A 230,686-nucleotide genomic window follows, 5' to 3' on the forward strand; every position below is an offset into this window, starting at 1 on the left:
CCGCCCACGCCGTGCCGGCGCCACCGGGCAGCAGCACCGGCACCGGCGCCGGGTCGAGTGCTGCGCGGCAGGCGTCGCACAGCGCGGTGTCGGGCTCCCCGCATCCTGCGCAGTCCACCGCGACGATGTACGCGAGCGCGTCGAAGAGGGTCTCGCGCACGATCGATGCCGCATCATCCATGACGCCACGGTGCCGCGTCGCGACGAGCCTGCACGCCGACGAGGCTGCCACAGGGGACGACGGCTCCGCGGCGCTGTCTGGGGAGGAGCGGCCGCTACTGTCCGGCGCCCTGCTCCGGAGAGCCCTGCTGCGTCGCGAGCGTGTCGACGTCCGTCGCGGTCTGCTCCCACGTCGTCGACCGCTTCACGAAGAGCACGCCGTCGTCGTCGAGCAGGCGCACCGAGGCCACCGAGGTCGACCCCGCGATCTGCACCATCACCCCGGCTGCGGCAGTCGTGCTCGACGGGCCTCCGACGACCTGCTCGAGTACGGTCGAGCCGTCCTCCGCGCGTGTGAGCGCGCCCACGGTTACGTCGTCGAGCCAGGCGAGCCCGACCGGCGCACCGCCGGCGACGCCGAGTTCGATCGGATCGCCCAGGCGCACCGGAACCCCCGCCTCGTCACGCTCGATCCCCGCGGCCCAGACGGCGACGCGTCCGGCGGTCGACACGAGAGCGGCGATCCGCGACCCGTCGCGCGAGACGGCCATCGCGACGACGGTGCCCGCACCGGGCCAGGCTCCTGCCACCTCGATGCGCTGACCCTCGAGCGTGAAGGCGACCACGTCGGACGGGTGGTCTCGCGGCACGCTCCACACCGTGCCGGCGGGGTCGATGGACGGGTCGATCAGGGCGGGTCGCTCGTCGAGGACCACTGCGCCACCGCTCTCGGCGTCGAGGCGCACCACGTGTCCGTCAGCGAGGAGCGCGGTCGCGTAGTCGCGCTCGGCACCGACCTGCACGGCCACGGCGTCGACCGCGCCGACCGCCTGCGAGAGCCCCGGGATCGGCTCGATCGTGTCGCCGGTGAGGAACCCGAAGCCCTCGGCGTTCTGCACGAGCGGAACGCCGGCGACGCGGGTCGAGCGGGTGTCGACGACGGAGGCCGCCACCGGTGCCGAGTCGACCTCCATCTCGACCGAGGTCACCCCGGTCGTGGCCAGGCTCGCCTCGAGCTGGGTGAGCATGCGGTCGAGCGTGTCGGCGTCGAGCGAGAGTGCGGCCCCACTGAGCTCCACCTCGGCGGTGGATCCGGCGGTCGTCGGCACCGCCGGCACTGCCGACACCGAGTCGGGGAAGAACGAGTAGACGGATGCCGCGAGCCAGTCGCTCGGCTCCTGGTTCACGAGGGCGTCGGTCACCCGGCTCGCCGCGTTCTCGACCGGGAACCAGCGCACGTCCGGCACGAGGTACTGCCACGACTGGTCGAAGTAGAACACCGCGTAGCGGTGGAACACACTGGGGAAGAAGTCGCGGCTGAGCACGATCCCGTCGGGCGCCTCGGTGATCCGCCACTCGCCGTCGGATTGCCGCGCGAGCTCGAACGAGAGCGTCCGGGTGCCGGCCTCGACACGCTGATAGGTCCCGCGCGCGTCGACCGTCGCTGTGGCGATCAGCGACATGTCGACGTGACCCTCCTGCGCGGCCGTGGTCACCCGATCGCCCGACATGTCGACGATGACGCCGGCCTGCGGGTTCCACTCCGTGTCGGGGGCGAGGAACTCGCGCGCACGGTCCCACTGTCCGTTGCCCCCCGGGCCGGTGCCGGCCCGGATGAACCCCTCCACGATCTGCTCGGGCGAGGCGCCGGGCTGCGGTCGGTCGGGGATGAAGACGTACTCCGGCTGCGACGACGTCTCGCCCGGGGCGAGGCCCGGGTTCACCGGGCTGCTCGAGGGGAGCCCGGCGCACGCGGCGAGGCAGGCTGCGGCCGCCGCGGCGAGAGCGAGGGCGGCGACGCGGCGCATCCGGATCACGATGTCTCTCCTCTGCGCGCGCGGTCGCCGTCGACGAGGCGGAGATCCTCGACGCCGTCGAGCTCGCCCACGTCGAGCACGTCGATCGGCTGGGTGAGGCCGAGGTCGTCCATCCCCGGCGTCGCCTCGTCGCCGGGATCGATCGCCAGCGGGCTGCGCCCGACGGGCGATCCCGGCTGACGCGGGAGCGTGAGCACGAAGTTGGTGCCACGACCGAGTTCCGACCACACCGCGAGCTCGCCGCCGTGCAGGCGCGCATCGCCGATCGCGATCGAGAGACCGAGGCCGGTGCCGCCGATCGTGCGCTTGCGCGACGGGTCGGCGCGCCAGAACCGGTCGAAGACGCGTCCGACGTCTTCGGCCCGCATCCCGAGCCCGTAGTCGCGCACGCCGAGGGCGACGGCGTCGTGATCCGAGTCGACCGTGACCACGATCGGCCGGGCCTCGCCGTGCTCGATCGCGTTGCCGATGAGGTTGCGCACGATGCGCCGCACCCGCCGAGGGTCCATGTCGACCGGCGAGTAGCCGCCGGGCGCGACGAGGCGCACGTCGCTCCCGTGCTGCTCGGCGAGCTGATGCATCGAGCCGATGACGTCTTCCGCGAGGTGCGCGAGGCTCGTGGGCTCGAGCTCCAGCTGAACCGAGCCCGCGTCGTACCGGCTGATCTCGAGCAGGTCGGTCAGCAGGGTCTCGAAGCGCTGCACCTGGGCGTTGAGGAGCTCGGCGGCCCGCGCGGTCGACGGGTCGAAGGCATCGCGCTGGTCGTTGATCATGTCGGCGGCGAGGCGGATCGTCGTCATGGGCGTGCGGAGCTCGTGCGACACGTCGCTGACGAATCGCTGCTGCACGAGCGAGAGGTCGGCGAGCTCCTTGATCTGCGATTCGATGCTGTCGGCCATGGCGTTGAACGACCGCCCCAGGGTGGCGAGCTCGTCCTCGCCGCGCACGTCGAGCCGCACCCCCAGCTCGCCCGCGGCGAGCTTCGCGCTGGTGTCGGCGGCCTCCGAGATCGGGCCCGTGACCGAACGCAGCACGAACCACGCGATCGCGCTGATGAGCAGCACGAGTCCGATGCCGGCGAACCAGAGCGTGCCCTGCACGAAGCGGAGGGTCTGCGAGGCGTCTGCGAGGTCGTACGCGAAGTACAGCTCGTACGGGCCGACCTCGGGCACGTCGAGCTGCTGGCCGACGATGATGCCCGGGATGTCGGATCCGTCGTCGGTGGGGAGCGCGACGGACTGCCACCACTGCTGATCGGCGCCGTCCTCGAGCTGCACGCGATCGCGCAGGCCGGCGCTGATGAGCGCCTCGGCGCGCGTGTCGCTCGCGAAGTTCTGTGGGGCGATCGGGGTCTGCGGCCCGATGCGGAACGCCGCGTACATGTCGGCGCCCGACTGGCGCGAGAGCGTGCCCTGCACGCTCGTCATGAGGTTCTGCAGCTGCACCGCGTCACCCTGCACCGTGGCGCTGTCGAGCGTCGCCTGCGCGGTCGTCGTCGCGCGCTGCGCATCGGCGAGCGCCTGCTGCAGGCGGGAGTCGAACAGGTCGTCGCGGATGAGCAGCGCCATGACCACGCAGGCGACCGTCACCGCGAGCGCGGTGAGCGCGAGGGTGACCAGGAGCGTGCGGAACCGCAGTGAGCGCCGCCACAGGCTCGACAGGGTCTCCGGCCACGAGCGCCAGTCCCGCCATCCGGCGGATCCGGATGCCGCGACCCGCGCAGTCGCGGTCGTCACCGCCACCTCACACCACGGCGCCGGCGCGGTATCCGACGCCGCGCACCGTCGTGACGATCTTCGGGTTGTCGGGGTCCTGCTCGATCTTCGCCCGCAGCCGCTGGACGTGCACGTTCACCAGGCGCGTGTCGGCCTTGTAGTGGTATCCCCACACCTGCTCGAGCAGCATCTCTCGCGAGAAAACCTGCTGCGGCTTCGACGCGAGGGCGACGAGCAGCTCGAACTCGAGCGGGGTGAGTGCGATCGGTCCGTCGCCGCGGCGCACCTCGTGCGCGGCGACGTCGACCGTGAGGTCGCCGATGCGCAGCGATTCGCCGGCCTGCTGACCGCCGGGGCGCAGACGGGTGCGGATGCGCGCGACGAGCTCCTTCGGGTTGAAGGGCTTGACGATGTAGTCATCGGCACCCGACTCGAGTCCCTTGACGACGTCGGCGGTGTCGGTGCGCGCGGTGAGCATGATGATCGGCACGCCCGACTCGGCGCGGACGCGGGTGCAGATCTCGATGCCGTCCATGCCCGGGAGCATGAGGTCGAGGAGGATGAGGTCGGGTCGCTCGGTGCGCCAGGCGTCGACGGCCTTGGCGCCGTCGGCGCAGAATGCGGTGTCGAACCCCTCCGTGCGCAGCACGATGCCGATCATCTCGGCGAGGGCGGTGTCATCGTCGACCACCAGGATGCGTGAAGTCATTTCGCGCGTTCGTCCTTCTGTCCGTCACGGCACGAGAACAGCGGGCGGTCCCCATGCGCTCCCCCAGAGTAGTCGACACGGCCTGTGGGACGGCCGAAGGCGCGGTGGGGATCCACCGAACGCGGGCGCGCGCCACTTCGCCGTTGTGACACGATGAGAGGACCCGCGCGAGGCCCGCTCGGGTTCGTCGCGACCCGGAGGGGGACGGCACGTGACCGCATACCCGGCGTGGACGCCGGCATCTCGCCCGGGCATCATCCCGCTGCATCCGCTGTCGTTCGGCACGATCCTCGGTCGGTCGTTCGCCGCGCTGCGGCAGAACCCGAAGGTGCTGCTCGGCTTCGCCATGGTCGTGCAGACCGTGGCCTACCTGGTCGTCATCGGCCTGGTCGCCGCGATCGCGGGCGTGTCGTTCTCACGACTCGACACGGTCGCGCCGGGCACCGAGGAGTTCGAGACGATCATGGCGGGGTCGATCGCGATCACCGCGATCGCCGGCCTCGTGCTCGGGCTCGCGGCGGGCGTGCTCGGCGTCATCGTGCAGGGCATCGTCGTCATCGAGGTGACCCATGCCGCGGTCGCCGAGAAGCTCGCCCTCGGCGCACTCTGGCGGCAGCTGCGCCCCGCGGTGTGGCGTCTGATCGGCTACACGGCCCTCCTGGTCGGCGCCCTGCTCGCCGCGATCGCGCTGCTGACCCTGGGGCTCGTCGCAATCGGCCTGGCCGCGCTCCCCGTCGCGATCGGGCTGACCGTGCTCGTCATCCTGGGCGCCATCCCGCTGGTGTGGTGGCTGACCATCAAGCTGCTCCTCGCGCCGGCGGCCATCATCATCGAGCGCGCGACGATCACCGGCGCCATCGCGCGGTCGTGGACCCTGACACGCGGGCGCTTCTGGCCGGCGCTCGGGGTGATCCTGCTGATCTCGCTGGTGTTCGGCGCGGTCGCACAGGTCGTCAGCCTTCCGATGTCGTTCCTGTCGGCCGGCCTCGGCACGATCATCGCGCCGACGGGTGAGCCCACGACCACCGAGATCATCGGACTCGTGGTCGGTCTCCTCGCGACACAGGCGATCACGCTGCTGCTGCAGGCCGTGCTCCTGGTCGTGCAGTCGTCGGCGACCGCCCTCATCTACATCGACGCGCGGATGCGCCGCGAAGGGCTCGATCTCGATCTGCTCGCGTACGTCGAGCGTCGCGATGCGGGCTCGACCGGGCTCGCCGACCCGTTCGTGCAGAACATCGGCCGCGTGGTCGCGCCCCGCGCCGCCGCCGTGTACGCCGCTCCCGGCTACACGCCCGCCGGCCCTCCTCCGCCCGGGTACCCCGCGGCGAGCTACGGGCCGCCCCCCGCGGGCTCCTCCGCGCCTCAGCCGGGTTACGGGGTTCCGGCGGGCTACGCCGTGCCGCCTCAGCCGGGCTACACGGCAGCGCCTCCTCCCGGGTACGCAGCAGCCCCTCCTCCCGGCTACGCACCTGCACCTCTGTCCGGCTACGCAGCTGCACCTGAGCACACCGCCGCGGCCCCCGTTCCTGCTGCCGACTCCGTCGAGCCCGCGCCGACGATCTGGGCGGCGCCCGGTTCCTCCGGCGCCGACAGCGCAGGCCCGACGGCGTGATCCCGACGATCGGCCGGCACCTCGTCGAGGCCGCTCCCCTCATCCCCGACCGCGACGAGGCGCGCGAGTGGGCCGAGCGCGAGCTCTCCGATCCCGTCTATCAAGCCGCCGAGCCGACGCCGGTCGATCGCATCGCCCGGGCCGTCGGCGAGTTCTTCGTCAACCTCTTCAACCCCGATCTCTCCGGCGGATGGGGGCCGGCGTTCGCCCTCGTCGCCGCCGTCGTCGTCGTCATCGTCGTCGTCGCGGCCTTCCTCGTCTGGGGCGTCCCCCGCGCGAGCGGGCGCGCCGCAGCGCGGACCGGCGAGCTGTTCGGAGAACCCGAGGGGCGCTCGGCCACCGAGCTGCGCCGAGCCGCCGAGGCCCACGCAGGACGGGGCGAATGGGAGCAGGCGATCATCGTGCGCGTCCGGGCGATCGCCCGCAGCTGCGTCGAACGCGGCGTCGTCGACACGCCTCCGGGCGCGACGGTGCACGCCTTCGCCCGCGCCGCCGGACGCGTGTTCCCCGACTCGGCCGACGAGCTCGAGCGCGCCGCGACGGCGTTCGACGATGTGCGCTATCTGCGGCGCCCGGGCTCGGCCGAGCTCTACCGTCGCGTCTCGACCGTCGACGACGCCGTGAGGGACGCCCGCCCCGCGCCGAAGGACGCGGTGCCCGCATGAGCTTCGCCGCGCCACCGACGAAGAGCCGCACCCGCGGCGTCGCCGCATGGATCGGCATCGCCGTGGTGCTCCTCGCGGTCGGCGCCGTCGGCGCGGTGATCACGCAGGCCGCGGAGTGGGCCGAGCGCGGTTCGCTCGATCCCGAATCCGCCGGACCGACCGGAACGCGCGCGCTCGTCGAGGTGCTGCGCGACCACGGCGTCGAGGTGGTCGTCGCGCGCGACCGCGCCGCGGCATCCGCAGCCCTCGCCGGGGGCACCGCGACGCTGGTGCTCCCCGACGCGCCCGCCCTCTCCGACGATGCGATCGAGGCCCTCGCCGCCGACGCCACCGATGTCGTGCTGATCGATCCGCGGGCGCGGACCCTCGACCTCTTCTTCCCGGGTGCCGAGCCCGCCGGGGTCGCCGGGGTCGCCGAGGTCGACCCGGCGTGCGCCGACGACACCGCCGTGCGCGCCGGCGCCGTCGCCCCGGGCGCCGTCTTCCGCCCAGCCGGTGGCGACATCGTGCGCTGCTACCCGTCGGGCGACGCATTCGGGATGCTGGCCGACGACTCCGTCGCCGCACTCGACGCGACTGTCGTCTTCACCAACGAGCATCTCGCGACGGGCGGCAACGCGGCCCTCGCGATCGGTCTGCTCGGCGAGCACCCGCGCGTGGTCTGGTACGTGCCCGGTCTTCTGGACACCGACCTCGAGAACGCCGATCCGTCGCTGGGCGAGCTGACGCCGCCCTGGGTGAGCCCCGTCATCGTGCTGCTCCTCGTCGCGGGCGTCGCGGCTGCGATCCACCGCGGCAGGCGATTCGGCCCGCTCGTCGCCGAGCGGCTCCCGGTCACCGTGCGCGCCGCAGAGACCACCGAGGGGCGTGCGCACCTCTACGCCCGCGCCCGCGATGCCGTGCACGCCGCCGACCAGCTGCGCCTGGGCTCGCTCACCCGCATCGGCGCACTCGTCGGCCTCGGCGCGACGGCGTCGGCCACGGAGATCGCCGACGCTGCCGCCGCCGTGACCGGCAGGGACCGGCGTGTCGTGCGCGGCATCCTCATCGACGACCTGCCCCGCGGCGACGGAGACCTCGTCGCCCTCGCACAGCGCATCCGCCAGCTCGAAGACGCCGTGCGCGCGGCGATCCGCCCGGAAGGACACCCACAGTGACAGAGACCACCCCCGCAGCCGCGGTTCCGTCGACCGCCGAGACCGCCGCGCCGGTGACCGCTGACGACGCGGCGCTGCGTGAGGCGATGAACCGCGTGCGGATCGAGGTCGGCAAGGCCGTCGTCGGGCAGGACGGCACCGTCACCGGCGTGCTCATCGCCCTCCTCGCGCGCGGCCACGTGCTGCTCGAGGGCGTGCCGGGCGTCGCCAAGACGCTGCTCGTGCGCGCGTTCTCCGCCGCGCTCGGGCTCGACACCCGCCGCATCCAGTTCACCCCCGACCTGATGCCCGGAGATGTGTCGGGGTCTCTCGTGTACGACGCCCGCGCGGGCGAGTTCGAGTTCCGCGAGGGTCCGATCTTCACCAACATCGTGCTCGCCGACGAGATCAACCGCACGCCGCCCAAGACGCAGGCAGCGCTCCTCGAGGCGATGGAGGAGCGGCAGGTCTCGACCGACGGTGTCACCCGGCCGCTCCCAGACCCCTTCCTCGTCGCGGCGACGCAGAACCCCGTCGAGCACGAAGGCACCTACACGCTCCCCGAGGCGCAGCTCGACCGCTTCCTCCTCAAGCTCGTCGTCGAGGTGCCCACACGCGACGCCGAGCTCGCCGTGCTCCGCCGCCACGCGAGCGGGTTCGATCCCCGCGATCTCGCAGCCGCAGGCCTGCGCGCCGCGGCCACCGCAGACGAGATCCGGGCGGCGCAGCGGGCCGCGGCATCCGTCGCCGTCTCCGACGACCTGCTCGGCTACGTCGTCGACCTCGCGCAGGCGACCCGCCGGAGCCCGTCCGTTCAGCTGGGCGTGAGCCCCCGCGCCGCGACCGCGCTCCTCGCCGCGGCGAAGGCGTGGGCCTGGCTCGGCGGCTACCCCGCGATCACGCCCGACCACGTGCAGACCATGCTCGTTCCCACGTGGCGCCACCGCATCCGGCTGCGCCCCGATGCGGAGCTCGAAGGCGTGTCGGTCGACGCCGTGCTCGGCTCGGTCGTGCAGCAGACCCCCGTCCCGCTCTGATGCACCTCACCGCCCGCGCAGCACTCCTCGTCGCCGTCGGCGCCGTGCCCGTCGTGCTGCTCGCCGCGGCGGGCGTCGATGCGTGGGCGGCCGCTGCGGGGTGGATCGTGCTGTGCCTGGTGCTCGTGCTCGCCGATGCGATCGCCGCCCCCGATCCGCGCCGTATCGAGGTGTCGCGCGATGTGCCGCGGCGCGCACTGCTCGGTCAGCAGGTGGTGGCCGAGGTGCGGCTGCGCAACACCGGGTCGCGCACCGTGCGCGGGCGCGTCCGCGACGCCTGGCAGCCGACCGCGGGGGCACCGGCGGACCGCATCCGCATCATCGTCCCGCCTGGCGAGAGCCGCAGTATCCGGGTGCCGCTCCTCCCCCGCCGCCGTGGCGAGCTCACCAGCCGGTTCGTCGTCGTCCGCTCCGACGGGCTGTTGCGCCTCGCCGGGCGCCAGGCCCGGCTCGAGAGCCTCGGCGCGCTGCCCGTGCTGCCGCCCTTCACTGCGCGCCGGCACCTTCCGTCGCGCCTCGCGCGCCTGCGCGAACTCGACGGCAGCACCAGCGTGCAGGTGCGCGGACAGGGCACCGAGTTCGACAGCCTCCGCGAGTACGTGCGCGGCGACGACGTGCGCTCCATCGACTGGCGCGCGACGGCCCGGTCGTCCACCACGATGCTGCGCACCTGGCGTCCGGAGCGCGACCGCCATGTCGTGATCGTCATCGACACCGGGCGCACCGCCGCCGCCCGCGTCGGCGACGGGGTGCGGATGGATGCCGCGATCGAGGCCGCGCTGCTGCTCGCCGCGCTCGCCCAGCGCGCCGGCGACCACGTGCACCTGGTGATGTTCGACCGTGCGGTGCGCGCGCGGGTGAGCCGCGTCGACGGACCCGGGCTCCTTCCGGCGCTCGTCGATGCGATGGCGCCGGTCGAGCCGCAGCTCATCGACACCGACTGGGATGCCGCGTTCGCGCAGGTGCGTTCGCTCACGAGCCGTCCGTCGCTCGTCGTGCTGCTCACCGCCCAGGATTCGCCCGACGCCGCCCGCGGGTTCCTCGGATCGCTCGGTGCGCTGACCGCCCGCACGCGGGTGCTCGTCGGCACGGTCACCGACGAGCCCGTCACCTCCCCCGAGCGGCCGGATGCGGCGGACGTGTACCGCCTCGCGGCGGTCGAGCGGGCGACCCGTGACGCGCGGGTGACCGCAGCGGCGATGGCGCGGGCGGGTGCCGAATCGCTGACCGGATCGCCCGACGACCTGCCGCCGCGCATCGCGGACCGCTACCTCGCCCTGAAGGCGGCCGGCCGACTCTGAGGTGGTTCGACGGCCTCCCGCCGTCGGAGTACGTCCGGTGACACTTGGGGCAACATCCGTCGAGCCTGCTGAGAAAGTGCTGAGAACCGCGCTACTCTCACGGCCGAGGAAAGGAGTCCGCCATGACGGATACCACCACCGAGCCCAAGACCTCGACCAAGCTCGTCGCCGAGGCGCTCGGAACGATGCTGCTCGTCTTCGGAGGCGTCGGCACTGCACTGATCGCATCCGCGTTCCCGTACGACGACCCCGCCAACCCGCTCGGTGTCGGCTTCGTGGGCGTCGCGCTCGCGTTCGGCCTCACCGTCGTGGTGGGCGCCTACGCGTGGGGCCCCGTGTCGGGCGGCCACTTCAACCCCGCGATCACGCTGGGCCTCGCCGCCTCCGGCCGGTTCCCCTGGAAGGACACGGTCGCCTACATCGTCGCCCAGCTGATCGGCGGTGTGGTCGCGACGAGCCTCATCGTGCTCATCGGCGTCTACGGTCCGGGCACCTGGCTCGCCGACGCGATGAACGGCGGGTTCGCCTCGAACGGCTTCGGCGACGCCTCGCCCGGCGGCTTCGGCCTGGGCGCCGCGATCGTGGTCGAGGTGCTTCTCACGGCGTTCTTCGTGCTGATCATCCTGGGCGTCACGCACCCCACGCGCGGCAATGCGCTGCTCGCGCCGCTCGCGATCGGCCTGACGCTGACGCTCATCCACCTCATCTCGATCCCGGTCGACAACACGTCGGTGAACCCGGCGCGCTCGATCGCCGCGGCGATCTACGGCGGAACCGAGGCACTGTCGCAGCTGTGGGTCTTCATCGTGTTCCCGATCGTCGGCGGCCTCATCGCCGGCTGGGTGCACCGTGCCCTGCTCGAGAAGACTCCGGCTCCTCCCGCTGAGGAGACGGCGCGCGTCGAGCTCTGAACCCGTCCCGCACGCGGAAGCGGCCCGCCCCCTCGGGGACGGGCCGCTTCTGCGTGCGGGATCTCTCGGATCAGACCAGGTCGAACCGGTCGAGCTCGGTGACCTTGCCCCACGCGCGGGCGAAGTCGCGCACGAACTTCTCGGTCGCGTCGTCGGAGGCGTAGACCTCGGCGACGGCGCGCAGCTCGGAGTTCGACGAGAACACCAGGTCGGTGCGCGTGCCGATGCCGACCTTCTCGCCCGAACCGTCCTTCGCGCCGGCGAACGCGTGCTTGCCCGGGTCGAGCGGACGCCAGGTGGTGCCGAGGTCGAGCAGGTTCACGAAGAAGTCGTTCGTGAGCACACCGGGGCGGTCGGTGAACACGCCGTACTCCGACCCGTCGTAGTTGGCGCCGAGCACCCGGAGGCCGCCGACGAGCACGGTGAGCTCGGGCGCCGACAGGGTGAGCAGGTTGGCCTTGTCGACGAGCAGGTACTCGGCGGGCAGCTCGGCGAGCGGGCCGTAGTAGTTGCGGAAGCCGTCGGCCGCGGGCTCGAGGTACTCGAACGACTCGACGTCGGTCTGCTCCTGCGAGGCGTCGGTGCGGCCCGGGTGGAACGTCACCTCGACCTCGACACCGGCATCCGCTGCCGCCTTCTCGACAGCCGCGTTGCCCGCCAGCACGATGAGATCGGCGAGCGAGACCTGCTTGCCGTCGGCACGGTCGGCGTTGAACTCCGCCTGCACGCCCTCGAGCGCGCCGAGCACCTTGGCGAGCTGGGCGGGGTTGTTGACCGCCCAGTCCTTCTGGGGTGCGAGACGGATGCGGGCGCCGTTGACGCCGCCGCGCTTGTCGCTGCCGCGGAACGACGAGGCCGCCGCCCACGTGGTCGACACGAGCTCGGAGACGGAGAGTCCCGACTCGAGGATCCGCGCCTTGAGCGCCGCAGCGTCGGCGGAGTCGATCAGCTCGTGGTCGACGGCCGGCACGCGGTCCTGCCAGATGAGCTCTTCAGCCGGCACCTCGGGGCCGAGGTAGCGCTCGATCGGGCCCATGTCGCGGTGGGTCAGCTTGAACCACGCGCGGGCGAACGCGTCGGAGAACGCGGCAGGGTCCTCGGCGAACCGCTTCGAGATCTCGCCGTAGGCGGGGTCGAAGCGCAGCGCGAGGTCGGTGGTGAGCATGCGGGGCTCGCGGCGACCGCCCGAGTGGGCGAGCGGCACCATGTCGGCTCCGCCGCCGTTCTTCGGACGCCACTGGTTCGCACCGGCGGGGCTCTGGAACAGCTCCCACTCGTACGCGAACAGGATGTGGAAGAACTCGTTGTCCCAGCGGGTCGGGTGGTAGGTCCAGGTGACCTCGAGTCCCGACGTGATCGAGTCGTCGCCCTTGCCGCTGGCGTACGAGTTCGCCCAGCCGAGACCCTGCTCCTCGATGCCGGCGGCCTCGGGGTTGTCGCCGACGTGCGAGTCGGATGCCGCACCGTGGGTCTTGCCGAAGGTGTGACCACCGGCGATCAGCGCGACAGTCTCCTCGTCGTTCATCGCCATGCGCGAGAACGTCTCGCGGATGTCGCGTGCCGCGAGAAGCGGGTCGGGGTTGCCGTTCGGGCCCTCGGGGTTGACGTAGATGAGACCCATCTGCACCGCGGCGAGCGGCTTCTCGAGGTCGCGGTCGCCCGAGTAGCGCTTGTCGTCGAGCCACGTCGTCTCGGGACCCCAGTACACGTCGTCGTCGGGCTCCCACACGTCGGGGCGGCCGCCCGCGTAGCCGAAGGTGTCGAAGCCCATCGACTCGAGCGCGACGTTGCCGGCGAGGATCATCAGGTCGGCCCACGAGATGGACTGGCCGTACTTCTTCTTCACGGGCCAGAGCAGGCGACGGGCCTTGTCGAGGTTGACGTTGTCGGGCCACGAGTTCAGCGGGGCGAAGCGCTGCTGGCCGGCGCCGCCGCCGCCACGGCCGTCGGTGACGCGGTAGGTGCCCGCCGAGTGCCACGCCATGCGGATCATGAGGGGTCCGTAGTTGCCGAAGTCAGCCGGCCACCAGTCCTGGCTCGTCGTGAGCGTCTCGGCGATGTCGGCCTTGACCGCGGCGAGATCGAGCGCCTCGAACGCCGCCGTGTAGTCGAACTCCTCGCCGAGCGGGTTGGCGACGGCGGGGTTCTTCGCGAGCACCTTGAGGTTCAGCTGGTTCGGCCACCACACCCGGTTCGCCGACCCGGCGGTGGGGTGCGGCTGCGAGGTGTGGACGACGGGGCACCCACCGGCAGGGTTCGGCTCGTCGGTCACCGTGACGGACTGATCGGTGGGGTTCTCTTCGCCGCCGATGCCTGCGGCGTCGTGATCGGTCATGATCTTCCTTCCTGAGGGGGTCTGATGGTCATCGGTCGCGTGCAGCCGAGGCGCACGCGGGGCACAGCCCCCAGAACGTCACCTCGGCCACCTGGACGGTGTAGCCGTGGCTGTCGGAGGGCGTGAGGCAGGGGGCGGGACCGACCGCGCAGTCGACGTCCTCGACGGCGCCGCATCCGGTGCACACCAGGTGGTGGTGGTTGTCGTCGACGCGCAGCTCGAACAGCCCCGGACGGCCCGCCGGCTCGATGCGGCGCACGAGACCGGCGTCGACGAAGTCGGTGAGGGCGTTGTAGACGGACTGCAGGCTCGACTGCGGCACATAGCGACGGGCGAGCTGGAACACCTCGTCGGCGCTCACGTGCGGCTTGGCCCGGAGCGCCTCGACGACCGCGCGTCGGGAGTCGGTGACGCGCAGGCCCGCACCGCGGAGCAGTTCGCTCGCGTCGAGGTGGGGAGGGGCTGTCGTCACCCCTTCAGCCTAGCCTTGTTTTGATCAATTCAAAACAATGGTGTGGCGGTCCAGCGCGCGAAATCTCGGTGAACGGATGCCGCGGTCTGACTCGTGCACCCCCTGCGGATCATCCGGCGACGAGCGTGGGCGTGCCCGCCTCGTACTCGGTGAGGTCGCCCGTCTCGCCGAGCCGCCGCGCTCGCCCTCCGACGACCAGCATGTAGGTCAGGAACAGGCCGAGCGCGACCGCCCCGATGCCGATCTTGATCCACCAGGGCCACGGCTGCGCGGTGACGAACCCCTCGATGAGCCCGGCGACCGCGAGCGCGAGCACGAGACCGATAGCCACCGTCGCCAGTGCCCTCCCCTCCGCGGCGAGCGACTCGCCGCGGCTGCGCGCGCCGGGCGCGACCCACGACCAGAAGATGCGCAGGCCGGCGGCGCCCGCGACGAAGATGCAGGTCAGTTCGAGCAGCCCGTGCGGGAGGATGTACAGCAGGAAGACGTCGCCGCGGTCGAAGGCCAGCATGATCGCAGCGGCCGTGCCGACCCCCACCGCGTTCTGCACGAGCACCATGATCGGCCAGACCCCGGTGATGCCGAACATCACGCACTGCGCGGCGATCCAGGCGTTATTGGTCCACACCGTCCCGGCGAACACGGCTGCCGGGTTCTCGCTGTAGTAGTCGGTGAAGTCGTTCTCGGCGTACTGCTCGAGTCCGGCGCTCGGACCGAGGCTCGCCACGAGCGCCGCGTCGCTCGAGACCCAGAGCGCGACGGTGGTCCCCACCACGATGAAGGCGCCCGCGATCACCAGGGTGATCCAGCGCAGCCGGTGCAGCGCCGCGGGCAGCTGCAGCACGAAGAACCGCGGGATCTGCCGCATCGGGTTCTCGGCGGTGCCCGTCAGCCGAAGTCGGGCCCGCGCGAGCATCGTCGACACATGGTCGCCCTGCGGCGTTCGGCCGGCCGACGTCTTGATGTCGGCGAGATCGGCGGATGCCGCCCGGTAGCGAGCCACGAGCTCGTCGACCTCGGCGCCGGTGAGGCGACGTGCGCGACTGAGCTCGTCGAGCCTCGCCCACTCCGCGCGCCGCGCGGCAGTGAGGGCGTCGAGGTCCATGTGCTTGACTCTACCCATGCCCACCGAAGGATCATCGATCGTCGAGATCCATCAGGACGAGGTGCTCACCGGCGAAGCCGTGGCACTCGACGTGCAGCCGCTGTCGTTCTTCTTGCGCGCGCTCGGTGTGCTCATCGACATGCTCCTCGGCGTCGCCGTGCTCGTGCTGTTCAGCTTCGCCCTGTCGTGGCTCGGCGGCGCGGGCCTCCTCGACGCCGCCGTCGCCCCGATCCTCACGATCGTGGTGGTGGTGACCGTCACCGTGATCCTCCCGACCGCGGTCGAGACCGCCAGCGGCGGCCGCAGCCTCGGCAAGCTCGCGGTCGGCGGGCGCATCGTGCGATCCGACGGCGGCGGCACCGGCTTCCGGCACGCCTTCATCCGCGCGCTGGTGGGCGTGTTCGAACTCTGGTTCACCCTCGGGGCGGTCGCCGCGCTGTGCGGCGCGTTCACCCCGCGCTCGCAGCGCCTCGGCGATCTGCTCGCCGGCACCTACTCCGAGCGCACCCGCACCCCGCGTCTGCCCGATCCGTCGTTCGAGGTGCCCCCGGGCCTCGAGAACTGGGCAGCCGTCGCCGACGTCGCCCGGCTTCCCGACCGCCTCGCCCGTCGCATCGCGCAGTTCCTGGTGTCTGCACCGCGACTCGACCCGGCGGCCCGCCTGCGCTCGGCGGCATCCCTCGCCGGCGAAGCCGCGCCCTTCGTCTCGCCCGCGCCGGCCGTCGACCCCGACACGTTCCTCCGCGGCGTGGCCGCCGTGCGCCGGCAGCGCGAACTCCGTGCGATCTCGCTCGAGACCGACCGTGCCGCGAAGCTGACCGCGCCGGTCGCCGCTCCCCCGCGAGGCTTCCCCACCCGCTGACCCAGCTTCGTCTCCGTGGAATCGACCTTCGGGCGGGCTTCCGACGTCTATTCGACGGAGACCACGTGACAGGAAAGCGTCACATATCAGTAGCGGTAGTGCTCGAGCTTGTACGGGCCCTCGACGGGCACGCCGATGTAGTCGGCCTGTTCGGGCGTCAGCGTGGTGAGCTTCACACCGAGGGCATCGAGGTGCAGGCGCGCGACCTTCTCGTCGAGGTGCTTCGGCAGCACGTACACGTCGGTCGGGTACTCGTCGCGCTTGGCGAACAGCTCGATCTGCGCGAGCACCTGATTGGTGAACGAGGCGCTCATCACGAACGACGGGTGGCCGGTGGCGTTGCCGAGGTTGAGCAGGCGCCCTTCGCTCAGCACGAGGATGCTGCGCCCCGTGGGCAGACGCCACTCGTGCACCTGCGGCTTGATCTCGATCTTCTCCACGCCCGCGAGGGCGCCCAGGCCCGCCATGTCGATCTCGTTGTCGAAGTGGCCGACGTTGCCGACGATGGCCAGGTGCTTGAGCGCGAGCAGGTCGGCGGTCGTGATGACGTCCTTGTTGCCCGTGCCCGAGATGAGGATGTCGACCTCGCCGGCGACGTCGGCCAGACGCGCCACCTGGTAGCCGTCCATCGCGGCCTGCAGGGCGCAGATCGGGTCGACCTCGCTGACGATCACGCGGGCGCCCTGCCCGCGCAGCGCCTCGGCGGCACCCTTGCCGACATCGCCGTAGCCGCAGACGAAGGCGACCTTGCCACCCATCAGCACGTCGGTCGCGCGGTTGATGCCGTCGGGGAGGGAGTGACGGATGCCGTACTTGTTGTCGAACTTCGACTTGGTGACCGAGTCGTTGACGTTGATCGCGGGGAAGAGCAGGTCGCCCGCCGCAGCGAGCTCGTACAGGCGGTGCACGCCTGTCGTGGTCTCCTCGGTGACGCCGAGGAGACCCGCCGCCATGCGCGTGAAGCGCTGCGGGTCGGCGGCGAGGCTCGCACGCAGGGTCGCGAGGACGATGCGGTACTCCTCCGAGTCGCCGTCGGCGTCATCGGGGACCGCGCCGGCCTTCTCGAACTCCACACCTTTGTGCACGAGCAGTGTGGCGTCTCCGCCGTCGTCGAGGATCATGTTCGGGCCGTCCGCACCCTCGGCCGTCCAGTCGAAGATGCGGTCGGCGAGGCGCCAGTACTCCTCGAGCGTCTCGCCCTTCCACGCGAACACCGGCACGCCGGCGGGGGCGTCGATCGTGCCCGTCGGGCCGACGACCACTGCTGCGGCCGCCTCGTCCTGCGTCGAGAAGATGTTGCAGCTCGCCCAGCGCACCTGCGCGCCCAGAGCGACGAGGGTCTCGATGAGCACGGCGGTCTGCACCGTCATGTGCAGCGAGCCCGCGATCCGCGCTCCGGCGAGCGGCTGCGACGGACCGTACTCCTCGCGGAGGGCCATGAGCCCCGGCATCTCGTTCTCGGCGAGACGGAGCTGGTGTCGTCCGGCCGTGGCGAGAGCGAGGTCCGCGACCTCGTACTCGAGCTCGGCGGCGGAACCGGTCGAGGAGCGAGCGGGGCGAGTCGAAACGTCAGTCGGCATCCCGCCATCATCCCACGGAGCGCGCGATCGCACCGTGCGCGGCCCCGCCGCACGGACGACGCGTCAGGCGCGCAGCGTCTCGTGCCGGACGACGACCCAGCCCTGCGGCACCGAGAGGCGATCGGTGTGGATGGCGCACAGGTCGTGCGCATGCGGGTCTGCGGCGATGCCGAGCGGACCGAGCGCCGCCATCTTGTCGCCGTAGTCGTACGTCAGCGTCGACACGGCCTCGCGGGCGCAGGCCACCTTGGAGCAGAGTCTCTCTCGCATCGCTTCGACCGTAGCCCGTCGTGGGGTCGGACCAGGGATGCCGCGCCGGGAGCGGGCCCGTCCGGGCGCCTAGGATGGGCGCATGGCCTGGCGTCGCACCCGTTCCGCCGCGCACCCCGCGCGGCGCCCCGCACGGCACGGACGCCACGGTCGCGAGGGTCGCAGCCCGGTCGTCCGTCCGCCGCTCCCCCCGCTCGACACCCGCGTCGAGCGCTTCGACCTCGCGGTGGGCAGTGCTGCCGAGTTCCTCCGCAGCGCCTGGGAGGAACTGCGCGAGGTGCGGTTCGAGGTGGCCGACATGCCCGCCATGACGGATGCCGACGGCATCCCGCGCTGGACCGTGCTGCGCGACGAGCGCCGCATCATCCTGTACCGCCTGCCCATCGAGCGACTCGCCCATCTGCATCGCGACGACGACCTCCACCGCCGCATGCTGATCGAGGGCAGCGTCTTCCGCGCCGCCGCGGAGTACCTCGAGCGCGACCCATGGGACCTCGGGCCGGAGCGGTTCCGCTACTTCTGAACGGATGCCCGCGCGGCGGCAGCGTCGGCTCGCGCCCGGCCCCGCAGCAGCGTCCGCTACGGATAGACCGTGATCGCGGGCGACGCCGCATCGGCAGGCCACACCGGGAACCCGGCGAGCGCCCCGTCGCCCGACAGCGTGAGACCCGCGCGGACGCCGGTACCGTCGGACTCGAGCAGATAGACCGTGCGCGCCGACAGCCGCGCGAGCGTCGAGCCCTGAGCGGGAACCGTCACCTCCAGCCGGAACGCTCCGTCGACCGAGGCGACGCTGACCACGGCCGGTTCGTCGTCGTCGTTCACCAGGCTGAGGGTCGGCAGCGGCCCGCGCGTCGTGGCGAACAGGCTCGGGGTCTCCACCAGGGGCGCGGGAGTGAACCACGCGAAGTCGTCGCCCTCGTCGAAGCCTGTGGCCTGCCACACCGCCGCGACCACCGGCTCCGCGGCAGCCACCTGCACGGTGTAGGTGCCCACGGCGAGCCCGCCGAGGTCGACTTCGGCGGGCTGCCCCGCGGTGAGCTCGACCGTCCGCGACTCGACCGCGCCGTTCGACGCGCCGATCGGGCTCACCCGCACTTCGGCGGTGGTGTCGGCCGACGGCGCGAGCACGCGCAGCAGCGTCGCAGAGTCGGATGCGCCGAGTTCGCCGGGCGATGCGGTGACGGCGACCCCGGCGATGATCTGCGTGGTCTCGGGCGCCCGGACCGGCCCGACCTGGTCCACACCGCCGGGCGTGAGCACGCGGGTGATGCTCGTCTGCAGGCCGGCGCTCACCGGCGCACCCGTCGACGACACCCGCACGACGGGACTCGCCTCGCCGAGCGCCAGGCCCGCGAGCGGCACGATCTGCTGGGTTCCCGGGGCGACGACGAGGTCGGCGCCGCCCGGCGGCGTCTGCGCGCCGTCGACGCCGTAGACGGTGAGCTGCACCGTCGCGGGCACGGTGCCGGGGTTGCTCAGCACCACGAGGTCGGCGGCCCCGGTGTCGGCGGATCCGCCGACCAGCCAGGACTCCATGAGCGGCGGGCGGCAGGCCGAGGCGGCGAACCCGGCGAGGGCCTCGGTGCGCACCGTCGACGCACCCGATGCCGCGACGTCGGTGCGCGTGCGATCGGCGGGCAGTGATGTGAACGAGGCGACCGAGTCGCCGGGGGCCTGCGGCACCGTGAGCTCCGTCTCGGTGGGCTCGGCGACGCCCTCCGCCACGCCGCTCACGACGGACTGCCGTGCGGCCAGGTCGAGCGCCGAGGCATCGGAGAACTGGCTGCCGATGGTGAGGACACCGCCCGAGCACGCGATGACGGATGCCGCGGGCGCGGGCACCGCCGACACCGACGCGGGCTCCTGCGCGATCGTCGGCCAGGGCACCGACACGGCGGTGACCACGGCCACCACGGCGAGCGTGGAGAGGAGCGTGCCGGCGAGCAGGCGCGCGCTGGTGCCGGCCCAGCGGAACGGCGGCTTGTCGCTCATCGGCCTTCCTTCCAGTGCGGCCCGACGATGCGGGGCGTGCGGCGGGCGGCGCGCCGCGACGCCGCGGTCGGCAGCGACAGGAGCAGCGCGACGGCGACGACGAGGAGCTGCGACGCCGCGATCGCCGCTGCGATCCCAGCCGTCCCGGCCGGCGCGGCGACGCGCCCGGCTACCTCGTCGGTCACCCGCCACAAGCCGCCCTTGACGGTGTCTCCCACGGAGTCGAGAGTCTCACGCTGGTCGAGCGAGGTCTGCGCGGTGAGGCGCATCGAGCGAGCGGCGTCGGACTCGGGCTGGTCGGCGGGGGCGAGGAGCACGAACTCGACGCCGTACCCCGCCAGCCGTCCGACCACGTCGTCGGCTGCCGCCGTGACGAGATCGACGGCGATCTCGGCGACCTCGACGTCGGACTCGGACGGCTCCGTGCGGGTGTTGACGATGGTGGACTGGCCGCCGAGCGTCTCGCTCCCGCCCCACACCACGCGGGCGGACAGGGCGCCGTCGGCCTGGGGCGTCAGCACGATCGTGCCGACGTCGGGGTCGTCGCGCCCCTCTGCGGCGACGAAGGCGGGCAGGGTGCTTGCCGTCCCGAGCTCCAGCATGCTCGTGCCGCGCACCGCCGAGGTGAGCGCTGGCATCGCCAGCACCGCGATCGCCAAGGTCGCGACCACCGCGACTGCACCGCGTACCGCGGCGAGCCGGGGAGCGAGGCCGGTGTCGAGTGCGACGAGCGCGCCGCCCGCGGCGCCGAGCCACGCAAGGCTCAGTCCGGCGCCCGGCCACAGCGCGACCGTCGTCGACTGCGCGAAGGCGACTGCCACGCCGACGGCGCCGAACGCCGTCGCGACGCCGAGTGCGGTCACGCCGAGCATCGCGAGCCCCGCGGCCCACCGCACCGTCAGCGGGGCGACGAGCGCCAGCAGCGCCAGCGGAGCCGACAGAAGCGGCACCCACCACGTCGGGCCGTCGGGCAGGATGCTCGTCCACCCGGCGAGGTCGGTCGTGGGGATCCCGGCCACGAGCAGCGCACGCCCTGCCGCGTCCGCCCCGACCTGAGGCCCCGACCACGTCACACCCGGATCGGCGAGCAGCCCCCACCCGGAGCCTGCCGCGACGGAGTGCCACACCAGGGGCGCCGCGATCACGAGGGTCGGCACGATCACCCAGATCACGCGCATGATGCCCTGTCCGGCGCGCAGCACGGCGGCCAGCACGATGATCACGAACCACAGCACGAGCAGGGCGGGTGCCAGCGTCGGCGCGGCGGCGATCACCGGCACGAGGAGCAGCGAGGCCGCCCCGGCCGCGGACCACGACCGGTGCGCGACCGATCCGGCGTAGAAGAGCCACGGCAGGAGCAGGTGCGCGATCACCGCGGCAGGACGCCCCTGGGTGAGCGCGACGACGAATGTGGGGGCGAGCGCCCACACCGCGCCGCCCATGATGCGCAGCACCGAGCGGTCGGTGACCCGCGTGGCCGCGAACCATCCGCCGAGAGCCGCGAGGGGCAGGGCGAGCACCCACAGCGCGACGACCGCGCGCGACGGCTCCCACGAAGCGAGCGAGCCGAGCAGCGCCACGATCGCCGCGAACGGGTCTGCGGGCCCCACGGTGTCGAGTCCGACGGCTCGCGCGCCGAAGGCGGCGTCCGCCCACAGCTGCGCGACGGTCGACTGCAGCGGCTGCAGGGCGCCCCCGCCGAGCACCGGCCACGCCAGGAGCGCGGTGAACGACGAGACCGACACGACCAGCGCACCGAGCACGAGCCACATTCCGCCCCCGGCGAAGAAGCGCAGCTCGCTGCGCACGTGGCCGCCGACCCCCGCGTCCGGATCCTCGTCGAGACGCTCCCGCTCCTGCGCCCGCGTCACCCGCAGCGGTGCGAGCTGCGACCACGACACCGCGCGCGTGCGGGCGATCCGTCGCCGTGCGCGCGCCAGAGACACCAGACGCACGGCGGTGACGACGGATGCCGCCCACTCGACCGCGATGAGGCCGGGATCCTTGCGGAAGATGTGCACGATGCTCGCCCACAGCGCGAGCGGCAGCAGGCTGAGCCAGTGCAGCGGCACGGTGATCAGCGGCGCGTAGGCGAGGCGCCGGTGCAGCTGCGCCGCTCGGCGGGCATAGGCACGGCGCCGCACACGCTGCGGACTCGACGGGTTCAGGGTGCCGGCGACACCGTCGCCGGCGGTGGCGACGAGCGCGGCGGGGACGAGGCTCACGCGTCCGCCCGCGAGACGTGCCCGAACCGCCAGATCGAGACCCTCATCGGCACCGTGCAGGGCGGGATCGAGTCCACCCAGCCGTTCCCAGGCATCACGGCGCACGAGCATGCCGCGCACGTCGGCGCCCATCGCGTCGTCGCGACCGTCGTGCTGGCCCTGGTCGAGCTCACCGTCGGCCGCCTCGACGGACCGGCCGAATCGCGTCATCCCGACCCCGAGCGACACGATCTCCGATCGGTCGTCCCACCGCACCAGCTTCGGCGCGACCAGGGCGACCGACGGCGACAGCTCGAGCGCTCCGGCGAGCGCTGTCAGCGCTTCGGGCTCGGGAGCGGTGTCCTGGGTGAGCAGCCAGAGGGCGTCGGCCTCGGCGATGGGCGCGCGCGCGACGGCGGCGCCGTACTTCGTCGACGCGGGGGCGACGACCACACCGGCCCCGGCATCGGCTGCGAGGCCGGTCAGTCGCTCGTCGCCGCCGCAGACGACGACGGTCACCGCATCGACGGCTCGCGACTGGGCGTCGAGGGCGGCCAGGGTGCGCTTCAGATGGAACGCCGCAGGCGTGGCACCGTCTGGTCGCACGACGATGACGGCGTGGATACGGGCGGGCATGACCAGGTCAGCCTAAGCGTGCGTGCGATGCCCGCACGGCGTACGCGCCGGGGCGGCCGGAACCGCCGCCGGACGCGTCAGCTCGCTCGCCGCTTGAGCTTGCGCCGTTCGCGCTCGCTGAGACCGCCCCAGATGCCGAACCGCTCATCGTTCTGCAGCGCGTACTCGAGGCACTCGCCGCGCACGTCGCACGACGTGCAGATGCGCTTGGCATCGCGGGTCGAGCCGCCCTTCTCGGGGAAGAACGCCTCGGGATCGGTCTGGGCGCAGAGCGCATCGGTCTGCCACCCGAGTGGATTGTCCTCCTCGGTCGGGGTCGCGCGGCGCACGCCCGGAACACCGAGATTGACAGGATCGACGAACCAGTCGCCGGGAACGCCTGATCGGAACTGCGCTGCCGTCATGTCGTTCTCACCCCCCGTGATTCCTGCTGCACGCTGGTGCGTACACAGGTAATTACACCCGTGTAGTTCGCGAAGGTCAAGTCGCAGATAGTAAAGGCTCAATCGGGCATTGAACGTTTGCGACGCGCCGACGGCGTGTCGCGCTGTGATAACGGATTGCTCGGAACCTGGCCTGCAAGCCCCGTCCCGCCGCACCGCGCGAGGGGCGGCCGGGTACCCTGAAGTCGATGGCCGTCCACTCCAAGCATCCGGTCTCGGCACCGCCCGCTCCCCCGCTGCGTGAGACGACGGGGCACCTGCTCATGCGCGCCTGGTGCATCTTCGTGCTCTTCCTCGCGCTGTCGGGCACCGCCTGGGTGCACGCCTTCGGCAACGTCGTGGCGGGTGCCGTCGCGATCGCCGGCGGCATCGTCACCGTCGTGCTCTGGTTCGTCGTCCGCCCTCCGGTGCAGTGGCGCCGCCTCCCCTGGTTCGTCGTCGGGTACCTCGGCTGGGCGACCGCGTCGATCCTGTGGTCGGCCTGGCCGGCGACGACCGCGCTCACCCTGCTCCTCCTGTGGATCACCACGATCCAGGCCCTCTTCATCGCCAGCGCGCTCACCTGGCGGGAACTCGTCGCCGCCGCGGCATCCGCCCTCAAATGGGTGATGGCGCTCTCGATCGCGTTCGAGCTGTGGGTGTCGACCTTCATCGGGGCGCCGATCCTGCCCGGCTTCGTCGTCGGGAAGGCCGACGACGCGATCGAGTACTGGTCGCGCGACAACCTGTTCGACGGCGGGCGCCTCCAGGGCATCATGGGCAACGCGAACCTGCTCGGTCCGGTCGCGCTCCTCGCCATCATCGTGTTCTCGATCCGTCTCGTGGCCGGCGCGCCCCGCCGCATCCCGCTCGCGATCTGGATCGGCCTGTCGGCGTACCTCTTCTATCGGGCGTCGTCGGCGACCGCGTACCTCGCCGCCGTCGCCGTGCTGGTCGTGCTGGGAACCGTGCTCCTGATGCGCACCGCGACACGCCCCGGGGCACGCACCAAGTACTACGTCATCTACGCCGCCATCGGTGTGGGCGGCGGCCTCACCCTCTGGTTGCTGCGCGACGAGATCTTCACCGCGCTCGGCCGCAGCGCCGACCTCACCGGCCGCGAGGCGATCTGGGCCGACGTCCTCGGTCGGGCCACCGAGCGCCCGTTCGCCGGCTGGGGCTACGCGACCCCCTGGGCACCTTGGGACCCCGCGTTCGACGGCTGGATCACCGACCACGGCCAGACGGTGATGCAGGCTCACAGCATGTGGATCGACACGTTCATGCAGCTGGGGATCATCGGTCTCGTGCTGCTCGGGCTCGTCTACCTCGCGTTCGTGTGGCGCTCGTGGTTCTTCGCCGTCGACCGCCCGCGGTGGGACCTGCGCGCCGACCGTCCCTACTCGCCGCTGACCCTGCTGCCGACGCTGTTCGGCGCGATCGTGCTCGTGCAGGGCTTCGCCGAGTCGAATCCGCTGATGCTGTGGGGCTGGGCGTTCCTCGTGATGCTGGGCGCGAAGATCAAGCAGTCGCCCCACATCGGCGTCGGCCCCGCTGAGCAGAGCGCGGCCATCGAGCGGGGCGAGCCCACGAAGCAGGGCGCGTGAGCGACGCGGCAGCGGAGTCCTCGCGCCGACCCCTCGTCCAGCTGCTCGGCTCCGCCGCCTTCGCGCGCGCGTTCACCCTCGCGGTGATGGGGGCGGTGTTCGCCTCGCACGCCATCGAGCGCACTGCCGGACGCGTGACGTATGCGACCATCATCGGCGGGCTGTGCGTCCTGGGGATGGGCGTCCTCGCGGCCCGGCGCCGGGAGATCTCGATGCTCCGCCTCGTGCCCACGACCCTCCTCCTGCTGTGCGGCTGGGCGGGGGCGAGCATCTTCTGGAGCTCGGATGCCGCGTCGTCGTTCGCCGGCTGGCTGTCGATGATCGCGATCGCGTTCCTCGCCGTCGTGATCGGACACGTCCGAGACACCCTCCAGACCGTGCGCGCACTCGGCGACGTGCTGCGGGTCATGCTGGCGGTCTCGTTGGGCGTCGAGATCCTCTCGGGCATCCTCATCGACACCCCGCTGCGGTTCCTCGGCGTCCAGGGCAACATCGCCGACCTCGGCCCGGTGCAGGGCATCTTCGGCACGCGCAACCTGCTCGGTTTCGTGTGCGTGCTCGCTCTCATCACCTTCCTGATCGAGTACCGCACGCAGTCGGTGCGGCCCGGGGTGTCGATCGCGTCGGTCGTGCTCGCGGGAGGTCTCGCCGTGCTGAGCGACTCCCCGACCGTGCTCGTACTCGCCGGCGGTGTGGGCGTCGCCGTCGGCGCGCTCGCGATCGTGCGGCACACGAGCCCCGAGCGGCGCGCGGCGGTGCAGTGGGCGCTCGGGTCCGTCGTGGTCCTCGCCGTGTTCGTGGGCTACGTCGCGCGGCATCCGATCATCCGACTCCTCGACGCCGGCACCGACATCTCGCTGCGCGTCGACCTCTGGAACCTGATGGTCGACTACCTGCGCTCGCGGCCGGTGCAGGGGTGGGGATGGTTCGGGCCGTGGAACCGCGGCGAACTGCCTTTCAACGCGATCAACTTCCTGCTCGGCGAGTCGCACGCGACCGGCCTGAACGCATACTTCGACGTGCTGCTGCAGCTGGGCTGGGTGGGGCTCCTCATGTTCGTCGCGTTCTGCGGCATCGCCCTGGTGCGCTCGTGGCTCGTCGCCAGCGCGCGCCGGTCGGTGATCTACGCGTGGACCCCGCTCATCCTCATCGCCCTGCTCATCGACTCGATGTTCGAGAGCTTCACCCTCGCGGGCCTCGGCTGGCTGATCCTCGTCCTGTGCGCCGTTCGCGCGGGTCAGTCGCGCTCGTGGCGGGAGCGGATCGAGCGCGACGGCGTCGAGGCGGGGCTCCCGCCCGCACAGCCCCCGGCAGGGCGTCCGGGGTAGGCTTGCGTGTCGGCCCGACGCCCCGACATCCGCCCCGTCCCCGGAGAATCGCACCCGTGACCACCGTGCCGCCCGCCGCCTCGTTCGACCCGGCCTCGGCGACCATCGCCGTCGTGACCTTCAACCGGTCCTCCCTCCTCACCCGACTGCTCGAGAGCATCGTCGCGATGGACCCCAAGCCCGGCCACGTCGTGATCATCGACAACGCGTCGACCGATGACACCGCTGAGGTCGTCGAGTCGTTCCGCCCCCGGGTGGGCACCGAGATCGTCTACCGGCGCATGGAGACGAACACCGGCGGCTCCGGCGGATTCAGCGAGGGGATGCGGGTCGCCTACGAGATCGGCTCCGAGTGGATCTGGCTCATGGACGACGACGTCGAGGTGATCGAGGACGGCCTCGCGAAGATGGGCGCCTGGGCGCCGCGGTTCAAGAGCATCCAGGGCCGCCGCTACGACTACGACGGCAGCGAGTTCTACTGGCAGTACCGCGTCGCCGAGCCCCTCGGCATCCCGATCCCGTTCGCGCCGGCGGCGTTCGACGCGTCGGGGTACAAGCCGATGAACTCCGGATGCTTCGAGGGCATGTTCATCCACCGCGACATCGTCGCGAAGATCGGCCTGCCCGACCCGCGCTTCTTCATCTACTGGGACGACCAGACCTACGGCTGGCTGGCGTCGCGTGAGACGGAGTCGGTCATCGTCGACGAGTTCGTGCTGCGGCGCACGCGCGAGATCCGCCAGTGGGACATGGGCGTGCGGCACATGAACGCCTCCAGCGACGCCTACCGGTACTACATCATGCGCAACCGCGCATACATCAAGCAGTACTACCGCGCCCTCGGGGTGCACCGCCCGCTGCCCTTCGCCGTCGGCACGGCCCTGACCTTCGGCAAGGAGCTCATCCGCCTCGCACTCGTCGAGCGGACGGTGCGCGGCACGAGCAACCTCTTCCGAGGCCTGCGCGACGGTCGGCGCATCGCGCGCGACCGCACGTGGCGGCCGATGCCGCCGCTGCTCGACCCCGCCCGCTGACGCGCGACGCGGTCAGCCGACGGGATAGTCGGCGTCGTAGCGGGCGAGCACGTCTTCGATCGGCGCATCCAGCGCGAGCCTGCCCTTGTCGAGATAGAGGCCGCGCGAGCAGAACCGCCGCAGGTCGCGCTCGTTGTGGCTGACGAAGAACAGCGTGCGCCCCTCGGAGAGCAGCTCGTCGATGCGGGCATAGCACTTCTCGCGGAACGCCTTGTCTCCGACTGCGAGCACCTCGTCGACGAGCAGCACCTGCTCCTCGAGCTGCGAGACGACGGCGAACGCGAGTCGCACCTTCATGCCGTTGGAGAGGTGCTTGTACGGGGTGTCCTGGAAATCGCCGAGCTCGGCGAAGTCGATGATGCCGTCGTACTTGCGCGCCACACCGGCGCGCGACATGCCGTGCAGTCCCGCCGTCAGCTTCACGTTCTCGCGCACCGTGAGGTCGCCGACGAATCCTCCGGTGATCTCGATGAGCGGCGCGACGCCGCCGTGCACCTGCACGTCGCCCTCGTCGGGGATCATCACGCCGGCGACGAGCTTGAGCAGCGTGCTCTTGCCCTGCCCGTTGCGTCCGACGACGCCGATGGCCTCGCCGGGCTGTACGTCGAACGCGACGTCGCGCAGCGCCCAGAACTCGCCCGGCTTGCTGCGACGCGACCGGTCGGAGAACAGGTCCATGATGCTGCGGCGGCCGCCGCGGTTGCGCCGGAAGCGCACGCCCAGCCCCTGCACGCGGATGGCGGGTGCGGATGCCGTCATCACAGCTCCTTCAACATGTGGCGCTCGAGGCGGCCGAAGACGAACACGCCCAATCCGAGGATCGCGAAGCTCATCACCGCGCCGACGACCATCACGAACGGGTCCCACTCACCGGGGAAGAAGCCGACGCGGTACATCGCGAAGATGCCGGCCAGGGGGTTGAAGGCGACGAGGGTGTCGAAGGGCGCCGGGATGTCGGACACCGAATAGATGACCGGCGAAGCATAGAAGAGCGCGCGGAGCACCAGCTTCGTGGTGCGCTCCAGGTCGTTCCAGAGCACGCAGAGCGGCGCCACGATGAGCCCGATGCCGACGAGGAGCACCGCCTGCACGAGCACCGCCACGGGGATCAGCAGAAGGCCCCAGTTGAGCTCGGCGGGGTGCATCGAGAACGCGGCGACCACGACGAAGAGGGCGAGCACCGGCAGCGAGCAGAGGAATTCGATCCCCTTCGACAGCACGATGCGGTTCACCCAGATCGTCCGCGGGATCGCCGTCGACCGAACCAGCCGGGCATCCTTCTTGAGCGCCCGCGTGAAGTCCGACACCGAGGTGTTGAACCACACCCACGGCAGGAGCGCGGTGATGAGGAACACGATGTACGGCTCGTGCCCGACCGTGCGCTGGAAGATCTGCGTGAAGACGAACCAGTAGATCGCGCTCATCACGAGCGGATCGAGCACCGACCAGAGGTACCCGAGTGCGCTCGTCGAGTAGCGCACCTTGAGGTCGCGTGCGGACAGGAGCCACAGCGAGTGGAGGTAGCGCCGGGGGGAACCTGGAGCGCCGACGGCGGCCGATGTCACGATTGCGAGTCTAGGGCCGGCAGCTCAGGCGAGCTGGTTGTTCCACATCGACAGCGCCGAGCCGATGGCCATGTGCATGTCGAGGTACTGGTAGGTGCCGAGCCTGCCGCCGAAGTGCACGTCGGCCTCGCCTGCGGCGAGATCGCGGTATGCCAGCAGGCGCGCACGGTCGTCGGGGGTGTTGACCGGGTAGTACGGCTCGTCGTCACGCGTCGCGAACCGCGAGAACTCGCGCATGATCACGGTCTTGTCGGCCGGGTAGCGGTCGGCGCGCTCGGGGTGGAAGTGCTTGAACTCGTGGATGCGGGTGTACGGCACATCCGCGTCGGCATAGTTCATCACGCTGGTGCCCTGGAAGTCGGCGGTCTCGAGCACCTCCTGCTCGAAGTCGAGGGTGCGCCACGACAGCGCGCCCTCGATGTAGTCGAAGTAGCGGTCGACCGGGCCGGTGTAGACGATCGGCACCTGACCGACGGTCGCCCGCTTGTTGAGCGGCTGCGCCTCGTCGAAGAAGTCGGTGTCGAGGCGCACCTCGATGTTCGGGTGGTCGGCCATCCGCTCGATCCACGCCGTGTACCCGTCGGTCGGGAGCCCCTCCCAGGTGTCGTTGAAGTAGCGGTTGTCGTACGTGTACCGCACCGGGAGCCGGCTGATGATCTCGGCCGGCAGGTCCTTCGGATCGGTCTGCCACTGCTTCGCGGTGTAGTCGCGGATGAACGCCTCGTAGAGCGGGCGCCCGATGAGGGCGATCCCCTTCTCCTCGAGGTTCGCGGCATCCTTCGCGTCGAACTCCCCCGCGAGCTCGTGCACGAGGGCGCGTGCCGCAGCCGGGCCGTGCGCCGCCCGGAAGAACTGGTTGATCGTGCCGAGGTTGATCGGGAGCGGGAAGACGACCCCGTCGTGGTTCGTGTACACGCGGTGCACGTAGTCGGTGAAGGTCGTGAAGCGGTTGGCGTACTCCCACACCGTCGGGTTCGACGTGTGGAACAGGTGCGCGCCGTAGCGGTGCACCTCGATGCCCGTGACCGGCTCGTCCTCGCTGTAGGCGTTGCCGCCGATGTGGTGTCGGCGATCGATGACGGTGACCCGGCGCCCGGCCGCAGCGGCGCGCTCGGCCACCGTGAGCCCGAAGAAACCCGAGCCGACGACGAGGAGATCCATCGTCAGGCGACCTCGGTCTTCTGCTCGACGGGCAGGTTCTCGAAGGCGAGGGTGGCGTGGGCCGCCTCGACCGCCGCCGGGCTGACCGGCAGCGACGGGTGGCGCGCGGCGTCCGCCGCCGACACGGCGTTCGGATCGAGCTGACGCTCGGGCGAGTACTGCACGAGCTTGATGCGCTCGAGTGCATCCTCCATGAGCGTGCGGTTCGTCCTCAGCATGTCGCTGATCACGAGCAGCGCCACGCTCAGGAGGCATCCCACCAGCATCGCGCTGCCGAAGATGAGCGATTGGATGTGGTCGCCGGCCGAGCCCATCCACGTGAGCACCAGGAAGCGCCCGAAGGGGATCGCCGCACCGACGAAGAACAGCGCCGCGAGGGTGAGGAACACCGCATGCGGCTTGAACATCACGTAACTGCGCATGATCGCCTGCCCCGAACGCCCCATGTGCTGGAAGATGTTCTTGAACAGCCGCGACTCGCGGGTCTTCGCGTTGGTCGTGATCGGCACGCTCGCGATGCGCAGCCGCTTGTTGCCCGCCTGGATGATCGTCTCCATGCAGTAGCTGAACTGCGTGACGACGTTGAGGCGGATGAGCGACTCGCGCGAGTACGCGCGGAACCCGCTCGCCGCATCGGGCAGGTCGGTCTCGGCGGCGAAGTTCACCACGCTCGAGCCGACGCTCTGCATCATCTTCTTGAACGGCGAGAAGTGCGCGATCGTCTTGGTCTGGCGGTCGCCGATGGCGATGTCGGCCTCGCCCCGCACGAGCGGCTGCACGAGGTCTGCGATGCGGGCCTGCGGGTACTGGTTGTCGCCGTCGGTATTCACGACGATGTCGGCACCGTGCTGCAGCGCGTAGTCCACGCCGTCGCGGAACGAGCGCGCGAGCCCCATGTTGCGGGTGTGGAAGACGAAGTGCTCGACGCCGAACGACCGCGCCACCTCCACCGTCCGATCGGTGGATCCGTCATCGATGATGAGGATGTGGATCTCGTCGATCCCGTCGATCTGCTTGGGGATGCTCTCGAGGACGAGGGGAAGCGTGGCCTCCTCGTTCAGGCAGGGGACCTGAATGAACAGGCGCATGCGATACCTCTCAGCCCTGGTCGACCAGGGGTGGACAGCGGGTGCGCACCGGGGCGCAGGGTCTCTGGATTCTAACTCAGCCGCCGCGCGTCACCCTGGGAGGCCGGGCCGTCGAAGGTCGACCGCCACGTCTCCAGCGACGTGAGGTCTGCCGCGCGGTACGCCCGCGCGAGCTCGTCCCACCGCGCGTCGAGTTCACGGTGCAGCCGCAGGCTCTCTCGGAGCAGCCGCCGATACGCGTCGCGTCGGCGCACGTACAGGTGGGGCGCGCCCGACGACGCCATCCGCACCAGAGCGCTGTCGTGGCGGGCCAGTCGCCACCAGCGCGCCTCCCCCGCAGCCGCCTCGACCTCGGCGTGCGCGCCGCCGCGCGGCTTGCGCACCCAGAGCGCGGCGATCCGCTCCACCATGAACAGCCGCAGCCGCATGCCGGTGGGGATCTCGGTGCGCTCGATCGGGCGGGCGGCGGTGATGCCGGCCGCGGCCGGAGCGGTCTCGGGGAACTCCGCGGCCAGCGTCCGCGCGGCCGGGAGAGCTGTGCGCAGGTCGGGGTGCAGGTGCTCCGGCCCCGACAGCACGGCGCGGAGCGCGCGATGGCGCAGCGTCACGGGGTAGTACTGCATCGCGAAGAGGTGCTTGAGGTCGACGCGACGGCTGTGGGTGAGCACATGACCGCCGTTCGGGCGCGTGGAGTGCAGGAGCGCCGTCACGAGCCGGTTGCGCGCGTGGAAATACGCCTGCCAGTCGATCTGGTCGTCCTTCGACACCCACGACACATGCCAGAGCGCCACCCCGGGCAGCGACACGGTGGGGATGCCGGCGGCGCCGGCGCGCAGGCTGTACTCGGCGTCGTCCCACTTCAGGAACACCGGAAGCGCAAGCCCCACCCGCTCGATCGCGGCACGCGGGATGAGACACATCCACCAGCCGTTGTAGTCGGCGTCCATCCGCTGATGCACGAGCGGGATGTGCTCGAGTGTGGTCGCGGCGAGGTCGATCGGCATCTCGTCGTCGTGGCGGGGCCGCCACATGAACGGCTCCTCGTCGACGACCTCGGCCCAGGCGTAGAGCTTCGCGGGGTCGTTCAGGTCGAGCATGTGCCCGCCGACGATCGTGGGCTCGGTGCAGTACGCACCGAACACGATCGCGCGGCGCACCGCCTCGGGCTCGACGCGCACGTCGTCGTCCATGAACTGGACGAACGTCGCGTCGGTGGTGAGCGTCTCGGCCATGGCGCGGGCGTACCCGCCCGATCCGCCCAGATTGGGCTGCCGCACGATGGCGAGCAGGTCGCCCAGCCCATCGGCCGCCGCGTCGAACCCCGTCTCGTCGGCCACGAGACGGGTTCCCTGGTCGATCACGAAGACGCGCTCGAGGTGCGGTCGAAGCTCCTCCTCCGCCGCGAGCGCCGTGAGCGTCGCGACGCAGTAGTCGGGCTTGTCCATCGTGGTGATGCCGATCGTGGCGCGCGCAGCGCGCCGGGGCGCCGCGGCGGTCGACCATGCGGCGTCGCGCACCGTCGCGCCGGCGGGCGCCGCGCTGACCTCGAACCAGATCCAGCCGCCGTCCGTGGATTCGCCGAGGTCGACGGGCTGCGCGAGGGCGGCATCGGTCACGTCGATCTCCGCTACGGTGCGCACGGTGGCGGCTGCATCCGACCTCCGCACCGACACGCGAGCCGAACCCTCGATCCGCATCTCGAGCACGACCTCCCGCACGTCGGTGAACCGGCGCCAGTACGCCGCAGGGAACGCGTTGAAGTAGGTCGCGAACGACGCGACTCCCCCGGGTCGCACCCGGGCGGCACGGCGGCCGGCGATCTCGGCGTCACCGGAGAGGTACAGGCCGCGGACGGCGGAGTCGTCGGCGGCGGGCAGCACCACGCGCGCGAGCGTGTGCGAGGCGGTGGGCTGGGTCATCTGCTCTTCCGGTCGGCGTGGGCGACGCGCGGACTGCACGCGGGCCGCGGCCCAGTCTGCCATCCGCTGCGGAGCCCCGCCCCGCGGAGCCGAGGCCGCGGTGCGCCCGCGCCGGATCGCCCCAGGTCGGTTCGATAGGATCGCGCGGGTGTCCGCGCCGTCGGGCAGCGGCGCGCGTGCGCCCGGGAAGGAGTCGTCCGTGGCCGAGCCATCGCATTCCGCGAGGACCGCACGAACGGCGAGTGGGCGATGATCGTCGCATTCGGCACGTACGACAAGGACCGCCACCCGCGTGTGGCCATCATCATCGACGGCCTGCGAGCCCACGGGCACGACGTCGTCGAGATCAACCACCCGCTGGGGCTGTCGACGGCCGAGCGCGTGCGGATGCTGCGTCAGCCGTGGCGACTCCCTGCCCTCGGAACCCGCATGATCTCGCGCTGGCGGGCGCTGCGACGCGACGCCAAGCGGCTGATCGCCTCGGGCGCCGATGTCTCGACCGTGGTGGTCGGCTACCTCGGCCACTTCGACGTGCTCCTCGCCCGACGCGTCTTCCGCCGGTCGACGATCGTGCTCGACCACCTGATCTTCGCGGGGGACACCGCCCAGGACCGCGGAGCGCAGGGGATCAAGGTGCGACTGCTGCAGGGACTCGACCGTCGCGCCATCGCGGCGGCCGACGTGGTGGTCGTCGACACCCCCGAGCACGCCGCGATGCTTCCGGCCTCGGCGCGCGGCGTCGTGGTTCCCGTCGGAGCGCGCGACGAATGGTTCGACGTCGCCCCGGCAGAGGGCTCGGACGTCGGTTCGCCCGCGGACGCGGCATCCGTCGTCTTCTTCGGCCTGTACACGCCGCTCCAGGGGGCGCCGGTGATCGCCCGCGCGCTCGCCACGGCCATCGACGGCGGTGCACCGCTCACCGCCACCCTCGTGGGCACGGGGCAGGACTGGCAGGAGGCGCGTGACGCGCTCGGCGACCGCGCCGGGGTGACCTGGATCGACTGGGTCGAGCCGGCCGCCCTCCCCGCGCTCGTCGCCCGCCACGACATCGCCCTCGGCATCTTCGGCGCATCGGGCAAGGCCCTGCGGGTCGTACCGAACAAGGTGTACGAATCGGCGGCGGCCGGATGCGCGGTGATCACGTCCGACACGCCGCCGCAGCGCGCCCTGCTGGACGGCGCCGTCGTGCTCATCCCGCCCGGCGACGCAGACGCGCTGGCGGCCGAGCTGACCCGCTTCGCGGCGGACGCCTCAGCCCTGGCCTCCGCGCGCCGCGCCGCGCGCGGCCGCGCCGCGGACTTCCGAGCCGACCGCATCGTGGAGCCTCTCCTGGCGGAACTCGAGGCGACCTCGTGAAGCGGCTCCTGGCGGTGCTGCGCAGCCCCGCGGTGCGCTGGACGTTCCTCGCGATCGCGGGGGCGTCCATCGTATGGTTCATCTACACGAACGCTGCCGACATCGGTGAGGCGCTCGGCCGGCTCTCTCCCTGGATGCTCGTGGCCGCCGGCCTCGCGAGCGTCGTCTACGTGCTGATGACGCTCGAGGCGTGGCGACACGTGCTGCGCGATCTCGGCGCCCGGCTGACGTTCCGCTCGGCGATCCCGCTGTTCGGCGTGAGCCAGCTCGGCAAGTACATCCCCGGGGGCGTCTGGAACATCGCCGCCGCCGCGGAGCTCGGCACCGCGCACGGCATTCCGCGACGACACTCGGTCGCGGCGATGTCGCTCGCCCTGCTGGTCTCGATCATCTCGGGCACCGCGGTGGGTGCGCTGGGCTTCCTGGTCTCGCCCGCGCCGCTGTTCGCCCAGTGGGGTTGGGTGCTGTGGGTCGGCATCCCCCTGCTCGTGCTCCTCGTGCCTCCGGTGATGAACCGGCTGATCGCGTTCGCCTGGCGCCTGGCGCGTCTCGAGCCGCTCGAGACGGCGGTGTCCACGCGGGGCGTGGCACTCGTCACCGGCTGGTCGGTGCTCGCCTGGATCGTCGCCGGCGGCTCGGTCGCGATCCTCGCGATCGGCATGGGGGCACCGGCGACCTGGCTGACCCTTGCCCAGTGCGTCGGCGGCTACGCGCTCGCCTGGGTCGCGGGATTCCTGTTCGTCATCGCTCCTGCGGGCGTCGGCGTGCGCGAGGTCGTGCTCGCCGCGTGCCTCGCGGGCACCGTCGATCAGGGCGCCGTCGCCGCGATCGTGCTCCTCAGCCGCCTGCTGCTCACCGCGGTCGATCTCGGGCTCGCGGGCATCGGCGCGATCGACACCCGCATCGTCGCCCGGCGCGAGGGCAGGGACGGCGCCGGGGCCTGACCGCCCCTGCGGGCGGCGGCACCGTTCGCGGTCAGCGCGGCGCCGCGCTCACCTCGGGGTGACGGCCTCGGGGCGTTCCGCGTCGCCCGCAGTGCCCGCGTCGTCGGCGCGCTCTGGGTCGTCGGTGCGCTCCGCGTCGCCCTCGGCGTCGGTGCGCTCCGCGTCGCCCTCGGCGTCGGTGCGCTCCGCGTCGCCGTGGTCATCCGCGCGGCGACGGCGCAGACCGGTGACGATCACCACCCCGGCGACGACGACCAGCGACAGTCCGCTGACCGCGGCACCGGCGACCACGCCGACCCCGGTGTAGGTGAACGCGACCTCGTGCGTTCCGGCCGGCACGTACACGGCGCTCATGGCGTGATCGGCCTCGACGATCTCGGCGGGTTCGCCGTCGACCGTCACCCGCCAGCCGCGATGCATCCAGTCGGCCACGACGAGGTGGCCGCCCGTCTCGGCATCCACCGTCACGTCGATCGCGTCTCCGGTGTCGGCCGTCACCTCGAGCTCAGCGTCTCCGCCGTCGCCGGCGCCCGCCCCGTCGGCGGAGAGGACCACGGTGTCTCGGTCGAGCGCGGGGTCGGCGAGCAGGGCCAGCCGGGCCTGCGCGTCCTCCTCCACGACACTCGAGCCGGCCCAGCGGATGCGGGGCAAGGCGCTCTCGCGCGTCCACACGGTGCCGTGCGAGTCGGCGTAGACCATCTGCAGGCCGTCGTCGGTCGGAACGGTGACGCCGACATCGACCGCACCCGAGGAATCCGCCGCGAGACCGACCGGCACCGAGGCGGTCAGGCGCAGCGTCAGGTCGCCGCTCGGCAGATCCTCTCCGGCGACGGCGAACGTCAGAGGTCCGGGGTTGAGGTGGCTGCGCGCAGCCTCGCCGGTCGCGACGACCGCGCCCGCGGCGTCGACGACCTCGGCGGTGACCGTGAGCCCCTCGGTCTGCGGCGGCACGGCGTCGACGACCGTGATGGTGACGGCACGGATGCCGGGCGCGCTGAGCGGCACCTCGATGGCGGTGCCGGCGGCGACCTGAACCGTCCCGCCACCGGCGGCCGGGGCGGCCCACGCACCGCCCGACGGGGTCTGGATCTCGCCGGGCACGATCGTGTCGAACGACGTCGTCCAGGCCGCCGCCCCGAGGCGGTCGAGCAGGGCGGTCTGCGCCGCTGTCTCTGTGCCCGGGAAGGTGAGCGTCGGGTTGGTCGGCGACTGACCCGCGCCGAACGCGCCGAGCTGGAGCGCTTCGAGGTACTCGCGCCAGGTGGTCGGCTGGAACGAGTGGGCGGTCGCGGAGCGCACGCCGTACGCGGCGGCGGTCGACCCCATGAACGAGCCCGACGTCAGCACGCGGTCGGCGCCGATCTCATCGTCGATCCGGTCGATGAGCGCGAGTTCGGGGTAGAAGTCGTCGACGTCATTGAGAGGCCAGTAGTTCGACACCGAAGTGCTCATCTGCAGCGCCGCGAGCAGCGCGACGCCGGCGAACGCCGCCGTCCGCACCGCGCGACGCCGGAACCAGACGACCGCCACGCCCGCGAGGGCGATGATCAGCAGCGCCGGCACGGCGTCGAGCGCGAGGGTGCGCGTGGAGAGGTCGGGGTAGAGCCACCAGATCAGCACGGTCAGCGCGCCGAACCCGAGGAGGGCGACCGCGGTGATGACCAGCAGACGCTTGCGTGTCGCCTCGGCCGCGGTGAAGATCCGCTCCACGCCGATCGCCGCGAGGGCGCACGCGAAGAGGCACACGATGTCGCGGAGACGCCCGGAGTTGTTGCCGCTGAAGACCGGCAGCCCCGAGAGCCAGGCGGTCCACCATCCCTGGTACCAGACGACCGCCGCGGCGAGGAGCGCTCCGACGGCGAGGAAGGGCACGACAGCCTTGGCCTGGTGAGCGAGTCGCGGGGTCAGCACCGCGACCGCCGCGAAGAACACGGCGCCCATGCCGAGGAAGGCGTAGGCCTCGATCGGGTTGGTGTCGGGCCCGTAACCCAGGTCGAACAGCGACCCGGGGAAGAACATCGACATGAACGAGCTCAGCGGCTGCTGCGAGAAGAACTGGCCGCTGCGCACCGAGAGGTCGGTGTCGGCGAGCCCGAACGCGAGCGGCAGCACCTGCACCGCCGAGAGCGCGACACCGAGGATCACCGCGCCCACGCCCGCGGCGAAGAGCTTGAATCCGGCGACGCCGGGGTGTGCGGCGCGATCGGCGATCAGACGCACGATGAAGTAGAGGCCACCGGCGTACAGCGCATGGCCCGCGGCCGCAGGGAAGCCGCCGAGGAGCAGCAATGCCACGACGACGGCGATCGGCAGAGCCGATCTGAGGGTCTTGCGGGCGATGAAGCGCTCGATCGCCCAGAACAGCGCCGGCATCATCGCGGCCACCGAGGCCTGCGCCGACCACGTCGCCCAGCCCACGAAGAAGCCCGAGCCGCAGTAGAAGACACCGGCGAGGAGGCTGGCGGGGCGACCCAGACCGATGCGCCGCATCCACAGGTACATGCCGCCCATGGCGAGCGCAATCTCGACGAGCTTGACGAACCCGGTCGCGTACACCGTGGGGAGCGCGAGGAACCAGATCGTCGACAGCGTCAGCGTCGGCGTGTTGGTGCTCGCGAGCAGCTCCGTGCCGGGACCGGCGAGACTCGACCACAGCGCCCAGTCGCCCTCCGCGAGACGCTCGCGGATCTGGATGTACGACGGGATCAGCGAGTCGATGCTGTCGCCGAGGAACGGGTTCATGACCGGCGCCTTCGGGCCGCCGTTCCACCACGGCGCCACCGACATCAGCCGGTCCATCGCCGAGAAGGTCTTCGCGCCCACGAGCGCCGGACCGAGGTGGACCGTCAGGACCGCGATCAGTCCGGCCAGCACCGCGGCGATGCCGATCGCCTCGGGGCGGCGCCACCAGCGGCGGCGCACGGCGGCGTCGGGACCGTCGGGCGGCACGCCCGGCGTCGACGGCTCGGTCGCGTCGGTCGCGCCGTCGGAGTCAGGGGTCGGATGCCCCGGCGCGGTCGCGCTCGATTTCTGCGTGGCCTGCGGCACGTCGTCCTCCCGCTCGGACCACGCGCGCAACGCCGTGGCTCACTACCGACCGCAAGTCTACCGAGGGCCTCCCCCGGCGCGACGCAGGAGCGGCAGAGACGCGGCGGGTAGGATCCTCGGGACCGACCGGCGGCCGTGAGCCGCCCCGTGAGAGATGCCGGGTGCACCTGTGACGACCGACTCCCCCGCTGCGCCGCGCGCCGGCGCGCGAACGCGCGTGCTGCTGATCACGGGCGACCTCATCGGCGTGCGGATGGCAGGCCCCGCCATCCGCGTCTGGAACTTCGCCGACCAGCTCGCCGACACCTGCAACGTGCGGATCGTGTCGTGGGCGAAGATCGAGCGCACCTCCGATCGGTTCGGGCTGCACTTCGTGCACGAGACCGATGACGCCGCGATGCAGGTGCACGAGCGGTGGGCCGACGTGATCGTGGTGCAGGGCATCGCGCTGCGCATCTTCCCGTGCGTCGCCGCGACGGACCGCATCGTCGTCGCCGACCTCTACGACCCGTTCCACCTCGAGCAGCTCGAGCAGAACAAGCACATGCCGCCCGTGGAGTGGGAGGAGGAGGTCAGCAAGGCCGTCTCGCTCCTGAACGAGCAGCTCGAGCGCGCCGACACGATGATCTGCGCCTCCGAGCGTCAGCAGACCCTGTGGCTCGGGGCGCTCTCCGCTCTCGGCCGCGTGAACCCCCTCACCTACACCGCCGACCCGACCTTCGACGCTTTCGTGCGCGTGGTGCCGTTCGGCCTCCCCGAGGACGAGCCGGTGCAGACCCGGCACGCGCTCAAGGGCACGGTGCCCGGGATCGGCGCCGACGACAAGGTGCTCATCTGGGGCGGCGGCATCTACGAGTGGTTCGACCCGGTGACGCTCGTCGAGGCGATGGCCCTCGTCGTCGACGACCATCCCGACGTGAAGCTGTTCTTCATGAGCGCGCGCCATTTCAACCCCGACGTGCCCGAGATGAAGGTGCTCGGCGACACCATCGCCGCCGCCGACGCCCACGGACTCACCGATCGGAACGTGTTCTTCAACGACACGTGGGTCGACTACGAGGACCGCGTCAACTTCCTGCTCGACTCCGACATCGGCGTCAGCACCCACCCGATCCACCTCGAGACGCGCTTCTCGTTCCGCACCCGCATCCTCGACTACCTCTGGGCGCGGCTGCCGATCATCACGACCGACGGCGACAGCTTCGCCGACCTCGTGCGCGCGAACCGTCTCGGCGCCGTGGTGCCCGCAGGCGACGCGCAGGCGCTCGCCGACGCGATCGTCTCGGTGCTCTACGACCCCGAGGTGATCGCCGCCGCAGCCACCGGTCTCGATCGCGTCCGCACCGAGTTCACGTGGGAGCGGGCCGTCGCGCCGCTGCGCGAGTTCTGCGAAGACCCGAAAGCGGCGCCCGACCGCGCCGCGGGCCGACGCGCGGCGGGCTCCGCGAGCGAGCGGTTCGCCCGCATCCTCGCGATGCCGAAGGGCCGGCGCCGCGACGCCGCACTGTTCGTGTACTACCTGCGCACCGGCGGGATCTCGCGGGTCACCGACCGTCTCGGCCACCGGCGCAGGCGTCAGCGCCGGCCCTGAGCCCGCGCCCAGGCCGGCAGTGTCGCGAGACTCGGCCGGATCACCCGGCCGAGTCGTCGGACCGCCCCGGCACCTGTTCGACCGACACGCCGGCAGCGACGGTCCCGAACGTGGTGTTGTCGGTGGTCACCGTGAACATCGCGCCCTGCATGAGCCCGTGGCTGCTCTCCTCGCTCACCCCTGCGGCATTCGCGTTCACGAAGTACTGCCCAGGTCCGAAGTGCGTCGCGTCGATCGTCAGATCCACCTGAGTCGGGCCCGAGATCGGGTCGAGCCGCACCCCGAGCACTTCGGTGTTGCTTGCGAGGGCCATGTGCCCGAGGGGCGTGTCGATACTGAAGCCGAGCTCCCAGCGCTCGATGGGGCGGAGGGCATCGACGTGCACGCGGACGGTCAGCGGATCTCCCTCGGCGACGACCTTCGTCGACTGTCCTGCAGCGTCGAGCAGCTCGATTCGCTTCACCTGGATCGGGTGCTGCGTCTGCTCCGGCGGTGCCTCGCCGACGCGGCGGCCCTCGAGCACGTCGCGCAGCGCCGAGATGGCCTGATTCGTCTCTCCGTCGAAGACCACCTCGCCATCCTTCAGGACGATACCGCGGTCGCACAGCTCGGCGACCTGCTGAGCGGAGTGACTGACGAGGATGATCGTGCGTCCCTCATCTCGGAATTGGCCGATCCGCTCCATGCACTTGCGCTGGAAGGCCTCGTCGCCGACCGCCAGCACCTCGTCGACCAGCAGGATGTCGGGATCGGTGTGCACGGCGACTGCGAACGCCAACCGCACGTACATGCCCGAGGAGTAGAACTTCACTGCGGTGTCGATGAAGTCGCCGATACCGCTGAAGGCGAGGATCGCATCGAAGCGATCATCGATCTCAGCGCGGCTGAGCCCGAGGATCGATGCGTTGAGGTAGACGTTCTCCCGACCGCTGAGGTCGGGATGGAACCCTGCCCCCAGCTCGAGGAGCGCGGCCATCCGCCCACGCGTCTCGACCGTGCCCGTCGTCGGGGCGACGATCCCGCCGATGAGCTTGAGGAGGGTGCTCTTTCCGGAGCCGTTCGCCCCGAGGAGACCGACCGTCGTTCCGGCCTCGATCGTGAGGGAGACGTCGTCGACCGCGACGAAGCGCTGCCGGTGAGCGCGGCCGAGCCTCCCCAGGTGCACGATGCGGTCCTTGAGGCTGTTGTCCTTGCGGACGACGAAGTGCTTCGTGGTGTGCGAGAGCCGAACGATGTCGGGACGCGTAGTTGAGTCTGCCATCACAGTTCCTGAGCGAAGTTGCCCTGCATGCGGATGAAGGACCGGTGCGAGAAGACGAGGAAGACGAGGCCGACGACCGTGGCGATCGCCATCCGCAGTCCCAGGTTCTCCGGGTAGTCGGCCGGTGTTCCCTCACCCCAGAAGGCCTTGTGGAATCCGAGCACTCCGATCGTGATCGGGTTGGCCGCGTAGATCTCGAGCACCCAGGACGGAAGGGAGAAGCGGGAGATCGCGTCCTGCACCATCTGCCACGAGTAGACGATGGGCGAACCCCACATCGCGAGCATCATGACCACTTCGGTGAGGTATTGGATGTCACGCAGGTAGACGTTCAGCGCCGACAGGAGGAGCCCGATCGCGAGGCCGTACACGAGGATGAGCACGACGGACGGGAAGAACCACAGCATCTGCACGGCATCCGGCAGTGCCTGCACAGCGATCGCGGCCGCGAGCAGGATCACCAGCTGCACGGTGAACATGAACCCGGCCGCTCCGATGCTCGCCAGTGGGAAGATCTCGCGGGGCAGGTAGATCTTCTTCACGAGACCGGCGTTGTTGAGGATCGATCCGGTGGCGCCGAAGACCATGTCGCTGAAGAACGCGAACAGGGTCAGGCCCGAGAACAGGTAGATCGCGAACTGGGGGATCCCCTCCGCGGCGCGGAGGAACTGGCCCAGGACGATGAAGTACATCAGGAACTGGATGAGGGGACGGATGACCGTCCACAGGAATCCGAGCACGCTGTCGCGATATCGGGCCTGCAGATCACGGCGGACCAGAAGGTTCAGCAGTTCGCCGCGGGAGAAGATCTCGCGCAGCTTCCCGCCCGGGCGCCCGGCATGCAGCCCATCGGAGTCGATGATCGCGAACGGCTCTGCCGCGAGTCGCTCATACCGTGCTGAGTTGTCCAAGGCCTATCCGTCTTTCTGGTCGCCCGCGGCGCCCGTATCGGGCGCTGGAGCAGTGGAGATGATCGGGTTCATCTGCGTTCGCCGCCTCATCAGGTTCGAGAGAGCGACGCGCGGGTGCCGGATCCGCCGCGCCCAGCGCCCGAGCGCTCGCTCCGGGGCCAGGGCGCTGCGCATCGACGCGCCCGCATTCGGGTGATTCAAACGAAGATACATTCCCACGAAGTCGCGCAGGCGCGCTTCACCCAGATAGCCGGCTCTTCGCAGGAAGTCGATCTGCTCGTAGGGGTAGCCCGGCACGGTGGGCGACAGTTCGTCGAAGTTGAACTCGAACGTCGTGTGGCTGATCGAGAGGTACTCAGCGGTGGACACGGTGCGTGTATGGAATCCACGCTCCCCCGCAGCGTACGACGGCATGCGCTCGAGGATGTGTGCGAGGCCGCCGTCCTGGTACGCCTCCGCACCGCCGAACTGCTCATATCTCCATTCGTGCTCGACGAGGACCGCCAGCGCCTCCGGACGAGCGATGTACATCGACCCGTACGGCGCGAGCGGCGAGATGTCATCGAGCGGGACACGGACGCCGAGTGCCCGCGCGAGTTCTTCGAAGCCCGGCTTGTTCGACCACCACCCGCGCCCCATCGTCGGATACCCGATGTGAATCGTGGGCGGATACACCAAGCCGAGACCCGGCTCCTTCTGGAACAGTGCGACGATGTTCGCCGCGTAGCCGGGGCTGTTGAGCAGGTTCTCGAACTGCTGGCCTTTGAAGTGCCGTCCGACGTTGAATCCGTCCTGGGGCGTCCGCTTCGAGTGGACCTTCACGACGAGGTCATAGTCACCGCCGAGCAGGACGTCACGACACTCGATCAGGAACGCGCTCTGATCCCGGCCATCGTTCGAGGGGAGCACTCGTACGTCGACCGCGCCTCGGCTGATCGGTCGCGCCTCGACGATCCGACGGATCGCCGCGGCCTTGCCCCTGTCGGGCGTCGTCACCACGAGGTCGTACCCGCCCGGGAGCATGTCGAGGTGGTCGAGGATCTCGTCGGTCATGTCGTCATAGAAGATGTGCGCGATGGCGACGATGCGCAACGGCCGCTCGGGGTCGTAGGAGACGTCGGTCTCGGGGAGCACCTCGAGCATCCCGGCGTCGGTGTTGAGCACCTTCGGTGGCACATTCCGTGCCAGGTGCTGCAGGATCAGGTCGACCGGGAATCCGTAGCCGGCGGCGGCGTCGAGGATTCGACGGCCGAACACGGCGTGACGGTCGAGGAACGGCGGGTAATCCTCGAAGGGACGCCTCCGCAGCGTCGGGAGGCCTTCGTCGAGGAGGATGTCGCTCTGCAGCACAGACGGATCGGTGACATCGCGCCCCGCGCTCCCGAAGGCGACGTCGACGGTGTGGCCGCGGTCGGTGAAGTACTCCGTGAACACGGCCTCATGCTTGAGGACCGCATCGAAATACGACGGCATCTCCGGCAGATCCCGCCAGTACTGCCCCCACGCCTCCGACAGGAACATCTCCCGCCGCACCGCGATCCAGAACGACTGCAGGTGGTACGGCAGCCGCCCCTCATTCGTGAACGGGTTCGGCACCTCCTCGGCATGATCGGTCATCCCCCAGAAATGAACCGCACGCCCCTGCATCCGCTCGAAAACCGGCCCATACGGACGCACCGGACCGAACCACGTATCGTTCGTCAGCACGACCTCATCGAACTCGGTCAGCCCCGCACCCACATGATCCAACGCCTCCTTGTGCGCCCAGATGTCGAAACCGACATTCTCACGCACCAGGATCTCGTCCGACACCGGCTCCAGCTTCGCGCGACCGGCATCGGTCAACGACCCGTTGACGACCACCAGCACCCGCGCAGCATGCTCACGCAACCCCGCCAACGCCACCGGGACATAGTCATCGACATCCCCACGCCGATCCCACACCACATACACGACCAACCGACGACCACCCACCGGGAACACACCCGGCACCACAGCCGACACCACAGGCCCGCGAGCGCTCATGAAGCCCCTCCCCTCAGCCGAGCCTTCATCCGGCGGACGAAGTAGATCGTGCGACGAGCCAGCATCAGCGGCGGGTTGAGGAACGGGAGCAGAGCCCGCGCCGTGCGCGGGTGGTTCATCCGCATGTACATGCGCGTGAGCGCGACTATCCCGCCACCACCGACCCAGCCCACGCGGTGGAGGAACTGGATCTGCTCGACGGGATATCCCGGAAGCGTCACGGACATCTCATCGACCTTGTACTCGAGCGCCAAGTGGCTGCTTGCCGCGTGCTCGGCATTGAGGACGGTCCGCGTGTGGAACCCGCGCTCACCCGCAGCGAGGGTGACGATCCGCTCCTGAACCCGGCCGAGCTCGGCCCGCGTGGATCGCGGCTGCTTGCCGTACTCGTCGTACGTCCACTCCCGCTCCGCGATCACACCGAGGGCGTCCACGCGGGAGATCCACATCCCGCCGAGCGGCGCGAGCGGCGACAGTCCGTCCAGCGGCACCCGGATGCCGAGCTCCTTGCACAGATCCACGCCCTCGCCGAGGTAGCCGTACCAACCGCGGCCCGCGGTGGCATAGCCGATGTGGACCATCGGCGGGAACACCAGGCCGAGGCCGGGCTCCTTCTGGAACAGGCCGAGCACGTTCGCGACATACCCGGGGCTGCTCAGCAGGTTCTCCACCTGGTAGCGCCGGAAGTATCGGCGGACGTTCTCCTTGCGACCGGACGGGACGCGGCCGTGCACCTTGATCACGAGGTCGTAGGAACCACCGGTGAGGATGTCGCGACAACCGACGAAGAATGCGCTCATGTCGCGCCCCCGCTTGTGCGCGATGACGCGCACCTCGCGCGCGCCCAGGTGCGCCGAGTCGAAGGAATCGACCATCGCCCGGAGCGCGTCGACGCCCCCCGCATCGCTCGTCGTGACCACCAGATCGAACGGCACCGGGATCGCCCGCAGGCGTTCGAGGATGCCCGTCGCCTCGTCGCCCGCCCGGAAGTGCGCGATGGCGACGATGCGCAACGGCCGCTCGGGGTCGTAGGAGACGTCGGTCTCGGGGAGCACCTCGAGCATCCCGGCGTCGGTGTTGAGCACCTTCGGCTGGACGTTGCGCGCCAGGTTCTGCCAGATGACGTCTACCGGGAATCCGTATGCGGCGACCGCCTGCAGAATCCGACGGCCGATGACGGCGTGCCGGTCGAGGAACGGCGGGTAGTGGAAGAAGGGGCGGCGCTTCAGCAGCGGGCAGCCGTCGGCCAGCAGCATGTCGGAGTTGAAGAGCGCCGGGTGGTCGGTGGGATACGCCGCCGACGGGTAGGCGACGTCGACGGTGTGGCCGCGGTCGGTGAAGTACTCCGTGAACACGGCCTCATGCTTGAGGACCGCATCGAAATACGACGGCATCTCCGGCAGATCCCGCCAGTACTGCCCCCACGCCTCCGACAGGAACATCTCCCGCCGCACCGCGATCCAGAACGACTGCAGGTGGTACGGCAGCCGCCCCTCATTCGTGAACGGGTTCGGCACCTCCTCGGCATGATCGGTCATCCCCCAGAAATGAACCGCACGCCCCTGCATCCGCTCGAAAACCGGCCCATACGGACGCACCGGACCGAACCACGTATCGTTCGTCAGCACGACCTCATCGAACTCGGTCAGCCCCGCACCCACATGATCCAACGCCTCCTTGTGCGCCCAGATGTCGAAACCGACATTCTCACGCACCAGGATCTCGTCCGACACCGGCTCCAGCTTCGCGCGACCGGCATCGGTCAACGACCCGTTGACGACCACCAGCACCCGCGCAGCATGCTCACGCAACCCCGCCAACGCCACCGGGACATAGTCATCGACATCCCCACGCCGATCCCACACCACATACACGACCAACCGACGACCACCCACCGGGAACACACCCGGCACCACAGCCGACACCACAGGCACACCTGTCATCGCCGAATCACTCACCACACCTCGTATCGCGCATCGCGGCCCGCGACGATGCGGGTGGCCCATCGAGCCGGATAGATCCTAGACCGGGCCCGCGGCGTGGCCCTGTGCGAGTGCCTTGAGCAGGTAGCGGCCGTAGCCGCTCTTGATCAGCGGTTCGGCACGCCGGCGCAGCTCATCGTCCGTGAGGAAGCCCATGCGCCACGCGACCTCTTCGGGGCAGCCGATCGACAGTCCTTGACGCTTCTCGACCGTTCGGATGAAGTCGGTCGCCTCGCTCAGCGAGTCGAACGTTCCGGTGTCGAGCCACGCAGTGCCGCGCGGCAGGAGTTCGACCTTGAGCCGGTCGCGCTGGAGATACTCCCGGTTGACATCGGTGATCTCGAGCTCCCCGCGCGGAGAGGGTTTGAGCGCCTTGGAGATCTCGACGACGTCGTTGTCGTAGAAGTACAGCCCAGGCACCGCATAGTTGCTCTTCGGCGCAGCGGGCTTCTCCTCGAGCGAGACGACGCGACCCGCTTCGTCGAACTCCACGACGCCGTACGCCGTGGCGTCGTCGACCCAGTAGCCGAAGACGACGCCACCGGTCAGATCGTTGTACTGCCGGAGGCGCGTCCCCATGCCTGGCCCGTAGAAGATGTTGTCGCCGAGCACGAGCGCGACCGTGTCGCCGCCGATGTGCTCCTCTCCGAGGATGAACGCCTGGGCGAGACCATCCGGGGATGGCTGCGTCTTATAGGTCAGATTGATCCCGAACTGCGAGCCGTCGCCGAGGAGTCGCTGGAACTGATCCGCATCGTGCGGGGTCGTGATGACGAGGATGTCGCGGATTCCCGCGAGGATCAGTGTCGACAGCGGGTAGTAGATCATCGGCTTGTCGTACACCGGCACGAGCTGTTTCGACGAGCCGAGGGTGATCGGGTGCAGACGCGAGCCCGTGCCGCCCGCAAGGATGATTCCACGCATGCCGACCAGTCTCCCATGGGGATCGGCGCTCCCCAACTGTGAGGGGACGACGATGGCGGATGCGGCAGGCTCGGCCCGATACCCTTGAACCCATGCGCAGACTCCTCGTCACCGGCGGAGCCGGCTTCATCGGTTCGAACTTCGTCCACCACGTCGTGGCGCACACCGACGACCACGTCACCGTGCTCGACAAGCTCACCTACGCGGGCAACCGCGCCTCGCTCGACGGTCTCCCCGAGGACCGCGTCTCGTTCGTCCAGGGCGACATCGCCGATGCCGGGCTGGTCGACGGTCTGTTCGCCGACGCCGATGCTGTGGTCCACTATGCGGCGGAGTCGCACAACGACAACTCGCTGCACGACCCGCGGCCGTTCCTCGACACGAACATCATCGGCACCTACACGCTGCTCGAGGCCGCGCGCCGCCACGACGTGCGCTTCCACCACATCTCGACCGACGAGGTCTACGGCGACCTCGAACTCGACGACCCGGCCCGGTTCACCGAGTCGACGCCGTACAACCCGTCGTCGCCCTACTCGTCGACCAAGGCCGGCTCCGACCTGCTGGTGCGCGCCTGGGTGCGCTCGTTCGGCGTGCAGGCGACGATCTCGAACTGCTCGAACAACTACGGCCCCTACCAGCACGTCGAGAAGTTCATCCCGCGCCAGATCACGAATGTGATCCGCGGCATCCGCCCGAAGCTCTACGGCGCCGGCGAGAACGTGCGCGACTGGATCCACGCCGACGACCACTCGTCCGCCGTCCTCACCATCCTCGACGCGGGCGTGATCGGCGAGACGTACCTCATCGGCGCCGACGGCGAGAAGAACAACAAGGACGTCGTGGAGCTGATCCTCGGCATCATGGGGCAGCCCACCGACGCCTACGACCACGTCACCGACCGCGCCGGCCACGACCTGCGCTACGCGATCGACTCGACGCGGCTGCGCACCGAGCTCGGCTGGCAGCCCCGCTACAGCGACTTCGAGGCGGGGCTGGCCGCCACGATCGACTGGTACCGCGCGAACGAGGCCTGGTGGGCCCCTGCCAAGGACGCCACCGAGGCCTTCTACGCCACGAAGGGGCAGTGACATGACGGATCCCGGTTCCCTGGGCTTCGGCAAGGTGCTGAGCACGACCCAGACGGCCATCCCGGGGCTGGTTCTGTGGGACCTCCCGGTGCACGGCGACAGCCGCGGCTGGTTCAAGGAGAACTGGCAGCGCGAGAAGATGACCGCGGCCGGCCTGCCGGACTTCGGCCCGGTGCAGAACAACATCTCGTTCAACGACGCCGTCGGCACGACGCGCGGCATCCACGCCGAGCCGTGGGACAAGTGGGTCTCGGTCGCGACGGGCCGCATCTTCGGCGCGTGGGTCGACCTCCGCGAGGGCCCGACGTTCGGCGCCGTATTCACGGCCGAGATCGATCCGTCGCGCGCGATCTTCGTCCCCCGCGGTGTGGGCAACTCGTATCAGACGCTCGCCCCCGACACCGCCTACTCGTACCTGGTGAACGACCACTGGTCGCCCGACGCCGAGTACACGTTCCTCAACCTCGCCGACGAGACGGCCGCGATCGACTGGCCGATCCCGCTCGCCGAGGTGGAGATCTCCGCGAAGGACAAGGCCCACCCGCGGCTGGCCGACGTCACGCCGATGTCGCCGAAGCACGTCCTGGTGCTCGGAGCGGGCGGCCAGCTCGGCCGCGCACTGCGCGCCGAGTGGGGCGACGCCGCGCACATCGAGTACGCGACGCGCGCCGACCTCGACCTCACCTCGCCCGATCTCGCCGACGCCCGCCGCTGGCGCGACTACGGACTCATCGTGAACGCCGCCGCGCACACCGCCGTCGACGCGGCCGAGACTCCCGAGGGCCGCACGCAGGCCTGGGCCGCCAACGTCACCGGCGTCGCAGCGCTCGCACGCGTCGCCGCGGCGAACGGCATCACGCTCGTCCACGTATCGAGCGACTACGTCTTCGACGGCAGCCTCGACCGCCCGTACACCGAAGACGACGCGATCGCGCCGCTGGGGGTCTACGGGCAGTCCAAGGCCGCCGGCGACGCGGTGGTGGCCACCGTGCCGCGCCACTACATCGTGCGCACCTCGTGGGTCATCGGCGACGGCAAGAACTTCATCCGCACGATGGCCTCGCTCGCCGAGCGCGGCGTCGACCCGTCGGTCGTCGACGACCAGGTCGGGCGGCTCACCTTCACGTCGGAGCTGGCGCGGGGCATCCGTCACCTCGTAGACACGGGCGCGCCGAGCGGCACGTACAACCTCACCGGGAGCGGCCCGTCGCTGTCGTGGGCGGAGATCGCACGCAACGTCTATGCGTACTCCGGTCACGACAGCGACCGTGTGACACCCGTCAGCACCGCCACGTACTTCGCTGCGGCGACAGGGCCAGTGGCGCCGCGCCCGAAGAACAGCTCGCTCGACCTCGGCAAGATCGAGTCGACCGGCTTCGTACCCGCACCGCACCTTGCGGATCTCGAACGCTACGTCGCAGCGATCGCCGCGGAGAATGGTGCTGCGCAGGCCTGAACCTGCGCAGCACGGTCGCTCAGCGCAGCGGCTCGCCCTGGGGGAGCGCGTCGACCGTCGCTGGGGCGATCCGGAGGATCCGCGGGTCCTTTCCGCCGACGAGGGCATCGAGCACTGCGCGTGAGGTGACGTGACGATATACGCCTCCGTCCGCGAGGTAGACCTCGTTCCTCCCGACACCCTGTACGAGTGCCTGCGCACGCAGCGTCTCGGAGGACCGCTCCAGATCACCGCACGTCGTCTGCGGGAGGTCGGCGACGACGAATCCGCTCGCCCCCGCCAGCTTGACACGGTGCAGCTTCCCCTGCGCCGCGATCGAGAGCTCCCCGTCGCATCTCACGAACAGCCCGAGTCGTCCGCCGTTGGCAGCGGACTCGATGGCGGCCTGCTTGACCGTCCGGTGGTTCCGGGCGATGCCGATCTCATCGACGATCGCCCAAGCCGGAACGTAGAGCATCGTTCCACCTTCGACCACCACGTAGAGGTTCGGCGACTGCGTCGATCGCACCAATTCGCCGGGTCGCGGGTCGGCGTTCGGCTCGAGGACCGGGTCCCCCTTCGGCAGCGCGGTCATCGTGGCCGCGTTGACGGTGAGGATGGTCGGCCAGACTCCGCCCGTGAGCGTCAGCAGCGCTGCACGTGACACCACGTGCCGGTACACGCCCCCCTGCGCCAGGTAGACCTCCGGCGCACCGGCAGCCTGGATGAAGACCTGGCCGAGGACGGTCGAGGACTTCGACAGTTCAGCGCAGACGCTCGCGTCCAGTGCGGGAGCAGGGAAGCCCGCCGCGGCCGTCGATTTCGCACGATGGAGTTCTCCCGCTGCGGCGGTGTACACGACGCCGCCGCAGGTGACGAAGAGGCCGAGGTCATCCGACCTGCGATAGCCCTCGAGAGCACTCGCGGGCACATCGGACCGGAACACCGCCCCCGGGAGGCCGAGTTCCTTCGAGTACGTCCACGCGCGCAGGCGCAGCAGGCGCCCGTCCTGCGTGGGCAGGTAGACCGCGTTGTCTGCGGCGGACCTGATGTACTCGCCGGAGGCGAAGCGGGTGATCCCGATCCGGTACTTGGCGACACCCGCTTCAGGCATCAGCGCCGCATACGGGGCCTTTCCGCCGTTGAGGCTCGCGAGCGTGACGCCGTCGTAGACCGGCCGAAGGTGATCGCCCTCGATGACCATCACCCTCGCGTCGCCGGAGACCCGGGCGAACGCCGTTATCGACGACCCTGCCTTCATCGTCTGATAGTCGGCGGATGTGATGCTGGTCTCGGATCCGCACGAACTCCCCCACGCCGCGACCATCGCGCACGTGGCAAATCGGTGGCGTGTGCCGTCCCGAAGCAGCGAGACGTCGCCGGTCGATGCATTGCGCAGGTAGAGGCTCGCGGGGCCGCCGTCGGCGAACGCCGCGACGTACGCGCTGTCGACGCGAGTGGGAGAGCCGAACGCTCGGGAGAATTCGGGGAAGTCCGCCTTCTGGACGTGGTACCGCTTGGTGCCGCTGACGAGATACACGGGATCGCCCTGCTGGATCAGGCGAGCGACCGCCGTCTGCGTCGAGCCGAACCAATCCGTGAAGTAGTTGTAGAAGTTGCGGTTGCCATAGGCCGAGCAGGAGTCCCCCGTGCCGTACCCCGCCTTGAGGGCGGCGGCATTGGGCTGGTACGGCGTGTAGTAGTACAGGTTCGCGGTCGCCTGGTTCTGGATGTAGGTCGCCTTGGAGCCGCACGAGGTGTTCGGGTGGTACCGCACGTTCCAGGTCTTCCCCGGCGCGTACCAGGTGAAGTACTGCGAGGTGCCCGGCGGGTTGGCGTAGCGCTTGAACTGCCACGCCGCCCCGTACACCTGGTTGAAGAAGCCGTAGTAGCGCGTGTCGCACGCGGCGGTGTCGGGGCAGCCCTGCCCCATGGCGATCCGGTACCGCGTCGCAGTCGGAGCCGTGGACAGCACCAGACTCTGCTCCTTCTGGAGGGTCACGAGGATCACCTGCGGGTTGATTCCGCACGCCTGCGCCACCTTGTAGATGATCCGCGACGCACGTTCGCGCGTGCCGCCCGAGTACGCCCCGCACATCGCGTCGGCCTTCGTGGTGCGCGAAGTGTCGTACCAGTCCTTGAGACAGGTGTACCCGCTCCTGCACGCGGGCACCTTGGCCTGCAGGAAGGCCTGGATCTGCGCCTCCGTCATCGTGCCCTTGGCGAAGAAGACCGCGTCGCTCATGAGGTTCCCGGCGGAGAATCCGGAGAGGCTGGTCGGCACGACCGCAGCGGGAGCGGCCACTGCCGCGGCCGGCGCGGAAGCCTGTGCAGGCGACGCGACGGCGACGCCGAGCACGAGGGCGATGGATGCGACGAACACGCCGACCGATCTCTTCATCGACACACGCGCACCACGACTCACAGCCCCCGCCATGTGCCCAGTGTGACTGAAGTGACGGATGATTACAACGTTCGCCGGCCGGATGACGTCAGGACACGCCAGTTCCCGGGACGTTCCGAGGCTGCCGGAGACCCTCAGAGCTCGGCGTGCAGCAGCCAGACCCGGTCGGCCGCGTCACGCCACGAGAATGCTCGCCCGCGGTCGGACGCCAGCACCGAGAGGCGCTCTGCGGCCTGTGTGGTGGCGAGCGCGCGGGCGAGCGCGTCGCCGAGCCCCGCAGCCACCTCATCGGCCGAAGATCCCGGAACGAGCTCTCCTCCGTCGACGACGACCTCTCGGCTCACCGCCGAGGCGGCCGCGATGACGGGAACGCCGAGCGTCAGCGCGTCGACGGTGCGCCACGGGAACGCCGACCGGCGCGACGGCGCCACGAACGCGACCGATCCCGCGTAGACAGCGGCCCGGTCGACGGCCTCGAGTGGTCCGCGGACATGCAGGCGGTGCTCGCCGATCCCGGATGCCGCGGCCATGTCGGCGATCCCCGGTTCCGCACCGTCGGGGGCGTCGATCACGACGATGGGCACGTCGACGCCGCTCGCCGCGATCGCCGAGAATCCGACGTCGAGCCCGTCCGACGCGCGGGAGCTCCCCGCCAGGAGCACGTAGCCCTCGGGGAGGCCGTGCGTGCGCCGACGCCCCACCTCGTCCGCGGGCACGTCGAACCGCTGCGGCGAGGCTCCCGCCACGACGCGCACGCGATCGCCGAGCGGCGCCACCTCCGCCAGCCGCACCGCCATGGAATGCGTGGGCACGACCACCGCGTCGGCGTACTTGACGGCGCGCTTGAGCATCGCGCGCTGCCACGCCACCGTCTGCTTGGGCAGCTCCTCCGGCGCCTCCCAGGGGCGCAGGTCCCATACCGTGACGACCGTCTGATCGTGTTCGTGCACCCGGTCGTGGCGCACCAGCGGGGCGAACAGCGACGGTGAGTGGATCATCCCGCCGGCGATCCCCGTGCCGATGCCGATCTGCAGCGCTGCGGCGAGTTCGCGTCGCGCGAGCGCCGAACGACGGAGCCCGGCGAGTCCCGCGACCGCCGGGTCGTCGCCGCCTGCCGGAGCGAGTCCTTCGACCTCGCATCCGTCGGGTGCCGCCACGACCAGCGCGCGGGCGAGCTCGAGGGTCGCCTCGGCGAGATCGGCGTCGATCGGAGACGTGAGCTGGTCGAGGACGACCCGGAGAGTCACGACCATGTCAGCCCTCGTCGGTCGGGGTGGGCGGATGGAGCGCCTGCTGCACCATCTCGTGCACCTGCTCGTAGTCGGGCTCGTACTCGTCGACGCCGCCGTCGGGGGTCAGCTCGATCGTGGTGACGGGCTGCTCCTTGGCCTTCAGCGCGATGTCGGCGAGCGACGGGAGGAACGACTGCGGCAGGTCGGTCTGCACGATGTCGGTGCCGGCGGCTGCGATCTCGCCGAACCGCGTCAACACGGTCTGCGGCGTGAACTGGTCGAGGATGGCCTCCTGCAGCTGGCGCTGGCGGCGCATCCGGTCGAAGTCGTTCGTCGTGTAGCGCGAGCGTGCGTACCACTGAGCCGTGTCGCCGTCCATGTGCTGCTCGCCCGCTTCGATCCAGCCGGTCGCCCATTCGTCGACGCTCTGCCCGTCGTACGACGGACCGCCGCCCTCGGGCAGACGCTCCGCGACGGTGATGTCGACGCCGCCGAGCGCATCGATGAGCGACGCGAAGCCGTGCATGTCGATGAAGACGTAGTACGGGATCTCGATCCCGAGGATTCCCTCTGCGGCGTCCTTGGTCGCCTCGACCCCGGGCGACGAACCGTTCGCCTCGGCGTCGGGGTAGAGCGCGGTGCCGTCCTGGCAGACCTCGACCTCGGTGCGCAGCTGGTTGACGCCGCTTCCCCAGCCGCAGGTGGGGTCGGCGTGGCCCTCGTGCCCGTTCGGGTACTTGTCCTGCATCGGCCCCTCGGCGAACGGGAAGTGGGGCATGTCACGCGGGATGCCCGTGATCGTCGTCGCTCCCGTCTCGGCGTTGACCGAGACCACCGAGATGCTGTCGAACCGCATCGAGTCGCGGCCTTCGCCGCTGTCGGCCCCGAGCAGCAGGATGTTGTAGTACCCGTCGGAGGGCGCCACGGTGGGTCCGGTCGCCTGGAAGATGCTGCTGATGGTGCTGCGCGCGGTGCCCACGGCATCCGCCGCGTACACCGCCGTGGTCCCGGCGACCACGGTCAGGACGACCGAGGCTGCGGCGATGCCGAAGCGCGCCCCGGTGCCGGTCTTGACCAGCCGGACGAGCCGCAGCGTGTCGATCGTCAGCACGACCCAGAGCACGCCGTACGCGATGAGGAGTCCCTGGGCGACGAGCAGCGGGATCGGCCGGAGCAGAGCGAGCCAGTCGGGGAGCCAGGCACCGGTGACGAGGCTGATTCCGGCCGCCGGCCAGAGGAGCGCGAACAGCCCGGCGACGACGATGAACGCCCAGAGCGCGAGCGTCGAGGCGATGCCGATGCGTCCGAGGCGACGGTTGCCGGCGAGCACCTGCGCCGACCCCGGCAGGAGGAAGTTGAGCACGACCAGCCACCAGCCGCGTCGCGTCATGACCGCACGTGAGCGGGAGTCGGGGTGACGGAGCGGACGCTCCTCCACCACCGCGCGCGCCGCCTGGCGCGGGGGGCTCGCCACGCTCACAGCGACTCCTTGAGCCGCCGGTTCTTCTCCTCGACCTGCGCCTCGAGGTCGCGGGCGTACGCTTCGACCTTCTCGGCGACCTCCGGGTCGCCCGCGCCGAGGATGCGCGCGGCGAGGAGGCCGGCGTTCTTCGCTCCGTTGATCGACACGGTCGCCACCGGGATGCCTGCGGGCATCTGCACGATGCTCAGGAGCGAGTCCATGCCGTCGAGTGTGGCGAGCTGCACGGGCACGCCGATGACGGGGAGCGCGGTCATCGACGCGAGCATGCCGGGGAGGTGCGCCGCGCCGCCCGCTCCGGCGATGATCACCCGGAGTCCGCGAGCACGCGCCTCACGCGCGTAGCGCATGAGCTTGTCGGGTGTGCGGTGCGCCGAGACGACCTCCACCTCGTGCGCGACGCCGAAGTCGGTCAGCGCCTGCGAGGCGTCGCTCATCACGCGCCAATCCGAATCGGAGCCCATGACGACGCCGACGAGCGGCGCCTCGGAAGAATGCAGCGGCCGGGTCACCCGTCAAGGCTAGGGCGACAGGCTGGAAGATCCCCGCAACGGCGCGGTCAGTCGAGGAAGTGTGCGGCGGCGGCACGCGCCTGGTAGGCGACGTCGTCGAGGTCGTCGCCCGAGACGGTGACGTGGCCGACCTTGCGGCCCGGACGCGGCGCCTTGCCGTAGGTGTGCACTTTGGCCGACGGATGCTCCGCCAGAGCGGTGGCGAAGCGCTCGGTGAGACCGCCCTCGGCCGGTCCGCCGAGGATGTTCACCATCACCGCCCACGGCGCGACCGGCTGAGGGTCACCCAAGGGCAGGTCGAGCACCGCGCGCAGGTGCTGCTCGAACTGGCCGGTGGTCGCTCCGTCCTGGCTCCAGTGACCGGAGTTGTGCGGACGCATCGCGAGCTCGTTGACGAGGACGCGCTCGTCGGTGGTCTCGAACAGCTCGACGGCGAGCATGCCGGTCACGTCGAGTCCCTCGGCGATCGAGACGCCGATCTGCGCGGTCACCTGCTGAAGGCGGTCGGCGGCGTGCGGCGCCGGGGCGATGACCTCGGCGCACACGCCGTCGCGCTGCACGGTCTCGACCACGGGGTACGCCCGCACCTCGCCCGAGGGGCGCCGCGCGACCTGCTGCGCGAGCTCGCGCGTGAAATCGACGAGCTCCTCCACGAGGAGTGCGCCGCCGTTCGCGTCCTCGGCGAGCGCTGCGAACCAGTCGTCGGCCTCGGTCGCGTCGGCGACGACGCGAACGCCCTTGCCGTCGTAGCCGCCGCGCGGGGTCTTCACGACCGCGCGCCCGCCGTGCGCGTCGAGGAACTCCTGCAGGGCGGCGGTGTCCTCCACCGCGGCCCAGTCCGGCTGCGGCATCCCGAGCTCCTGGAGGCGAGCGCGCATCACGAGCTTGTCCTGCGCGATGCGCAGCGCGTGCGGACCCGGATGCACGGCGACGCCCGCGTCGACGAGGGCGCCGAGCACGGTCTGGGGCACATGCTCATGGTCGAAGGTGATGACGTCGACGGACTGCGCGAACGCGAGCACCGTGTCGGCGTCGCGATAGTCGCCGACCGCGGTGGCGGCCAGAGCCGCCGACATCCCCTCGTCCTCGGCCAGCACGCTCAGCTCGATCCCGAGCTCGACCGCCGGGGCGATCATCATGCGCGCCAGCTGTCCTCCGCCGACCACTCCCACACGCAGCGCCATGCCGCTCCTTCCGACACCTCCATCTTCGCGCACCGCGGCGCGCGGTGCGGATCAGGCGTCGGGAAGCGGAGGCGGCACGGGCCCCGGAAGCGGCTGCGCGTCGCGGTGCGCGAGGATCTGGCTGACCTCGACCTGGTCGACGAGGGCCTCATGCACGACCGCCGCGCTCGGCACGTTGACGATGCGCAGCGGCTCGTCGATGCCGTTCGAGAGCGTGAGCGTACCGGCGCCCCAGATGCGCTGGAGAGGTCCGCGTCGCACCTGGATCGTGTATCCGCGCACGTGCTCGAGCTCCCGTCGTCTGACGGCGAGTACCCCGGTGCGCTGCATCACGCGGCGTGTGGTGATCGTGTAGACCCGCGACCACCACACGAGGAACGGCAGGAACACCAGCACGAAGATCACGACCCCGGCGGCGGTGAGCAGCATCCAGTCCTCGTACGGATCGGGGAGGTTCCCGTACAGGTACCCGCACGCCCCGGCGACGACGATCAGCACGAGTGCCGACCAGAACAGCCGCCGCGCGTGGCCGCGGAACCGTGCCACACGCAGCTCCGGCGTGGGCGCACCGGGGGCGGGCATCTGCGGCCGGCCGCCGAATCCGACGGGCTGGGTCATGCTCTCATTGTGCGGGTGGCGCCGACATCGGCGCGCGCCACACGCCACACCTCGTCACACTCACGCTCGACGCACGTGCACCACGTCGCCGGCCGACACGGTCGCCGTCGAGCCGTCGGTCGATGCGACGACGAGCCTGCCGTCGCCGTCGATCGCCTCTGCGCGACCCTCGAGGACACCGCCGCCGGGGAGCGTGACCCGCACCTGCGCGCCGAGCGTGGAGCACCGGTCCGACACCTCGGCCCGCACGCCGGCGGCCTCGGCGTCGCCGCCCGCGGCGGCGAGGGCGGCGAGCATGCGCTCGAGCCCCACGACGTAGTCGGCCAGCAGCGCGTCGTCGTCCGACTCCCTGCCGATGGCCGCGAACGAGGTCGCCGTCTCGACGGGGAGCTCGGCCCGCGGCATCCGGGTGTTCACGCCTGCGCCGATCACGATCGCATCGGGATCCATCGCGATCGCCTCGGCGAGGATGCCGCAGATCTTCCCGCCGTCGACGAGCACGTCGTTGGGCCATTTGAGCGCCGTGTCGTGTGCACCAGGGTCGAGCCGGCGCGCGATCGACTCCGCCATCGCAGCACCCGCGATCAGGGGGACCCATCCCCGCGCGGCGGCGGGGATGCCCGGGACGCGCACGACGACCGACACCGCGAGTGCGGTGCCCGGCGGGGCGGTCCAGACCCGATCGAGGCGCCCGCGCCCCCGCCGCTGATCCTCGGTGATCAGCATCGACAGGTGCGGCCACGACTGCGGGTCGCCCGCCGCCAGGCGCACGACGTCGGCGTTGGTCGAGTCGGTGGATTCGACCACCTGCACCCGGGGGCTCACTGCGGCGGTGCGGGGGTAGCCCTCACGAGGTGTCGACATGACGCCCAGGCTACGCGGTCACCGGTTGCGCAGCGCCGAGAGGTGGATGTACCGCTCGGACGAGCCCCACCGCACGAGATACCAGTCGCGCACGGCGTCGATGACCTCGATGGGAGTCCCACTCCTGGCCGTACTCACCGTCGCTCCCCCGGGCGACGAGCGTACGCTCGTGGACTTCGTCGTCACCATCTGCTGCACGGGATAGCTCGCCGCGGCTCCGAAGGAGCCGTTGAGCTTCTCGTACACGGTGCGGGAGATCGCCCGCAGCGCCGCGCGGGAGGGGCCGTCGAGCCCGATGATCGAGATCGCGTACGTCGACGTCGGCCCGTAGACGACGGCGGTGTCGGACTGGGTCAGCCCCGACGCGATCCACAGCGCGCCCGGCTTGCTCGCCTGGTTGACACCCGGCGGGATGCCCGAGGCGATGCGCGACCGCCAGATCTGCAGTTCCATGAGCCCGAGCAGTCGCTCGGTGGATGCGGCGCTCAGCAGCTGCCCCTTCTCGAGCATCCCCACGAACCGGCTGAGATCGTTCGTCGTGGCCCGGTTGCCGGCGTACAGGACGCTCGTGCCTTTGGGGACCGATCCGTACCTCGATCCGGTGAACCCGGCGGAGCGGATCATGGAGTTGAGAGTCGGAATGCCGATCCAGTGCACGAGGTCGGTGTGGCAGTAGTTGTCGGAGACGTGGATCATCACGTGGATGCACGTGCGCACCGTCATCCCCGACGCCAGCTTGGTGTCGAGCGATGCGCGCCCCTGGTCGACCCGCTTCAGGGCCGCCCACGCCGCGTAGAGCTTCATCATGCTGGCGGGCTCTCGCGCGGACGTGCCTCCGACACTCGCCACGAGGCTCAGTCCGCCGAGCTCGCGCACGGTGACCGTGAACGACCCCGCGTACTTCGACATCGTCGTGCTGATCGCGGCGCGCAGAGAACGCTCGCGGTTGGCCTTCTCAGTCGTGCACGAGGTGTTCGACAGGACCGAGCCGCCGATCGACGCCGTGCCCCCGACCGCGGTGACGGTCGCACCGGTGCGGGCGATGGCCGATCGCACGTCGTCCGGGACGCACGGCTGGATGCTGTAGAACAGCGGCTGCCGGTTGACCGCGGCGAGCGCAGCCGCCACCGCCGTGTCATTGGTGGCAACCGGATTCGTCACGATCGCGCGCTTGACCCCCTTCGTCTCAGCTGCCACCGCCGCAGACAGGGAGTGCGCGCTGCTCGCCCGTCGGCGCTCCACGGTGAATCCGGCCGACTTCAGCGAGGCCTCATAGCCGCTTGAGACGGTGCTGCCGCCGAGGATCACGATCCTCCGCGCCTCGACCTCGCGAAGCGCCCTCACCGTCGTGCTGTGAACTGCCGAGACCTTGCCGTCGACGATCAGTGCCCCGCTGCGGGTCCCCGCCGCAGCCGAGATCGCGATCGGGCCGTCTGCGGTTCCGGCGACACCGGCGAGATAGACGGTGTCGAACGTCGCTCCGTCCTCCACGAGGATGGTCTGCGAGATCGCCGTCGCGCTGCCACTCGGGTACCGCACGACCGAGGCGCCGGTCGAACGAAGATTCGCCAGCGCTGTCGTCGACACCGATCCCCCGGTGTCGACGACCAGGATCGTCGTCGGACCGAGTCGTTCGATCTCGGTGAGCGTGGCCGCCGTGACGCTCGACTGCTTCGTGTAGAGCACGGGCGCCGCCTTCCGCGCAGCGAGCGCGGCGGCGAGCACGCCATCGACTGCGGCGTACCCGGACGCGACCACGACGGTGTCCGCCCCCGACGGGAAGCCGCCGCGCGAGACCGCGATCGCTGTGCCGAAACGGTCACTGCCGGAGAGTCGTCCTGCTGCGGGCAGTGCCGGAGCGACCGCCAGCGCGCGTGCGCCTATGCCGGAATCTGCGTTCGTCTCCTCGTCGTCGCCATCGGGGATCGGCGCCTCGGTCGGGGTCGGGGTCGGGGTGGGGCTCGGCGTCACCGTGGGAGGGTGCGGTGTCGGCGTGGCGGACGCCGTCGGGCTGACGGATGGTGTCGGACTGACGGATGCTGTCGGACTGACAGCCGGCGATGGAACGACGCCCACTCCCTGCGTCGGCTCCGGTGTCGCACCCTCGTCCGGCGCGTCGGCCGTCTCGATCGGCGCGTCCGCCGTGGCACTCGGAGTGGGGTCGGGCACGGCGGCATCCGCTGCGGTGTCGGTCATCGAGACGAGCATCGCCACCGCGAGCAGGAGTGCACCCGCTCGCATCGCTCCCGGTCCGAACATCCGCGTACGTTGCGCCACAGTGCACCCGACGCTACCCCACCGCCCTCGCGCGGCGATGAGATGACCGTGAGAATCGCGCGCCGTCGGCTCCGCCCTCACCACAGCGGAAGCCGCCACCCCTTGTGCGAACCCTCCAACGCCTCCGCCGACACCGCCGATAGGGTGGAATCCGTGACCGATCAGCCCGACCTCTCGACGACCGCCGGCAAGATCGCCGACCTCCGCGCCCGCTACCAGGAGGCGGTGCTCGACGCCGAGGCCGTCGCCCAGCAGAAGCAGCACGCGAAGGGCAAGGGCACCGCCCGTGAGCGAGTGGAGCAGCTCGTCGACCCCGGCAGCTTCGTCGAGCTCGACGAATACGTGCGCCACCGCACCGCCGCCTTCGGCATGGACCGGTCGCGCCCGTACGGCGACTCGGTCGTGACCGGCATCGGCACGATCCACGGCCGCACCGTCGCGGTGTACTCGCAGGACTTCTCGACCTTCGGCGGCTCCCTCGGCGAGGTCGCCGGCGAGAAGATCATCAAGGTCATGGAGTTCGCGCTGCGCAGCGGCATCCCGATCGTCGGCATCCTCGACTCGGGCGGCGCGCGCATCCAGGAGGGCGTGGTCGCGCTCGGCAAGTACGGCGAGATCTTCCGCCTCAACACCCGGGCCTCCGGCGTCATCCCCCAGATCTCGATCATCATGGGACCTGCAGCGGGCGGCGCGGTCTACTCCCCCGCCCTCACCGACTTCGTGGTGATGGTCGACAAGACCAGCCAGATGTTCGTCACCGGACCCGACGTGATCAAGACGGTCACCGGCGAGGACGTCGGCATGGAGGAGCTCGGCGGCGCGCACACGCACAACACCCGGTCGGGTGTCGCCCACTACCTCGCCGAGGACGAGGAGGACGCGATCGACTACGTCCGCTCGATGCTCGGCTTCCTCCCCGACAACAACATGGCGGAGCTGCCGGTCTACGAAACCGGATTCGAGTTCGAGACGACGGACTCCGACCGCGCGCTGAACGCGATCATCCCCGACTCGCCGAACCAGCCGTACGACATCCACCAGGTCATCCGCGGCATCGTCGACGCCGAGGACTTCCTCGAGGTGCAGCCGCTGTTCGCCCCCAACATCGTCATCGGCTTCGGCCGCATCGAGGGCCGCTCGGTGGGCATCATCGCCAATCAGCCGTCGCAGATGGCCGGGACGCTGAACATCGAGGCCGGCGAGAAGGCCAGCCGCTTCGTGCGGTTCTGCGACGCCTTCTCGATCCCGATCGTCACGCTCGTCGACGTGCCCGGCTACCTCCCCGGCACCGACCAGGAGTGGACGGGCGTCATCCGCCGCGGCGCGAAGCTGCTCTACGCGTACGCCGAGGCGACCGTGCCGCTGGTCACCGTCATCCTGCGCAAGGCCTACGGCGGCGCGTACATCGTGATGGGCTCCAAGCAGCTGGGCGCTGACATCAACCTCGCGTGGCCCACCGCCGAGATCGCCGTCATGGGCGGCCAGGGCGCGGTGAACATCCTCTACCGGGGCGAGATCAAGAAGGCCGAAGAGGCGGGCGAGGATGTCGCGGCGGTGCGCACGCGCCTCGCGAACGAGTACACCTACAACGTCGCCTCCCCGTTCCTCGCCGCCGAGCGCGGCGAGCTCGACGGCATCATCGAGCCGGCGGCCACGCGCGTGTCGATCGCGAAGTCGCTCCGGGCACTGCGCGGCAAGCGCGCGAGCCTGCCGCCCAAGAAGCACGGGAACATCCCGCTGTGACGGGCGACGCAGGCGAGAGCGTCTCGATCGAGGTGCGCCGGGGCTCTCCCACCGAGGAGGAGCTCGCGGCGCTCATCGCCGTCGTCACCGACAGGTACTCCGGCGAGGCCGCCGAGGCCGTCGCCGAGGAGGATGCCGCGCGGTCGGCATGGAGCGTCTCGCAGCGCGGGCTGCGCGAGCCGCTCCGACGCGAGCTCGGCTGGGTCCGCGGGGCCTGAACGACGCGGTGCGGTGGCCCGAACGCGTCTGCGCGCGTGTCCCCCGAAATACCTACAGACGGATTCCTTGACGGGCCGGATACTTGATCTTGCTGGAACGCTTCTGCGTTCGGTCGACTCGCTCTCCCGCTCTGCGGCAGACCTCGAGTTCGGCCACGTGGACGGTTTTCGGGTAACCGTCCACTAGGCGAGGGGCGGGCGGCTTCGCCGCCCCTCGCCTCCTTCTCGCTCCGCTCCCCGCCCCGGTATCCCTCCCCCATCGGGTCGGGGGGCGCGATAGCCTCACCGGCCGTGCGCCGGAGCGCGAGACGGTCGTCGCGCCGGTACGGCGCCATCGCGGCGCGTGCAGGATGCAGCACGCGGTCGCCGAGCGCGGGAACGCGCCGCTGCGGCGCGGCCAGGATGCTGTCCCTCCGCGCCCGCGGGAGTGCGCCACGCGCTCGCGGAGGGCGCGGGAGCCCTGCGCCCGTGCGAACGGCGCGGCGAACGCTGCTACGCGGCGCCCGGGTGGGCGATCTCGCGCCAGAGGTCGACTTCGTCCTCGTCGGAGTGCCCGCCGCCGACGGCGGTCGAGCGCCCCACCACGGTGACGGCGACCCGAGCGTCGGGCGAGGTGCGGATGTAGAGCCGCTCCGAGGCCGCGGTGCGCAGCGTCTCGGCGAGCTGCCCGCGGATGACCGAGAGGTCGCTTTCGTCGATCCCCTCGAGGCCGCCCTCATCGAGCACGGTGACGTGCGCCCCGCGACGCCGTGCCCGCTCGAGCTCGCCGCGCACCTCGTCGTCGAGCAGGCGAGGGCCGCGCATCTCGTCGCGCAGGCGCCCCTCGGCGAGCCGCGCCTCGAGTCGGTCCTCCGCGGTGAGGGTGCCGCCCTGAGCGATCGCCCGCGAGAGCACGGGGCCGGCGGCGGTGAGCGCCTGCTGCACCCGCACGCGGCGCTCACGGCGCCGCGCGAGCTGCGACGCCTGCCAGGCCGACGCCGCCCTCTGCAGACCGGCGAGCCGGGCGGTGTCGCGCTCGGCGCGATCGAGCGACCACACCAGCAGCTGCGCGACCCCCACCCACACGATCGATCCGACGAGCCCGAGAGCGAGAGCCGCGGCCGGGCCGATCCACACCATCGACGCGATCGCGAGGAGCGCGGTGCCCACCCACGCCGTCCAGGGGCGGCGGCGCACCATCACGATGGTCATGAGGGCCCCGATGCCGCCGAGGTACCAGGTGGCGAAGGGCGCGGTCCGTGCGTCCGGACCCACCGCGTAGGCGACGGCACTCGGCACCAGGACGGCGCACACGAGCGCCAGCACCTGCGCGGCCATCGGGAGCGGGGCCGCGGCACGCGCCGGCTCGGTCGCGGTACCGGGTTCGGCGGTCTCGGCATCCGTGACCGCGGTTTCGGCGGGGACGCCGTCGGACTCGGCGTCATCGTCGTCGACACCGCGCGCGCGGCGCGGCTCCCACACGACGCACAGCAGCGTGGTGAGCAGATAGAGCCCGAGGGTGGCCACGATCACCAGCGGCGCGACGACCGGCTCGGTCCACCAGAGGCCGCGTGCAGCGAGGTACGCCGTGAATGCGACGGCGAGTGCGACGAGGACGTTCTTGACGCTGATCACGAGATCCTCCGCCTCCAACGGATCGTGACCACGGTCCCGTCCTGCCCCGAGGCGATGCTGGCCGTGGCGCCGACGGCCGCGACCCGGGCGAGGATCGAGGCGCGGATGCCCAGACGATCATCCTCCACGGAGTCGACGTCGAACCCCTCGCCGCGGTCGACCACCGAGATGTCCACGCCGGCGTGGTCTCCGGCGACGGTCAGGGTGAGTCCCGCACCGCCGGCGTGCTGAAGCGCGTTGGCGACCGCCTGCGTGGCGGCGAGCGCGAGCGCCGCGGCGATGCGTCCGGGCAGCGCCGGGGCCTCGTCGTCGATCGTGCGCACCGCGCGCAGGTCTGCGCCGAGCTCTCGCGCCGCCTGCTCGATCGCGTCGGCGATGTCGTCGGGTGTGCGCGGCTCGTCGGTGCCCTCACGCGAATCCTGCTCCGTGTTGGCCAGACGCGTCAGCGCCTCGCGCGCCATCGTCACCGCGAGGGCTCGCTCGCGGGGCGTCTCGGCCCGCTCGGCGGCGATGAGCGCAGCGAGCACGCTGTCGTGCATGAGTGCGGCGACTTCGACGCGCTCCTGCTCGAGGGCGTCGGCGGCGGCAGCCTCGGCGTAGGAGGCGACCGCCTGCGCGCGCGTCTGATCTACGCCCGCGGCGACCGAGCGGAACACCCACCCGAGCGTCAGCAGCATCGACCCCAGGATCAGGGCGAACGAGACGTCGAGCGCCACCCCGATGATGAACTCCTGCGAGAAGCCGACCTGGATGAGCCGCACGAGCCCGTACATGAGCGGCACCGCGGCGGTCCACACGATCTGCAGCGGCATCGGGAACGCGAGCACCGCGGCGAGCGTCGCGATGTTCACCAGGTACCAGATCCACGGCTGGGATGTCGCCTCGGGAGCCGACTGCACCGTCGCGATCGGCCACGCGATGAGGGCGAGCACGTAGGCGAGCGCGAAGACACCGGCGCTGACCCGCACCCCGCGGCCGACGAGGCACGCGAGGATCATCACGGCCAGCGGCCCGAAAACGCCGATCATGAGGGGCGTGTGCCACGCCGGCCGCTCGTCGTAGGGCCCGAGCGCAGTGAGGAACGCCTGCATCCCGAGCGCGAGCGAACCGAGACCCGCCACGAGCGAGATGATCCGCTCGACCCGGGTGCGGGTGAACGATCCGACGCCGCCGTGCACACCGCGTGCGGACGGGATGAGGCGCCAGGCGCTCTCGAGGAGGGTCGTCGGCGCCTCAGCTGCCACTGGCGATCCCGCCGATGTCCGTGGGTTCGACGAGGAGTCCGTCCTCCATCGCCCGACGGGCGAGGTCGACCTTGGTCGGTGCGGGGCGACCGACCTCGACGTACTTCACCCGGATGCGGGTGATGTTCTCCTTGGCGGTCGAATACGCGATGCCCAGTCGCTCGGCGACCATCTTGAGCGGGAGCCCGGCGGCGTACAGGCGGAGCACCTCGCGCTCGCGAGCCGACAGCTGGGCGTCGGCGAACTCGCGATCGCCTTCGACGGCGCTCGCCCACTCGACGTTGTTGAGGGGCTCCCCCCGGGCGACGGTGCGGATGGCGGCGATGACGTCGTCGATCGGCGACGCCTTGCTGACCACGCCGGTGGCGCCTGCCGACAGCGCCTCGCGCACGGCTGCCGGCCGGTCGGCGACGCTGTGGATGATGACGCTCGATCCGTCGGCGACCAGCGCGCGCACGTTCTCGGTCACCGTCGTGCCGTCGCCGAGCGTGAGGTCGAGCACGACCACGTCCGCCGGCGCGGCGGCGGCGAACGAACGCCAGTCGAGGTACTCGGTGACGTTGCTCCCCGAGAAGACGACCTGCTTGGTGCCGCTGCGCGCGCACGCGGCGGCGAGTCCGAGTCGCACCGACTCGTGGTCGTCGATCAGGGCCACGCGTGTCATGTCCGCCAGCCTATCCACCCCGCGCCGGGTCGTCGCCGCAGCACCGTCATGCCCGGCCGAGCACGGCGACGGCCTCGACGTGGTGCGACGCGGGGAACAGGTCGAGCGCGCGCACGCGCGATGCTTCGTAGCCCGATTCGCGGAAGGTGCGGAGGTCTCGTGCCAGCGCCACGGGATCACACGCGACGTAGACGACGGTCTCGGGGCCGAGGGCGGCGATCTGCTCGACGACCTCGCGTCCGGCACCCGCCCGGGGCGGGTCGAGCAGCACCACGCCGCGCGCGAGCCTGTCGCGTTCGGCGGCGGATGCCTCGGCCGCGAGCCGGGCGATCCATCGGTCGACGCGCCCGGTCTCGGCGCGGGCCCCGACCCAGTCGACGAGGTTCTCGCCGGCGTGGTCGGTCGCACGGGGGTCGGACTCGACGCTCGTCACGCGCGTCGCCGGGCCTCCCAGATCGCCGAGGGTCGCAGCGAACAGCCCGACGCCGCCGTAGAGGTCGAGGTGCCACGCGTCGGGGTCGATCGCGGGCCCATCGGGGCGCAGCGCCCGCAGCTCGGCGGCGACCGCTCGGGTCAGCGTCTGCGCCGCCAGCCGGTGCACCTGCCAGAAGCCGCCCACGTCGAGGCGGAACTCCCGCCCATCGACGCTCTCGCGGATCACCTCCGGAGTGGGCTCCTTCGGTCGCGGCTTCGGTGCGGGGGCGCCGCGGCCGCGCCGACGATCGCCACCGCGAGCGGGCGGACGCACGGCGTCGGGGCGGGGCAGCACCCGCACCCGGCCATCGGCGGGCTGCACGAGATCGATGCGGCCGAGCTCGCCGCCGCGCAGGCGCAGCGCAGCCTCGGCGACAGCCGGCGTCGCCAGGGGCAGGTCCTCCACGGGAACGACCCGGTGGCTGCGCGCCGCGAACGGGCCTATGCGGCCGTCGCCGTCGACGTGCAGGCTCACCCGGGTGCGCCAGCCGGTCCCGTCGGCGGAGTCGCCGTCGGGCGCCTCGATCGCCACGGGCGCCGAGTCGATGCCGCCGACGCGCTCGAACGCCTCACGCAGCACCTGCAGCTTCAGCCGCCGCTGCTCGCCGAGCTCGATGTGCCCGAAGTCGGCTCCGCCCGGTCGCGCCTCGGGGGCGACGTCGATGTCGGCCTGGCGCCAGACATGCGGCCGGCGGTGCGGCGACGCATCCAGCACCTCGAGGGCGTCACCGCGCCAGAACGACTTCTTCGACGTGTCGGTGAGTCGCACCCGCACCCGCTCGCCGGGGATCGCGTCGGGCACGAAGACGACGCGGCCTTCGTGACGGCCGACGAACACCCCGCCGTGGGCGACGCCCGTGATGTCGAGGTCGATGGTCTCTCCGGGTGCACTCACCCGTCGAGCCTACGGCGCGTGGGTACGGTGGTGCCATGCGCGTGTGCCTCGCCTCCACCTCGCCCGCCCGCCTGATGCTGCTGCGGCAGTTCGGCATCCGCCCCCTCACGGTCGCACCCGACGTCGACGAGGAGGCGGTGATCGCCGCCGTCGAAGCCGCCGAAGGGCGCACGCTCGCCCCCGACGAGCACGTGCTGCTGCTCGCACGGCGCAAGGCCGCCGACGTCGCGGCGCGACTCGCCGACGACATCCCCGACTTCGACGGCATCGTGATCGGCGGCGACTCGATGTTCGAACTCGACGGCCAGGTGCTCGGCAAACCGCACACGCCCGAGAACGCGCGGGCGCGGTGGCGCGCGATGCGCGGGCGCACCGGAGTGCTGCACTCCGGCCACGCCGTGGTGCGCCTCTCCCCCGGAACGGCTCCGCACGAGGTGCACGCCGTGGCCGAGGCATCCGTCACCTTCGCGGGCGACATCACCGACGCCGAGATCGACGCGTACGTCGCCACCGGCGAGCCGCTGCAGGTCGCGGGGGCATTCACCGTCGACAGCCTCGGCGGCGCGTTCATCACGCGGGTCGACGGAGACCCTTCGACGGTGGTGGGCATGTCGGTCTCGACTCTGCGCGCGCTCGCCCGCGAGGTGGGCGTGGAATGGACTGCGCTGTGGAACAGCGTCGATCCCGTCTGGGACGGGCTGGATGCCGCGGCCGTCGCCGAGCGCCCCTGATTGCGCCACGCCGATGTTGTAGTAGGAATCCCACGTTTTCGACCCGTTCTTGTGTGAACCGCTCAAAAGACCGGGCGAAGGCGTCGGTAGGCTGACATCCATGCCTCAGATCGCCAAGGTTCTCGTTGCCAACCGCGGCGAGATCGCCGTCCGCGTCATCCGCGCCGCCCGCGATGCGGGCAAGCTCTCGGTCGCCGTCTACGCCGACCAGGATCGCGACGCCATGCACGCCCGGCTCGCCGACGAGGCCTACGCCCTCGAGGGCTCGACGAGCGCCGAGACGTACCTCTCGATCGAGAAGATCCTGTCGGTCGCTCGCCGCTCCGGTGCCGACGCCGTGCACCCGGGATACGGGTTCCTCGCCGAGAACGCCGACTTCGCCCGCGCCGTGATCGGCGCCGGCCTCATCTGGATCGGCCCGTCGCCCGAGGCCATCGAGGCCCTCGGCGACAAGGTGACGGCGCGCGCCGTCGCCGAGAAGGTCGGCGCTCCGCTCGCCCCCGGCACCCCGGGTCCCGTCTCCGGCGCCGACGAGGTCGTCGCGTTCGCCGAGCAGGTGGGCCTCCCCATCGCCATCAAGGCCGCATACGGCGGCGGCGGGCGCGGCCTCAAGGTCGCTCGCGCCCTCGACGAGGTCGCCGAGCTCTTCGAGTCGGCGACGCGCGAGGCGATCACCGCGTTCGGCCGCGGCGAATGCTTCGTCGAGAAGTACCTCGACAAGCCGCGCCACGTCGAGACCCAGTGCCTCGCCGACGCCGCCGGCAACGTCGTCGTCGTCTCGACGCGCGACTGCTCGCTGCAGCGCCGCCACCAGAAGCTCGTCGAGGAGGCCCCTGCGCCGTTCCTCTCGGACGAGCAGAACGAGATCCTCTACACGTCGTCCAAGGCGATCCTGCGCGAGGTCGGCTACGTCGGCGCCGGGACGTGCGAGTTCCTCATCGGCGCCGACGGCACCATCTCGTTCCTCGAGGTGAACACCCGCCTGCAGGTGGAGCACCCCGTGTCGGAGGAGGTCACCGGCCTCGACCTCGTGCGCGAGCAGTTCCGCCTCGCCGAGGGCGAGGAGCTCGGCTACGACGACCCCGAGCCCGACGGCCACTCGATCGAGTTCCGCATCAACGGCGAAGACCCCGGCCGCGGCTTCCTGCCCCAGCCCGGTCCGATCCACGTCTTCAAGACGTTCGGCGGCCCCGGCATCCGTCTTGACTCCGGCGTTACCGCCGGCGACAGCGTGAGCGGCTCGTTCGACTCGCTGCTGGCGAAGATCATCGTCACCGGCCGTGACCGCGCCGAGGCGCTGGAGCGCTCGCGACGCGCCCTCGACGAGTTCGAGGTCGCCGGCCTGCCGACGGTCCTCCCGTTCCACCGCAAGGTGGTGCGCGACTCCGCGTTCACCGCCGTCGACGGCGAGTTCGGCGTGTTCACGCGCTGGATCGAGACCGAGTTCGACAACGACATCGCCCCGTGGGACGGCGAGCTCGAATCGCCCGCTCCCGCCGAGAACCGCCACACGGTGGTCGTCGAGGTCGCCGGCAAGCGCCTCGAGGTGAGCCTCCCCGACCGCATCGCAGCCGCGCCCGGCGTCGCCGGCCGCCCGGCCGCGGTGCCGCCGTCGCGGCGCTCGCACGCCACGACGGTCGTCGCCGGCGCGTCGGGCGACGCGGTGAAGGCGCCGATGCAGGCGACGATCGTCAAGGTCGCCGTCGAAGAGGGCCAGCAGGTCGTCAAGGGCGATCTCGTCGTGGTGCTCGAGGCGATGAAGATGGAGCAGCCGATCCAGGCGCACAAGGACGGCGTCATCGGCGCGATCAACGCCGCCGCAGGCACAACGGTCTCGGCCGGGCACCAGCTGCTCACGATCAGCTGACGCCGTTCACGGTTCCCGTCTCGCGACCGCGCTAGGGTGAGCCATGCCCGCTCGCCCCTGCGCCGTCGCCGGCGTCGTCGTCGTCGCCTCGGCCCTGCTTCTCAGCGGCTGCGCCGCGCCGCCCGAGGTCGACCAGGAAGCTGCCCAGGCGTGGATGGACGAGACGATCGCGCGGGCGGATGGCCGGTCGGACATCCTCGGGACGTTCGCCGGGTCGACGACCACCGCAGACGGCGGCACGACGCTGACTTTCGATGTGCCGGTCGACCTCACGGGCGTGGAGCTGTCGTGCTTCGGCGGCGGATCGGCGAGCTTCGGCATCACGACCACCGCAGTCGGGTCATCGACCGGCTGGCAGACCGAGGTGGACTGCACTGACGAGCCGCACCTCATCGAGGTCGGCCTGGACGGCGCCGACACGCTGACGGGCGTGACATCGACCACGGCCACGGCCACGCGCAGCGATCCCGCGACGACGTACGTCGTCACGATCCTCGGCACGCAGCCGTGATCTCCCCGCGGGGGCTCAGCCGCCGTAGACGTTGTGGTCGACGACGTGCATCGCGCGAGCGGCATCCGTGATGCTTCCCGACAGCGACGGGTAGACCGCGAACACGCGCGAGACCTGGTCGACCGTGAGGCGGCGCTCGACGGCGATCGCGATCGGGTAGATGAGCTCGGATGCGCGCGGGCCGACGATCACGCCGCCGATGACGGTGCCGCTGCCCTGACGGGCGATCAGCTTGACGAAGCCGTCCTTCATGCCCATCATCTTCGCGCGAGGGTTCGCCGCGAGCGGCAGCTTGTGCACGACGCCGTTGATGAGGCCGTCCTCGATGTCCTTCTGCTGCCACCCGATCGTGGCGATCTCGGGCGCGGTGAAGATGTTCGAGGTGATGCGGCGCCGCTCGAGCGGGATGACCACGTCGCCGAGCGCGTGGAACACGGCGGTTCGGCCCTGCATCGAGGCGACCGAGGCCAGCGGGACGAAGGTGGTGCAGTCGCCGGCGGCGTAGATGTTCGGCACCGAGGTGCGGGCGACCTTGTTCACCTGGATGTGCCCGGAGTCGGTCATCTGCACACCGGCCTCCTCGAGCCCGATGCCGGCGGTGTTGGGGATGGACCCGACCGCCATGAGGCAGTGGCTGCCCTCGACGACGCGGCCGTCCGAGAGGGTGACGATGACGCCGTCTCCGGTGTTCTCGACCTTGTCGGCCCGTGACTTCGACAGCAGCGTCATGCCGCCGCGCTTGAAGACCTTCTCGAGCACCGCGGCGGCATCGGAGTCCTCGCCGGGCAGCACCTGGTCGCGGCTGGAGACGAGCGTGACCTTCGCGCCGAGGTTCATGTAGGCACCGGCGAACTCCGCGCCGGTGACGCCCGAGCCCACCACGATCAGGTGCTCGGGGACGGCGGGCATGTCGTACAGCTGCGTCCAGGTCAGGATGCGCTTGCCGTCGGGCCGCGCGCTGTCGAGCTCGCGCGGCGACGCGCCGACCGACACGACGAGGGTGTCGGCCTCGATGCGGTCGAAGTCGGTACCCCCCGGCCCGGTCGAGACCACGACGGCGTTGTCGCCCTCGAGCCGCCCGTGCCCGGTGAGGATGCGCACGCCCGCCTCCGCGAGCGATGCCCGCATGTCGTCGGACTGCTGGCGGGCGAGGGTGAGCAGGCGCTTGTTGACCGCGCGCAGGTTGATGGCGATCTCGGGTTTGAGGGGCTTGCCCTCGGCGCTGTGCGCGAACAGCTGCACGCCCAGGTCGCTCGCCCCCGCGATCGCGACGGCCGCGTCGGCGGTGGCGATGAGGGTCTTCGAGGGCACGACGTCGGTGATCACCGCCGAGCCGCCGATGCCGGCGCGTTCGACGACCGTGACCTCCGCTCCGAGCTGGGCGGCGGCCAGAGCCGCCTCGTAGCCGCCGGGGCCGCCACCGATGATCGCGACGCTCTGGGTGCGCTCGAAGCTCACAGACATGGCATCCATTCTTCCCTGTCGCACGCACGCGCGACGACACCCCCGCGATATGCGTCTCTGGCTCTGCGGTTCTCCGCTCTCTAAGGTGGGGGCATGTCAGACAGCAGCACCAACCCGCTCGACGATCCCACCGCCGACCCCTTCGAGGTCGCGACGCAGGCGGCGAACGACATCGCACGCCTCACCGGCGTCGAGCGCCACGACGTCGCCCTCACCCTCGGCAGCGGGTGGGGCCGCTCGGCCGAGCTCATCGGCGACGAGATCGCGGCGTTCCCCGCGACCGAGGTGACCGGCTTCAGCGCTCCGGCGCTCGAAGGCCACGTCGGCACGATCCGCAGCATCCGCACGCCCAAGGGGCGCAGCGTGCTCATCATGGGCGCCCGCACGCACTACTACGAAGGCCACGGCGTGCGCCGCGTGGTGCACAGCGTGCGCACCGCCGCGGCCACCGGCGCCCGCATCATGGTGCTCACCAACGGCGCCGGCGGCATCAAGCCGACGTGGAAGCCCGGCCAGCCCGTGCTCATCAGCGACCACATCAACCTGACCGGCGACTCGCCCCTCGAAGGCGCGACGTTCATCGACCTCACCGACCTCTACTCGATGCGCCTGCGCGACCTCGCGCGGCAGATCGACCCCAGCCTCGACGAGGGCGTCTACTGCCAGTTCCAGGGGCCGCAGTACGAGACGCCGGCAGAGGTGCGCATGGCGAAGACGATCGGCGGGCACATCGTCGGAATGTCGACCGCCCTCGAGGCGATCGCCGCGCGCCAGGCCGGCATGGAGATCCTCGGATTCTCGCTGATCACGAACATGGCCGCCGGCATCCAGACCACTCCCCTCAGCCATCAGGAGGTGATCGAGGCGGGCCGCGAGGCCGAGCCGGTCATCTCATCGCTGCTGGCCCGCGTGATCGGGGCGCTGTGAACGACGAGGGCGGCACCGCTCCGACGGCCGACGACGACACCGCGGGCGCCGCCTCGGCCGGTGCGTCGACGGATGCCGCGACGCCGGAGGCCGCGCTCGTCGCCACCGCTCACGCCTGGCTCGCGCAGGACCCCGACGGCGAGACGCGCGCCCAGCTGCGCGCGGTCATCGAACGGGCCGAGGCCGGCGAAGACGACGCCGCAGCCGACCTCGCCGACCGCTTCGGCGGGCGGCTCGCCTTCGGCACCGCGGGCCTGCGCGGCGAACTGGGTGCCGGCAGCAACCGCATGAACCGCGTGCTCGTCGCCCAGGCGGCCGCCGGTCTGGCGGCGTACGTGCGCGAGCGGGCGGGCCTCGCCGCCGACGTCGGGGAGGACGAAGACCCCGACACCGCACCCGTGGTCGTCATCGGCTTCGACGGGCGCCGCAACTCCGACGTGTTCGCCCGCGACTCGGCCGAGATCTTCGCCGGCGCAGGCCTGCGGGCGATGCTCCTCCCCCGCCTCCTGCCGACACCGGTGCTCGCCTTCGCCGTGCGACACCTGGATGCCGCGGCCGGCGTCATGGTGACCGCGAGCCACAACCCACCGAACGACAACGGGTACAAGGTCTACCTCGGCGGCGAGGACGCCGGGTCGCAGATCGTGTCGCCGGCAGACGCCGAGATCGCGGCGCACATCGAGCGCGTGGCCGCCGAGGGCGACATCGCCGCGCTCCCCCGCTCGCTCGCGTTCGCGCACGCGCCGGAGTCGGTGGTCGAGGAGTACGTCGCCGCGACGGCGGCGGTCGCTCCGGCTCCGGAGGGCGCCGACGGGCTCCGCTGGGTCTACACCGCGATGCACGGCGTCGGGTGGGAGACGTTCTCGCGCATCCTCGAGGCAGCCGGCTACCCGCAGCCGGTGCCCGTTGCGGCGCAGCTGGAGCCCGACGGAGCCTTCCCCACTGTCGCGTTCCCGAACCCCGAGGAGCCCGGCGCGATGGACCTCGCGTTCGAGACCGCGCGCGAGGCGGGCGCCGAACTCGTCATCGCGAACGATCCCGATGCCGATCGTCTCGCCGTCGCGATCCCGGATGCCGGGGCCGACGGCGGCTGGCGACGGCTCACCGGCAACCAGATCGGCCTGCTGCTCGGCTGGCGCGCCGCGCGGCTGACGGCGGAGGCGGGGGCGCCGGACGGCGCCTCGCTCGCCTGCTCGCTCGTCTCGTCGCCGGGGCTCGCCGCGGTGGCGGAGCACTACGGCCTCGACGCGCACGCGACGCTCACCGGGTTCAAGTGGATCTCCCGCGCCCCGGGGATCGTGTTCGGCTTCGAGGAGGCGCTCGGGTACCTCGTGAACCCGGAGACGGTGCGCGACAAGGACGGCATCTCGGCGGCGATCGCGATGCTCGGCATGGCCGCCGAGGCGCGCGGCCGGGGCCTCGGCGTCGCAGACCTGCTCACCGAATTCGACGCGACCTTCGGCTCGTTCGCGAGCGACCAGATCTCGGTGCGCGTGGATGACGTCTCGACGATCGCGCGCATCATGGCGGCGCTGCGGGCGGAGCATCCGTCCGCCGTCGGCGGGGTCGCGGTCGACCGGGTCGACGACCTGCTCGAGGGCGTCGACGGTCTTCCGCCCGGCGACGTGCTGCGGCTGTGGCTCGCCGACGGATCGCGTGTCGTGGTGCGCCCGAGCGGCACCGAGCCGAAGCTGAAGCTGTACCTCGACGTGCGGGGCGACTCCCCCGACGACGCCGCGGCCCGTATCGGCGCGCTCACAGACGGAGCGCGCGCGCTGCTCGCCGGCATCGACTGACGCGGCGAGTGCCCGCTCCGCCGCCGTCGGCCCCGCGCGCCCGTCGGCGGCGCGAGGGTCGGCGTCGGCGGCGAGTCGGATGTCGCACCCTCGTGCTACAGTCGCACACGCGATATATCGCGAGGCGATTCGCATTCTCCTTTCCGCGCGACGCGCGTCCGCACGACCAGAGGGCACCCCGTGAACACCGACCAGCCGGATCCGCCGACCGACGACGCCGCGCCGTCCGACGCCGCCGATGCGGCCGACGCGACGACGGCTGCCGCCGACCCGCCCGGGTGGCTGCCCAAGGTCGTCCTGTTCCTGAGCGGCCAGACCGTGAGCCTGTTCGGCTCGATGCTCGTCCAGTACGCGGTGTTCTGGTACCTGACGATCACGTACCAGTCGGGCGTCATCATGACCCTCGCGGCGATCTTCGGGTTCCTGCCGCAGGCCGTCGTCTCGGTCTTCGGCGGCGTGTGGGCCGACCGGCACAACCGCAAGTACCTGATCATCGGCGCCGACGCCGCGATCGCCGCGTCGACCCTCGTGCTGGCTCTGCTGATGATCGGCGGCTTCGACGCCCCGTGGCTGATCTTCGCGGTGCTCGCGGTCCGCTCGGCCGGCGCCGGCATCCAGACCCCTGCGGTTGCCGCGCTCATCCCCCAGATCACGCCGACTCGTCACCTGATGCGCATCAACGGCATCAACGGCTCGATCCAGTCGGCGATGGCCCTGCTCGCCCCCGCGGTCGCCGGCGCGATCTACGCCTGGTCGTCGGCCGTCAACGACGGCTCGTCCGCCGCGCTCGTGCCGATCTTCTTCATCGACGTCGTCACCGCCGTGATCGGGATCGGCCTGCTCTCGTTCGTGTCGGTCAGCGCCGTGCGCCGCGCGCAGGACGCCCAGACCGGCTATTTCGCCGACCTCGTCGATGGGGTGCGCTACATCGCCCACCACGAGTTCGTCCGGTGGCTGCTCGTGCTGTTCGCCATCATCTTCGTGCTCACGGTGGCGCCGTCCAACCTCACCCCGCTCATGCTGGTGCGCTCGTTCCCGGCGGGCGAGGCGCAGGACGTCGTCAACCTCGCCGTGCTCGAGATCGCGTTCAGCGTGGGCATGATGCTCGGCGGCATCCTCATCGCCACGTTCTTCGCGGCGCGCAGCCGCGTCGGGCTCATCATCGTCGCCTCGCTGGTGTTCGGCGTGCTGTCGATCGGCCTCGGGCTCTCGCCGAACGTGTGGGTGTTCTTCGCCATCATGTTCCTCGTCGGTCTCGCCGTGCCGTTCTTCTCGACGCCGTCGATGACCCTGCTGCAGGAGACCGTCGAGCCCGAGCGCCAAGGACGCGTGTTCGGCTTCGTCGGCATCGTCATGGCGGTCGCCATGCCCCTCGGCATGGTGGTCTTCGGCCCGCTCGCCGACGTGATGCCGATCGAACTGCTCCTCGTCGCCGCCGGCATCCTGACGTTCGTCGTCGTGGGTCTCGCGGTGTGGCTCCCCTCCGGGCGTCGTGCGATCGCCGCCGCGCGGGCCGCCTCGACGGTGGCGAAGGGCGATCCGGTCGCCGGCGCGGCCGTCGTGGAACAGGCCATGCACCGCGACGCCGACTGAGGTTATCCGCCGCCCGCGTCGAACACGGCCGCGCGACAGCGACGCAGACCGTGCCGGATGAGCCGAGGAAGACCGTTCCGGATGCGCCGGAGGCAGGCCGTACGCTCAAGGGGTGCTGCTCACCGATCCCGTCGTGCTCGAGAACGCCCACGTCCGCCTCGAGCCGCTCACGCCCGACCACGCCGCAGACCTCTCCGAGGCATCCGCGGGCCTCGAACACGCCTGGTACACGTCCGTGCCGACGACGGACTCGGTCGACGACGACGTCGCCTCGCGACTCGCGCAGCGCGACGCGGGGGTTATGAACCCCTGGGCGATCCGCCGGCTCGACACCGGCCGCGTCGTGGGCTCGACGACGTTCTGCAGCATCGACCAGGCGAACCGACACGTCGAGATCGGCTACACCTGGCTCGGACTCGACGCGCAGCGCACTGCGGTGAACACCGCCGCGAAGCTGCTGCTGCTCGGCCACGCGTTCGACACCTGCGACGCGATCGCGGTCGAGTTCCGCACCCACTGGCACAACCGCCAGTCCCGCGCGGCGATCGCCCGGCTCGGCGCGAAGCAGGACGGCGTGCTGCGCAACCACCGGCTCGGCCCCGACGGGTCGCTCCGCGACACCGTGGTGTTCTCGATCCTGCCGGGTGAGTGGCCCGCCGTGCGTTTGGGGCTCGAGCACCGTCTGGCGCGGGGCTGACGCCCGGCAGCATCCGCCTACCTCGCGCCCGGCCGACGCACGCCGTCAGCCGTGCCGTGGACTCAGCCGTCGATGACGGCGACGAGCTCGTCCAGGAACCCGCCGAAATCGACGGCCCGGCGCACGATGCGCTGCACGCTGTCGCGCTCGCTGAACACCTCGACGAACTGCTCGAAGACCGTCTGGAACGCCTCGCGGTCGGTCTCGGAGAACGCGACCAGGGCGACGACCTGCACGCGACCGCCGCCCCACGCGATCGACGGGTCGGCGATGCCGATCGCGATGGCGGTGCGCGTGGCGGTCATGCCCATGGCGTGGGGCACGGCGAGCGCGTCGGTGAACGCCGTCGACGAGAGGCGCTCCCGCTCGATCGTGCGATCGACGTAGTCGGCGTCGATGACCCCCTGGGCGACGAGCAGTCCGCCGAGTCGGCGGATCACGCCCTCCTCGTCGTCGCCGTTCAGGCCGCGCACGAATGCCGAGGCGTCCACATACCGCTCGAGCTCGCCGCGGAGGCGCGCGAGCCGGCGTCCGCGACGCACCCGTGCGGCGGCGGACTGCACCCGCTCGACGTCGGCATCGGTGAGGAACGGCTGGATGCGCACCACGCGGTCGCCCGGCATCGGCGCATCGATCGTGGTGAGCACGAGGTCGGTGTCGATCGAGGCCCAGTCCGGGTCGACCCGCGTCTCGACGCCCACCACTTCGACCGCCTGACCGAGTGAGCGGTCGACGCTCGAGCGGAGCAGCTCGTGGAGCTCGTAGTAGCCCGGGCAGACGATCGTGGCCGTGAGCAGCTGGTCGGACCGGCGGCTGCGCTCGAGCCGCCCGCCCACGTGCATGGCGATGTACGCGATCTCGTCGTCGAGCAGCGGGATGCCCAGCCGCTCGTGCAGTCCGCTCGCGATGAAGACCGCGACCTCGAAGATCATCGGATACGTCGACTTGAGCGAGCGGGTGAGCGGATTGCGCGACCACGCCTGCTCCCGCGCCCGATGACGGAGGTTCTGCACGTGCAGCGCGAGGCGGGTGATGAAGTCGTCGTGGGCGATGTCGACGAGGAACTCGGATGCCGCGAGGCCGACGACCTCGCGCACGGCCGTCTCGACGTCGGGCTCGAGCCGCGACCGATCGGAGGTGGACGCGGCGCCCGGGGCGATGGCCCGCGTGAGCACGAGCGTCGCGAGATGCTGCAGGTCTCCCGTGCCCAGGCGCACGTCCAGGTGCTGCTCGGCGAGCTCGCCGACGATCGCCGCGACCTCGTCATGGGCGGCGTCGCCGGTGCCCATCGGCGCCTCGAGCGGACGCCCCTGGCCGACCCGATCGGCGGCGATGGCGATGTGCATGACGGCGTCGGCGATGCCGTACTCGTTGACGAACCAGCCGTGGGCGCTCAGCCGTGCGGCGAGGTCGGACTTGAGGGGCCCGAACGCCTCGGCGCCGGCCGACCCTTCGCCGAGGGTGCGGCGCAGCGCCGCGAGGTCGAACGACCCGGCGTCCATCTCGTCGTGCGCGAGGCGGCTGAGCAGTCGCCGCTGGGCGACCTCGGTGCCGGTGAGACGAGCCCGCGATGCGGAGCGCTCCAGCACGAGCTCGGTGCCGCCGAGCAGGCCCCGCACCCGCGAGAGGTCGGCGTCGAGGGTGGCGGAGCTCACGAACAGCGCATCGGCGGTCTCGAACACATCGATGCCGTCGGGAGCATCGAGCAGCGCGCGCACCAGCCGATGGAGCCGGTCGCGCGGGGTGGCGGCGTCACCGCCGGCGCGGAGCGCCAGCGCCGCATCGGGGGCGGCGCGATATCCCTGAGGCCCCGATTCGACGGCGAGAGACGGCGCGACCCGGGCGTTGAGCGCGGTGACGTACGACCGGATGCTGCGGGGCGTCACCCCGATCGCGTCGGCGAGGGTCGACGCCGTCGCCCAGTCGCCGTCGCGTGAGAGCAGGCCGAGCAGGCGGTCCTGTCTCGCGCGTGTCACATCGCCTCCTCCGGCGCTCGATCGTGCTGGCCAGTCAACCACGTCCGACCGGCACCGAGGCGACTCGGCGCACCCCTCCTTCCGCCCCTGCGGAAGGAGACCTGGTTGTCGCGGCGGCACAAGCTCACCACAATGGCAACAAGAGGAGGCGGGTCGATGAGGATCCTGGTGGTGTGCGCAGCGGGTGCCTCGAGCACCTTCGTCGCTCAGCGTGTGCGGCATGCCGCCCACGACCGGGGACTGTCCTACTCCGCCTTCGCCGGCACCGAGCGATCACTTCCGATCGATCTCGATGCCGCCGACGTCGTCCTCGTGGGACCGCATCTCTCTCATGCGCTGGAGCGCATCGAGCGGGAGGCGGCGCCGCGCGGGACGACGGTCGTGCTGCTGCCGCACGACATCTTCCAGGATCTCGACGGCACGCGCACGCTCGCCCTCGTGCGAGACGCGGTCGGAGGCTCCGGGGGGCTGCCTCCGGCCGCAGGCACGGCACCCCTCCCCTGAACCACGAACACCGCAGGACCGAGAAGTACAGACAGAGAGGTCATCCCATGGCACCCGTCACCCGCACCGTGCACATCGGCTCATCCCACGGACTCCACGCCCGCCCGGCGAAGCTGTTCGCGACGGCGGCGAAGGATGCCGGCATCCCGGTCACACTCCAGAAGGGGTCGGGCACGCCCGTCAACGCAGCCAGTATCCTCGGTGTCATCTCGCTCGGCGTCGAGCACGGCGACTACGTCACGATCACCGCCGACGGCGAGGGCGCCGAGGCCGTGCTCGACACGCTGTCGGAGCTGCTCACCACCGATCACGACGCGGAGTAGGTCATGGCAGAGATCCGCGGCGTGGGGATCGGACTCGGAGTCGCGCAGGGCCCGGTCGCCTGCATGGCCGAGCCCCTGCCCGCGCCCGACGACGCCCCCAGCGCACTCGGGCAGGACGAGGAGAAATCCCGCGTCGCCGAGGCCGTCGCCGCCGTCGCGCGCGAGCTCGAGGAGCGCGGCGCACAGGCGGGCGGCGCGGCGCAGGACGTGCTCGAGGCTCAGGCGATGATGGCGGAGGATCCCACCCTCGCCGACGAGATCGATGCGCGGCTCGCGCAGGGACGCACCGGCGAGTACGCCGTGTTCGACGCCTTCGCCTCGTTCCGCGACCAGCTGAGCGCCATGGGCGGGTACCTGGGCGAACGCGCCGCCGACCTCGACGACGTCGCCCAGCGCGTGATCGCGCGGCTGCGCGGCGTGCCCGCGCCGGGCGTCCCCGACCCGGGGCATCCGTTCGTCCTCGTCGCGAAAGACCTCGCACCCGCCGACACCGCCCTCCTCGACCTCGAGATGGTGCTCGCGCTCGTCACCACCGAGGGCGGACCCACTTCGCACACCGCGATCCTCGCCCGCGAGAAGGGCATCGTGGCCATCGTCGGCGCGATCTCGGCGACCGGCCTGACCGACGGCGAGACGGTGATCGTGGATGCCGCGGCCGGCGTCGTGACCACCGAGCCGACCGCCGACGAGCTCGATCGCGCATCGAACCGGGCCGCCGACCGCGCCAACGCGGCAGCCGCTCCGCTCACCGACGGCGCACTGGCCGACGGCACTCCGGTGCCGCTCCTGGCCAACCTCGGCAACGCGAAGGGCGCGGCCGAGGCTGTCGCACTCGGCGCCGAAGGGGTGGGGCTCTTCCGCACCGAGTTCCTCTTCCTCTCGTCGGCTCAGGCGCCGACGGTCGAGCAGCAGCGCGAGGCCTACACCGAGCTGCTGGCGGCGTTCCCCGGCCGCAAGGTCGTGGTGCGCGTGCTCGACGCCGGCGCCGACAAGCCGCTGGCCTTCCTCAACGACGCGCACGAAGACAACCCGGCGCTCGGGCTCCGCGGCATCCGGGCCCTGCGGGCGAGTGAAGACATCCTGCGCGAGCAGCTGACGGCGCTCGCGCAGGCGCAGGCGGCCACCGAGGCCGACCTCTGGGTCATGGCGCCGATGGTCGCGACGGTCGAGGAGACCGAGTACTTCACCGAGCTCGCGCGCGACTACGGCGTGAAGACCGCCGGTGTGATGGTCGAGGTGCCGTCGTCGGCGCTGCTGGCCGACCGCATCCTCGCCGTCGCCGACTTCGCCTCGATCGGCACGAACGACCTGACCCAGTACACGCTCGCGGCAGACCGGCTGCTCGGCTCGGTCGCCGCGTTCCAGGACCCGTGGCACCCGGCGGTGCTGCGGCTCATCCGCGAGGTCGGCGACGCCGGCCGCGTGAACGGCAAGCCCGTCGGCATCTGCGGCGAGGCCGCCGCCGATCCGCTGCTGGCCGTCGTGCTCGTCGGCCTCGGCGCGACGAGCCTGTCCATGGCGCCGACGGCTCTCGCCGACGTGCGCGCGACCCTCCTCCAGCACACCATCGACGACGCGCGGACGATCGCCGCAGCCGCCCTCGCCGCCACCGACGCGACCACCGCACGCGCTGCCGCCCAGCGGGCAGCCACCCGAGAACAAGGAGAAATGCAATGACAACGGCGTCAGCGCCCGCATCGGGCACCAGCAAGGCACGGGTCGGAGTACAGCGCTTCGGCACGTACCTCTCCGGCATGATCATGCCGAACATCCCCGCGCTCATCGCGTGGGGCATCTTCACCGCGTTCTTCATCGAGGTGGGGTGGACTCCCAACGCCGACCTCGCCACGATCGTCGGGCCGTTCATCCACTACCTGCTTCCGCTGATCATCGCCTACACCGGCGGCAGCATCGTCTACGGGGTTCGCGGGGGCGTGGTCGCGACCATCGGCACGATGGGTGCGATCGCCGGCTCCGACCTGCTGGTCGCGAACTTCAACGCCGGCCTCGCCGAGGGCGAAGCGGAGCTCGGCCAGGTGCACATGTTCATCGGCGCGATGATCATGGCCCCGCTCGCGGCGTACACGATGAAGTGGCTCGACAGCCTGTGGGAGGGCAAGGTCAAGGCCGGCTTCGAGATGCTGGTGAACATGTTCTCAGCCGGCATCTGGGGCTTCGTTCTCGCGATCGTCGGCTTCTACCCGATCGCCTGGCTCGTCAACGGCATCATGCAGACGCTCAGCACCGCCGTGAACTGGCTGGTCGAGTACAACCTGCTGCCGCTCACGAGCATCATCATCGAGCCGGCGAAGGTGTTCTTCCTGAACAACGCCATCAACCACGGCGTCCTCACCCCGCTCGGTGTCGCCGAGGCCGCCGATGAGGGATCGTCGATCCTGTTCCTGCTCGAGGCGAACCCCGGCCCCGGTGTCGGCCTCCTCCTGGCCTTCACGTTCTTCGGCCTCGGCGCGGCGCGCGCGTCGGCACCGGGAGCCGCGGTGATCCAATTCTTCGGCGGCATCCACGAGGTGTACTTCCCGTACGCCCTCATGAAGCCGATCCTGATCCTCGCCCTGATCGCCGGCGGAGCGACCGGCGTGACCACCAACATGCTCCTCGGCGGCGCCCTCCGCGCACCGGCGGCGCCCGGCAGCATCATCGCGGTGCTCGCCCAGACGGCGAGCGGGGCCTACTTCGCGGTCATCCTGTCGGTGATCCTGTCTGCGACGGTGACGTTCCTCATCGCCGGCGTCATCCTGCGGGCCTCGCGCAAGCGCGACCTGGCCGCCATGGCTGCGACCGACGACGCCTTCGGCGCGGCGATCACCCAGACCGAGGCCGCCAAGGGCAAGTCGAGCGACGCCCTGTCGGGCCTCCGCGGCGGAGCGGCCACCGAGGCCGACGGCGGCATCGAGCCGGCGACGATGACCGAGCGCGAGATCCACAACGTGGTGTTCGCCTGCGATGCCGGAATGGGCTCGTCGGCGATGGGCGCGAGCGTGCTGCGCAACAAGTTCAAGAAGGCGGGAGTCGAAGGCGTCACTGTCGTCAACAAGGCGATCGCGAACCTGGATGCCTCGGCCGACCTGGTGATCACCCAGAACCAGCTGACCGACCGGGCTCGCCAGCAGACGCCCGACGCGGTGCACATCTCGGTCGACAACTTCATGAACTCTCCCCGCTACGACGAGGTCGTCGACCTCGTGCGTTCGCAGCAGGGCGACGCGTAATCCGGACCGCGGTGGGGTCGGGCGGCGAGATGCCCCCGGCTCCACCGCCCCGGTACCCCTCGCCCCACCCGGCGAGGCCCCGACCGACAGCATCCGTGTGAACCGGAAGTTCAACACCTGAGAGAGAAGGTATCGACATGGCACGCGACGTATTGAGCATCGGACAGGTGCGGATCCACACCGGCGGGGCGACGCGCGAGGAGGCGATGAAGGAGGCCGCAGACATCCTCGAGGCGGTCGGTGCGGTCACCGGCGCCTACTTCGACGCGATGCAGCAGCGCGAGCAGACCGTGTCGACGTACATGGGCAACGAGCTCGCCATCCCGCACGGCACGAACGAGACGAAGGACGCGATCCTCGATTCGGCGCTCTCGGTGGTCCGCTACGACGGCGGCGTCGACTGGGGCGGCGAGCCCGTCACCTTCGTGATCGGCATCGCCGGGAAGGGCGACGAGCACCTCGAGATCCTGTCGCAGATCGCGATCCTGTTCTCGGACGAAGACGATGTGGCGCGCCTGAGGGCTGCCGCGAACGCCGAGGAGCTGTACGAGATCGTCTCCGCGGCGGGCGTATGATGAAGGCCGTCCACTTCGGCGCGGGCAACATCGGGCGCGGCTTCGTCGGCCTGCTGCTGCACCAGGGCGGGTACGAGGTCGTGTTCTCCGACGTCGCCGCTCCCCTCGTCGACGCGATCAACGCGGTGTCGGAGTACACCGTCCACGAAGTGGGCGAGGGTGGCGAAGACACCGTCGTGACCGGGTTCCGTGCGCTCAACAGCGCCGTCGACGCTCAAGCCGTCGCCGACGAGATCGCGACCGCCGACGTCGTGACCACGGCAGTCGGCCCGACGATCCTGAAGTTCGTCGCACCGCTCATCGTCGCCGGTATCGGGCTGCGCGAGCCGAGCCTTCCGCCCCTGCAGGTGATGGCATGCGAGAACGCGATCAACGCGACCGACCTGCTGCGCGACGAGATGATCACGGCCGCCGAGGGCGCGTGGGAGGCGGTGTCTGCCCACGCCGTGTTCGCGAACACGGCAGTCGACCGCATCGTGCCCGCCCAGCCCGAGGGATCGGGCGTCGACGTGACCGTCGAGCCGTTCTTCGAATGGGCCATCGAGCGGCCTCCGTTCGGCGACACGCCCCCGCACATCCCGGGCGCCCACTTCGTCGACGACCTCGCGCCGTACATCGAGCGCAAGCTGTTCACGGTGAACACCGGCCACGCGACCACCGCGTACTTCGGCGCCCAGGCGGGCATCGAGACGATCGCAGCGGCGCTCGAGCACCCCGAGATCGCCGCTCGGGTGAGCGCGGCCCTCGAGGAGACCTCGGCGCTGCTCACCGCCAAGCACGGCCTCGACGAGGGCGACCTCGCCGTCTACCGCGCGACGATCCTCTCCCGCTTCGCCAACGCCGCCCTCCCCGACACCGTGTGGCGCGTGGGTCGGCAGCCGCTGCGCAAGCTCTCGCGGCACGAGCGGTTCGTCGGGCCCGCCGCCGAAGCCGCCGAACGCGGTCTCCCCGTCGCCGGGCTCGTCGCCGCCATCGGCGCCGCACTGGCCTTCGACGACGCTGAGGACCCGCAGTCGGTGGACCTGCAGCGGATGCTGCGCGAGCAGGATGCCGCCTCGTTCACGGCATCCGTCACCGGACTCGAAGCGGAGCACCCGCTCTTCGCCCGGATCGCCGGCGCAGTCGCCGACCGACAGGACGACATCGGGGGCTGAGCCGGCGCGGTCGGGCGTTTCGTCTCGCTCCGCTCGCTCAACGACCGGGAGCCATGCGGCCCGGTCGTTGAGCGAGGAGCGCAGCGACGAGACGAAACGCCCCGCAGCCATTCGGCCCCGGTCGTTGAGCGAGGAGCGCAGCGACGAGACCAAACGCCCCGCAGCCATTCGGCCCCGGTCGTTGAGCGAGGAGCGCAGCGACGAGACCAAACGCCCCGCAGCCATACGGCCCCGGCCGTTGAGCGAGGAGCGCAGCGACGAGACGAAACGCCCTGCGCCCGGAAGTAGGCTGGTACCCCGTGACCCTCGTTCTGGCCGGCATCGCCGCCTTCGTCGCCGCGATCATCCAGCGCATCACGGGCCTCGGCTTCGTGCTCGTGCTCGTCGGCCCGATCGTGCTCCTCTACGGCCCCCTCGAGGGCGTGACCATCGCGGTGCTCCTCGCCCTCGTCGCCGCGTCGGCGGCGATCCCCCTCGTGTGGCGCGACATCGAATGGCGGCGCGCCTGGTGGCTCATCTGGCCCGGACTCCTCGCCGCCCCGGTCGGCGCGTTCGTGGTGCGCACGCTCCCCGAGGCCGCACTGCTGCTGCTCGTCGCACTGATGGCCTACTTCGCACTCGTCGCGGGGTGGATCCCGGCATTGTCGAAGGCCCTCGTGGGTCGCTCGGGGGCGATCACCGCGGGCGCGGCTGCGGGATTCATGCACGTCGCGAGCGGGCTGTCGGGCCCGCCGCTGGCCGCGCACGCCGTCGGCGACAAGTGGCCGCAGCGCAGCTTCGCGGCGAGCGTCCAGGTGATCTTCGCGGTGTTCAGCCTGGTCTCGGTCGCGCTGCGCGGCCTGCCGACCACGCCGGCATCCGACATCTGGGCCCTCGTCGGGGTCACCGCCGTCGGCATCCTGATCGGCTCGATGCTGGCCCGCACGGTGCCGCCCCGGATCGCCCGCTACGCGATGCTCGCGATCGCCTGGGCGGGGGCGACGGTGGTGCTGATACGAGGCCTGCTGGCAGTGTTGTCGTAGGGCCCACAAGCGATTTCGGTTAATGACGAGTAACGCTTAGGGTTCTTTGCTGGGGTCGGCCTGTGGGTGCCGACACGAAGACGTGTGGAGACCTATGCACGAGCACCGCTATGCCATCATCGGCGCCGGCCCGTCGGGGCTGTCCGCCGCGCGCGCCCTGCAGAAGGCCGGGCTCGCATTCGACGGCTACGAGGCCTCGAGCGGAGTCGGCGGCCTCTGGGACATCGAGAACCCCCGCTCCACGATGTACGAGTCGGCGCACCTCATCTCGTCGCGCACCACCACCGAGTTCGCCGAGTTCCCCATGGACACCACGGCCGACTACCCGAGCCATCGCACGCTCGTCCGCTACTTCCGCGACTTCGCCGCCCGCTTCGGCATCGACGAGCACTTCCGGTTCGACACGAAGGTGACCTCGCTCGCCCCGGCCGACGGCGGCGGCTGGATGCTGCGTGCCGAGGGCCCCTCGACAGGCTCGGGGGCCACGACGGGCTCGGGGATCGTCGAACGGCGGTACGACGGCGTCATCCTCGCCAACGGCACGCTCGCCGAGCCGAACCGGCCCGAGTTCCGCGGTTCGTTCGCCGGTGAGCTCCTGCACACCAGCGCGTACAAGTCCGCATCGCAGCTCACCGGCAAGCGCGTGCTCATCATCGGTGCGGGCAACTCCGGCTGCGACATCGCGGTGGATGCCGTGCACCACGCGGCATCCGTCGACATGTCGGTTCGCCGCGGGTACTACTTCGTGCCGCGCTACCTGTTCGGCAAGCCCTCCGACACCCTCAATCAGGGAAAGCCGCTGCCGGCGAAGATCAAGCAGTTCATCGACAAGCGCGTGCTGCAGGCGTTCACCGGAGACCCGGTGCGCTTCGGCTTCCCCCGGCCCGACTACAAGATCTACGAGTCGCACCCGATCGTGAACACCCTGATACTGAACCACCTGGGGCAGGGCGACCTGGCGATCCGCGCAGACGTCGACCGCTTCGACGGGAACACGGTGCACTTCCGCGACGGGTCGTCGGGCGAGTACGACACCGTGCTGCTGGCCACCGGCTACAAGCTCGACTACCCGTTCGTCGACCGCGCCGCGCTCAACTGGACCGGGATGTCGCCGAAGCTCTACCTCAACGTCTTCCCGCCGTCGTTCAACGGCCTGTATGTGATGGGCATGATCGAGGCGTCGGGCATCGGGTGGCAGGGCCGCTACGAGCAGGCCGAGCTCATCGCGGAGTACCTCACCGCCGTCGAAGCCGCTCCCGACCGGGCTGCCGCACTTCGGGCGCGGGTCGCAGACGAGTCGTGGCCCGACCTCACCGGCGGGTACGACTACCTCGGCCTCGAGCGCATGTCGTACTACGTGAACAAGGACGCCTACCGCCGCGCGGTACGCGAGACCGCCACGGCCCTGCGGACGAAGGCGAAGGCGTGAACCCCGACGACGTCGTGCTCAACTTCACCCCGGGCACGCTCGTGATCCTCAACGTGGTGCTCGGACTCATCATGCTCGGCATCGCGCTCGACACCAGGGTCGACGACTTCAGGGTCGTCGCGCGGAAGCCGAAGCCCTTCATCATCGCGATCCTCGCACAGCTGATCGTGCTGCCCGCGGTGACGACGGCGCTCACGCTGATCCTGCCGGTGTCGGCCTCGATGGCGCTCGGCATGATCCTGGTCGCGTGCTGCCCGCCGGGGAACATCTCGCAGGTTCTCACGCACCGCTCCGGCGGCAACGTCGCGCTGTCGGTGTCGATGACGGCTGTGGGCAACCTCATCTACATCTTCGTGCTTCCGTTCTCGATCGCATTCTGGGGATCGCTGCGCGCAGACACGCGCGCCCTGCTGCAGTCCGTATCGCTCAACGGCTGGCAGATGCTGCTCGAGATCCTCCTCATCATCGGGCTGCCCTTCATCGCCGGACTCGTGATCCGCGCCCGCGTCCCGGCGTTCGCGGCCAAGGTGCAGCCGTTCGTGAAGTGGTTCTCGCTCATCGCCCTGGTCGGGTTCATCGTCGCCGCGCTCGCGGGCAACTGGGCGTACTTCGTCGCCTTCCTCGGCGTCATCATCCTGGTGGTCACGATCCACGACGCCGTCGCCCTCGCGATCGGCTACGGCACTGCGGTGGTGGGCGGCCTCGGCACCCGCGAGCGCAAGGCGATGACGTTCGAGGTCGGCATCCGCAACGCCGGACTCGGCCTCGGCCTCGTCTTCACGTTCTTCGGCGGCCTCGGCGGCATGGCGATCGTCGCCGGCTGGTGGGGCATCTGGGACATCATCGCGGGGCTCGTCGTCGCCGCGCTGTGGGCGGCGCACACGCGCCGGCGCACCGGAGCCCCGACGGGCGACGCCTCGCGCCACGCGGTCAGGGCGGGCGGGGCGGGCGCCGACGGCGCCGGAGATGCCGGCCGGTCGACGGATGCCGCAGGCCACGCGGGAGACCTCACGTGAGCGGCACCGCCCAGAGCGCCGCGGCCCGCGCCGCCGCACGGTCGGCGGCGGCTCACGCGGCGACGGTCAGCAGCCTCGCCACGCAGCCGATCACGGTGGTGGCGGCGGAGGCGACAGACCGGGCCGGTCGAGGCGTGCGCGTGCTCATCACCGGCGGGGCCGGGTTCCTCGGCTCGCACGTGGCGGCGGCTCTGGCGGAGCATCCCGATGTCGCCCTCGTCGTCGCCGGCGACGTGCGCCGGCCCGAGCATCCGATCGACGGGGTCGTCTACGACGACTGCGACGTGACGCGTCCGAGCGGCATCGCCCCGCTGTTGCAGCGCCACGACATCGACGTCGTCATCCACCTCGCGGCCATCGTCAACCCGGGCCGCGACCACGACCTCGAGTACCTGGTCGACGTCGACGGCACCCGCCACGTGCTCGAGGCCTGCATCGAGACCGGCGTGCGCCGCATCGTCGTCTCGTCGTCGGGAGCCGCGTACGGCTACCACCCCGACAACCCCGAGTGGCTGCGCGAGACGGATCCGGTGCGCGGGAACGACGAGTTCCCGTACTCGAAGCACAAGCGCCTCGTCGAGCAGATGCTCGCCGGCTACCGCCTCGCCCACCCCGAGCTCGAACAGGTCGTGTTCCGCGTGGGGACCATCCTCGGCCCCACGGTGCACAACCAGATCACCGCGCTCTGGGGCGGGCGCCGGGTGCTCGCGATCGCGGGCTCGGACTCGCCGTTCGTCTTCGCCTGGGTCGACGACGTCGCCGCGGCGATGGCGCGCGCCGCCACAGACGGGCCGCCGGGGACCTACAACGTCGCCGGCGACGGCCGCCTGACCGTCGGCGAGATCGCGGCGCGCCTCGGCAAGCCGCTGCTCACCGTGCCCGCCGCGGTGCTCGCGGGCGCTCTGCGGGTGGGGCGCATGCTGCGCCTCACGGTGCACGGACCTGAGCAGGTCGGATTCCTCCGCTACCGCCCGGTGCTCGCCAACGACGCGCTCAAGCGCGACTTCGGCTACACCCCCGCGAAGTCCTCGGCCGAGGCGTTCGAGGCCTACCTCGACACACACCCCGGAGTCGCGCGGGTCTGAGCCGCCCGCTCCTCGTCCGTACGCGCCGTGCGGGCGTGAGCCGGCGGCATCTCGCTCGAAAGCGTGGAGTTCTGCACGCGGCAGCGCGTGGCGCGGCAGCGCGGCTCAGCGCCACCGCGGCAGCGCGGGGCGGCTCAGCGCCGCGCCGCGCCGCGCGCGGCGGCGCTGCTACCGCTCGAAGCCGTCGGCGATGAGCTCGATGAGCTCCTCTCGCTCCTCCACCGGCAGGAACGCGCCCGCCGCGGCGTTGAGCTGGAACGTCTCGAGGTCGTCTAGCCCGTACTCGAACACCTCGGCGAGCAGCGCCAGCTCGCGGGTGAGCGACGTGCGGCTCTGCAGGCGGTTGTCGACGTTCACGGTGACCGCGAAGCCGAGCTGGTACAGCAGGTCGAAGGGGTGGTCCTCCATGAGGGTGCCCCATGCCTCGATGGCGCCGGTCTGCAGGTTCGACGAGGGAGACAGCTCGAGCGGGATCTCGCGGTCGCGCACCCAGCGGGCGAGGTCGCCGAACTGCACGAGCACCTCTTCGCCCGCGCGCGAGACGACCTCGAGGTCCTGTGCGAGCCGCACGCCGTGCCCGAGGCGCAGCGCGCGCCCGTCGATCAGGGCGGAGCGGATGGAATCGAGTCCCGCCGCCTCTCCGGCGTGCACCGTCGTCGGGAAGAACTCCGACGCGAGGTAGTCGAACGCCGCACGGTGCTTCGACGGCGGGAATCCGTCCTCCGGGCCGGCGATGTCGAAGCCGACCGCGCCGCGCTCACGCCAGTCGACCGCGAGCCGGGCGATCTCGAGCGACCGCTCGGTGTGGCGCATCGCGGTGATGAGCTGTCCGACGCGGATGTCGCGGCCGCTGCTCTCGGCGGCATCCTCGCCCTCTTCGATGCCCTCCTGCACCGCTTCGACGACCTCGTCGAGCGACAGGCCGCCGGCCAGGTGCTGTTCGGGGGCCCAGCGCACCTCGCCGTAGATCACACCGTCGGCGGCGAGGTCTTCGACGAATTCGCGCGCGACGCGTGTCAGCCCCTCGCGGGTCTGCATGACGGCGGTCGTCAGATCGAACGTCTTCAGGTACTCGACGAGCGAGCCCGAGTCGCTCTTCTCGGCGAACCAGTCCGCGAGGTCGTCGGCGTCCGTCTCCGGCACGTCGATGCCCGCGGCATCGGCGAGCTCGATGATCGTCGCCGGGCGCAGCGCGCCGTCGAGGTGATCGTGCAGCGAGACCTTGGGCAGCGCCCGGATCGAGAGTCCGTCGAGAACGGCGTCGCCGTGCTGGTCGATGGGCATGTGGTCCTCCTCGGACGGACTGTTTTCGGACGGGATGCGGAAGAGCGGATGCCTCGGCGCGGCAGTCAGGCGGTGATGCGCTCGCGCACGATCGGAGCCGATGCGGGAGCATTCGATCCTACGTGCCAAGCGCCGTCCAGGGCCTCCAGCGCCCGGTCGAACCGGGTCGCATCCTGCCCGAGCAAGGTGAACAGCGGTTGACCGACGGTCACCGCGTCACCCGGCTTCACGTGCAGGTCGATGCCCGCCGCGTGCAGCACCGGATCCTGCGCGCGTGCACGGCCCGCGCCCAGGCGCCACGCCGCGATGCCGAAGGGCAGCGCCTCCAGGGAGGTGACGTAGCCAGACTCCGTCGCGGTGACGACGTGCGTCTCGTTCGGCTGCGGCATCGCCGCGTCGGGATCGCCGTCCTGAGCCCGGATCATCGAGCGCCAGGCATCCATCGCCCGCCCGTCCCGGAGCGCCGCCTCGACGTCTGCATCGGGCTGACCCGCGAGGGCCAGCATCTCGCGGGCGAGGGCGACGGTGAGCTCGACGACGTCGGCGGGGCCGCCGCCGGCGAGCACCTCGACCGACTCGCGCACCTCGTTGGCGTTGCCGATGGCGAAGCCGAGCGGGGTGTTCATGTCGGTGAGGAGCGCGGTGGTCGCGACCCCGGAGTCGGTGCCCAGCGCCACCATCGTGCGGGCGAGCTCGCGGGCACGATCGATGTCCTGCATGAACGCGCCGGAGCCGAACTTCACGTCGAGCACGAGCGAGTCGGTGCCCTCGGCGATCTTCTTCGACATGATGCTCGACGCGATCAGCGGGATCGCCTCGACCGTGCCGGTCACGTCGCGGAGGGCGTAGAGCCGCTTGTCAGCCGGTGCGAGGCCGGAGCCGGCGGCGCAGATGACCGCGCCGACGTCGCGCAGCTGCGCGACCATCTCGTCGTTCGACAGCGCGGCCCGCCAGCCGGGGATGGCCTCGAGCTTGTCGAGGGTTCCCCCCGTGTGGCCGAGGCCGCGGCCCGACAACTGCGGCACGGCCACCCCGAACGAGGCGACGAGCGGGGCCAGCGGCAGGGTGATCTTGTCTCCCACGCCCCCGGTGGAGTGCTTGTCGACGGTCGGCTTGCCGAGCCCGGCGAAGCTCATCCGCTCCCCCGACGCGATCATCGCGTCGGTCATCACGCGGATCTCGTCACGGGTCATGCCGTTGAGCAGAACGGCCATCGCGAACGCGGCCATCTGCGAGTCGGCGACGTATTCGCGCGTGTACGCGTCGATCATCCACCGGAGCGCGTCTTCGCCGACCGCCCCGCCGTCGCGCTTGGTGCGGATGACGTCGACCGCGTCGAAGGGCTCGACCGCAGCGGCATCCGTCATCGTCCTGCCTCCTCGAGGTCGCGCGGCCCGAACGCGTCGGGCAGCACCTCGTCGATCGTGCGGATGCCCGACACCGTCTCGAGCAGCATGCCCGGAAGGGCGAACTCGTACAGCAGCTGGCGGCAGCGTCCGCACGGCATGATCGTGTCGCCGTGGCCGTTCACGCACACGAACGCGACGAGCTGACCGCCGCCCGACATCTGCAGCTCGCTCACCAGCCCGCACTCGGCGCACAGTCCGACGCCGTACGAGGCGTTCTCGACGTTGCACCCCGTGACCACGCGGCCATCGGAGACGAGCGCCGCGGCGCCCACCTTGTAGCGCGAGTACGGCGCGTAAGCCCGCTTCATCGCCTCGGTCGCCGCAGCACGCAGCTCGTCCCAATCGATGTCTGTCACCGATGTCACCCCTTGATGTACGGTTTGCCGGCCGCCGCGGGGCCGCGTATCTGTCCCGCGAACCCGGCCACCGCGAGGATCGTCACGACGTACGGGAGCATCAGCATGAACTCGCTCGGGATCGGCGTCTTCAGCACGGTCAGCAGGTTCTGCAGGTTGGTCGCGAACCCGAACAGCAGCGCTGCGAGGCTCGCCCGGATCGGGTCCCACCGGCCGAAGATGACGGCGGCGAGCGCAATGAAGCCGAGGCCCGCGGTCATCTCCTTGCCGAACTGCGGCACCGAGACCAGCGTGAAGTACGCGCCGCCGATGCCCGCGATCGCACCGGCGAGCATGACGTTCCAGAATCGGGTGGGATTGACCCGGATGCCGACGGTGTCGGCCGCCTGCGGATGCTCGCCGACGGCCCGCACCCGCAGACCCCACTTGGTGCGGTACAGGGACCAGGCGACCACGCCGACCATCACGAACATGAGGTACACGATGAAGGTCTGGTTGAAGAGCACCGGGCCGACGATCGGGATGTCGCTGAGGAGCGGGATCTCCCAGCGATCGAAGCGCACCGGCCGGTTGAGGGTGTCTTCATTGGGGACGAGCATCGCGCTGTACAGGAAGCCGGTGAGTCCGGTCACGAGCACGTTGAGCACGACGCCGACGATCACCTGGTCGACGAGGTACTTGATCGCGAACGCGGCCAGGACGAACGCCACCAGCATTCCGCCGATCATCGCGCCGATGAGGCCCACGAAGGGGTTGTGGGTGAGGCTCGACAGGAGAGCCGCACTGAACGCACCGAGCAGCAGCTGCCCCTCGATCGCGACGTTCACCACGCCGGCACGCTCGCCGATCACGCCGCCCAGGGCGCCGAAGACCAGGGGAACCGACAGCGAGATCGCACCGTAGAGGAGGCTGGTGACGGGGACGAGGCCGTCGGCCGCCGCCCACACCAGGAACCCGAACACGGCGAGCACGCCGAACACGATCGTCAGCCACAGCGCGGGCTTGCGGTACATCCACGCGTCGAAGAACGACCACGCGGTGAGCAGCACCAGCAGTCCCACCACGATCCAGCTCGTGAGGGCCGTGGGCACCGCGATGTCGGCGAGCGCGCCGTCCAGGCGGAAGGTGCTCGTGCCGTCGCGCGGCACGAAGAGGAAGAGCGCGCCGAGCAGCACGGTGGCTGCGGCGAGCACGATCGGCACCTTGAAGTGCCGTTCGCGGACGGTTGCGAGCTGCACCGTTCCGTCGGCGGCCGTGGGAGCGAGCGCGGTCATGCGGTCACCGCCTTCTTCGCGGCCTTGGCTCTCGCCTTGGCGGCCTTCTCCTGCTCGGTCTTCGGGAGGAAGAACACCGCGCGCAGCAGCGGCGGCGCGGCGATGAACAGCACGATGAGCGACTGCACGACCAGCACGATGTCGACGGGGATGCCCTGCGCCTGCATGGAGAACGATCCCGCCTTCAGCGCGCCGAACAGGATGCCGGCGGCGAAGGTGCCCCAGGCGCGGCTGCGTCCGAGCAGGGCCACCGTGATCGCATCGAAGCCGATGCCGGCGTCGATGCTGGCGGTGAAACCGGTGGTGACCGAGCCCTGTACCTGGTTCATCGCGGCGAGGCCGGCGAGGCCGCCGGCGAACAGCATCGCGTAGATGTAGATGCGCTGCACGCTGATGCCGGCTGCGCGGGCCGCATGGGGGTTCTCACCGACGGCGCGCATCCGCAGTCCGAGTGCCGACTTCTCGACCAGCCACCACACGAACAGCGTGGCGACGATCACGATCACGAACCCCCAGTCGAGCTGCGGGAACCGCGGCCCGAGGAGATCGGGGAACTGCGCGGTCTCGGGCGTGGCCGCGGTGATCGGCTGGTTGGTGCCCTCGCGCTGCAGGAGACCCGGCGTGCGGATCATCCACAGCAGCAGGTAGTACGCCACGTAGTTCAGCATGATCGTGAGGATCACTTCGTGGGCGCCCGTGCGGGCCTTGAGAAGACCGACGAGGCCGCCCCACAGCGCTCCGCCGAGGATGCCGACGGCCAGGGTGAGCGGCAGGTGCAGCCACATCGGCAGCTGGATGTGGAAGGTGAACAGCGCCGCGAACATCGCGGCGATGAGCATCTGGCCACGGGCGCCGATGTTGAACAGGCCGACGCGGAACGCGAGCGCGACGCCGAGGCCGGCCGCGATGAGCGGCGCGGCGAACCCGAGCGCGTTGGTGAGCGGGCGGATCTGCGTCGCGAAGTCGGCGGCCGTGAAGTTGAACACGGCGCCGCGGAAGAGCGCGGTGTACCCACCGGCGACCGAGTTCCAGACCGCGACGAAGGTGTCGCCGGGTCGAGCGAAGAAGTACACCGATGCCGCCTGCACGTCTTCATCGGTGAACGCGATGAGGATGCCGCCCACGATCATGGCGAGCACGATCGCGAGGATCGTGGTGACGGTGCTCCCCCGCAGCAGCTCGCGCACGAAGATGCTCGTGCGCGGCGGGCCCTGCTCGTGACCGGTCAGCGGGCCGGAGACCGGCGGAAGCTGCTCGGGAGGGAGTCCGGCCGACGTGTCGCCGGCTCCGGGTGACGTCTGGCTCATGCGGCCACCTCCGGGTCGGCGGCGCCGGCCATCATGAGGCCGAGCGTCTCGCGTGATGTGTCGCCTGGCACGATCCCGACGATCGAGCCGCGGTACATGACCGCGATGCGGTCGGCAAGCGCGGTCACCTCGTCGAGCTCGGTGGAGACGACGACGACCGGGATGCCGGCGTCTCGGGTCTCGATGATGCGCTTGTGGATGAATTCGATGGAGCCGACGTCGACGCCGCGGGTGGGCTGGGCGGCGACGAGGAGGCGCAGCTCGCGGCTGAGCTCGCGGGCGATGACGACCTTCTGCTGGTTGCCGCCGGACAGCGTGCCGGCCGCGGTGTCGGGTCCTTGCGTGCGGATGTCGAACTCGGCGATGCGGTCGCGCGCGAACTCGGTGAGCGCGTCGCGGCGCAGTGTGCCGGCCCGGACGAACTGAGGATCGTCGGAGCGGTCGAGGATGAGGTTCTCGGCGACCGAGAACCCGCCGACCAGTCCGTCTTCGGTGCGGTCCTCGGGGACGAACCCGACACCCTCGTCGAGGATGGCGCGCACGCTCCGCCCGACGAGCTCGACGTCTCCGAGGCGGATCGACCCCTCGACGCGCGCGGCGATGCCGACCACGGCTTCGACGAGCTCGGTCTGTCCGTTGCCCTGCACACCCGCGATCGCGAGCACTTCGCCGGGGAGGACGTCGAAACTCACGTCGTCGACGACGATCGTGCCGTCGGGTGTGAGCACGCGCACGTCGCGGACCTGCAGTCCGCCCTCGCCGAGCTTGGGAGCATCCTTCTTCACGGTCAGCTCGACCGCGCGACCGACCATCAGCGACGCCAGTTCGGCGTTGGTGGCGGTGGGCTCGGCCTCGCCGACGACCTTGCCGAGACGGATCACGGTGATGCGGTCCGCGACCTCGCGCACCTCGCGCAGCTTGTGGGTGATGAACACGATCGCGGTGCCCTCGTCGCGCAGCTGCCGCATGATCGTCATCAGCTCATCGGTCTCCTGCGGGGTGAGCACCGCGGTGGGCTCGTCGAAGACGAGCACCTTGGCGTCGCGCGAGAGCGCCTTGATGATCTCGACGCGCTGCTGCACGCCGACGGGCAGATCGCCGACGAGCGCGTCGGGATCGATCTGGAATCCGAAGCGCGCGGCGACCGCGCGCACGTGCTCGCGGGCCTTCGCGAGGTCGAGGGCGCCGGGGCCCTTGGTCTCCTCATGGCCGAGCATCACGTTCTCGGCGACGGTGAAGACGGGGATGAGCATGAAGTGCTGATGCACCATGCCGATGCCGGCGGCCATGGCATCGCCCGGCCCCCGGAAGTGCTGGACCTCGTCGTCCAGCAGGATGTCGCCTTCGTCGGCCTGGTACAGGCCGTAGAGCACGTTCATGAGGGTGGATTTTCCGGCGCCGTTCTCACCCAGGAGCGCGTGGATCTCCCCCGGCTCGACCGTCAGGTCGATGTGGTCGTTGGCGACGAGGCTGCCGAATCTCTTGGTGATCCCGCGGAGCTCGAGCTTCATATGTGCACCTTATCCGGGACGTCCCTCGCAGGGGAGGGACGATCCGATGTGTTCTCAGACCGACCGGGGCGGACGGCGGAGATCCGCCGCCCGCCCCGGAAAGGACCTGCGTGGGTCACGGGGAGTTCGGCGACTCCACGGTGATGTCACCGGCGATGATGGCCTCCTGCAGAGCGGCCAGCTCGTCGACGAGACCCTCGGGCAGCTGCGACTCGAAGTCGTGGAAGCTCGAGAGCTTGACGCCCTCGTTCTCCAGCGTGCCGACGTACGGCGCGACGTCGAACTCGCCCGTGGCGGCCGAGACGACCGCGTCGTGCACGGCGACGTCGATCGCCTTCATGATCGAGACCAGCGTGATGGCGGCGACGCTGTCGTCGGCGACGGCGAGGTCGCTGTCGACGCCGAGCATGACGGTCTCCTCACCGCTGTCGGTGATGGCGGCAGCCGCGCTCTGGTAGATCGGACCGCCGACGGGAAGGATCACGTCGACACCCTGGTCGAGAACGCCCTGGGCGGTCTGCTTGGCGGTGTCGTTCGCGTCGAAGCCGCCCGTGAACGAGCCCTCCTGCGACTCGGTGTCCCAGCCGAAGACCTCGACTGCGGCGCCCTTGTCCTCGTTGTACTTCTCGACACCGAGCTGGTAGCCGTCCATGAAGACCGCGACCGACGGGATCTGCATGCCGCCGAAGGTGCCGACCTTGTTCACACCGCTCTGGGCCGACCATGCCGCCGCGGCGTAGCCGCCGAGGTAGGCAGCCTCCGCCGTGTTGAACACGAGGGGCTTGATGTTGTCGGCGTCGGTGGTGCCGTCGAAGTCGGTGTCGGCGTAGTCGTCGATGATCGCGTAGTTCACCTCGGGGTTCGCCGTGGCGGACTCGACGGTGGCGGCCGACAGGTTGAAGCCGACCGAGACGATGAGCGTGCAGCCCTCGGAGACGGCCGTCTCCATGTTGGGTGCGTAGTCGTTCTCGGAGGTCGATTCGAGCTCGAGGCCTTCGACGCCGAGCTCCTCCATCGCCGAATCGAGACCGGCCTTGGCCGACTGGTTGAACGACTTGTCGTTCCAGCCGCCCGCGTCGGAGATGAGGCACGGCTTGAAGCCCTCGACGATGTCCGACGCTGCGTCGGTCGTCTCGGTGCTGGCTTCGGGCGCGGATGCGCACCCGGCGAGCGCGACGAACATGCTCGCGGCGGCGAGCCCAACGAGCACTCGCTTCTTGGTAGAGATGGTCAACTCGGCCTCCACATGGATTGCCCCGCTTCCTTCACGGGGGACTGTACGAAGTTACCCACTGTGACGGCGAACTTGCATACGAGGAGGCCCCTCGGAGCGGAATGGTTACAAACCCGCAATCTGAGCGTGATCGGCGCGAAAGCCCCGCTCAGAGCACGTCGCCCCGCCCGGTGAGCTTGAGCGCGTCGACGACGCCCTTCACGCGCTGCGCATGCTCGCTGGTGGTCACCAGCAGCGCGTCGTCGGTGTCGACCACGACGATGTCGCGCACGCCGATGAGACTGATGACGCGCTTGGTCTGACTCACCACGATGCCGGTCGCCGCGTCGGAGAGCACCCGCGGGTTCTGGCCGAGGATGGCGAGGTTCTCCGACCGGCCGCCGGAATTGAGCTTGGCGAGGCTGGCGAAATCGCCCACGTCGTCCCAGTCGAAGTGGCCGGGGATGACGGCCAGGCGCCCCTTCGCAGCGGCGGGCTCCGCGACCGTGTAGTCGATGGCGATCTTCTTGAGGGTCGGCCAGATGCGGTCGACGGCGGGTCCGCGGAGCTCCCGGTCGTCCCACGCCTCGGCGAGCTCGAGGAGCCCGGCGTGCAGCTCGGGCTCCTGCGCGGCGATCTCGGCGAGCAGCACGTCGGCGCGGGCGATGAACATGCCCGCGTTCCACAGGTAGGAGCGGTCGGCGAAGTAGGCCTTCGCGGTCTCGAGGTCGGGCTTCTCCACGAAGCGCTCCACCACGGCCGCCTCGGGGGCGCCGTCGACGAGGAGCTCCCCCGCCTTCTTGATGTAGCCGAATCCGACGGATGCCTCGGACGGCTGGATGCCGATCGTGCAGATGTACCCCTCGCGGGCGACCGCCACCGCCTGGCGGACCGACCACTCGAACAGGTGGGGCACGCGGATCACGTGGTCGGCGGCGAACGAGCCGATCACCACGTCGGGTTCGCGGCGGTGCAGGATCGCCGCGGCGAGCCCGATGGCGGCGGTCGAGTCGCGCGGCTCCGACTCGAGGAAGACGTTCACGTCAGGGATGCCGGGAAGCTGGTCCTCGACGGCTGCGCGGTGCGCGCGCCCCGTGACGACGGCGATCCGCCCGGGGCCGGCGAGAGGTTCGAGGCGGTCCCAGGTGTCGCGCAGCAGCGAGTTGCCCGACCCCGTGAGGTCGTGGAGGAACTTCGGGGCATCGGCGCGGGACAGCGGCCACAGGCGGCTTCCGATACCTCCGGCAGGGATCACGGCGTAGAAATCGTCGATCGGCTCTGGCATGCGCCCAGGCTACAGAGCGCACGTGTCGGGCCCGTGACGGTTCGAAGAACGCCGATTCCTTCCGGCCGCGAAGATCCCTCCGGAATGAGGGGGGCTAAGGGTGGCCTTCGTCGCCGATCGCTCAGGGGCGGGAATAGGATGGATGCAGCGCCCGCGTGACGCCGACGGCCCGTGCAACCTCCGGGTCGCCTCAGGGGCTCCGATGCCCCCCTTCATGTTTCGATCCAGGGAGGACGCCCGTGTCTGCACCAGCACGCGTCACACCGTCGGTATCCGAAACCACATCCCGAGTCCCCCGCGGCACCCTGTACCGCGGGCACGAAGGCATGTGGTCGTGGGTGCTCCACCGCATCACCGGCGTCGCCATCTTCTTCTTCCTGCTCGTGCACATCCTCGACACGGCTCTGATCCGCGTCGCGCCGGATGCGTACGACGCGGTCATCGGCACCTACAAGAACCCGGTCATGGCGCTCGGCGAGGTCGTGCTGGTCGCCGCCATCGCGTACCACGCGTACAACGGCCTCCGCATCATCCTGGTCGACTTCTGGCCGTGGGCCACCCGCCACCAACGCCAGCTGTGGTGGGGCGTCATCGGCCTGTGGGCCGTGACGATGGCCGGCTTCGCGCCGCGCCACCTCATGCTCGCCTTCGCACCCGCAGCAGGAGGGGGTCACTGATGACCGCGATCGCAGACCCGCGCGCACCGCGCGCCGCCGTGCGCCGCTCCGGCCCCAACCTCGAGAAGTGGGGCTGGATCTACATGCGCGCCTCCGGCGTGCTGCTGGTGGTGCTCATCTTCGGCCACCTCTTCGTGAACCTCATGCTCGGCGAGGGCATCCACGGCATCGACTTCGGCTTCGTCGCGGGCAAGCTCGCCGACCCGCTGTGGCAGTGGTGGGACGTGCTGATGCTGTGGCTTGCGCTCATCCACGGCGCCAACGGCATGCGCACGATCGTGAACGACTACGTCTCGCACGAGGGCACCCGCAAGGTGCTCGTGTGGGCGCTGTGGCTGTCGGCGGGCTTCCTGATCCTGCTCGGCACCCTGGTGGTCTTCACCTTCGACCCCTGCATCCCGAACCTGACCGACGGCAGCGTCCTCACCGAGATCTGCAACGCGCAGTCCTGAGTCGCACACGACGAGCAAAGACAACCGAGGCATTCCACACGTGAGCACCCAGACCCCCTCCTCCGCCGAAAGCACCGCGAGCTACGTCAAGGACGGCGTCCACTACCACCAGTTCGACATCGTCATCGTGGGCGCCGGCGGCGCCGGCATGCGTGCCGCGATCGAAGCCGGACCCGGTGCGCGGACCGCCGTGATCAGCAAGCTCTACCCCACCCGCTCCCACACCGGTGCGGCGCAGGGCGGCATGGCGGCGGCTCTCGCCAACGTCGAAGAGGACTCGTGGGAGTGGCACACGTTCGACACCGTCAAGGGCGGCGACTACCTCGTCGACCAGGACGCGGCCGAGATCCTCGCGAAGGAGGCCATCGACGCGGTCATCGACCTCGAGAACATGGGCCTCCCGTTCAACCGCACGCCCGAGGGGAAGATCGACCAGCGCCGCTTCGGCGGCCACACCGCCGATCACGGCAAGACGCCGGTTCGCCGCGCCTGCTACGCGGCCGACCGCACCGGCCACATGATCCTGCAGACGCTCTTCCAGAACTGCGTCAAGCTCGGCATCAACTTCTTCAACGAGTTCTACGTGCTCGACCTGATCACGGTGAAGAACGACGACGGCTCGACCGGCACCGCCGGCGTGGTCGCCTACGAGCTCGCAACCGGCGAGCTGCACGTCTTCCACTCGAAGGCCGTCATCTTCGCGACGGGCGGCTTCGGCAAGATCTTCAAGACGACCTCGAACGCCCACACGCTCACGGGCGACGGCGTCGGCATCGTCTGGCGCAAGGGCCTCCCGCTCGAGGACATGGAGTTCTTCCAGTTCCACCCGACCGGCCTCGCCGGCCTCGGCATCCTGCTCACCGAAGGCGCCCGCGGCGAGGGCGCGATCCTCCGCAACGCCTCCGGCGAGCGCTTCATGGAGCGGTACGCGCCCACCATCAAGGACCTCGCTCCCCGCGACATCGTCAGCAGGTGCATGGTGCAGGAGGTCGCCGAGGGTCGCGGCGCCGGACCCCACCGCGACTACGTGCTGCTGGACTGCACGCACCTGGGCGCCGAGGTGCTCGAGACCAAGCTCCCAGACATCACCGAGTTCGCCCGCACCTACCTCGGCGTCGACCCGGTGGTCGAGCCTGTGCCGGTCATGCCGACCGCGCACTACGCGATGGGCGGCATCCCGACCAACAACAACGCCGAGGTGCTGAGCGACAACACCACCGTCGTCCCCGGCCTCTACGCCGCGGGCGAGTGCGCCTGCGTCTCGGTGCACGGCTCCAACCGTCTCGGCACGAACTCGCTGCTCGACATCAACGTGTTCGGCAAGCGCGCCGGCCGCAACGCGGTGGAGTACGTCAAGACCGCCGAGTTCGTGCCGATGCCCGAGGATCCCGCCGCCGAGGTGCGCGGGCTGATCGAGGGCCTCCGCAACAACCAGGGCACCGAGCGCATCGCCGTGCTCCGCAAGAAGCTGCAGGACGAGATGGACCGCAAGGCCCAGGTCTTCCGCACCGACGAGTCGCTGACTGAGGTGCTCGGCACGATCGAAGAGCTGCGCGAGCGCTTCAAGAACGTGCACGTCGACGACAAGGGCAAGCGGTTCAACACCGACCTGCTCGAGGCGGTCGAACTGGGCTTCCTCCTCGACATCGCCGAGGTCGTCGTCGTCACCGCACGCAACCGCAAGGAGAGCCGCGGCGGACACATGCGCGACGACTTCCCCACGCGCGACGACGAGCAGTACATGCAGCACACGATGGCGTACCTGTCGGGGGATGCCGGCTCCTCGAACTCCGAGGACCACATCCGCCTCGACTGGAAGCCCGTCGTCTTCACGAAGAACGAGGCGGGCGAATTGCGCTACCCGCCGCTGGAGAGGAAGTACTGATGGCGACCCTCGTCGCAGTTGACGCACCGGCCGAGGTCGACCAGACCCCGGCCGCCGAGAACGCGAACGACACCGGCATCCAGTCGTTCCTCGTCACCTTCATCATCCGCCGGTTCGACCCGGAGGTCGACGAGGAGCCGCGCTGGGTGGACTACGACGTCGAGCTGTACTCGACCGACCGCGTGCTCGACGCCCTCCACAAGATCAAGTGGGAGGTCGACGGCTCGCTCACCTTCCGCCGGTCGTGCGCGCACGGCATCTGCGGCTCCGACGCGATGCGCATCAACGGGCGCAACCGCCTCGCCTGCAAGACCCTCATCAAGGACCTCGACATCTCGCAGCCGATCTATGTCGAGGCGATCAAGGGTCTGCCGCTCGAGAAGGACCTCGTCGTCGACATGGAGCCGTTCTTCGCGTCGTTCCGCGAGGTGCAGCCGTTCCTGATCTCGAACTCCACGCCTGAGAAGGGCAAGGAGCGCGTGCAGTCGATCGTCGACCGCGAGGTGTTCGACGACACCACCAAGTGCATCCTGTGCGCCGCCTGCACCTCGTCGTGCCCCGTGTTCTGGACGGACGGCCAGTACTTCGGACCGGCAGCGATCGTGAACGCCCACCGCTTCATCTTCGACTCGCGCGACGATGCGGCCGATGTGCGCCTCGACATCCTCAACGACAAAGAGGGCGTGTGGCGCTGCCGCACCACCTTCAACTGCTCGGAGGCGTGCCCCCGCGGCATCGAGGTGACCAAGGCGATCGCCGAGGTCAAGCAGGCAGTGCTGCGCGGACGCCCGTAGCCGTCGGATGACACGACCCCTGCGCGACGACGCGCCCACCGCACCCGGCTCCATCCCCCGCGTCCGCGCTGCGGTGACCGCGGCCTACGCCGCGCAGGGACTCGGCTACGCCGTCATCGTGACGTCGCTGCCGGCGCTCAAGGAGCGCCAGGGCGTCGACGACACGATCGTCACGATCATCGTGCTCGGCGTCGCGATCGCCGCCGCGGCGGGCTCCGTCCTCGCGAACACGCTGGCGGTGCGCTTCGGCAGCCGGGTCGCACTCGTCGCAGGTCTGGCGCTGCAGGGCATCGCCCTTCCCCTCATCGCGCTGCCGACACCGTTCGCGCTCTTCATCGCGGCCTTCGCGCTGTTCGGCGTCGGCCTCGGCTGCGTCGACGCCGCGGTCGCGATGCAGGGCGTCGCCGTGCAGCGCCTGTGGGGCAAGCCGCTCCTGGGCGGGTTCTTCGCCGCACTCACCGCCGCGGCCATCGCCGGGGCGCTCCTCGTGTCGGCAGTCACGCTGACCGCCACGGCCGCGGGGATCGCGCTGGCAACGGCCGGGGTGATCGCGCTCGGCGTCGCCGGCGTCGGCATCCGTCTCTTCGCACGCGATCCGCTCGTCGACCCGACAGTGGAGGCATCGCCGCGCGGACCGCTCCCCCGCGCCGGCATCTGGGCCTTCGGGTTCGTGATCCTCGCCGTGTTCGTGGCGGACTCGGCGGTGAGCACGTGGAGCACGGTGTACCTCCACGACGACCTCGGCGCGCTCGCGTGGGTCGCACCGCTCGGCTACGCCGCCTACCAGGCGGCGGTGCTGCTGACCCGGCTCGCGACCGACCGCCTGCAGGTCGCGCTCGGGCGCGCGCGGCTGGTCGCGATCGCGGCGGTGATCTCGGCAGTCGGATGCGCCGTGGTCGCACTCCTCCCCGCTCCGGCCGCCGCCGTCGTCGGGTTCGCCCTCGCCGGCATCGCGACGGGCGTGCTGGTGCCGGTCACCTTCGGCGCCTCCGGCGACCTCGAGCCGGCGCGCAGCGACCAGGTGATCGCACGCGTCAACCTCTTCAACTACGCCGGCGCCATCCTCGGCGCGGTCGTGGTGGGGGTCCTCGCCGACGGTCCGGGCATCGGCCCCGCGTTCCTCCTGCCGGCCGTCGCGCTGCTGGCGGTGCTGTTCGTGGTGCCGCGGTTCCGCGTCACCGTCGCGTCGTCGGCGAAGGCGGCATCCGAGGCTCGCTAGTCTGGCTCCGTGAGCCGCACCGACCACCGAGACGCCCGCGTGTCGGCCGACGCCGCCCAGCGCGAAGAGGAGTCGCTGCGCGCCCGGTGGGAGGCCACCCAGGAATCGCTGCGCGAACGCTTCGACGAGCCGATCAGCCGCGCCACGCGCCTCACCCAGAAGACGCTCGCCTGGTTCCCCGTGCGCGTGTGGCGGCGGTTCCTGCAGCGCAACGGCTTCCTCCTCGCTGCCGGGGTGAGCTACCAGGCGCTGTTCGCCACGTTCGCCGCGATCTACGTGGCCTTCGCGATCGCCGGGCTGTGGCTCGGCGGCAGCGAGGAGGCGATCACCGGGCTCATCAACCTGATCAACAGCTACATCCCGGGCCTCATCGCCGCCGAAGGCGGGCTGTTCACGCCCGACCAGGTCACCGAGATCGCGACCTCGAGCGCGGGGGTGCTCGGGATCACGGGTGCGATCGCGCTCGGGACGCTCATCTGGACCGCCATCGGGTTCGTGACGTTCGCGCGCCGCGCGGTGCGCGACATCTTCGGCCTGCCGCCCGACCTGCGCAGCTACGTGTACCTGAAGGCCCGCGACTTCCTCGGCGCGATCTTCTTCGCCCTCGCCCTCGTGCTGGGTTTCGCCGCAACCTCGATCGGCACGTGGGCCCTCCACTTCATCTTCGGCCTGTTCGGCTGGAACGACGCCTCAGGCTGGTACGTCGGCGCGACCCGGGTGGGCACCATCGTGATCTCGCTGGCGATCTTCTCGGCTGCGCTCGGCGGGCTCATCCGCTTCCTGACCGGCACGAAGCTCCCCTGGCGACGCATCGTGCCGGGCGCGGTGCTCGGCGGTGCGGCGATCACCGTGCTGCAGCTGTTCACCGGCTGGCTGTTCGTCTACACGCCGACCAACGCCCTCCTCGCGACCTTCGCCATCTTCGTGGGGCTGCTGCTGTGGTTCCGCATCATCGGCATCATCATGCTCGTCGCCGCCGCGTGGGTGGCGGTCAGCGCCGACGACGAGGACATCCCGCTCCTGCCGCAGACCGAAGCCGAGCGACTGGCCGCCGAGCACGCGGCGCTGCTCGTCGCCGCCCAGGTGCGACTGCGCACCGCGCAGGAGGCGGCGACCAGTGCGCCGTGGCACCGGCAGTGGATGGCCGCACGCGCGGTGCGCGAGGCGGCGGCGGAGCTCTCCGAGGTCGAGGCCGCGACGCCCCCCGACCGGCCGAAGGGCTCGTCGCTGTTCGAGTGAGGCGGCGGCGGCGGTCGGCGCCGCGGCGGCCGGGCGCTCCGGTGTCGGCAGTCGCACGCTCCGGTGTCGGCGGTCGCACGCTCCGGTGTCCGCGGCCGGGCGCTCCGGTGTCCGCGGCCGGGCGCTCCGGTGTCGGCGGTCACACGCTCCGTGTCGGCGGTCGCAACTAGGCTGGCCGTCGTGTCTCGCAGCATCCGCATCGCCTCTGTCAACGTCAACGGCATCCGCGCCGCCGTCCGCAAGGGCATGATCGAGTGGCTCGATCATGCCGACGTCGACATCATGGCCTTGCAGGAGGTGCGAGCGACGCTCGACGAGCTGCGGATCGCGCTGCCCGGGTGGGAGATCGTCAACGACGAAGCCCTCGCCAAGGGCCGCGCCGGCGTCGCTATCGCGAGCCGGACGCCTGCCACCGCGGTGCGCCGCGTGATCGGGCCCGAGCCGGGCGACGACGTCGACCGCACCGAGTGGGCGGGGCGCTGGATCGAAGCCGACTTCGAGGTCGACGGCGAACGGGTCACTGTCGTGAGCGCGTACGTGCACACCGGCGAAGCGGCGACGCCGCGCCAGGATGCCAAGTGGGCGTTCCTCGACGCGCTCGAGGCGCGCCTCCCGGTGCTCGCCGCCGACGGGGCGCTGGCGCTGGTGATGGGCGACCTCAACGTCGGGCACCGCGAGCTCGACATCCGCAATTGGAAGGGCAACGTCAAGAAGTCCGGATTCCTCCCGCGCGAGCGGGCGTACTTCGACCGCTACTTCGGCGATGCGGGCACCGATGTCGTGGGCGTCGACGGCTCGTCGGGCCCCGGACTCGGGTGGGTCGACATCGGCCGCCGCTTCCACGGCGACGTCGACGGGCCGTACACCTGGTGGTCGATGCGCGGGCGCGCGTTCGACAACGACACCGGCTGGCGCATCGACTACCACCTCGCCTCGCCCGCGCTGGCCGCGCGCGTGACCGACTACTCCGTGCTGCGGGCCCCCTCGTGGGACACCCGGTGGAGCGACCACGCCCCCGTGATCGCCGACTACACGATCGGCGACTGACTCGGTCATCGACCGTCGTGGCGGCTGTCGCGACGAGACCGGGCGGGCGCGGCATCCGTCACCTCTAGAATCGATCGGGTGACCAGACCCCGCCTGTACTCCGGAATGCAGCCTTCCGCCGACTCCCTCCAGATCGGCAACTACATCGGGGCGCTCATGCAGTGGCGCGATCTGCAGCAGGCGTACGAGGCGTTCTTCTCCGTCGTCGACCTGCACGCGATCACCGTCGCACAGGACCCGGAGCACCTGCGCGAGAAGACCCGCCGCACTGCCGCGCAGTACATCGCCGCCGGCATCGAGCCGTCGAAGTCGACGCTGTACGTGCAGTCGCACGTTCCGGCTCACGCCGAGCTCGCATGGATCCTCTCGACCATCACCGGCTTCGGCGAGGCGGGGCGCATGACTCAGTTCAAAGACAAGTCGTCGCGCTACGGCGCGGAGTCGACGTCGGTGGGCCTGTTCACCTACCCCGTGCTCATGGCTGCCGACATCCTGCTCTACCAGACCGACATCGTGCCGGTCGGCGACGACCAGAAGCAGCACGTCGAGCTCACCCGCGACCTGGCGGAGCGGTTCAACTCGCGCTTCGGCGAGACGTTCCGCGTGCCGATGCCGGTCATCCAGCAGGAGACCGCCCGCATCTACGACCTGCAGGTGCCCACCGCGAAGATGTCGAAGTCGGCCGAGACGGATGCCGGGGTGCTCTGGCTCCTCGACGACCCGGCGAAGTCGGCGAAGAAGATCATGCGCGCGGTGACCGACTCGGACGGCACGGTCCGCTACGACCGTGAGAACAAGCCCGGAGTCTCCAACCTGCTCGTGATCTACGCCGCTCTCACCGGCCGGCAGATCCCCGCGATCGAGGACGAGTACGCCGGCCGCGGCTACGGCGACTTCAAGAAGGGCCTCGCCGAGGTCGTCGTGAACGAGTTCGGGCCCGTGCGCGAGCGCGCCCTCGAACTGCTCTCCGACCCGGCCGAGCTCGACCGCGTGCTCGCCGCGAACGCCGACCGCGCCGCCGAGGTCGCAGAAGCCACGCTCTCCGACGTCTACGACCGCGTCGGTCTCCTGCGCCGCGCCTGACCGTCGGGCCCGGGGCGGCGGCGCGCGCCGACGGCGCCCTCCCGCCTCCCGCCCCGCTCCCGCCCCCGCCTCCCGCTCCCGCCCCCGCCTCCCTCTCCCGCCTCCCGCCTCCCGCCTCCCGCTCCCGCTCCCTCTGACTACTACGCCCCGCGCAATCGTTCGCTCGTGTGCCTAATGCAGGATGGATAAGCCGATCCGCCCTCTGGCAGTCCCGCGGCTGCGATTCGACCTGCATTAGGCACGCAGAACTCAGCGGCCGTGGTTGTGCATGGTTCGACGCGCACCCGGAACGGCCGGGCCTGAAACCGGACGAGACTGCGTCTTGCGGTCGATCCGAGTACGTCAACGCTGCGTCTCTCCGTATCCGGCCCGCTGGGCAGAGCGACGGGGCATCTGCGCTCCGGCCTCGGAGGCTCCGCGACGCGGACGACTCAGCCGCGCCGACGCGACAGCACTCCTCGGAGAGCAGCAAGCACGTCCTCAGGGCGATAGAGGATGTCTTCGGCCACGAGGCGCAGCACGACACAGCCCTGCTTCGCCAGCGCCAGGTCCCGCCGATAGTCCTTCATCTGCTGCGCCCACTCGGAGTGGAACTTCTTGCTGTCGCACTCGATAACGAGCCACCCGTCGACGACCATGTCGACGAACCCCACCCCATCGAAGTGGACCTGCAGCTCGCAGGCGTGCCCGAGACTCCGCACCATGAGTCGCACGATCGTCTCTGAGCCCGCCTGCGCTCGACCGTCGATGAGCGGCACCAGCACTCGATACTTCGCCGGCAGCAGATCGAACACGCTCCCGATCTGGTCGAGCGTGATGAGTCCGAGATTGAGCGCGCTGTCGATCGACGCGACTGCCGCCCTTGCGTTCTGACAGAGCACCGCGTGCGCGAGCGCCACGACGATGTCGACGCACGTGCTCGCACCCGGATCATCGCCGAGAGACATCCAATGAAGGCGCGTGCTGCCGGAGCGCTTGGGCTGCAATCGCTTCCGCCGATCGCGCGGCGAGCGCATGCGACCGGCAGTCGGAGCCAGTTGCACGTGGAGACGCACATTGGTCAGCACGAACACACCGAGCAGCTCGAGGAGCGACAGACAGGTGAGGCGTCCGCCGACGCGAACCGCGCGGACAACGATCTCAGGAGCATCCGGGGGCAGATACCGATCGCGTCGCGCTCGCAGGACCAACCCGTCACGGACAGCATCCGCGATGCCGCGGCGTGTCATCCCCGACGCGAGGAGGTCTGCTCTCGTCTGATGGCACTCCCACATGACCGACAAAGATGCCGTGGGTAGCTCGACGCCCGACGACCGTGCATCACATCTGTGCACTACCGCAGCCCGCTACGCGATGTGGAGCAGCCGACGTGGACCTAACTCAGGACTGGTGGATGAAGGCCGTCGAAGAACCGCAGAATTCCGGGCTGGCCGCACGAGACGACCGCAACCATCCTGCATTGGGCACGGAGGGGCTGCAGGAGGGGTCGCCTGCGGAACGCTTGACCGTGGCCGATCGAACGCCGGCACGGGGAGAGGCGAGGGCCCGCGCGAGGTGGGATCCTGCACGATGAGGGAGACGGGACACAGACCGGCGCCGGGAGCCATAGGCTGGCGCCGTGCAACCGGTCACCCTGCGGACGAAGCGCCTGGTCCTGTCGATCCCGACGCCTGACGACGTCGACGCGATGTACGAGGCGTGCCAGGATGCCGACATCCAGCGCTACACGCCGGTGCCGGCGCCGTACGAGCGCGAGCATGCCGAGAACTTCGTCGCGCAGATCCCGAAGGACTGGAGCGCCGGGGTTCACCTCACATGGGGCATCCACGAGAACGGGCCGCTCGTCGGCACCATCGGCATCTACCGCATCGGCTCCCGGCAGGGCGAGCTCGGGTACTGGCTGGCGCCGGGTGCGCGCGGGCGCGGACTGCTCACCGAGGCCGCCGCGACCGTTCTCGAGTGGGGGTTCTCGCCCGACGCACTCGATCTCGAGCGGTTCGAATGGCGGGCGGTCGTCGGCAACGAGACCTCGGCGCGGATCGCGCAGCGCCTGGGCTTCCGCTACGAGGGCACGCTGCGTCAGGCGCTCGTGAGCCCCCGCGGCCGCGACGACGGCTGGATCGCCGGGCTGCTCCGCACCGACGACCGCGCCCCGCAGACCTGGCCGGTCAGCGGCTGACCGCGCCACGCGCTCGTCCACCCAGATCCCGACCGCCCAGATCCCGACCGCCCAGACGTCGGCGCCCCGTGGCAGGATGAGCGCATGCCCGAGATGCCGGAGGTGCAGGGGCTCGTCGACTTCCTCGGCGAGCGGGTCACGGGGGTGGGCATCACGCGCACGATGGTCGCGAACATCGCCGCGCTGAAGACCTACGATCCCCCGATCGAATCGCTGAAGGATGCCGTGATCACGGGCGCGTCGCGCCACGGCAAGTTCATCGACCTCGCCACCACCGGCCCCCACCTGGTCTTCCACCTGGCCAAGGCGGGCTGGCTGCGCTTCACCGAACAGCTCGCGCCCACCCTGATCAAGCCCGGCAAGACCCCGATCGCGCTGCGGGTGGCGCTCGCCGACGGGTCGGGGTTCGACCTCACCGAAGCCGGCACCAAGAAGTCCCTCGCGGTGTACGTGGTGCGCGATCCCGCCGATGTGCCGGGCATCGCCCGGCTCGGGCCCGATCCCCTCGATCCGTCGTTCACCCGCGATTCGCTCGCCGCGCTCCTCGGCGGGCGTCGCACCCAGATCAAGGGGGTGCTGCGCGACCAGTCGATCATCGCCGGGGTCGGCAACGCCTACTCCGACGAGATCCTCCACGCCGCCAAGATGTCGCCCTACGCGCTCGCGTCGAGCCTCGGCGACGACGACGTCGACCGCCTCTTCGCGGCGATGACGACGACGTTGACGGATGCTGTCGCCCAGGCATCGGGCAAGCCCCCGGCCGAGCTCAAAGACGCCAAGCGCCGCGGCATGCAGGTGCATGCCCGCCGCGGCGGGGCATGCCCGGTCTGCGGCGACGTGGTGCGCAGCGTCTTCTTCGCCGACAACTCGCTGGAGTACTGTCCGACGTGTCAGACCGGCGGCAAGATCCTCGCCGACCGCCGGCTGTCGCGTCTCCTCAAGTAGCCCGGCCCGCCGACGCACCCACGGTGGACGCGCCCACGGCCGGTGTCACGACCCGGTGGTGCCCATGAGCTCGCGCGCGTCGTCGTCGACCCAGTCGAGCGACTTCGACACCGCCTTTCGCCACATGCGGTACCGGCGGGCGCGCTCGTCGTCGCCCATGACGGGCTCGAAGCGCACGTCCTCCTGCCAGTGCGCGCGCAGCTCGTCGAGGTCGCGCCACACCCCGGTCGCGAGGCCGGCCGCATACGCCGCGCCGAGCGCCGTCGTCTCGATCACCTTCGGGCGGATCACCGGGATGCCGAGGATGTCGGCCTGGAACTGCATCAGCAGGTCGTCGCGGGTCATCCCGCCGTCGACGCGCAGCTCGTCGAGCGAGCGCCCGGTGTCGGCGACGACGGCGTCGATGACGTCGCGGGTCTGGAAGGCCGTCGATTCGAGCGCGGCACGGGCGATGTGCGCCTTGTTCACGTAGCGGGTGAGGCCGACGAGCGCTCCGCGCGCGTCGGGGCGCCAGTAGGGGGCGAACAGCCCGGAGAACGCGGGAACGAAGTAGGCGCCGCCGTTGTCGTCGACGGTGGCGGCGAGGGTCTCGACGTCTTCGGAGCGCTGGATGATGCCGAGGTTGTCGCGCAGCCACTGCACGAGCGACCCGGTGACGGCGATCGAACCCTCGAGCGCGTAGCGCGCCGGCTCGCCCTCGCGCCGGTAGGCGACGGTGGTGATGAGCCCTGCCCCCGAGCGCACGATCTCGGTGCCGGTGTTCACCAGGAGGAAGTTGCCGGTGCCGTAGGTGTTCTTCGACTCCCCCGCGTCGAACGCCGCCTGTCCGAAGGCCGCCGCCTGCTGGTCGCCCAGGATCCCGGCGACCTTCACTCCGTGCAGGACCTCGGGGATCTGCGAGACCCCGACCACCTCGGACGACGAGCGGATCGCCGGCATCATCGACCGCGGGATCCCCCACACCTCGAGGAGGTCGTCGGACCAGTCGAGGGTGACGAGGTCCATCAGCAGGGTGCGCGACGCGTTCGTCACGTCGGTGACGTGGATGCCGCCGCGCGCGCCGCCCGTGAGGTTCCACACCACCCAGGTGTCAGGGGTGCCGAAGAGCAGGTCGCCCGCCTCCGCCGCCGCGCGAGCGCCGGGAACGTTGTCGAGGATCCAGGCCACCTTCGACGCAGAGAAGTAGGTCGCCAGCGGAAGCCCGGTCGCCTCGGCGAAGCGGAACGTGCCCGCGTCGTCGCCCGCCGCCATCTCGTCGAGGCGCGGCTGAGTGCGCGTGTCCTGCCAGACGATGGCGTTGTGCACGGGGCGGCCGGTGCGGCGATCCCACACGATCGCCGTCTCGCGCTGGTTCGTCACGCCGACGGCGGCGATGTCGGATGCCTGCACCCCGGCACGCCCGAGGCAGGAGGCGATCACCCACTCGGCGCTGGTCCAGATCTCGACCGGATCATGCTCGACCCACCCGGCACGCGGGAAGATCTGCTCGTGCTCGCGCTGCGAGACGGCCTTCACCGCGCCGGTCGCATCGAAGACGATCGCCCGGGTCGAGGTCGTGCCCTGATCGATCGCCAGAACGTGGTCGGCCACGCGGGCTCCTCTCTCGCGGGCGGCATCGCCCGCTCCCGCCGTCCCGTGTCGGGACGGCCCGTCGGTCAGGCTACCGTGCGGTCGCTCGGCGCCCAGGTCGGGTCGGCGGCGTGCACGGCGTCGAGTGCGCGATCGACCTCGGCGCCGGCCTGCTTCGCGTCCCACCCGAGCACCGGAGCCACGGCATCGGCGATCTCGATCACCGCGTCGCGCGTCGCACCGCCGATGAAGGCCAGGCTGGTGCGCCGCATCAGCAGGTCGTCGAGGTGCACCACGTCTTCGCTCACGGCGAGATGGCGCATCTCACCCGAGCTGTAACCGGGTGCGTGCTCGAGGGCGTGGTCGTCGCCATCGTCTGACAGGGCGTCGATGACCGACGACGCCACGGTGCCGTAGCGGTCGAGAAGGGTCGCCACGCGCGCCGCCGGCAGGTCGGCGCCGTGGGCGGTGAGCCACTGCTGCCGTGCACGCTCCGTCGTCGGGTAGCCGAGCCCGCCGCCGATCGGCATGCCCTTCGTCGAGCGACGCCGCGGCAGCGACAGCAGGTCGAGCGCGCGGTCGGCGAGATGCTCGGCAGATGCGCGGAACGTGGTCCACTTGCCGCCGACGAGGGTGAGCACCGTGGCGTCGCCGCCCGGAAGAGGTGCGTTCTCGATGCGGTAGTCGCGTGAGACGAACCCGGGGGCCACGTCGCCGTGCCCCGGCAGCGGGCGCACGCCCGAGAACCGGTAGACGATCTGCTCGCGCCGCACCTCGATGCGCGGAAGCACCTGCCCGATCAGGTCGATGAAGTAGTCCACCTCGGCTTCGGTGCACACCGCGGCGTCCGCGATGTCGTGCTCGAGGTCGGTCGTGCCGACGAGCACGCGCCCTTTCAGCGGGTAGATGAGCACGATGCGGCCGTCGGCGTTCTCGAAGAAGAGCTCTCGACCGCCCGTCGCCGCGAGGAGCTCGGGGTGGTCGAGCACGATGTGCGAGCCCTTCGTGCCGCCCATGTAGCGGGTCGGGTGCCCGAGGGCTGCGCCGGTCAGGTCGGTCCACGGGCCCGACGCGTTGATGACGACGGATGCCCGGAACGGCGTGCGTGCGCCGGTGACGGCATCCTCGATCACGACGCATCCGTCCTCGACACCCACCGCGGCGGTGTAGTTCGCCGCGCGGGCACGGTCTGCGCCGGCTGCGCGGCCGTCTCGGACGACGTCGAGCGCCAGCCGCTCGGGGTCGTGGAGCGACGCGTCCCAGTAGGTGGCGGTGTACTTCACGTCGGGGTTCAGCTCGGGAATGGCGGCGAGCGAGCGCTTGCGCCCGCGGAATGTGTGCCGCTGCACGCGTCCGCCGCCGCGCGAGAACGAGTCGTAGATCACGAGCCCGATCTTGATGAGCGCGGCCCCGCGCTCGCGGTGCACGCCCGAGCCGTGCCGCAGGAATCGCATCGGCGCAGAGAGCACCCCCGAGAACGTGGAGAAGATGGGGATCGTCGTCTGCAGCGGCCGGACGTAGTGCGGGGCGATCTCGAGCAGCCCGTTGCGCTCGGTGACCGCTTCGTGCACGAGGCGGAACTCGCCGTTCTCGAGGTAGCGGATGCCGCCGTGGATCATGTGAGACGACGACGCCGACGCTCCGCTGACGAAGTCGTCGCGTTCGACGAGGGCGACGTCGACGCCCTGGAGCGCAAGGTCGCGGAAGGTCGCGAGTCCGTTGATGCCGCCGCCGATGATCAGCACGTCGGCATGCGGTCGTGCGGCCAGCGCCTCGAAGCTGCGGCTCGTTCGTGCCCCGTCCATCGGGTCCCCCTGTCGTTCGTGCGTCCCATCCTGTCAGCCCTGGACGTTGTTGCATGCCATATGCACAAACGTGCAAGATGGCGGAATGGCCGATGATCCGTCCGACCCGCAGACCGCGCAGCGGGCGCTCACCGCAGCGCACCTGTACTACGTGCAGGAGCGCACGATGGAGGCGATCGCCCGCGAGTTGCGCACGTCCCGCTCGACCGTCTCGCGACTGCTCGCGCATGCCCGCGCCACCGGCATCGTCGACATCCGCGTCCGCTCCCCCTTCGACGCCCCGAGGCGTCTCGAGGACGACATCGCGGAGCGATTCGGCGTCACCGCCCACGTCGTGCCCGTGACCGACGACGCGACCGAGGTCGAGAGCCTCGACCGCGTCGCGGCTGCTGCGGCGCATCTGCTGCACGACCTGGTGCAGACCGACATGACGGTGGGGGTCGCCTGGGGCTCGACCACTGCGGCGGTCAGCCGCCGCCTCGTACCCAAGCCGGTGCGCGGCACGGCCTTCGTGCAGCTGAACGGCTCGGGCAACACCCACACCACCGGCCTCCTCTACGCCAGCGAGATCCTGCGCCGCTTCGCCGCCGCGTTCGGCGGGAGCGCGCAGCAGTTCCCGGTGCCGGCGTTCTTCGACGACCCGCGCACCCGCAGCGCGATGTGGCGCGAGCGCAGCACCCGGCGCATCCTCGCCCTGCAGGAGACGATGGACATCGTCGTGTTCAGCACCGGCGCCGCCGCCTCGACGGTGCCGAGCCACGTCTACACCGGCGGCTATCTCGAAGCGCGAGACCTGGAGGCGCTCGCCCGCGAACGCGTCGTGGGCGACGTCGCCACCGTGTTCTACCGCGCCGACGGGTCGAGCACGGGGATCGCGCTGAACGACCGCGCGACCGGTCCGGCGTTCGAGGTGCTGCGCCGTGTCCCCCGGCGGGTGTGCATCGTGTCGGGGGTCTCGAAGCTGGCGAGCCTGCGCGGCGCCCTGGCTGCCGGCCTCGTGACCGACCTCGTCGTCGACGACGCCACAGCCCGAGCCCTGCAGTCATCTGGCGACGCGGAATGAAACCGCTGCACGGGCGTTGATCTAGACTCGAGAGCATCAACACGTGCTCCGGGGTCGGTGAGAATCCGAACCGGCGGTGACAGTCCGCGAGCCGAGGCATCAGCATCCGACAAGGTGCCGCCCCGGCTGATCCGGTGGAATTCCGGTACCGACGGTGATGCGACAGAGGTCCGAGAGGATGCTCGTCGCTAGTCCGGATGGGAGGCAGCACGAGCGGCGCCGACGGCGCCGCTGCTTCCCGTTGTCCTGGAGCCTCGATTCACGAGACGAGCGGACATGACGGTGGACCAGGCCGAGATCGGCGCGATGCGCCGCGCCCTGGAGATCGCCGTCCGCGGCCCGCGCGGTGTGAACCCGCAGGTCGGAGCCGTGCTGCTGAGTCCGGCAGGCGAGGTGCTCGCCGAAGGCTGGCACCACGGCGCCGGCACCCCCCATGCCGAGGTCGACGCCCTCTCGAAGCTCGCCCCCGGGCAGGCCCGGGGCGCGACCGCCGTGGTCACCCTCGAGCCGTGCAACCATCACGGGCGCACCGGTCCGTGCGCCCAGGCGCTCATCGACGCCGGGGTCGCCCGCGTGCTGTACGCGGTCGACGACCCCGGCGCGGCCTCCTCGGGGGGCGCCGAGCGCCTGACCGCAGCCGGCGTCGAGGTCGTCGCCGGAGTGCTCGAGGGCGACGCGCACGCCCTGCTCGAGTCGTGGCTCACCGTGCAGCGCCTCGGACGCCCGCACGTGACGGTCAAGTGGGCGCAGAGTCTCGACGGCCGCGCCGCGGCATCCGACGGCACCAGCCAGTGGATCACCGGCCCGGCCGCACGTGCCGATGTCCATCGCCGCCGTGCCGGCGCTGACGCCATCGTGGTCGGCACCGGCACGCTGCTCGCCGACGACCCCGCGCTCACCGCGCGGCATCCCGACGGCAGCCTCTACGACCACCAGCCGCGCCCCGTCGTGCTCGGCGCCCGCGGCATCCCCGACGACGCCGCGGTGCATCGCCACCCGCTGCCCGTGCTCCACCGCGACGGCGCGAACCTGTTCGGGGAGCACGCCGGAGACGACCGCGCGTCGTCGCTGCTGACGGAGCTGCGCACCCTCGGTGTGCAGCGGGTGTTCATCGAGGGTGGGCCGACCGTCGCGAGCGCGTTCCTGCGCGCGGGCCTCGCCGACGAGCTGCTCACCTATGTCGCCCCGACGCTCATCGGCTCGGGCGCCGACGGCGCCGATCACCCCGCACTGCGCTCGCTCGGGGTGTCGTCGATCACCGGGCAGATCCGCCTGCGCACGGTGTCGGTCGAGCCCCTCGGCGACGACCTGCTGATCATCTCGCAGCCGCGACCCGCAGACGAGCGCGCCGACGACCGCGCAGACGAAGGAGAGAAGTGATGTTCACCGGAATCGTGGAAGAGCTCGGCGAGGTCATCGCCGTCACCGAGTCGGGCGACGGCGTGCGACTGAGCGTGCGCGCACCGCAGGCGGTGTCCGACGCCGGGCACGGCGACTCGATCTCGGTGAGCGGCGTGTGCCTCACGGTCGTCGAGCAGGATGCCGCGGGCTTCACCGCCGACGTGATGGCCCAGACCCTCGCGATGTCGACCCTCGGGACCTTCGCCGCCGGCACCCCGGTCAACATCGAGCGGGCGATGACCGCACACGGACGCCTCGGCGGGCACATCGTGCAGGGGCACATCGACGGCACCGGATCAGTCGTCGAGGTGCGCCCCGGGGCCCAGTGGCGGGTGCTGCGCATCTCGGTCCCCCCGCACCTCGCCCCCCTCGTCGTCGACAAGGGCTCCATCGCCGTCGACGGCGTCTCGCTCACGGTGAGCGCGGTGAGCGACGCCGACGACGCCGCGCCGTGGTTCGAGGTCTCGCTCATCCCCGAGACCCTCGAGGCGACCACCCTGGGTGCGCGCGCCGTGGGCGATCGCGTGAACCTCGAGACCGACATCCTGGCGCGCCACGTGCAGCGCCTGCTGGCTTTCACACCGACGGCGGTCGCCGTCCCGAGCGAAGGAGGCTCGCGATGAGCCTTTCCCCCATCTCCGCCGCGCTCGACGCCCTGCGCGCCGGCCGCCCGGTCATCGTCGCCGACGATGAGAACCGCGAGAACGAGGGCGACGTCATCCTGTCGGCCGAGCTTGCCACCCCCGAGTGGATCGCATGGACCGTCCGCTGGACGAGCGGATTCCTCTGCGCGCCGATGCCCGCCGACTGGGCGGACCGTCTCGACCTCGCCCCCATGGTCGAGACGAACGAGGATGCCCGCGGCACCGCCTACACCGTGAGCGTCGACGCCGCCGAAGGCGTCACCACCGGCATCAGCGCGGCCGACCGCGCCCGCACCCTCAACGTGCTCGCCGACCCGACCTCGACCCCCACCTCGGTGATCCGCCCCGGCCACGTGCTGCCGCTGCGCGCCGTCGACGGCGGAGTGCGCGAGCGCGCCGGACACACCGAGGCCGCCGTCGAGCTGATGCAGCTCGCCGGGCTCGCTCCGGTGGGTGTGATCGGCGAGGTGGTCGCGGAGGACGGCAGCATGATGCGCCTGACCGGTCTGCTCGAGATGGGCGCGGAGTACGACGTGCCGGTGATCACGATCGAGCAGCTCATCGCGCACCTCAACGAGACCGACCCGGTCGAGGTCGGCTCCCACGCACAGCACCGGCGCCGGGTGAGCCTGCGCGCCGAGTCGCATGTGCCCACCTCGCACGGCGAGTTCCGCTTCCTCGCGTACAAGGACCGCGTCACCGGCACCGACCACATCGCGGTCGTCTCGGGCGAGCTCTCCGACGCACCCCTCGTGCGGGTGCACTCGGAGTGCCTCACCGGCGAGGCCTTCGGCTCGCTCAAGTGCGAGTGCGGCCCTCAGCTCGACGCGGCGCTCGACGCGATCGAGCAGGACGGCGGCATCGTCATCTACATGCGCGGCCACGAGGGGCGCGGCATCGGCCTCATCAACAAGCTGCGCGCGTACTCCCTGCAGGAGCGCGGGCTCGACACCGTCGACGCGAACCTCGCCCTGGGCCTCCCCGCCGACGCCCGCGACTACGCGGCTGCCGCGGGCATCCTCAGCGACCTGGGTGTCGAGCGCGTGCGCCTGCTCACCAACAACTCCGACAAGGTCACCCAGCTGCGCGAGCTCGGCCTCGAGATCGTCGAGCAGGTGCCCCTGCTCGTCGGCGTCGGACCCAACAACCACCAGTACCTGGCCACCAAGCGGGATCGCATGGGCCACATCATCGACGACGCGGACTTCGCCGACGCCGTCGCACAGATGCACGAAGGAGCAGAACGTTGAGCGGCAAGGGAGCGCCGATCGTCGGCGGAACGGATGCGTCGGGCCTCGAGATCGTCGTGATCGCGGGCACCTGGCACGAAGTGATCACCGACGGCATGATCGCGGGCGCCGCGCGCGCCCTCGATGAGGCTGGCGCCTCGTGGCGCCTGGTGCGCGTGCCGGGCTCGTTCGAGCTGCCGGTGGTCGCGAAGGCGGCGCTCGAGGCGGGCGCCGACGCGGCGGTCGCGCTCGGCGTCATCATCCGCGGCGGAACGCCGCACTTCGAGTTCGTCTCGTCGGCCGCGACCGACGGCCTCACCCGCGTCGCGCTCGACACCGGCAAGCCGGTCGGGTTCGGCGTGCTGACGCTCGACGACGAGGCGCAGGGCATCGCCCGCGCCGGACTGCCGGGCTCGCAGGAGGACAAGGGCTTCGAGGCGGCGGATGCGGCGATCCGCACCGCGCTCGTGCTGCGCGAGCTGCGTCAGGCGGACTGACCGCCCCGCGCGGCGCCAGGTGAGGTCCGCCTACCTGGCGCGCCCGCGGCGTTCGGCCTAGCGTGGCCCCCATGGAGTTCCTGCGCCACCTCGTCCTGCTCGTCCACCTGACCGGATTCGCGATCCTGTTCGGCGCATGGGTCGTCGAGGCGGTGAACGGCAAGCGCCAGATCACGCGGCTCATGAACTGGGGGCTGGCGATCGCCGGTCTCGCCGGTCTCGCCCTCGCCGCGCCCTGGGGCATCGAGTACGACCTGAACTACGTCAAGATCGGCACGAAGCTCGTCATCCTCGTGGTGATCGGAGCCCTGCTCGGCATCGGCGCCGGCCGCCAGCGCAAGAGCGGCTCGGTGCCGCCCGCGATCTTCTGGTCGATCGGCGTGCTCACCTTCGCCAACGCCGCGATCGCGGTGCTCTGGCGCTGACCCCCACCCCCACCCCCACCTCGAACGCGGATGCCGCGGGGCCACGGCCTCGCGGCATCCGCGTTTCGTCTGCCTCCGCCTCCACCCCCGATACCCCCGGGTACGATGGAATCTTGTGCGCCGGCGACTCCGCCTGCGCCACGGTGACCCAGTGCAGCTTCGCCTGACGCGTCACCCCGCGCCGCGCGGACGCCCACCGCCCATCCCACGAGGATGACCCGCTTCGCGCTCCCCAGGTAACTTCATGGCATCCTCCACCGCCGCGCCCACCGCGGCCCCCGCAAATCCCCGCTCCCGCGTCATCACCGCGAGCCTCATCGGCACCACGATCGAGTTCTACGACTTCTACGTCTACGCGACCGCCGCCGTCCTCGTCTTCCCGATCCTCTTCTTCCCCACCGGCAACGAGACCACGGCGCTCCTGCTGTCGTTCAGCGTCTTCGGCGCGGCGATGGTCGCCCGTCCCATCGGCGCCGTCGTGTTCGGTCACTTCGGCGACCGCTTCGGCCGCAAAGCGACGCTCGTCGGGTCTCTGCTCACCATGGGCGTCGCGACGTTCCTGATCGGATGCCTTCCGACGTTCAACGAGATCGGCGTCTGGGCGGCGGTGCTGCTGCTCATCCTCCGCCTCTTCCAGGGCTTCGCGCTGGGTGGCGAGTGGTCGGGAGCGGCGCTCGTCGCCACCGAGAACGCCCCGAAAGGAAAGCGCGCCTGGTACGGCACGTTCCCGCAGCTCGGTGCGCCGATCGGCTTCATCATCGCGAACACCGTGTTCCTGCTGATCTACTTCGCCCTCCCGCACCCCGAGGGCGCGGGACTGCGCTCCGAGGAGTTCCTCGCGTGGGGGTGGCGCGTGCCGTTCCTCTTCTCGGCGGTCATGGTGATCGTCGGCCTCTGGGTGCGCCTGAAGCTCGTCGAGTCGCAGACGTTCGCGAAGGCCGAGAAGACCGGGGCGATCCGCAGGTTCCCGCTCGGCGAGACGGTGCGCAAGCACTGGTGGCAGCTGATCCTCGGCACGTTCATCATGCTGGCGACCTACGTGCTGTTCTACCTCATGACGAGCTTCACCCTCGCGTACGGCACGAAGGCGACGACCGACGGCGCCCAGGCGGCGGCCGAGGCTGCCGGCACGCCGTTCGACGCCGCGACGTACGTGCCCGGTCTCGGCTTCGGGTACACCGACTTCGTCATCATGCAGATCATCGGCGTGGTGTTCTTCGGGATCTTCACGCTCCTGTCAGGCCCTGTCGCTGACGCGATCGGCCGTCGGCGCCTGCTGCTGTGGATCACCGCCGGCATCGGGGTCTTCGGCCTGCTGTTCGCCGTGTTCCTCACCCCGCAGGTCGATCCCAAGTTCACGGGCGCTCTCGTTCAGGCGTTCCTGATCTTCGGATTCGTGCTCATGGGCTCGACCTTCGGCCCGATGGGGGCGCTCCTGCCCGAGCTGTTCCCCACCAACGTGCGCTACACGGGCTCAGCGGTGTCGTACAACGTCTCGTCGATCCTCGGAGCCGCCCTCGCTCCGATCGTCGCGACCGCGCTGTGGGCCGCGGCGGGCGGATCGCCGTGGCTCGTCGGCGTCTACCTGACCGGAGCGGCCGTCCTCACCTTCCTCGCCCTGTGGCTGTCGAAGGAGACGAAGGACATCGACTTCGACGCCAACATCGGCGAGAGCACGGCAGCCCTGCGCTGATCGCCGCTGCGCGAACGGAGAGCGGATGCCGCGGGCCTCGGGCCGGCGGCATCCGCTCTTCTCGTGGAGGTTTCGCCCGGGTGCCTCTTGCCGGAGCCTCTCCGCCGCGCGCCTCGGCTGATCGTCTCGGCAGATCTCGTCGACGTTCTCGTCGCCGGTCGCTCAGTCCAGGAACAGCGCACGCAGGCGCTTGGCGGTGAAGACCAGACCGACCGCGATCATCGCCACGTAGTAGAGCACGTGCCAGCCCATCGCGGGCGACAGGATGCCCGTGGTGAGCCCGCGCACGAGCTCGACGCCGTGCCACAGCGGGAACGCCATGATGATGTGCTGGATCCACTCGGGGTAGACCGTGATCGGGTACAGCGTGGCCGAGAACAGGAACATCGGCAGCAGCACGAAGTTGATCCAGTCCATCTGCTGGAAGGTCTTCATGTAGCTGGTGACGGCCATGCCGAGGCTCGCGAAGCCGAAGGCGATCAGCAGCACGGCGGGGATCGCGAGGATCGCCGTCCAGGCGAGGTTGAGCCCGAGCAGCTGCATGATGACCATGAACCCGGTCGCGTAGAGGAGCCCGCGCAGCATCGCGTAGAGGATCTCGCCGAGGGCCACGTCGAGCGGGCCGAGCGAGGTGGCCAGCATGCCCTCGTAGAGCTTGCCGTAGTTGAGCTTGAAGAACACGTTCCACGTCGAGTCGTAGATCGCGCCGTTCATCGCCGACGTCGCCAGCAGCGCCGGGGCGATGAACGCGGCGTACGACACCTGCGCACCTCCCGTGGTCTCGACATCGCCGATCAGCGCGCCGAGCCCGATGCCCATCGAGGCGAGGTAGAAGACGGGCTCGAAGAAGCCCGACAGCACGACGGTCCAGCTCGACGAGCGCGCCGACAGCAGGCCGCGCTGCACGACGGACTGCGGGTTGCCCGCCCACAGGGCGCGCACGCCGCCGGCTCGGACGGCGACCGCCCCTTCCGGTCCGTGAGTCTGTCGAAGGGTCATTCGCCGAGCCTCCGTCCGAAGGTGCGCCGGGCGACGAGGTAGGCGCCGACCGAGAGGAGGAGCAGGTAGCCGACGTGCACGACGATCATGATCGGATCGGCTGGCTTGTCGTACGAGGCGATGCGGCCGAGTTCGGTCGCGTGCCACAGCGGCGACACCCAGCCGATCCACTGCAGCCACAGCGGCAGGGTCGCGAGCGGGTAGAACGTGCCCGAGAAGAGGAACATCGGCATGAAGACGAACCGCTGCACGAGGGCGATCTGGCCCTTGTCTTCGGTGATCGATGCGGCGTAGGCCATGTACGGGATGCCGAACGCGAGTCCGGCGAGCACGCCGACCGGGATCATCAGCCAGCCGGTCGCGGGCAGCGGCACGGCGCCGAAGATCCAGAGGAACCCGTAGTACGCGGCGACGACGAACACGATGCGCGCCGCGGCGCCCGCCACCACGCCTCCGGCGATCTGGCCCGGCGACAGCGCCGACGCGCTGAACCCGAAGAAGTACCGACGCCACTTGAAGCCGGCGATGACCGGGTACGAGAACTCCTCGGACGCGACGGAGATCGCCGCGGTCATGAGCAGCGCCGGGGCGACGAACACGAGGTAGGAGACCTCGACGCCGCCCTCGACGATCGGCGCGTCGATGAGGGCCGCGAGACCGACCGCGAGACCGAGGAGGTAGAGGATCGGCTGCCCGAGGGCACCCACGATGATCGTCCACCCGTAGGCGCGCATCGCGCGCACCATGTGCTCGGTGACGTACCAGGTGCCCCAGAGCCGCGGCTTGCGGCCCCACTCCAGGGCCTCGGCACGCAGCTCGTCGAGCGAGGGCTGCACGCGGGTCGCGGTGGCCGCCGGCTCCGGCGGCTCGCCGACGGCGGGAGTCTCGGCACTCATTCGATCAGCGACCTTCCGGTCAGACGCAGGAACACGTCTTCGAGGCTCGAGCGTCGCACGAGGCTCGTGACGGGGGCGAGCCCGCGGTGCACGACCTCTTCGAGGGCGGCCTCGCCGTTGTGCGCGTAGACGAGAACGCGGTCGGGCAGCACGTCGACGCGATCGCCGATGCCGGCGAGCTGCGGAGCGACCTGCTCGTTGCGGTCGGACCCGAATCGCACCTCGAGCACCTCGCGGCTCGAGTGCTCGCGGATGAGCGACGCCGGTGTTCCCTCGGCCATGATGCGACCCTTGTCGACGACGATGAGGCGGTCGCACAGCTGCTCGGCCTCGTCCATGTAGTGCGTGGTGAGCACGAGGGTCGTGCCGCGCTCCTTCAGCCGGAACAGGCGGTCCCACAGCACGTGGCGGGCCTGCGGGTCGAGCCCGGTCGTCGGCTCGTCGAGCAGCAGGATGCGCGGGTCGTTGATGAGGCCGCGGGCGATCGTGAGGCGACGCTTCATGCCGCCCGAGAGCTGATCGACCTTGTTCTTCGCCTTGTCTTCGAGCTGCGCGAATGCCAGGAGCTCGTCGGCCTTCTGACTGCAGACCTTGCCGGGCAGGCCGAAGTAGCGCCCGTAGATGTAGAGGTTCTCGCGCGCGTTGAGCTCGCCGTCGAGGTTGTCCTGCTGCGGCACCACGCCGAGCCGCGAGCGGATCTCGGGGCCGTGGCGATCGGGATCGAGCCCGAGGATCGACAGGTCGCCCCCGGTGCGGGTCGACACCGCGCCGATCATCTTCATGGTCGTGGACTTGCCGGCGCCGTTCGGGCCGAGCAGGCCGAACGACTCCCCGGGGGCCACCTCGAAGGAGAGTCCGTCGACGGCGAGGAAGTCCGCCTTGCCTTTGACCTTGTAGGCCTTGACGAGGTTGTCGGCTGCGATCACTGGTGAGGGCACCGCACCACTGTAATCGGGGTCGCCGACACGGCGGCATCCGCCTCCCCTATCCTGGCGACGGCGGCCCGGATCCCCGGCCGCAGAATCGGGGGCGCCATGAGCGACGACACACACAGCGGCCGGTCGACGCCGGAGGCAGAGGGCCGCGCAGACAGCGTCGCGCCCGCGCCGCCCTCGACCACGCGGAGGCTGCTGCTGCTCGCGGTGCCCGCTCTGCTCGTAGGCATCGGCAGCGCTCTGAGCCTGGTGCTGCTCGACGTGATCGCCGACGGGCTCGATTCGCTGCTCTGGGACGTGATCCCCGACGCCGGCGGATTCGACTCGTACACCGACTGGTGGGTGATCGCGGTGCTCACCCTGGCGGGCTTGGCCACGGGCCTCATCATCCGCTTCGTTCCCGGCCACGCCGGTCCCGATCCCGCGACCGAGTCGTTCTTCCCGCACCCGGAGCGGCTGTCGACGCTGCCCGGGCTCGCGCTCGCGGCCGTCATCACCCTGGCCACGGGCGTGAGCCTCGGCCCCGAGGGCCCGATCATCACGATCAACGTCGCCCTCGCCGCCTGGGTCTTCTCGAAGCTGCTGCCCGCCGTGCCCGTGCCCGTCGTGGTGCTCATGGTCGTCACCGGCACATTCGGGGCGCTGTTCGGCTCCCCCGTCGGCGCGGCGCTGCTCGCCACGACCGTCGCCGCGACCACGGCGTCGAAGGAGCTGCTCTGGGACCGGCTGTTCCTCCCGCTCGCCTCGGCGGCGTCGGGGTCGCTCGTGATGATGCTGATCTCGGGCCATTCGCTCTCGATCACCCTCCCCGCGTACGAGCCCGACGTGCTGCTCGACCTCGGCATCGCGCTGGCCGTGTGCGCGGTGGGCATCGCCGTCGGAGTGGTGGCACTCTGGGCGTTCCCGCACCTGCACCGCATCTTCCACCGGTGGCGCAACCCCATCCTCCCGCTCACCGTCGCCGGACTCCTCCTCGGGGTGCTCGGCGCCATCGGCGGAGAGATCACGATGTTCAAGGGGCTCCAGCAGATGCAGCAGCTCGCCGGCGATGTCGACGATCTGAGCTCGTGGCAGCTCGCCGCGATCGTCGCGATCAAGACCGCCGCCCTCCTCATCGCCGGGGCCGCCGGGTTCCGAGGCGGCCGGGTCTTCCCGACCGTTTTCATCGGGGCGGCGATCGGCATGCTCGTGTACGCGATATTCCCCGGCGTCCCCCTCCCGATCGCCGTCGCCGCCGGCGTGCTCGGCATCTGCCTGGTGGTCGTCCGCGACGGCTGGCTGTCGCTGTTCATCGCGGCGGTGGTCGCGGGCGACCCGACCATCCTGCCCATCCTGTGCATGGTCGTCCTCCCCGGCTGGCTCGTCGTCGCGCGCCTCCGCGAGATGCGCATCACCGTTCCCACCGCCTCCACCGCGACCGCCCCCGTCGTCGCCGCTCCCGACGTCCCCGCTGCCGACCCGAGCGACGGCCGGCCGGCCTGAGCGCGCCGCCCGGCGGGCTCAGGCGAGCGTCGCGCACAGCCTCGTCAACCCAGGTTGACGCCTCGCGACTCGTCAACTACGGTTGACAGCGCGTCAACGCAGGTTGACGCATCCGCGGTCCTGCTGACGCGGCATCCGTCGAAGGGAGATCCGTGAGCGGCGACGACATCCGCACACTCATCGGCAGTGCGCCCGAGCGCGAGCCGATCGCCGAGCTCCACCGCCTCGCGGACGTGCGCCGCGAACTCGCCCGCTCCGAAGAGGTGCAGGTGCGCAAGGCCCGCAACCTGGGCTATTCCTGGCAGGCGATCGCCGCGGCCCTCGGAGTGTCCCGGCAGGCCGTCCACAAGAAGTACGGTCGTAGATGACCCCCCTGAACGAACGAGGTACACCCATGCCCTCCGCCGACATCGACGAAGCCCCCACCGCGACGGCGACGCCCACCCCGCGTGGCCGCGCAGCGCGCCGCGCCAAGAACGACGGCCCACGCGCGACCTTCAGCCAGCTCCTGCCGTTCCTCTTCGAGCACAAGGGCACGCTCACGATCGTCGTGGTGCTCAGCATCCTGAGCGCAGGCGCCTCGCTCGTGCAGCCCCTGCTGGTCGGCCAGGTGATCACCCGCGTGCAGGACAACCTCGACCTCGGCATCCTCATCTGGGCGCTCGTCGGCTTCGTGGTGCTCGCCTCGGTCATCTCGGGCTGGCAGCACTACCTGCTCCAGCGCACCGGCACGGCGGTCGTCTACTCGAGCCGCCGCAAGCTCATCGCCCGCATCCTGCACCTGCCGATCAGCGAATTCGACGCGCGGCGCACGGGCGACCTCGTCTCGCGCGTCGGCAGCGACACCACCCTGCTCTACGCCGCCCTCACGCAGGGGCTCGCGGACTCGATCGGCAACGCGCTGCTGTTCGTCGGCGCCCTCGTCGCGATGGCGATCATCGACCCGCTCCTCCTCGGCATCATCGTGGTCGTGATCGGCGTCTCCGTCGTCGGCGTCACCGTGCTGAGCGGCCGCATCCGCACGGCCTCGACCGAGCAGCAGGAGAAGGTCGGCGAACTCGCCTCGGGCGTCGAGCGCGCGGTGGGCTCGATCCGCACGGTGCGCGCGTCGGGCGCGACAGGGCGCGAGATCGACTCGGTCACCGCGCAGGCCACCGCCGCCTACGGCGTGGGCGTGCGCATCGCCAAGGTCTCGGCGCTCGTGGTGCCGATCGCGGGCATCGCCCTCCAGGTCTCGCTCCTCGTCGTGATCGGCCTCGGCGGCTTCCGGGTGGCCAGCGGCGCCCTCGAGATCGCGAGCCTCGTCACCTTCATCATGTTCCTGTTCATGCTGATCGCGCCCCTCGGGTCGTTCTTCGGCGCGATCACCTCGGTCAATCAGGCGCTCGGCGCGCTCGGCCGCATCCAGGAGGTCTTCGACCTGCCCACCGAGGACGCACGCGACGACGAGATCGCCGCAGGCGTCGCGAGCGGCGGCCGCAGCGCGGACGCACCCGCCATCGAGTTCCGCGACGTGCGGTTCGCGTACCCCGAGAACGTCATCGAGGCGCGCCGCAAGGCCGAGGACGAGGCGCGCGCCGTGCTCGAGAGCGCCCACGTCGGCACGTCTGCCCTGTCGATCGTCGACGCGCAGACGGATGCCGCGGCAGACGCCCCCGCCGACGGCGAGGTGCTGCGCGGGGTGTCGTTCGCCGTGCCCCGCGGCACGCGCGTCGCGCTCGTCGGGCCGTCGGGTGCGGGAAAGAGCACGACGCTCGCGCTCATCGAACGCTTCTACGACCCGACCGGCGGCGCGATCCTCGTCGGCGGCGAGGACGCCCGGGCTCTCGACCGCGACGCGCTGCGCGCGCAGCTCGGCTACGTGGAGCAGGATGCCCCGACCCTCGCCGGCACCATCGGCGACAATCTGCGGCTCGCCTCGCCCGACGCGACCGACGCCGAGTGCGAGCGCGTGCTGCGCGCCGTCAACCTGGGCGAGGTGCTCGACCGCAACCCGCTCGGGCTCGACGCGCCCGTCGGCGAGAGCGGCATCATGCTCTCGGGCGGCGAGCGTCAGCGCCTGGCGATCGCCCGCGCGCTGCTGGCCGCTCCCCCGATCCTGCTCCTCGACGAGTCGACGTCCTCGCTCGACGGCCTCAACGAGCAGCGCATGCGCGAGGCGATCGACGCCGTCGCCGCCGGCCGCACGCTGATCGTCATCGCCCACCGCCTGTCGACCGTGGTCGACAGCGACCTCATCGTGGTGATGGACCACGGCCGCGTGGTCGGCCAGGGGACGCACTCCGAGCTCGTCGCGTCGACGCCGCTGTACCGCGACCTCGCGAAGCACCAGCTGCTGGTCTGAACGCCGACGCGAGGCGCGTCGCGGAGTCGACGCACGGATGCCCCGACCCGGCGCACAGCCCGGGTCGGGGCATCCGCTCCCCTCAGCGAGTGGAGGTCAGGCGCGCTGCAGGCGGTAGCGCAGGGCGGCGAGCTCGGCCCAGAGCGGTGCCGGGACACGCCCGTCGAAGGTGCGGTAGAACTCCTCGGTGAGATCCGCCTCGTGCAGCCACATCTTCGGGTCGATCGCGAACAGCGCGTCGAGGTCGGCCTGGGGCACCTCGATGCCGTCGAGGTCGATGTCTTCGGTGCGGGGCAGGCGTCCGATCGGGCTGTCGACGGCGCCGACCTCACCGTCGATGCGACGGATGATCCAGTCGATCACGCGGGCGTTGTCGCCGAAGCCGGGCCACAGGAACCGGCCGTCGTCTCCCTTGCGGAACCAGTTGACCTGGAAGATGCGCGGCGCCCGGTCGAAGCGCAGCTTCTGACCGACCTTCAGCCAGTGGCCGAAGTAGTCGGCCATGTTGTAGCCGCAGAACGGGAGCATCGCGAACGGGTCGCGACGCAGCTCGCCCACGGTGCCCTCCGCCGCAGCGGTGCGCTCCGACGAGATGTTCGAGCCCATGAAGACGCCGTGGGTCCAGTCCGTCGCCTCGACGACGAGAGGAACGTTGGTGGCACGGCGACCGCCGAAGAGGATCGCGTCGAGCGGCACGCCCTCCGGTGCGTCCCAATCCGGGGCGATCTGCGGGCACTGGGCGGCGGCGACCGTGAAACGCGAGTTCGGATGCGCGGCGGGCCGGCCCGAGGCGGGCGTCCAGGGCTTGCCCTCCCAGTCGATGAGCTCGGCGGGCGCCTCGTCGGTGAGCCCCTCCCACCACACGTCACCGTCGGGGCGCAGCGCCACGTTCGTGAAGATCGTGTTGCCCCACAGGGTCTCGACCGCGGTGACATTGGTGGCCTCGCCCGTGCCGGGCGCGACGCCGAAGAATCCGGCCTCGGGGTTGATCGCCCAGAGGCGTCCGTCTTCACCGGGACGCAGCCACGCGATGTCGTCGCCGAGGGTCTCGACACGCCAGCCCGGGATCGTCGGACGCAGCATCGCGAGGTTGGTCTTGCCGCACGCCGACGGGAACGCGGCTGCGACGTGGTACTGACGGCCGGCCGGGTCGATCACGCGGATGAGCAGCATGTGCTCGGCGAGCCAGCCCTCGTCGCGCCCGATCACCGAGGCGATGCGCAGGGCGAAGCACTTCTTGGCGAGGATCGCGTTTCCGCCGTATCCCGAGCCGTACGACCACACCTCGAGGGTGTCGGGGAAGTGAACGATGTACTTCTCGTCGTTGCACGGCCACGCGGCATCCGTCTCGCCCGGCTGCAGCGGCGCGCCCACCGAGTGCACCGTCTTCACCCACGGCGCACCGCCGGCGATCTCGCGCAGCACCGCGGTGCCGACGCGCGTCATGATCCCGATCGAGGTGACCGCGTACGCGCTGTCGGTGACCTGCACGCCGATGTGCGAGAGCGGGCCGCCGACGGCGCCCATCGAGAAGGGCACGACGTACATCGTGCGCCCGCGCATCGAGCCCTCGAACAGCGGCGTGATCGTGGCGCGGATCTCGTCGGGCGCCGCCCAGTTGTTGGTGGGTCCGGCGTCTTCCTCACGCTCCGACGCGATGAAGGTGCGTCCTTCGGTGCGGGCGACGTCGCTCGGGTGCGACCGTGCGAGGTACGAGCCCGGACGCCACTCGGGGTTGAGCTTGATGAGCTTCCCCTCGTCGACCATGCCGCGCAGCAGCGCCTCGTTCTCGGAGCGCGACCCGTCGACCCAGTGCACGCGGTCGGGCTGGGTGAGTGCCGCGATCTCGTCGACCCAGGCGGTGAGAGCGGCCATGCCCTCACCCTGGATCGCCGGCAGCGTTCCGTACGCGCTCGCGACGGTGGTGCGGGCTGCGCCGGAGTCGGCGGGGCGGGTGAAGATGTCGGCAAGGGCCATGGTGTCGCTCCTCTGCGTTCACGGATGATGCGGGTGGTCTTGTTCCACCATGCGACGCGGATGCTGTCTCTTTCAGTGAAATCTGGTCGTAAGACTTGCGATTCTTTCGCTAGCATCAAGGAATGCCCCCCACCGCGCTCGAGCTGTCCACCCTCGGCCATCGCATCCGTCATCAGCGGATCTCGCACGGGTTCACCCTCGACGAGCTCGGCGAGCGCGTCGGCGTCGCGGGCAGCCAGCTGAGCCTGATCGAGAACGGCAAGCGCGAGCCGAAGCTGTCGCTCCTGCAGGCGATCGCGACAGCCACCGGGGTCGACGTCGCCGACCTGCTCTCGAACGAGCCGCCCAACCGGCGCGCCGCGCTCGAGATCGAGCTCGAGCGGGCGCAGTCGAGCTCGGTGTTCAAGCAGCTCGGCATCCCTCCCGTGAAGGTCACCAAGGGCATGACCGACGACACGATCGAGTCGCTCCTCGGGCTCCACCGCGAACTGCAGCGCCGCGAGCGCGAGGCTATCGCGACGCCGGAGGAGGCCCGGCGCGCGAACACCGAGCTGCGTCTGAAGATGCGCGCCCTCGACAACTACCTGCCCGACATCGAGAGGCTCGCCGAGAAGCAGCTGAAGTCCGCCGGCCATGTGTCGGGCGCCCTCACGCACCGCACGGTGAGCATCATGGCCGAGAAGCTCGGCTTCGAGCTGATCTACGTCAACGACCTGCCGCACTCGGCACGCTCGGTCACCGACCTCGAGAACGGGCGCATCTACCTGCCGCCCGCGTCGATCCCCGGCGGTCACGGCCTGCGTTCGATGGCGCTGCAGGCGATGGCGCACCGCCTGCTCGGCCACAAGCGGCCGACCGACTACGCCGACTTCCTCCAGCAGCGCCTCGAGATCAACTACTACGCCGCGGCATGCCTCATGCCCGAGACCGCGTCGGTCGCCTTCCTCGCCCAGGCGAAGAAGGATCGCAACCTCGCCGTCGAGGACTTCCGCGATGCATTCGGCACCACGCACGAGTCGGCGGGCATGCGTCTGACCAACCTCGCGACGCAGCACCTCGGCATCCCGCTGCACTTCCTCCGCGTCGACGGCGCGGGGGCGATCACCCGCGTGTACGAGAACGACGACCTGCCGCTGCCGATGGATGTGACGGGCGCCGTCGACGGGCAGATCGCCTGCCGCCGCTTCTCGGCGCGCGCGGCGTTCTCGGAGCAGAACCGCACCACCGAGCACTACCAGTACACCGACACCCCCGCGGGCACGTTCTGGTGCTCGACGCAGACGGGCAGCACATCCGACGGCGAGTTCTCGATCACGGTGGGCGTGCCGTTCGACGACGCGCGCTGGTTCCGGGGGCGTGAGACCCAGAAGCGCGCGACCTCGACGTGCCCCGACGAGTCGTGCTGCCGCCGCGCCCCGGGCGAAGCCGCCGCGCGCTGGTCGGGCAAGGCGTGGCCGAGCGCGCGCGTGCACATGCAGATGTTCTCGCCGCTCCCCCGTGGCGCGTTCCCCGGCATCGACGACAACGAGGTCTACACCTTCCTCGACCGCCACGCCTGAGCGTTGTCGCATCCGCGCCCTGCGGCGAAGAGGCCTCGAGCACCGCTCAGTTCGTCTCCGTCGAATCGACGCCGAGCAGGCATCGAACCTCGATGTGACGGAGCCGAACTGCGGCTCGCGGGCACCCTCGCGGGAGCGCGAGGCACGCGCCCGCGAGGGGAAGCCGCGACGCGTCAGCCGGTGATGAACGTGCGATAACGGTCGAGCGCCGCGGCCACGTCGGCATCGGATGCCGCCCCCGGGGCGAAGAGCTCCGGCACCGGATCGTCGGCGTGACGGCCGACGGCGACGGAGTGCGTCCACACGCCGACGACCTGCCCGCGCGCGACGAGGATCGGCCGGACGATGCCGTTCATGCTGGGTCCGACCGCCGCGAGGAACTCCGGCGCGCACGGCACGGTGCGATCGGCGTACGAGAGGTAGTACTCCTCGAACGGCGGGAGCGCGACGACGCTCGGCGTCGCGGAGCGCCGCGGCGCGGCATCCGTCGTCACGTACTGCGGCTCGGGCTGGTCGTCGACGATGACGAGGCGATCGGATGCCGCCGCCGCGGCTGAGCGCGCGACGCCGAGCGGGAGTCCCGACCACCACGCGAAGTCACGCGCACCGACCGGGCCGTGCGACGCCGTGAAGCGCACGAAGAACTCGGCGAGCGGATCCGCCGGAGCGCGATGCTCGCCGATCCAGTCGTCGACGAGCACGAAGTACTGCTCGCGCGACGGTCCGGCCTCACGCGGCACGACCGGTCCCTGACACAGCACGAGCCGCATCGAGAGGCGGGTGAGCAGGTGGTAGCCGCGCTGCTTCGCCGTCGAGACGCCTGCGGCCTCCCACACGGCGAACAGCTCCGCGCGGGTGAGCCGCCCGCCTCCGGCCAGGGCTGACCGCGCCGCGACCTCCGCCAGTGCCGCCTCGGCGTCGTCGATGCCCTCGCGGCGATGCACGGCGGCTGCGCCCCGGATCTGGCGTTCGCCGGTGAGCGAGAGCACCCAGCCGAGGTCTTCGGGCGGGATGACGTGGATCGTGCCGCGCATGGTCCACGACCGCACCAGTTCGCCGCGGTCGAGCGCAGCGTCGACGTCGCTCAGTCGGGGCGTGCCGCGGGTGCGCGCGGCCAGCGCCCAGCGGCCGCCCCAGAACTCCTGACCCTGCGTGGCGAGCATGTGGCGGCCCGCCTCGGCGATCGTCGCCGCGGGCGCGCTCAGCCGATGGGAGCGAAGACGCCGCTCGATCGTCGCCGAGCGTGAGCCTGCTGCATCCCGAGGCGACGTGGCGACCATGCGCCCATCCTGCACGGCTGCGGCGACATCGGCCACCGCGCTCAGCGCGCGTCGTACTCGGCGCGTGCGGCCTCGATGCGGGCCCGGTTCTCGATCGCCCAGTCGCCGAGCGCGATCGACAGCTGCAGCAGCGTGCCGCCGAGGTCGGTGAGCTCGTACTCGACGCGCGGGGGAACCTCGGCGTGCACGGTGCGCGAGACGAGTCCGTCGCGCTCCAGCTGGCGGAGCGTGAGGGTCAGCATCCGCTGCGAGATGCCCGGGATGTGGCGCTGCAGTTCACTGAAGCGCAGCCGTCCGCCCCGCAGCGTCGCGACGACGAGCAGGGTCCACTTGTCGCCGACGCGCGCGAGCACGTCGCGCACCGCACGGCCGTCGCCGACCGCCGAGCACGACCCTTCATACGCCGTGATCGGGGCGGGGCTCTCAGCTGTCGTCATCGCGTGTCACCTGCTTACCTCCGTGTGCCTTTTGCACGCCTCGCGCACATGTGGTGAGGTTAGTCACTGATCGTAACAGACCCCCCTCTTCGTACGGAGAAACATGCTCATCGCCCTCTGGATCCTCAACGGACTGCTCGCCCTCGCCTTCATCGCCGCCGGCACCATGAAGGCCCTGCGTCCCAAGCCCGCCCTCGTGGCGAGCGGCATGGGCTGGGCCGACGACTTCTCCGACCCGTCGGTCAAGCTCATCGGCGTCTCCGAGATCGTCGGCGGCGTCGGCCTCATCCTGCCGCTGCTCACCGGCATCGCCCCGGTCCTGACGCCGATCGCAGCCACCGCCCTCACCGTCGTGATGGTCGGTGCCGTCGTGGTGCACGTGCGCCGCAAGGAGTCGGCGACGCCCTCGATCGTGCTCGGCGTGCTGTCGGCCGTGAGCGCGGTGCTCGGCTTCATCGTCGTCGCCGGCTGATACGCCGCGCCCCGGCCGCTCTCGGTGACGGGACCGTCTCCGCAGCGGGAGGACGCCTCATCACGAAGCGTCGTCCCGCTGCGGCACCCGGCCGCTACCCGCAGAACGGGCGGCAGCCGCGCTGGGTGACCGCGTCGATCAGCACCGTGCCGATGTCGGTGGGCTGGAGCGCCTGATACGCCGCGCCGTCGGTGGCGGCGGCGATCTGCTCCAGAGCATCCTGGTCGGTGTCGGGCCCGTAGCCGATCGCGATCACCGCGACGGGCTGGGCGGGATCCCGCAGCTTCTCGAGCTCCACGATCAGCCCCGGCAGATCGAGGCCGGCGTCGTCCTCGTTGTAGCCGTCGGTGTTGAGGAGCACCAGGTTCACCTCGCCGGGCACGTAGGTGTCGCGCATGTAGCTCACCGCGGCGAGCACGCTGTCGTACAGCCCGGTGCCGCCGCCGACGTAACTGTCGAGTCCGTTCGCCGTGTCGATCGTGGCCTGCTTGTGCGCCGGATCGCTCAACGGTCCGAACGGCACGACCTCCTGCCAGTCCTGCCCGCCGATCCGGCGGCTGGAGAACACCCACGTCGCCAGCGACGAGTCGGCCGACAACGAGTTGACGGCGCGCACTGCGGCCTGCTCGAACAGGTCGATGCGCCGGAGGTCCGCAGTGGCGGGCTGGAGCATCGACCCCGAGACGTCGTTGAGCGAGAGCATCCGCGACGGCGCGGTGAGCACCTGCCAGGTGCGCAGCGCCTCGGCCTGGTTCGCGCCGTCGGCGGGGTCGGACGCCCCGCCTGCAGCCCCAGCCTCGGGCGTCGCCGAGGGCGGCGCGCCACCTGCCGGATCGCGCAGCCCGTACTCGTCGAGCAGGTCGCCGGCACCGACTGCCGCCGTCAGGAGCGCCTGCGCCGCGTCGAGCGTGCCACCCGACGCGTCCGCGAGCGTCACGAGCGGCACCGTCACGACGGGCTTCACATCGGCGGGGTAGACCGGCACGAGCGGGGTCGCCGCGTCCTCGTAGTCGGCCACGGCCTGCTCGGTCGTCACGGCGATGGTGGGCTCGGTCGCCGCTGCAGCCGCGGCGAGGGCGTCGTCGACCGTCGGGACGACTCCGGCCTCGAGGCCGAGCACCAGGGCGGTGAACGTGCGTGCGTCTCCCTCGACGGCGGTCTGCAGGGCGAGGAGTGCGGCCGAGCTCGCCGCGACCGACTCGGGGTCGGGCACCACGGCGGCGACCGAGCGTCCGGTCAGGCTGCCGAAGCCGGCATCCTCGCTCGCCAGCGCGGTCGCGGTCGGCTCGGCAGCCGCGAAGACCACCGGGGTGCTGGCGACTGCGCCGCTCACCACGAGGTCGGCGGCGTCGACGCCGGTGCGCTCCTCCGTGCCGGTCACCCGCGCGGGCCACATCGAGGAATCGGGCACCCAGATGTCGAAGTCGGGCTCAGCCCCCTCCGAAAGCGCCGCGGCGGTCACCGCGCTGTCCTCGGCGCGGATCGTCACCGCGGGACAGTCCGCTCCCCCGATGTCGGCCACCATCGCGCCGAGCGCATCGGCGACCGCCGGATCGGCCGTGACGCGAAGGTCGGCGGGCAGGCAGTCCGAGGCGGCGGCCGCCGGCTCGCGCCCGGGGTCGGACGCGCCGGAGGCGCCGCGCACGACGACGACGCCCACCGTGACGATGAGCGCCACCGCGAGCGCGGCGACGAGCACCAGGAGGACGACGGATCGCTTGCGTCGCTGGGCGGCGCGCACCGCGGCGCGCGAAGGGGACTCGCTCGTTGCGGGCGTGTTCGACGGTACTCGAGCCACGGGCACTCCGTTTCGGCGGGCGGGGTCCGCTGACGGGATACGACGGCGCAGTCGAGGAGTACGTCATCGTACGGTGGGGGGATACTGCGGTCGAGTGTAGGCGACAGGGCGCAGGAGCCGAAACTGCACGGCGACCGCACCAGGTCTCGTCAGCCCGCGATCCGCCCCCGCACCCCGTCGAACGGTGCCCGCGACTCAGAACGGGTTCGGCGTGAGCGTGTACTTCGTCTGCAGGTACTCGTGGATGCCTTCGGCTCCGCCCTCGCGGCCGAGACCCGACATCTTCCAGCCGCCGAACGGGGCCGCCGCGTTCGAGACGACGCCCATGTTGAGGCCCATCATCCCGGTCTCGAGCCGCTCGATCATGCGCTGGCCGCGGGCGAGGCTCTCGGTGAACACGTACGAGACGAGCCCGTACTCGGTGTCGTTGGCGAGGGCCACCGCCTCGTCCTCGGTGTCGAACGGGACGATGGCGAGCACCGGCCCGAAGATCTCCTCGCGGAGGATGTCGGAGCCGGCCTGCACGTCGGTCACGACGGTCGGCTGGTAGAAGGTTCCGGGGCCGTCGAGGGCCTCGCCGCCGGTCTGCACCTGCGCGCCGCGGGCGACGGCGTCGGCCACGAGCGCCGCGGCCTTCGCGACCGCACGGTCGTCGATGAGGGGTCCGATCGCGACGCCGTCCTCGGTGCCACGGCCGATCTTGAGCGCATCGACGCGCTCGGTGACGCGGCGCGCGAATTCGCCTGCGACCGAACGGTGCACGATGAAGCGGTTCGCGGCGGTGCACGCCTGGCCGATGTTGCGGAACTTCGCCGCCATCGCGCCGTCGACCGCCTTGTCGAGGTCGGCGTCGTCGAACACGACGAACGGCGCGTTGCCGCCGAGCTCCATCGACGTGCGCAGCACGCCCTGCGCAGCCTGCTCGAGCAGGCGCTGCCCGACCTGGGTCGACCCGGTGAACGACAGCTTGCGCAGTCTCGGATCACGGATGATCGGCTCCGATACCGCACCCGACGTCGACGTCGTGAAGACGTTGACGACGCCCTTCGGCAGCCCCGCGTCTTCGAGCAGCTTCGCGAACGCGAGCGTCGTGAGCGGGGTGAGCTCGGCCGGCTTGATGACCACGGTGCAGCCTGCTGCGAGCGCGGGGGCGATCTTGCGCGTCGCCATGGCGAGCGGGAAGTTCCACGGTGTGATGAGGAAGCAGGGACCGACCGGATGCTGCGACACGATCATGCGCCCGGTGCCCTCGGGGTTGTCGCCGTAGCGACCCTGGATGCGGGCGGTCTCCTCGCTGAACCACCGCAGGAACTCGCCGCCGTACGCGACCTCGCCACGGGCCTCGGCGAGCGGCTTGCCCATCTCGACCGTCATCAGCAGCGCGAAGTCCTCCTTGCGCTCCTGCAGCAGGTCGAACGCACGGCGCAGGATCTCGGCGCGCTCGCGCGCGGGGGTCGCCGCCCACGACGGGAACGCCTCCACCGCGGCATCCAGCGCCGCGATGCCGTCGGCGGGCGAGGCATCCGCGATCTCCTTCACGACCTGGCCGTTCGACGGGTCGTACACCTTCAGGGTCTTCCCCGCGGATGCCGCGCGCCATTCGCCGCCGATGAACAGGGCGTCGGGAACGGATGCCAGCAGCTCGCTCTCGCGGCTGACGGTCGGTGTGGTCACGGTCACGGGGACTCCCTCGTCGGTCGACGGATGCCGCGGCATCCGTGCTCTCGGTGGTTCATCGGCAATTCTGCCCGCCGATCCACGGCGGTCGTTCTATACATCGAGTACATCGCGTGGCGCGTTCGCTCCGTCGCGGCGAAGTTCGCTCGGACCCCCGCGATCACCCGGCGGGGACGGGATGCCGGTCCGCGAAGGAGCCGGCCAGGAAGTCCGCGAGCGCGTCGGCGTCGGCGAGCGGGAAGATGCCCGCCACGTACTGGTCGGGCCGCACCACGACCGCAACTCCGTCGCGCGAGAGCCCGCGCTCCTCGAACGCATCCGCGGATCGCCACGCGTCGGGGGCTGCCGCGTACACCTTCTCCCAGTCGGTCAGTGCGAGCGGGCCCGTCTTCGGGAGGAACACCGCGGGCACCCGGGTGAGGTCGACGTCTTCGAAGCGCTGCTGGTAGATCGCCTTCACGTCGAACACGGCGTCGACGTCGGCGCCGGCCGGCGTGTGGCGCGTCAGCGGGGAGTCCGGTGACGCGAGCCACTCCGCCCAGTCGGCGAGTGCCGACTCCTCCCCCGCCGCCGGCGCATCCGCGAAGGCGTAGATCCGCCAGCGTCCGTCGGCTCGGGCGTGGTGACCCAGGTGCACGACGTTGCCGTCGGAGACGCGGGTGACCTCGACGGAGTGGAATCGCTTGCCGACCGGGAAGCCGTCGGCGAGCCCGGCGGGTGCGGCATCCGTCACGATCGCCGACCGCCCGTACTGCGTCATGAACCCCGACGGGAACTCGGCGGTTCCGAGATAGAAGGTGGCGAGCTCCTGCGGGTCGGAGATCTCCTCGGGCTTGCGGGCCATCAGCGCCGACCACTCGCGATCGAAGTCGATGAGCTGCTGGGCGACCGGCTGCCGCTCTGCCGAGTAGGTCTCGAGGAGCGACACCGGACTCACTCCGGTGAGCACCTGCCCGAGCTTCCAGCCGAGGTTGAACCCGTCCTGCATCGACACGTTCATCCCCTGCCCGGCCTTGGCGCTGTGGGTGTGGCAGGCATCGCCGGTGAGGAACACGCGCGGTGCGCGGCCGTCGCCGCCGTCGTCGAAGCGGTCGGTCACGCGGTGCCCCACCTCGTAGACGCTGCTCCACGCCACCTGCTTCACGTCGAGGGCGTACGGATGCAGGATCTCGTTGGCCCGCCGGATGACCTCCTCCACGGGCGTCAGCCGCACGCGATGGTCATCGTCGGCCGCCACCTCGCCGAGGTCGACGTAGACGCGGCAGAGGTACCCGCCTTCGCGCGGGATGAGGAGGATGTTGCCGGCCGCCGCGTTGATCGCGCACTTGGTGCGCCAGTCGGGGAAGTCGGTGTTGACCAGCACATCCATCACGCCCCACGCGTGCGCGGCAAACGCTCCGACGTGCTTGCGACCGATCGCCTCGCGCACCCCGCTGCGTGCGCCGTCGCAGCCGACGACGTACTTCGCCCGCACGACCCGTTCCCTGCCCCCGGTCCCCGAGCCCGCCATCCCTGTTCCCGAGCCCGTCGAGGAGCCCCCGGCCTGCCGCAGGCGCACGTCGACCGGGAACTCGCCGTCGTCGTGCACCGTGAGCCCCAGGAACTCGACCCCGTAGTCGGGAGCGATGCGGGCGGGCCCGTTCGCCGCCGCCTCGGCGAAGTAGTCGAGCACTCGGGCCTGGTTGACGATGAGATGCGGGAACTCGCTGATCTTGAAGGCGTAGTCCTCGGTGCGCGCGGTGCGGACGATCTCGCCCGGATTCTCGGGATCGGGGCCCCAGAAGTTCATGTACGCGATGTTGTACGCCTCGGCGACGATGCGCTCGGCGAATCCGAACGCCTGGAACGTCTCGACGCTGCGCGGCTGGATGCCGTCCGCCTGCCCGAGCACCAGTCGCCCGTCGCGCTTCTCGATGATGCGCGTCGTGACGTCGGGGTACTGCGAGAGCTGGGCGGCGAGCAGCATGCCGGCGGGCCCGGAGCCGACGATGAGCACATCGACCTCATCGGGCAGATCGGCCGGGCGATCGATGCCCGTGCCCGCGGCGGGGGCGACGAGCGGGTTGCCCGACACGTATCCGTGATGGTGGAACTGCATGGTTCTCCTCCTCGGCTGCGCTGCGACGACGATGTCGAGGACTCGCTGCGACGATGCTTGCGGCCGATTCGGGCATGTTCTATATTCGAACACACCGTTCTACTATTGAACAGATCGTATACGAACTGGCCGCAAGGCGGAACCCCGGAGGCACTTTCGTGACCGATCGCCCCACACCCGCGTCGCAGACGCTGAGCCGTGGAATCCGCATCCTCGAGATCCTCGCCGACGCCCGCGCGCCCCTCACGATCGACGAGATCGGGCGCCGCCTCGAGGTGCACCGGTCGGTCGCCTACCGGCTGCTGCGCACCCTCGAAGACCACGGGCTCGTCGAGCGCGACGCCGCCGGTCTCGTCGAGCTCGGCCCTCGCATGGCCGCCCTCGCCGCCGGAGTCGCGCACGACCTGCAGGCCGAGGCGCTGCCCGAGCTCACGTCGGTGGCGAATGAGCTCGGCATGACGTGCTTCCTCGTGGTGGCCGACCACGACGAATGCGTCACCCTGTCTTCGGTCGAACCGCGCCACGCCGTCAACGCCGTGGCGCAGCGGCCGGGCACGCGGCATCCGGTCACGAGAGGAGCGCCGGGCAAGGCGATCCTGTCCCTCCTGCCCGAGCGCGCGTGGCCCGCCGACGTCGCGTCGTCGCTGCGGACGGAGGTGACGGATGCCGCCTCGCGCGGCTTCGCGACGAGCCATGACGAGGTCATCCCGACGCTGCGATCCGTCGCCGTGCCGGTGCAGGTGCGCGGGCGTGGACCTGCCGCGATCGCGGTGGTGTTCGTCGCGAGCGCGCACGACGACGCCGCGATCGCGGCGCGACTCACCCGGTCCGCCGACGCGATCCGCGACGCGCTCGGAGGCTGAACCGCGTCGCGGACGCTCTCACTCGGCGGTCGGGAACTCCGTGCCCACGAAGCGGATGTTGTAGTCGGCGACCCGCTGCGGTACACCCGCGAAGGCCTCGGCGCGAGCATCCGACGCCATGTACGTCTTCTCGAGGGCGACGAACGCCTCCTCGTCGCCTTCGGCGCTCACCGCCCAGACGAACTCGTTCGTCTCGGGGAGCCCGTAGGCGAACTCGATCGTGAACCCGGCGGCGGGGCGCACGCGCGGCATGCAGCCCTCCCACCATGCGACGAACGCGTCGTATTCCCCGTCGACGAGCGTGTATCGGCGCAGCTGGATCGTCTTCATGCGTTCCATCTTGGCGGAACACCTATACTCGTGACGTCCGGCGGCATCGACGCCCGCCGGTGCTCGAAAAAAGGGCACGCAGCGCGCCAGCGCGAGACACATACGGCCTCAGCATCCGTTCCGTCTCGAAAGGCTCCGCCATGCCCGCCGTCCCCTCCCAGACGTCCGTCTCGGCGCACGTCGCGCTCACCCTCGCCCAGCACATCGACCACGTCTTCGGCGTGATGGGCAACGGCAACGCGTACTTCCTCGACGCGCTCGAGCGCTCCACCGAGGTGCACTTCACCGCGGTGCGACACGAGGCCGGCGGCGTGGTCGCCGCCGACGCGTTCTTCCGCGCCTCGGGTCGGCTCGCGGCGGCCACCGCGACCTACGGCGCCGGCTTCACCAACACGCTCACGGCTCTCGCCGAGGCCGTGCAGGCGCATGTGCCGCTCGTGCTGGTCGTCGGCGACGAGCCGACGTCGGGTCCGCGGCCGTGGGATGTCGACCAGATCGCGCTCGCCTCGGCTGTCGGCGCGCGCACGTACACGGTGGGGCGGACGGATGCCGCGGCCACGACGGTGATCGCGATCGAGCACGCGTTGACGTATCGCGTGCCGACGGTGCTCGCCATCCCCTACGACGTCGCGCAGCGCGATGCCGGACCGGTGCCGTCGGTGCCCGAGCTCCGGCTGCCCGAGCCGCTCGCGCCGAGCGGCCCGTTCGCCGGGGCGGCGGTCGCCGACATCGCGGCGGCCCTGGCGTCGGCCGAGCGGCCGTTCCTCCTCGCCGGTCGCGGCGCCTGGCTCGCGGGCGCGGCGTCGGCGCTGGGCGAGCTCGCCGATCTCACCGGCGCGGTGACCGCATCGACCGCGCTCGGGCGCGGCATCTTCCCGCGCGGCCATTACGACCTCGGAGTGACGGGGGGCTTCGGCGCCGAGGGTGCCATGGCCCTCGTGCGCGAGGCCGACGTGGCAGTCGTGTTCGGGGCGTCGCTGAACCAGTTCACGATGCGGTTCGGCGACCTGTTCGCCCCCGGCACGCGCGCGTTCCAGGTCGACGTCGCGCCGGCGGCGACCCACCCGCACGTCGGCGGCTACGTTCGCGGAGATGCTGCGGTGGTGGCCGCGGCGCTGGTCGAGGCGGTGCGCGGCCGCGGCGCCGCGGCGAGCGGATGGCGCGAGGGCGTAGAGATCGCGCCGCTGCGTGGGTACGCCCCGGGCGACGGACTCGCTCCCGATGGGCGCCTCGACCCGCGCAGCGTGGCAGCGCGGATCGGCGAGCTGCTTCCGGCCGACCGGGTGGTGGTGTCGGACGGCGGCCACTTCATCGGCTGGGCGAACATGTATTGGCCGGTGGCGTCGCCCGATCGCATGATGATGGTCGGCACGGCGTTCCAATCGATCGGCCTCGGCTGGCCGTCGGTGCCGGGCGCGGCGCTCGCGAAGCCGTCGGCGACTGTCGTGCTGACGACGGGCGACGGCGGCGGGCTCATGGCGTTGGCCGACCTCGAGACCGCAGTGCGGGTGGCCGGCGGGCGCGGCATCGCCGTGGTGTGGAACGACGCCGCGTACGGCGCCGAGATGAACCTCTACGGGCTCAAGGGTCTCGCGCAGGAGCCGATGCTGATCCCCGAGGTCGACTTCGCCGCCCTCGCCGGCGGCGTCGGCGCAGAGGGGGTCGCCGTTCGGACGCTCGACGACCTCGATCGGCTGGCGACGTGGGCGGCCGAGGACCCGGCATCCCGTCCGTTCCTCGTGCTCGACTGTCGCATCTCGGGCTCGGTCGTGGCGCCGTATCAGCAGGAGATCATCCGCGTGAACTCCTGATCCGGGCTGGGGTGTTTACGCGCGCGGCACCAGGGTCTAGCCTCTGTGCCAGCGGCCACTCCCCTGCGCTTCATCGAGCGGTCCTCCACCTCTTCCGAGGAGCCGCGATGACACCGCCTGACAACGACGACGAGAACGTCCTCCCCCCGGCGCCCGAGACGATCGCCGAGTGGTCGACCGAAGAGCGTGCGTTCGCACGGGCGCCCGCCCACATCGCGTCGCCGGCCGTTCCCGACGGCGATCTCGCGATCGAGGTGACCCGCCCGCGCGACCTGGTGTCGCTGCTCACCGTCTGGCACGACGTCACCGCCGAGCCGGCGACCGAAGACGCACCGGCCACCCTGACAGCGGGGGCAGCCGCCACCCTGACCTTGCATCTGCCGTTCCAGCACGCGCAGGAGCACTCCTGGGCCGAGGCGGGTGGCAAGCGCCCGAGCGGCGACGACCCCTCGCGGACCGAGGTCGACAAGGTCTCGACGGCCGGGCAGTTCCGGCGCGGCCCGGTGAACTTCCGCGCCGCGCGCGGCTCCCGGCTCGTGTTCGATCTCCCCGAGGAGACGGTGGTCGCGGTGACCAGCGAGGCGATCCTCGACCTCATCCCCGGTCTCGCCCTGCGCGTGCACCGCCTCGCCCGCGCGGGCGAGGCCCCGACCCGCTATCCGGACTTCCCCGCCCCGAGCGAACTGCTGGCCGCACCGAAGTGGTGGCGGCTCTCGGACGACTACATCGTGCGGGTGAAGGACTCGAAGGTCACCATCCAGGTCGCCTCGGCGACTCAGCGTGCACGGTATCCGCTCGAGTCGACCGCGGTGACCCAGCGGCGGCTGTCGAAGTCCCTCGTCGACCAGATCGTCCAGGCCGGGTCGCTCCCCATCGACTACGGGCGAGGCGTCGAGATCGCCGCACTCCCGCCCGGACTCCGGCCCGGCGTGCGCCCTCCGCGCTCGCGACCGGCCCGCGAGGGCGAGTACAGCTCGCCGCCCGAGGCCGATGTGACGGCCATCGAAGCCCCGTTCCGCGTCGTGCTCTCGCCGGACACGGAGGCCCGGTGGATGCACGCGACCCGGCCCGCGCCGGCCAACGCCGATGCGCGCAACGTCGAGCTCTGGCACACCCGGCTCGGCAGGCTCGCGGATGTCGACGGCGACGACGAGGCCGATCCCGTCCCGACCGAGGCGCCGCATCCGTTCCGCACCGTACGCGCCATCTGGACGCGCGACCGGGATCACCTCTCGGAGGCTCAGTGGAGCTCCCCCGACTCCGACGTCGGCACGGAGGGGAACCCACCACCCGCCCTGGTCGGGCCGCTCGCTCCACCTGCATCGACGAGCGCCGACCGGCATCCCTTCCCCTCGAGCCTCAACCGCTCCGACCGCCACCGGATCGTGCGTCAGTCCGCCGAGACGTGGCGCACCGATCGAGGCGCGACGATCCCGCCCGTCCCCGTCGCCGCCGACCGGCTCTGGCTGTCGGCCTTCGGCGCCACGCTCGACCTGCACGGACACTGGGACACCCTCCCCTACAGCGGGTCGGGCATCCCGTCGATCCTCGCCTGGGACCACATCGCGACCTTCGGGCGCGACCAGTTCGTTCGGGTGGTCTATCCCGGGTACCTCTTCCCCCTCGGCCACAAGGCGGTCCTCGTCAAGATCACCGAGCGCAAGGTTCGGCTCGAGAACGAGGCGACCTACGGTCCGCGACGCCCGATCGCGGGCCTCTGGCAGCGGCACTTCATCGCCGTGATCCAGCGCGACCGCACCTACACACAGCAGGATCTGCCGTTCGCCGACGCCCACCTGGGCCCGGCCGTCACCCCGACCCTCGACGAGCCGACCGGCGCGAACGAGTACTTCTGGCCGACCATCGGCGGCTCGCCGTTCCGGTTCCGCGTCGACACGACCGACCGCGCCGGCGACCCCCTCCGCTTCACCGCGCCGCTGCTCTGGGTGGCCGAGCACATGCGGCAGTTCGACGTCGTCCGCAATCAGTACCTCGGGCTGCCGGGAACCCCCGAGGTGCGCACGCGCCGGGTGATCGACCTGGGCGGACGCACGGTCGGACTGTATCGGGATGCCACGACCGGCGACACCGCCCAGCACGAGGTGCAGCGCATCCGGCTCACCGGAGTCGCGCAGGTCGGGACATCGGAGCCGCACATGACCACGGCGGACATCGTGGTGGAAGCGGCGCGACGGCTCGCCGAGACGCCCGCCACGACCATCGCCTACCACGGCGACGTCGTCACCGGGCAGCCGCTCCGGCCCGGTGGCGTGTGGGCGGCCGTGGCGACGACGTCCGCGTTCGGCGATGCCGCAACGGCCACGCACATCGCGTCGACCGATCCACGCCTCCCCGCGCCCCCGGGGATCAAGTTCGGCGAGCCGCCGGGTCCGTCCGGACCGGGGAAGACGAGCGAGACCGGCGGCGGCTTCGTGGCACCGAGCCAGGTGATCGCCGGGCTGTCTCTGCTGAAGGGCACTGTGCCCGACCTGACGCAGAGCGTGGCGGGCACGTTCGACCCGGCCACCGCCATGAAGACTCCCGACGCGCTCGCCGCGTTCGGATCGGCGCTGCCGAAGCTCTTCGGACTCGTGCCGCTCGTGGACCTGCTGTCGGCGGTCGGCATCGAGGCGCCGCAGATCCTCGCCACGGTGGTCGAGCCGCTCACCCAGCTGATCTCCACGCTCCAGAACGTCAAAGCGCTGGCGCAGAACGCGATCGACGATGCCGAGGCCACGGCCGAGCGCGTCGTCCGGGAAGCCGAGAAGAAGGTGACGGATGCCGTCTCCGACGCGGAGGCGTCGGCGACGGCGTTCCTCACCGCCCAGAAGGCCAAGGCCGCTGCTCTCGAGGCCGATGCCGCCGCCCTCGCGACGGAAGCAGCCGGCGTCGTCGACGATGTGGTCGCGTTCTTCACGGGGATCGCCGCCTTCGAGCCCGCCGATGCGCAGGTCGCCTTCGACGCGTTCCGCGCGCGGCTCGCCGGGCTCGCGGACCGGCTGCGGTCGATCGGCGCGGGACTCCTCCCCCCGAGCGTCCGCACCCGGCTCGCCGATGCCGCGGGCGTGCTCGACGAGCTCCGTACCTCGGCGGACGTCGTCGACGACGTCCTCGCCGCGGCAAAGCTCGTCTCGGACCTCGCGAGCGGCGCGACGCAGATCGAGCTGGACTTCGACTGGTCGCCGCCGCTTCAGGACTGGCCGACCGGCGGCTCGCCGATCATCGCGTTCCTCCCCCGCGACGGGGCTCAGAAGAAGCCGCTGACCATCAGCGTCACCGGCACGGCAGGTGTCGGCACGCCGCCGTCGCTGAAGGTCCTCGCGGAGCTGCGGGAGTTCAGCCTGGATCTGCTCCCCATCGAGCCCCTGGTGCAGATCGAGTTCGAGCACCTCGCGTTCCGCTCCGGGACCAGCGGGAAGACCGAGGTGGACGTCGTCCTCCGCCGGGTCCGGTTCGTGGGCATCCTGAGCTTCGTCGAGACGATCAAGGAGCTGATCCCGTTCGACGGCTTCTCGGATCCGCCGGACGTCACGGTCGATGCGAGCGGGCTGACCGCGGGCTACACCCTCGCGCTGCCGAATGTCGCGATCGGCGTGTTCGCCCTGTCGAACATGTCGCTCTCGGCCGACCTCCGCGTCCCGTTCCTCGGCGACGGTCTGAGTGTCGGCTTCGGCTTCTGCTCCCGCGAGCGGCCGTTCACCCTCGCCGTCGCCTTCCTCGGCGGCGGCGGATGGTTCGGCATGCGCCTGTCGCCGAAGCGGCTGGAGCTGATCGAGATCGGACTCGAGGCCGGCGCCTACCTCTCGGTCGACTTCGGGGTCGCGTCGGGGTCGATCTCGGCCGCAGTGGGCATATACCTGCGACTGGAGTCCGACAAGGGCTCGCTCACCGGCTACTTCCGGCTGCGCGGCGAAGTCGACGTGCTGGGTCTCATCTCGGCGTCGATCGAACTCGCGATGTCGCTGACCTACGACTTCGCCGAGCAGAAGGTGATCGGCCGGGCGAGCATCACCGTAGAGGTGGAGGTGCTGTGCTTCTCGCAGAGCGTCACCATCGCCGCCGAGCGGAAGTTCGCGGGGTCCAACGGCGATCCGAGCGTCCGGGACCTCATCACCGGGCCGGGCGGAGACACCGGCGCCTGGACCGAGTACCTCGACGCCTTCGCGACGGAGGACCCGTGAACACCGAGCAGCTCATCGCCATCGCCCTCCCGCACTCGGTCGCCGCCGAGCCCCACGACGGCTTCCACGTGTCGGTGTTCCTCTCGCCCAAGCTCCTCGGCGACCCCGGCGCGACCCTCGGCGACTTCCCCACGCTGCGCGACTGGGCCTCCCTCGTCGAGGGGATCGGGGGGATCGACCTCGAGCTCGTGGGCCGCAACGGCGCCATCCCGGTCACGCGGCTCGATCAGGCGAAGCCAGCCGACTGGGCCGCGCTGTTCCCCCGCGACACTCCCGTTGCGGAGGCGGGGAGACCGGATGCTCCGCAGTCGGTGCCCGATTGGAGCGGGAAGAGCTGGGGGAGCTATCCCGCCGCCGAGACGGCCGGGTACGCGAAGTCGATGCTGCTCGCCACGATCCTCGCCGACCCGGTCACGCCCGTTCCGCCGCGCTGGCATCCGCTGACGAGGGCGGTGGTGGAATTCTTCGGCCGCGCGGACGCGATCTCGTACGAGGACTCCGAGGCGCCGCGCCCGCAGCCCCCCGTGCCGCCCGGCCGGAAGGCGCTGCCGGAGGAGCGCGAGGCGTACGAGCGCGCGATGGTCGCGTGGGAGCGGGCCAACGCGGACGCCGAGCAGTGGTACCGCGCGTACCGCGAGCGGATCGGCTTCCCGACCGACAACCCGCAGGGGATCGAGATCCGGGAAGGCGCGCTGACGGCGTACCTCGACGCGCAGCGCGCGAATCGGACGACGCGCTCCACCCTCGCCGGGCTGGCCGGCGGTGCCCAGCCGCACACACAGGTCGCCGCCGCCCTGTCCGACCTCCATGAGGCGCGCCGGTTCTACGAGGAGCCCGACCCCGATCCGGGGGCGAGCCGCATCGTGCCGCAGACGGAGCCGCTCCCCCTCCCGCAGCGCGCCCCGGAGTTCCACGAGCGTGTCGCCGCGGCGGGCGACCATCCGGCACTCCTGCGGCGACTGGGCCTCGTCATCGACGTGACCGCCGACCCCGCGGCCCTTCGCTCGACGGATTGGCTGGTCGTCCGGATGCGGGCGCAGAACGCGCCCGACGACCTCGTCCGCTCGCCGAAGGTGCATGTGCGCGCGCTTCCGGATGACACGTTCGTCGCGCTCCCTCACCCCGCCCGCGCGGCGGAATGGCAAGACGGGCGCCTCGCGCTGGGCGACAGCGACCAGTTCGCGGTCCTCGACGTCGACCCCGACGGCTCGGCGCTCAAGACGGAGCGCTTCGTCGTGAGCCTGCCGCGGATGCTGCGGGTCCAGGCGAACAACGACCCGATCGACGCCGCCGCGCCCGCGCTGCGCGCCACGGGGCTCGCCGTCGCCCGCACGAAGCAGCTCGCGGCGGTGCAGGAGCAGTTCGGGCGTCAGGGCAGGTTCGAGACCGACCTCGCCGCCGTGCCCGATCCCGCGCATGCGCCGGGCGCCTACGTGCACGATGTCGCCCGCGGCATCCGCGTCGAGGTGTTCGACGCCGGGACGGGCCGCTGGAGGTCGCTCCACCGGCGCCTCGCGACCGTCGTCCTCGGACTCGGCGACGATGCGCGCACGGCCTACCACGATCTCGAGGAGGACGGTTTCCTGCAGGGGACGACCGCGCAGGAGACCCCCGGCGCCGCGAAGCCGACGGTGAAGATCCACGAGTCGGTCTTCGGCTGGGACGGCTGGAGCCTCTCGGTGGCGCGGCCGGGCAACCGCATCCGTCCCGAGGTCGTGCGCAACCACGACGACACCGCGTGGACCGTCGACGAGCACGTCGAGCCCCCGGGCGACGAGCTGCCCGATGAGGCGACGCATCCCCTCCTCGCGCTTTCGCGCATCGCGCCCGGGAGCCTGCCGCGGCTGCGCTTCGGTCGGCGGTACGCCTTCCGCGCCTGGATCGTCGACCTCGCGGGGAACGTGCGGCCGCACCCACTCGACGGGCAGCGCGGCGACATCGGCAGGATCCGCGATCTGCTCACCCCGCGGCGCGTCCCGGCGATCACCGCCGCCGAGCCGTCGGCCGTCTCGCTCGGACTGCGCACCTCGGCGTTCCAGGTCGCCGCCGATCGGCTCACGGCTCTCCGCACGACCGCGGACTCGGCGGTCGCCGGCGGGCGCGCACTCCGGGAGCGGATCGGCGCGGCCCTGGCCGACTCCGCAGCCGACGTGGGGGCGAGCGTCGAGGCCGACGCGCTCGTCGCGACGGTGCCGCAGTCGTTCCTCGACGCCCTCGCCGACGCCTCGACGGCGCAGCGCCCTGCCGACCTCGCAGCGAGGGTGCGGGCGGCCGCCGCGCATCTCGACGTCGAGCCCGCGCCCCGCGCGCCGAGCGACGACGTCCTCGACGAGATCTCGACCCTCGCTGCAACCCTTCTCGGAACGAAGACGCCCACGGGGCCGGCCCTCCGGCAGGCGCTCGCGGGGGCGACCCCGCTCCGCGCCTTCCTCCGGTGGGATCCGGTGCCGCCGCCGGCGATGGTCGCGCGCTCGGAGCTCACCGACGCCGAGTCGCTGCGGGTGCTCGTCGTCCGCAGCGGTGTGTCGCAGGCAGAGCCCGGCGGCGAGGTCGTGGTCACTCCCCCCGACGTCTACGCCGCTGAGGCGGAAGCCGCCCTGCGTGCGGCCGATCCCGCCGCACCGCCGGGTGCGCCGTACTTCGGCGCCCACGCCGACCGCCACGTGGCGCCTCCGAAGACGAGCCAGCAGCAGGCCGAGCTGCACGGCGCGTTCGACGGCTCACTCGACGGCAGGCCGGGCCGCACCAGCGCCGCGGAGCGTGCGGCCATCCGCACCGAGGAGCTCGCGTGGGCGCTGCGCGAGTCGGGTACCCTGTTCGACCGGCGTCGGTCGCCGCTGTCGCCGCCGACCGGACCCTGGCTCGAGCAGGAGGGCGTCCGGCTCGTCATCCCGCCGTCGGCCGAGGAGCGAGCGGTGGCCGATGCCGCCGGGAGGCTCCCGCTGCCCACGACCCCGCCCACCGACGCTGATCCTGTCGTGCCCGCGGGCCAGGCCCCGCCGTCGGGCTCATACGTCGTGCACGACACCAACCGCCTCGAGCTCCCCTACCTCCCCGACCCGCTCGCCACCGGCGTCTCGCTGCGGTTCATCGACGCCGGCCGGGGTCTGCGGGCCGAGCCGCCGCGCGCCGTGCACCTCACCCGCGCCGACTACCCCGGATCCTGGCCCGACCGCAAGCCGTTCCTTCTGCGGCTCTCGAGCGGACCGGTGCTGGATGCGGAGATGGCGGGCCGCGACATCGACATCGCGGTGCCGGCCGGGGACACCCAGCGCTTCACCATCGCGAGCACCGTCGACGACGAAGGGCTCGCGCGGATGGGGGTCTGGGATGCGCTCGACGATGCGTTCACCGCGGATCCAGTCGTCGCCGAAGCCGCCCGCGACGGACTGCTCTGGGCGTTGACCCCGGCGGAGGAGGTGACCCTCGTGCACGCGGTCCCGCGGCCCGCTGCCGCCCCGTCGTTCGGGCGCGTCATCCCCGTGCGCGTCCCGGGTCAGACGCGCGTCGCCCTGCTCGGGATCGCCTACGTCCACGGAGCGAGCACCGAGCAGCTGAGCGCGGAGGCGCGGTGGACCGACGTCGCCGACCTCGGCGAGCGCGGCATCGTGCGGACGCCGGTCACCGATGTCGCGTTCACGACCCGGATCCTCCCCCACGAGACCGCCCTCGTGACGGGGATCGCCATCCCGCTCGGCGACCTTCAGGGCCACGCCGCGACGCAGACCTTCGCCGACACCAAGCGCCGGCGCGTGGAGTACGTGCTCCGGGCCACCACGCGCTACCGCGAGTACTTCCCGCCCGCACTCCTCGCCCCGGCGGCGGGTGTCGGCCAGTGGCCGTCGGACGACGGCCGGTCGACCCTGTCGCAGTCGGTCGTCATCGACATACCCTCATCGGCGCCCCCGCCTCCGCCGGTCGTGCACTCGGTGGTGCCGCTGTTCCGCTGGGACGACGCCGAAGAGCCCGAGCAGCCCTTCGCCCGACGCCGCACACGGAGATCGGGTGTGCGCGTCTATCTCGAGCGCGGCTGGTTCGCGTCGGGTGACGGAGAGCTCCTGGCCGTGCTGCTCGGAACCGGGGCGACTCCGGGCGGGGACGCGATCGACGATATGCCGTACGTGACCCAGTGGGGGAACGACCCCGCCTGGGACGGCGCGATGGTGGCGATGCGGCGGGTGCAGCAGGTCCAGCTCCAGAACGTCGCGCAGATCCTCGACACCGACCGCGAGGCCGAGCCGGGCCGGCCGGAGCGCGTCGAGTACGCGGTGCAGGTGCGGCCCGCGGCCGACGAGTCGGGTGCGGCAGCGCCCCCGCCCGCGCAGGTCGCGACCGCGTCGTACCGGCCGCGCTTCAGCGTCGAGCGGGGACTCTGGTACGTCGACATCGCCTTCGAGCACGAGGCGACGCACTGGCCCTTCCTGCGCCTCGCCGTCGCACGTCACCAGCCGAACAGCCTCGCGGGCTGCCACCTCTCCACGCCCGTGCGTGCCGACTTCGTCCAGCTGCCTCCGCAGCGCGTGCTCACGGTCGGCCGACCCGACGCAGCCCGCGTCTCGGTCTCGCTGCGCGGGCAGTTCGGCCACCGCAGACTCGACGACCGCAACCGCCCGCTCACCGAGACACAGCCGGTCGATCTGCGTGACGCCGCCGTCGCCGTCAGCAACCGCGTCGTCGCGAAGCTGCAGGAGCGCATCCCCCTCGTGGGCGGAGACCTCGGGTGGCGCACCGTCGGCACCGTCGACCTCGCGCTCGGCGGCCACGGCGCGACCGACACCGAGGCGCTGTGGCTCGGCACCCTGGGTGTCCCGAGCACCCTGCCGCTCCGCCGCCCTCCGGCGCAGGGGCTCGACACCGGGCCGCACGCCGTCTCCGACCCCGAGGACGTCGCGCCGACCGAACCGCTCCCCGTCGTCGACACCGGGATCGTGCTCGAACCGCCGTCGGACTGGCGCGTGCGGGTCGAGGAGTGGCAGCACATCCCGAGCGATCCGCCGCCCGGTGAGCGCGACGACGACCCCCGTGCGCGCAACATGTGGGAGCGCCGTCTCGTCTACGCCGACGACGTGTACCTGTAGGCGGCGGCTCGGCCCACCGTGACCTCGCGGCGCGGTCACTCCCCCGTGAACATCGGAGGCCGCTTCTGCTGGAATGCGGCGAACCCCTCGCGGTAGTCGGCGGTGTCGCGCAGCTCGGCCTGCTCGCGGGTCTCATCGGCGATCACGCGCCAGAGGGTGTCGTCACGGAGCTTGTCGATGAGCCGCTTCGAAGCGAGGAACGCCTGCGTCGGGCCCGATGCCGCACGCGCAGCGCGCTCGCGCGTGAAGACCAGCACCTGGTCGGCGGGCACAGCGCGACTGAAGAGTCCGGCGGCGACCGCCTCGGCCCCCGTGAGCAGCTCGCCGGTGTAGATGAGATCGAGCGCGCGATGAGCGCCGAGGCGCTCGTAGAGAAGGGCGTGGCCGCCCGAGTCGAGAAGCGCGCCGAGCGCCGCGAACGGCGACCCCACCTTGGCGCTGTCCGCCACGTAGACCACGTCGGTCGCGATCGCGAGTCCGAGTCCGACGCCGAGGCACGCGCCCTGCACGGCGGCGAAGGTCGGGGCGGGAAAGGCCGCGATCGTGCGCATGAGCCCCTCGACGGCGCCGAGGTAGCCGTGCACGTCGTCGGTCGCCGGATCGACGCCCGCGATGTCGCGCCCCGCGCAGAACGCCCGCCCCTCCCCGCGGAGCACGAGCGCCCGGACCCCGGATGCCGCGGCCTCGTGGTACGCGGCATCCAGTTCCCCGACCGCCTCCAGTGAGAGGGCGTTGAGCTTCTCCGGTGCGTTGAGCACGACCTCGGCGACGGAATCCTCGACGGTGAGTTCGATCACGGCTGCTCCTAGACGTCGTAGTCGACCACGACCGCGTCGGACGTGGGGTGGGATTGGCAGGTGAGCACGTAGCCGCGGTCGAGCTCGTCGGGCTCGAGTGCGTAGTTCTCGGTCATCGTGACCGAGCCCGTGACGAGCCGCGCCCGGCACGTACCGCACACGCCGCCCGCGCACGCGAACGGCACGTCGGGGCGCACACGCAGCGCGGCGTTCAGGATCGACTCGTTCGCCGCCAGCGGGCTGTCGACCGTGCTGGACTGCCCGTCGAGCGTGAACTCGATCCGCCGCACGGGCTCGTCGTCGTCGATGACCACCACGGCGCCCGCGCCCGGCTCCGAGCGTGGGGCCTCGCCCGTCGTGAACAGCTCGTGCCGCACGTGGGCCGAGTCGACGCCGACCTCGGCCAGGGTGTCGCGACAGAGGGTCACCAGCTCGAGCGGTCCGCACAGGAACCACTCGTCGACCGTCTCGGGAAGCACGAGGTCGTCGACGATGCGCCGCAGCCGCGCGGCGTCGAGGCGCCCCGACAACAGCGGCGCCGTCCGCTGCTCCCGCGAGAGCACGTGGTGAAGGGCGAGCCGGGTCGGGTAACGGTCCTTCAGGTCGGACAGCTCCTCGACGAACATCACATCGAGGCTCGACCTGTTCGTGTAGACGAGGGTGAAGCGGGAGGTCCCCGACCGCGCGAGCACGGCCTCGGCGAGCGCCATCAGCGGCGTGATCCCCGAGCCCGCGGCGATACCCGCGACGTGCCCACCGTCGAGCCCGGCCAGCGTCGAGGTGAACGTGCCCTGCGGGCTCATCACGTCGACCTCGTCGCCCACGCGCAGCGCGGTCTGCGCCCACGTCGAGAACCTGCCGCCTCGGTCGCGCTTGATGGCGACGCTGAGGGTGGCGGCCTCGGGGGCGCCGGATGCCCCGCCCTCGACGGGTGCGCGGCAGATCGAGTACGACCGGCGCAGCTCCGCGCCGTCGACGTTCGCGCGCAGCGCGACGTGCTGCCCGGCGAGGTAGTCGTATTCGCCGCGCAGCTCCGCGGGCACGGCGAACGTCACCTCGACCGCGGTATCCGTCAGCGGACGCACCCTGGCCACGCGCAGCGTGTGGAACCGGGCGCGCCGTCGCGGCGCAGTCGACCCCCCGACCGCACCCGCGAGGAGCGACTCGGCCACCCGCTCGACGTCGCTGCCGCGCTCCGCCGCGCGCGTGGCCGACGATCCGGCATCCATCAGTGGGCCTTGAAATGGTCGAAGGGCTCGAGGCAGGCGCGGCACTCGTAGAGCGCCTTGCAGGCGGTCGAGCCGAAACGGGCGAGCTCGCGGGTGTCGAGCGACCCGCAGCGCGGGCACCGCACCGACAGCGCGACGGGGATCGGACCGCCGCTGCGACGGACACCCGGCGGTGCGATGCCGTCCTCGTGGAGCTTCTGCTTGCCGGTGGCGCTCATCCAGTCCGTGGTCCAGGCGGGAGCCAGCACCACGCGCACCACGACGTCCGCGAACCCCGCGTCGGTCAGCGCGAGCACCACGTCGTCACGGATCGCTTCGACGGCCGGGCACCCCGAGTACGTCGGGGTGATCGTGACGGTCGCCGTCCCGCCGTCCACGACGACGCCGCGCAGGATGCCGAGGTCGGCGATGGTGAGGACGGGAACCTCGGGATCGAGGACCGCGGATGCCGCCTCCCAGGCACGCCGCGTCTCGCCGCCGCCCGCGCTCACCATGTCTCACCCTCGTGCCGGCGGGCGAGCACCTGCATCTCGGCCAGGAGATACGCGAGCGTCGGGAAGTGGTCGCCGTGCCGCCCGCCGCCCGACGACGGCTGCCCTGCCGGCACCTCGATCGATGCCTCTGCGAACACCGCCTCGATCACGGCGTCGAACTCCGCGCGCAGCGTCGAGGGCCGCACCGCCACGCCGTCGAGCCGATCGATCAGCGGCTCGTCGCGGAACAGCTCGTCGACATACGGCCACACGTCCGCGACGGCGCGGAGCATGCGGGCTCGTGACTCGTCCGTGCCCCCGGCGAGCCGGAGGGTCCACTGCACCGCGTGGTCGCGATGGTACTCGACCTCTTTCACGGCTTTGGCGGCGATCGCGGCGAGCGTCGGATCCGCCGAGTGCGCGAGCGCCCCGTACATCTCGAAGAGGTAGACGGATGCCGCCAGCTGACGTGCGATGGTCTGGGCGAAGTCGCCGTTCGGCTGCTCGAACAGCCAGGTGCATCGGAACTGCGGCTCGTCGCGCCAGAACGCGAGATCGTCTTCGGTGCGACCGTCGAACGAACCCGCGTAGCGCAGCAGCGAGCGCGCGTGCCCGAGCAGATCGAGGGCGATGTTCGCGAGCGCGACGTCTTCCTCGAGCTCGGGGGCATGCGCGATCCAGGCACCGAGCTGCTGCGCGAGGATGAGCGCGTCATCACCCAGCCACAGCGCGTACTCGGCGACGTCGGCGCTCGGGGCGGTGCCGTCGTCGCCCGCGAGCTCGTCGGCGAGCCGCAGCCGCTCGACGGTGACGTCGCCGTGCAGGTCGGAGCTCACAGGTGCGGCACCCCCTCCGACGCTGTGTAGTACACCGCGTGCCGGTAGTTCTTGCCCGCAGGCGATTCGAAGAACGCGCCCTTCGCATCGGGATCGCTCGTCGTGATCGCCTCGGCGGGCACCACCCAGACCGACGTGCCCTCGCCACGGCGCGTATAGAGATCTCGGGCGTTGCGCAGCGCGAGCTCGGCATCGGGTGCGTGCAGCGACCCGGCGTGCACGTGGCTGAGGCCGCGGTCGGCCCGCACGAACACCTCCCAGAGCGGCCAGGCGTCGCGGTCCGACGAACCGGGAGTCGTCATCACGCCGCCCCCTCGAAGGCCTCGGCGACCGCGGGGCGTCGAAGCGCGCGCTTGCGGGCGTACTCCGCGGCGGCCTCGCGCACCCACGCTCCGCCCTCGTGCGCCTCGCGGCGCGCGCGCAGACGCTCGGAGTTCATCGGCCCGCGTCCGGCGAGCACCTCGTGGAACTCGGTCCAGTCGATCTCGCTCATGTGCCACCGGCCGGCGCCCGCGTCCCAGCGCAGCTCGGGGTCGGGAAGGCTCACCCCCAGCACCTCGGCCTGGGGCACCAGCATCCCGATGAACCGCTGCCGGAGCTCATCGTTCGAGAACCGCTTGATCTTCCAGGCCATCGACTGAGCCGAGTTCGGCGACCGGTCATCGGGCGGCCCGAACATCATCAGCGAGGGCCAGTACCAGCGGTCCACCGCATCCTGAGCCATCTCCCGCTGCGCGGGCGAGCCCTGCATGAGCGCGAGCAGGATCTCGAATCCCTGCCGCTGATGGAACGACTCCTCCTTGCAGATGCGCACCATCGCGCGACCGTACGGACCGTACGAGGCGCGACACAGCGGCACCTGGTTGCAGATCGCGGCGCCGTCGACGAGCCAGCCGATCGCCCCCATGTCGGCCCACGTCGGCGTCGGATAGTTGAAGATCGACGAATACTTCGCCCGCCCCGCGATGAGCTGCTCGGTCATCTCGTCGCGGCCGATGCCGAGCGTCTGCGCGGCGGAGTAGAGGTAGAGCCCGTGCCCCGCCTCGTCCTGCACCTTCGCCATGAGGATCGCCTTGCGCTTCAGGCTCGGCGCCCGGGTGATCCAGTTGCCCTCGGGCTGCATGCCGATTATCTCGGAGTGCGCGTGCTGCGAGATCTGCCGGATGAGCGTGCGCCGATACGCGTCGGGCATCCAATCCCGCGGTTCGATGCGCTGCTCCGCGGCGATGAGCGCGTCGAAGGCGTCCTGCTCGGCGGCGTTGCCGGCATCCGTGTCGGTCGTCATCATCGACTCCGTTCCGGGTCCTGAGCCTGTCGAAGAATTACAGACCGTTCGTTCAGTAAGTGTAGATCGCTCCGGATGCCGCGGCAACCGCGGCCGGTCAGTCGCCGGCTCGGAGCGTGCGGGCGCGCCCGCGGAACTCCGCCACCACCGCGCCGGAGCCGCTCGTCACGGTGACGTCGTAGATACCGCTGCGACCCGAGACGGAGCGCCGCACCGCGTGGGCGGTGAGGCGGTCGCCCGCCCGCGTCGAGGCGAGGAACGCGATGTCGGCGCCCGCCGACACGGTCACCGCCTCGCCGTCGTTGCACGCCATCGCGAACGCGGTGTCGGCGAGGGCGAACACGACACCGCCGTGGGTGATGCCGAAGCCGTTGGTCATGTCGTCGCGGACGAGCATCGACACCGCGGCGTCGCCGGGCTCGTCGCGCTCGACCACCATGCCGAGCGCGGCCGACGCGCGATCGCGCCGGAGCATCTCGCGTTCACCGGCGAAGTGCACGGCGGGATCGACGTCAGCCATGCCACTCCTTCGCGACCAGCGTGAGCACGTCGTAGGTCGCGACGATGTCGTCGCGCTGGTTGAGGATCACGGCATCCCACCGCACCTCGCCGTACTCGTCGGTCTCGCGCGGTGTGATCTGCTTCGCGGTGAGCACCACGCGCACCGCGTCTCCGGGAGACACCGGGGTGACGAACCGCAGGTTCTCGAGGCCGTAGTTGGCGAGCACCGGGCCCGGATCGGGGTCGACGAACAGTCCCGCGGCCCACGAGACGAGGAGGTACCCGTGCGCGACACGGCCGGGGAAGAACGGGTTCGCGGCGGCGGCGTCCTCGTCCATGTGCGCGTAGAACAGGTCGCCGGTGAAGTGCGCGAACGTCTCGATGTCGTCGAGGGTGACCGGCCGCGACGCGGAGACGAGCTGATCGCCGATCGCGAGTTCGGCGAGCGACTTGCGGAACGGATGCCGGTCGCTGCGCGCCGCCGCCCCCGGGTGCCACACGCCGGTCAGCGCGGTCAGCATGGCGGGCGACCCCTGCACCGCGGTGCGCTGCATGTGGTGGAGCACCGCACGGATGCCGCCGAGCTCCTCTCCCCCGCCCGCGCGTCCCGGCCCGCCGTGCACGAGGTGCGGCACCGGTGCGCCGTGGCCGGTCGAGGTGCGCGCGTCGTCGCGGTCGAGGAAGAGCAGGCGCCCGTTGTACGCGGCGGTGCGGGTGAGCAGCTCGGCGGCGACGCCGGGATCGTTCGTCGCGACGCTCGTCACGAGCGAGCCGCCGCCGCGGTTCACGAGCTCGGCTGCCTGCGCGACCGACTCGTACGGCAGGATGCTCGCGACCGGCCCGAACGCCTCGACCTCGTGCGCCGCGGGCGGGGCGTCGACGCCGAAGCCGATCAGCATCGGCGCCACGAACGCGCCGCCGGTCGCCGCTCCCCGCGATCCGTCGGCGAGCGTCACCTCGGGCGGCTCGACGTCGCCGAGGAGCAGGCGCCCGCCGGCATCCTGCAAGCGCGTGACGGCAGCGAGCACCTCGTCGCGCTGCGCGAGCGAGACGAGGGGACCGAGGGTCACCGCATCCGCCCGCGGGTCGCCGATCACGACGCGCTCGGCGATCTTCGCGCGTACGGCTTCGACGACCGCGTCGACGGATGCCGCCGGCACGATGGCGCGGCGGATGGCCGTGCACTTCTGCCCGGCCTTGGTGGTGAGCTCGACCACGAGCTGCTTCACGTACGCGTCGAACTCGGGGGTTCCGGCGATCGCGTCGGGGCCGAGCACCGACGCGTTGATCGAGTCGGTCTCGCTCGTGAACCGGACTCCGGACGGGATCTGCTGTCGGAGCCGGGCGGCCGTCGACGCGCTGCCCGTGAAGGCGACGAGGTCGCCGAGACGCAGCTGCTCGAAGAGTCCGGCGAGCCCGCCGCTCACGAGCTGCAGTGATCCGTCCGGCAGGTCGCCGGCCTCGACGAGCATCCGCACCCACGCCTCGGCGATGTAGCCGGTCGGCGTCGCGGGCTTCACGATGGTCGGCACGCCGGCGAGGAAGGCCGGAGCGAACTTCTCCAGAGCCCCCCACATCGGGAAGTTGAAGGCGTTGATCTGCACGGCCGCTCCGGGCAGCCGGGTGTACACATGCCTCCCGAGGAATGAACCGTCGCGTGCCAGCGACTCCGCCGGTCCGTCGAGGTGCACCTGGGCGTTGGGCAGCTCGCGCCGCCCCTTCGACGCGTAGGTGAACAGCACGCCGATGCCGCCGTCGACGTCGTTCAGCGAATCGCGCACCGTCGCACCCGCCCGCTTCGACAGCTCGTACAGCTCCTCCTTGCGCGCAGTGAGCGTCTGCGCGAACTGCTTGAGCAGGAGCGCGCGCTGGTGGAACGTGAGCGCCCCGAGCCCCTCCTGCCCGACCCGGCGCGCGTGGTCGAGGACGGCGCCCATGTCGAGCCCCGCGGTGCTGACCCGCGCGATCTCGTCGCCGGTCGACGCGTCGCGCACGACCGTGGCGTCGGCCCCGGCCCGGGCACCGCCGTCGCGCCGCGGCGTCCACCACGCATCACCCACGTAGCTCGGAAGGATGCCCGTCACGTGTCACTCCATTCGTAGAACCCCCGGCCGGTCTTGCGGCCGAGATGCCCCTCGTCGACGAGGCGGCGCAGCAGATCGGGCGGCGCGAAGCGGTCGCCGAGGCGCTCATGCAGCTGCTGGGCGATGCTCAGGCGCACGTCGAGCCCGACGATGTCGGTCGTCCGCAGCGGGCCGACCGGATGCCGGTACCCGAGCTCCATCGCCGCGTCGATGTCGGCCGCGGTCGCGACCCCTTCCTCGACCATGCGGATCGCCTCGAGCCCGAGCATCACGCCGAGACGGCTCGACGCGAAGCCTGGGCTGTCGCGCACGACGACCGGTGTCTTGCCGAGCGCGTCGACCCAGCGCCGGGCGTCGTCGACGAGGGCCGGGGCGGTGAGGTCGCCCACGACGATCTCGACCAGCGCCGACGCCGGCACCGGGTTGAAGAAGTGGAGACCGAGGAACCGCCCGGGGCGCTGCAGCACCGCGGCGAGCTCGCCGATCGGGATCGACGACGTGTTGCTCGCGAGCACCGCCTCGGGCGCGATCGCCGCTTCGGCTCGGGCCAGCGCGACGACCTTGAGCGAGACGTCTTCCGGCACGGCCTCGACGACGAGCGCGCACCCGGCGAGCGCCGCGGCATCCGCGTGGTACTCGACCGCTCCCCCGAGATCGGCCATCGGTCGCCGCGTCACACCGCGCTCGATGCTGTGCCGCAGAGCTGCGACGACACGATCGGAGGCCGCTTCCGCAGCCGCGGCGTCTCGCTCGACGACGGTGACGCCGGCGCCCGCCAGCACGAACGCGTGGGCGATTCCCGCCCCCATTCGGCCGCCGCCGATCACCCCGACACGATCCGGAACGCTCATCGTCCGCGCCTCTCCAGGAAGTCCGTCATGCGTCGCTCCTTCTCCGCGCTCTCGAACAGCTCCGCCTGCAGCTCCAGCTCTGCGGCGGGGTGCGCCGCCGCGTGCAGGGCGGTCTTGGTGTGCCGCGTCGCGAGCGGATCGTTCGCCGCGATCCGGTCGGCGAGGGCGTCGGCCGCGGCGAGCAGGTCGGCCGGATCGTGGAGCGACGACACGAGGCCCCACTCCCGCGCCTCCGCGCCGTCGAGGATGCGCCCGGTGAGCAGCATCTCGGCTGCGCGCGCCTCGCCGACGATCGCCGGGAGCCGCCATGTGGCGCCGGCCGCGGCGATGATGCCGAGACCCGTCTCGGGGTTGCCGATCCGCAGCCGGGGCGTGCCGATGCGGATGTCGGCCGCATAGGCGAGCTCGGCGCCGCCGCCGAGCGCATACCCGTCGACGGCCGCGATGACCGGCATCGGCAACGCGGCGATCCGCGCGAACGCGTGGGTGTTGATGCCGCGGCGCGCATCTGCGGCGCCGCGGGAGCGGAGCTCGGCGATGTCGGCACCCGAGGCGAACACGCCGTCTGCGCCGGCGAGGATGAGCGTGCGGGGATCGTCCTCGAGCTCGCCGCACAGTGCGTGCAGCTCGTCGATCATCCGCTGAGAGATCGCGTTGCGCGCATCCGGGCGCGACAGCATGGCGATCACGCGGTCGCCGCGTCGATCCACACGCAGGGAGGTCTCGTCCACCGGCATCCTTCCGCCCGCGACTCTGCGGACCGTGAATATCCTACCGATCGTTCAGTATTTGCGGAACAATCGCGGCGACCGCCGGAGCGGATGCCACACTGGACCCATGCCGACCGCTCCCGACACCGCCGCCGTGCCCCGCCGCGGCCGCCCCGGCTACGACCGGGCGCAGGTGCTCGAGGTCGCGGTGACGCTGTTCAACGAGCAGGGGTACGACGCCACGTCGGTGGCCGATCTCGCCGCGAAGCTGGGGCTGACCAAGTCGGCCCTGTACCACCACTTCGACTCGAAGGAGCAGCTGCTCGCCCTCGCCCTCGATCAGGCGCTGAGCGAGCTCGAGGGTGTGCTCGACCAACCCGCCGCGCACGACGGCACCCCCGCGGAACGGCTCGCCGCGGTGCTGCGCGGCGCGGTGCACGTGCTCGTCGACGAGCTGCCTGCCGTCACCCTCCTGCTGCGGGTGCGCGGCAACAGCGACGTCGAGCGCGCGGCCCTCGAACGCCGTCGCGCCTTCGACCACCGCGTCACCGCGCTGGTCGCCGAAGCCCAGTCCGCCGGTCAGCTGCGGGCAGACGTCGACGACGCCGTCGCCACTCGCCTCGTCTTCGGCATGGTCAACTCGCTGGTCGAGTGGTATCGCCCCGGCGGCGCCGTCGACGTCGACCGGCTCGCGCACGACGTCGTCGCACTGACCCTCGACGGCCTGCGCACCCGCTGACCCGGCGCCGCCGCCCGCCCGTACTCCGTGTGGTGGGAGCTGTGCGTGAGCCGGAAGTTCATCACCGAAGTGTGAGCCCCGTGTGAGCCGGAAGTTCATCTCCGAAACGACAGAACGTCTGCGGGCGACCGGTACGACGGCGACGTCGACGACGGGCCCGCCTGCCTCTCGATCGCCGAGGCAGGCGAGCACGTCACGCGCCGACCTCAGGCCTTCGACAGACCGTAGATCGGGCTGACCGACTGCTGGTCCTCGTGGTCGGGTCCGAGCGGGATGCCCGACCGATCGCGCAGGAGCAGCGTCGCGATGAGTCCGAGCAGCGTCATCCCGACCAGGTACCCGGTGACGGCCAGAGTGCCGCCGGTCGCCTGCACGAGAGCGGTCGCGATCATGGGCGCGAACGCGCCGCCGAGGATCGCGCCGATCGCGTACGAGATCGACACCCCCGAGAAGCGGATCGAAGCCGGGAACAGCTCGGAGTACAGCGCCGCCTGCGGGCCGTACGTGAACCCGAGGCCGATCGTGAGGATCGCGAGCCCGAGGAACAGCATCCCGACGCTGCCGGTGTTCACCAGCGGGAAGAGCGTGAACACGCCGACCAGCTGCAGGACCCACCCGATGACGTACGTTGACCGGCGGCCGATGCGGTCCGAGACGAACCCGGCGGCGAGGGTCGACAGCAGCCAGACGACGGCAGAGCCCGCGACCGCCCACAGCACGGGTCCGCGCTCGAGGCCGAGGGGGCCGTCGGGGTTGGTCGAGTAGTTCTGGATGTACCCGCCGGTGGTCATGTACCCCACGGCGTTGTTGCCGGCGAACACCAGCGCGGCGATGAGCACGAGCAGCGCGTGCTTGCGGAAGAGCTGGACGATCGGCATCCGCGCCTTCTCCTTGCGCTCGGCGAGCTCGGCGAACACCGGGCTCTCCTCGACGCGGCGCCGCACGTACCAGCCGACGAGGATCAGCACGACGCTCAGCAGGAACGGCACGCGCCAGCCCCACTCGAGGAAGGCGTCACCCGGGGCGATCATCGCCATGATCGCCATCACGCCCGAGGCGAGGAGGAGTCCGAGCGGCACCCCGATCTGGGGAGATGCGCCGAAGGCACCGCGGCGGGTCTTCGGCGCGTGCTCGACGGCCATGAGCACCGCACCACCCCACTCGCCTCCGGCGGAGACTCCCTGCAGGATGCGCAGCAGGATCAGCAGGATCGGCGCCGCGATGCCGATCGTCTCGTACGTCGGCAGGAGGCCGATCAGGGCGGTTGCAGCCCCCATCAGGATAAGGGTCAGCATCAGCACGACCTTGCGCCCGTACTTGTCGCCGAAGTGCCCCGCGAGGAAGGCTCCGAGGGGCCGGAACAGGAAGCTGACGCCCACGGTCGCGAACGAGATGAGGATGCTGTTCGCCCCGAGCGGCGCGAAGAACAGCTGCCCGAACACCAGGCCTGCGGCCGAGGCGTAGATGAAGAAGTCGTACCACTCGACGGTGGTGCCGACGACGGTCGCGAAGACGACGCGGCGCCGGTCGGTCGTGCTGGCGATGGTGCCGGTCGGCGTCAGGCCGGGTGCCTGTGGCGATGTGCTCATGTGCTGACTCCTGTGTCGTGTTGCGTGACGTCCTCGTCGCCCGCCAGCCACTTTCGAAGCAGTGGTTGCCGGTGCGGGACCGATCATATACGATTTCGAATACGACGCAAGAGTGAGGGAGATCATGGACGAGACGCCGGATGCCGCAGCAGCGGCAGCGCACGACGCGACAGCGATCGACGGAGCCGATCCCCGGTTCGCCGCGCTCCCGTCCCGTCCCGGAAAGATCGTCGCGATCCACCTCAGCTACGCGTCCCGCGCAGACCAGCGCGGCCGGCGGCCCGAGCATCCGTCGTACTTCTTCAAGCCGTCGAGCTCGGTCGGCGTCTCGGGCGGCACCGTCGAGCGGCCCGCCGGCACCGAGCTCCTCGCTTTCGAGGGCGAGATCGCGCTGGTGATCGGCACCGCAGCCCGCCGCGTCGGCATCGACGCCGCGTGGGGCCACGTCGCGTGGGTGACCGCATCGAACGATCTCGGCCTGTACGACCTGCGTGCCAACGACAAGGGCTCGAACGTGCGGTCAAAGGGCGGCGACGGCTTCACGCCGATCGGCCCCGCCCTGATCGACGCGCGCACGGTCGACCCGGCAGCCCTCCGCGTTCGCACGTGGCTCAACGGCGAACTCGTGCAGCACGACACCACCGCCGGTCTGATCTTCCCGCTCGCCCAGCTCGTCGCCGACCTGTCGCAGCACTTCACCCTCGAGCCCGGCGACGTGATCCTCACCGGCACCCCGGCGGGATCGTCGGTGGCCGCGCCCGGTGACGTGGTCGAGGTCGAGGTCGACGTTCCGGGCGGCGCGTCGTCGGGTCGGCTCGTGACGACGGTGACCGCCGGGTCGGCGGGGTTCGATGCCGCCCTCGGCTCGCTCCCTGCCGTCGACGACACGCAGCGCGCCGAGGCATGGGGCTCCCGCGAGGCCGCCGGCCTGCCGGTGGCGCAGGCGCCGGACTCCTCCGCGGCGGGGCTGTCGCCCGAGCTGCGGGCCAAGCTCGTGGCGGTGCCGGTCGCAGCGCTCTCGGCGCAGCTGCGCAAGCGCGGCCTCGACAACGTGCACATCGACGGCGTGCGGCCGCTCGCCGTCGATGTCAAACTCGTGGGCACGGCCCGCACCCTGCGTTTCGTGCCGAACCGCGAAGACCTGTTCCGCAGCCACGGCGGCGGCTACAACGCGCAGAAGCGCGCCTTCGACGCCGTCGGCGCGGGCGAGGTCATCGTGATCGAGGCCCGCGGCGAGGCCGACTCCGGCACGCTCGGCGACATCCTCGCGATCCGGGCGAACGCCCGGGGCGCGGCCGGTGTCGTCACCGACGGAGGGGTGCGGGATGCCGCGGCAGTCGCCGCGGTCGGCATCCCGGTCTTCTCCGCCGGCTCCCACCCCGCGGTCCTCGGGCGCAAGCACGTGCCGTGGGACCACGACCTGACGATCGCGTGCGGCGGCGCGACGGTGCAGCCCGGCGACGTGATCGTCGGCGACGACGACGGAGTGATCGTCATCCCCCGCGCGATCGTCGACGAGGTCGTCGATGCGGCGCTCGCACAGGAGGACGAGGATGCCTGGATCGCGCAGCGCGTCGCGGAGGGACATCCGATCGAGGGGCTCTTCCCGATGAACGCCGACTGGCGCACCCGCTATGCCGCATCGTGGACGAGCGACGAGGAGGAGGCGCGATGAGCGACACCGCAGCGGCATCGCACACCGTGGATCTGCCGGGCACGACCGCACCGAGCATGAGCAAGTCGCAGCAGGCCTACCACTGGGTCAAGGAGCGCATCGCTGCGCAGGAGTTCAGCCCCGGATACCGGCTGGTGCTCGGCACGATCGCGACCGACCTCGACATGAGCGTCGTGCCGGTACGCGAGGCGATCCGCCAGCTCGAGGCGGAGGGCCTCGTGACCTTCGAGCGCAACGTCGGCGCGCGTGTCTCGATGGTCGACGACTCGCAGTACCGCTTCTCGATGCAGGCGCTGTCGATCCTCGAGGGCACGGCCACGGCGCTCGCCGCGCGCCGCCTCACCGCCGACGACGTCGCCGCGGCCCGCCGCATCAACGAGCTCATGATCGAGACGCTCGACCACTTCGATCCGAAGGCCTTCACGCGCCTCAACCAGGAGTTCCACTCGGCGCTCTACGGCAAGTGCGCGAACCCCCGCGTGCTCGAGCTCGTGGAGGGCGAGTGGGCGCGGCTCGGGCATCTGCGCGACTCCACGTTCAGCTTCGTCCCCGGTCGCGCCGCCGAGTCGGTGCGCGAGCACGAGAGCATCCTGCAGCTCATCGAGAATTCCGCCCCCCTCGGCGAGATCGAGAAGGCCGCCCGGCGACACCGCTCGGCCACGCTCGACGCCTACATGATCCACGAGCACCCCGACGAGACCCTCGGTCTCCCGGCGTTCTGACCCCTCCCCGAAGGAGACACCATGACCGACACCGTCGCCGGCACCGCGGCCCGCGAGCCTGCCGCCACCCCCGAGCCCTCCCGGGCCCCCGAGGCCGTCGCGGGGCGCCACGTCCCCGCCGATCTCCCCACTCGCATCCAGCACTACATCGACGGCGCGTTCGTCGATTCGCAGGACGGCGACACGTTCGACGTGCTCGACCCGGTCTCGAACGAGACCTACCTGCAGGCGGCCGCCGGGAAGACGGCCGACGTCGACCTCGCCGTCGCCGCAGCGCGGCGGGCGTTCGTCGACGGGCCGTGGCCGCGGATGCTCCCCCGCGAGCGTTCGCGCGTGCTCCACCGCATCGCCGACATCGTGGAGTCGCGCGATGCCCGGCTCGCGGAGCTCGAGTCGTTCGACTCGGGGCTGCCGATCACGCAGGCCCTCGGTCAGGCCCGGCGGGCGGCCGAGAACTTCCGGTTCTTCGCCGACCTGATCGTCGCCCAGGCCGACGACACGTACAAGGTGCCCGGGCGGCAGATCAACTACGTCAACCGCAAGCCGATCGGCGTCGCGGGGCTCATCACCCCGTGGAACACCCCCTTCATGCTCGAGTCGTGGAAGCTCGCGCCGGCGCTCGCCACCGGCAACACGGTGGTGCTGAAGCCGGCGGAGTTCACGCCGCTGTCGGCGTCGCTGTGGGCGGGCATCTTCGAAGAGGCCGGGCTGCCACAGGGCGTGTTCAACCTCGTCAACGGTCTCGGCGAAGACGCCGGCGACGCGCTGGTGAAGCATCCCGATGTGCCCCTGATCTCGTTCACCGGCGAGAGCTCCACCGGGCAGCTGATCTTCGGCAACGCCGCGCCCTTCCTCAAGGGGCTCTCGATGGAGCTCGGAGGCAAGAGCCCGGCGATCGTGTTCGCCGACGCCGACCTCGACGCCGCGATCGACGCCACGATCTTCGGAGTGTTCTCGCTCAACGGCGAGCGCTGCACCGCCGGCTCGCGCATCCTCGTCGAGCGCCCCGTGTACGACGAGTTCGTCGCGCGCTACGCCGCGCAGGCCGACAGGGTCGTGGTCGGGCATCCTCACGACCCCGCGACCGAGGTCGGCGCCCTCGTGCACCCGGAGCACTTCGCGAAGGTCATGTCGTACATCGAGATCGGCAAGGGCGAGGCGAGGCTCGTCGCGGGCGGATCGCGCCCCGACGGCTTCGAGACCGGCAACTTCGTCAGGCCCACGGTGTTCGCCGACGTCGCCCCCGACGCGCGGATCTTCCAGGAGGAGATCTTCGGACCCGTCGTGGCCATCACGCCGTTCGACACCGAGGAGGAGGCCCTCGCTCTCGCCAACGGTGTGAAGTACGGGCTCGCGGCGTACCTGTGGACGAACGACCTGAAGCGCGCCCACAACTTCTCGCAGGCGATCGAGGCGGGAATGGTGTGGCTCAACTCGAACAACGTGCGCGACCTCCGCACCCCGTTCGGCGGGGTGAAGGCGTCGGGCCTCGGCCACGAGGGCGGCTACCGGTCGATCGACTTCTACACCGACCAGCAGGCCGTGCACATCACCCTCGGTGCGGTGCACAACCCCACCTTCGGCAAGAACTGAACACGAGCGCGTTTCGTCTCGGTCGCGCTTCGCGCGGCCTCGCTCAACGGCCGGGAGCCCACCATCGGTCGTTGAGCGAGCGAAACGAGACGAAACGCCCCGACACCTCACCACCACGCAAGGACGCGACATGACCGACCGCAAAGACATGACCCGCACCTCCTCCGGCTTCTTCGTGAGCCAGGAGGCGCCGATCCACACCGACAACCCGGTTCCGACCCCGACGAACCCGGCGCCCGACATCCTCCGCTGCGCGTACATGGAGCTCGTCGTCACCGACCTCGCGGCATCCCGTGAGTTCTACGTCGACGTGCTCGGCCTGTACGTCACCGCAGAAGACGAGGATGCCGTCTACCTGCGCTCGACCGAGGAGTTCATCCACCACAACCTGGTGCTCCGCCGCGGCGACGTCGCAGCGGTCGCCGCGTTCTCGTACCGGGTGCGCACCCCGGAAGACCTCGACCGGGCCGAGGCGTTCTATCGCGAGCTGGGCTGCGAGGTGCGTCGCCACCCGGGCGGCTTCACGCAGGGCATCGGCGATTCGGTGCGCGTGATCGACCCGCTCGGGTTCCCGTACGAGTTCTTCCACGACGTGACCCACGTCGAGCGGCTGTCGTGGCGATACGACCTGCACACGCCGGGCGAGCTGGTGCGGCTCGACCACTTCAATCAGGTCACCCCCGACGTGCCGCGCGCTGTGGCCTTCATGCAGGATCTCGGGTTCCGCGTGACCGAAGACATCCAGGACGAAGAGGGCACGGTGTACGCCGCGTGGATGCGCCGGAAGCCCACCGTGCACGACACCGCCATGACCGGCGGTGACGGCCCGCGCATGCATCACGTCGCGTTCGCGACGCACGAGAAGCACAACATCCTCGCGATCTGCGACAAGCTCGGAGCGCTGCGCCGCTCCGACGCCATCGAGCGCGGCCCGGGGCGTCACGGCGTGAGCAACGCGTTCTACCTGTACCTGCGCGACCCCGACGGCCACCGCGTCGAGATCTACACGCAGGACTACTACACCGGCGACCCCGACAACCCGGTGGTCACGTGGGACGTGCACGACAACCAGCGCCGCGACTGGTGGGGCAACCCCGTCGTGCCGTCGTGGTACACCGAGGCATCGCTCGTGCTCGACCTCGACGGCAACCCGCAGCCGGTCGTCGCGCGCACCGATTCGACGGAGATGGCGGTCACGATCGGCGCCGACGGATTCTCGTACACGCGGCCGGGCGACGAGTCGATGCCCGAGTACAAGCAGGGCGAGTACAAGCTCGGCCACCAGCTGTGATCCGTTTCGTCTCGTCGCTCCGCTCCTCGCTCAACGACCGGGCATGCCGTCCCCGGTCGTGGAGCGAGCATGCCGTCCCCGGTCGTTGAGCGAGCATGCCGTCCCCGGTCGTGGAGCGACCGGGCATGCCGTCCCCGGTCGTGGAGCGAGCGGGGAGTCCCCGGTCGTTGAGCGAGCGGAGCGAGTCGAAACGCCCTGCCCGGGCGGGAATGTGAGGAGGAACGGATGCTGTCACCGGACGACATCGCCGCGATCGCGGCCGAGCTGGCGGAGGCGGATCGCACGCACGCCGTGATCCCGCGGATCACCGCGCGGTATCCGGGCGCGACGGTCGAGGATTCGTATGCGATCCAGGGCGTGTGGCGCGACCGGATGATCGCCTCGGGGCGGCGGCTGGTGGGCCGCAAGATCGGGCTCACCTCGAAGGCGATGCAGCAGGCGACGGGGATCACCGAACCGGACTACGGGGTGATGTTCGACGACACCGTCTACGAGAGCGGGGCGGACATCCCCGTCGACGGTTTCTCGAACGTGCGTGTCGAGGTCGAGCTCGCGTTCGTCCTCGCGAGCCCGCTCGAAGGTCCCGACTGCACCCTCGACGACGCCCTCGCCGCGATCGACTATGCGGTGCCGGCGCTCGAGATCCTGAACTCGCACATCGAACTCGAGGGGCGCACGATCGTCGACACCATCTCAGACAACGCCGCATACGGGGCGATGGTGCTCGGCGCCGAGCGCCGCCGCCCGGACGAGATCGATCTGCGGTGGGTGCCGGGGGTTCTGTCCCGGAACGGGGAGATCGAGGAGACCGGTGTCGCCGCCGGGGTGCTGGGGCATCCTGCCACCGGTGTCGCGTGGCTGGCGAACAAGGTCGCGCAGCACGGGGCCCGGTTGGAGGCGGGTGAGATCATCCTCGCCGGATCGTTCACCCGACCGGTGTGGATGCACCGGGGCGATACCGTGCACTGTGACTACGGACCGATGGGAGTGATCGAATGCCGCTTCATCTGAACCCGACGTTCCGGGACCGGCTGACCAAGGCCACCCGGCCGTCGGCGGGGATGTGGGTGTCGTCGGGGTCGCCGCTGGTCGCGGAGATCTGCGCCGGGTCGGGGCTGGACTGGCTGCTCATCGACATGGAGCACTCCCCCAACGGCCTCGAATCGGTGCTCGCCCAACTGCACGCCGTCGCCGCGTACCCGATCACCCCGGTGGTCCGGGTGCCCGCCGGAGACCCGGTCACCATCAAACAGGTCCTCGACCTCGGCGCGCAGAACATCCTCGTCCCCATGGTGAACACGCCCGCAGAGGCGGAAGCCGCCGTCGAAGCGGTCCGGTACCCGCCGCGGGGCCGCCGCGGCGTCGGGTCCGCGCTGGCCCGCTCCGCCCGCTGGAACCGGGTCGACCGCTACCTCGACCACGCCGACCAGTTCGTGTCGCTGTTCGTGCAGATCGAGACGACCGAGGCCGTCCGCAATGCAGCCGGGATCGCCTCGGTCGACGGCATCGACGGCGTCTTCGTCGGCCCCTCCGACCTCGCCGCGTCGATGGGCGTGCTCGGACAGCAGACCCACCCCGACGTGGTCGCCGCGGTGCACACCACCATCGACACCGTCCGCTCGACCGGCACACCCGTCGGGGTCAACGCGTTCGACCCCGCCACCGCGCAGGCCTACCTCGACGCCGGCGCATCCTTCATCCTCGTCGGCGCCGACGTCGCCCTCCTCGCCCGCGGCTCCGAGAGCCTCGCCGCTCACTGGATACCGGCATCCGACGCCGAAGTTCGCGACTCGTACTGAGCCGACGTCGCCGCGCGTATGCCACGCTGGGCACATGCAGAGAGACGTGTCGAGCCGCATCGTCCTGAACGTCACCGAGGAGGCCGACCTCGTCTTCGCCGTCGCGGTGGCCGGACACTACGCCCCAAACCACGAGCACTTCACCGCGACCATCGACGGCGCCGCCCTGCCGGTCGCCGAGCACGAGCTGTTCGACGCCCACGGCACGCGGCTGCACCGCCTCACCAGCCCGCCCGGCGAACTCGTCGTCGACTACGGCGCTCTGGTGCTCGGCGCGGGCGACACCGCGATCGCCCACGAGGCCGACCTGCTCACCTACGCCCGCCCGAGCCGCTACGCCGAATCCGACATGCTGCTGGCGACGGCAGCGGCGGAGTTCGGCGGCATCGACGATCCCCGCGAGCTGCTCACCGCGGTGTCGTCGTGGGTGGGAACGCGCCTCGTCTACGTGCCGGGGTCGTCGCTGCCGACCGACGGCGCGGTGCGCACCCTCCTCGCCCGCCAGGGCGTGTGCCGTGACTACGCCCACCTCTGCGTGGCGCTGCTGCGCAGCCGCGGGGTGCCGGCCCGCGTCGCCGCGGTCTACGCGCCGGGGCTCGCGCCGATGGACTTCCACGCCGTCGCCGAGGCGTGGGTCGACGACGCGTGGTGCGTGGTCGACGCGACGACGCTCGCCCCGCGATCGACGCTGGTGCGGATCGCGACAGGGCGCGATGCCGCCGACACGGCCTTCCTCACCGTCATGTCGGGCCGCACGACCCTCGTCGACCTCACGGTGACGGCGACCGTGGACTCCCTGCCCGCCGACGACCTCGAGCAGCGCGTCTCGATCGCCTGAGTGCGGCCGCCGATCGCTCGTCCGACGCCTGACGGCGCGGAGCCGAGCACTTCGGCGGCCGGGCGAAACGTGGCACAGTGATCCCATGAAGAAGTGGATCGTCCGGTTCGTCTCGCTGCTCGTCTTCAACGTCGTCGTGCTGCTGGTGATCGGCTGGCTGACGTCGGCGCGGGTCGGCTGGGCCGCCCTGTGGGCGGGCATCGTCATGACGGCACTCGTCATCTGGGTGAAGCCGCTCGTCGAGAAGTGGTTCGGCTCGTGGGCGGCGAAGTCGGCGGGCGAGCGCACCAAGGCGGGCGCCTGGCTGGTGGAGGCTCTTCTCGCCTTCGCGGTCGCGCTCCTCGTGTGGGTGGCCACCGTCGCGCTGTCGGGCGTGTCGATCGGCGGCGGCTTCTTCGGCAGCTTCTGGGGCTGGGTCGTGCCTCCGATCTTCCTGCTCATCGGCTGGGCGATCTACGCCGCGATCGACGACAGGGTCGAGGCCCACGCCGGTGCCGTCTACGACAGGGCGACCGGTCGCGCGGCGACCGCGTCGACGGATGCCGCACCCGCGGTGCCCTCGCCGGGTGCCGCCGCCGGCAAGCGCGAGCTGCAGGACGGCCTCACCGACGAGCAGCGCCGCATGCTCGACGAGCTCGGCCAAGGCTGAGCCCCACGCGGTCGGCGGCGTAACAATGCGACCATCGGCGCCCCCGCACCCGGCGCCCTCGTCATGATGGAACCACCCGGCGGCGACGACAGCACGAGACCGCCGGCGCACCCGACTCCTGGAGGCACCATGTCGCGTTCCCTTCGTTCCATCCGTCTCGCCGCCGCCGGCATCGCCGTCGCGGCGCTCGCGCTCACGGGGTGCGCCACGGGAGCCGCACCGTCGGGCAGCGAGACGCCCGACGCCGACGAGGGCTACCTCACGCCGGGCAAGCTCACGATCGCGACGGGCGAGACCGCGTACTACCCCTACGTCATCGACGACGACCCGGCCTCCGGCGAGGGCTTCGAAGCCGCCGTCGCCTACGCCGTGGCCGAGAAGCTCGGGTTCGACCACGACGACGTCGAGTGGGTGCGCACGAGCTTCGAGTCGGCGATCGCACCCGGCCCCAAGAGCTTCGACTTCAACATCCAGCAGTACACGATCACCGACGAGCGCGCGCAGGCGGTCGACTTCTCGTCGCCGTACTACCAGGCGAGCCAGGCGGTCGTCGCGGTCGAGGGCGGGGCCGCGGACGGCATCGACGACATCGCGGGTCTGAAGGACATCGTGCTGGGCGCGATGGCGGGCTCGACCAGCGCCACCACGATCGAAGAGGCCATCGCGCCGAACGTCGAGCCGCAGCTCTACAACTCGAACGAGGATGCCGTCGCGGCGCTCCAGGCGAATCAGATCGACGCCATCGTGCTCGACCTGCCGACCGCGTACTACGCGACCGGCGTGTACATCGAGGACTCGTTCATCGTCGGCGAGCTGCCGATCGCCGGCGTCCCCGACGAGTGGGGACTGCTCCTGGCCAAGGACTCGCCGCTGACCGAGCGCGTCACCGCCGCCGTCGACGAGCTCCGCGAGGACGGCACGCTCGCCGAGATCACCGATGAGTGGCTCGGCACGGGCCAGGGCGTCGCGCTGCTCGAGTGAGACCGCGCACCCGCCGCTCCGCTACTTTCGACTCGTGACCGATCCGTCGACCGCGCCCGCCGCGCGCGAGCCCAGCGCGCTGGAGCTCGGACGGCGCGCCTACCGCCGCCGCCGGTCGCAGCAGTCCGTGCTCGTCGCGATCGCCTCGTCGGTCACACTCGCGGTGATCGTGTGGGTCGGAGTCATCAACACGCCGGCGTGGGCGGTGGTGCAGCAGACGTTCTTCGATCCCGAGATCGCCCTGCAGGCACTCCCCCGGGTGTGGCAGGGGTTCCTGCTCAACCTGCAGGTGCTCGGGATGTCGGTGATCACCGTCGGCGTCGTCGCCGTGCTGCTCGCGGTGCTGCGCACCCTCCGCGGACCGGTGTTCTTCCCCGTGCGGTTCATCGTCGCGGCGTACACCGACATCTTCCGCGGGCTGCCGTTCATCATCGTGCTGTTCCTCTTCGGCTTCGGGCTGCCGACGCTGCTGAACACCCGCATCCCGCCGATCGTCCTCGGGACGCTCTGCGTCACGCTCACCTACTCCGCATACGTCGCCGAGGTGGTGCGCGCCGGCATCGAGGCGGTGCATCCGTCGCAGCGTCTGGCGGCGCGCGCGCTCGGGCTGGGCTACGTGCAGACGCTCCGCCGCGTCGTGCTGCCGCAGGCCTTCCGCAAGATGACGCCGCCGCTCATGAACGACTTCGTCTCGATGCAGAAGGATGTCGGGCTCATCTCGATCCTCGGTGCCGTCGACGCGGTGCGGGCGGCGCAGACCGTGACCGCGCAGACCTACAACTTCACCCCGTACGTCGTGGCGGGCATCCTTTTCATCCTGCTCGCGATCCCCACGATCCGCCTCACCGACTGGTACACCGCGCGGCTGCGCGAGCGAGAACAGGCGGGGTCGATCGTATGAGCACGCTGCTGCGGGCCGAAGGGATCCACAAGTCGTTCGGGGAGCGCGCCGTGCTGCGGGGCGTCGACGTCGACCTCGCCCGCCACCAGGTCGTCGCCCTCATCGGCGCGAGCGGATCGGGCAAGTCGACGCTGCTGCGCTGCCTCAACCTCCTCGAGCCGATCGACGACGGACAGATCTTCCTCGACGACGAAGACATCTCCGACCCGCGCGTCGACGCCAACCGCGTGCGCGCCCGGTTCGGCGCGGTGTTCCAGAGCTACAACCTGTTCCCGCATCTGTCGGTGCTCGACAACGTGACGCTGGCCTCCCGCGTGGTGCACCGGATGCCCCGCCGGGAGGCGGAGGCGCGCGCGTTCGACCTGCTCGAGCGCATCGGGCTCGCCGGCCTCGCCCGCCAGCATCCTGATCGACTGTCGGGCGGGCAGCAGCAGCGCGCGGCGATCGTCCGTGCGATCGCCACCGACCCCGAGGTGCTGCTCCTCGACGAGATCACCTCGGCGCTCGACCCCGAGCTCGTCGGCGAGGTGCTCGAACTCGTCCGCCGGCTCGCCGACGACGGCGCGACGATCCTCATGGCCACGCACGAGATGGCCTTCGCCCGCGACGTCGCCGACCGGGTCGTGTTCCTCGACGCAGGCACGATCGTCGAGCAGGGGCCGCCGGCCGAGGTGCTCGTCGCTCCGCGCGAGCCGCGCACGCGCGCGTTCCTCGCCCGGTTCACGGCGTAGCCCCGGGGCGCGGCGCACCCGGGCCCGGCGAACCGAGTGCACAGACGGCGAACGGGATGCCTCGAGCCGAGGCATCCCGTTCGATCGGCGAGGATCAGCGGGCGAGACGCTCCGCGGCTTCGACCACGTTCGTCATCAGGAGTGCGACCGTCATCGGGCCCACACCGCCGGGATTGGGCGACAGGAAGCCGGCGACTTCGGCGACATCGGGGTGCACGTCGCCGTAGATGGTGGACTTTCCCGTCTCGGGGTCGTCCTCCCGGGTCACTCCCACGTCGAGCACCGCTGCACCGGGCTTGACGTCGGCAGCCTGCACGATGTGCTTGACGCCGGCGGCGGCGACGATCACGTCGGCCTGACGCAGGTGCTGACCGAGGTCGACGGTGCCGGTGTGCGTGAGCGTCACCGTCGCGTTGAACTCGCGACGCGTCAGCAGCAGCCCGATCGAGCGCCCGATCGTCACGCCGCGCCCCACGACCACGACGTGCTTGCCTTTCAGGTCGTAGCCGTTGCGCACGAGCAGCTCGATCACGCCGCGCGGCGTGCACGGCAGCGGCGAGGTGATCGGCGTGTTCACGTTGAGCACCAGGCGCCCGAGGTTGGTCGGGTGGAGCCCATCGGCATCCTTCGCCGGATCGATCCGCTCGAGGATCGCATCGGTGTCGATGTGCTTCGGCAGCGGCAGCTGCACGATGTATCCGTGGCACGCCGGGTCGGCGTTGAGAGCATCGATGGCCGCCTCGACGTCGGCCTGGGTCGCATCGCCCGGCAGCTCGACCTGGATCGAGTTCATGCCGACGGCCTCGGACTGACGGTGCTTCATGCCCACGTACAGCTGCGACGCCGGGTCGGCGCCGACGAGCACGGTGGCGATGCCGGGCACGATGCCGCGGGCGCGCAGCGCCGCCACGCGCTCGGTGAGCTCGGCCTTGATGTCGGCGGCCGCGGCGCGGCCGTCGAGCTTCGCAGCGCTCATCACTGGGCGAGGCCCGGGTACAGCGGGAACGCCGCCGTGAGCGCGGCGACGCGGGTGCGGAGCGCGGCGACGTCGGCGCCGGGCTGCAGCGCGAGGGCGATCACGTCGGCGACCTCGGTGAACTCGGCGTCGCCGAAGCCGCGGGTCGCGAGCGCCGGCGTGCCGATGCGCAGACCCGACGTCACCATCGGCGGACGCGGGTCGTTGGGAACCGCGTTGCGGTTGACGGTGATGTGGATCTCGTGCAGCAGGTCTTCGGCCTGCTTGCCGTCGATCTGGGCGTCGCGCAGGTCGACGAGCACGAGGTGCACGTCGGTGCCGCCCGAGCGCACGGCGATGCCGGCGCCGGTGACGTCGGGCTGCGACAGGCGCTCGGCGATGATCGACGCGCCGCGGAGCACCCGGTCCTGACGCTCGGCGAACTCGGGGGTCGCGGCGAGCTTGAATGCGGTGGCCTTGGCGGCGATGACGTGCATCAGCGGGCCGCCCTGCTGGCCGGGGAAGACCGCGGAGTTGATCTTCTTCGCGATGTCGGCGTCGTTGGTGAGGATGAAGCCCGAACGGGGACCGCCGATGGTCTTGTGCACGGTCGACGAGACGACGTGCGCGTGCGGCACCGGGTTCGGGTGCTTGCCCGCGGCGACGAGTCCCGCGAAGTGCGCCATGTCGACCCACAGGAGGGCGCCCACCTCGTCGGCGATCGCACGGAACGCGGCGAAGTCGAGCTGACGGGGGTAGGCCGACCAGCCGGCGATGATCACCTTGGGCTGGTGCTCGATGGCGAGGCGGCGCACCTCGTCCATGTCGATGACGCTCGTCTCGGGGTTCACGCCGTACGCGACGATGTTGTAGAGGCGGCCCGAGAAGTTGATCTTCATGCCGTGCGTGAGGTGACCGCCCTGGTCGAGCGAGAGCCCGAGCAGGGTGTCGCCCGGGCGGGCGATGGCGTGGAGCACCGCGGCGTTGGCCGATGCGCCCGAGTGGGGCTGCACGTTCGCGAACTCCGACCCGAACAGCGCCTTCGCGCGCTCGATCGCGAGCTCCTCGGCGACGTCGACCTCTTCGCAGCCGCCGTAGTAGCGACGGCCCGGGTAGCCCTCGGCGTACTTGTTCGTGAGGACCGAGCCCTGCGACTGCAGCACCGAGACCGGCACGAAGTTCTCGGATGCGATCATCTCGAGGTAGCCGCGCTGGCGGTCGAGCTCGCGCTCGAGCACCTGGGCGATCTCGGGGTCGACCTCGGCGAGAGGGGCGTTGAAGTACTGATCGGTCATGGCGATCTCCTTGACGACGGCTTGATTCGGACGCCCGCTCGCGCGGGAGGAATGGAACATCGGCCCAGGCGTGCGGTCGAATGCCGTGTCGGTCGCTCCCCGGTGGTGGCCCACCTCAACGCCAGTCGCGACCCTCAGAGCATAACGGATGCCGCGCTCCGCTCGCCTCCGCGATCGCACCCGACTAGGCTGGCCTCACCCTTTTGTAAAGGCTCTTTACATGTTCGGTCGCCGACGACGAACGGCCCTCGCGCTCACGCTCGTGCTGTGCGCGCTGGCCGCGTGCACGCCGGCACCCCAGAATGGAGACACCGTGTCGCTTCCTGCCGTCGTCCCCGCCCCCGTCTCGATCGAGGCCGCCACGGGCGCGCCGTTCCCCCTGACCCCCGACACCGTGGTCTCGGGCGACGCGGATGCCGCCTCCGCGCTCCGGGCGCTGATCTCGGCGCGCACGGGGGCGAGCCGCGCGACGGGCTCGGGGACCGAAGGCACGGGCATCGAGCTGCGCATCGGCGGCGGCGGGTCGGCCGAGTCGTACACGATCGCGGTGAGCGAGGCATCCGTCGTCGTCACCGGCACCGACGCCCCCGGACTCTTCTACGGCGTGCAGACGCTGGGTCAGCTCATCACCCGCGCCGACGACGGATGGGCGATTCCGGCGGTCGCGATCGACGACGCCCCCCGCTTCGCCTACCGCGGCGTCATGCTCGATGTGGCCCGCCACTTCCACGATGTCGCCACGGTGAAGGCATACGTCGACCGTGCGGCCGGTCTCAAGTACAACGCGCTCCACCTGCACCTGACCGACGACCAGGGCTGGCGACTCGCCCTCGACTCGCGCCCCGAGCTCGTCGAGAAGGCTTCCGCGAGCGCGGTCGGCGGTGACCCGGGCGGGTTCTTCACGAAGGCCGACTACCGCGAGATCGTCGAGTACGCGGCGGCGCACCACATGATCGTCGTGCCCGAGATCGACGTGCCCGGCCACACCCACGCGGTCGGCCTCGCGTACCCCGAGCTCGTCGAGGAGCCGGTGATCACCGACCACATCCGCGAGATCGCCCGCGACTACGGCGGCGAGCTGCCCGTCAACGGCGTGCCGTACGACGGCATGGCCGTCGGCTTCTCCTCCCTGAAGATCGGCGAGGAGGCGACATACGACTTCCTCGCCGACGTGTTCGGCGAACTCGCCGCGATGACGCCGTCGCCCTACATCCACCTCGGCGGCGACGAGGCGCTCGGCACCCCCGCCGAGGACTTCGCGGTGTTCGTCGAACGCGCGAGCGCGATCGTCGCCGACCTCGGGAAGACTCCGATCGCGTGGCACGAGGCCGGCGCGGCAACCGGCATCGACGACTCCACCATCGGCCAGTTCTGGGGCTTCGTCACTCCGACCGACGGCATGGACGACAAGGCCCGAGCGTTTGTCGCCAACGGCGCACAGCTGATCCTGTCGCCCGCCGACGCGATCTACCTCGACATGAAGTACCCGACCGGCCCCGAGCAGGGGCTCACGTGGGCGAACGGCCCGACCAGCGTCGAGCGAGCCTACAGCTGGGAGCCGTCCGACGTGATCGCCGGAATCGACGACGACGACATCCTCGGCGTCGAGGCGCCGATGTGGAGCGAGACGATCCGCTCCCTCGACGACATCGACCTCATGGCGTTCCCGCGCATCGCCGCCGCCGCCGAAGCCGCCTGGTCGCCGTCGACACGTGACAGCGATCTGCGCACCTGGGAGTCCTTCCGTGCGCGCGTCGGCACGCTCGGACCGCTGTGGACGAGCCTGGGCATCGGGTTCCACCCGTCCGAAGAGATCGAGTGGGCCGCCGAGTGAGCATCCTCGTCCACTCGGTGCGCCTGGTCGGCGCCGAGCCCGGCGAAGACGTCTCCGGCGCCTGGATCCGCTTCGACGCGGGACGCGTGGCGGCCGTCGGTCACGGCGACGGGTGGACGGATGCCGACGAGGTGATCGACGGCACGGGCGCCGTGCTCACCCCCGGCTTCGTCGACATCCACGGCCACGGCGGCGCGGGGGCGAGCTACGATGCCGGCGCCGACGCGATCGGCACGGCTCGCGCGCTCCATCGCGCGCACGGCACGACCCGCGCGGTCATCTCCCTCGTCACGGCGTCGATCGACGATCTCGCCGCGCGCGCGGCGCTGGTCGCCGACCTCGCCGAGATCGACCCCGCGATTGTGGGCTCCCACCTCGAGGGCCCGTTCCTCGACCCGGGACACAAGGGCGCCCACACCGAGGCGCTGCTGCGCGCGCCCGACGCGGCATCCGTCGACCGCGTGCTCGAGGCTGCGCGCGGGACGCTCCGCCAGGTGACTCTGGCACCCGAGCTGCCCGGTGCGCTCGAGGCGATCGCGCGCTTCACGGCTGCCGGGGTCGCCGTCGCGGTCGGGCACACCGACGCCGATGCCGACACGGCGCGCCGCGCCTTCGACGCCGGTGCGACACTCCTCACCCACGCCTTCAACGCGATGCCCGGCATCCACCACCGCGCGCCAGGGCCGGTCGTCGCCGCCCTCCGCGACGACCGCGTCGTGCTCGAACTCGTGGCCGACGGCGTGCACGTCGACCTCGATCTCGTCGCGACGGTCTTCGCCGCGGCGCCCCACCGGGTCGCGCTCGTCACCGACGCGATGGCGGCGGCGGGCAACGGCGACGGATGCTACGACCTCGGCGGTCTCGCGGTCGATGTCGAGGGCGGCATCGCCCGACTGCACGACGGCGGCGCGATCGCCGGGTCGACGCTCACGCAGGATGCCGCGCTGCGCAACGTCGTGGGGGCCGGGGTGCCGCTGGCCGCGGCCGTCCGTGCGCTGACCGCGACGCCGGCCGATGCGATCGGACGCTCCGACCTCGGCCGGCTGCGCGTCGGCGGCCCCGCGGATGCGGTGCTGCTCGACGATTCACTCGACGTGGTGCGGGTCTGGACGCAGGGCGTCTCGACCGCTGCCTGAGCAACCCCCGGCCGGACGCCCACGTGGACGACGGTCGGTGGTCGGCCGCCGCATCCCCAGATACGACGGCCGCCCGACCCCCCGGAGCGACCGGGTGCTGCGACCCCTCCCCCGAGGTGTCGCAGACCCCACCTCAGCGCCCGTTCGCCCCCCGGCCGGGCCGCTTGCGGTGTCTCCTGACCATGAGACGGGGCACCTCCGGGTTCATTACGCGACTTTCCGAAAATCTTCTTTCCCGATGCCGACCGATGGTGTTTCTGGGCGTCACCCGCGAGAATGGGCGGGTCGCGTGATGAACCCGAACCATCCGCGTCTCATGGTCGAGGGTGTGCTGTGCCCCGCCATCGACCGCCTGGAGAACCTGTGACCGACCCTGCTGCCCCGCCGGAACGCGACCTCGCGGCGATCGGCGACGCCGACCTCGTGCTGCGCACCCGGTCGGGCGACACCGGCGCATTCGGCGAACTGTGGCGTCGTCATTATCGGTCGGGCATCGTCGTCGCACGCAGCGTCTCGCCGTCGGCCGACCCCGACGACCTCGTGCAAGAGGCGTACACGAAGATCTTCCAGTCGATCGCGCGCGGCGGCGGGCCGACCGGGTCGTTCCGCGCCTACCTGTTCACGAGCATCCGCAACACGGCAGCGGGCTGGGGGCGGGCGCGCAAGGAGACGGCGCTCGACACGCTCGACGCGGTCGAAGATCCGTCGACGAGCGATGCGGCAGCATCGGAGGCACTCGACCGCAGCCTGACCCACCGCGCGTTCCGCAGTCTCCCCTCGCGCTGGCAGGAGGTGCTGTGGTACTCCGAGATCGAGGGCATGAAGCCTGCCGAGATCGCGCCGCTCCTCGGCATGAAGGCGACCGCCGTCGCGCAGCTCACCTTCCGCGCACGCGCGGGGCTGCGCGAGGCGTGGATCCAGGCGCACCTGCAGTCGGTGGACGACGGCTCGGACTGCCAGTGGACGATCGAACGCCTCGGCGCCTACGCACGGAACAACACCGGGCCTCGTGACTCGGCGAAGATCGAGCATCACCTGCGCGAGTGCGCACGCTGCGCGATCGTGGCCGCGGAGGCGAAGGACGTCGGCAGCCGGCTCGCCCTGGTGCTGCTGCCCCTCACCGTCGGCGTCGCCGGCACAGCGGGCTACCTCGCCTCGTTGCAGGGGACCGCGCCCGTCATCGCACTCGCGGCCATGCCGTCGTCGGTCATGCCGGGCGTCGTCACCGTCGTCGGAGGCACCGCCGGCGGCACCTCCGCCGGCGGCGGTATCGGCGCCGGCTCGGGGGGCGTGGGCGCGGGGATCGGCGGCGCGGGCGCAGTGGGCGCGCCCGCCGCTGCCGGGGCGACCGGGATCTTCTCCGGCATCGGCGCGATGGTCGGCCTCGGCGTCACCGCGGCGGCGATCGTCGGCGTGGTGGCCGCGGGCGCGGTCCTGCTCCCACAGGCGGCCGACGAGCCGGTGTCGGCCGTGCAGGCGCAGACCGCCGACGACGCGCTCCCTCCCGTCGCCGTCGATGCGCCCGATGCCACGGAACTCCCCGAAGCCCCCGAACCGGCGGCACCCGGACCGATCGCTCCAGCGCCCCAGCCGGTCGCACCCGACCCCGCGAGTCCTCCGACGTCGATCGCACCACCGGCTGCCGCGCCCGTCGCGCGTTCGACGCCCGCCGTCGCGGAGCAGCCGACCGCTCCGACAGAACCCGGCGAGCCGGAAACGCCCGCGGTTCCCGTCGAGCCGACGCCGACAGAGCCGGCGGAACCGACCGAGCCGACCGAGCCGGCCGAACCCACCGAACCGACAGAACCGTCCGAGCCAGCCGAGCCGACCGAACCCACCGAGCCGACGGAACCCACAGAGCCCACCGAACCGACGCCGACGCCGACGCCGACGCCGACGGAACCGACCGAACCGACCGAACCGACCGAACCCACCGAACCCACCGACCCCACCGAACCGACGCTGCCGGCCGGCACCCCGACGATCACCGGAGCCGACACGTACGCGACTCCCGGCACCATCCAGCTGAACGTCGCCATCACCGTCGCGGGCGCACCCGGGGCCGGAGTTCAGTTCCTCGTCGACGGCCGCATCCGCACGGTGATCGTCGCCGACGACGACGGCAGCGCGACCTGGGTCTTCCGTCCGACGCTCGTGGACCTCCTCGTGGACAGGCTGATCGAGGTGCGCTACGTCGACGGCGACCGCACCGGCCCGACCGCCGGGATCGCGCTGTCCGACCTGCTCTGACCGCGGCGGCACACGGATGCGGCGAACCGCGGCCACGGCTCAGACGTAGACTGGAAGCCATGTCCGACGCATCCGGAGCCCGCTCCTCCGCCCCCGCCGAGCAGGCACCCGGAACCCGCCCGCCGCTGTCGGCGATCGACCTGCTGGCGTTCGTGTGCGAGCTGTTCGCCTTCGCGAGCCTCGCGATCTGGGGCTTCGCGATGTGGCCCTTCCCGTGGAACATCGTCGTCGGCATCGGCGCTCCGGTGCTCGCGATCCTGGTCTGGGCCCTGTTCGTCTCCCCGCGTGCCGTGCTCGCCGTGCATCCGTTCGTCCGCGCACTCGTCGAACTGCTCGTCTACGCCGCGGCGACCGCCGCGTGGTGGAGCATGGGCAACGTCTGGATCGGACTCGTCTTCGGCGTCATCGCCGTCACCATCGGCGCGATCGCCGGCCGGCGGCGGTTCGCGTGACCCCCGCGGTCGTCGAGCAGCTGCGTGCGGCTCTCGGCGATCGGGTCGACACCGACTCTGCGTCGCGGCAGCGCGCACGCGCCGACAAGTCCGGCCATGCCGCACCGGGCACCCCGCTCGCCGTCGTGCACGCCCGCTCGGTCGCAGACGTGCAGGCCACACTGCGGATCGCCTCCGCGACGGGCACGCCGGTGGTGACCCGCGGGGCCGGCACCGGGCTCGCGGGGGCGGCGAACGCCGGTGCGGGTGAGATCTCGCTGTCGCTGCGAGACATGGACAGCCTCCTCGAGGTGCGTCCCGCCGATCTGCTGGCGGTCGTCGAACCGGGCATCCTGAATGCGGACCTCAACACCGCGCTCGCGGAGCACGGCCTCTGGTGGGCGCCCGACCCCGCGAGCCGCGCGATCTCGACGGTCGGCGGCAATATCGCGACCGGCGCGGGCGGCCTCCTCTGCGCGAAGTACGGCGTCGTCCGCGACGCGGTGCTCGGCGTCGACGTGGTGCTCGCCGACGGGAGGCTCCTGCGGCTCGGCCACCGCACCGTCAAGGGCGTCACCGGGCTCGACCTCACCTCGCTGATGATCGGCTCCGAGGGCATCCTCGGCGTGATCGTCGGAGCGACGCTGAAGCTGCGGAGGCTGATGCCCGGCGCGGTGTGCGCGGTCGCCGCGACCTTCCCCGACGTGCGCACCGCTGCCGAGGCATCCGCCGCGATCACGGCATCGGGGGTGCAGCCGGCGATCATGGAGCTGATGGATGCCGCGTCGCTCGCCGCCGTCCACGCGCTGCTCGCCCTCGACGCGCCGACTCCCGGCGCCGCACAGCTGACCCTGCAGTGCGACGGGCCGGCCGCGGCTTCGGAGGCCGATGCCATCGCCGCCATCCTCCGCCAGGCCGGCGGCACCGTCGCCGTCACCAGCGATCCCGACGAGGGTGAGCGTCTGCTCGCCGTCCGCCGCGCGATGCATCCGGCGATGGAGACGCTCGGCACGACGCTCATCGAAGACGTGTCGGTGCCGCGCAGCGCCCTGCCGGAGATGTTCGACGAGATCGCCCGGATCGAGCGCGAGCGCGGCATCGTCATCCCCACCGTCGCCCACGCCGGCGACGGCAACCTGCACCCCAACTTCGTCTTCGACGCCGAACCCGACGCGTCCGGCGTCGTCGACGTTCCGGACATGATCTGGGAGGCCGCCGACGAGCTCTTCCGGGCGGCGCTGCGCCTCGGCGGAACGCTCACAGGCGAGCACGGTGTGGGGGTGCTCAAGCGGCGCTGGCTCGCGGACGAACTCGGCGACGACCAGTGGGAGCTGCAGCGGCGGATCGCGCGCGTCTTCGACCCGCAGGGCATCCTGAACCCGGGCAAGGTCTTCGCCGTCTGACGGCGTTCGCCGCGGTGCGGAACCCTCTCGGGGCGGCGGCTCAGTCCGCGGCCGACGCCACCGGATCGGGCGTCGTGGCGACGGCGGGATCGAGCCCTGCTCCGCGTACGCCCCAGACGACCTCCGCGACCCCGAACGCGGCGATCATCGCCGCCGCGACGACGCTGCCGCCGACCGCGGGGAGGAACACCCCGAACATCAGGAGCACGTTCGGCACGATGATCGCGGATGCCGCGGCGATGCCGAGTCCGGCAAGCGGTGCCCAGTTCCACGGACGAGGCAGCACGCGCGCGCGACCGATCGACACGGTCGCCACGATCGACAGCACGCTCATCGACAGGAAGAACAGGAGCTGCGGGCCCACCACTCCCGGGCCGGCACCGTAGCCCGACGGTGACGCCCACCACAGGGAGTACCAGACCCAGACGATGCCGAGGGCCACGAGCGACACCATGCCGACCCACCTGCGCGCGACGACGCTGTCGGCGGCGCGGAGCCCCACGGCGTGGAGCACGCACACCAGCAGTCCGACGCACGCCGCCGCCACCTCGACGGCGAGCGCGGCTCGCTCACCGTCCACTCCGCCGTTCGCTCTCAGTGACGGCGAGAGGCCGACCAGCACCCCCAGCACGACGAGCAGGGCCCCGCCGATGATCCACGTGGGCCGGTGGGAATGCGTCGATGGAGTCATCACACGCGAAGCATATGCGCGATCGGGCGTGCTCGACGGCCGCGGAACGCGGTGTCGCTCAGAGACCCTGCCAGTCCGGCTTGTTCGCGAACGTGTACCGGTAGTACTCGGCGTGAGCGAGACGCGAGGCCGCGGCCTCGTCGACCACGACCGTCACGTGCGGATGCAGCTGGATCGCGGAGCCCGGCAGCGACGCGGTGACGGGGCCTTCGACCGCGCTGGCGACCGCCGCCGCCTTGCCTTCGCCGAAGGCGAGGAGCACGAGGTGGCGCGCCTGCAGGATCGTGCCGAGGCCCTGGGTGATGCAGTGCATCGGAACGTCGTCGATCGAGTCGAAGAATCGGGCGTTGTCCTGACGCGTCTGCGCCGTCAGCGTCTTCACGCGGGTCTGCGAGGCGAACGACGACCCGGGCTCGTTGAAGCCGATGTGACCGTCGGTGCCGATGCCGAGGATCTGCAGGTCGACTCCCCCGGCTGCCTCGATCGCCGCCTCGTAGTCGTCGCCCGCGTGCTCGATGCCCTCGAGCGAGCCGTCGGGCACGCGGATGCGCGCCGGGTCGAGGCCGAGCGGCTCGACGACCTCGCGCGCGATCACCGATCGGTAGCTCTCGGGGTGCGCGGGGTCGATGCCGACGTACTCGTCGAGCGCGAAGCCCCGCACCTGCGACACGTCGACGTCGGCGAGACGAGACGGGAGCGCTTCGTACACCGGAAGCGGCGTCGAGCCGGTCGCGAGCCCCAGCACCGCCGTGGGGGTGCGGCGGATGAGCGCCGCGATCTCATCGGCGACGAGGATGCCCGCCGCCGCGGCATCCGGAACGATGACGATCTCAGCCATGGGTCACAGTCTCCCTGGTTTCGTACGTGGGCGCAGCGCCGATGAGGGCGGCGCCGAAGGCGGCGGCCGGTGAACCGGTCGGGAGCAGCTCGACGCGCTCCCTCAGCCGCAGCGACCGCATGAAGGGCGACGCCTCGGCGCTGGCGTCGAGTTCGGCGGCGATGTCGCCGAGCAGACGGTCGCCGAGCGCGGTGACTCCACCGCCGAGCACCACCAGATCGACGTCGGCGGTGAGCACGAGGATGCGCACTGCCGCAGCGGCGCCGACCGCGATGCCGGCGCGCAGATCCCGCGCGAGCGGGTCTCCCGCATCGGCCGCGTCGAAGACGTCGCGCACCGGGAGCGCCCCGAGGCGGCCCCAGCGCTCGGCGACCGAGCCGCCACCGGCGAGCGCCTCGATGCAGCCGCGCTGGCCGCAGCGGCAGACCGGCCCGTGCGGGTCGACGGAGATGTGCCCGACCTCCCCCGCCGTGCCGCGCGCTCCGCGCTGCACCACGCCGTCGGCGACGATGCCCGCCGCCACCCCGGTGCCGAGGTTGAGGTAGCCGACCGTGCCGGTGCCGCCGTGGAGGGCGTAGGCGCCGAGGGCTGCGGCTTTGACGTCGTTCTCGACCTGCACCGGCACGCCGAGCGCGGGGGTCAATGCGGCCGCGAGATCGAAGTCCTCGACGCCGAGGTTGACGGCGTGCGTGACCCGCGCGGTGCCCGGCACGATCTGCCCGGGGATGCCGATGCCCACCGACCGCATCGCTGCGAGATCGACGCCGGCGTCCGATCCGAGCGCGGCGATGGCATCCAGCACGGTCTGCGCGACGGCATCCGGTCCCCAGCCGGTGGGGAGCCGCACGCGACCGACGATCTCGCCCGCCTCGTCGACGGCGACCGCGTCGGTCTTGGTTCCTCCGACGTCGAGCCCGACCTTCATCGGCCGCCCTCCGATCGGAGGATGGCTGCGTTGCGCTTCGCCATCAGCCCTTGACCGCTCCCGAGACGAGGCCGCCGGTCATGCGGCCCTGCACGATGAGGAAGAAGATGATCACCGGGATCGAGATCATGGTCGAACCGGCCATCACCGCACCCCAGTTGACCGAGCCCGACGCCGACGACGACGTGAAGGCGTTCAGCCACGGCATGAGCGTGAGGTTGTACCCGCGCATGAGCAGCAGCGCCATCGTGAACTCGTTCCACGCCTGGATGAAGGCGAAGATGCCGGTCGACACGAGGCCGGGGGCCAGCAGCGGGAACGTCACCTTCCAGAACGCCTGCGACTTCGTGCATCCGTCGATCATCGCCGCCTCCTCGAGGTCTGCGGGCACCCCGGCGACGAACCCGCGCAGGGTCCAGATCGTGAAGGGGATGACCGAGGCGAGGTAGACGATGCCGAGGCCCAGCATGGTGTTGACGAGGCGCCAGTCGTCGAGCATCGAGTAGATCGTGAACATCATGGCTTCGCCGGGGATCATCTGCACCACGAGCACCGAGATGATGAACGCCTTGCGGCCCTTGAAGGCGAAGCGCGCGACGGCGATCGAGGCGAGGAAGGCGAAGAGCAGCGTCGCGACGAGCACGCCACCGGTGATCATCACGGTCGTGCCGAGCGCGTGGGTGAAGTCGGTCTGGCCGGGGGCGGCCTCGCGGTTCCATGCGGTGATGTAGTTGTTGAGCGTGAACTGCAGCGGGAGCAGATCGGGCTCGCGGCTGATGATCTGGTCGTTGCGGGTGAACGACAGGTTGATCATCCAGTAGACGGGGAAGATCGAGCACACGAACACGATCGCGGCCATGATGTTGAGGACCGTGCGCGTGACGACGCGGCGCGGCGAGGGGCGGCGCGCATCGATCGAGCCGCGCTTGGGCGTCTTGGCGCTGCCGATGTCGCCGATGACCTCGTCGACGCCGATCGTGGTCAGCTGGGTGCCTGCGGAGACCTGCGTGCTCACAGCTCCTCCTCCTTGAGCGTGGTGCGGACGTAGCCCCATGACAGAGCGAGCAGCAGGATGACCATGACGACACCGATGGCCGCCGTGGCGCCGAACTCGCCGACGCCCTGACGGAACAGATAGGTGCCGAGCACGTTCGTCTCCGACGCGAGGCCGCCGCGCTCCTGGAGCGAGTAGACCTGCGTGAAGATGCGGAGGTTCCAGATGATCTGCAGCACCAGGACGACGGTCAGGATGCTGCGCAGGTACGGGAACACGATCAGACGGAAGCGCTTGAAGCCGTTGGCTCCGTCGAGCGACGAGGCCTCGAGCACCTCGGCCGGAACCTGGCCGAGGCCGGCGTACGTGGTGAACGCCACGAACGGGATGCCCTGCCACACGATGATGATCGTCAGGACGAAGAAGAACGACAGCGGATTCTCGAGCCAGCCGTGGCCGGTCCAGTCGTCCGTGCCGGTGACCGTGTTGAGGAGGTGGTTCACGACGCCGTAGTTGGTGTCGAACATCCATCCCCACACGACAGTCGCGGTCAGGGGCGGCATCGCCCAGGCGAGGAGGAGGCCGACCGACACGATGATCCGCCAGGCGCGGCTCAGACGCGTCATCAGCACCGCGATGAGCACGCCGCCCAGGATGATGAGCACCGTCAGCACGACCATGAGCGTGAGGCTGCGCAGGAGCACCGCGGGGAAGTCCGACTTCGTGAACAGGTCGACGTAGTTGTCGAACCACACGAAGTTGGGTGCGGTGCCGAGCAGGTCGTTCTTCACCGTGAAGTCGGTGAACGACTGCCAGACCATCGTGACGGCCGGGTAGCCGACCATGACGCCGAGGATGATCAGCGATGGGGCGAGCAGGGTCCAGCCGTTGCGCGCATCGCGGCGGGCACGGACCTTTTCTCGCGAGACGGGCGCCGAGCTGCGGCGGCCTGTGCCGGTGCGGGGCTCCGGCGGCGCGGTGACGCTCATGTCGTCTCCTCTCTGGGGAATTCGGGAAGCACGAGACATCGCTTCGTGCGGGGAAGGACCAGACCGGTCTCCGGGTCGGAGTCAGGTGCGCTGCTGCGTCACCTGCATCCCACCGGGGGAACGGTCCCGGGGCAAGGGGCCCGGTGCTGTACCGGACCCCTTGCCGCTGGGATCAGTCGTTGAGGATCGCCTCGATGGCCTCGTCGAGCTCGGTCGCGATCGCCGCGACATCGCCGCCCTGCGCGATCTTCACGAGCGCGTCGGGGATGAGCTGAGCAGCCTCGACCTCGGACCACTTCGGGCTCGCCGGCGTGCCCTTCGAGTTTGCGAGGGCCTCACCCTGCGCCTTGGCCGACGCGGTGTCGGGCAGAGCCGACGCGGCCTCGACCAGGCCGGGAACCAGACCCTGAGCCGCGAGCAGCTCCTGGTACTCGGCCGAGAGCATGATCTTGAGGGCCGACTTGGCCTTCTCGGGAGCGTCGCTCTTGGTGGTGACGGCGATGTTCGAGCCACCGGCGAAGATCGGGGCGGTCGTGCCCTCCTCGAGGCCGGGCAGCGCGAAGGCGCTCAGGTCCTTGGCGTAGGTGTCGGGGCAGCCCTGCGAAACCTCTTCGCCGGCAGCCTCGTCACCCCACGGCCAGGCACCGGTCAGGTTGCCCTCAGCCCATGCGGGGCTCGAGAGGAAGCCGACCTCGCCCGCGCAGAACGCGATGTTGCCGAGACGCTCGTTGCCGTCGACCGGGGCGGCCGAGGCGTTGAGGTAGACGTCCTGCAGCATCTCGAGACCCGCGAGGCTCTCGTCGCTCGAGAACTGCGCGTCCCACGCGTCGCCGTCCTGGACGGCGATCTCGCCACCCTGCGCCCAGACGTAGGGAAGGGCGTTGTACCAGTCCTTGCCGGGCGCGAAGATGCCCGAGACCGTGTCGGTCTTGAGCTCCTTGCCCTGCGCGACGTACTCCTCGAGCGTCTTCGGCAGCTCGTCGCCGACGATCTGCGGGGTGTAGAAGACGATGCGGCCACCGGCGTAGTACGGCGCGGCGTACAGCTCGCCGTCGTAGGTGCCGGCGTCGACGAGACCGCCGACGAGCTCACCGAGGTCGCCCTCGATGTCGGCCAGCGAAGCGAACAGGCCGGCGTCGGCGAAGCCGAGCGCCTGGGTGTTGCCGACCTCGACCACGTCGGGCGCGTCGTTCGAGGCGAGAGCCGCGGTGTACGTGTTCGACACGTCGTCCCAGGTCTTCTCCTCGATGGCGAGGGTCCAGCCCTCGTTCTCCTCGGCGAACGTGTCGACGAGGTAGTCGCGCGCCGTCTGCGGCGTGTCGGTGCCGACCAGCCAGACGGTGAGCTCGCCAGTCGACGGCTCCTCGGGTGCGGCTCCGCTGCCGCCTGCGCAACCGGCGAGGACGACCGCCGAAGCGCCGACGAGCGCGAGGGCTCCGAGCTTCTTGTTCATGTTGCTTCCTTCTCTTGGTGTTTTCCAGGGGGCCGGGTGGCCCGTCCGGTGGGGGATGCGCCCTGCGGGCCCATCCGGGGGGGGTAGTGACGGGTGTCGGTGCTAAGACACCCCGAGCTGGCCTGAGAGGACCATGACGGCCGCGCCGCGCAGGACGATGTCCTGGCCTTGCGTCGTCATCCGCACCCGCACGCCGTCGTGGAACTGGGCGAGCGTGCGGGAGCGGAGTGTCTCGACGGTCTGCTCGATGAGCGGACCGTCGAGAAGTTCGGTGGGGCCGGAGAGGACGATCTCCGGCAGATCGAGGGCGCCGACGACGGGTGCGAGGGCGATGCCCAGCCGCTCCCCCGCGTCGCGCAGGATGCGCTCGTGCTCCTCGTCGGAGGCGCCGCCCAGGCGCGCGGTGAGCGACGGCGCCGACAGCCACGCCTCGAGGCATCCGACCTTGCCGCACACGCACAGCGGCCCGCCGTCGGTGCCGACCGTGACGTGGCCGATCTCGCCCGCGGCGAATCGTGCACCGCGCAGCGGCTGACCGCCGGCCAGCAGGCCCGATCCGACGCCGCGGCCGACCTTGACCAGCAGCACGTCGTCGGTGGCTGCACCGAACGTGTACTCGGCGAGGACCGCCGCGTTGGCGTCGTTGGCGACGAGCACGGGAAGCCCGAGGTCGCGGCGCAGTTCGCCCTCGAGGTCGAAGCCCGCCCAGCCGAGGTTCGGAGCGGTGAGGATGACGCCGCGGTCGTCGACCACGCCGGGGGTGCCGACGCCGATGCCGAGCACCGGGGCGTGGGAGTCCGCGACCAGGTCGCGAGCGAGGCCCACGACCGCCTCGACGAGGGCGTCTGCCGCGGGGACGGCGATCTCGCGTCGCACGACGATGTCGCCGTCGAGGGTGAGCACCGCGCCGATGATCGTGTCGCTGCCCGACAGGTCGAGCCCGACGATGCGGTGGCCATCGCGGTCGAGGTCGACGAGGATCGCCGGCTTTCCGGGGCCCGTCGACTCGCGGACGCCCTTCTCGGCGACGAAGCCGTCGGCGATGAGCTCTGCGACGAGGTCGGAGATGGTCACCCGGGTGAGGCCCGTCTCGCGCGAGAGGTCGGCGCGGCTCATCGCTCCCTGGTGGAAGAGGGTCTGCAGCACGAGCGACCGGTTGTGACCGCGGGCGTGCTCCGGGAGGACCTTCGCGCCCTGACGCAGCGCGCGGCCGGGGCCGAACGAGCGGCCGTTCGTGGGTGTGTGCGACGACTCGATCGTGGAGGAGCCGCGGTGCACGTCCGATGCAGACATGTTTGTTAGTAGACCTTACGAACAAACAAACCGCAACCCCTGGAACGCATTTTGAACAGCGCGTTTACAAAACCGTTACATGACCCGGATGCCGGTCGGTCACAGTCTCCTCCCCGCAGCCGCGCACCGGCTCGCCTACGCTTGCAGGATGACCACACTCCCCCTGCGCCGCGGTCTGGCTGCCGTCGCCGTCGCCCTCCTCGTCGGACTCGGCACCGCCGCCTGCACGGCCTCCCCCACTGCCGGCGAGTCCGCTGCCGACGTGCACGAGGACCAGCCGGGCGACGAGGGCCAGTCCACCGCCGACGCCTGCGCGCTCGTGCAGAGCACCGTCGAAGAGGCGACCGCCGAGTTCGAGAGCCTCGATCCGACCGACCCGGCTGCCATCGTCGACGCGATGAGCTCGGCCGCACAGGAGCTGACGCAGATCGCGAGCCAGGTCACCAACGACGAGGTGGCCGCCGTCCTCCCCGACCTGCAGACCATGTTCGTCGAGGTCGGCGACGTCATGCAGGCGATCGTCGACGGCGATGCCTCCAAGCTCACCGATCTGGCCGAGCTGGGAACCACCTTCCAAGAGACCGCGGAGCGGTTCGCCGAGGTCTGCACCTCCTGACCACGTCCATTACCATGGACGGAACGTCTACACATAACCGGGGGGTGACGACGTGACGGATCTGGCCACGAAGTCCGGCGCCGACGGATCGACCGACGGCGACGACATCGTCGACGCGGCGAGCACCGACGACACCGTCGCGATCGACTCGGGGTCGGGCGACTCCGCGGGAGCGACGTTCGCCTGGGCCCCGATGGAGCCGGAGCCGCCGAAGCGCCGCACCGGGATGTGGATCGGGATCGGCGCGGGCGTCGCGGCGATCGCCGTCGTCGCCTCATCGCTCGTACTCATCGCACCCGGCACCTCGGTCGCCGGGGTCCCCGTCGGATTCCTCACGCAGGGCGCCGCGGCTGCGGCGATCCAGGGGCACCTCGACGACACCGTCATCGTGCTCACCGGCGCGGGCGGCGACGCCCAGGTCACGGGCGCCGACCTCGGCGCTTCGGTCGACGCGGCGGGCCTCGCGGCCGACGCCTTCGCCGAGAACCCGATGTGGAACGTCACGACGTGGTTCGACGGCGCGGCCGATGCCGCGGTGCGCATCGACGCCGAAGCCGCGACCTCTGCGCTGCGCGCGGCAGCCCCCGAGCTCTACACCGACCCCGTCGACGCGACGCTCGCGTACAACACCGACACCGCGACGTACCTCTCGACCCCCGGCACCGACGGCGCCGGCATCGACGTCGACGCGGTGCGCGACGCGCTGCAGGCGGCGTTCGTCGCCGGGGAGTCCCGGGTCGAACTCGAGGCGCCCCTCGCGGCGATCACGCCGACGACTCCCACGTACGTGGCCGAGTCCACCGCAGACCAGCTGAACAGCATCCTCGACACGGCCGGCTTCTACGTCGGGGACGAGCGCACCGTCCCGGTCGACCGCGCCGAGGCGGCATCCTGGCTCACGGTCACGCCGACCGCAGAGGGAACGTTCGACATCGTCGCCGACGAGGACGCGATCCAGACGGCCGTCGACGGACTGGCGAAGGCCGTGGACCGCAAGGTCGTGAACGCCACCATCGTCACGAACTCGGCCGGCGACACGCTCCTCACCCAGACGGAGGGCGTCAGCGGCCGCACGCTCGATTCGACCGACGGCATCGCCGCGTCGTACGCCGAGCAGCTGAGCACCGGCAGCGGTGCCTACGAGCTGCCCGTCACCGAGGTCCCCTTCAAGACGACCGAGCTCGCGCGCGAGATCGAGGTCGACCTGGGCGACCAGCAGCTGTACGTCAAGGAGAACGGCAAGGTGATCGACAGCTGGGCGATCTCGAGCGGCCAGGCGGCCACTCCGACGATCCAGGGCCGCTTCACCGTGCAGTACCACATCCCGTCGCAGACGATGCGCGGCTCCAACTCGGACGGCTCGGCGTACGAGACGCCGAACGTGAAGTGGATCATGTACTTCTCGGGCGACTTCGCGCTGCACGGCGTCTACTGGCATTCGAACTGGGGCACCCAGATGAGCCACGGCTGCGTGGGCATGCCTGAGAACCGCGCGAAGCAGATCTACGACTGGGCCCCGAACGGCGTCGACATCTACGTCCACGCCTGACGCCTGTCCACGGCAGCGCGCGCCGCGCGACGCCGGCACGAACAGGAAGAGCGGATGCCCCCTCCACGGGGCATCCGCTCTTCTTCGTCAGGAGCGATCAGGCGATCGTGTCGATGATCTCGTTGAAGGTCTGCGACGGGCGCATCACCGCGTCGACCAGGCCGCCGTCGGGGCGGTAGTAGCCGCCGATCTCGACCGGGGCACCCTGCACCGCGACGAGTTCGTCGACGATCTGCTGCTCGCTGGCAGCGAGGGCCTCGGCGACCGGCGCGAATGCGGCGGCGAGCTCGGCGTCGACCGTCTGGGCTGCCAGCTCCTGCACCCAGTACAGGGCGAGGTAGAAGTGGCTGCCGCGGTTGTCGATGGTGCCGAGGGCACGGCCCGGCGACTTGTCGTTCTCGAGGAACGTTCCGGTCGCCGCATCGAGCGTGTCGGCGAGCACCTGCGCGCGCGAGTTCCCGGCGTAGACCGCGAGGTGCTCGAGCGAGGCCGCGAGCGCGAAGAACTCGCCCAGCGAGTCCCAGCGCAGGTAGTTCTCCTCCACCAGCTGCTGCACGTGCTTCGGGGCGGAGCCGCCGGCGCCGGTCTCGAACAGACCGCCACCCGCGAGGAGCGGGACGATCGAGAGCATCTTGGCGCTGGTGCCGACCTCGAGGATCGGGAACAGGTCGGTGAGGTAGTCGCGCAGCACGTTGCCCGTCACCGAGATGGTGTCGAGCCCCTGACGCATACGCGCCAGCGAGTAGCGCGTCGCCTCGGCCGGCGGGAGGATCGAGATCTGCACACCCGCCGTGTCGAGCGTCGCGAGGCCCTGGTGCACCTTGGCGATCAGCTGGGCGTCGTGGGCGCGGTTCAGGTCGAGCCAGAACACCGCGGGGGAACCGGTGGCACGCGCGCGTCCGACGGCGAGCTTCACCCAGTCCATGACCGCGATGTGCTTGGTCTGCGTCGCGCGCCAGATGTCGCCGGTGCCCACAGTGTGCTCGATGAGCACGGTGCCCTCGCTGTCGAGGATCTGCACCACGCCGGGCGCCGCGATCTCGAACGTCTTGTCGTGGCTGCCGTACTCCTCGGCCGCCTGCGCCATGAGGCCGACGTTGGGCACGGTGCCGATAGTCGCGGGGTCGAGGGGACCATTGGCGATCACGTCGTCGATGACAGCCTGGTAGACGCCGGCGTACGACGAGTCGGGGATCACCGCGAGGGTGTCGGCCTCGCCGCCGTCGACGCCCCAGAGCTTGCCGCCGTTGCGCACCAGCGCGGGCATGGATGCGTCGACGATCACGTCGGAGGGCACGTGGAGGTTCGTGACGCCCTTATCGGAGTTGACGTACGACAGGCGGGGGCCGGACGCGAGCGCCGACGCGAAGGCCGCGGCGATCTCATCGCCGCCGTCGAGGTCGCCGAGACCCGAGAGGATCGACCCGAGGCCGTTGTCGGGGGTGAGCCCCGCGGCCGCGAGCGTGTCACCGTACGTCGCGAAGACGTCGGAGAAGTACGCCTTCACCACGTGGCCGAAGATGATCGGGTCGCTGACCTTCATCATCGTCGCCTTGAGGTGCACCGAGTACAGCACGTCGTCGGCCTCGGCCGTGGCGATCGTCTCGGCGAGGAACACGTCGAGCGCGGCTGCCGAGAGGAAGGTCGCGTCGATGATCTCGCGCGGGAGCACCTTGAGGTTGTCCTTGAGCACGGTGACGGTGCCGTCTTCGGCGGTGTGACGGATACTGAGGACGTCGTCGTGCGCGGCGACCCAGGACTTCTCGTTGCTCTTGAAGTCGTCGTGCCCCATCGTGGCGACACGGGTCTTCGACCCCGACGCGAACGGCTTGTTGCGGTGCGGGTGCTTGCGGGCGTAGTTCTTCACCGACAGCGGGGCACGGCGGTCGCTGTTGCCCTCGCGCAGCACGGGGTTGACGGCCGATCCCTTGATGCGGTCGTAGCGCGCCCGCACGTCCTTGTCTTCGATCGTGTCGGCGTCGTCGGGGTAGTCGGGCACGTCGAAGCCCTGCGCCTGCAGCTCGGCGATGGCGGCCTTGAGCTGCGGGATCGACGCCGAGATGTTGGGGAGCTTGATGATGTTCGCCTCAGGCAGCGTGGCGAGACCGCCGAGCTCGGCGAGGGCGTCGCCGACCTGCTGCTCGGGCGTGAGCTTCTGCGGGAACGCGGCGAGGATGCGGCCGGCCAGCGAGATGTCGCGGGTCTCGACATCCACACCCGCCTGGCGGGTGACGGCCTGCACGATGGGAAGGAACGAGGCGGTCGCGAGCGCGGGGGCTTCGTCGGTGTAGGTGTAGATGATGGTGGAGTCGGTCACCGTGTTCGTCTTTCGTTCGAGCGGTCGGCTCAGCCTATCGCACCGGCTCTCGAGTTATCTCGACGTCAAGATAAATCCGGCCGGCGGTCGCGGCATCCCGGACGCTCCTCCCCCACTGGTCCGCACCGGGGGCCGATGACCTTGCGAGACACCTCACAGAATCCGCGCGTGACCGGTGGCGCCTATTGCGGTTAGCCTGGGCGCATGGGTGAACTGCGACTGGTCGAACTGTCCGCGACGACGATCGTCGCGGTCAACAACCTGTCCCTCAAGCCGGGCCAGGAGCAGTTCCTCGCACCGGTCAGCTACGGGATCGCGGCGACGGTGGCGAACCCGCAGACGTCGTGGCAGCGCGTGATCGTCGACGACCAGGAGGTCGTCGCATTCGTCAGCGCCAACTTCGACCCCGAAGACCCGCAGGAGCACTTCCGCTCCGTGCTGTGGCGCATCAACGTCGATGCCGACGACCAGGGGCGCGGCGTCGGCCGCTTCGCCGTCGAGAAGCTCATCGACGAAGCGCGCGAACGCGGCATGGACCGCGTCAACGTCATCTACGAGGCCGGCGACGGCGGACCCGAGGCCTTCTTCCAGCGGGTGGGGTTCACCCCGGTGGGCGAGACCGAGTACGGTGAGGTCATCGCCGAGATCCGTCTGTAGATCCCACCCGATCCACCGACGCGGACACCTGTGCGCTCCGCCCCTGCCGGGGTTCCGAGACCGGCGGCGGGGCCTCGACCACCCCTCCCCCATCGAGGCCTCGTCGCCCTCGTCTCCTGAGTCGCCCGGCATCGGGACGTCACGTCGCCGGGGCGACGGCGACCGCCCATTAGGGTGTTCCCGTGCCCCGTTTCGACCTGTCGCCCGCCGAACTCCAGACCTACCTGCCCGTGGTGCGCGAGCCCGACGACTTCGACGACTTCTGGGCGGCGACGATCGCGGGAGCGCGCGCGGACGATCGGCCGCTCGAGGTCTCGCGTGTGGAGTCGCCGCTGCGTCTGGTCGAGGTCTTCGACGTCACGTTCCCCGGGTTCGCCGGCGACCCGGTCAAGGCCTGGCTGATCGTGCCGGCGGGGACGACCGAGCCCCTTCCCGCGGTCGTCGAGTTCGTCGGATACGGCGGCGGTCGCGGCCTCCCGGCCGAGAAGCTCGGCTGGGCTGTGGCCGGGTACGCGCACTTCGTCATGGACACCCGCGGCCAGGGCTCGATGTGGGGTGCCGGTGGGGGGACACCCGACCCGCACGGCAGCGGGCCTGCGGCGACCGGCGTCATGACCCGCGGCATCGACGATCCCGAGGATTACTACTACCGGCGCGTCTTCACCGACGCCGTCCGCGCGGTGGACGCGGTGCGGTCGCTCCCGCAGGTCGACCCGTCGCGGGTCTCGGTGACGGGCGCGAGCCAGGGCGGCGGCATCGCGATCGCCGCCGCCGGGCTGTCGGAGGGACTCGTCGCCGTCATGCCCGACGTGCCCTTCCTGTGTCACTTCGAGCGCGCGATCGGCTTCACCGACACCGACCCCTACCAGGAGGTCGTGCGCTACCTGGCGGTGCACCGCGGCGCCGACGAGCGCGTGTTCGACACGCTGTCGTACTTCGACGGCGTGAACTTCGCCAAGCGCGCCGATGCGGCGGCGCTCTACTCCGCAGCCCTCATGGACACGATCTGCCCGCCGTCGACGGTGTTCGCCGCGTACAACCACCACCCCGCGCCCAAGCGCATCGAGGTCTACACGCACAACGGCCACGAGGGCGGCCAGGCCCACCAGTGGCAGGTGCAGGCGGCGTTCCTCGCCGACCGCGTCTGATCCGCCTCCCGCTCCCCGGCCTCCGTCCCCGCGCATCCGTCGCACGCCGCCACTTCGTCCGCGGGCACAAGTCGATTCGACGGAGACGAACCGGGCGCGGAGCGCGCCTCGGGTCAGACGAGCGACTCGCGCCAGGCTGCGTGCAGCTTGGCGAACCGGCCGTCGCCTCCGATGAGGCCCTCCGGGGTGTCGTCCTCGATGATCCGGCCGTGCTCCATCACGAGCACGCGGTCCGCGATCGCGACCGTCGACAGGCGGTGCGCGATGATGATCGCCGTGCGGTCGGCGAGCAGTGTCTGCAGCGCATCCTGGATCTGACGCTCGGACGGGATGTCGAGCGACGCCGTCGCCTCATCGAGGATGAGCACGGCGGGGTCGGCGAGGAACGCCCGGGCGAACGAGATCAGCTGACGCTGACCGGCGGAGACGCGTCCGCCGCGCTTGTTCACGTCGGTGGCGTAGCCGTCGGGCAGGCGCTCGATGAAGGCATCCGCCCCCACCGCGCGCGCGGCGGCGCGGATCTCGTCGAGCGTCGCATCGGGCTTGCCGAGGGCGATGTTGTCGGCGACCGTGCCGCTGAACAGGTACGCCTCCTGCGTCACCATCACGATCGCCCGGCGGAGGTCCTTCGGATGCAGCGACCGCAGGTCGACGCCGTCGAGGGTCACGCGGCCGCGCGTCGGGTCGTAGAACCGCGACACGAGCTTCGCCAGCGTCGACTTGCCCGCACCCGTCGTGCCGACGAGCGCGATCGTCTGACCGGCGGGGATGTCGAGCGAGAAGTCGGGCAGGATGACGCGGTCCTCGGAGTATCCGAACAGCACGTCGTCGAACTCGATGTGCCCCTTCGCCGTCCACAGGTCGACCGGCTTGGCCGGATCGGGAACGGTCGGCCGCTCCTCGAGCACGCCCGACACCTTCTCGAGCGCGGCCGTCGCGGACTGGTACGAGTTCAGGAAGAACGCGACCTCTTGCAGCGGCGAGAAGAAGTTGCGCACGTACAGCACCGCGGCGAGCAGCGTTCCGATGAGCAGGGAGCCCTCGACCACGCGGAACGCCCCCCAGAACAGCACCACCGCGACGCTCACCGACGCGATGGCCATGAGCCCCGGCTCGAAGGTTCCGAACAGCCGGATCGAGCGCATGTTCACATCGCGGTACTGCAGGGCGAGGTCGCCGAACTCGTCATCGTTGCGCGGCTCCTTGCGGAACGCCTTGACCGCGCGGATGCCGGTCATCGTCTCGACGAACTTCACGATCACCTTCGCGCTGACCACGCGCGACTCGCGGTACACACGCTGCGACCGGGTGTAGAACCAGCGCATCAGGAAGAACAGCGGGATGCCGGCGACCGCGAGGACGAGCCCCGACTGCGGGTCGATCAGCACGAGCGCGATGAGGGTGAACGTGCCGTACAGGATGCCCGAGACGAGCTCGTTCAGACCGCCGTCGAGGAGCTCGCGGATCGTGTCGAGGTCGCTCGTCTGACGCGAGATGATGCGGCCCGACGTGTACGACTCGTGGAACTCGAGGCTGAGCCGCTGCGTGTGCAGGAAGATCCGCTTGCGCAGGTCGAGCATGATCGCCTGCGTCAGCCGTGCCGCGACCACCACGTACCACGCGATGAGCGCGGCACCGGCGACTGCCGTGACGAGGTACACGGCGACGACGCCGATGGTCGGCAGCCAGTCCATCTGGTTCACGACCGCCGGTAGCGCCGTGTTGATGCCGTAGGCGATCAGCGCCGGCCCGGCGACGCGGAGTGCCGTCGAGACGACCAGGACGACGGCGGCGAGCGCGAGCTGCGCCTTCAGCGGCGAGACGAGCGAGCCGAGCAGGCGCAGCGACCGCGAGCGGATCGCCTTGCTCTCCTCGCGCGTGTAGTCGGAGCGGTCTTCACCGCTGGTTCCGGTGACCGTGGTGCTCACAGGTCCACCTCCCAGTTCTCGTCCTGCTCTCTGGCCCGCAGGCGTGCTTCCTCGACCTCGAGACTCGAGATCACGTGTCGGTAATGCTCGCTCTCGCGCAGCAGCTGCGAGTGCGTGCCCACGGCGGTGATGCGGCCCGCTTCGAGCAGCGCCACCCGGTCGGCGAGCGTGACGGTGGACGGCCGGTGGGCGACCACGAGCGCGGTCGTCTCGTGCAGCACCTCGCGCAGCGCGTCTTCGACGAGCGCCTCGGTGTCGACGTCGAGCGCCGACAGCGGGTCGTCGAGCACGAGCACCGCCGGGCGGGCTGCGACGGCGCGCGCGAGTGCGAGGCGCTGACGCTGGCCGCCGGAGAGCGAGAGTCCCTCTTCGCCGATGATCGTGTCGACGCCGTCGGGCAGATCGTTCACGAACCCGGCCTGGGCGACATCCAGCGCTTCGCGCATCACCGCTTCGGCCTCGGCGCTTCCGGGCTCGAGGTCCTCGCGGCCGAGCAGCACGTTGTCGCGCACCGACTGCGAGAAGAGCGTCGCATCCTCGAAGGCCATGCCGACGTGGTGGCGCAGCTCGGCGAGCGTGAGGTCGCGCACGTCGACGCCGTCGAGCGTCACGCGTCCGCCGGTCACGTCGTACAGGCGCGACGGAAGCGTCGTGAGCGTCGTCTTGCCCGACCCGGTGAGGCCGACGAGAGCCATCGTCTCGCCGGGCTCGAGCACGAGGTCGATCCCGTCGAGCAGGTCGCGCTCGTGGTCCGCGGCATCCTGGTAGCGGAAGTGCACGCCCTCGAACGCGAGCTCGCCGCGCGGCTTGGCGATCGAGCGCGGCTCGTCGGGGTCGACGATCGTGTTCTCCTCGTCGAACACCTCGAAGATGCGGTCGGTCGCCGTCCGCGCGTCGAGGAGGAACGAGAACAGGAAGCCGATCGACTCCATCGGCCAGCGCAGCACGGTGGCCATCGCGAAGAACGCGATGAGCTCCGACCCCTGCAGCTGCCCCAGAGCCGTGAGGTAGATGCCGGCACCGAGGCACAGCGCGAACGCGATGTCGGGCAGGAGCACCAGCCAGAACCAGATCCAGCCGACGGCACGTGCCTTGCTGAGCTCGGTCTCACGCAGCGTCTCGGCCTGGCGGGTGAACTTCTGCAGCGCGTGCTTCCCGCGGCCGAACGCCTTCAGCACACGGATGCCGTGGACGCTCTCCTCGACCGACGTCGCGAGGTCACCGGCCTGGTCCTGGCTCTGACGCGCGAGCGTGCCGTACGTCTTCTCGAAGCGGTACCCGGCGTACCAGAGGGGCGCCGAGGTGAGGAGGAAGATCGTGCCGAGCGCCCAGTGCCAGCGGAACAGCAGCGCGGAGCCGACGAGGATCGTGAGCACGTTGACGACGAGCAGCACGACGCCGAACGCCATCCAGCGGCGCAGCATGGAGATGTCCTGCATCATGCGGCTGAGCAGCTGCCCCGACTGCCAGCGGTCGTGGAAGGCCACGGGAAGGCGCTGCAGGCGCGAGTAGAAGGTCTGCCGGATGTCGTACTCCACCATGGTGGCGGGGCCGAGGACGAACCAGCGGCGGAGCCACACCATCATCGCCTCGGCGAGGCCGAGCGCGAGGATCGCTGCGGCGCCCCACGCGATCTGGGCGATGTCGCCCGAGGCGATCGGCCCGCGCACGACGACCTCGAGGATGAGCGGGATGGTGAGGGCGAGCAGGCTCGCGACGAGCGCGCTCGCAGCGCCGAGGATCAGGCGCGGCAGGACGGGCTTCGCGAACGGCAGCAGCCGCGCGAGCGCCCGGAGGGTGGACAGTTCGGACCGTGGCGACGATGTGGGTTCGTCGATGAGCTCAGTGGTGGTCATGATCCTTGTGGGGAGGGTGGAGCGGATGACCCCGTGGGGTCGAAAGGTGCGCAGGGCGCGGCGGAGGATCCCGAATGGGGAAACGCTCCGAAGTGCGGCAGTATGCCGGATCCGGTGTGAACCGTGACGAGGTGGGTGAGCGGTTACCCCTGGAAGCGAAGACGCTTCGGCCCGGCGATGCGGAGGACAGAAACGGTCTTCGCGGCGAGAGCGGCGTGGGACATGGCATCCTCCTGGAGATGGAATGGGGGCTGACGCGATCGCGCCAGCCCTCCAGCCTATACCTGAGAAATCCCTGAAAGCAACAAGCGCTTTCCCGAGCCCGTGCGTCAGCCCAGGAGCGCCGGCACCCCGGCCTCGCGGTCGAGGAGGCGTCGCTTGACGTCGAGCCCCCAGGCGAACCCGCCGAGCGCTCCCCCGGTGCGCAGCACGCGGTGGCAGGGCACGAACAGCGCCGGTGCGTTGCGCGCGCAGATCGACGCCGCGGCGCGCACCGCGCTCGGCGAGCCGAGTTCGGCCGCGAACTCCGCGTACGTGAGCGGCCGGCCTGGAGCGATGCGGCGGAGCGCCGCCCACCCCGCCTGCTGCATCGCGGTGCCGTGCTGGCTGACCGCCACGGAGTCGATCGCGGCGAGGTCGCCGTCGTAGTACGCCGCGACTGCTGCCGCGGCATCCGTCTCCCCGGTCCGCACCGCTGCGGGGCGATCGGCAGCACGCAGCCGGGTGAGGATGGCGTCGGCGTCGGCGGTCCAGCCCGACGCGAGCACGCGGTCGTCGGCGTCGACGAGCAGGGTGAAGGCGCCGTCGGGCGTGTCGAGGGTCTGGATGATGGCGGTCATGAGAGCCGGTCTCCTTCGGTGTGCGGGGATGTCCGCAGAACGGATGCCGCCCGCTTGGGCGGCACGCTGTGCCAGAGATGCGCGGTGAGATAGCTGCGCCAGGGTGCGGTGCGCTCCGCCCACGCGGCGAAGCCCTTCGGATCGGATGGGATGCCGAGCGCGGCCGCCCCGGCGCGGACCGCCACATCGCCCGGCAGGGTCACATCGGGATCGCCGAGCACCCGCATCCGCACATAGTCGGCCGTCCACGGACCGATCCCGGGCATCACGAGGAGCGCGGCGCGCTGCTCGGTGCCGTCGTCGCCCGCGGTGAGCACGAGGTCGCCGTCGGCGAGTGCGGCTGCCGCGCCGGTGATCGCGCGGATGCGGGCCGCAGGACCGCGGAGCGCCTCGTGGCCGCGCTCGGCGATCGCCGCCATCGTCGGGAACAGCCGCGTCGCGCCGTCGAACCCGTCGACGGGGTCGCCGAGCGCCTCGGCGAGGGCGGTGAGGGCGGTGCGCGCCGCGGCGACGGTGATCTGCTGACCGACCATCGCGCGGATGAGCATCTCGTGCGGGTCCGCAGCGCCGGGGACGCGGATGCCGGGGGTCGCCGCCACTGCGGCGGAGAGTTCGGAGTGCGCTGCGAGGGCCTCGTCGACGGCGACCGGGTCGGCGTCGAGGTCGAACAGCCGGCGGACCCGGGTGACGAGAGCCGAGAGGTCGCGCAGCTGCGTGAGCGCCGCGCGCATCCGCACCCGCCCCTGCTCGTCGAGGCGCACCTCGAACCACGCGGGTCCGCCCGGCATCCTGATCACGCGCGCGAACGACGTCGCCGTCGCCGTCTCGACGCCCGGGAGTGCCCGCGCCACCATCCACGCGAAGACGCCGTCCGCGTACAGCGGCCCGCGGTGCGGGAGCACCAGGTCGATCGTTCCCGGCGCCGCCGTCTGGCCGCGGTGACGCCGCGCACGCAGCTCGAGCGGCGGCATCCCGAACACTTCGCGGATCGTGTCGTTGAACTGACGGATGCTGGCGAACCCTGCCGAGAACGCAACATCGGCCGCCGGCATGTCGGTGCCGACGAGCAGCATGCGCGCCGTCTGCGCGCGGTGCGCGCGGCTGAGCGCCAGCGGCCCCGCACCGAGCTCGGCGGTGAGCAGCCGCGTGAGGTGCCGCGGCGAGTACCCGAGCCGGTGCGCGAGGCCCGGCACCCCCTCGCGCTCGACCACGCCCTCGGCGATGAGACGCATCGCCCGACCGGCGGTGTCGCCGCGCAGGTTCCACTGGGGCGAGCCGGGAGCGGCCTCCGGAAGGCAGCGCTTGCACGCGCGGTAGCCCGCCTCGTGCGCTGCCGCGCTCGTCGCGTAGAACGTGACGTTCGACTGCTTCGGAGTGCGCGCCGGGCAGCTCGGGCGGCAGTAGATGCCCGTCGATCGCACCGCGGTGACGAACTGCCCGTCGAAGCGGGCGTCGCGCGAATCGATCGCACGGTACCGCTCATCGAAGGTCATCGTCAGGCTCATGCCCCTAGCCTGACACGCTCCCCCGACAGCCGCTCGCGGAAATCGGACACGGCTGCGGAGTGCGATTCGGCGACCGGCCGCGCGACCTCGCCGATCGCAGGACATGCGAAGAGGGCGGGCGCGTCATCGCACCCACCCTCTGTCGACAGCCTGGACGCGGGTCAGCCGCCGGCGAGCTGCTGGTCGAGGTCCTGGATCGCGCGCATCATGCCCAGCAGCGACTCCGACATGTCGTTGATGCCGTCCACAGCACCCTTCAGACCCGTCGTGAGCTCGCCGTAGCCCTCACCGAACTTGCCCGACGCGTGCTGCGTCTTGAAGTCCTCACCCAGCAGCGTGTCCACCTGGCTCTTCAGCGTGTCCAACTGCCCCTGGATGTCATCACGAGCCTGCGACAGCGTCGACGCCACCTGCTCCATCTCCGCATACGAAGCACCGAAATCGGCCATCGTCAACTCCCTCACTCAAGTGAACCCCGAACCCGACCGGGCCCGCCACACCAACCTAACCGCACCCACCAACACCGGCCATGGGGACCATTCCCCATGTGGGGAGACCGGTCAGCGCGGCGTGAGGTCCTCTCGGGGCGCCATGGTGATCCCGAGGAGCCCGAGGCGCACCTCCTGAGCGCGCGCGACATCGCTCGCCGACACGAGTCCTCGCTCGGACAGCACGACCAGTGCTCCCTGCACGTCGGCGTAGATGCGGGCGCGCTCGGCCGGCGGCATCCCGTCGACGGCGCGCTCGAGCTGGGCGATGTTGCGCTTCCACCGATCGGTGCCGGTGTGCGCAGCCCCGCGGAAGAGCACGAAGTGGAGCACCCCGACGACGACGTCGGCGACGAACCCGGCGATGCCCCACGCGCCGTCGGCGACGCCCTGAGCGATGGCGGATGCCGCGAGCACGCTGCCGATGGCCGAGGGGATCAGGTGCAGCGCTCCCAGCATCCGGTGGATGCGGGGGTCGGTGCCGAGGGACTCCCGGAACTCGGTCACGATCCCGTTGCCGGCGATGATCGCGGCGATTCCCGCGAGGATGCCCGACACGCCGACCGAGGCCTGCGACACGCTGCCGAACGCCCACGGCAGGAGGAAGAGCAGCGCGACGACCGGCAGCGTGAAGCTGGCGATGTGGGAGAGGGTGAGCAGGCACCCCCACGCGGGTGCGACGTTCTTGGCGAGGTCCTTCCACGCTTCGGACGGCGCGAAGAACGCCAGGGCGCGCCGCACCTCGGGCACTCCGTGCAGCGCGCGCGCCTCGAGCTTCCACCAGTCCAGCGGCGTCCACGCGCGCGCCGATCGCGCATACGCGGTCGCGGGCGTGGCGGCGGTCGGGGTGTCGCTCACAGTCGCCACGACCCTTCGGCGCCTTCGGGCGGCGCGATCAGCGACCCGACGTCGAAGCGGGCCGACGCCGTCCACGGCGCGTCACCGAGACGGATGCTGTCGAGCAGCTCCTCCACCCGTGTTGCGGCGAAGGCGATGCCCGCGGCCTCCATCGGCCCGAGGACGGCGAAGAACGAGGCATCCGTCGTCTGGAACAGCCAGCGCACCGATCCCCGGCCGTCTTCGTCCATGACGGTGGAGGAGCATCCCTCTCCGAGGCCCGCCGTGGGGGCATGACGCACGCGCGGCGCGAGCACCGACGCAGGCCACAGATACCGGCGCTGCTCGTCGGCGTCGGGCTCCCACCCCGTCAGCGTGAGACGGATCGGGCCCCACGCACCGCTCGTCGGCTCGTACATGAGGAGGTTCGTGCTGGGATCATCGACCGCTGCCGCCTGCGCGCGGGCGAGAGCGCCCGCGAGCGCATCTGTCTGCGTCGGCGTGAACCCGTGGATTCCGGCCAGACGCGCCGCGGCGTCGTGCGCCCACGCGCCGACGTCACCGCTGCCCAGATCGGCGCCCGGGACCGGGATGACCGTGGCGTGGTCGTACTCGAAGTCGACGCGGGTCATCGCCCGGTCCACGCGAACGTCAGCATGTGGGAGTCCAGAAGCTCGAGCCACAGCGACATGTGATCGTCGGTGACGGGGTCGACGTCGGTCGGATGCACGAGGGTCGCCGTCAGCTGCAGCGCCTGGGTGCGCCGGGAGCCCGGAACCGGCGTGAGGTAGACCACGGTGAAGGCTCCCGCCGTCTCCCCCGACAGCTCGACCGTGCGCCGATCGGTCCAGCGCAGGAACTGCTTGCTGCCGTCGAGCGCCCGGGCTCCGCGGCGCTCGACCGCGTCAGCCACCATCGCGTCCAGCGACACGTCGCCGTCGCCGCGCGTGATCGTGCCGAGCACGGAGATCGGCACCGTCGACCAGCGGGGGGCGTCCTCGCCCGCCATGATCATGACGAAGGCGCCCTGCTTGCGCGCGGCTGCGAGCGTGCGGGTGACGTGCCCCTCGAGCACGGCGTACACCTCCGGGCGGTGCGCCTCGCGAAGCCGCACCTTCGCCCGGTCGAGGAGAGCACGCTCGGTCTCCCCCGACGTGTCGTACATCGTCCAGCCGGCGGGCAGGCTCAGGCGGAACTCGGGGATCCCCTGACGACCGCCGCCGAGCATTTCACGCAGAGAGGTCACCGGACCACCCTGCCACAGCCGACCGCGGTCACCACGTCGGGTAGACGATGCGGTCGAGCCCGGTGGCGAACTCGAACGTGCCCTGCACACCGCCCACCAGGGTGGCGATGTTGTTGTAGTGCGCACCGAGGCCGCTGAACGCGTACGTCACCTGCTCGCCGGTCGTTCCGAGGGCGCCGATGACCTCCCACATGAACGGGTCCTGCCCGGTGATGACGGTGCTCAGCACCTCGTCGAACGAGTTGACGACGTAGCCGGCCTCGGGCCCGAGCGACCGCATGTTGGAGACCCACTGGCCGGGGCTGCGGGAGCCCATGCTGAGACCCCAGCGGGCGAGGTCGTCGCCGAACGACAGACCGCCGCGGGGGAAGCCGGTCCAGGCCCGCATCCCCGCCTTGAACCCGCCGCTGGCGAACTCGCCGAAGGCGCCGAACGGGATCACGCCGAGCACCGCGAGCCCGACCTCCCACAGTTCGGCGTCACCGCGCGAATACTGCCACAGGGTTCCGGCCAGGGCGAGGACGCCCACGGCGAGCGCCAGGAGGCCGACGATGGGACCGCCGACGACCATCGCGAGCACCGCGAGCACGACGCCCGCGACCGCGAGCACATCGAGCGCGAAGTCGACGAAGCCGTCGAGGTTGTCGCGCCAGCCGTCCTTGATCGCGTTCGCATTCGACGACCGCATGCCGGCGACCGCCGCGTCGAACGCCGTCTCCCAGCGGTCGTACTGGTCGTCGAAGTCGTCTGCCGCACCCTTCCACAGCAGGTAGGCGTCGTTCTTGTCGCATTCGGCGGTCTCGACCGCGTCGGCGTGCCTGCGCTCGGCAGCGGTGCAGGCCTCGACGTCGTCGTCGGAATCTGCCGGGTAGGGCACCGGCCGCATCTGGGCGCTCTGCCACTCGCTCAGCTTCTGCTGGTACCGCAGCCAGTACGTGTCGGCATCGGACACCGACGTGTTCATGAGCGTGCGGATCGCGGCGAGCTCGACCCCGTACGCCCGCACGAACGGCCCGACCGCCTGGTACAGCTCAGCAGCCCGGCCGAGCTCGACGTTGACCTCGCCGCTCAGCTCGCGCAGCTTGTCGACGGCCTTGCCCTCCATGTCGGCGCCGTTGTCGACGAGCCTGGTGAGCAGCGACTCGGCCTCCGCCATCGCGGAGCCGATGTTGATGATCTGCTGCCCGCGATCGCGGACATCGCCGCCGTTGCCCTCGACGATCTCGACGCCGCGTCCCTTCGGAGACTGATGGGTCGCCATGGTCAGTCCACTTCCTGCATCTGCTGGGCCAGCTCGGCGGCCACCTGGGTGTCGAAATCGCCGAAGCCCTCGAGCACGGTCTTGGCCTGCTCGCTCACCGCTTTGAGTCCTTCGGTCAGCTTGTTGCGACGGTCGTCCCACCGCTTCTCGAAGTCGTCGGTCTTGTCACGGAGATCGCCGTGGCCGTAGGGCGTGCCGATGTCGTGACTGAGGTCGCTGCGCCGCTTCGACGCGGACTCGAACTCGGTCTGCGTCGCGAGCAGGTTGGTGTACAGCGCACCCAGCTCGTCGTACGAGATCTTCACCGACACGTGTCTTCACTCCCAGGGCCGTCTTGCAGGTGGAAAGAAGCATGGGGGCCGCCCGGCCCCCATGCTCGAGCGGAAACCGCGGGTCAGCCGCCGGCGAGCTGCTGGTCGAGGTCCTGGATCGCGCGCATCATGCCCAGCAGCGACTCCGACATGTCGTTGATGCCGTCCACAGCACCCTTCAGACCCGTCGTGAGCTCGCCGTAGCCCTCACCGAACTTGCCCGACGCGTGCTGCGTCTTGAAGTCCTCACCCAGCAGCGTGTCCACCTGGCTCTTCAGCGTGTCCAACTGCCCCTGGATGTCATCACGAGCCTGCGACAGCGTCGACGCCACCTGCTCCATCTCCGCATACGAAGCACCGAAATCGGCCATCGTCAACTCCCTCACTCAAGTGAACCCCGAACCCGACCGGGCCCGCCACACCAACCTAACCGCACCCACCAACACCGGCCATGGGGACCATTCCCCATGTGGACGACCACGGGCACGGCCCGCTCAGGAGAACCGGATCGACCGGAAGATCTGCTCGATCTCCGCGTCCACGGCCTCCAGCACGTACGGATCCTCCTCGATGAGATCGAGGAGGAAGACGTGACCGGCACGCACACCGAGGTATCGGGTCGCGGCGATGTCCCGACCCTCGTCGATCTCGGTGACGACCACAGCTGCCACCGCGGCGTCGAACGCCGTGCCGTCGATGAGTCGCCACGTCTGAACAGCGCCGCCCAACCCGGCCCGGATGAGCTGGAGCATGTCGTCGACCCCTGCGGCATCGGTGTCGGTGATGTAGAGGTGCGCCACGATGGACTCTCCGCCGACGTCCTCGGTGCGCCAGAACCGCTCCTGTGCGCCCGGGAGCGGGCTGGGCATCGACTGCAGCGTGATGGCTGTGTCGCGAAGGAGATCGCGTGCCTCGTCGCCGGTCGCCACACCGTGAAGCAGGCTCTCGGCGAGTTCGGTGCCCCATGCTCGGGCATCGGTGAACGCCCCCCACGGGAACTCGAGCGGGATCGGGAGCCAGGCGTCGCCGAGTTCGAGGGTGTAGTCCGGTGCTAGCGCCAACGGAACGTCTCCATGATCGTGTCGACAAGCTCGGCGGCGCCCTCGACGAGCTGATCGTCCGCATCGTCCGGGTGAGGTATCGACGCGACGAACACGAGCCCCCGACGGTCATCGCCGTCGGGGAGGACGAAACCGTACCCGAGCGTGCGGGTCGTGATGCCCGCCGTCTCACCGTCGCCGGCCCGCACCCGCTGCCAGCGCCGGATCGGTCCGATCGCGGTGTCGATCGTCTCGACCGGCACCCGTGCGAGCGGCCCGAGACTCTCCACGAAGGTCGTTCCGGCCGGCGCCATGTGCTGCGTGACCGCGATCGACACCGGCAGCTGTGCCAGTCCCTCCACATCGCGGTCCGCGAGATACACCGAATGCGTCCGGGTCTGCTCGAGCTGACGCCACTGCGCGTTCGCCAGCATCCTCAGCCGGATGTCGAGCTCAGGGTTTCCGATCTGCTTCATGCGCGCCGACAGCTTGGCCATGAACTGCGCCCGGCCGTCCGGGTCGACGCGGTACTGCGACCAGCCCGGCGGAAGAAGGATGCGGAATCCGGTCAGCCCGCTCACACGGCTCGTCCGGATCCGTCGCTCGTGCGGGCACGCACCAGCTGCGTGCCGACGACGAGGATCAGGAGTGATGCGGCGCTGATCACCGCAGCGACCCACTGCCCGCCCCAGACCGCATCGCCCATACGGCGGCCCGCGTCAGGGGTCAGCAGAGCGAAACCCAGCGAGGCGATGATCGCCGCGACCGTCGGACCGATGAGTCCGCGCAGCCCGAGGATGTCATCGGCTCTCGCCGAAGCGACGACCACGACGACGAGCACGACGGAGACGATCGCGGCCCCGACGAGGACCCACGTCGGCACGACGAACAGCGGGTAGGGGATCACCACGCCCCAGATCGCCTCGGTCGTCTCGCTCACCTGCCCGCCGGAGAGGATGAGCGAGCCGACGAGATACACGACGAGGGCGGCTGCAGGTGCGACCGTGACGACGGCGTACGCGACGCTCGCGATCCGGTGGACGGGTGAAGTCGAAAGGCGCGGTCCCACGGTGTCAGCCTACGCGGACGTCTCGAAGGCCGGGGATCTGCGGTTGCATGTTCGCGAGACCGAGAAGATCGACGGTGCTGAACCCGCCCCAGGTGATCACGTTGGCCGCCTGCCGGATGCCCCCGGGAAGCGCGGCCGTCGTCGAGGAGATGAACTGCTGCACGCCGGGATTGGTCGCCCACGGTGTTCCCCGCATCGTGTTCAGGAAGGTCGAGATCTGCGAGGTCTCGGCGCCGCCCATGCGAATGGCGGCGAACGGGTTGGTGAACATCCCCGGCTTCGGCAGCGCGAGCCACGACCGCACCGGGGCGAACAGCGACCGGACGGGGCTGACCCAGGTCGTCGGCCGGAGGAGTGAGACCCGCGGAAGCCCGGCCCGGATCGCGGCCGTGACGACGCCCCGCCCTCCCTGAACCACGGTCGCGAGGGTCGGCACGCCGCGTGCGAGCAGCTTCCCGACGCCGAACGGCAGCAGGCCGACGGCACTCCACGCGACATCGCTGAGACTCGCCCGGCCGTACGCGAACTTCAACGTCGTGAGAAGGAACGACGCTGCTGCGAGCGCGAAGATGATGCCCGCGAGCAGCCCCGTCAGCGGTGCTCCGATGACGAGGGCGATGACACTGAGGACCACGAGGACGATGGCGATGACCTGAAGCACGTCATCCACGAACTCCCAGAATCCGTCGTTGTTCCCCGCCGTCTCGATGGCGGACTCGATGCCATCGACGGCGTCGTCGTACGCCTCCGACCAGGTCTCGAAGACGCCGTCGAAGGCTTGCCACATCGTCGTGCGGTCGTTCGTGGCCGTCTGCAGAGACGTCGCCGCGTCCTCGGCGGCAGAGTCCGCTCGCGTCGCGGCGCGCGCATCGGCGTCGTCGTCGGAGCCCTGCGCACGCATTCCCGCGAGCAAGCTCAGATGGTCGGCCTCCGCCTTGTCCGCGAGGGCGGTCTGATAGGAGTTCTCGGCCCGTTCGACGTCGTCGATGTTCGCCCGCAACCACGTCTGCGCGACATCGAGAGCCTCGCCGTACGTCGCCAGGGCGGTGCCGGTGCCGCGGTACCGCACAGCGGCATCCGCGAGATCGGCGTACGTCTCGTTCGCCATCTCGGCGAGCTTGTCGGTTCCCTTGCTCTTGTGGATCGACGAACTGCCGATGTTCTTCAGATGCGTGGCCGTCGTCTCCATCCTGGTCGCCAGCGCTTTCAGTGCGGTGGCGCGGGTCACGATGTCGGCTGCGGTCCCGTCGAGCTGGCGCAGCTCGACTCCGGTATTCGGAGAGCGCATCAGCTCACCGCCGGCGTCTGGACGGTCTCGGTCGTGGTGGAGCCCTCGAGCTCAGCAGCGGTCCCGGAGTCCCACTCGGACCAGCCGTCGATGATCGACGAAAGCTGCTCCTGGATGTTCGTGAGGTTCTCGCTCAGCTTCCCGCGCTTGTCACGCCAGTCCACCTCGAAGTCGATCACCTTGTCGAGCAGCGCGCTGCGGCCGTCGGGGCGCCCGATGGCGTCCTCGAGCCTGTCGTTGCGGCTCGCGGCGCCTTCGAATTCGGAGATGGATGCCACGAGCCCGGTGCGCGCTTCCCTCAGCTGTTCGAGGTCGAGCATGATGTCCATCGGGTTCCTCCGGTCGCGGGGCAGCGCGGGCGCGCGGCGTTCGCAGCGGCTGCGCCGAACGACAGCGGGCTCGCCGAACCAACCTAACCGCCGGCCGAGATCCTGGTCGATGGGGACCATTCCCCATCGACCGCGCCGATGCGCGCCGATGCGCCTCTCACGCGCCGGAGATTCCCTGCGGCACCGGCAGCGACGCCATCTCCACGAGCGGCACCTGAACGGTCACAGCGCGACCCGCCTGCACGAAGATGCCGCGTCCCTCGGGGAAGTCCGACCTCTTCACCTTCGGGAACGGCACCTTGAAGATCGCGTCGCCGTCGAAGGCGTCGGCACGCAGCACGATGCCCTTGCGCCCGCCCTTGAAGTCGCCGATGAGGCCGAAGCCGCTCGTGACCTGGTTGACGTCGGCGTCGCCGATGAGGAAGTGGTCGCTGCGGTTGATCGCCTGGAACAGCGCCTTCAGCGGTCGCTCCGCGGCCGAGTCGGCGAACTGCGGCACGTCTTCGATCACGACCATGAGCCGCATCCCGACCGTCTCATCCGCGACCAGCTCGGCGAGCTCGGTGGCGAGCTCCTTCGCATCGTCGGGCGTCGTCGCGCTGCGCATCCACGGAGCGAAGTCGCGCAGCTGGGAGCGGCGACCGCCGAAGTGGAACAGCTTCACCTCGGGATCGAGGCGCGTCATCGCGGTGATGAGCGCCTTCATCGCGTTGGTCTTCCCCGACAGCGGCGGACCGGCCACCACGAACGACCCGACCGGGTCGAACTCGCGCGGAGCGAGGGTGTCTTCGGCCACACCGAGCACGGGGAACTCGCCGATGCGGTCGGGAAGGTCGGTCAGTGCCAGGCGCGTCGGCAGCGAACCGATCTCGGCGACCTCGCGAGCTCCGCCGGCACGCAGCTCGTCGGCCAGCTGCTCCATGAGCTTCGTCTGCTCGGCGACGTTCGACGTTCCGCCGAGCACGGCGATCTGCGCCTCGAAGCCGTCGACGATCGCGCGTCCCGGTGCGGAGCGCTCGTCGAGCACGTCCTTCGGCGCGTTGAGCAGCGCGTAGGCGTTCTCGTCCGACAGACGCAGCACGACACGGCGCGAGACGTTGGAGCTCACCGCTGTCGGAACCGAGCCCGATCTGTCCGCCGTGGCGACCACGTGCACGCCGAGCGGGCGGCCCTCGCCGAGGACGCGCATGAAGGCCTGATAGAACGGCATCCTCGCGGTCGTGGACTCCCACTCGGACCGGAACTGGGGCAGACCGTCGAGGAGCAGGATGATGCGCGGCTCGTCGCGCCCCGACAGTTCGCGGTACTCCGAGATGCTCGACGCGTTGGCCGCACTGAAGCGCTTGCCGCGGTCGTCGAGGATGCGCCCGAGCGATCGCATGATGCGCTGGACGCGCTCGGCGTCGTCGCCGGGGATGATCGAGCCGACGTGGGGCAGGAGCTCGAGGCTCTTGAGCGATCCCGAGCCGAAGTCGAGGCCGTAGACCTCGACGTTCTCGGATCGCCGTCCGAGCGCCGACGAGATCGCGATGGTGCGCAGCACGGTCGACTTGCCCGAGCCGCTCGTGCCGTAGACGAGCATCGAGCCGTCGCGGTCGGGGTCGAAGTAGACCGCCTCCTGCAGCTGTCGCTCGGGGATGTCGGCCTTGCCGAGGAGGATGTTCCCTGCGCGGCCGGCGCGCAGCGACCGGAGGTCGACGGTCTGCTCGAGGTCGTCGAGCCACGGACGACGCGGAGCCGGGATGCGGGCCGCCGCCGCGGCGGCGACGAGCGTCGCGACGATCCGCTTCTGGTCGTTGGGGCCGGGGTCGATCTGGTGGTCCTCGGCGTCGGGCGCGTCGGGCAGCTCCCAGTTCTGCACCGAGCCGAACCGCAGCTCGGCCACCGACACGTCGGCGACCACGACGTCGTCGGTGCTCCAGCCGCCCGCGTAGGCCGACTGGAACGACACGAGCCTGCCGGGACCGGTCTTCGCGATGCCGCGACCCGGGATGCTCGGATCGAAGCGCGCGGCCACCGGGTCGTCGACGACATCCTTCGAGTCAGACTCGTCGGCCATGCGCAGCGCGACGCGCAGATTGGTGTTGGCGCGCAGGTTGTCCTTGATGACGCCCGCGGGCCGCTGCGTCGCCATGATCAGGTGGATGCCGAGCGACCGGCCGCGCTGGGCGATGTCGACGACGCCGTCGACGAACTCGGGCACCTCGCCCGCGAGCGCGGCGAACTCGTCGATGACGAGAACGAGGGCAGGCGGCGTGTCGGGGTCGCGACGCTTCTCGAGCTCGAGGAGGTCCTTCGCCTTCTTGCGGTTGAAGAGGTGCTCGCGGTGGTGCAGCTCGGCGCGCAGGCTCGTGAGCGCGCGGCGTACGAGGTGAGGGCTCAGGTCGGTGACGAGACCCACGGTGTGCGGCAGCTCGACGCAGTCGGCGAACGCCGACCCGCCCTTGTAGTCGACGAAGAGGAAGGTGACCCGGTCGGGGCTGTGCGCAGCCGCCATACCGAGCACCCAGGCCTGCAGGAACTCCGACTTGCCGGCACCGGTGGTGCCGCCCACGAGGGCGTGCGGACCCTGCGTGCGCAGGTCGAGGGTCATCGCGTCGGTCGCACCCTGACCGACGATGGCGCGCAGCGTGCCCGCCTTCTTCAGGCGCGGCAGCTGCGCACCCGAGCGGTCGATGATCGTGTTGTTCTCACGCCACCGGTCGACCGCGAAGGATGCGTCGTCGCCGAGCTCCGAGCCCACGAGCGAGAGGAACATGACCGAGTTCGGGATGTCGGAAGAGTCCTCGATCACCGTGCTCGAGTCGACGACGGGGGCGAGGCGCTTGGCGAGCATGGTCATCAGCTCGTTGGAGACGCCCTCGACCGCGGTCGCGGGGTAGTCGACGCCGCTGCGCACGGTGCCCGACCGCGCGGCCTCGAGTCCGTTGGTGACGTCGAGGAAAGTGCGGCAGACCGCGGGGAGCGCATCGACCACCGGCGCGACGAACAGTCCGTACACCCCGACGTCGGCGCCGCGCTCGAGCACCTGCGTGAGGCGTGCACGGTCGACCGGCGCATCCGTCGTGACGATGACGAGCACCGCTGTCTGCCCCGGGAACGTGGCCTCCTCGGCGGCGCGACGCACGTCGGTGCCGTACCGCATCGGATCCCAGTCGTCGTCGAACGGGAGGCGCGGCGACGCCGCGGCCTTCGACCGCCTCATCACCAGCTCCTCGAGGCCCGACAGGAGGGCGGCGCCGGTCGACGCGGAGTCCGACAGCGGCATGTCGCGGAACGGGCTGCGCTCGCTCGAGGTGTGCGGAAGCCATTTCAGCCACTCGAGCTGCGTCGCCCAGCCGGGCTCGGTGAGGGCGACGGCGACGAGCTCGTTCGGGGAGTGCAGGCCGAACAGCTGCACGCAGAGCCCGCGCAGGGCGTCTGCGGCGACGCGCGGCGGGCCGGCGACGCCGATGACGCCGACGCTCTGCAGGGACTCGAGCACCGGGACGCCGTCGATCGTGCGGTACCGCTCGCGCAGGCGGTCGACCCGGTCGACGTACTCCTGCAGGGCGTCGGGGTTCTCGGCGTCCTTGATCGTGGTGCGCGACGGCGCGTCGGAGGTGCCGAGCCGCACCGAGAGGAAGTTCCAGTGCTCGGGCCTGCGCGTCCAGAGCATCGGCCCCAGCCGCATCGCCTCGTCGAAGACGACGGCCACCGGCGGCGCCTCCTGGTTGCGGATGTCGCGCTCGCGCGGACGCTCGCGATACATCCTCTCCTCGAGCTCCTCGAACGTGCGCTCGAAGACCTCGGCCTCCTTCTTCAGCCGCTGGCCGACCTGGGTCTTCTGCGAGACGAAATTGCCGAGCAGCATGAGCGGCGAGAGGAGCACCACGAGGAGCGACCGCGGGTTGCCGGTCATCGCGTAGATCGACATGCCGAGGATGAGCGGGGCGACGAGCATGGGCCACGGGAACAGGCGCGAGACCGGGTCCTTGGGCATGCGCGGCTCCGAGAGCTCCTCGCCGACGTAGCGCGGCTCGACGCGGGGGCTGCGGTTGAACAGCAGCGTGCCGCCGCGCTCGAGCACGGGGTCCTGCTCCACCGGCGCGTAGTCCTGCACCATCCGCACGACGAGTTCGGTGTCGCCGAGCACGAAGCGCTGACCCGGGATCACGCGCAGGCGCTGCACGAGTCCGCCGTCCACGACGATGCCGTTCGCCGAGTTCAGGTCGACGACGTCGACGGTGGCCCCGATCTCGATGCGGGCGTGGCGCTTCGAGATCAGCGGATCGTCGAGCACGATGTCGGCGCCTGCCGCGCGGCCCAGCGTGAAGTGGCCGCGCGGAAGCTGGAACTCCCGGCCCACCATCGGGCCGCCCACGACGTAGAGGATCGCCGCCGGCGGGCCGCCGGCGCTGCGCGACGCGACGTACGCCGGGCCGAGGTTGACGATCGCCGCGACGAAGCCCGAGCCGACGGGTGCATCGCTGATGAGCAGGTCGGGGTCGAGCATCGTGAACGACGTCGCGGTGGGCGGAGCGACGCTGAGCGTGAGCACGTCGTCGGGCTCCGCGATCGTGTCGCGGGAGGGGTCAGCTTCCACGATGCGGCGGGCGATGTCGTGCACCGTCGCCGTGGTGTCGGAGGTCACGACGATGTCGGTGCGCTGATCGTTGCGTCGCTGCAGCGTGAGTTTGAGCCTCATGGGGTTCCCTCGTGGGTGCCGGCGTCAGCCGAGCCGGATGACGGCGGTGCGGTCGCCGAAGTGGATGATGTCCCGTGCCTCGACGGGCACGGACTCGCCGGGTGCGAGCGGACGCTCCGCGCCGCCGCGGACGATGGAGCTGCCGTTCGTCGAGCCGCGGTCAGCGACGGCGAGCCGGTCCCCGTGGCGGGTGACGGCCAGGTGCGTCTTCGATACGGAACGCGACGGGTCGTCGATCGCGATCATGGTGAAGCCCGTCTCCCCTGCCGCCGGTGACGGGTCGCGACCGACGAGCACTCCGGCGCCGGCGATCGCGATCTCGCGGCCGTCGTCGAGCACCAGCGACGCCGATGCCCCGGCGCTGGGGGCGGATGCGGCAGACGAAGCCCGTCTGGCCGGAGCAGGTGCGGATGCCGGTGCGGATGCCGCGACCGCCGGCGCCATCGGTGCGGGGGCCTGCGGTGCAGAGGTCTGGGGTGCGGGAGGCTGCGGTGCAGGGGCGGGCTGAGCGGGCGCTGGAGCAGGAGGAGCAGCGGCAGGTGTGGCCGGCCGAGACCCCAGAAGCTCGGGCGGCTGCCACGGCGCCGCCGCCGACGGGCCGGGAGCGGGGCCCGACGCGCTCACCACCGAGCGGCTCGGTGGGGCGCTGTCGACCCGGCTCGCCGGATCGACCGGGCCCGATGTCACGAGCGATGCGCCGGCCGGAGCCGCGGCCGTCGGCACATCGGGCTCGGCCTCGCGGCTGTCGTCGCGCGGCGCGCCCACCACGCCCCCGCGGCTGCGGGTGACCGGAACGTACACCCCGGGGATCTCCCCCGTCTGGGCCGGCGTCGCGAGCGACGGAAGCGCGCTCCGCTCGTCGTTCAGGTCGGTCGCGGCGGTCTTCCGGGCGATCCGCATCCGTTTCGCGTCGTACGGGTTGAGCCCGTCGCGCACGTCGACGAACCACGTCGCCGCGGCGAGATCGGCCCACCCGCGGCCTCGGCGCTCGGGGTCGAACAACGGCGAGAGGGCGATGACGAGAAGCGGGCCGACCAGCGGCACGAGGGTGCTCGCGACGAGCACCAGGTAGCGCACGACACCGCCGCGCCAGAACCCGGGGCGCTCCAGCGTGCGCACGTTCACCGAGCGGATGCCGGTGAGCGCCTTGCCGAGCGTGACTCCTCTTCTGCCGTGGAGCACGACCTGCACGACGATGAACGCGGTCGTCAGCGCACAGGACGCGAGGCCGACGATCAGCACGACGACGGCGTCCGGGCCGGCGACCCAGCGGGCCGCGGTCTCGGGCGAGGTCAGCCCCGTCAGCGCGGGCACCACCACGATGAGGGCGGGCAGCATCAGCACGAGGATCGCGGCGAGCTCGATCGTGGTGGCGAGCACGCGTCGCCCGCGCGGAGCGGCGACGAGACCGAGCGACGCCGCGTACTCCGGTCGCGCCCGACCGTGTTCATCGAGTCCCTCGACCGTGCGGGTCGATTCGTCGATCTCCCAGATCACCGTGCCTCCTGCTGACGTCTCCGCAAACCCTACCCGTGACGGCGACGCCTCCCCATCGCGGGTGGTGGCCCGTGCATCGGGAGGGCGACGGACGCGGAGCCGACGCAGCCGATTGGCAGGGGCTCGCTGACCGACGCGCTCATCGATGCCGAGCCCACGGCTCTCGGCACGGTCCTCGCGGCGATCGCCACCGCGATCCCGACCTGGTCCGCCCGGATGCCGCGCCGCTCGCCTCCGGCGCGGTCATCCCGGCGAGAGGTCAGTGGAAGAAGTGGCGCTCTCCGGTGAAGAACATCGTCACGCCCGCTTCACGCGCCGCGGCGATGACCTCTTCGTCGCGCACCGAGCCGCCGGGCTGGATGATCGCGGTGATCCCGGCATCGATCAGCACCTGGGGTCCGTCGGCGAACGGGAAGAACGCGTCGGATGCCGCGACGGAGCCGGCCGCGCGGTCGGCGGCGCGCTCGACCGCGAGGCGGCACGAGTCGACGCGGTTCACCTGGCCCATGCCGATGCCGACCGTCGCCGAGCCCTTGGCGAGCACGATGGCGTTCGACTTGACGGCGCGGCACGACTTCCAGGCGAAGATGAGGTTCGTCATCTCCTCGTCGGCCGGGCGCTCGCCCGAGACCAGCTGCCAGTCCTTCGCGACCGACTCGATGTCGTCGGGGAAGCGGTCGGCATCCTGCAGGAGCAGGCCACCCGACACCAGGCGCACGTCCATGCGCTCCTGCTGCCAGTCGGCGGGCAGCTTGAGCACGCGCAGGTTCTTCTTGAGCTTGAAGACCTCGAGCGCCTCGGGCTCGAAGTCGGGCGCGACGATGACCTCGGTGAAGATGTCGCGCAGGTTCTCGGCCATCTTGAGCGTGATCGTGCGGTTCGCGGCGATCACGCCGCCGAACGCCGAGACCGGGTCGCACTCGTGGGCACGCAGGTGGGCGCTCGCGATGGGGTCGAGCGCGTTGGGTGCGGCCACGGCGATGCCGCACGGGTTCGCGTGCTTGATGATCGCGACGGCGGGCTTGACCATGTCGAACGCGGCGCGGAGCGCGGCATCCGCGTCGACATAGTTGTTGTACGACATCTCCTTGCCCTGCAGCTGCGTCGCCTGGGCGATGCCGTGCCCGCCGATGCGGGTGTAGATCGCGGCGCGCTGGTGCGAGTTCTCGCCGTAGCGCAGCGTCTCGAGGCGCTCCGCCTGGATCGTGAGGTGCTGCGGAAGGTCGCCCTCGTCGGCCAGCGTCTCCTCGGCGAACCAGGTGGCCACCGCGCGGTCGTACTCGGCGGTGTGCGCGAACGCGCGGGCAGCGAGGTCGCGCCGCTGGGCGAGCGACGTGCCGCCGGCCGCGAGCGACTCGACGATGGCCGGGTACGACTCGGGCGAGACGACGATCGCGACGTTGGCGAAGTTCTTCGCCGAGGCGCGCACCATCGCCGGGCCGCCGATGTCGATCTGCTCCACGACGTCGTCGCCCTCGGCGCCGGAGCGCACCGTCTCGACGAACGGGTAGAGGTTGACCACGACGAGCTCGAACGCGTCGATGCCGAGCTCGGCGAGCTGGCGCTCGTGGTCCTCGAGACGCAGGTCGGCCAGCAGGCCGGCGTGCACCCCGGGGTGCAGCGTCTTAACGCGTCCGTCGAGCGACTCGGGGAACCCGGTCACGCTCGACACGTCGGCCACGGCGTAGCCGGCGTCGCGAAGCATGGTGGCCGAGCCACCGGTCGAGACCACCTCCACCCCGGCGTCGGCGAGTGCCGCGGCGAGCGTCAGCAGATCGGTCTTGTCGCTCACCGAGACGAGGGCGCGCCGGATGGGCACGACGTCACGGGGACGATAGAGGGCGGGGTCGTGGCGGGGGCCTGCCATGTCGGCTCTCCTTGGGTGGGGTCGTCAGGATTCGGCGTCTGCGGCGGATGCCGCGGCGGCGGTCTCGAGGTCGAGCTCGCCGGTCGCGATGCGGCGCACCACGTCGATGAGGAGGCGCCGCTCGACGGGCTTGATGCGCTCGTGCAGGGAGTGCTCGTCGTCGCCGGGCAGCACGGGCACGCGCTCCTGGGCGAGGATCGGGCCGCTGTCGACGCCGTTGTCGACGATGATCACGCTGGCGCCGGTCTGCGAGACGTCGGCCGCCAGGGCGTCGCGCACGCCGTGCGCGCCGGGGAACTCGGGGAGATACGCGGGATGCGTGTTGATCATGCGCGGCGCCCACTGGTCGACGAGCGCCGCAGGCAGGAGTCGCATGAGGCCGCTCAGCACGATGAGGTCGGGCTGCCACACGGCGAGCTGAGCACCCAGCTCCTCGCCCCAGGCCTCGCGCGAGTCGAACTGCGCGAAGGGCACCATGAACGAGGGGATGCCGTACTCCTCGGCATGCGCGAAGCCGTCGGCCTCGCGGTCCGCACCGACGACGATGATCTGGGCCGGGTAGTCGGGGTCGGCCGCGGCATCGAGCAGAGCACGCATGTTGGAGCCCGCTCCGGAGATGAGGACGGCGACCGTGAGCACCCGCCCAGTCTAACTACGCCGGGGAATCGGTCCGACGCGGCCCGAGGGGGGCTGTGGCCGATGCGTCGTCCGGCTCCTCGTGCGCCTGGTCGCGTGAGGCCGGTGTGGCCGCGAACCCGTCCGGATCATCTCCGACCTGTTCGCCGGCGGCATCGAAGCTGTCGCGCCACGTGTCCGGGGCCACCGGGTGGTCGTGACCTCCGTCGTGCCCGAGAGGCGACAGGAGGAGGATGCCCGCGCCCAGCGCGACCTCGAGGGCGACGGCGAGAGCCACCGGCCCTGCATCGGGCCCGACCGCCGCGAGCGTCCCCGGCCCGAGCGACCCCGACGCCGCCCAGGCGAGCACCGCTGCCGCGACGGCCGACACGACCGCGACTCCCGCCGTGATCGCCGCTCGCGCGCCGACCGCGGCATCCTCGTGTCCTGCGATGCCGCCCCGCACGAGACGCGAACGCAGCGACCAGCCGGCCAGAGCTCCAAGCCCCACCGGAACGAGGGCGAGCAGCAGCAGCCAGGGAGACAGCGACTCGGGCACGACGCCGAGGAGCGGCACCCCCGGGACGACACCGACCGACGTGCCCGCGGGCGAGACGGTGCTGCCGGCCCCGAGCGAGAAGCCCGGGCCGGCGATGAAGGCCAGCGCCCACACGATCAGCGTCGGGAGGTACACCAGCTGCCCGAGCGTCAGCACGGTGGCTCCGAGCGCATCGACGTTGCCGACTTCGTACAGGGCGATGATCTCGTCGGCGCGGAGCAGGATGGCGGCCGCGGTGAGCACCGCCGCCGCCCCGATCAGGCCCGCCACCACGATCGCGCTCCCCCGTGCCACGAGCGGAGCGACCGCACCCCACGCGTTCGGCAGGCTCTCGGTGCGATCGCGCAGCCGCGCGACGGATCCGCGGGTCGCCTCGCACCATTCGGTCACGAACGCGGCGATCGCCGCGGGCAGCGCGTAGACGAGCGTCGGGGCGAGCACGGCGAGCCAGAGCGGGGTCTGTGCGACCGCGTTCGCCGACGTCCAGGCGATGAGTCCTGCGAGGACGGCGACGACCGCGCTGCCCGTCGCGACGCCGGTGAGGGCGCCTTCAGCGCGCGAGGCGCGCACCCCCGAGCGCGCGGCGAAGATCGCCGTGAAGGCGGCGAAGGCGAGCGGCGCGAGCGACAGGGTGAAGGCAGCGGCCTCCGGGTCGATACCGGCGGCCGCAAGATAGGCGTCGGGAAGCCGCACCGCGAAGGGAACCAGATCGCCGAGCTGCCAGACGACGGCGGAGGCGGGCCAGAGCGCTCCCCAGTCCGCGGCGCCGCCGAAGCCGAAGACCCAGAGCACGGTGAGCGGCGCGGCGACGGCCGCGACGCCGACGGCCACGGCCACGGTGGCGTCGACGGCGGAGAGGATGGCGACGAGGAGGCGGTTCATGCGCCATCGACCCTACTTCGTGGCGTGGCGCGACCGCCGCGGCGCCCCGGCCGTGCGCCGCATCCGTCAGCCGCATCCGTCACGGCGACCGCCGCGACACCGCATAGGGTTTCTTCGGAGGAAACACGATATGAGCACCACCCCGGCGACTGACGTCGACACCCCCGAAGCCGAGCCGAAGAACGGCTTCGACCGCTTCTTCGAGATCACGAGGCGCGGCTCGACGATCCCCGCCGAGATCCGCGGCGGCGTCGTCACGTTCGTCACGATGGCGTACATCGTCATCCTGAACCCGATCATCCTGTCGGCGGGCGTCGACGTCGACGGCAACACCCTCGGGTTCGCACAGGTCGCGGCGACCACGGCGCTCACCGCCGGCGTGATGACCGTGCTGTTCGGTCTCGTCACCCGGCTGCCGTTCGCCTTCGCCGCCGGCCTCGGCATCAACTCGTTCCTCGCGGTGGCGGTGGTCGGGCAGGTCACCTGGCCCGAGGCCATGGGGCTCGTCGTCATCAACGGTGTGATCATCGTGATCCTCGCCGCGACCGGGCTCCGGCGCATGATCTTCGACGCCGTGCCGATCCAGCTGAAGATCGCGATCACCGTCGGCATCGGCCTCTTCATCGCGTTCATCGGCTTCGTCGACGCCGGCTTCGTGACCGCCACGGGCGTGTCGTCGCCGCCGGTCGGCCTCGGTGTCGACGGATCGATCGCGACGGTGCCGACCCTCATCTTCGTGCTCACACTGCTGCTCACCGGCATCCTCGTCGCCCGCAAGGTCAAGGGCGGCATCCTCATCGGCCTCCTCACCGGCACCGTCGTGGCGGTGGTCGTCGAGGCGATCTGGAACCTCGGCCCGAAGTTCGACGGCGACGCCGTCAACCCCGGCGGCTGGAGCCTGTCGGTCCCCGAACTCCCCGCCAGCTGGGTGAGTCTGCCCGACCTGTCGCTGGTCGGCCAGGTGTCGTTCGGCTCGTTCGAGCGCATCGGCGCGCTGGCGGCGATCATGTTCGTCTTCACGCTCGTCTTCACGAACTTCTTCGACGCGATGGGCACCATGACCGGCCTGTCGAAGGAGGCCGGCCTCGCCAACGAGAAGGGCGACTTCCCGCGCATCAAGTCGGCGCTCATCGTCGAGGGCTTCGGCGCCGTCGCCGGTGGCTTCACGTCGAGCTCGTCGAACACGGTCTTCATCGAATCGGGGTCGGGCATCGGCGAGGGCGCCCGCACCGGGCTCGCGAACCTCGTGACCGGCGGTCTGTTCCTGGTGGCGATGTTCTTCACGCCGCTCGTCTCGATCGTCCCGACCGAGGTGGCCGCCGCCGCGCTGGTCATCGTGGGTGCGCTGATGATGTCGCAGATCCGCCACATCGAACTCGACGACTTCTCGGTGCTCCTCCCCGTCTTCCTCACGGTGACGGTCATGCCGCTGACCTACTCGATCGCGAACGGCATCGGCGCGGGCTTCGTCTCGTGGGTCGTGGTGCGCTCGCTGTCGGGCAAGGCCCGCGAGATCAGTCCCCTGCTGTGGATCGTCGCGGGCGGCTTCGTGCTGTTCTTCGCGCGCGGCCCCTTCGAGGCGCTCTTCTCCTGATCTGCTGCTCCTCCGCCCGGTCGGCGGTGCCCGCGCTGTGGCGCGGAGCCCATCGACCGGGCGGTTCGGCGTGTGTATCCTGACGCCATGTCGACGACGCTCGCACGGCCGCACGACGACCGCATCCTCGCCGGCGTCTGCGCCGCCATCGGCCGCCGCTTCGACATCGGATCGCTCCCGATCCGCGCGCTGACGGTGATCGTGTCGCTGCCGTTCTTCTGGCTCGCGCCGTTCGTCTACGTCGCGCTGTGGATCCTCATCCCGGAGCAGCCCCGGCGCTGACCGCCGCGCATCCTGCCGCGGCCCGCCTGGATCGGGGTCAGCGGCGCGGCGTCCATCCGGACGGCAGCGGACCGTCGGGGTCGGCGCGCTCGGCGTCGGCGCGGGCGGACCATCCCTGCGCGGCATCCTGAGCGTCGAACCCGCCGCGCGCGACCCGCAGCCCGACGTCGTCGTGGTGCATGCGCGGCGCGCCGCCGCGACGGGTCGAGGCGCGGACGCTCCAGGAGTCGTCGGCGAAGCCTCCCCCGCGGAAGACGCGGTAGTCGGCGTAGCGGGCGGGGTCGAGCAGATCCCAGCACCACTCCCACGTGTTGCCGAGGGTGTCGAACAGGCCGTTGAGGTTGGGCAGCTTGCCCCCGACAGCCTGCGGGGCGGTCACGCCGTCGGCGCTCGACCACGCGATCTCGGCGAGCGGTCCGTAGTGCGGCCCGGTCGAGCCCGCGCGGCAGGCATGCTCCCACTCGGCCTCGGTCGGCAGCCGGAACCCGTCGGCGTCGACGTGCCAGGTGACCTCTTCGCCGTCGAACGTGTACGCGGGGTCGAGCCCCTCCCACTCCGACGCGGCGTTGCAGAACCGGATCGCCCGCAACCACGACATGTCGACGGCGGGTCGACGCGGATGCCGCGCCGTCTCGCCGAGCATCTCGGCGAACTGCTCTTCGGTGACGGCGAAGACGCCGATCTCGAAGGGCTCGAGCTCGACGCTCCAGCGGCGCTTGCGGCGGGCGTCGTGCAGCGTGACGCTCCCGCCCGCGATGCGCGCGAGCTCGATGTCCACCCCGCATCCTCTCTCTGCGTGCGCGTCGGCGCGCCCTCCCCCGCTCGATGTTCACGAAACCTGCGAGTGGGCATCAGATCGGATGCCCGTCCGCAGGCTTCCTGCACACTCGGCGGAGCAGGGAGCCCGGCCGGTCAGTCGTGCGGGTCGAGCAGGAAGATGGCGATCTGCCGGTCGGTCTTGGTCTGGTACTGGTCGTAGTCGGGCCAGACCGCGGTCGCCCGCAGCCACCACTCGGCGCGCTCCTCGCCCGACAGCTCGCGGGCGGTGTAGTCGCGCTTGACGTCGCCGTCCTGCAGCTCGACGTGCGGGTGGCGACGCATGTTCTCGCCCCACTTGGGCTCGTCGGGTGCCCCGCCCTTCGAGGCGACGACGACGTAGCGGCCCTCGTGCTCCACGCGCATGAGCGCGGTCTTGCGCAGCGCCCCGGTCTTCGCGCCGACCGTGGTGAGCACGATGATCGGCACACCCCGCAGCAGGTTGGACTTCTGGCCGTTCGACGCCTCGAAGGCCTCGGCCTGGGTGCGGGCCCAGTCGGATGTGGACGGCTTGTACTCTCCGGTCAGCGGCATGCTCCCAGCCTACGACCACGCTCGCGGCCGGGATCCGTCGTGCCGCGCTCCGAACGCTGAGACTCGGGTCGAGGCGCCGGAGGCGACGAAGGAGGGGCGGATGCCGCGGCCGAAGCCATGGCATCCGCCCCTCGACGAGCTCGGGGACCGGGAGGGCCCGAGCTCGGGGACCGGGAAGGTCAGAGACCCGCGATGATCTCGCGCATCAGGTCGGCGGTCTCGGACGGGGTCTTCCCGACCTTGACACCGGCGGCCTCGAGGGCCTCCTTCTTCGCCTGGGCGGTGCCCGCCGAGCCCGACACGATGGCGCCGGCGTGGCCCATGGTCTTGCCCTCGGGGGCGGTGAAGCCCGCGACGTAGCCGACGACCGGCTTGGTCACGTTCGCCTTGATGAAGTCGGCAGCACGCTCCTCGGCGTCGCCGCCGATCTCGCCGATCATGACGATCGCCTTGGTCTCGGGGTCGGCCTCGAACGCGGCGAGCGCGTCGATGTGCGTCGTGCCGATGATCGGGTCGCCGCCGATGCCGATGGCCGTCGAGAAGCCGATCTCGCGCAGCTCGTACATCATCTGGTAGGTCAGGGTGCCCGACTTCGAGACGAGGCCGATCGGGCCCTTGCCGGTGATGTTGGCGGGCGTGATGCCCACCAGCGACTCGCCGGGCGTGATGATGCCGGGGCAGTTCGGGCCGATGATGCGGGTGGTGTTCCCCTTCGCCTGCGCGTACGCCCAGGCCTCGGCGGTGTCGCCGACGGGCACGCCCTCGGTGATCACGACGAGGAGCGGGATCTCGGCATCGATGGCCTCGACCATGGCGCTCTTCGTGAACGCGGGCGGCACGAAGGCGATCGAGACATCGGCGCCGGTGGCCGCGATGGCCTCGGCGACCGAGGCGAAGACCGGGAGCTCGACCGGGTTGCCGTCGGCGTCGGTGTGCAGCACGGTGGTGCCGGCCTTGCGGGCGTTCACGCCGCCGACGACCTGGGTGCCGGCCTTGAGCATGAGAGCGGTGTGCTTGGTGCCCTCACCGCCCGTGATGCCCTGGACGATGACCTTGGAGTCCTTGTTGAGGAAGATCGACATGTCTGTTCTTTTCCTAGTTCCGGATGTCTGAGGTTCAGGCGTTGGCGAGCTCGGCGGCCTTGTCGGCGCCCTCGTCCATCGTCTCTGCCAGGGTCACGAGCGGGTGGTTCGCGTCGCGCAGGATGGCCCGGCCCTCATCGACCTTGTTGCCGTCCAGGCGCACGACGAGCGGCTTGGAGGCGCTCGAGCCGAGCTCGGCGAGCGCGCCGACGATGCCCTTGGCGACGGCGTCGCACGCGGTGATGCCGCCGAAGACGTTGACGAACACGCTCTTGACCTGCGGGTCGCCGAGGATGACGTCGAGGCCGGCTGCCATGACCTCGGCCGAGGCGCCGCCGCCGATGTCGAGGAAGTTGGCGGGCTTCACGCCGCCGTGGTTCTCGCCGGCGTAGGCGACGACGTCGAGCGTCGACATCACGAGGCCCGCACCGTTGCCGATGACACCGACCTCGCCGTCGAGCTTGACGTAGTTGAGGTCGTTGGCCTTGGCCTTCGCCTCGAGCGGGTCGGCGGCATCCTTGTCTTCGAGGAGCGCGTGACCGGCGTGACGGAACTCGGCGTTCTCGTCGAGTGAGACCTTGCCGTCGAGGGCGATGACGTCGCCCTCCTCTGTGAGGACGAGCGGGTTGACCTCGACGAGCGTGGCGTCCTCGCCCTTGTAGACGTTGTAGAGCTTGACGAAGACGTCACTGACCTTGTCGACCAGGTCGGCGCTGAAGCCGGCGGCCTCGGCGATCTCGACGGCCTTCGCCTTGTCGATGCCCGTACCGGGGTTGACGTCGATGCGCGCGAGAGCCTCGGGACGCTCGACCGCGAGCTCCTCGATCTCCATGCCGCCCTCGACCGAGCAGAGGCTCAGGTACGAGCGGTTCGCCCGGTCGAGCAGCACCGAGAAGTAGTACTCCTTGTCGATGCGGGCGCCCTGGGCGACCATCACGCGCTTGACCACGTGACCCTTGATGTCGAGGCCGAAGATGGCCTTCGACAGCTCGTACGCCTCGTCGGGCGTCTTGGCGACCTTCACGCCGCCGGCCTTGCCGCGGCCGCCGGCCTTGACCTGGGCCTTGACGACGACGACTCCGCCGATCTTCTCGGCTGCGGCACGCACCTCCTCCGGCGTGTCCGCGACGATGCCGGCGAGAACCGGCACCTCGTACTTCTCGAAAAGGTCTCGTGCCTGGTACTCGTACAGATCCACAGTGCATTCCTTCGCAGGTGGCGAATGGGGTGGGAATGACGCCCGAAAAGCGTCTCGACGTCGAGATATCGACCAGTTCACCAGCCTACTACCGCCGGATGCGTGCCTCGGACAACGCTTCCGGGGCGATCGGATGCCTCGGCACGGCCCCCTGCCCACGGCACGGCCGGGCGCCCACTTGCCGCCTGCCGCACGGCGCACGCGGCCAGTAGGCTCTCCCCTGACATGTCAGACAGCCCGCCCGCCCTCCCCTCCGCCCGCACCGCCGTGGTCGCCGCGGCGCTCGAGCTGTTCGACGCGCAGGGGTTCGATCAGACCTCGGTCGACCAGATCGCGCAGGCCGCCGGCATCTCGCGCTCCACCTTCTTCCGGCAGTTCGGCGGCAAGGACGACGTCGTCTTCGCCGATCACGAACTGCTCCTCGACGAGCTGCGGGTCTTCCTCGCTCAGGGCCACTCCGATCCGTGGTCAGCCGTGTGCGAGGCATCCGTCCAGGTGTTCACGCACTTCGCCGCAGACCCCGAGCTCGCCCGTCGGCGCTACGCGGTCGTGCGCCAGGTGCCCGCGCTGCGCGAGCGCGAGATCGTCACGGTCTTCCGGTACGAGCGACTGTTCGACGAGTACCTCCGCGAGGCGCTCCCCGGAATCGACCCGCTCGACGCCGTGGGGTTCGCCGCGCTCGTGACCGCGATCCACAACCACGTGCTGCGGCAGCTGCTGCGCGGCACGAAGAAGGTGCCCGTCACCGTGCTGCGCGCCGCCCTCGACGACGCACTGCGCCGCTTCGGCGTCGACGGCGCCGCGACGCGCGAGCCGTCGGCCGACGACGTCGTCGTCGCCGTCTTCCCCCGCACCATGCCCACCGCCGAGATGGCACGGCGTGTGCGGGAGCGCCTCGACGGCTGATCCCCTCTTACGCGGGGCATCCCCCGGGCGCTAGCTTCTGACCATGAGCGCCGTGGACTCCCCCGCACCCCCCGCATCCACACCGTCACCGACCTGGTTCACCGAAGACCCCGACGCCGTCGTCGCCGCACTCCAGAGCGACCGCGAGCAGGGCCTCACCGCCGACGCCGCAGCCCGTCGCCTCGCCGAGCACGGCCCGAACTCGATCGCTTCCGAGCCTGCACCGTCGGTGTGGCAGGTGGCACTGCGCCAGCTCGCCGACCCGATGAACATCATGCTCGTCGCGGTCGCGATCATCAGCCTCTTCATCGACCAGGTGAGCGTCGGCATCCTCGTCGGAGCGCTCGTCGTGCTCAACGTGGTGCTGGGCACGCGCCAGGAGATGAAGGCGAAGGCATCCGTCGACGCCCTCGCCAAGATGCAGATCCCGCAGGCGAAGGTGATCCGCGGCGGCACGCTGCTGCAGGTCGACGCGACGACTCTGGTGCCGGGCGACCTGGTCGCCCTCGAGGCGGGCGACATCGTGCCGGCCGACGGGCGCATCCTGCGCTCGGCGACGCTCGAGACGCAGGAGGCGGCGCTCACCGGCGAGAGCGCGCCGATCCCGAAGGATGCCGCGACCCTCGACGACCCCGAGACGACGCTCGGCGACCGCGCCAACATGGTGTTCCAGAACACGCAGGTCACCCGCGGCACCGCCGGCGTGCTCATCACCGACACCGGCATGACCACGCAGATGGGCCGCATCGCGTCGATGCTGTCGGCGGTGAAGCCCGCGAAGTCGCCGCTGCAGCGCGAGCTCGACTCGCTCACCGGGGTGCTCGGCTGGATCGCCTGGGGCGCCGTGGCGATCATCGTGATCACCGGGCTGCTGCGCGGACAGGAGATCACCGCGGTGATCCTCCTCGGCATCTCGATGGCGATCTCGGCGATCCCCACCGGCATGCCGTCGTTCGTGCAGGCGATGCTGTCGTACGGCGCGCGGCAGCTGGCCGAGCACAAGGCGGTGGTGAAGAACCTCACCGACGTCGAGACGCTCGGCGCGACGAGCGCGATCAACTCCGACAAGACCGGCACGCTCACCATGAACGAGATGACCGTGGAGTCGCTGTACTACCGCGGCGACTGGTTCACGGTCTCAGGCTCGGGCTATGAGAAGTCGGGCGACATCCGCGGCGTCGCCGGCGACCCGACGCCGGACTTCTCGGTGCTCGCGGCCGGTCTCGCGCTGTGCTCGGATGCGACGGTGTCGGATGCGGGCGACGTCGTGGGTGACCCGACCGAGGCGGCGCTGGTCGTGCTCGCCGCCAAGATGGGCGCCGACGCCGAGCTCACCCGCGCGAAGCATCCGCGACTCGCCGAGGTGCCGTTCGACTCGGCGTACAAGTTCATGTCGACGTTCCACGCGGTGCCGATCGAGCAGGAGGCGGGCACCGTCGCGTTCGTCAAGGGCGGACCCGACGTCGTGCTCGACCGGTGCGGCAGCGTCGCCACCGCGACGGGTGTCGTGCCGATCGACGCACAGCGCGACGCCGTGCTCGCGGCCAATCGGCAGCTGTCCGAGAAGGGCCTGCGCGTGCTCGCGTTCGCGTACCGCCGTTTCGCCGAGGGCGAGGCGCTGCCCGCCGACCCGATGACGGCGATCGAAGACCTCGTGTTCGTCGGGCTCGTCGGCATCATCGACCCGCTCCGCCCCTCGTCGCAGGAGGCGGTGCGCATCGCGCGCGAAGCCGGCATCGAGGTGCGCATGATCACCGGCGACCACGCCATCACCGCCGCCGCGATCGGCGCGAAGCTCGGCCTCGGCACGGGAGCGGCGAGCGGGGCCGAAATCCAGGCCATGAGCGACGACGAGCTGAAGGCAGCCCTGCCGAACCTCCACGTCTTCGGGCGCGTGACCCCCGAAGACAAGCTGCGGCTCGCTCGTCTCATGCAGGAGCAGGGCGCCGTCGTGGCGATGACCGGCGACGCGGTGAACGACGCCGCCGCCCTCAAGCAGGCCGACATCGGCGTGGCGATGGGCTCGGGCAGCGAGGTGACCAAGCAGGCCGGCAAGATGATCCTCGTCGACGACAACTTCGGCACGCTCGTCACGGCGGTGCAGCTCGGCCGGGCCATCTACGACAAGATCGTCAGCTACGTGCGGTTCCAGATGGCGCAGCTGTTCTCGCTCGTGCTGCTGTTCCTCGCGGCGAGCATCTTCTCGATCAACGAGGGCGTGCCGCTGACGCCGATCATGGTGCTGTTCCTCAACTTCTTCATCGTGATCTTCCCGGTGATCGTGATCCTCCTCGACCCGACTCCCGACGGCATCATGCAGAAGCCGCCGCGCGATCCGAAGAAGACGATCGCCAACGCGAGCGCCGTGACGATCTGGTTCCTCTACGGCGGGGTGCTGTTCCTCGCGACGCTCGTGCCGCTGCTGCTCTACCCCGACCAGCTCAGCTCGACCCAGCCGAACGCGCCCGTCACGATGACGTTCGTCGTCGCGGCGTACGGCGCGGTGTTCAGCGGCCTGGTGATGCGCCGCGACCCCGAGACGGGCCTCGCCCCGCCGATCATCGACGCGGTCAAGTGGCTCGCGATCCCGGCCGCCCTCACCGTCGCCGCCGTCGAGCTCGGGTTCCTGCAGAACCTCGTCGGCACGACCAGCCTCACCGGTCAGCAGTGGCTGATCTCGATCGGGCTCGCACTCGTCGTGCCGCTGTTCGTCGAGGTCGAGAAGTGGATCCGGCGGGCCCGGACACGCGCCGCCGCTGACGCGTCGGCCCGCTAGGCGACGGATGCTGCGCCCCGAGGTTCCGGCGCCCCGCCGCCGGCGGCGGCGCACCGGAGCGGCCGTGCTCGCCGTGCTGTGCGCAGGGCTGCTGGCGGGGTGCGAGGGCGGCGTGGTGCTGCCGACCGCGCTGCCCACGCCGAGCCGCACGGCCGCGCTGCCGACGCCGACGCGCACGGCGGCCGTGCCGACGCCCGAGGTGACACCCACCCCCACACCGGCACCGACCGCCGAACCGACCCCCACCGCCGAGCCGTCACCCGTCCCGACGCCGCGACCCACACGGACCACGCGTCCGACCCCCGAGCCGACGACCACGTCCGATCCGCAGCCGACCGCCGAGCCCACTCCTGTGGTGACGCCGACGCCTTCGCCATCCGCGACGCCGACACCGACACCGACCGCTACTTCCACACCCACACCCACACTCACACCGGAGGCGACCGCGACGGCCACGCCCACCCCCGAGGCATCCGACACGGCATCCGCATCGACGGTCTGGTGGTGGGTCGGCGGCATCGGCCTGCTCGCGATCGCCGGTGCCGTCATCTACCTCATCGCGCGGCGGCCGCGCCCGACCGGCTCCTGAGCACAGCAGTGCCGCGTTCCACCCCCGAGTTCCGGACCACCTCGCCCCAGAACCAGGGGGTGGAACAGTGCGAAGCCGAGTTCCACCCCCGGATTCCGAGGTGGCCGGCCGCAAAATCGGGGGGTGGAGCTGATCGTGGTCATGCTCTTCCGCGGCGCGACGCACCGAACTAGGGTGAGGCCGTGAAGCGCGTGTGGCCGTTCATCGTCGGCGGGGTGGTCCTCGTCGCCATCGGACTCGTGTGGACTCTGCAGGGCCTCAACGTGCTCGGTGGGTCCGCGATGAGCGGCTCGACGCTCTGGGCCGTCATCGGCCCGATCGTGATCGTGGCGGGGCTGGTGCTGATCGGCGTCGGCGTCGCGCGACGGCGGCCGAAGGACTGACGGCGGCGAGCACCGTGCAGACGCCCGACCACCCCGCTTCGCCGCACGTGCCCGCACCTGACGAGCCGAGCATCCCCGAGCTGGAAGACGACGAGACCATCGCGCCGCGCCCCGAGGAGGAGATCGCCGACCGGCTGCGCGCTGAGCCCGATGTCGAGGACCACGGCCACCCGCAGGGCGGCTCACGCCCCTAGCCTGGAGGCGTGGAGGAGAGCATCGTCGAAGCCTGGATCTGCCCGACCTGCGGCGACACGCTGCGGTTCGAGATCCTCGACGACGAGCGGTTCCTGGTCGCGTGGTCGTGCGTCCGGTGCGGCCTCATCCGCACCACCGAACCGGCCTGACTCGCCGCGCCCGACACCCGTGAGCCCACCGGGCCGGTGCCTCAGAGCGCCGCGTATGCCGCCTGAAGGTAGGTCACCGCGCGGGTCGACGCCAGGATCCCGTCCGACATCCGGTTCATGACATAGGCGAACGTCACGCCGCGGTCGACGTCGGCGGTCACGAGCGATCCGCCCCAGCCGCCCCAGAACGCGATGCGGCCCTCGGGGATGTAGGTCGTGGATCCCGGATGCCGCAGCCCCCAGCCGAGTCCCCACCGCAGCGGGATCCCGAGCACGAGGTCGACGCCCTCGACCGGGTCGGCAAAGACGCGATCGACGGTCGCCGGCGCCAGCATCCGGATGCCGTCCACCTCACCGCGCCCGGCGATCAGGGAGTTGAGCCGGGCGGCCGACCGCGCGTTGCCCTGGCCGCCCGCCCCGCCGATGCCCGCGGCCTTCCACGCGCGGGTCCAGGTGATCTCGGCGCCGAGAGGCGGGCCGGTCAGCGTGCGGAATGCGGGCGAGTCCGGCGGCAGCGCGGCGATGTCGAGCGTCGACGGCGGGGGCGGCGCCACGGGCGAGACGCGTGCGTCCTCGCTCTCGGGGAGCCCCAGCCAGAAGTCGGCTCCGAGCGGCCCTGCGAGCTCGGCGGCGACGAAGTCGCCGAGCGACTGACCGGTCACGGCCCGCACGATGCCGTGGACCAGGTGGCCGTAGTCGAGCAGGTGATACCCCGATGCCGCGCCCGGCGGCCACCAGGGCGCCTGAGCGGCGAGGCGGTCGGCGGCGGCGTCCACGTCGAGGATGTCG

The 230,686-nt window shown here is 70.9% G+C and carries 195 protein-coding genes and 2 riboswitches (2 of these 197 running past the window's edge); of the genes, 90 read left to right on the top strand and 105 right to left on the bottom strand.

The genetic code is table 11. The annotated features are described in order from the left end of the window. The 4 genes from JOD63_RS09755 to mtrA form a co-directional block, all read right to left on the bottom strand. Positions 1-181 carry the beginning of a ComF family protein gene (locus JOD63_RS09755; protein WP_045275291.1) on the bottom strand. The gene continues 512 nt to the left of window position 1, outside the view, so the window shows 181 of its 693 coding nt (coding positions 1-181); it begins with the start codon at positions 179-181; the stop codon falls past the left edge of the window. A gap of 94 nt (positions 182-275) precedes the next feature. Continuing rightward, complete coding sequence (locus JOD63_RS09760; protein ID WP_045275313.1) at positions 276-1,967, bottom strand: LpqB family beta-propeller domain-containing protein; 1,692 nt, start codon at positions 1,965-1,967, stop codon at positions 276-278. Between the two features lie 5 nt (positions 1,968-1,972). Next, positions 1,973-3,712 (bottom strand): MtrAB system histidine kinase MtrB, encoded by a 1,740-nt coding sequence (mtrB, locus tag JOD63_RS09765; RefSeq protein WP_045275312.1) that lies wholly within the window; start codon positions 3,710-3,712, stop codon positions 1,973-1,975. A 7-nt stretch (positions 3,713-3,719) separates the two neighbouring features. Then, positions 3,720-4,400, bottom strand: coding sequence for an MtrAB system response regulator MtrA (mtrA, locus tag JOD63_RS09770; protein ID WP_045275290.1), 681 nt, complete (start codon positions 4,398-4,400; stop codon positions 3,720-3,722). Positions 4,401-4,611: 211 nt separating this feature from the next. Between mtrA and JOD63_RS09775 the strand changes: the two genes are divergently transcribed. From JOD63_RS09775 to aqpZ, 6 genes are all read left to right on the top strand, one after another. Beyond that, a complete protein-coding gene (locus tag JOD63_RS09775) occupies positions 4,612-6,015 on the top strand; it encodes a glycerophosphoryl diester phosphodiesterase membrane domain-containing protein (protein ID WP_045275289.1) in 1,404 nt (467 codons plus the stop codon). Next, positions 6,012-6,680: a DUF4129 domain-containing protein gene (locus JOD63_RS18225; protein ID WP_052682478.1), complete on the top strand. Its 669-nt coding sequence runs from the start codon at positions 6,012-6,014 to the stop codon at positions 6,678-6,680. Before JOD63_RS09775 ends, JOD63_RS18225 begins: the two co-directional genes overlap by 4 nt. Continuing rightward, the gene (locus JOD63_RS09785) at positions 6,677-7,837 is read left to right on the top strand and encodes a DUF4350 domain-containing protein (protein ID WP_045275288.1); all 1,161 of its coding nucleotides are present in this window, start codon (positions 6,677-6,679) and stop codon (positions 7,835-7,837) included. The genes JOD63_RS18225 and JOD63_RS09785 overlap by 4 nt, the downstream gene beginning before the upstream one ends. Positions 7,838-7,923: 86 nt before the next feature. Beyond that, entirely contained in the window at positions 7,924-8,853 is a 930-nt protein-coding gene (locus JOD63_RS09790; RefSeq protein ID WP_045275310.1) for an AAA family ATPase, read from the top strand. Next, on the top strand, positions 8,853-10,154 hold the full coding sequence (locus JOD63_RS09795) for a DUF58 domain-containing protein (RefSeq protein WP_045275287.1): 1,302 nt from the start codon (positions 8,853-8,855) through the stop codon (positions 10,152-10,154). The genes JOD63_RS09790 and JOD63_RS09795 overlap by 1 nt, the downstream gene beginning before the upstream one ends. Positions 10,155-10,276: 122 nt before the next feature. Continuing rightward, positions 10,277-11,065, top strand: a complete 789-nt coding sequence (aqpZ, locus tag JOD63_RS09800) for an aquaporin Z (protein WP_045275286.1) — start codon at positions 10,277-10,279, stop codon at positions 11,063-11,065. 70 nt (positions 11,066-11,135) lie between these two features. On the opposite strand, the gene katG is transcribed toward aqpZ, so the two are convergent. The 3 genes from katG to JOD63_RS09815 all read right to left on the bottom strand — a co-directional run bounded on the left by katG (position 11,136) and on the right by JOD63_RS09815 (position 14,977). Then, positions 11,136-13,400, bottom strand: a complete 2,265-nt coding sequence (gene katG, locus JOD63_RS09805; protein WP_084613467.1) for a catalase/peroxidase HPI — start codon at positions 13,398-13,400, stop codon at positions 11,136-11,138. Positions 13,401-13,428: 28 nt separating this feature from the next. After that, a complete protein-coding gene (locus JOD63_RS09810; RefSeq protein WP_045275285.1) occupies positions 13,429-13,872 on the bottom strand; it encodes a Fur family transcriptional regulator in 444 nt (147 codons plus the stop codon). Between the two features lie 109 nt (positions 13,873-13,981). After that, positions 13,982-14,977 (bottom strand): stage II sporulation protein M, encoded by a 996-nt coding sequence (locus JOD63_RS09815; RefSeq protein WP_045275284.1) that lies wholly within the window; start codon positions 14,975-14,977, stop codon positions 13,982-13,984. A gap of 16 nt (positions 14,978-14,993) precedes the next feature. On the opposite strand from JOD63_RS09815, the gene JOD63_RS09820 reads away from it, so the two are divergent. Continuing rightward, positions 14,994-15,839 (top strand): RDD family protein, encoded by an 846-nt coding sequence (locus JOD63_RS09820; RefSeq protein WP_045275283.1) that lies wholly within the window; start codon positions 14,994-14,996, stop codon positions 15,837-15,839. A gap of 86 nt (positions 15,840-15,925) precedes the next feature. On the opposite strand, the gene ahcY is transcribed toward JOD63_RS09820, so the two are convergent. Both ahcY and JOD63_RS09830 read right to left on the bottom strand, forming a co-directional pair. Next, on the bottom strand, positions 15,926-17,419 hold the full coding sequence (ahcY, locus tag JOD63_RS09825) for an adenosylhomocysteinase (protein ID WP_045275282.1): 1,494 nt from the start codon (positions 17,417-17,419) through the stop codon (positions 15,926-15,928). 63 nt (positions 17,420-17,482) lie between these two features. Then, the gene (locus JOD63_RS09830) at positions 17,483-17,689 is read right to left on the bottom strand and encodes a DUF3499 family protein (protein WP_045275281.1); all 207 of its coding nucleotides are present in this window, start codon (positions 17,687-17,689) and stop codon (positions 17,483-17,485) included. Positions 17,690-17,771: 82 nt separating this feature from the next. Here JOD63_RS09830 and JOD63_RS09835 point away from each other — a divergent pair, with 82 nt between their 5' ends. Further along, positions 17,772-18,212 (top strand): metallopeptidase family protein, encoded by a 441-nt coding sequence (locus tag JOD63_RS09835; RefSeq protein ID WP_045275280.1) that lies wholly within the window; start codon positions 17,772-17,774, stop codon positions 18,210-18,212. 56 nt (positions 18,213-18,268) lie between these two features. On the opposite strand, the gene JOD63_RS09840 is transcribed toward JOD63_RS09835, so the two are convergent. The 3 genes from JOD63_RS09840 to JOD63_RS09850 all read right to left on the bottom strand — a co-directional run bounded on the left by JOD63_RS09840 (position 18,269) and on the right by JOD63_RS09850 (position 22,928). Continuing rightward, complete coding sequence (locus JOD63_RS09840) at positions 18,269-19,684, bottom strand: DUF5719 family protein (protein ID WP_045275279.1); 1,416 nt, start codon at positions 19,682-19,684, stop codon at positions 18,269-18,271. Further along, positions 19,681-22,524 carry a glycosyltransferase gene (locus JOD63_RS09845; protein ID WP_045275278.1) on the bottom strand — a complete coding sequence of 948 codons (2,844 nt, stop codon included), beginning with the start codon at positions 22,522-22,524 and terminating at the stop codon, positions 19,681-19,683. Before JOD63_RS09845 ends, JOD63_RS09840 begins: the two co-directional genes overlap by 4 nt. A 77-nt stretch (positions 22,525-22,601) precedes the next feature. Beyond that, entirely contained in the window at positions 22,602-22,928 is a 327-nt protein-coding gene (locus tag JOD63_RS09850) for a WhiB family transcriptional regulator (RefSeq protein ID WP_084613466.1), read from the bottom strand. 227 nt (positions 22,929-23,155) lie between these two features. On the opposite strand from JOD63_RS09850, the gene JOD63_RS09855 reads away from it, so the two are divergent. From JOD63_RS09855 to JOD63_RS09865, 3 genes are read left to right on the top strand one after another with little or no spacing between them, the layout of a single operon-like run. Beyond that, positions 23,156-24,553 carry an O-antigen ligase family protein gene (locus JOD63_RS09855; protein ID WP_045275277.1) on the top strand — a complete coding sequence of 466 codons (1,398 nt, stop codon included), beginning with the start codon at positions 23,156-23,158 and terminating at the stop codon, positions 24,551-24,553. Continuing rightward, the gene (locus tag JOD63_RS09860) at positions 24,550-25,881 is read left to right on the top strand and encodes an O-antigen ligase family protein (RefSeq protein ID WP_045275276.1); all 1,332 of its coding nucleotides are present in this window, start codon (positions 24,550-24,552) and stop codon (positions 25,879-25,881) included. Before JOD63_RS09855 ends, JOD63_RS09860 begins: the two co-directional genes overlap by 4 nt. Positions 25,882-25,937: 56 nt before the next feature. Further along, complete coding sequence (locus JOD63_RS09865) at positions 25,938-26,915, top strand: glycosyltransferase family 2 protein (protein ID WP_084613465.1); 978 nt, start codon at positions 25,938-25,940, stop codon at positions 26,913-26,915. A 12-nt stretch (positions 26,916-26,927) separates the two neighbouring features. Here JOD63_RS09865 and JOD63_RS09870 read toward each other — a convergent pair whose 3' ends face one another. The 5 genes from JOD63_RS09870 to JOD63_RS09890 all read right to left on the bottom strand — a co-directional run bounded on the left by JOD63_RS09870 (position 26,928) and on the right by JOD63_RS09890 (position 32,648). Next, the gene (locus JOD63_RS09870; protein ID WP_045275275.1) at positions 26,928-27,674 is read right to left on the bottom strand and encodes an ABC transporter ATP-binding protein; all 747 of its coding nucleotides are present in this window, start codon (positions 27,672-27,674) and stop codon (positions 26,928-26,930) included. Then, entirely contained in the window at positions 27,674-28,480 is an 807-nt protein-coding gene (locus JOD63_RS09875; protein ID WP_045275274.1) for an ABC transporter permease, read from the bottom strand. Before JOD63_RS09875 ends, JOD63_RS09870 begins: the two co-directional genes overlap by 1 nt. A 24-nt stretch (positions 28,481-28,504) precedes the next feature. Continuing rightward, positions 28,505-29,641: a UDP-galactopyranose mutase gene (gene glf / locus JOD63_RS09880; protein ID WP_045275273.1), complete on the bottom strand. Its 1,137-nt coding sequence runs from the start codon at positions 29,639-29,641 to the stop codon at positions 28,505-28,507. A 2-nt stretch (positions 29,642-29,643) separates the two neighbouring features. Then, entirely contained in the window at positions 29,644-30,729 is a 1,086-nt protein-coding gene (locus JOD63_RS09885) for a glycosyltransferase family 2 protein (protein WP_045275272.1), read from the bottom strand. Between the two features lie 71 nt (positions 30,730-30,800). Beyond that, positions 30,801-32,648 carry a glycosyltransferase gene (locus JOD63_RS09890; protein WP_052682477.1) on the bottom strand — a complete coding sequence of 616 codons (1,848 nt, stop codon included), beginning with the start codon at positions 32,646-32,648 and terminating at the stop codon, positions 30,801-30,803. Between the two features lie 249 nt (positions 32,649-32,897). Here JOD63_RS09890 and JOD63_RS09895 point away from each other — a divergent pair, with 249 nt between their 5' ends. Further along, positions 32,898-34,004, top strand: coding sequence for a glycosyltransferase (locus JOD63_RS09895; protein WP_045275271.1), 1,107 nt, complete (start codon positions 32,898-32,900; stop codon positions 34,002-34,004). Next, positions 34,001-34,948, top strand: a complete 948-nt coding sequence (locus tag JOD63_RS09900; protein WP_045275270.1) for a lysylphosphatidylglycerol synthase domain-containing protein — start codon at positions 34,001-34,003, stop codon at positions 34,946-34,948. The genes JOD63_RS09895 and JOD63_RS09900 overlap by 4 nt, the downstream gene beginning before the upstream one ends. 48 nt (positions 34,949-34,996) lie before the next feature. On the opposite strand, the gene JOD63_RS18230 is transcribed toward JOD63_RS09900, so the two are convergent. Next, the gene (locus JOD63_RS18230) at positions 34,997-37,996 is read right to left on the bottom strand and encodes a YfhO family protein (protein ID WP_157003973.1); all 3,000 of its coding nucleotides are present in this window, start codon (positions 37,994-37,996) and stop codon (positions 34,997-34,999) included. 169 nt (positions 37,997-38,165) lie between these two features. On the opposite strand from JOD63_RS18230, the gene JOD63_RS09910 reads away from it, so the two are divergent. Next, a complete protein-coding gene (locus JOD63_RS09910; RefSeq protein ID WP_245617960.1) occupies positions 38,166-39,587 on the top strand; it encodes a glycosyltransferase family 4 protein in 1,422 nt (473 codons plus the stop codon). A gap of 40 nt (positions 39,588-39,627) precedes the next feature. Here JOD63_RS09910 and JOD63_RS09915 read toward each other — a convergent pair whose 3' ends face one another. The 5 genes from JOD63_RS09915 to rfbA all read right to left on the bottom strand — a co-directional run bounded on the left by JOD63_RS09915 (position 39,628) and on the right by rfbA (position 46,690). Then, positions 39,628-40,848, bottom strand: a complete 1,221-nt coding sequence (locus JOD63_RS09915) for an ABC transporter ATP-binding protein (RefSeq protein ID WP_045275268.1) — start codon at positions 40,846-40,848, stop codon at positions 39,628-39,630. Continuing rightward, positions 40,848-41,759, bottom strand: a complete 912-nt coding sequence (locus JOD63_RS09920) for an ABC transporter permease (protein WP_045275267.1) — start codon at positions 41,757-41,759, stop codon at positions 40,848-40,850. The genes JOD63_RS09915 and JOD63_RS09920 overlap by 1 nt, the downstream gene beginning before the upstream one ends. 3 nt (positions 41,760-41,762) lie before the next feature. Continuing rightward, complete coding sequence (locus tag JOD63_RS09925; protein ID WP_052682476.1) at positions 41,763-43,628, bottom strand: rhamnan synthesis F family protein; 1,866 nt, start codon at positions 43,626-43,628, stop codon at positions 41,763-41,765. 152 nt (positions 43,629-43,780) lie between these two features. Further along, positions 43,781-45,574, bottom strand: a complete 1,794-nt coding sequence (locus JOD63_RS09930) for a rhamnan synthesis F family protein (RefSeq protein WP_169748395.1) — start codon at positions 45,572-45,574, stop codon at positions 43,781-43,783. A gap of 231 nt (positions 45,575-45,805) precedes the next feature. After that, positions 45,806-46,690 (bottom strand): glucose-1-phosphate thymidylyltransferase RfbA, encoded by an 885-nt coding sequence (gene rfbA / locus JOD63_RS09935; RefSeq protein ID WP_045275265.1) that lies wholly within the window; start codon positions 46,688-46,690, stop codon positions 45,806-45,808. Positions 46,691-46,782: 92 nt separating this feature from the next. Between rfbA and rfbB the strand changes: the two genes are divergently transcribed. Next, on the top strand, positions 46,783-47,781 hold the full coding sequence (gene rfbB, locus JOD63_RS09940) for a dTDP-glucose 4,6-dehydratase (protein WP_045275264.1): 999 nt from the start codon (positions 46,783-46,785) through the stop codon (positions 47,779-47,781). Position 47,782: 1 nt separating this feature from the next. Continuing rightward, complete coding sequence (locus JOD63_RS09945) at positions 47,783-49,237, top strand: sugar nucleotide-binding protein (protein WP_045275263.1); 1,455 nt, start codon at positions 47,783-47,785, stop codon at positions 49,235-49,237. 19 nt (positions 49,238-49,256) lie between these two features. Here JOD63_RS09945 and JOD63_RS09950 read toward each other — a convergent pair whose 3' ends face one another. From JOD63_RS09950 to JOD63_RS09985, 8 genes are all read right to left on the bottom strand, one after another. Further along, complete coding sequence (locus JOD63_RS09950) at positions 49,257-51,617, bottom strand: hypothetical protein (RefSeq protein ID WP_157003972.1); 2,361 nt, start codon at positions 51,615-51,617, stop codon at positions 49,257-49,259. A 137-nt stretch (positions 51,618-51,754) separates the two neighbouring features. Continuing rightward, entirely contained in the window at positions 51,755-52,873 is a 1,119-nt protein-coding gene (locus JOD63_RS09955) for a glycosyltransferase (RefSeq protein WP_045275262.1), read from the bottom strand. A 1-nt stretch (position 52,874) separates the two neighbouring features. Continuing rightward, complete coding sequence (locus JOD63_RS09960) at positions 52,875-54,332, bottom strand: LCP family protein (RefSeq protein ID WP_045275261.1); 1,458 nt, start codon at positions 54,330-54,332, stop codon at positions 52,875-52,877. Continuing rightward, on the bottom strand, positions 54,329-54,796 hold the full coding sequence (purE, locus tag JOD63_RS09965) for a 5-(carboxyamino)imidazole ribonucleotide mutase (RefSeq protein WP_045275302.1): 468 nt from the start codon (positions 54,794-54,796) through the stop codon (positions 54,329-54,331). The genes JOD63_RS09960 and purE overlap by 4 nt, the downstream gene beginning before the upstream one ends. 95 nt (positions 54,797-54,891) lie before the next feature. Next, positions 54,892-56,028, bottom strand: coding sequence for a 5-(carboxyamino)imidazole ribonucleotide synthase (locus JOD63_RS09970; protein WP_045275260.1), 1,137 nt, complete (start codon positions 56,026-56,028; stop codon positions 54,892-54,894). A gap of 51 nt (positions 56,029-56,079) precedes the next feature. Then, positions 56,080-56,646: a PH domain-containing protein gene (locus JOD63_RS09975; RefSeq protein ID WP_045275259.1), complete on the bottom strand. Its 567-nt coding sequence runs from the start codon at positions 56,644-56,646 to the stop codon at positions 56,080-56,082. Positions 56,647-56,706: 60 nt separating this feature from the next. Beyond that, positions 56,707-57,510: a biotin--[acetyl-CoA-carboxylase] ligase gene (locus JOD63_RS09980; protein ID WP_045275258.1), complete on the bottom strand. Its 804-nt coding sequence runs from the start codon at positions 57,508-57,510 to the stop codon at positions 56,707-56,709. 18 nt (positions 57,511-57,528) lie between these two features. Continuing rightward, positions 57,529-59,769, bottom strand: coding sequence for a serine hydrolase (locus JOD63_RS09985; protein WP_052682474.1), 2,241 nt, complete (start codon positions 59,767-59,769; stop codon positions 57,529-57,531). A gap of 171 nt (positions 59,770-59,940) precedes the next feature. On the opposite strand from JOD63_RS09985, the gene JOD63_RS09990 reads away from it, so the two are divergent. Both JOD63_RS09990 and JOD63_RS17800 read left to right on the top strand, forming a co-directional pair. Further along, on the top strand, positions 59,941-61,530 hold the full coding sequence (locus JOD63_RS09990; RefSeq protein WP_407664996.1) for an acyl-CoA carboxylase subunit beta: 1,590 nt from the start codon (positions 59,941-59,943) through the stop codon (positions 61,528-61,530). Then, positions 61,527-61,748 (top strand): acyl-CoA carboxylase subunit epsilon, encoded by a 222-nt coding sequence (locus JOD63_RS17800; RefSeq protein ID WP_045275256.1) that lies wholly within the window; start codon positions 61,527-61,529, stop codon positions 61,746-61,748. The genes JOD63_RS09990 and JOD63_RS17800 overlap by 4 nt, the downstream gene beginning before the upstream one ends. Before the next feature lie 492 nt (positions 61,749-62,240). On the opposite strand, the gene JOD63_RS10000 is transcribed toward JOD63_RS17800, so the two are convergent. From JOD63_RS10000 to JOD63_RS10015, 4 genes are read right to left on the bottom strand one after another with little or no spacing between them, the layout of a single operon-like run. Continuing rightward, a complete protein-coding gene (locus JOD63_RS10000; protein WP_084613461.1) occupies positions 62,241-63,362 on the bottom strand; it encodes a hypothetical protein in 1,122 nt (373 codons plus the stop codon). Beyond that, positions 63,359-64,606 carry a sensor histidine kinase gene (locus tag JOD63_RS10005; protein WP_211088092.1) on the bottom strand — a complete coding sequence of 416 codons (1,248 nt, stop codon included), beginning with the start codon at positions 64,604-64,606 and terminating at the stop codon, positions 63,359-63,361. The genes JOD63_RS10000 and JOD63_RS10005 overlap by 4 nt, the downstream gene beginning before the upstream one ends. After that, entirely contained in the window at positions 64,596-65,270 is a 675-nt protein-coding gene (locus tag JOD63_RS10010) for a response regulator transcription factor (RefSeq protein ID WP_045275254.1), read from the bottom strand. Before JOD63_RS10010 ends, JOD63_RS10005 begins: the two co-directional genes overlap by 11 nt. A 46-nt stretch (positions 65,271-65,316) precedes the next feature. Beyond that, positions 65,317-66,639, bottom strand: a complete 1,323-nt coding sequence (locus JOD63_RS10015; protein ID WP_045275253.1) for a class I SAM-dependent RNA methyltransferase — start codon at positions 66,637-66,639, stop codon at positions 65,317-65,319. A 35-nt stretch (positions 66,640-66,674) separates the two neighbouring features. On the opposite strand from JOD63_RS10015, the gene JOD63_RS10020 reads away from it, so the two are divergent. The 3 genes from JOD63_RS10020 to JOD63_RS10030 all read left to right on the top strand — a co-directional run bounded on the left by JOD63_RS10020 (position 66,675) and on the right by JOD63_RS10030 (position 69,748). Continuing rightward, complete coding sequence (locus tag JOD63_RS10020) at positions 66,675-67,370, top strand: Maf family protein (RefSeq protein ID WP_045275252.1); 696 nt, start codon at positions 66,675-66,677, stop codon at positions 67,368-67,370. A gap of 100 nt (positions 67,371-67,470) precedes the next feature. Beyond that, on the top strand, positions 67,471-69,237 hold the full coding sequence (locus JOD63_RS10025; protein WP_045275251.1) for an acetyl/propionyl/methylcrotonyl-CoA carboxylase subunit alpha: 1,767 nt from the start codon (positions 67,471-67,473) through the stop codon (positions 69,235-69,237). A gap of 43 nt (positions 69,238-69,280) precedes the next feature. Beyond that, positions 69,281-69,748 (top strand): hypothetical protein, encoded by a 468-nt coding sequence (locus tag JOD63_RS10030; protein ID WP_045275250.1) that lies wholly within the window; start codon positions 69,281-69,283, stop codon positions 69,746-69,748. Positions 69,749-69,763: 15 nt separating this feature from the next. Here the strand turns inward: JOD63_RS10030 and JOD63_RS10035 are convergent, their stop codons facing one another. Beyond that, positions 69,764-71,212 (bottom strand): NAD(P)H-quinone dehydrogenase, encoded by a 1,449-nt coding sequence (locus tag JOD63_RS10035; protein WP_407664997.1) that lies wholly within the window; start codon positions 71,210-71,212, stop codon positions 69,764-69,766. 93 nt (positions 71,213-71,305) lie between these two features. Here JOD63_RS10035 and JOD63_RS10040 point away from each other — a divergent pair, with 93 nt between their 5' ends. The 4 genes from JOD63_RS10040 to JOD63_RS10055 all read left to right on the top strand — a co-directional run bounded on the left by JOD63_RS10040 (position 71,306) and on the right by JOD63_RS10055 (position 76,225). Continuing rightward, positions 71,306-72,139: a purine-nucleoside phosphorylase gene (locus JOD63_RS10040; protein WP_045275248.1), complete on the top strand. Its 834-nt coding sequence runs from the start codon at positions 71,306-71,308 to the stop codon at positions 72,137-72,139. Further along, complete coding sequence (locus JOD63_RS10045) at positions 72,136-73,935, top strand: phospho-sugar mutase (RefSeq protein ID WP_211088093.1); 1,800 nt, start codon at positions 72,136-72,138, stop codon at positions 73,933-73,935. Before JOD63_RS10040 ends, JOD63_RS10045 begins: the two co-directional genes overlap by 4 nt. Before the next feature lie 180 nt (positions 73,936-74,115). Beyond that, positions 74,116-75,528: an MFS transporter gene (locus JOD63_RS10050; RefSeq protein ID WP_245617959.1), complete on the top strand. Its 1,413-nt coding sequence runs from the start codon at positions 74,116-74,118 to the stop codon at positions 75,526-75,528. A gap of 112 nt (positions 75,529-75,640) precedes the next feature. Further along, a complete protein-coding gene (locus tag JOD63_RS10055; RefSeq protein ID WP_045275247.1) occupies positions 75,641-76,225 on the top strand; it encodes a GNAT family N-acetyltransferase in 585 nt (194 codons plus the stop codon). Between the two features lie 62 nt (positions 76,226-76,287). Here the strand turns inward: JOD63_RS10055 and JOD63_RS10060 are convergent, their stop codons facing one another. Continuing rightward, on the bottom strand, positions 76,288-78,201 hold the full coding sequence (locus JOD63_RS10060; protein ID WP_045275246.1) for a BglG family transcription antiterminator: 1,914 nt from the start codon (positions 78,199-78,201) through the stop codon (positions 76,288-76,290). Between the two features lie 156 nt (positions 78,202-78,357). On the opposite strand from JOD63_RS10060, the gene JOD63_RS10065 reads away from it, so the two are divergent. The 10 genes from JOD63_RS10065 (at position 78,358) to JOD63_RS10110 (ending at position 88,539) form a co-directional block, all read left to right on the top strand. Beyond that, on the top strand, positions 78,358-78,705 hold the full coding sequence (locus tag JOD63_RS10065) for a PTS sugar transporter subunit IIB (protein WP_045275245.1): 348 nt from the start codon (positions 78,358-78,360) through the stop codon (positions 78,703-78,705). Positions 78,706-78,752: 47 nt separating this feature from the next. Then, a complete protein-coding gene (locus tag JOD63_RS10070) occupies positions 78,753-79,028 on the top strand; it encodes an HPr family phosphocarrier protein (protein WP_045275244.1) in 276 nt (91 codons plus the stop codon). 3 nt (positions 79,029-79,031) lie between these two features. Continuing rightward, a complete protein-coding gene (gene ptsP / locus JOD63_RS10075; RefSeq protein ID WP_045275243.1) occupies positions 79,032-80,705 on the top strand; it encodes a phosphoenolpyruvate--protein phosphotransferase in 1,674 nt (557 codons plus the stop codon). Continuing rightward, a complete protein-coding gene (locus JOD63_RS10080; protein WP_045275242.1) occupies positions 80,702-82,258 on the top strand; it encodes a PTS mannitol transporter subunit IICB in 1,557 nt (518 codons plus the stop codon). The genes ptsP and JOD63_RS10080 overlap by 4 nt, the downstream gene beginning before the upstream one ends. A 137-nt stretch (positions 82,259-82,395) precedes the next feature. After that, positions 82,396-82,833, top strand: a complete 438-nt coding sequence (locus JOD63_RS10085) for a PTS sugar transporter subunit IIA (protein WP_045275241.1) — start codon at positions 82,396-82,398, stop codon at positions 82,831-82,833. Next, positions 82,833-83,987 carry a mannitol-1-phosphate 5-dehydrogenase gene (locus JOD63_RS10090; protein ID WP_045275240.1) on the top strand — a complete coding sequence of 385 codons (1,155 nt, stop codon included), beginning with the start codon at positions 82,833-82,835 and terminating at the stop codon, positions 83,985-83,987. Before JOD63_RS10085 ends, JOD63_RS10090 begins: the two co-directional genes overlap by 1 nt. Before the next feature lie 299 nt (positions 83,988-84,286). Continuing rightward, the gene (locus JOD63_RS10095; RefSeq protein WP_045275239.1) at positions 84,287-85,009 is read left to right on the top strand and encodes a TSUP family transporter; all 723 of its coding nucleotides are present in this window, start codon (positions 84,287-84,289) and stop codon (positions 85,007-85,009) included. 94 nt (positions 85,010-85,103) lie between these two features. After that, the gene (locus tag JOD63_RS10100; protein WP_045275238.1) at positions 85,104-86,438 is read left to right on the top strand and encodes a flavin-containing monooxygenase; all 1,335 of its coding nucleotides are present in this window, start codon (positions 85,104-85,106) and stop codon (positions 86,436-86,438) included. Beyond that, positions 86,435-87,454, top strand: a complete 1,020-nt coding sequence (locus JOD63_RS10105; protein ID WP_211088094.1) for a bile acid:sodium symporter family protein — start codon at positions 86,435-86,437, stop codon at positions 87,452-87,454. The genes JOD63_RS10100 and JOD63_RS10105 overlap by 4 nt, the downstream gene beginning before the upstream one ends. Further along, positions 87,451-88,539, top strand: coding sequence for an SDR family oxidoreductase (locus tag JOD63_RS10110; RefSeq protein WP_245617918.1), 1,089 nt, complete (start codon positions 87,451-87,453; stop codon positions 88,537-88,539). Before JOD63_RS10105 ends, JOD63_RS10110 begins: the two co-directional genes overlap by 4 nt. 168 nt (positions 88,540-88,707) lie before the next feature. Here the strand turns inward: JOD63_RS10110 and JOD63_RS10115 are convergent, their stop codons facing one another. From JOD63_RS10115 to JOD63_RS10150, 8 genes are all read right to left on the bottom strand, one after another. After that, the gene (locus JOD63_RS10115; protein WP_045274164.1) at positions 88,708-89,823 is read right to left on the bottom strand and encodes an adenosine deaminase; all 1,116 of its coding nucleotides are present in this window, start codon (positions 89,821-89,823) and stop codon (positions 88,708-88,710) included. Positions 89,824-89,888: 65 nt separating this feature from the next. Then, positions 89,889-91,190: a thymidine phosphorylase gene (locus JOD63_RS10120; protein ID WP_045274165.1), complete on the bottom strand. Its 1,302-nt coding sequence runs from the start codon at positions 91,188-91,190 to the stop codon at positions 89,889-89,891. Next, entirely contained in the window at positions 91,187-91,588 is a 402-nt protein-coding gene (locus JOD63_RS10125; RefSeq protein WP_045274177.1) for a cytidine deaminase, read from the bottom strand. The genes JOD63_RS10120 and JOD63_RS10125 overlap by 4 nt, the downstream gene beginning before the upstream one ends. A gap of 5 nt (positions 91,589-91,593) precedes the next feature. Beyond that, a complete protein-coding gene (locus JOD63_RS10130; RefSeq protein ID WP_045274166.1) occupies positions 91,594-92,862 on the bottom strand; it encodes an ABC transporter permease in 1,269 nt (422 codons plus the stop codon). Next, the gene (locus JOD63_RS10135; protein WP_045274167.1) at positions 92,859-94,169 is read right to left on the bottom strand and encodes an ABC transporter permease; all 1,311 of its coding nucleotides are present in this window, start codon (positions 94,167-94,169) and stop codon (positions 92,859-92,861) included. The genes JOD63_RS10130 and JOD63_RS10135 overlap by 4 nt, the downstream gene beginning before the upstream one ends. Beyond that, positions 94,166-95,680, bottom strand: coding sequence for an ABC transporter ATP-binding protein (locus tag JOD63_RS10140; RefSeq protein WP_045274168.1), 1,515 nt, complete (start codon positions 95,678-95,680; stop codon positions 94,166-94,168). Before JOD63_RS10140 ends, JOD63_RS10135 begins: the two co-directional genes overlap by 4 nt. Positions 95,681-95,795: 115 nt before the next feature. Next, on the bottom strand, positions 95,796-96,914 hold the full coding sequence (locus JOD63_RS10145; RefSeq protein WP_045274178.1) for a BMP family lipoprotein: 1,119 nt from the start codon (positions 96,912-96,914) through the stop codon (positions 95,796-95,798). A gap of 148 nt (positions 96,915-97,062) precedes the next feature. Then, a complete protein-coding gene (locus tag JOD63_RS10150; RefSeq protein ID WP_045274169.1) occupies positions 97,063-98,178 on the bottom strand; it encodes a mannose-1-phosphate guanylyltransferase in 1,116 nt (371 codons plus the stop codon). Positions 98,179-98,417: 239 nt separating this feature from the next. Between JOD63_RS10150 and sdhC the strand changes: the two genes are divergently transcribed. From sdhC to trpS, 8 genes are all read left to right on the top strand, one after another. Further along, the gene (sdhC, locus tag JOD63_RS10155; RefSeq protein ID WP_084613301.1) at positions 98,418-98,855 is read left to right on the top strand and encodes a succinate dehydrogenase, cytochrome b556 subunit; all 438 of its coding nucleotides are present in this window, start codon (positions 98,418-98,420) and stop codon (positions 98,853-98,855) included. Continuing rightward, a complete protein-coding gene (locus JOD63_RS10160; RefSeq protein ID WP_045274171.1) occupies positions 98,855-99,307 on the top strand; it encodes a succinate dehydrogenase hydrophobic membrane anchor subunit in 453 nt (150 codons plus the stop codon). The genes sdhC and JOD63_RS10160 overlap by 1 nt, the downstream gene beginning before the upstream one ends. A 40-nt stretch (positions 99,308-99,347) precedes the next feature. After that, positions 99,348-101,192 (top strand): succinate dehydrogenase flavoprotein subunit, encoded by a 1,845-nt coding sequence (gene sdhA, locus JOD63_RS10165; RefSeq protein ID WP_045274172.1) that lies wholly within the window; start codon positions 99,348-99,350, stop codon positions 101,190-101,192. Beyond that, positions 101,192-101,986: a succinate dehydrogenase iron-sulfur subunit gene (locus JOD63_RS10170; protein ID WP_045274173.1), complete on the top strand. Its 795-nt coding sequence runs from the start codon at positions 101,192-101,194 to the stop codon at positions 101,984-101,986. The genes sdhA and JOD63_RS10170 overlap by 1 nt, the downstream gene beginning before the upstream one ends. A 7-nt stretch (positions 101,987-101,993) precedes the next feature. Further along, on the top strand, positions 101,994-103,205 hold the full coding sequence (locus JOD63_RS10175) for an MFS transporter (RefSeq protein WP_045274174.1): 1,212 nt from the start codon (positions 101,994-101,996) through the stop codon (positions 103,203-103,205). A 9-nt stretch (positions 103,206-103,214) separates the two neighbouring features. Continuing rightward, positions 103,215-104,444, top strand: a complete 1,230-nt coding sequence (locus JOD63_RS10180) for a YihY/virulence factor BrkB family protein (RefSeq protein ID WP_245617919.1) — start codon at positions 103,215-103,217, stop codon at positions 104,442-104,444. Positions 104,445-104,624: 180 nt separating this feature from the next. Beyond that, positions 104,625-105,491, top strand: a complete 867-nt coding sequence (locus JOD63_RS10185; RefSeq protein ID WP_157003909.1) for an exodeoxyribonuclease III — start codon at positions 104,625-104,627, stop codon at positions 105,489-105,491. A gap of 78 nt (positions 105,492-105,569) precedes the next feature. Then, the gene (gene trpS, locus JOD63_RS10190; RefSeq protein ID WP_084613302.1) at positions 105,570-106,574 is read left to right on the top strand and encodes a tryptophan--tRNA ligase; all 1,005 of its coding nucleotides are present in this window, start codon (positions 105,570-105,572) and stop codon (positions 106,572-106,574) included. A 431-nt stretch (positions 106,575-107,005) separates the two neighbouring features. Here trpS and JOD63_RS17805 read toward each other — a convergent pair whose 3' ends face one another. Then, complete coding sequence (locus JOD63_RS17805; RefSeq protein WP_245243897.1) at positions 107,006-107,521, bottom strand: endonuclease domain-containing protein; 516 nt, start codon at positions 107,519-107,521, stop codon at positions 107,006-107,008. Between the two features lie 671 nt (positions 107,522-108,192). Here JOD63_RS17805 and JOD63_RS10200 point away from each other — a divergent pair. Then, complete coding sequence (locus tag JOD63_RS10200; protein WP_045275802.1) at positions 108,193-108,753, top strand: GNAT family N-acetyltransferase; 561 nt, start codon at positions 108,193-108,195, stop codon at positions 108,751-108,753. 84 nt (positions 108,754-108,837) lie between these two features. Next, complete coding sequence (locus tag JOD63_RS10205) at positions 108,838-109,698, top strand: Fpg/Nei family DNA glycosylase (protein WP_045275803.1); 861 nt, start codon at positions 108,838-108,840, stop codon at positions 109,696-109,698. 45 nt (positions 109,699-109,743) lie between these two features. Here JOD63_RS10205 and glpK read toward each other — a convergent pair whose 3' ends face one another. Continuing rightward, positions 109,744-111,288 carry a glycerol kinase GlpK gene (gene glpK, locus JOD63_RS10210; protein ID WP_045275804.1) on the bottom strand — a complete coding sequence of 515 codons (1,545 nt, stop codon included), beginning with the start codon at positions 111,286-111,288 and terminating at the stop codon, positions 109,744-109,746. A 65-nt stretch (positions 111,289-111,353) separates the two neighbouring features. Then, positions 111,354-113,072, bottom strand: a complete 1,719-nt coding sequence (locus JOD63_RS10215; protein WP_045275805.1) for a glycerol-3-phosphate dehydrogenase/oxidase — start codon at positions 113,070-113,072, stop codon at positions 111,354-111,356. A gap of 85 nt (positions 113,073-113,157) precedes the next feature. Here JOD63_RS10215 and JOD63_RS10220 point away from each other — a divergent pair, with 85 nt between their 5' ends. From JOD63_RS10220 to JOD63_RS10250, 7 genes are all read left to right on the top strand, one after another. Next, positions 113,158-114,135 (top strand): sugar-binding transcriptional regulator, encoded by a 978-nt coding sequence (locus JOD63_RS10220; protein ID WP_045275806.1) that lies wholly within the window; start codon positions 113,158-113,160, stop codon positions 114,133-114,135. 40 nt (positions 114,136-114,175) lie between these two features. Beyond that, a riboswitch (FMN riboswitch) is annotated at positions 114,176-114,349 on the top strand. A 62-nt stretch (positions 114,350-114,411) separates the two neighbouring features. Then, positions 114,412-115,515, top strand: a complete 1,104-nt coding sequence (gene ribD, locus JOD63_RS10225; protein ID WP_045275807.1) for a bifunctional diaminohydroxyphosphoribosylaminopyrimidine deaminase/5-amino-6-(5-phosphoribosylamino)uracil reductase RibD — start codon at positions 114,412-114,414, stop codon at positions 115,513-115,515. Further along, complete coding sequence (locus JOD63_RS10230) at positions 115,515-116,159, top strand: riboflavin synthase (protein ID WP_045275808.1); 645 nt, start codon at positions 115,515-115,517, stop codon at positions 116,157-116,159. Before ribD ends, JOD63_RS10230 begins: the two co-directional genes overlap by 1 nt. Next, complete coding sequence (locus JOD63_RS10235) at positions 116,156-117,430, top strand: bifunctional 3,4-dihydroxy-2-butanone-4-phosphate synthase/GTP cyclohydrolase II (protein WP_045275809.1); 1,275 nt, start codon at positions 116,156-116,158, stop codon at positions 117,428-117,430. The genes JOD63_RS10230 and JOD63_RS10235 overlap by 4 nt, the downstream gene beginning before the upstream one ends. After that, entirely contained in the window at positions 117,427-117,906 is a 480-nt protein-coding gene (ribH, locus tag JOD63_RS10240) for a 6,7-dimethyl-8-ribityllumazine synthase (protein WP_045275810.1), read from the top strand. The genes JOD63_RS10235 and ribH overlap by 4 nt, the downstream gene beginning before the upstream one ends. A gap of 71 nt (positions 117,907-117,977) precedes the next feature. Beyond that, positions 117,978-118,331 carry a hypothetical protein gene (locus JOD63_RS10245; protein WP_045275811.1) on the top strand — a complete coding sequence of 118 codons (354 nt, stop codon included), beginning with the start codon at positions 117,978-117,980 and terminating at the stop codon, positions 118,329-118,331. A 244-nt stretch (positions 118,332-118,575) separates the two neighbouring features. After that, positions 118,576-120,024 (top strand): MFS transporter, encoded by a 1,449-nt coding sequence (locus tag JOD63_RS10250; RefSeq protein ID WP_045275812.1) that lies wholly within the window; start codon positions 118,576-118,578, stop codon positions 120,022-120,024. Between the two features lie 162 nt (positions 120,025-120,186). On the opposite strand, the gene JOD63_RS10255 is transcribed toward JOD63_RS10250, so the two are convergent. The 3 genes from JOD63_RS10255 to JOD63_RS10265 are packed head-to-tail and all read right to left on the bottom strand — an operon-like array spanning position 120,187 to position 122,857. Then, positions 120,187-121,023 (bottom strand): ABC transporter permease, encoded by an 837-nt coding sequence (locus JOD63_RS10255; RefSeq protein ID WP_045275813.1) that lies wholly within the window; start codon positions 121,021-121,023, stop codon positions 120,187-120,189. Next, entirely contained in the window at positions 121,020-121,919 is a 900-nt protein-coding gene (locus JOD63_RS10260; protein WP_084613533.1) for an ABC transporter permease, read from the bottom strand. The genes JOD63_RS10255 and JOD63_RS10260 overlap by 4 nt, the downstream gene beginning before the upstream one ends. After that, positions 121,916-122,857, bottom strand: a complete 942-nt coding sequence (locus tag JOD63_RS10265; protein WP_045275814.1) for an ABC transporter ATP-binding protein — start codon at positions 122,855-122,857, stop codon at positions 121,916-121,918. The genes JOD63_RS10260 and JOD63_RS10265 overlap by 4 nt, the downstream gene beginning before the upstream one ends. Before the next feature lie 96 nt (positions 122,858-122,953). On the opposite strand from JOD63_RS10265, the gene JOD63_RS10270 reads away from it, so the two are divergent. From JOD63_RS10270 to JOD63_RS10280, 3 genes are all read left to right on the top strand, one after another. Then, entirely contained in the window at positions 122,954-124,336 is a 1,383-nt protein-coding gene (locus tag JOD63_RS10270; protein WP_084613534.1) for an ion channel protein, read from the top strand. A 152-nt stretch (positions 124,337-124,488) separates the two neighbouring features. Further along, positions 124,489-124,704: an AsnC family protein gene (locus tag JOD63_RS10275; protein ID WP_245618000.1), complete on the top strand. Its 216-nt coding sequence runs from the start codon at positions 124,489-124,491 to the stop codon at positions 124,702-124,704. Positions 124,705-124,730: 26 nt separating this feature from the next. Continuing rightward, on the top strand, positions 124,731-126,680 hold the full coding sequence (locus tag JOD63_RS10280) for an ABC transporter ATP-binding protein (RefSeq protein ID WP_045275815.1): 1,950 nt from the start codon (positions 124,731-124,733) through the stop codon (positions 126,678-126,680). Positions 126,681-126,776: 96 nt separating this feature from the next. Here the strand turns inward: JOD63_RS10280 and JOD63_RS10285 are convergent, their stop codons facing one another. After that, entirely contained in the window at positions 126,777-128,657 is a 1,881-nt protein-coding gene (locus JOD63_RS10285; RefSeq protein ID WP_045275816.1) for a phosphoenolpyruvate carboxykinase (GTP), read from the bottom strand. A gap of 122 nt (positions 128,658-128,779) precedes the next feature. On the opposite strand from JOD63_RS10285, the gene JOD63_RS10290 reads away from it, so the two are divergent. Further along, positions 128,780-130,216 (top strand): XRE family transcriptional regulator, encoded by a 1,437-nt coding sequence (locus JOD63_RS10290; RefSeq protein ID WP_045275817.1) that lies wholly within the window; start codon positions 128,780-128,782, stop codon positions 130,214-130,216. A 173-nt stretch (positions 130,217-130,389) separates the two neighbouring features. On the opposite strand, the gene JOD63_RS10295 is transcribed toward JOD63_RS10290, so the two are convergent. Both JOD63_RS10295 and JOD63_RS10300 read right to left on the bottom strand, forming a co-directional pair. Next, positions 130,390-131,496: a winged helix DNA-binding domain-containing protein gene (locus JOD63_RS10295; RefSeq protein WP_045275818.1), complete on the bottom strand. Its 1,107-nt coding sequence runs from the start codon at positions 131,494-131,496 to the stop codon at positions 130,390-130,392. 41 nt (positions 131,497-131,537) lie between these two features. Beyond that, positions 131,538-131,933, bottom strand: coding sequence for a winged helix-turn-helix transcriptional regulator (locus tag JOD63_RS10300; protein WP_045275819.1), 396 nt, complete (start codon positions 131,931-131,933; stop codon positions 131,538-131,540). Positions 131,934-132,036: 103 nt separating this feature from the next. On the opposite strand from JOD63_RS10300, the gene JOD63_RS10305 reads away from it, so the two are divergent. Then, positions 132,037-132,405 (top strand): DoxX family protein, encoded by a 369-nt coding sequence (locus tag JOD63_RS10305; RefSeq protein WP_045275820.1) that lies wholly within the window; start codon positions 132,037-132,039, stop codon positions 132,403-132,405. 94 nt (positions 132,406-132,499) lie between these two features. Here the strand turns inward: JOD63_RS10305 and JOD63_RS18235 are convergent, their stop codons facing one another. From JOD63_RS18235 to JOD63_RS10320, 3 genes are all read right to left on the bottom strand, one after another. Then, the gene (locus JOD63_RS18235; protein ID WP_157003996.1) at positions 132,500-134,203 is read right to left on the bottom strand and encodes a VWA domain-containing protein; all 1,704 of its coding nucleotides are present in this window, start codon (positions 134,201-134,203) and stop codon (positions 132,500-132,502) included. Positions 134,204-134,398: 195 nt separating this feature from the next. Beyond that, positions 134,399-135,919: an NAD-dependent succinate-semialdehyde dehydrogenase gene (locus JOD63_RS10315; protein WP_045275822.1), complete on the bottom strand. Its 1,521-nt coding sequence runs from the start codon at positions 135,917-135,919 to the stop codon at positions 134,399-134,401. A gap of 121 nt (positions 135,920-136,040) precedes the next feature. Further along, entirely contained in the window at positions 136,041-137,978 is a 1,938-nt protein-coding gene (locus JOD63_RS10320; RefSeq protein WP_045275823.1) for an FAD-dependent monooxygenase, read from the bottom strand. A 158-nt stretch (positions 137,979-138,136) separates the two neighbouring features. On the opposite strand from JOD63_RS10320, the gene JOD63_RS10325 reads away from it, so the two are divergent. Next, the gene (locus tag JOD63_RS10325) at positions 138,137-138,841 is read left to right on the top strand and encodes an IclR family transcriptional regulator (protein ID WP_045275824.1); all 705 of its coding nucleotides are present in this window, start codon (positions 138,137-138,139) and stop codon (positions 138,839-138,841) included. A gap of 18 nt (positions 138,842-138,859) precedes the next feature. Here the strand turns inward: JOD63_RS10325 and JOD63_RS10330 are convergent, their stop codons facing one another. Continuing rightward, on the bottom strand, positions 138,860-139,171 hold the full coding sequence (locus JOD63_RS10330; RefSeq protein WP_045275890.1) for a hypothetical protein: 312 nt from the start codon (positions 139,169-139,171) through the stop codon (positions 138,860-138,862). Positions 139,172-139,311: 140 nt separating this feature from the next. Here JOD63_RS10330 and JOD63_RS10335 point away from each other — a divergent pair, with 140 nt between their 5' ends. The 3 genes from JOD63_RS10335 (at position 139,312) to JOD63_RS10345 (ending at position 150,241) form a co-directional block, all read left to right on the top strand. Beyond that, complete coding sequence (locus JOD63_RS10335; protein WP_045275825.1) at positions 139,312-140,982, top strand: thiamine pyrophosphate-binding protein; 1,671 nt, start codon at positions 139,312-139,314, stop codon at positions 140,980-140,982. 107 nt (positions 140,983-141,089) lie between these two features. Beyond that, positions 141,090-145,163 (top strand): hypothetical protein, encoded by a 4,074-nt coding sequence (locus JOD63_RS10340; protein WP_045275826.1) that lies wholly within the window; start codon positions 141,090-141,092, stop codon positions 145,161-145,163. Further along, positions 145,160-150,241: a hypothetical protein gene (locus JOD63_RS10345; RefSeq protein WP_045275827.1), complete on the top strand. Its 5,082-nt coding sequence runs from the start codon at positions 145,160-145,162 to the stop codon at positions 150,239-150,241. Before JOD63_RS10340 ends, JOD63_RS10345 begins: the two co-directional genes overlap by 4 nt. 35 nt (positions 150,242-150,276) lie before the next feature. On the opposite strand, the gene JOD63_RS10350 is transcribed toward JOD63_RS10345, so the two are convergent. The 10 genes from JOD63_RS10350 to JOD63_RS10395 all read right to left on the bottom strand — a co-directional run bounded on the left by JOD63_RS10350 (position 150,277) and on the right by JOD63_RS10395 (position 158,977). Beyond that, positions 150,277-151,038, bottom strand: coding sequence for an enoyl-CoA hydratase/isomerase family protein (locus tag JOD63_RS10350; protein WP_045275828.1), 762 nt, complete (start codon positions 151,036-151,038; stop codon positions 150,277-150,279). Between the two features lie 8 nt (positions 151,039-151,046). Continuing rightward, entirely contained in the window at positions 151,047-152,267 is a 1,221-nt protein-coding gene (gene paaE / locus JOD63_RS10355) for a 1,2-phenylacetyl-CoA epoxidase subunit PaaE (RefSeq protein WP_084613535.1), read from the bottom strand. Continuing rightward, positions 152,267-152,761: a 1,2-phenylacetyl-CoA epoxidase subunit PaaD gene (gene paaD, locus JOD63_RS10360; protein WP_045275829.1), complete on the bottom strand. Its 495-nt coding sequence runs from the start codon at positions 152,759-152,761 to the stop codon at positions 152,267-152,269. The genes paaE and paaD overlap by 1 nt, the downstream gene beginning before the upstream one ends. Beyond that, entirely contained in the window at positions 152,755-153,576 is an 822-nt protein-coding gene (paaC, locus tag JOD63_RS10365) for a 1,2-phenylacetyl-CoA epoxidase subunit PaaC (RefSeq protein ID WP_045275830.1), read from the bottom strand. Before paaC ends, paaD begins: the two co-directional genes overlap by 7 nt. Beyond that, positions 153,573-153,878, bottom strand: coding sequence for a 1,2-phenylacetyl-CoA epoxidase subunit PaaB (gene paaB / locus JOD63_RS10370; protein WP_045275831.1), 306 nt, complete (start codon positions 153,876-153,878; stop codon positions 153,573-153,575). The genes paaC and paaB overlap by 4 nt, the downstream gene beginning before the upstream one ends. Continuing rightward, the gene (paaA, locus tag JOD63_RS10375; protein WP_045275832.1) at positions 153,878-154,861 is read right to left on the bottom strand and encodes a 1,2-phenylacetyl-CoA epoxidase subunit PaaA; all 984 of its coding nucleotides are present in this window, start codon (positions 154,859-154,861) and stop codon (positions 153,878-153,880) included. The genes paaB and paaA overlap by 1 nt, the downstream gene beginning before the upstream one ends. Before the next feature lie 97 nt (positions 154,862-154,958). Next, on the bottom strand, positions 154,959-155,381 hold the full coding sequence (gene paaI / locus JOD63_RS10380) for a hydroxyphenylacetyl-CoA thioesterase PaaI (protein ID WP_045275833.1): 423 nt from the start codon (positions 155,379-155,381) through the stop codon (positions 154,959-154,961). Then, positions 155,374-157,446: a phenylacetic acid degradation bifunctional protein PaaZ gene (gene paaZ / locus JOD63_RS10385; protein WP_045275834.1), complete on the bottom strand. Its 2,073-nt coding sequence runs from the start codon at positions 157,444-157,446 to the stop codon at positions 155,374-155,376. Before paaZ ends, paaI begins: the two co-directional genes overlap by 8 nt. Beyond that, positions 157,443-158,297, bottom strand: a complete 855-nt coding sequence (locus tag JOD63_RS10390; RefSeq protein WP_045275835.1) for a 3-hydroxyacyl-CoA dehydrogenase family protein — start codon at positions 158,295-158,297, stop codon at positions 157,443-157,445. Before JOD63_RS10390 ends, paaZ begins: the two co-directional genes overlap by 4 nt. Next, positions 158,294-158,977: an enoyl-CoA hydratase/isomerase family protein gene (locus JOD63_RS10395; RefSeq protein ID WP_245244543.1), complete on the bottom strand. Its 684-nt coding sequence runs from the start codon at positions 158,975-158,977 to the stop codon at positions 158,294-158,296. Before JOD63_RS10395 ends, JOD63_RS10390 begins: the two co-directional genes overlap by 4 nt. A gap of 157 nt (positions 158,978-159,134) precedes the next feature. On the opposite strand from JOD63_RS10395, the gene JOD63_RS10400 reads away from it, so the two are divergent. After that, positions 159,135-159,746, top strand: a complete 612-nt coding sequence (locus JOD63_RS10400) for a TetR/AcrR family transcriptional regulator (RefSeq protein ID WP_045275837.1) — start codon at positions 159,135-159,137, stop codon at positions 159,744-159,746. Positions 159,747-159,952: 206 nt separating this feature from the next. Here the strand turns inward: JOD63_RS10400 and JOD63_RS10405 are convergent, their stop codons facing one another. After that, positions 159,953-161,335 (bottom strand): MFS transporter, encoded by a 1,383-nt coding sequence (locus tag JOD63_RS10405; protein WP_045275838.1) that lies wholly within the window; start codon positions 161,333-161,335, stop codon positions 159,953-159,955. A 124-nt stretch (positions 161,336-161,459) separates the two neighbouring features. Between JOD63_RS10405 and JOD63_RS10410 the strand changes: the two genes are divergently transcribed. The 11 genes from JOD63_RS10410 (at position 161,460) to JOD63_RS10460 (ending at position 172,515) form a co-directional block, all read left to right on the top strand. Continuing rightward, the gene (locus JOD63_RS10410) at positions 161,460-163,010 is read left to right on the top strand and encodes a fumarylacetoacetate hydrolase family protein (RefSeq protein WP_045275839.1); all 1,551 of its coding nucleotides are present in this window, start codon (positions 161,460-161,462) and stop codon (positions 163,008-163,010) included. After that, positions 163,007-163,732 (top strand): GntR family transcriptional regulator, encoded by a 726-nt coding sequence (locus JOD63_RS10415; protein WP_045275840.1) that lies wholly within the window; start codon positions 163,007-163,009, stop codon positions 163,730-163,732. Before JOD63_RS10410 ends, JOD63_RS10415 begins: the two co-directional genes overlap by 4 nt. Positions 163,733-163,753: 21 nt before the next feature. Continuing rightward, entirely contained in the window at positions 163,754-165,325 is a 1,572-nt protein-coding gene (gene hpaE / locus JOD63_RS10420) for a 5-carboxymethyl-2-hydroxymuconate semialdehyde dehydrogenase (RefSeq protein WP_245243901.1), read from the top strand. Between the two features lie 130 nt (positions 165,326-165,455). Further along, positions 165,456-166,616: a 3,4-dihydroxyphenylacetate 2,3-dioxygenase gene (gene hpaD / locus JOD63_RS10425; protein WP_045275893.1), complete on the top strand. Its 1,161-nt coding sequence runs from the start codon at positions 165,456-165,458 to the stop codon at positions 166,614-166,616. 225 nt (positions 166,617-166,841) lie between these two features. Continuing rightward, positions 166,842-167,627, top strand: coding sequence for a 2-keto-4-pentenoate hydratase (locus tag JOD63_RS10430; RefSeq protein WP_045275841.1), 786 nt, complete (start codon positions 166,842-166,844; stop codon positions 167,625-167,627). Beyond that, complete coding sequence (locus JOD63_RS10435; RefSeq protein ID WP_045275842.1) at positions 167,612-168,415, top strand: HpcH/HpaI aldolase family protein; 804 nt, start codon at positions 167,612-167,614, stop codon at positions 168,413-168,415. The genes JOD63_RS10430 and JOD63_RS10435 overlap by 16 nt, the downstream gene beginning before the upstream one ends. A 34-nt stretch (positions 168,416-168,449) precedes the next feature. Next, positions 168,450-169,253 carry a transglutaminase-like domain-containing protein gene (locus JOD63_RS10440; protein WP_045275843.1) on the top strand — a complete coding sequence of 268 codons (804 nt, stop codon included), beginning with the start codon at positions 168,450-168,452 and terminating at the stop codon, positions 169,251-169,253. An 85-nt stretch (positions 169,254-169,338) separates the two neighbouring features. After that, positions 169,339-169,902 carry a hypothetical protein gene (locus tag JOD63_RS10445; protein WP_045275844.1) on the top strand — a complete coding sequence of 188 codons (564 nt, stop codon included), beginning with the start codon at positions 169,339-169,341 and terminating at the stop codon, positions 169,900-169,902. Positions 169,903-170,031: 129 nt separating this feature from the next. Next, on the top strand, positions 170,032-170,883 hold the full coding sequence (locus JOD63_RS10450; RefSeq protein ID WP_045275845.1) for an ABC transporter substrate-binding protein: 852 nt from the start codon (positions 170,032-170,034) through the stop codon (positions 170,881-170,883). Between the two features lie 34 nt (positions 170,884-170,917). Further along, positions 170,918-171,784 (top strand): amino acid ABC transporter permease, encoded by an 867-nt coding sequence (locus JOD63_RS10455; RefSeq protein WP_045275846.1) that lies wholly within the window; start codon positions 170,918-170,920, stop codon positions 171,782-171,784. After that, a complete protein-coding gene (locus JOD63_RS10460) occupies positions 171,781-172,515 on the top strand; it encodes an amino acid ABC transporter ATP-binding protein (RefSeq protein WP_045275847.1) in 735 nt (244 codons plus the stop codon). Before JOD63_RS10455 ends, JOD63_RS10460 begins: the two co-directional genes overlap by 4 nt. Positions 172,516-172,609: 94 nt before the next feature. On the opposite strand, the gene JOD63_RS10465 is transcribed toward JOD63_RS10460, so the two are convergent. Continuing rightward, positions 172,610-173,491 (bottom strand): bifunctional methylenetetrahydrofolate dehydrogenase/methenyltetrahydrofolate cyclohydrolase, encoded by an 882-nt coding sequence (locus JOD63_RS10465; protein WP_045275848.1) that lies wholly within the window; start codon positions 173,489-173,491, stop codon positions 172,610-172,612. Continuing rightward, positions 173,491-174,765 (bottom strand): serine hydroxymethyltransferase, encoded by a 1,275-nt coding sequence (gene glyA / locus JOD63_RS10470; RefSeq protein WP_045275849.1) that lies wholly within the window; start codon positions 174,763-174,765, stop codon positions 173,491-173,493. Before glyA ends, JOD63_RS10465 begins: the two co-directional genes overlap by 1 nt. A gap of 55 nt (positions 174,766-174,820) precedes the next feature. After that, a riboswitch (ZMP/ZTP riboswitch) is annotated at positions 174,821-174,904 on the bottom strand. Positions 174,905-175,078: 174 nt separating this feature from the next. Between glyA and JOD63_RS10475 the strand changes: the two genes are divergently transcribed. The 5 genes from JOD63_RS10475 to JOD63_RS10495 all read left to right on the top strand — a co-directional run bounded on the left by JOD63_RS10475 (position 175,079) and on the right by JOD63_RS10495 (position 181,819). Next, on the top strand, positions 175,079-176,599 hold the full coding sequence (locus JOD63_RS10475; RefSeq protein WP_052682518.1) for a beta-N-acetylhexosaminidase: 1,521 nt from the start codon (positions 175,079-175,081) through the stop codon (positions 176,597-176,599). Then, positions 176,596-177,735 carry an N-acetylglucosamine-6-phosphate deacetylase gene (locus JOD63_RS10480; RefSeq protein WP_045275895.1) on the top strand — a complete coding sequence of 380 codons (1,140 nt, stop codon included), beginning with the start codon at positions 176,596-176,598 and terminating at the stop codon, positions 177,733-177,735. The genes JOD63_RS10475 and JOD63_RS10480 overlap by 4 nt, the downstream gene beginning before the upstream one ends. Before the next feature lie 363 nt (positions 177,736-178,098). Next, positions 178,099-179,985: a sigma-70 family RNA polymerase sigma factor gene (locus JOD63_RS10485; protein WP_052682515.1), complete on the top strand. Its 1,887-nt coding sequence runs from the start codon at positions 178,099-178,101 to the stop codon at positions 179,983-179,985. A 59-nt stretch (positions 179,986-180,044) separates the two neighbouring features. Next, a complete protein-coding gene (locus JOD63_RS10490; RefSeq protein ID WP_045275850.1) occupies positions 180,045-180,437 on the top strand; it encodes a YrdB family protein in 393 nt (130 codons plus the stop codon). Next, positions 180,434-181,819: an FAD-binding oxidoreductase gene (locus tag JOD63_RS10495; RefSeq protein WP_045275851.1), complete on the top strand. Its 1,386-nt coding sequence runs from the start codon at positions 180,434-180,436 to the stop codon at positions 181,817-181,819. Before JOD63_RS10490 ends, JOD63_RS10495 begins: the two co-directional genes overlap by 4 nt. A gap of 40 nt (positions 181,820-181,859) precedes the next feature. Here the strand turns inward: JOD63_RS10495 and JOD63_RS10500 are convergent, their stop codons facing one another. The 7 genes from JOD63_RS10500 to JOD63_RS10530 form a co-directional block, all read right to left on the bottom strand. After that, positions 181,860-182,513, bottom strand: coding sequence for a hypothetical protein (locus tag JOD63_RS10500; protein WP_157003997.1), 654 nt, complete (start codon positions 182,511-182,513; stop codon positions 181,860-181,862). A 55-nt stretch (positions 182,514-182,568) separates the two neighbouring features. Then, positions 182,569-183,348, bottom strand: coding sequence for a glucosamine-6-phosphate deaminase (locus JOD63_RS10505; RefSeq protein WP_045275852.1), 780 nt, complete (start codon positions 183,346-183,348; stop codon positions 182,569-182,571). Beyond that, entirely contained in the window at positions 183,341-184,273 is a 933-nt protein-coding gene (locus JOD63_RS10510) for an ROK family protein (RefSeq protein WP_045275853.1), read from the bottom strand. Before JOD63_RS10510 ends, JOD63_RS10505 begins: the two co-directional genes overlap by 8 nt. 43 nt (positions 184,274-184,316) lie before the next feature. Then, positions 184,317-185,288: a carbohydrate ABC transporter permease gene (locus JOD63_RS10515; protein WP_045275854.1), complete on the bottom strand. Its 972-nt coding sequence runs from the start codon at positions 185,286-185,288 to the stop codon at positions 184,317-184,319. Further along, a complete protein-coding gene (locus JOD63_RS10520; RefSeq protein WP_045275855.1) occupies positions 185,285-186,256 on the bottom strand; it encodes a carbohydrate ABC transporter permease in 972 nt (323 codons plus the stop codon). Before JOD63_RS10520 ends, JOD63_RS10515 begins: the two co-directional genes overlap by 4 nt. Positions 186,257-186,428: 172 nt before the next feature. Next, the gene (locus tag JOD63_RS10525; protein WP_045275856.1) at positions 186,429-187,709 is read right to left on the bottom strand and encodes an extracellular solute-binding protein; all 1,281 of its coding nucleotides are present in this window, start codon (positions 187,707-187,709) and stop codon (positions 186,429-186,431) included. Positions 187,710-187,811: 102 nt separating this feature from the next. Then, positions 187,812-189,002 (bottom strand): ROK family transcriptional regulator, encoded by a 1,191-nt coding sequence (locus tag JOD63_RS10530; protein WP_045275857.1) that lies wholly within the window; start codon positions 189,000-189,002, stop codon positions 187,812-187,814. Between the two features lie 148 nt (positions 189,003-189,150). On the opposite strand from JOD63_RS10530, the gene JOD63_RS10535 reads away from it, so the two are divergent. Continuing rightward, positions 189,151-189,618 (top strand): hypothetical protein, encoded by a 468-nt coding sequence (locus JOD63_RS10535; protein WP_045275858.1) that lies wholly within the window; start codon positions 189,151-189,153, stop codon positions 189,616-189,618. Between the two features lie 52 nt (positions 189,619-189,670). Then, positions 189,671-191,167, top strand: a complete 1,497-nt coding sequence (locus tag JOD63_RS10540) for a L,D-transpeptidase family protein (protein WP_052682517.1) — start codon at positions 189,671-189,673, stop codon at positions 191,165-191,167. A 97-nt stretch (positions 191,168-191,264) separates the two neighbouring features. On the opposite strand, the gene JOD63_RS10545 is transcribed toward JOD63_RS10540, so the two are convergent. Beyond that, positions 191,265-193,484 (bottom strand): NADP-dependent isocitrate dehydrogenase, encoded by a 2,220-nt coding sequence (locus JOD63_RS10545; protein WP_045275859.1) that lies wholly within the window; start codon positions 193,482-193,484, stop codon positions 191,265-191,267. A gap of 204 nt (positions 193,485-193,688) precedes the next feature. Here JOD63_RS10545 and JOD63_RS10550 point away from each other — a divergent pair, with 204 nt between their 5' ends. Together JOD63_RS10550 and JOD63_RS10555 are read left to right on the top strand one after the other, a co-directional pair. Then, a complete protein-coding gene (locus tag JOD63_RS10550) occupies positions 193,689-194,141 on the top strand; it encodes a GNAT family N-acetyltransferase (RefSeq protein ID WP_045275860.1) in 453 nt (150 codons plus the stop codon). A 182-nt stretch (positions 194,142-194,323) separates the two neighbouring features. After that, positions 194,324-195,289: an acetylxylan esterase gene (locus JOD63_RS10555; RefSeq protein WP_045275861.1), complete on the top strand. Its 966-nt coding sequence runs from the start codon at positions 194,324-194,326 to the stop codon at positions 195,287-195,289. A gap of 113 nt (positions 195,290-195,402) precedes the next feature. Here JOD63_RS10555 and JOD63_RS10560 read toward each other — a convergent pair whose 3' ends face one another. The 21 genes from JOD63_RS10560 to JOD63_RS10660 all read right to left on the bottom strand — a co-directional run bounded on the left by JOD63_RS10560 (position 195,403) and on the right by JOD63_RS10660 (position 219,393). Further along, positions 195,403-197,217: an ABC transporter ATP-binding protein gene (locus tag JOD63_RS10560; protein ID WP_045275862.1), complete on the bottom strand. Its 1,815-nt coding sequence runs from the start codon at positions 197,215-197,217 to the stop codon at positions 195,403-195,405. Further along, positions 197,214-199,073 (bottom strand): ABC transporter ATP-binding protein, encoded by a 1,860-nt coding sequence (locus JOD63_RS10565; protein WP_045275863.1) that lies wholly within the window; start codon positions 199,071-199,073, stop codon positions 197,214-197,216. The genes JOD63_RS10560 and JOD63_RS10565 overlap by 4 nt, the downstream gene beginning before the upstream one ends. A gap of 329 nt (positions 199,074-199,402) precedes the next feature. Next, positions 199,403-199,912 carry a methylated-DNA--[protein]-cysteine S-methyltransferase gene (locus JOD63_RS10570; protein ID WP_045275864.1) on the bottom strand — a complete coding sequence of 170 codons (510 nt, stop codon included), beginning with the start codon at positions 199,910-199,912 and terminating at the stop codon, positions 199,403-199,405. Next, positions 199,909-201,417: an AlkA N-terminal domain-containing protein gene (locus tag JOD63_RS10575; protein WP_045275865.1), complete on the bottom strand. Its 1,509-nt coding sequence runs from the start codon at positions 201,415-201,417 to the stop codon at positions 199,909-199,911. Before JOD63_RS10575 ends, JOD63_RS10570 begins: the two co-directional genes overlap by 4 nt. A 161-nt stretch (positions 201,418-201,578) precedes the next feature. Beyond that, the gene (locus JOD63_RS10580) at positions 201,579-201,866 is read right to left on the bottom strand and encodes a WXG100 family type VII secretion target (RefSeq protein WP_045275866.1); all 288 of its coding nucleotides are present in this window, start codon (positions 201,864-201,866) and stop codon (positions 201,579-201,581) included. 111 nt (positions 201,867-201,977) lie between these two features. After that, the gene (locus JOD63_RS10585) at positions 201,978-202,763 is read right to left on the bottom strand and encodes a hypothetical protein (RefSeq protein WP_157003998.1); all 786 of its coding nucleotides are present in this window, start codon (positions 202,761-202,763) and stop codon (positions 201,978-201,980) included. Beyond that, positions 202,760-203,374 carry a hypothetical protein gene (locus JOD63_RS10590; RefSeq protein ID WP_157003999.1) on the bottom strand — a complete coding sequence of 205 codons (615 nt, stop codon included), beginning with the start codon at positions 203,372-203,374 and terminating at the stop codon, positions 202,760-202,762. The genes JOD63_RS10585 and JOD63_RS10590 overlap by 4 nt, the downstream gene beginning before the upstream one ends. Further along, a complete protein-coding gene (locus tag JOD63_RS10595; protein ID WP_157004000.1) occupies positions 203,371-203,988 on the bottom strand; it encodes a hypothetical protein in 618 nt (205 codons plus the stop codon). The genes JOD63_RS10590 and JOD63_RS10595 overlap by 4 nt, the downstream gene beginning before the upstream one ends. A gap of 28 nt (positions 203,989-204,016) precedes the next feature. After that, positions 204,017-205,249, bottom strand: coding sequence for a hypothetical protein (locus JOD63_RS10600; RefSeq protein ID WP_045275870.1), 1,233 nt, complete (start codon positions 205,247-205,249; stop codon positions 204,017-204,019). 2 nt (positions 205,250-205,251) lie between these two features. Beyond that, positions 205,252-205,560 carry a hypothetical protein gene (locus JOD63_RS10605; RefSeq protein WP_045275871.1) on the bottom strand — a complete coding sequence of 103 codons (309 nt, stop codon included), beginning with the start codon at positions 205,558-205,560 and terminating at the stop codon, positions 205,252-205,254. Between the two features lie 83 nt (positions 205,561-205,643). Continuing rightward, on the bottom strand, positions 205,644-205,931 hold the full coding sequence (locus JOD63_RS10610; protein WP_045275866.1) for a WXG100 family type VII secretion target: 288 nt from the start codon (positions 205,929-205,931) through the stop codon (positions 205,644-205,646). Between the two features lie 123 nt (positions 205,932-206,054). After that, positions 206,055-206,621, bottom strand: coding sequence for a hypothetical protein (locus tag JOD63_RS10615; protein WP_045275872.1), 567 nt, complete (start codon positions 206,619-206,621; stop codon positions 206,055-206,057). Next, positions 206,612-207,181, bottom strand: a complete 570-nt coding sequence (locus tag JOD63_RS10620) for a hypothetical protein (protein WP_045275873.1) — start codon at positions 207,179-207,181, stop codon at positions 206,612-206,614. Before JOD63_RS10620 ends, JOD63_RS10615 begins: the two co-directional genes overlap by 10 nt. Further along, complete coding sequence (locus tag JOD63_RS10625; protein ID WP_045275874.1) at positions 207,178-207,669, bottom strand: hypothetical protein; 492 nt, start codon at positions 207,667-207,669, stop codon at positions 207,178-207,180. Before JOD63_RS10625 ends, JOD63_RS10620 begins: the two co-directional genes overlap by 4 nt. A gap of 4 nt (positions 207,670-207,673) precedes the next feature. Then, the gene (locus JOD63_RS10630) at positions 207,674-208,957 is read right to left on the bottom strand and encodes a hypothetical protein (protein ID WP_045275875.1); all 1,284 of its coding nucleotides are present in this window, start codon (positions 208,955-208,957) and stop codon (positions 207,674-207,676) included. Next, positions 208,957-209,286 carry a hypothetical protein gene (locus JOD63_RS10635; protein WP_045275876.1) on the bottom strand — a complete coding sequence of 110 codons (330 nt, stop codon included), beginning with the start codon at positions 209,284-209,286 and terminating at the stop codon, positions 208,957-208,959. Before JOD63_RS10635 ends, JOD63_RS10630 begins: the two co-directional genes overlap by 1 nt. A 157-nt stretch (positions 209,287-209,443) precedes the next feature. Beyond that, positions 209,444-213,973 (bottom strand): FtsK/SpoIIIE domain-containing protein, encoded by a 4,530-nt coding sequence (locus tag JOD63_RS10640; RefSeq protein ID WP_045275877.1) that lies wholly within the window; start codon positions 213,971-213,973, stop codon positions 209,444-209,446. A gap of 24 nt (positions 213,974-213,997) precedes the next feature. Then, positions 213,998-215,470 (bottom strand): RDD family protein, encoded by a 1,473-nt coding sequence (locus tag JOD63_RS10645; RefSeq protein WP_045275878.1) that lies wholly within the window; start codon positions 215,468-215,470, stop codon positions 213,998-214,000. 259 nt (positions 215,471-215,729) lie between these two features. Then, positions 215,730-217,337: a bifunctional phosphoribosylaminoimidazolecarboxamide formyltransferase/IMP cyclohydrolase gene (purH, locus tag JOD63_RS10650; RefSeq protein ID WP_045275879.1), complete on the bottom strand. Its 1,608-nt coding sequence runs from the start codon at positions 217,335-217,337 to the stop codon at positions 215,730-215,732. A gap of 24 nt (positions 217,338-217,361) precedes the next feature. Beyond that, positions 217,362-217,976 carry a phosphoribosylglycinamide formyltransferase gene (purN, locus tag JOD63_RS10655; protein ID WP_045275880.1) on the bottom strand — a complete coding sequence of 205 codons (615 nt, stop codon included), beginning with the start codon at positions 217,974-217,976 and terminating at the stop codon, positions 217,362-217,364. 13 nt (positions 217,977-217,989) lie between these two features. Continuing rightward, positions 217,990-219,393, bottom strand: a complete 1,404-nt coding sequence (locus JOD63_RS10660) for a cell division protein PerM (protein ID WP_084613540.1) — start codon at positions 219,391-219,393, stop codon at positions 217,990-217,992. A 130-nt stretch (positions 219,394-219,523) separates the two neighbouring features. Here JOD63_RS10660 and JOD63_RS10665 point away from each other — a divergent pair, with 130 nt between their 5' ends. Next, positions 219,524-220,987: an NCS2 family permease gene (locus JOD63_RS10665; RefSeq protein WP_045275881.1), complete on the top strand. Its 1,464-nt coding sequence runs from the start codon at positions 219,524-219,526 to the stop codon at positions 220,985-220,987. 87 nt (positions 220,988-221,074) lie between these two features. Then, positions 221,075-221,269: a PspC domain-containing protein gene (locus JOD63_RS10670; RefSeq protein WP_045275882.1), complete on the top strand. Its 195-nt coding sequence runs from the start codon at positions 221,075-221,077 to the stop codon at positions 221,267-221,269. Between the two features lie 37 nt (positions 221,270-221,306). Here JOD63_RS10670 and JOD63_RS10675 read toward each other — a convergent pair whose 3' ends face one another. The 4 genes from JOD63_RS10675 to sucC form a co-directional block, all read right to left on the bottom strand. Next, positions 221,307-222,047, bottom strand: a complete 741-nt coding sequence (locus JOD63_RS10675; RefSeq protein WP_045275883.1) for a formylglycine-generating enzyme family protein — start codon at positions 222,045-222,047, stop codon at positions 221,307-221,309. Between the two features lie 134 nt (positions 222,048-222,181). Next, a complete protein-coding gene (locus tag JOD63_RS10680; RefSeq protein WP_045275884.1) occupies positions 222,182-222,619 on the bottom strand; it encodes a nitroreductase family deazaflavin-dependent oxidoreductase in 438 nt (145 codons plus the stop codon). Positions 222,620-222,798: 179 nt separating this feature from the next. Then, on the bottom strand, positions 222,799-223,701 hold the full coding sequence (sucD, locus tag JOD63_RS10685) for a succinate--CoA ligase subunit alpha (protein ID WP_045275885.1): 903 nt from the start codon (positions 223,699-223,701) through the stop codon (positions 222,799-222,801). A gap of 34 nt (positions 223,702-223,735) precedes the next feature. Beyond that, positions 223,736-224,899, bottom strand: a complete 1,164-nt coding sequence (gene sucC, locus JOD63_RS10690) for an ADP-forming succinate--CoA ligase subunit beta (RefSeq protein ID WP_045275886.1) — start codon at positions 224,897-224,899, stop codon at positions 223,736-223,738. Between the two features lie 225 nt (positions 224,900-225,124). Between sucC and JOD63_RS10695 the strand changes: the two genes are divergently transcribed. The 6 genes from JOD63_RS10695 (at position 225,125) to JOD63_RS10720 (ending at position 229,897) form a co-directional block, all read left to right on the top strand. Further along, positions 225,125-225,805 carry a TetR family transcriptional regulator gene (locus tag JOD63_RS10695; RefSeq protein WP_211088095.1) on the top strand — a complete coding sequence of 227 codons (681 nt, stop codon included), beginning with the start codon at positions 225,125-225,127 and terminating at the stop codon, positions 225,803-225,805. Between the two features lie 43 nt (positions 225,806-225,848). After that, complete coding sequence (locus JOD63_RS10700; protein WP_045274033.1) at positions 225,849-228,581, top strand: cation-translocating P-type ATPase; 2,733 nt, start codon at positions 225,849-225,851, stop codon at positions 228,579-228,581. A 7-nt stretch (positions 228,582-228,588) separates the two neighbouring features. After that, entirely contained in the window at positions 228,589-229,170 is a 582-nt protein-coding gene (locus JOD63_RS10705; protein ID WP_211088096.1) for a hypothetical protein, read from the top strand. A 182-nt stretch (positions 229,171-229,352) separates the two neighbouring features. Beyond that, positions 229,353-229,553: a hypothetical protein gene (locus JOD63_RS10710; RefSeq protein WP_045274096.1), complete on the top strand. Its 201-nt coding sequence runs from the start codon at positions 229,353-229,355 to the stop codon at positions 229,551-229,553. A gap of 14 nt (positions 229,554-229,567) precedes the next feature. Next, positions 229,568-229,747, top strand: a complete 180-nt coding sequence (locus JOD63_RS10715) for a hypothetical protein (protein ID WP_045274095.1) — start codon at positions 229,568-229,570, stop codon at positions 229,745-229,747. Between the two features lie 9 nt (positions 229,748-229,756). After that, positions 229,757-229,897, top strand: a complete 141-nt coding sequence (locus tag JOD63_RS10720) for a hypothetical protein (protein WP_157003899.1) — start codon at positions 229,757-229,759, stop codon at positions 229,895-229,897. Between the two features lie 41 nt (positions 229,898-229,938). Here JOD63_RS10720 and JOD63_RS10725 read toward each other — a convergent pair whose 3' ends face one another. Next, a protein-coding gene (locus JOD63_RS10725; protein ID WP_045274094.1) for an EstA family serine hydrolase crosses the window boundary here: on the bottom strand, positions 229,939-230,686 show its 3' portion. 407 nt of this gene lie beyond the right edge of the window; the window shows 748 of its 1,155 coding nt (coding positions 408-1,155); its start codon lies beyond the right edge, outside the window; its stop codon occupies positions 229,939-229,941.

Source organism: Microbacterium terrae, assembly GCF_017831975.1.
In the GTDB taxonomy this organism is placed as follows: domain Bacteria; phylum Actinomycetota; class Actinomycetes; order Actinomycetales; family Microbacteriaceae; genus Microbacterium; species Microbacterium terrae.

Coding starts and splice junctions, on each gene's coding strand:
- JOD63_RS10250 (WP_045275812.1), top strand. CDS start 118,576: ATGGCATCCTCCACCGCCGCGCCCACCGCGGCCCCCGCAAATCCCCGC.
- JOD63_RS10205 (WP_045275803.1), top strand. CDS start 108,838: ATGCCCGAGATGCCGGAGGTGCAGGGGCTCGTCGACTTCCTCGGCGAG.
- ptsP (WP_045275243.1), top strand. CDS start 79,032: ATGGCAGAGATCCGCGGCGTGGGGATCGGACTCGGAGTCGCGCAGGGC.
- JOD63_RS10295 (WP_045275818.1), bottom strand. CDS start 131,496: ATGGTCGCCACGTCGCCTCGGGATGCAGCAGGCTCACGCTCGGCGACG.
- JOD63_RS10665 (WP_045275881.1), top strand. CDS start 219,524: ATGAGCACCACCCCGGCGACTGACGTCGACACCCCCGAAGCCGAGCCG.
- ribD (WP_045275807.1), top strand. CDS start 114,412: ATGACGGTGGACCAGGCCGAGATCGGCGCGATGCGCCGCGCCCTGGAG.
- JOD63_RS10400 (WP_045275837.1), top strand. CDS start 159,135: ATGCCGACCGCTCCCGACACCGCCGCCGTGCCCCGCCGCGGCCGCCCC.
- JOD63_RS10630 (WP_045275875.1), bottom strand. CDS start 208,957: ATGCGCTCTCCGAATACCGGAGTCGAGCTGCGCCAGCTCGACGGGACC.
- JOD63_RS10450 (WP_045275845.1), top strand. CDS start 170,032: ATGTCGCGTTCCCTTCGTTCCATCCGTCTCGCCGCCGCCGGCATCGCC.
- JOD63_RS09955 (WP_045275262.1), bottom strand. CDS start 52,873: ATGGTCGTGACTCTCCGGGTCGTCCTCGACCAGCTCACGTCTCCGATC.
- JOD63_RS10700 (WP_045274033.1), top strand. CDS start 225,849: ATGAGCGCCGTGGACTCCCCCGCACCCCCCGCATCCACACCGTCACCG.
- JOD63_RS10510 (WP_045275853.1), bottom strand. CDS start 184,273: ATGAAGGTCGGGCTCGACGTCGGAGGAACCAAGACCGACGCGGTCGCC.
- JOD63_RS10530 (WP_045275857.1), bottom strand. CDS start 189,002: ATGTCTGCATCGGACGTGCACCGCGGCTCCTCCACGATCGAGTCGTCG.
- JOD63_RS10550 (WP_045275860.1), top strand. CDS start 193,689: ATGGGTGAACTGCGACTGGTCGAACTGTCCGCGACGACGATCGTCGCG.
- JOD63_RS10465 (WP_045275848.1), bottom strand. CDS start 173,491: ATGAGCGCTGCGAAGCTCGACGGCCGCGCCGCGGCCGCCGACATCAAG.
- JOD63_RS10505 (WP_045275852.1), bottom strand. CDS start 183,348: ATGGCTGAGATCGTCATCGTTCCGGATGCCGCGGCGGCGGGCATCCTC.
- JOD63_RS10070 (WP_045275244.1), top strand. CDS start 78,753: ATGGCACCCGTCACCCGCACCGTGCACATCGGCTCATCCCACGGACTC.
- JOD63_RS10430 (WP_045275841.1), top strand. CDS start 166,842: ATGCTGTCACCGGACGACATCGCCGCGATCGCGGCCGAGCTGGCGGAG.
- JOD63_RS10610 (WP_045275866.1), bottom strand. CDS start 205,931: ATGGCCGATTTCGGTGCTTCGTATGCGGAGATGGAGCAGGTGGCGTCG.
- JOD63_RS10120 (WP_045274165.1), bottom strand. CDS start 91,190: ATGACGGATGCCGCTGCGGTCGAGCCCTTCGACGCGGTCGACGTCATC.
- JOD63_RS10460 (WP_045275847.1), top strand. CDS start 171,781: ATGAGCACGCTGCTGCGGGCCGAAGGGATCCACAAGTCGTTCGGGGAG.
- JOD63_RS09820 (WP_045275283.1), top strand. CDS start 14,994: ATGCCCACCGAAGGATCATCGATCGTCGAGATCCATCAGGACGAGGTG.
- JOD63_RS10170 (WP_045274173.1), top strand. CDS start 101,192: ATGGCGACCCTCGTCGCAGTTGACGCACCGGCCGAGGTCGACCAGACC.
- JOD63_RS10160 (WP_045274171.1), top strand. CDS start 98,855: ATGACCGCGATCGCAGACCCGCGCGCACCGCGCGCCGCCGTGCGCCGC.
- JOD63_RS10635 (WP_045275876.1), bottom strand. CDS start 209,286: ATGGACATCATGCTCGACCTCGAACAGCTGAGGGAAGCGCGCACCGGG.
- JOD63_RS17805 (WP_245243897.1), bottom strand. CDS start 107,521: ATGTCTCTCGGCGATGATCCGGGTGCGAGCACGTGCGTCGACATCGTC.
- JOD63_RS10405 (WP_045275838.1), bottom strand. CDS start 161,335: ATGAGCACATCGCCACAGGCACCCGGCCTGACGCCGACCGGCACCATC.
- JOD63_RS09835 (WP_045275280.1), top strand. CDS start 17,772: ATGGCCTGGCGTCGCACCCGTTCCGCCGCGCACCCCGCGCGGCGCCCC.
- rfbB (WP_045275264.1), top strand. CDS start 46,783: ATGCGCAGACTCCTCGTCACCGGCGGAGCCGGCTTCATCGGTTCGAAC.
- JOD63_RS09895 (WP_045275271.1), top strand. CDS start 32,898: ATGATCGTCGCATTCGGCACGTACGACAAGGACCGCCACCCGCGTGTG.
- JOD63_RS10030 (WP_045275250.1), top strand. CDS start 69,281: ATGCCCGCTCGCCCCTGCGCCGTCGCCGGCGTCGTCGTCGTCGCCTCG.
- JOD63_RS10670 (WP_045275882.1), top strand. CDS start 221,075: ATGTCGACGACGCTCGCACGGCCGCACGACGACCGCATCCTCGCCGGC.
- JOD63_RS10440 (WP_045275843.1), top strand. CDS start 168,450: ATGCAGAGAGACGTGTCGAGCCGCATCGTCCTGAACGTCACCGAGGAG.
- JOD63_RS09915 (WP_045275268.1), bottom strand. CDS start 40,848: ATGGCAGACTCAACTACGCGTCCCGACATCGTTCGGCTCTCGCACACC.
- purE (WP_045275302.1), bottom strand. CDS start 54,796: ATGGGCTCCGATTCGGATTGGCGCGTGATGAGCGACGCCTCGCAGGCG.
- JOD63_RS10660 (WP_084613540.1), bottom strand. CDS start 219,393: ATGAACCGCCTCCTCGTCGCCATCCTCTCCGCCGTCGACGCCACCGTG.
- JOD63_RS09830 (WP_045275281.1), bottom strand. CDS start 17,689: ATGCGAGAGAGACTCTGCTCCAAGGTGGCCTGCGCCCGCGAGGCCGTG.
- JOD63_RS10315 (WP_045275822.1), bottom strand. CDS start 135,919: ATGCCGCGGCATCCGTCGACCGACGAGGGAGTCCCCGTGACCGTGACC.
- JOD63_RS09785 (WP_045275288.1), top strand. CDS start 6,677: ATGAGCTTCGCCGCGCCACCGACGAAGAGCCGCACCCGCGGCGTCGCC.
- JOD63_RS10570 (WP_045275864.1), bottom strand. CDS start 199,912: ATGACCGCCATCATCCAGACCCTCGACACGCCCGACGGCGCCTTCACC.
- purH (WP_045275879.1), bottom strand. CDS start 217,337: ATGGCAGGCCCCCGCCACGACCCCGCCCTCTATCGTCCCCGTGACGTC.
- JOD63_RS10575 (WP_045275865.1), bottom strand. CDS start 201,417: ATGAGCCTGACGATGACCTTCGATGAGCGGTACCGTGCGATCGATTCG.
- JOD63_RS10490 (WP_045275850.1), top strand. CDS start 180,045: ATGTCCGACGCATCCGGAGCCCGCTCCTCCGCCCCCGCCGAGCAGGCA.
- JOD63_RS10300 (WP_045275819.1), bottom strand. CDS start 131,933: ATGACGACAGCTGAGAGCCCCGCCCCGATCACGGCGTATGAAGGGTCG.
- JOD63_RS09850 (WP_084613466.1), bottom strand. CDS start 22,928: ATGACGGCAGCGCAGTTCCGATCAGGCGTTCCCGGCGACTGGTTCGTC.
- JOD63_RS09760 (WP_045275313.1), bottom strand. CDS start 1,967: ATGCGCCGCGTCGCCGCCCTCGCTCTCGCCGCGGCGGCCGCAGCCTGC.
- JOD63_RS09855 (WP_045275277.1), top strand. CDS start 23,156: ATGGCCGTCCACTCCAAGCATCCGGTCTCGGCACCGCCCGCTCCCCCG.
- paaD (WP_045275829.1), bottom strand. CDS start 152,761: ATGGTGAGCGCGGGCGGCGGCGAGACGCGGCGTGCCTGGGAGGCGGCA.
- JOD63_RS09870 (WP_045275275.1), bottom strand. CDS start 27,674: ATGACGGCATCCGCACCCGCCATCCGCGTGCAGGGGCTGGGCGTGCGC.
- JOD63_RS10080 (WP_045275242.1), top strand. CDS start 80,702: ATGACAACGGCGTCAGCGCCCGCATCGGGCACCAGCAAGGCACGGGTC.
- JOD63_RS09975 (WP_045275259.1), bottom strand. CDS start 56,646: ATGACCCAGCCCGTCGGATTCGGCGGCCGGCCGCAGATGCCCGCCCCC.
- glyA (WP_045275849.1), bottom strand. CDS start 174,765: ATGACCGATCAGTACTTCAACGCCCCTCTCGCCGAGGTCGACCCCGAG.
- JOD63_RS09790 (WP_045275310.1), top strand. CDS start 7,924: ATGAACCGCGTGCGGATCGAGGTCGGCAAGGCCGTCGTCGGGCAGGAC.
- paaE (WP_084613535.1), bottom strand. CDS start 152,267: ATGGATGCCGGATCGTCGGCCACGCGCGCGGCGGAGCGCGGCAGCGAC.
- JOD63_RS10320 (WP_045275823.1), bottom strand. CDS start 137,978: ATGCAGTTCCACCATCACGGATACGTGTCGGGCAACCCGCTCGTCGCC.
- JOD63_RS10090 (WP_045275240.1), top strand. CDS start 82,833: ATGAAGGCCGTCCACTTCGGCGCGGGCAACATCGGGCGCGGCTTCGTC.
- JOD63_RS10245 (WP_045275811.1), top strand. CDS start 117,978: ATGGAGTTCCTGCGCCACCTCGTCCTGCTCGTCCACCTGACCGGATTC.
- JOD63_RS09840 (WP_045275279.1), bottom strand. CDS start 19,684: ATGAGCGACAAGCCGCCGTTCCGCTGGGCCGGCACCAGCGCGCGCCTG.
- JOD63_RS10065 (WP_045275245.1), top strand. CDS start 78,358: ATGAGGATCCTGGTGGTGTGCGCAGCGGGTGCCTCGAGCACCTTCGTC.
- mtrA (WP_045275290.1), bottom strand. CDS start 4,400: ATGACTTCACGCATCCTGGTGGTCGACGATGACACCGCCCTCGCCGAG.
- JOD63_RS10565 (WP_045275863.1), bottom strand. CDS start 199,073: ATGACCACCACTGAGCTCATCGACGAACCCACATCGTCGCCACGGTCC.
- ahcY (WP_045275282.1), bottom strand. CDS start 17,419: ATGCCGACTGACGTTTCGACTCGCCCCGCTCGCTCCTCGACCGGTTCC.
- JOD63_RS09885 (WP_045275272.1), bottom strand. CDS start 30,729: ATGCGCCTGTTCATTCAGGTCCCCTGCCTGAACGAGGAGGCCACGCTT.
- JOD63_RS10130 (WP_045274166.1), bottom strand. CDS start 92,862: ATGACCGCGCTCGCTCCCACGGCCGCCGACGGAACGGTGCAGCTCGCA.
- JOD63_RS10140 (WP_045274168.1), bottom strand. CDS start 95,680: ATGAAGCTCGAGCTCCGCGGGATCACCAAGAGATTCGGCAGCCTCGTC.
- JOD63_RS09945 (WP_045275263.1), top strand. CDS start 47,783: ATGACGGATCCCGGTTCCCTGGGCTTCGGCAAGGTGCTGAGCACGACC.
- JOD63_RS10640 (WP_045275877.1), bottom strand. CDS start 213,973: ATGAGGCTCAAACTCACGCTGCAGCGACGCAACGATCAGCGCACCGAC.
- JOD63_RS10445 (WP_045275844.1), top strand. CDS start 169,339: ATGAAGAAGTGGATCGTCCGGTTCGTCTCGCTGCTCGTCTTCAACGTC.
- JOD63_RS10010 (WP_045275254.1), bottom strand. CDS start 65,270: ATGACACGCGTGGCCCTGATCGACGACCACGAGTCGGTGCGACTCGGA.
- JOD63_RS10150 (WP_045274169.1), bottom strand. CDS start 98,178: ATGCCAGAGCCGATCGACGATTTCTACGCCGTGATCCCTGCCGGAGGT.
- JOD63_RS10590 (WP_157003999.1), bottom strand. CDS start 203,374: ATGACCCGCGTCGACTTCGAGTACGACCACGCCACGGTCATCCCGGTC.
- JOD63_RS10330 (WP_045275890.1), bottom strand. CDS start 139,171: ATGAAGACGATCCAGCTGCGCCGATACACGCTCGTCGACGGGGAATAC.
- JOD63_RS10100 (WP_045275238.1), top strand. CDS start 85,104: ATGCACGAGCACCGCTATGCCATCATCGGCGCCGGCCCGTCGGGGCTG.
- JOD63_RS10680 (WP_045275884.1), bottom strand. CDS start 222,619: ATGCCGCTGACCGGAGAGTACAAGCCGTCCACATCCGACTGGGCCCGC.
- JOD63_RS10040 (WP_045275248.1), top strand. CDS start 71,306: ATGTCAGACAGCAGCACCAACCCGCTCGACGATCCCACCGCCGACCCC.
- aqpZ (WP_045275286.1), top strand. CDS start 10,277: ATGACGGATACCACCACCGAGCCCAAGACCTCGACCAAGCTCGTCGCC.
- JOD63_RS10290 (WP_045275817.1), top strand. CDS start 128,780: ATGCCCCCCACCGCGCTCGAGCTGTCCACCCTCGGCCATCGCATCCGT.
- JOD63_RS10255 (WP_045275813.1), bottom strand. CDS start 121,023: ATGACCCTTCGACAGACTCACGGACCGGAAGGGGCGGTCGCCGTCCGA.
- hpaE (WP_245243901.1), top strand. CDS start 163,754: ATGACCGACACCGTCGCCGGCACCGCGGCCCGCGAGCCTGCCGCCACC.
- JOD63_RS10520 (WP_045275855.1), bottom strand. CDS start 186,256: ATGAGCGTCACCGCGCCGCCGGAGCCCCGCACCGGCACAGGCCGCCGC.
- JOD63_RS10435 (WP_045275842.1), top strand. CDS start 167,612: ATGCCGCTTCATCTGAACCCGACGTTCCGGGACCGGCTGACCAAGGCC.
- JOD63_RS09980 (WP_045275258.1), bottom strand. CDS start 57,510: ATGTCGACACCTCGTGAGGGCTACCCCCGCACCGCCGCAGTGAGCCCC.
- JOD63_RS09890 (WP_052682477.1), bottom strand. CDS start 32,648: ATGACCCAGCCCACCGCCTCGCACACGCTCGCGCGCGTGGTGCTGCCC.
- JOD63_RS10020 (WP_045275252.1), top strand. CDS start 66,675: ATGCGCGTGTGCCTCGCCTCCACCTCGCCCGCCCGCCTGATGCTGCTG.
- JOD63_RS10235 (WP_045275809.1), top strand. CDS start 116,156: ATGAGCCTTTCCCCCATCTCCGCCGCGCTCGACGCCCTGCGCGCCGGC.
- JOD63_RS10025 (WP_045275251.1), top strand. CDS start 67,471: ATGCCTCAGATCGCCAAGGTTCTCGTTGCCAACCGCGGCGAGATCGCC.
- JOD63_RS10580 (WP_045275866.1), bottom strand. CDS start 201,866: ATGGCCGATTTCGGTGCTTCGTATGCGGAGATGGAGCAGGTGGCGTCG.
- JOD63_RS10230 (WP_045275808.1), top strand. CDS start 115,515: ATGTTCACCGGAATCGTGGAAGAGCTCGGCGAGGTCATCGCCGTCACC.
- hpaD (WP_045275893.1), top strand. CDS start 165,456: ATGACCGACCGCAAAGACATGACCCGCACCTCCTCCGGCTTCTTCGTG.
- JOD63_RS09815 (WP_045275284.1), bottom strand. CDS start 14,977: ATGGACCTCGACGCCCTCACTGCCGCGCGGCGCGCGGAGTGGGCGAGG.
- JOD63_RS10535 (WP_045275858.1), top strand. CDS start 189,151: ATGACCACACTCCCCCTGCGCCGCGGTCTGGCTGCCGTCGCCGTCGCC.
- JOD63_RS10705 (WP_211088096.1), top strand. CDS start 228,589: ATGCTGCGCCCCGAGGTTCCGGCGCCCCGCCGCCGGCGGCGGCGCACC.
- JOD63_RS10525 (WP_045275856.1), bottom strand. CDS start 187,709: ATGAACAAGAAGCTCGGAGCCCTCGCGCTCGTCGGCGCTTCGGCGGTC.
- JOD63_RS10340 (WP_045275826.1), top strand. CDS start 141,090: ATGACACCGCCTGACAACGACGACGAGAACGTCCTCCCCCCGGCGCCC.
- JOD63_RS10390 (WP_045275835.1), bottom strand. CDS start 158,297: ATGAGCGTTCCGGATCGTGTCGGGGTGATCGGCGGCGGCCGAATGGGG.
- JOD63_RS10280 (WP_045275815.1), top strand. CDS start 124,731: ATGCCCTCCGCCGACATCGACGAAGCCCCCACCGCGACGGCGACGCCC.
- JOD63_RS10175 (WP_045274174.1), top strand. CDS start 101,994: ATGACACGACCCCTGCGCGACGACGCGCCCACCGCACCCGGCTCCATC.
- JOD63_RS10335 (WP_045275825.1), top strand. CDS start 139,312: ATGCCCGCCGTCCCCTCCCAGACGTCCGTCTCGGCGCACGTCGCGCTC.
- JOD63_RS10135 (WP_045274167.1), bottom strand. CDS start 94,169: ATGAGCCAGACGTCACCCGGAGCCGGCGACACGTCGGCCGGACTCCCT.
- JOD63_RS09970 (WP_045275260.1), bottom strand. CDS start 56,028: ATGGCGCTGCGTGTGGGAGTGGTCGGCGGAGGACAGCTGGCGCGCATG.
- paaI (WP_045275833.1), bottom strand. CDS start 155,381: ATGGCTGACGTCGATCCCGCCGTGCACTTCGCCGGTGAACGCGAGATG.
- katG (WP_084613467.1), bottom strand. CDS start 13,400: ATGACCGATCACGACGCCGCAGGCATCGGCGGCGAAGAGAACCCCACC.
- rfbA (WP_045275265.1), bottom strand. CDS start 46,690: ATGCGTGGAATCATCCTTGCGGGCGGCACGGGCTCGCGTCTGCACCCG.
- JOD63_RS10085 (WP_045275241.1), top strand. CDS start 82,396: ATGGCACGCGACGTATTGAGCATCGGACAGGTGCGGATCCACACCGGC.
- paaB (WP_045275831.1), bottom strand. CDS start 153,878: ATGACGACTCCCGGTTCGTCGGACCGCGACGCCTGGCCGCTCTGGGAG.
- JOD63_RS09845 (WP_045275278.1), bottom strand. CDS start 22,524: ATGCCCGCCCGTATCCACGCCGTCATCGTCGTGCGACCAGACGGTGCC.
- JOD63_RS10285 (WP_045275816.1), bottom strand. CDS start 128,657: ATGGCCCTTGCCGACATCTTCACCCGCCCCGCCGACTCCGGCGCAGCC.
- JOD63_RS10220 (WP_045275806.1), top strand. CDS start 113,158: ATGGCCGATGATCCGTCCGACCCGCAGACCGCGCAGCGGGCGCTCACC.
- glf (WP_045275273.1), bottom strand. CDS start 29,641: ATGGATCTCCTCGTCGTCGGCTCGGGTTTCTTCGGGCTCACGGTGGCC.
- JOD63_RS10415 (WP_045275840.1), top strand. CDS start 163,007: ATGAGCGACACCGCAGCGGCATCGCACACCGTGGATCTGCCGGGCACG.
- JOD63_RS10215 (WP_045275805.1), bottom strand. CDS start 113,072: ATGGACGGGGCACGAACGAGCCGCAGCTTCGAGGCGCTGGCCGCACGA.
- JOD63_RS09985 (WP_052682474.1), bottom strand. CDS start 59,769: ATGTTCGGACCGGGAGCGATGCGAGCGGGTGCACTCCTGCTCGCGGTG.
- JOD63_RS10410 (WP_045275839.1), top strand. CDS start 161,460: ATGGACGAGACGCCGGATGCCGCAGCAGCGGCAGCGCACGACGCGACA.
- JOD63_RS10600 (WP_045275870.1), bottom strand. CDS start 205,249: ATGGCGACCCATCAGTCTCCGAAGGGACGCGGCGTCGAGATCGTCGAG.
- JOD63_RS09795 (WP_045275287.1), top strand. CDS start 8,853: ATGCACCTCACCGCCCGCGCAGCACTCCTCGTCGCCGTCGGCGCCGTG.
- JOD63_RS10305 (WP_045275820.1), top strand. CDS start 132,037: ATGCTCATCGCCCTCTGGATCCTCAACGGACTGCTCGCCCTCGCCTTC.
- JOD63_RS10260 (WP_084613533.1), bottom strand. CDS start 121,919: ATGAGTGCCGAGACTCCCGCCGTCGGCGAGCCGCCGGAGCCGGCGGCC.
- JOD63_RS10115 (WP_045274164.1), bottom strand. CDS start 89,823: ATGCCCATCGACCAGCACGGCGACGCCGTTCTCGACGGACTCTCGATC.
- JOD63_RS10035 (WP_407664997.1), bottom strand. CDS start 71,212: ATGTCTGTGAGCTTCGAGCGCACCCAGAGCGTCGCGATCATCGGTGGC.
- JOD63_RS09950 (WP_157003972.1), bottom strand. CDS start 51,617: ATGAAGAGATCGGTCGGCGTGTTCGTCGCATCCATCGCCCTCGTGCTC.
- JOD63_RS10695 (WP_211088095.1), top strand. CDS start 225,125: ATGTCAGACAGCCCGCCCGCCCTCCCCTCCGCCCGCACCGCCGTGGTC.
- paaA (WP_045275832.1), bottom strand. CDS start 154,861: ATGACGACCGACACGGATGCCGGCAACGCCGCCGAGCAGGACGCCTTC.
- JOD63_RS10395 (WP_245244543.1), bottom strand. CDS start 158,977: ATGCTGTCGCGCCCGGATGCGCGCAACGCGATCTCTCAGCGGATGATC.
- JOD63_RS10270 (WP_084613534.1), top strand. CDS start 122,954: ATGAGCGACGACACACACAGCGGCCGGTCGACGCCGGAGGCAGAGGGC.
- sucD (WP_045275885.1), bottom strand. CDS start 223,701: ATGTCGATCTTCCTCAACAAGGACTCCAAGGTCATCGTCCAGGGCATC.